Here is a 224715-nt window from a genome sequence, read left to right on the forward strand (position 1 = left end):
GCGCCCCGACACGGATTGCGCGCGCGGTGTCGGGTTTGACGTGGTCGGGCATGGCCTCGCCGAGCATGCTGTCGATCGCGGCGCCGCCGCCGCCATCGCCGTGACCGGCTGGGGCGAATTCGGGGCGGCCTTGCCGCGCGCCGATATATCCGATCAAGCCGGCGGCGATGATGATGATCGGGAAGGGGACCGCGAAGAAGAAGATCGCGACGAACGCCGCGGCTGCGAGTCCGATCATGATGCGGTTCTTCAGCGCGCGCTTGCCGACGCGCACCACGGCCTCGACGACGATGGCGAGCACTGCGGCCTTGAGGCCGAAGAACAGCGCCTCGACGAAGCTGACATTGCCGAACGCGGCGTAGATGTAGCTGAGGCCCATGATGGCGATGATGCCGGGCAGGATGAACAACCCGCCCGCCATCAGCCCGCCGGCGGTGCGATGCATCAGCCAGCCGACATAGGTCGCGAGCTGCTGCGCCTCCGGTCCCGGCAGCAGCATGCAATAGTTCAGGGCATGCAGGAAACGGCCTTCGGAGATCCACTTCTTCTCCTCGACCAGGATGCGGTGCATCACCGCGATCTGGCCGGCGGGCCCGCCGAAACTCAAGCACGCGACGCGAAGCCAGACGCGGAAGGCTTCGCCGAAGCTGACGCCGTGACCGGCGTCAGCTCCTGCTTGAACGTTACGGATATCCATTACCCCTTCACCTTGTTGGTCGGCCAATTGTGGGTCTCGGCCGTGGCGTCGCGGCACCAGCGGTAGAAGGCATCGTAGAGCAACATGCCGGCCTCGAGCTGTTCGAGGTCGTCGTCATACATCCGCGACAGTCCGAGCGAGGCCGCGAGCAGGCCGGGCGCCTCCGGCGCCAGATCCGGCCGCGCGGTGTCGGCGCCGCGCACCAGCGTCGCCAGCCGGAGCAGGGCGGGGGTGGCGATGCCGAACTCCTCGATCATGACGTCGAAGGTGCAGAGCTCGCCGCGATGGCTCCAGAACACGTTCTCGATGTCGAACGGGGCGGCGTTGAAGCGCTCGCCGACGGCGACCACCTCGGACGGCGCCACATAGAGGAACACCGCGCCCGGATCGACGAAACGGCGGATCAGCCAGGGGCAGGCGATGCGGTCGACCTTCGGCCGCGCCCGCGTCACCCAGACCGTGCGTCCCTTGGCATCGCGCGGCGGCAGCTTGCGGGCGTCGACCAGCGGCAGCTTGGCCGCCTTCCAGCCCTCGAAGCCGCCTTCCAGCGTTTCGGCCTGCACGCCGAGCTGACGCAGCCAGGCCGCGGTGCCCTGCGCGAGCTTCTCCCCGCGGAAGCATGAAACGATGGCCGAGCGGCCGGCAAATTCGCCGCCCCATTCGGCGACGGTCTCGTGGCTGAGCTTGATCGAGCCGGGAATCAGCCGCCGGTCGGCGGCAAAATCCTCCTCGGTGCGGACATCGATCAGGACAGGCGCGTTGGCCGTGCCGATCAGGCGCGCCAATTTATCGGATGATATGGTCGTGAACGTAGGCATGATGCGTCCTCGCATAAATCAGACGGGACGCGATACTTGGGCATGTCGCCTCGTGGGGAGATCGCTCAAATCCCCATGGGCAGATTACAGCGAAACTAAGAAGCACTGTCAATCGGCGGGGACGATCGGACCTTAGAAAAGTAGCGCCCGCGCTCTATGCTACGGGACGACAGACCTGAACTCTCGGAGAATTCGATGCATTCCCATTCCATCGAACAATGGACCCACGACCACGCTTTTCTCGGCGAGAAGCATGACGCGAACGAGCGGCGCACCTGGCTCGTGGTGGTCCTGACGCTGGTCATGATGGTCGGCGAGATCGTGGCCGGCTCGCTGTTCGGGTCGATGGCGCTGCTGGCCGACGGCTGGCACATGGGCACGCATGCAGCCGCGCTCGGGATCGCCGCCTTCGCCTACCGCTTCGCGCGCCGGCATCTGGGGAATGCGCATTTCACCTTCGGCACCGGCAAGTTCGGCGATCTCGCCGCCTTCGCCAGCGCGATCATCCTGGGCCTGATCGCGGTCGAGATCGCCTATGAGAGCGTGCTGCGGCTGATCAATCCGGTGCCGATCGTCTATGGCGAGGCGATGGCGGTGGCCGCCCTCGGGTTGTGCGTCAATCTCGCCAGTGCGTGGCTGCTGCGCGACAACCACGATCATCACCATCACGGCCATGAGCATGGCCACAGCCATGCGCATGACGACCACGGCGATCACGATCACGATCGCCATGGTCATCACCACCATCACCACGACAACAATCTTCGCGCGGCCTACGTCCATGTCATGACGGATGCGGCGACCTCGGTGCTGGCGATCGCAGCGCTGGCCGTCGCCATGGTTTCGGGCTGGGTGTGGGCGGATCCCGCCGTCGGCCTGATCGGCAGCGCGGTGATCGCGGCTTGGGCGTTCGGCCTCGTCAAGTCGTCGGGCGCGGTGCTGCTCGATGCGCGCGCCGACGAAAAGCTGGAGCGGGTGATCCGCGCGCGCATGGAGGTCGGCGACGACCGCGTCACCGACCTGCATCTGTGGCAGGTCGGCCCCGGCCATTGTGCCGTGCTGCTCTCGGTGGTGTCGGACCAGCCGAAGCAGCCGGCCGTCTACAAGCGGCGGCTCGCCGGACTGAAGGGGCTGAGCCACGTCACGGTCGAGGTCGAGACCTGCCCGCATTGACGCGCGGCTATCGCGGACGCTTCGCGGCAGCGCCCGAGTTCTATATGCGAGCGCGGATCAACTTTTCGGCGCCGTCGCCGCGGGCGGGCTCGGCTCCAGTGTCTTCTTCGGCTTCAGCGTGCCGGCATAGAACGACACCAGCCATACCAGCAGGAGGGCGAGCAGATAGACGCCCCAGGCCTGCGGCGGCGTGGTCGCCCAGCGCAGCAGGCTTTTGAATGTATGGGGCGGGCCGGGTTCTTCGCTCATGGCCCGCTTGTGCGCGAAAGCGGTTGGGCGGTCAATCCGGCCGCGGCTTGGTGCGGATCAGGAACAGCGCCGCCAGCGCCGAGAGGCTGAGGGCGGAGGAGACGATCAGCACCTTGGCGCCCATGAGGTCGATCAGCAGGCCGAAGGCCAGCGGCGCCACCGCCTGTGCCATCCGTGCCGGGGCGCCGATGATGCCGAGACGGTAGCCGAAATCCTTCGGGCCGAAGATCGACAGCGGCAGCGTGCCGCGCGCGATCGTCAGGATGCCGTTGCCCGAGCCGTGGAACAGCGCGAAGGCGCTCGCCGCGGCGCCGCCGAAGATCGCCACGATCACCGCGCCGATCGGGTGAGTGAGGCAGGCAAGGCGCGTCGACCACAGCGGATGGAAGCGGCTGAGGAAGCCGGCCTCCAGCATGCGCGCGCCGACTTGCGCCGGGCCGATCAATGCGCCGGCCGCGATCGCCTCGGCCGGCGTCGCGCCCGTCGTTTCCAGGATGCGCGGGAAATGCGCGGCCATGGCGCCGGTGACGGTCCAGACCGCCGCGAAGATGAAGGCGAGCAGGACCATGGTGCGGTCGAGCGGCAGATGCGGCTTCTCGGCCGTGGCCGCCGCCTGCCTGGCGCCCTTGATCGCCGGCAGCATGAAGAGATTGAGCGGCAGGCCGATCAGGAGGTTGGCGGCCGCCCAGGCAAAGCAGGTCTCGCGCCAGCCGATATGGGCGAGGCCCCAGGCGGTGAGCGGCCAGCCGACCGTGGAGGCAAAGCCCGCCATCAGCGTGATGCCGGTGATGGGCCTGCGTGCCTCGGTGCCGTAGATGCGCCCCAGCGCGGCAAAGGCGGCGTCGTAGAGTCCCATGGCCATGCCGATGCCGAGCACGAGCCAGGCGAATACCATCACCGGAACGGAGTGCGCGAAGCCAAGCAGCGCGAGGCCGGCGGCAATCGTCAGGTTCGACGCCGACAGCACCTGCCTGCCGCCGACGAGATCGATCTGCCGCCCGATGCGCGGGCCGAGCATCGCCGAGATCACCAGCGAGGCCGAGAACGCGCCAAAGATCCAGTTGGAGGAGACGCCGAGGTCGCGCGCCATGGGATCGGCGATCAGCGCCGGCAGATAATAGCTCGAAGCCCAGGCCAGCGTCTGCGTGGTGCCGAGCGCCAGGATGATCGGAAGCTGCCGCTGGTTCATAGTCCTGGCTTCGTGGTCGGCACTGTCATCGGTTCCATTTGCAGCCGGTATGACAGCGCGTCAACAGCGGCTGCGGCATGATCGACCTGCTGTGGGCGGGAGCCTCGGATGCACCAGGTTCGTGCGTGGCCTTCCGCTCGTCACGAATGCACGCCATAATGGCGCATGCAATTGACCTCCCGCCTTGCGCTGATGAACTGGCTCACCGGCCAGGGGCTCACGGGCCTGCCCGAAAACGAACTGCTTCGCGGCTTCTGCGAGCGCTGCCGCGCCGAAGGGCTCGACCTGTCGCGCGGGCTGGTCGTGATCGACACGCTGCATCCGATCTATGAGGGTCGCGGCTTCCGCTGGAGCGACCGTCCCAGCAACGAGAGCGACGCGTTCGAATACGGCTCGACTGCCGACGGCGACGCCGCCAAGAGCTGGCGCCGTTCGGTATTCTTCCACATGCTCGAGAATGGCGACGACGAGATGGTGATCGATCTCGCGGATGCGCCGTCGATGGATTTCTCGCAGATCGGCGAGCTCGCCGAGAAGGGCCACAAGCATTATCTCGCCTTCGTGCATCGCTTCGGTGAGAACGGCGCGCTCGGCCTGATGGACTGTCTCTATTCCTGCTGGACCACGCGCCGCGACAGCGGCTTCACCGACGGCGAGTTGGAAGCGCTGCGGGATCTGGTGCCGGTGCTGGGGCTCGCGATCAAATCGGCGCAGCAGGTCGACATCGCCCGCACGCTCGGCCGCGTCTATCTCGGCCGCGACGCGTCGGAGCAGGTCCTGCGCGGGCGGATTTCGCGCGGTGTCACCGAGCGCATCAACGCCGTGCTCTGGTATTCGGACCTGCGCGGCTCGACCGGGATCAGCGAGAGCATCGGCCCCGACGAGATCATTCCATTCCTCAACGATTACGCGCAGGCCGTGATCGATCCGATCCACGAAGCCGGCGGCGACGTGCTGAAGCTGATCGGCGACGGCGTGCTCGCGATGTTTTGGGGCGAGGACATGGCGGCGGCGCGGCGCGCGGCGCTTCGGGCCGAGCATCTGTTCCGCAAGAACGTCGCGGCGCTCAACAAGCGGCGGGAGGCCGATGGCCGTCCCACCACGTCAGCCTATATCGGCCTGCATGTCGGCGAGGTCTTCTACGGCAATATCGGCAGCGAGGACCGGCTCGATTTCACCGTGGTCGGCCCAACCGTCAACGAGGTCAGCCGCATCGCCTCGATGAGCCGTTCGGTCGACCGCGAACTGCTGGCCTCGTCGGAATTTTACAAGGGCCTGGATGCTGCCGGGCGCCGCTATCTGGTCTCCACCGGCCGCTACGCGCTACGCGGCATCGGCCGCGCGCAGGATCTCTACACGCTCGATCCGGACGTCGATGCCAGTGAGCCGGTGACGGGAAGCTACGAGCGGTACCTGGCGAGTTAGTGGGCGGCCCGGCATGCGCGACGCGGCTAGCACCTTACCGCTGCTTCATCACCCACCATGTCCGGCTGCCGGTCCAGTGCCACGGCCGGCGACAGCCAGATCACCAGCGCCTGCACGCCGAACACGGCGGCGGCGAGATAGAGGCATGCTTCCGCGCTCCACAGCCCGCCGACGACCGCGCCCAGCGCTGAACCGAGCGGACGGGCGCCGTAGCTCATGATGTTGATGGCGGAGACGCGGCCCAGAAGGCGCGGCGGCGTCACCGACTGACGCAGTGTCGTGGTCGAGATCACCCACAGGATCGGTCCGACGCCGAGCAGGAAGAAGCTCAGGGCCGCGAGCCAGGGCGAGGGGACCAGCACCGTCAGCGCCATCACCAAGGCGGCGACGAAGCCGGTGACGGGACCGAGGCCGACCACGGTGCCGAAGGCGACGCGTTGCATCACGCGCGTCGCGAGCAGCGCGCCGATCACCATGCCGACGCCGTACATCGTCAGCACGGTGCCGACGCCGGCGGCGGTCAGGCCGAGGTGGCGCACGGCGTAGGGCACGAACACGGCGATCTGCAGGAACCAGCCGGTGTTGAAGATGAACTGGGTGACGAACACCGGCCGCAGCAGCGGATGGTGAAACACGAAGGCCGCGCCTTCGCGGATGTCCTGGAACGGATGACGGCGCGGCGAGGGCGCGCGGGCAGGCTCGTAGATGCCTGATAGCAGCACCACCGCGATCGCCGAGAGCGCCGCGGCAAAGCCGAAGGCCGGGCTCGCGCCCCACCAGCCGACCAGCGCGCCACCGAGCGCAGGCCCGCTGGCGAAGGCGACGGTGCGCGCAAGCTCGATCCGCGCATTCGCTGCCGGCAACTGCTCCGAACTCACCAGGGAGGGCACCAGCGCCGGCGCGGCCACGCTGTAGACGACGGTGCCGCAAACCGCCGCGAAGCCGAGCAGCGCCAGCAGCGGCAGATTGAGCGCGCCGAGCGCGAGCAGCAGCACGATGGCAGCGAGCGCCGCCGCGCGCATCGCTTCCGCCCCCGCCATCAGCGAGCGGCGCGAGACGCGGTCGGCGAGCAGGCCGGCCGGGATCGCGAACAGAACGAAGGGCAGGGTCAGCGCGGTCTGCAACAGGCCGGTTTGCCCTTCCGCCACCCCGAGCGTCAGCACGGCGACGATGGGGGCCGCGGCTAATGCGATCTGCTCGGCCGACTGCGCCGCGAGGTTCGACCAGGCGAGACGGCCAAAAGTGTCGGGGAGACGGGGCGGGTTTGACATGGCTCACGTCCTGCAAGGTCGGGTTGGCGCCAGTATCCGGCTCCGAGGTCCGCCAAGCCCACCCGCTTTCCGATAGGGCGGCGAACAGCGGCGAGGACGGGAGCGCCGATGCCGCCAGATGCAGTTGCAAATGAGTTGCAATAAGAACGAAGTTGGGTATTCTGGCCCCATGGATGCCCGATCACCCCACCTGAGTCCCGAAGCCGCCGGCTGGCGCGCTGACGCACCCACCACCAAGAGCCTCGCCGAGGTCAATTCCACAGTCGCGATCCCGGCCGCCGGCCACTGGTCGCGACGGCTGCTGGCCTTCGTCGGTCCGGGCTATCTCGTCTCGGTCGGCTACATGGACCCCGGCAATTGGGCGACCGACCTCGCGGGCGGATCGAAGTTCGGCTACACGCTGCTTGCGGTCATCCTGCTCTCGAATTTGATGGCGATCCTGCTGCAGTCGCTGGCTGCACGGCTCGGCATCGTCACCGACCGCGACCTCGCGCAGGCCTGCCGCGCCACCTATTCACCGACAGTGAACTTCCTGCTCTGGCTCGCCTGCGAGGCGGCGATCATCGCCTGCGATCTCGCCGAGGTCATCGGCACCGCGATCGCACTGAAGCTGCTGTTCGGCATTCCCCTGATCGGTGGCGCGCTGCTCGCCGCGCTCGACGCGTTCCTGCTGCTGATCCTGATGAATCGCGGCTTCCGCTTCCTCGAAGCCTTCGTCATCGCATTGCTCGTGGTGATCGCGGTGTGCTTCGCGGTCCAGATCGTAGCCGCGGCGCCGCCGGTGGCCGAGGTTCTGCGCGGCTTCGTGCCGAAGAGCGAGATCTTCACCAACCCCGAAATGCTCTACATCGCGATCGGGATCATCGGCGCGACCGTGATGCCGCATAATCTCTATTTGCACTCCTCGATCGTGCAGACGCGCGCCTATGAACGCAACGACACCGGCCGCCGCGAGGCGATCAAATGGGCGACGACGGACTCGACCATCGCCCTGATGCTGGCGCTGTTCATCAACGCCGCGATCCTCGTCGTCGCTGCCGCGACCTTCCACAAGAGCGGCCATTCCGACGTTGCCGGGATTGAGCAGGCGTTCGAGTTGCTGTCGCCGCTGCTCGGCCTCGGCATTGCCTCGACCTTGTTCGCGGTGGCGCTGCTCGCCTCGGGCCTCAATTCCACGGTGACGGCGACGCTCGCCGGCCAGATCGTGATGGAAGGCTTTCTCGATTTGCGCCTGCCGAGCTGGGCGCGTCGCCTCCTGACGCGCGGCATCGCCATCGTCCCCGTGATCATCGTCACCGCGATCTATGGCGAGCGCGGCACGGCCGATCTGCTGGTGTTCAGCCTGGTCGTGCTGTCGATGCAGCTTCCTTTCGCGGTCATCCCCCTGGTGCGCTTCGTCTCCGACCGCCGCAAGATGGGGAAGTTCGCGATTCCCACCTACGTCGCCGCAATCGCATGGATCGTCGCCGGCGTGATCGTGATTTTGAATCTGAAGCTGCTGGTGGATACGTTCTTCGGGTGAGGAGGCGAATAGCGGGTAGGGAGTGTTTCTCCTCTTCGCTATCGGCCGCTCACCATTCGCATCCTAGTCCTGCGGCTCGGATGCCGAATCCCCCTGCGCGTCGATGCGCAGCCAGCCTGAGGGCGCGAGGCGTTGCTGCGGCAGGAAGCGGGCCTTGTAGTCCATCTTCTTCGAGCCCTCGATCCAGTAGCCGAGATAGACGTAAGGCAGGCCCTGACGTCGCGCGCGGGCGATGTGGTCGAGGATCATGAAGGTGCCCATCGAGCGGCTGACCTGGCCGGGCTCGAAAAACGAATAGACCATCGACAGGCCGTCGCTGAGCACGTCGGTCAGCGCCACCGCGATCAGTTCCTCGCCGCGGCCGGTGATGCCGCTGTCCGGGCCGCGCTTGCGGTACTCGATGATGCGGGTCTCGACATGGCTGTCCTCCACCATCATGGCGTAGTCGAGCACGGTCATGTCGGCCATGCCGCCATGGCGGTGGCGGGCGTCGAGATAGGCGCGGAACACCGAATATTGTTCGGAGGTGGGCACCGCGCTGCGCTGCTCGCCGATGATGTCGGCGTTGCGCGCCATCACCTTGCGGAAGTTGCGCGAGGGGCGGAACTCGTTGGCGACGACCCGGACCGAGACGCAGGCGCGGCACTGATCGCAGGCCGGCCGGTAGGCGATCGACTGGCTGCGGCGGAAGCCGCCATGGGTCAGGAGATCGTTGAGATCGCCCGCGCGCTCACCCACGAGGTGCGTGAACACCTTGCGCTCATGCCGGCCCGGCAGATACGGGCAGGGGGAGGGCGCCGTCAGGTAGAATTGTGGGGTGTCGCGCGAGTGCTGGGTCAAGGGACGTCGTGGGCCTCCGAAGTGTGGTTCAGCATCGCGCTCCAGAAGCCCACGGTCAATTGTCCTGCTCGGCAGATCAGATCAGTCAGCTTAGTAGGTCCGGGTTGACAGGCCCTTGCTCACCAGGTCCTTGCGGCCTGCGGCGCCGGGGCGCGGACCGAATTGTTGATCACGACCGTTCCCAGCACGAAATCGTGCAGCAGGCGCCGGCGGCCGTTGAACAGTCCGACCAGCACGACGAAGGGCGTCAGGAACGAGACCGTCACCCAGAACAACACGGCATGGGTGGCGCCGAGCACGAAATAGCCGGGCGCGCCGTACCAGGTGCGCAACTCCAGATCCATCAGGCGCATGCCGGCTGTCGCCGACGAGGGACCGCCGATTGAGGCGCCATAGTAGACGATGGCCCAGATCACGGAGGCCGGCCAGGCCAGCCAGAACAGCGCCCAGCCGATGCCGAGCGTGACCACGCCGAACAACGCGATGAAGATATAGCCGAGGATCACCGGCACCGAGATCACGACCATGTCGATCAGGAACGCGAACACCCGCCGCGTCGCAACGCCGCGGAAAAGCTCCGGATTCAGATCGGGGTCGAAGGCGTGTGGTTGTGCGCCGCCGTCATTGCGCCAGGCTCCTGAATTGCCCGAGTCATACGACATGGTCCGTCCTCCCAAGGGGAAACCCTCGAGGACAGGACATGGGAACAGGCCATCCCCGTGCCAAGGGCGCAGGACATTAACAAGCCGAAATAATCCGGCGATTCGGGGGCGGGGATACAGCGAGCAGGGTGGGCAAAGCGAAGCGTGCCCACCATCCGGCAGGGGCCAATCGTGGGCACGGCGCAAATGCGCCTTTGCCCAACCTACGGCACCTTATTCTTGGCTGCGCAGCTTCTCCGCGGCCTTCGGTGCAAAGTAGCTCAGCACGCCGTCGGCGCCGGCACGCTTGAAGGCGAGCAGGCTCTCCATCATGGCGCGCTCGCCGTCGAGCCAGCCGTTATTGGCGGCGGCCGCGATCATCGCGTATTCGCCGGAGACCTGGTAGGCGAAGGTCGGCATCGCGAAGGTGTCCTTCACGCGGCGGACCACATCGAGATAGGGCATGCCGGGCTTCACCATCACCATGTCTGCGCCTTCGGCGATGTCGAGCTCGACCTCGCGCAGGGCTTCATCGGTGTTGGCGCTGTCCATCTGATAGGTCCGCTTGTCACCGGTGAGCGTCTTGGCCGAGCCGATCGCATCGCGGAACGGGCCATAGAAGGCGGAGGCATATTTGGCGGCATAGGCCATGATCTGCACGTCGGGCTGGCCGGCGCGGTCCAGCCCTTCGCGGATCGCGGCGACGCGGCCGTCCATCATGTCGGACGGCGCGATGATGTCGCAGCCGGCCTCGGCCTGCACCAGCGCCTGACGGACCAGAACGGCCACCGTCTCGTCGTTCAAGATCTTGCCGTCGCAGATCAGACCGTCGTGGCCATGACTGGTGAAGGGATCGAGCGCGACGTCGCAGAGAATGCCAATTTCAGGAAACTCCTTCTTGATCGCGCGCACCGCCTGGCAGACCAGATTGTTCGGGTTGGTGGCTTCCGAACCTTCCTCGTCGCGCAAGGACGGGTCGGTGTAGGGAAACAGCGCGAGGCAGGGGATGGTGAGCTTCATGGCGCGCTCGGCCTCGCGCACCGCCTGATCGACACTGAGACGGTCGACGCCGGGCATCGAGGCGACCTGCTCGCGCTTGTTGGTGCCGTCGATCAGGAATAGCGGCCAGATCAGGTCATCGGTGGTGAGCACGTTCTCCCGCACCATGCGCCGGGCCCATTCGGCCTTGCGGTTGCGGCGCGGACGGACGGTCAGATCGAGGGCATGGGGCACCGCCGCTCCCTCCCGGCGCGAAACCTCGCGCAATTCGATCGGCCGTCCGTATTTGATCGCCATCTCTCTTCCTCCGACTGGAATTATTCTTATACCAGCTCGCATGGTTCCCGTCACCGCGGCTTGACCTGCCGCAAGGGATAGCAGCCGATTGATTTTGCGGGCCGAAGCAGCCAGAAGGGGTCCATGTCCGAGATCTCCACCCGCGATGCGGCCCGCGACGGCGCCAGGGACACCGCCAGAGAGAATGCCAGAGATACGGCGATGTCGGTCGCTGCGATCTCGTCGGAGCGGGTCGAGTCCGACGACAATGTCTGGACGCGCCGCCTGGTGCTGTTCCTGCGGGTGATGGCGCTGCTGTCGATCCTGAAGGGTCTGTATCACTGGGCCCAGGTGACGGGTTTTGTCGGCGGCGAGGACGAGGCGTTCGAGAACCAGTCGATGGCCTGGCAGGCCGCGACGGTCTACTTCGCCGTGATCGAGCTCGTCGCCGCGGTCGGCCTGTGGCTGGCAACCCCGTGGGGAGCGGTGGTGTGGCTCACGACCGTGGTGTCGATGGCGGTGATCGAGCTGATGTTCCCGGGCATCTACGGCGGCAGCCTGATCGTCGTCGGCGTCGAGGCCTTCATGCTCGCCGCCTATCTCGCGCTCGCCTGGATGGCCGCGCGCGAACGGCCGCCATAGGCGTATGCTCTCGCGCCCCGGACGCAATGCAGCGCGCCCCTCGCGAAGCGAAGCATCGTCCAGTGCGGCGTGATGCGCTGCAGAGGCGGGCCCGTCTTTCCGCAATCTCGCTTTGAAACATCTGGGTCCCGGCTCTCCGCGCCGCTTTGCGGCGCTTGTCCGGGACACGAGAGTGTTGCGCTTGGTTGACCGTTGGTTGCCTAAAATTTGCGGTAAGTTTTCGTTGACCAGCCGGTTCCGCCACAGCTCTTACGCGCCCGTTTCGAAACGAAGCGGGGCTGTTCTGGAATGCGACAAGGGGGGCGGACGGAGGGTGAACAGGACCTTGCGAAGGTCAACAGAGCGTTGCGAAAAGTGCTTGTGGCACAGGCTTAATCCGCAATTCACTGTCTTAAATTCATGATCTCTTTATTCTCTTATTTAAGCCGATCTTCAAACGAGCCCCTTAAGTTGCACCTATCAGACGGGACACAAGTTTCGTCGAATAAGTGTCGATAAAAACGACAACAGGGGAAGTGTCATGATGAAAGCCGTCGCAACTGCGGCAGATACCGCAGAGCGCGTCTCCGGCCAGCAGGGTTCGGTGCAGTCGCTCTATCTGGAAGCTTTGACTCTGGTGGAGCGGCTGCATCGCCGGCTCCTCGACGTGATCAAGGATGAATTCGATCGCCGCGGTCGCGCGGACATCAACTCGGTGCAGGCGCTCCTGCTCTACAACATCGGCGACAAGGAGCTGACCGCGGGCGAATTGCGCACGCGCGGTTACTATCTCGGCTCCAACGTCTCCTACAATCTGAAGAAGCTCGTCGAGCTCGGCTTCCTCGATCATCAGCGCTCGCGCGTCGATCGCCGCTCGGTGCGCATCCGCCTGACCCCGCAGGGCCAGGAAGTCCGCCGCATCGTCGATGCGCTCTACCAGAAGCACGTCAAGACGGTGGAGCAGGTCGGCGGCATCTCGGGCGAGGAGTTCTCGACCCTCAACAAGTCGCTGCATCGCCTCGAGCGGTTCTGGACCGACCAGATCCTGTATCGCCTCTGAGTTTTTACGGGATAGGGCCAAGCCGGCCCAAAACAAGACCGGCAAGCCCCCCGAACGTGCCTCAACTTCCCCAGCGCGCCGGCCCGGATTCGTCCGGACCGGTGCGTTTTGCTTTGTGCAACTGCGAAATAATTGCTTGCGGCGTGGAACCAGTTTCGAGCCCAGCGCTTGTCTCCTTCGGATCGGAGACAAGTCGATGCTGGTCGAGCGCGGGCTTCAGGCGATGAACGTGGAACTCGTGAGTGAGGCCTACGCAATCGCTGCGAACTACCTTCGCCGCTCCGGCGCGATCCCCGATACTCTCGTCACCGACGAGCGCCTGCTGGGGATTGTCGTGAAGCTGCTCCAGCAAGGCGAATTCAACAAGATCAGGCTCGCCAACAAGGCGATCAATCGGTTCGAGACGCAGACCGAGGCCCGCGCGGTTGCCTGATCGAAGCTCCGAACATGCAAGAAAACCAGAGGGTGCCATGGAAGCCGCCATCGACCGCATCATGCAGACCTATGACCTGCTCGCCAACCGCACCGCCGCGGCCAGCGAGGAGGCACGGGCCAAGGTCACGAACTATCTCAATACACTGATGGAGGCCGGCGAGAAGGACCCGCACAGGTTGACGGTTTGCGGCCTGACCTATCTGCGCCAGCTCGACGGCAGCGTGGATCCGGTGAAGGCGGGGTATACCGGGTTGTGACGCGATTTCCGCGGCACGTCGAGGCTTCGGGCATGAGACGTTAAAGGCCCGAAGCGGACCCATTTCGGAGGTGACGGACGGGCCGTCTCCCAGGCCGGTCCGGCTACCGAGAACCTCCGATCCCACCATATCTTGCACAAATCTTGGCCCCGACCCGCAAACCCTTGGCCAGTTGCGGGCGATGTGGTAGATCGCGCTCGCCGCTTCCGATCGCCACACCAGACCGCCCGTAGCCCGCCAAAAGGCTGCGGCGGTGGAGATATTCGCAAGATGACCGCAGCCAAGACCGCCTCCGCGCCCGATTCGTTTTTCAGCGCCTCGCTCGAGCAGGCCGACCCGGAAATCGCAGCCGCCATCAAGGGCGAGCTCGGCCGGCAGCGCCACGAGGTCGAGCTGATCGCCTCCGAGAACATCGTCAGCCGGGCCGTGCTGGAAGCGCAGGGTTCGGTGATGACGAACAAGTACGCGGAAGGCTATCCGGGCGCGCGCTACTATGGCGGTTGTGAGTGGGTCGACGTCGCCGAGAACCTCGCGATCGATCGCGCCAAGAAGCTGTTCGGCGCCAACTTCGCCAACGTGCAGCCGAACTCCGGCAGCCAGATGAACCAGGCGGTGTTTCTGGCGCTGCTCCAACCCGGCGATACCTTCATGGGTCTGGACCTTGCGGCCGGCGGCCATCTCACCCATGGCTCGCCCGTCAACATGAGCGGCAAATGGTTCAAGGCCTCGCACTACACGGTGCGCCGCGAGGACCAGATCATCGATATGGACGCGGTCGCCAAGCAGGCCGAAGAGGTCAAGCCGAAGCTGATCGTTGCCGGCGGCTCGGCCTATTCGCGTGCCTGGGACTTCAAGCGCTTCCGTGAGATCGCGGACTCGGTCGGCGCTTATCTCCTGGTCGACATGGCGCACTTCGCCGGCCTCGTTGCCGGTGGCGTGCATGCCTCGCCCGTGCCGCATGCCCACATCACCACGACGACGACGCACAAATCGCTGCGCGGTCCGCGCGGCGGCCTGATCCTCACCAACGACGAGGTGCTCGCCAAGAAGCTCAACTCGGCGATCTTCCCGGGTCTGCAGGGCGGCCCGTTGATGCATGTGATCGCGGCGAAGGCGGTCGCCTTCGGCGAAGCGTTGCGTCCGGACTTCAAGGTCTACGCCAAGAACGTCGTCGAGAACGCCAAGGCACTGGCCGAGGCGATGAAGAGCCACGGCTTCGACATCGTCTCCGGCGGCACCGACAACCATCTGATGCTGGTCGACCTCCGGCCGAAGGGCCTCAAGGGCAACGTCTCGGAGAAGGCGTTGGTTCGCGCCGCCATCACCTGCAACAAGAACGGCATTCCGTTTGACCCCGAAAAGCCCTTCGTCACCTCGGGCCTGCGTCTCGGCACTCCGGCGGCGACCACCCGCGGCTTCGGCGTTGCCGAATTCCAGCAGGTCGCCGGCATGATTGCCGAGGTCCTCAACGCGATCGCGCAGTCCGACGACGGCAAGGCGCCGCTGGTCGAAGCCGCGATCAAGGAACGCGTCAAGGCGCTCACCGACCGGTTCCCGATCTATCAGTAAGGCCAAGGTAAACTGGTGAAAGCAAGCGGATGCGCTGCCCGAACTGCAACAGTCTCGATACGCAGGTAAAGGACTCGCGTCCGACCGAGGACTCGTCCGTGATCCGCAGGCGTCGCGTGTGCGTCGCCTGCAATTTCCGCTTTACCACCTTCGAGCGCGTCCAGCTGCGCGAGCTCACGGTGATCAAGCGCAATGGCCGCCGCGTGCCGTTCGACCGCGACAAGCTGATGCGCTCGGTCTCGATCTCCCTGCGCAAGCGGCAGGTCGAGCCTGAAAGGGTGGAGAAGATGGTCTCCACCATCGTGCGCGAGCTCGAGACCGGGGGCGAGGCCGAGATCTCCTCGGAGGTGATCGGCGAGACCGTGATGGAGCATCTGCGCACGCTCGACGACGTCGCCTATGTGCGCTTTGCCTCGGTCTACCGCAATTTCCGCGAGGCCAAGGATTTCGCCGACGTGCTCGGCGAGCTCTCCGGTGAGGAGGAAGCGCGGCTCGCCGCGATCCGCAAATGATCTTCCGCATCCTGGAAGATCAGTTCGCGCAGAAGGCCCGTGAGGCCAAGGACGCCGATCATCGTTTCATGCAGCTTGCGCTGGCGCTGGGTAAGCGCGGGCAGGGGCGCACCTGGCCCAATCCGGCCGTTGGCGCCGTCATCGTCAAGGACGGGGTCATCGTCGGGCGAGGCTGGACGCAGCCCGGAGGACGGCCGCATGGCGAGCCCGAGGCCTTGCTGCGGGCAGGCGAGGCGGCCCGGGGCGCCACGCTCTATGTCACGCTGGAGCCGTGCTCGCATTTCGGCAAGTCGCCGCCTTGCGCCGATGCGGTGATCGCGGCCGGCATCAAGCGGGTGGTGGCGGCGATCGAGGATCCCAATCCTGAGGTCGCGGGACAGGGCCATGCGCGCCTGCGCGCCGCCGGCATTGCGGTGGATGTCGGATTGTGCGCGGCAGAGGCCGCGTTCGATCATGCCGGGCATTTCCGCCGGATCCGGGACAAGCGTCCGCATGTGATCCTGAAGCTCGCGGTGTCGCCCGACGGCAAGATCGGCGCCGCCGGCGGCAAGCCCGTCGCGATCACCGGCGAAGCTGTGCGCAATCGTGTGCATCTGCTCCGCGCCCAGAGCGATGCCATTCTGATCGGCATCGGTACGGTGCTGGCGGACGATCCGCTTCTCACCTGCCGCCTGCCGGGCATGGCCGCGCGCTCGCCAGTGCGCGTGGTGCTCGATCAGAGCCTGCGCATTCCTGCATCGAGCAAGCTTGTGGGCTCCGCGCGCGAGACGCCGCTCTGGGTGATGGGATCCGAGCTTGCGGAAGCCGCAGCCGCGACGCGCCTCGGTGCGACCGGCGCGCAAGTGATCCGCATCCCTCCGGCAAATGCCTCAGGACTCGATCTGCCCGCCGCGCTGCATGCGCTGGCCGGGAAGGGCATCACCCGCCTGATGGTCGAGGGCGGCAGCCGGGTTGCGGCGTCCTTCATCGCGGCCGATCTCGTCGACGAGATCTGGCTGTTCCGCGGGGCGGAAGCGGTGGGCGCCGAGGGCGTCGATGCGCTCGATGCATTGCCCCTGTCGAAAATCACGCAGTCGCAGGCTTACAAGGTTCATGCTAGCGAGACATTCGACAGGGATACTCTCACCATCTACGAGCGCGCGTAATGTTCACCGGCATTGTCACCGATATCGGCGAGATCGTCGGCTTCACGCCGAAGGCGCAGGGGCAGTTGCACCGCCTGCGCATCGCCTGCCGCTATGACCAGACCACCATTGCCGACGGCGCCTCGATCGCCTGCAACGGCGTCTGCCTGACGGTGGTCGCCTCAGGCATCGATGGCGGCAAGACCTGGTTCGACGTCGATGCTGGCGCGGAGACGCTGGCACTGACGACGGCAAAGCACTGGAAGGTCGGAACGAAGCTCAACCTCGAGCGTGCGCTGAAGATCGGCGACGAGCTCGGCGGGCACATCGTCGCCGGCCATGCCGACGGTATCGCGACGCTTCTCAGCCGCGAGGATCTGCCCGACATGGCGCGGTTCGAGCTTGCGACCACGCGGGAGCTGGCCCGGTTCATCGCCACCAAGGGCTCGATCACGCTCGACGGCGTGTCGTTGACGGTCAATACGGTGCAGGACGTGAGCTTTTCAGTGCTGATCATCCCGCACACGCTGACGGTGACGATCATTGGCGGCTGGAAGGCGGGCAATGAGGTCAATATCGAGGTCGATCTGATGGCCCGCTACGCGGCGCGGCTGACGGAAATGACGGCTTAGCCATCATTCCGGGGGCGTTTCGCGCCCCGGAATGACAGTCTTTGAACTTGGCTTACCCGCCTGCGGCGACTACATAACGCGCCAACCCCTGTAGAACGGATTTGACGATGGCAGACGCGCGGCGCGCACCCCTGAAGGACCAGACCGACATTTCCGGCGCGCGCGCGCTGATCGTCGAGGCGCGGTTCTATGACGATCTCCAGGACGCACTGCTGGACGGCGCCATTGCCGAGCTGAAGGCGGCCGGCCTGACGCATGATGTCATCACGGTTCCCGGCGCGCTGGAGATCCCGGCAGCGGTCGCCATCGCGGTGGACGCCGCAGCGGCGAACGGCAAGCCCTATGACGCCGTGATCGCGCTCGGGTGCGTCATCCGCGGCGACACCATCCATTTCGAGATCGTGTCGCAGGAATCCTCGCGCGCGCTGATGGACCTTGCGGTGACGCGAAAACTGCCGCTCGGCAACGGCATCCTCACCGTCAACAATGATGCGCAGGCCTGGGCACGGGCGCGCGCCAGCGAGCTCGACAAGGGCGGCGATGCCGCGCGCGCGGCGATTGCGATGTTGCGCATCAAACGCCGCCTGGCGCAGGCCTAAAGCCATGGCCGACAACACCAAAAAGCCGGCGGGGCTCGAGAAGAAGGCGAACCGGCGCGGCGCGGCGCGGCTCGCGGCCGTGCAGGCGCTGTACCAGATGGATATCGCCGGCGCCGGCATCAACGACATCTTCGCCGAGTTCGAGAGCCACTGGCTGGGCAACGAGGTCGAGGGCGACACATATCTGCCGGCGGAAGCTGCGTTCTTCCGCGACGTCGTCTCCGGCGTCGTGCGCGACCAGAAGAAGCTCGATCCCCTGATCGACGAGGCGCTGTCGAAGGGCTGGCCCTTGAAGCGGATCGAGGCGATCCTGCGCGCGGTGCTGCGTGCGGGAGCTTACGAATTGGAGCATCGCAAGGACGTGCCGGGACGCGTCGTCGTCTCCGAATATGTCGACGTCGCCAACGCCTTCGTCGACCGCGAGGAGACCGGCATGGTGAATGCGGTTCTCGACCAGATCGGTCGCCAGTTTCGCGGTGACGAGTTCGGGCGATAGTCGTGCTGAGGGGCGTCGCATTGAAGCAATACGCGAGCCCCATTCTCCGCTGTCATCACCCGCGAAGGCGGGTGATCCAGTACGCCGCGGCCTATCGATTTGAAGCGAGCGCCTCTGGAATACTGGATCGCCCGGTCGAGCCGGGCGACGACACCTGTTTGTGGGGATAAGCCAGTGGCAAATCCACAAAATCCCTCCGCCGAAGACTCCCTCATCGCCCGCTATTTCAAGCCGCTGGCGACTGATCCCGGTGCGTTCGGTCTGGTCGACGACGCCGCGGTGCTGGCCTCGTCCGGCGACGACATCGTCGTCACCACCGACGCCGTCGTCGAGGGCGTGCATTATCTTGCCAATGATCCCCCTGGCACCATCGCGCGCAAGGCGCTGCGGGTGAACCTGTCCGATCTGGCTGCCAAGGGCGCGGTGCCGGCCGGCTTCGTGCTGACGCTGGCGCTGCGCAGCAGGGAGGATGCCTGGCTGCGGCCCTTCGCGGACGCGCTGGGCGAGGACGCGAAGGAATTCACTTGTCCGCTGCTCGGCGGCGACACGGTCTCGACGCCGGGCCCGCAGATGGTCTCGATCACCGCCTTCGGCCGCGTGCCGCAGGGGCGGATGGTCGGCCGTAGTGGCGCCAGGCCAGGCGATCGCATCCTGGTGACGGGCACCATCGGCGATGCTGCGCTTGGCCTCGACGTGCTCACAGGCGGCGCCGCTGCGGCCGCGCTCGCGAGCCATCCCGCAGCACGGGACGCCTTGATCTCGCGCTATCGCGTGCCGCAGCCGCGCAATGTGCTGGCGCGCGCCGTGCGCGATCATGCGACCGCGGCCATGGACGTCTCCGACGGGCTCGCCGGCGATCTGGTGAAACTCTGCGCAGCGTCCGGGGTCTCGGCCACGGTCGAGGTGACACGCGTGCCGCTTTCAGCCGCGGCGGCGGGCCTGGTCGCCCGCAAAATCGTTTGCGTCGAGACGCTGCTTGCGGGGGGCGACGATTACGAGGTGCTGTGCACTGTGCCGCCGGCGCAATCCGATGCACTGATTGGCGCGGGGCGGGTGGCCGGCCTTGCCGTCACGGCGATCGGCACCATCGTCGCGGGGAAAGAGAGGCCGCGCTTCCTGGACGGGCAGGGCCAGGAATTGACCTTGAAGCGGCTGTCCTACAGCCACTTCTAGGAATTGCTCCAAACGGCACGTTAGTTCTCGGCACTTGGTGCTAAATACCTGCCGAGATCGGCGTTTTCGGCCTTATCCGGCGTTGCACCCTCAATTTGATTTTGGCAAGCTTGTGGCTGACTGAAGCCGCCCCTTTTGGGCAAGGGGCGGCTTTGTTCGAAATCAAGGCGCCGCACCGCACGACGGACAACAAAAGGCGCCGGGGGTACATCAAGGATCTGAGGCAAACATCACATGACAGCATTATGGTTGATTGTGCTCTGCGGAGTACTTTCCGTCGTCTACGCGATTTGGGCGACGTCTTCGGTGTTAAGCGCGGATGCGGGGTCGCCGCGCATGCAGGAGATCGCAGGAGCGGTGCGTGAAGGCGCACAGGCCTACCTGCGGCGCCAGTACACCACGATCGGTATCGTCGGCATCGTCATCTTCGTGCTGCTTGCCTATTTCCTCGGGCTCTATGTCGCGATCGGTTTTGCCATCGGCGCTATCCTGTCCGGCGCCGCGGGCTTCATCGGCATGAACGTCTCGGTCCGCGCCAATGTGCGCACCGCCCAGGCCGCGACGACGTCGCTCGCCGGCGGTCTCGAACTCGCCTTCAAGGCGGGCGCCATCACCGGCCTGCTGGTCGCCGGTCTCGCGCTGCTGGGCGTGACGATCTATTTCGCCTTCCTGGTCCATTCGCTGAAACTGGCGCCTGACAGCCGGGTCGTTGTCGACGCCCTGGTGGCGCTCGGCTTCGGCGCTTCGCTGATCTCGATCTTTGCCCGTCTCGGCGGCGGCATCTTCACCAAGGGGGCGGACGTCGGCGGCGACCTCGTCGGCAAGGTCGAAGCCGGCATTCCCGAGGATGATCCACGCAACCCCGCCACGATCGCAGACAACGTCGGCGACAATGTCGGCGACTGCGCCGGCATGGCCGCCGACCTGTTCGAGACCTATGCGGTGACCGCGGTCGCCACCATGGTGCTGGCGGCGATCTTCTTCGCCAAGACGCCGATCCTCGCCACCATGATGACGCTGCCGCTCGCCATTGGCGGCGTCTGCATCATCACCTCGATCATCGGCACCTTCTTCGTCAAGCTCGGGCCGAGCCAATCGATCATGGGCGCACTCTATAAGGGCCTGATCGCGACCGGCGTGCTGTCGCTGGTCGGCATCGCGCTGGTGATCTACTACCTGATCGGCTTCGGCAAGCTCGACGGCGTCAGCTATACCGGCATGGCGCTGTTCGAGTGCGGCGTGGTTGGTCTCGTCGTCACCGCGCTGATCATCTGGATCACCGAATACTACACCGGCACGGACTACCGTCCGGTGAAGTCGATCGCCCAGGCCTCGGTGACCGGCCACGGCACGAACGTGATCCAGGGGCTCGCCATCTCGATGGAGGCGACCGCCTTGCCTGCGATCGTCATCATCGCCGGCATCCTGGTCACCTACAGCCTCGCCGGGCTGTTCGGCATCGCGATCGCGACCGCCACTATGCTGGCGCTGGCCGGCATGATCGTCGCCCTCGATGCCTTCGGCCCCGTCACCGACAATGCCGGCGGCATTGCCGAGATGGCGGGACTGCCGAAGGAGGTGCGCAAGTCGACCGACGCCCTCGACGCGGTCGGCAACACCACCAAGGCGGTCACCAAGGGCTACGCGATCGGCTCTGCCGGTCTCGGTGCTCTCGTGCTGTTCGCGGCCTACAACGAGGATCTCAAGTTCTTCATTGCGGACTCCGCGCGCCATCCCTACTTCGCTGGCGTCAATCCGGACTTCTCGCTCAACAACCCCTACGTGGTGGTGGGCCTGCTGTTCGGCGGCCTGTTGCCGTATCTGTTCGGCGCGATGGGCATGACCGCCGTCGGCCGCGCTGCCAGTGCGATCGTCGAGGAGGTGCGGCGTCAGTTCCGCGAGAAGCCCGGCATCATGCAGGGCACCGACAAGCCTGATTACGGCAAGGCGGTGGACCTGCTCACCCGCGCGGCGATCAAGGAGATGATCATTCCCTCGCTGCTGCCGGTGCTGTCGCCGATCGTGGTGTACTTCCTGATCTACGTGATCGCGGGTGGTGGCGTGGCCGGCAAGTCGGCGGCCTTCTCCGCGGTGGGCGCGATGCTGCTCGGCGTGATCGTGACGGGCCTGTTCGTCGCGATCTCCATGACCTCGGGCGGCGGCGCCTGGGACAACGCCAAGAAGTACATCGAGGACGGCCATTTCGGCGGCAAGGGCAGTGATGCCCACAAGTCGGCCGTGACCGGCGACACCGTCGGCGATCCCTACAAGGATACGGCGGGTCCTGCGGTGAACCCGATGATCAAGATCACCAACATCGTGGCTCTGCTGCTGCTGGCGATCCTGGCGCACTGAGCGGCGGAGACGAACCAAGACAAAACCCCGCGGCGCGAGGCCGCGGGGTTTTTGATTGGGTCTGTCGCTCTGTCTTGCGTTCCCCGGACGCAGCGCAGCACGAAGTGCTGCGCTGCAGATCCGGGGTCCTCGTCGCGGCTGGGTCCCGGCTCAGCGGTGCTGCGTTACACGCTGCACCGCGTTCGGGACACGGGGCCTATTGCACGTCCATCTGCAGGCCTTCCTTCTGGATGATGCCGGCGAACTTCTTCGTCTCGGCATCCAGGAAGGCGGCGAACTGCTCCGGCGTGCCGTAGTCGGCGCGGGCGCCCATGGCGGCGATCTGCTTCTTGACGTCGTCGCGCTCCAGCATCGCCTTGACCTGGAGATTGAGCGCGCCCAGCACCTCGGGCGAGACCCCCTTCGGCAGGAACACCGAGAACCACGAGGAGACGTCGAAACTCGCCAGCTCCGGCGCGCTCTCGCGCATGGTCGGCAGGTCTTTCGCGAGTTCGCTGCGCTCTGTGGTGGTGACGCAGAGACCGGTGAGGGTGCCGCTCTGCACCTGCGGCAGGCTCGGATAGAGATTGTCGAACAGGATCTGGATGTCGCCGGCGAGTGCGGCCTGAAGCGCCGGGCCCGCTCCGCGGAACGGAATGTGAGTCATCTTCAGCCCGGTGAGCTGGAGAAACCAGGCGCCGGTGAGGTGAGGGCTCTGGCCGACGCCGGAGGAGGCGTAGCTGAGCTTGTCCGGATTGGCCTTGAGGTACGCGATCAACTCGGGAATCGACTTGATGCCGGTCTTCGGATGCGCCGAGACGATGTTCGGGATCCGGATCATGTTGGAGACGGGCTGAAGCTGGTCCGGCTTGTAGGAGAGGTTCTTGAAGATGCTGTAGGCGATTGCGTTTGGACCAGGATTGCCGACCAGAATGGTGTGGCCATCAGGCTTGGCGCGGACCGCCTCGGCGGTGCCGATGGTGCCGCCGCCGCCTGAGCGGTTTTCCACGACGGCCGACCCGCCCCAAGCACTTTGCAGGTGAGCGGCGAGCAGCCGGCCCATGACGTCGGTCGAACCGCCGGCGGCGGCCGGTACGATGAGACGAACGGTCTCGGTCGGCTTCCAGTCGGCGAGGCTCGAACGCGGCAGGATCGCCGCAGCCGAAAGGCCGGCAGCACCGGCGAGCACGCGACGACGGGACAACAAAGTTTTCTGAAGTTTCTTGGACACGAATCCACTCCCAGCTTCTTGCTTTGGCGGGAGCGTAGGGAACCTGACTTGTCACGGCAAGTCGCACGCCACGGCAAAGGCCGCGCGAAGGGCGGCACGACGCCGCAGGCGAGCGCCATTTACCTTGCGGTGGAATTGGAACGGGCTCTAGTGTCTCGTTTGACGCGCTTCTCGACGCGAACACGTATCCACGTCGTTCGAGAACGCTTTACTCAGTTGAAGCTGAGCAGCTTGAACAGCGGCGTGAGGTAGTTGATCTCCTGGCCCGACGTCGGCGTGGTGCGGCTGATGAAGTCGAAGATCTTTCCGTCCTGCAAGCCGTAATTCGCCAGCCGCCGCACGCGCCGGCTCTTGTCGAAATAGATCGCGATGACGCGCTGGTCGACCACCTTCTGGTTCATGAAGGCGACCGTGCGCTCCGAGCGCTGCGAGATGTAATAGAAGACCTCACCGTCGAGTGTGGCGACCGTCGAGGGGGTACCCATCACGATCAGCACCTGATCCTGGCTCGCGCCGATCGGAATCTGCTCCAGCGCGCCGGGCGGCAGGATGTAACCCTTCTGGAACTGCTCGCCGGTGCAGCCTGTGAGCGCGGCGCCGATCAGGGTGACGGCGGCAAGCATGCGCAGGCCGCGCCAGCGTGCACGAAGGCCGCGCCGCTTGTCTGCGCGCAGGCTGATCTGGTTCGATGTGGTCATAGCGGAACTGATTCCGTCCCCTTGCGTCGCGCGAGGCGCTGAAGTACCGGGCAGGGCGTCTGAATGCAACACGCGCGCGCCCGCTTGCGGAAACCACAATGCTTTGGCCGTTCAATCACTTCAGGAAACCCCGGCTAACCCCGTCCGGCACCATTGAAGCCATCTATGGCATGATCGTGACGCAGGCGCGAGAACCCATATTTTACCGTGACTTGGGCGTGCCCGATACGGTTAACGGGCGTTTCGACTTGTTGCTGCTGCATCTGTGGCTGCTGCTGCGCCGCCTCCGCACGGTCCAAGACACCACCGGAGGCGCCACCGAGCTGTCCCAGGCGTTGTTCGACCGCTTCTGCGAGGATATGGACGACAATCTGCGCGAGATGGGGATCGGCGACCAGACCGTGCCGAAGCGGATGCGCGCCTTCGGCGAGGCGTTTTATGGCCGGGTGCAGGCCTATGACCAGGCCATGGAGGCCGGCGGCGAGGCCCTGGCAGAGGCGATCTGCAAGAATATCTTGAATGGGACTGGCCTCGACCAGGCGCAGCGGCTCGCGGCCTATGCCCGGGCCAGCGAGGCCGATCTCGGCCAGGCCGATGAGGCTGCGCTGCTGCGCGCCTCCTTCAGGTTTCCTCCTGCTACTCCCGAGGATGTCACGCCATGAGCCGACCGAATGCCGATTCCAGGCCTGATCCCTGGCGGTCTCCCGTCATCGTCGCTCAGATCCCCGACAGCGGCCTGCATCGCAAGCTGGAGGCTTCGGCCGCCGAGCGGCAGGCCATCGCTGAAGTCGGCGGTTTGCGCGAGGTGCTGTCCGCCCAGGCCGACCTCGATGTGGTGCCCAAGAGCGGCGGCCGGGTCCAGGTGACCGGCACCATCCGCGCCCGGATCGGCCAGACCTGCGTGGTCACCCTCGATCCCATGGAGAGCGAGATCGCGGAGGCGGTGGACCTGGTGTTCGCTCCCGAGGCCGAGGTTCGGAAGATGGCCGACCTGATCGAGGAGGGGCGGGACGACGAGGAGCCGCCGGAGGTGATCGATCCACCGGAGCCGATCATCAACGGCATCATCGACCTCGGCCGGATCGCCACCGACGCCCTGTTCCTTGCCGTTGACCCCTATCCGCGCAAGGAGGGAGCCGTGTTCGAGGCCGAGATCACGGCGCCGGACCCGGAGGATCATCCTTTTGCGGCGCTGAAGGCGCTCCAGGACAACGACAAGAAGGGCAGGAAGAAAGGCAAATAGCTGGGCATTCCCGCTCAGGCCACTTGCCAGCGGGCGTGAGGGGATTGCGGGAGTGGTTTGATGGGCTGACTTATTCCTTTGATTTCATGCGTTTTTCCTGAAAATCCCTTGTTGGCCCCCGGATCGCCCTGAAAGCAAAAGGCTGGGGGCAAGAGGTTGTTTCGGGATCGCAAAACGCTATTGTCGCGCCCCGGTCCGGGCGCGGCGTGGCGCCTGACCGGTCGCCATGTCCATGGCGGACCCATTCTGCGGCCCCGCTCGTTCAAGACCGCACCAGACCAGGTTTTCCAGGACTTTTATGCCAAGCAAGGTTCGCATTGCGCTTGACGCCATGGGGGGCGACGCCGGCGCCGCCGTGGTCATTCCGGGCGCGGCCATCTCGCTCGGCAGGCATCGCGACACCGAATTCCTGCTGGTCGGCGATCGCGCCAAGATCGAGCCCGAGCTCGACCGGTACCCTCAGCTCAAGGCCGCCGCGAAGATCATCCATACCGACATTGCCGTCAGTGGTTCGGACAAGCCGAGCCAGGCGCTGCGGCGCGGCCGCAGGACGTCCTCGATGTGGCTGGCCATCGATGCGGTGAAGCAGGGCGAGGCCGATGTCGCGGTCTCCGCCGGCAATACCGGCGCGCTGATGGCGATGTCGCGTTTCCACCTGCGCACGCTGAACGGGATCGACCGGCCGGCCATTACGGGAATATGGCCGACCAGGCGCGGCGAATCCGTCGTGCTCGACCTCGGCGCCACCATCGGCGGTGATGCGCACCATCTGGTGTCGCTCGCGCTCATGGGGGCGGCCACGGCGAGCGTGCTGTTCGACAAGAAGCGGCCCACCGTCGGGCTGCTCAATATCGGGACCGAGGAGATCAAGGGGCACGAGGAGATTCGCGAGGCTGGAGAAATCCTGCGGGCGCGGAACCTGCCGGAGCTCGATTATATCGGTTTCGTCGAGGGCGACGGCATCGGCAAGGGCGTCGCCGACGTGATCGTGACCGAAGGCTATGCCGGCAACATCGCGCTCAAGGCAGCCGAGGGAACCGCGCGGCAGATGGCCGAATTACTCCGTCATGAGATGAAGCGGAGCTGGCTGTCCAAGCTCGGCTATCTCTTTGCCCGCAGCGCCTTCCAGGCCCTGCGCGACAAGATGGACCCGAACAAGTCCAATGGCGGCGTGTTCCTGGGTCTGAACGGACTGGTGGTCAAGAGCCACGGCGGAACCAGCGCCGAAGGCTTTGCCTATGCGATCGATGTTGGCTATGAGATGGCTCACTACGATCTCCTGAACAAGATCAATCAGATGCTCAACCGCGAGGGCGGTGCACTCAATTCCGTGCAGGCCGCGCAGGAGGCTGTTTCGTGACTCAAATTCGTTCGGTCGTGCTTGGCTGCGGCTCCTATCTGCCGGAGCAGGTGGTGACCAACGCCCAATTGGCGGCGCGCATCGATACCTCGGACGAGTGGATCGTTCAGCGCACCGGCATTCGCGAGCGGCATATCGCGGCCGAGGGCGAGTTCACCTCGCATCTGGCGATCAAGGCGGCGCAGGCCGCGCTCACCGATGCTGGCATGGACGCCCAGTCGATCGACCTCATCGTGCTGGCCACCTCGACGCCGGACAACACCTTTCCCGCCACCGCCGTCGCCGTGCAGAACGCGCTCGGCATCAACCACGGCGCGGCCTTCGACCTGCAGGCGGTGTGCTCGGGCTTCGTGTTCGCACTCGCCACCGCTGACAATTTCCTGCGCACCGGCGCCTTCAAGCGCGCGCTGGTGATCGGCGCCGAGACCTTCTCGCGCATCCTCGACTGGAACGACCGCGGCACCTGCGTGCTGTTCGGCGACGGTGCCGGCGCGGTGGTGCTCGAGGCGCAGGAGCAGCCGGGCAATGCCGCGACCGATCGCGGCGTCGTCACCACGCACTTACGCTCCGACGGCCGCCACAAGGCAAAGCTGTTCGTGGACGGCGGGCCGTCCTCGACCCAGACCGTCGGCCATCTGCGCATGGAGGGCCGCGAGGTCTTCAAGCATGCGGTCGGCATGATCACCGACGTCATCGTCGATGCCTTCCAGGCGACCGGGCTCAATGCCGAGACCATCGACTGGTTCGTGCCGCATCAGGCCAACAAGCGAATCATCGACGCCTCCGCCCACAAGCTCCACATCGCGCCGGAGAAGGTGGTGCTGACGGTCGACCGTCACGGCAACACCTCGGCCGCCTCGATCCCGCTGGCGCTGTCGGTGGCGCGCAAGGACGGCCGCATCAAGAAGGGCGATATGATCTTGCTGGAAGCGATGGGCGGCGGCTTCACCTGGGGCTCCGCGCTCGTGCGCTGGTAGAGCCACAGTCGATAAAATTTTGCCGAATCGGCGCCGAATATCGATGCGCCTGCATTGATGAGCGCTGTTGACCGTCGTATCGTAAGCTCATAATTTCAGACAACAATTGTTCGCCGTGATGTGGGGCAGGGCGATGACCGATCAAAGTAAAACCGTAACGCGTGTCGATCTGTGCGAAGCCGTCTACCAGAAGGTGGGCCTGTCGCGCACGGAATCGTCCGCCTTCGTGGAACTCGTGCTGAAGGAGATCACCGACTGCCTGGAAAAGGGCGAGACGGTGAAACTCTCTTCGTTCGGGTCCTTCATGGTCCGCAAGAAGGGCCAGCGCATCGGCCGCAACCCGAAGACCGGCACCGAGGTGCCGATCTCGCCGCGCCGGGTCATGGTGTTCAAGCCGTCGGCGATCCTGAAGCAGCGGATCAACGCCCAGCACCGCACCAATGGCGATGCCAGCAAGGCTCAACCCGAGGCGTAACGCCTTTCGCGAAGGATTTGGCATTTGGACAAGGCGCCGGATGCGTTCCGAACCATCAGCGAAGTAGCGCAGGAGCTCGACATCCCGCAGCACGTGCTGCGGTTCTGGGAGACCCGCTTCTCCCAGATCAAGCCGATGAAGCGCAGCGGCGGCCGCCGCTATTACCGCCCCGACGACGTCGACCTGCTCAAGGGCATCCGCCGGCTGCTCTACGGCGAGGGGTACACCATCCGCGGTGTGCAGCGGATCCTGAAGGAGCACGGCGTCAAATCGGTGCAGGGCCTCGCCGACAGCGCGGCCGCGGTCTCGTTCGGCGCGATTGAGGATGCCATCGGCGCCAGCCTGCGGGAGCCCGAGGACGACGAGGCGCCCATCAAGGGCATCGCCGACGCCGACGATGACGACTACCAGGGCGACGAGGAGGAAGGCATCGACTTCCGCTTCACCGAGGTCGACGATGAGGAGATCCTCACCACCTTCCGCAAGGGTGGCACCCCCGCCGCACCGGCCGGACCCAGCGCGCTGGACCGGGAGCGGCTCGGCCGGGCGCTCGCCGACCTGGTCGCCTGCCGCGAAATGCTGGACCAGGCGCTGAACGAGGGCTAGGGGCGCTTCCGCCTGTTTTGCGGCCAGTTCCGGGTTTGGACGGCGACACCAAAATGGTGTCGCTCGCCTTGCGCATCGCGCCGATCCTAGCTAATGGAACGACGTTCGGAGCGTGGCGCAGCCCGGTTAGCGCACTAGTCTGGGAGACTAGGGGTCGGAGGTTCAAATCCTCTCGCTCCGACCAAAATACCCTTTAAAATCAATGAGTTGCAAGAACGGGCTTGGAGCGGGTGTCGCTACAGGCCCTTTTTTATGCCGAAATTCCTGACCTATTCCTGACCTTAGCGCCTCATGGAAGCTCTCGATGAGCCGCGTTGCTACAGAATGACATCTCCTGAGCCGCGTTTTCGCCGTCCGACCACTAGTCTCTTGCACTAGTGGTCGCTTGATCGGCGTGAGGACGGACGACTGTTTTGCCACTCGGCGACCTCGTCGACGAACCAAGCGATCCTGCTGGGTCCAAGCGCAACGGGTTTTGGAAACTTCCCTTCCAAACACCAGCGTCTTAGCGACGAGCGTGAGGTGCAGAGAATTTCCAGCAACTGCCTCTCTGTGATCATTTTCCGCAACGGACGTTCTTCTTCAATCGACATTCGCCGCTCCCACGTAGATGTCACGATCTGCGATTGGAGCCGATCGCGAAAAACATGTCGACCATGGGCGATGGATTTATAAACATCAAAATGGTCGCTATCCGCCAATGGATGGCAAGCGACTCGTTGCCTGGAATCTTCGGAAGTATCGGGTCGAACGGGGACTCTCCCAAGAGCAGCTCGCTGTCGATGCGGACCTCGATCGGACATATATAAGCGGCCTGGAACGCGGTCTTGAGAATCCAACGGTTCTGGTTCTCGACAGCCTAGCTAAGGCACTCTCCATCCACATTTCAGATCTCTTCCGAGTGCCTGCGCGAGGGGAGAAGGCGCCAAAGCCATTGGCAAGTGGCCGTCACGCTTCTTCGAAACGATGATCGTGCTGCTGGTTTGCCTGACACAGGTGTCAGGAAAGAGCGGTTCTTGGTGGTATCCAGTGGAGCATTTTGAACTAGTTCTTTCGATGGTCGAGGCGAGCACGAATGCAACGTCGTGCAAATCCAAAGCGGTACCCTCCGCCGCGAGAATTTGCATTCAGGCAAATGTGGGCGTCCTGATGGAGCGCCAATATTGCAGACTCAGCGAGGGGACGTGCGGATGGTGTGACGTCGATTCACGCGATTGAGCCTCTGCTGCGAGAATGGCGATGCACGCCACGGATCTGTTCCGGGTGGGCCGAGGTGACGATGAGGGGCGCGAGCTGGTTGTAAGCCTTGGCCACGATCAGCCAGCTTCCCTCGTCGTGCTCGGAACGCCCACTGCTCCGTGCGATGACTATTGCAGCATTCTGCCGCTGCCACGTGCTAGAGCCCTGGTCGTGTGCCCCGCGTGAGGCGCTTCGAGATGCGGTGCTTCCAACTGATGAACTCTTTGAGCCTTTCCAAGCAATTTCCGCCCTTGCGTTTTTGAACCGGGTCTTCTTAATTCGGGAGACTCACCCGTTGTGCACTTTTTGAGTGCATCATGCAGGGGGGGGACCAAAATGTAGCGTTAGCTGGGGGGCTACCGTCCATGAAGATTGAAGACATCGAGGTCGAGCGCATCTTCCTTTACGAGGAGAATCCGCGCCACGAGCCACTCGAATCACAGCCGGATATCATCGCTCACCTCTGCAAGGACGAGCAGGTCTACAACCTAGCCAAGAGCATCGCGACTGAAGGTACCAACCCCCTTGAGGTCGTCGGGCTAGTCGAAATTCCGAGCACCGGCAGGGGCAAAAAGAACTACGTGGTCTGGGAGGGCAACCGGCGCATCTGCGCGATAAAGCTCCTCAATGATCCAGACTTGGCTCCGTCCCACCTGCGGAAGGACATCGCAGCCCTTGCCGACGGGTACGAAGCGATTGATACAGTCCCCGCCGTCGTTTTTGATGACCACGAGAAGCTGCGGTTCTGGATGGGCGTCATCCACGGTGGGCAGCAGGGTGGTATCGGCCGAAAAGATTGGAACGCTGACCAGAAGCAGCGCCACACTGGCTCAAACAGAAACAAAATCGCTCTTGCGATCTTAGATCTGTCCGAGAAGATGGGACTCCTCACGAAGGACGAGCGAGCGGGAAAGCTGACCACAGCACAGCGCCACCTCAATAGCCAGGTAGTCCGCGACGCGCTGGGCCTCGACGTCGGAGACCTGGACCACATCAAGTACACCATTCCAGTCGATGAATTCAAAAGTCAGCTGACTACGTTTATCGGCGACCTCAAAGAGAACGGAACGAAGGTCAACTCGCGGAACAACAAAGCAGCTATCGAAAAGTACGGGAAATCGCTGGCCAAGTCCCTTTCTGGAGACCGCAGCAAGCCTACCCCCATAACCAAGGCTGCTTCAACGAGCGGTAAGAAGAACGTCAAGAAGGCCCCCCGGAAGGCACCGAAGATCCCGCATATCCAGTACGACAAGGATTTGGCCGAGGCGTTGGTGAATCTGGCGAGTAGTAAGCTCGAAAGACTTCACTATTCCATCTGTGACATTTCCCTGGAAGCTCACGCGCCCCTGCTCACGGTCGGCGTGTGGGCGTTCGTGGAATCTCTCACCGCGCTGGCCGGCAGGAACCAGACCGTGGACTTCGTGTCGTTCTACAGCAACGCGAAGATTACTCAGCTTGGCATCACGGGGAAACCTAACGCACTACGCGAGGCGCTGACTCGCATCCAGCAAAACGGGAACACAACCAAGCATCACGAGATTGCCGCTTCGTTCGACGGCGAGCAACTGGCGAACGACTTCGACACAATCACGCCCCTACTGCTCAAGACGATTTCCTCGATCATTGCACTTCGGTAATCATGACAATATCCAGTTCGCCGTTGCGCTACCCGGGTGGTAAGACGTGCCTCCTTGAGCCCATCGCAAAAATCCTACGGTGCAACAAGCTCAGCCATGGCCACTATGCTGAGCCCTATGCCGGTGGTTGCGGGCTGGCACTTGCTCTCCTGTTTCAGGGGCACGTCAGCGATATCCACATTAACGACATCGATCGCTCCGTTTGGACGTTCTGGCACGTGGTGCTCAACAGAACCGAGGAATTTATCGATCTTATGGAGCGCACCCCAGTCACGATCGACGAGTGGCATAAGCAGCGAGACATCCAGCGCAGACCAGCGCGAAGATCCCATATGGAAATCGCTTTTGCATGCTTCTTCCTAAATCGCACCAATCGATCCGGCATCATCAAGAACGCGGGCGTCATCGGTGGCCTAGAACAGAAGGGCAAATACACTGTTGATTGCCGATTCAATAAAGATGAACTAGCCCGGCGAATGCGACGGATCGCGAAGTATCAAAATCGCATCCATCTCCACAGAATGGACGCTATCGACTTCATCGATTACGTAGCAGCCGAGCTTCCCCCTGAAACGTTCCTCTGCATCGATCCACCCTATTTCAACAAGGGGGCCAGTCTGTACACCAGCTTTTACGCTCCAGAGGACCATGAGATGGTGGCGAAGAGGGTGTTGAAGCTGAAGAACCCCTGGGTGCTCACATACGACCACTGTGAAGAAATCCAAGACCTGTACACCAGCCGAAGGCAATATGAGTTTGCCTTAAATTACTCTGTTCAGATCAAGCGCACGGGTGCCGAGTTGCTGATCCCTTCCAAGGGGCTTAAGTTGCCATCCGAGTTCGACGAGTGCCAGATCCACAACCCGCAACGATCCGCTGCCTAAGATATCTGGGCAATGTCGTTCTTATGAGAACTTGAATGATAGATCCCCAAAAGTATGCATCTGCGGTCCTGCTGGCAGAGGTGTGGTGGCAACAATTCTTTAACGGAAATCCGACTCCGATCGTAGAAGCACTGAAGCCAGTTTCAGACCTCACTCCGGAACTAGCCGAACTCTACAGGCTCGTTTCCAGCAAGGGGGATTATTCACAAGTCAAGCGGCAGCGTATTGCTGCCAACGAGTCCCTGAAATGAGCAGGTTCAGAGCTGTCAGAGTAAATCGGCCCCGTCGTGGTGATGAAGCACGGCCATTGGACGATTGGCAAAAACGTCGATTTTTCCTGACCTGGAGGTCAGAAAATCGTGGGGCTTGGTGACATCTGTTGGCATTCAGGCAAACTGTTTGATCAAAAAAATCAACGGCTTGTCTTGTTTCATGTTGTCCATGCGACCCATAATGCAAACGCAAGCAAGGCTGGGAGACTAGGGGTCGGAGGTTCAAATCCTCTCGCTCCGACCATTTTTTCAAAGCATCTGCCGCGTGGATGACCGTTGGCGTGGAGCCTGCTCCCGCCGGTGACGTGGGCGTGCGATCGGTCGCGGGTGGCAGCTTGGGTGGGCGGCCAAATTAAAAACGTCGAAAACAACCCCATGCACAGTATCGAAGTCATTGAGAGATGATGTGTTTCCGAAGCGCTTGGGTTAGGCAGAACAGGGGAATGATGTCATCGTGGCGGCTGCAGGACGGTATTGAGGAATCGAGTATTTGCTCTCCTGCATCCTCTGGTAGTACCTAGTTAATTTTGGAGAGCATCCTATGGCCAAAGCACCGCCGCCTCCTCCGCCGCCGCCCACGACTACGCAGAAGGGACATGTTCCCCGACCGCCGCCACCCCCGCCCAAACCAGATAAAATAAGCTAGCGGGACCAGTAGGCCATCCAAACAAGCGCGGCTCCTGCGAAAGGAGCCGCCACACCACAAGTGTAGGCCTTGGTGAGATAACCCGAGGCCCGCAAGCTGTGACGTTCGTTGTGGATTACCATTGCTGCGGATTGCTCGACATAAGCCATCGCAACTTCGCGCAGCTCGACGTCATGCTTGAGTGCCCATTGCCAAAATGGAGGCTTTCTCGAGGGCAAATAGATCGGTGCATTCCAAAGCGCGGCAAACGCGCATAGGAAACCAACCATGAAGCTGACTCCCGTTCCACCGATCATCAGGCCGAGGAAGAGGGTCAGTTTACCGGCCTGATAGAGGGCGATCGTTCCTGCCATAAGCACCCCGAGAAGGGGCCCATATACCGCGATGACCCTGAGGGCTCGATCATCATGGAAGAAGATCAGCTTGACGAGTTGCTCCTCGTGTCGTGCTACGTCTTGAATCGCCTGCTTCGCCACCTCGTCTGCTGTAGCGCTCATTCCTTCGAACTGCGGCCATTGATTGTCAGGCGTGCCAGGCATTAGCAATATCCCCGTGCAATCTAAGCGCGAGGGGCGATGTTAGGCAATAGCAAGTGAAGAGAGGCAGGCAGGTCTGGACGCGAAGAAGCTGACCTAAACCCGCAGGCAACGCGCACAAAACAATATGTCGGTTAGCAATGCCCATTTTTAGATATCCGCCGCTGGCACCGCTGATGGATGATGTAACTTCGGGCCTGAATAATGAAGCGATCGATCATTGGGCAGACGGCACATCGGATCTCACGCCTTCATCTTAGGCCAATAGTTTGGTCGCGCTTTTGGGCGGTTAGAGACGCAAATACCCCACCACCATCCTTGTCGTCTCGTCCACCAGCACCTTCACCATCTTCTCCGACAGCATCTCCGCCCCGTTCAGCACGGTGTTGTGCGCCACCGCTTCGATCGCGCTGACGCAGATGAAGGTCGCGACGTCGACGTCGATCTTGCGCATTTCCTTGCGGTGGCTTTCGAGATAGGCGCGCACGAGGGCGTGGACCTCGCGGTTTGACGCTTCGACGTCCTTCAGCTGGCCGATGCGCGGGATCTGCTCGGCGAGGATGCGGTGCAGGTAGGGGTCGATGTGATGGGCCTCGATCGCGACCGTGACGAGCCTGCGCACCGCTTTGTCGATCGGCATGTCCGCCACCTCGACGAAGGCGGTGCGGACGACCTTCATGGTTTCGTCGTTGTGGCGCTCGATCACGGCGGCGACGAGCGCCTCCTTGCTGGGAAAATACTGATAGAGCGAGCCGACGCTGACGCCGGCGATCTCGGCGATGCGGTTGGTGCTGGCCTTCTCGAAACCTTCACGGACCAGAATGCGAGCGGTCGCCTCGACCAGCGCGTCGACAGTGGCGCGCGACCGCGCCTGCGAGGCATTTTTCCGCGGATTTGTCGGCGGCTTGCGCGCCATGGGCCTGGGTCCTGAATGCGAGTAGAAAAAGCGAGCGAATGCTCGCATTATATCGGCCCGTGGTGGCCTGTCGGCAAGCCCCTTGTGTCGCCATATGGATGCGGGGCCAGGCGGAGAACGGACCATGAGCGTCGCAAGACTTGTGTCGGCCTTGCAGTTTTGTCCTGACATCTGCGGGCCGCGAAGCCGCGCCCCCGCGCCAAGCCTGCAAAGCCGCGCTTTCAACCTGCTGCTGCGCCGGCTTCCGCATAAGAAGCAACTCGCCTCCGCCGAGGCGGTGCAGGCGCACGTGCAGAAGCTTGCCTTGCAGCCCGCCTCGTTCGAGCCGACCGGGCTCGGTCGCGGTGTCGAGGCGATCCTGACCCGGATGGGCGGCTGGCCCGTCTATTACACCGCGCCGTCCTCGGGCCATGAGGGCTGCAACTATGTCATGTTCCTGCACGGCGGCGGCTACATCAACCAGATCGCGCCGGCGCATTGGCGCTTCATCGGCGAGATGACGCGCAAGGCGCGTGTCTCCTGCGTCGTGCCGATCCATCCGCTGGCGCCACGCGCGACCGCTGGAGATGTCGTGCCGAGGGCGGCCGAGCTGCTGCGGATGCTGCTGGAAGACGCAGGCACCGCAAAGGTCACGGTGGTGGGTAATTCCGCGGGCGCAGGACTTGCGCTTGCCGCCTGCCAATGGCTGCGCGATCGCGGCCATCGGCAGCCGGCGCGGCTGGTGCTGATCTCGCCGGCGGCCGATGCGTCGGTCAGCCGTCCGGAGCAAATCGAGATCGCAACGCGCGATCCGGTCCAGGACATTCCGGGGATCGTCGAGGCGGGGCGGCTCTATGCCGGCGAGCTCGATGTCGGCCATCCCTTCGTCAGCCCGCTCAACGGCACTTTCCGTTTCCTCGCGCCGATGACGATCTTCTCGGGCACGCGCGATCTGCTTTACCCCGACAGCGTCGATCTTGCAGAGCGGGCGAGGGCGGTCGGCGTGCCGGTCGAGCTGCATCTGCTGCGCGACCAGCCGCACAATTATGCGCTGATGCCGACGCCGGAGGGGCGGCAGGCGCGTGCGATCATTCTGCGGGCGGTGGCGTGATGGGAGAGGTGTGTGACCGTTGTCACAGGACGCGCCGTCATCGGACTGGCGCTACGCGGCCCGTCGGAGGCGACCCCCGGGGCGTTTCCTCGCTATCCGTAGTTCTTCGGGGCCTTAGGCGTGGCCCTTGATCTCGTAATGGCCGGGCACGCATTTGTAGCGCTCGAGGCGCCAATTGGCGTGATAGATCGGATGCTCGCCCATCCATTTCGCCAGCGGTGCCTGTGCGCCGACCGCGCACTGCATCATCGAAATCTCGGGCGTCATGTTGCTGTCAGTCACGATTTCCTCGACGCAACTGCCTGAGCTAGCTACGCTAAGCCGGCAGAGCACGGCAACGACGGTCACGAACATTCCAGTCACCTCATCGGTAGTTTCAGACCACGAAGAGGATGCAAGCGGAGTGCCAGAGCCTGTGACACGCAAACAACACGCTGGCCTGGCCGACTCGACCCAGCGTCCGAACTCCATTTGATGATTCGGGTTGTAAAAAAATTGCCCCTAAACCGAAGCCGGACAAATACGGGAACCCGTCAGCTCTACCGGCATGAGCCCGCGATGCCGGCACGCCCCGCAACGGTGCTTCCCGGCGACGATCGTCAGCGCCTCGTCCTTCGAGACGATGGCTTTCGGCGGTCCCCCAGGATGAGGCTGGCGAGCATCGCTGTCTGTTGGAAACTGGCGCAACGCACACCGCCCGCATCCTGAGGCCCGCCAGCGGCGGGCGGCGCGAAGGATGTGCCTCGGGCGAGACGCCCGGATGCAGGGCGCGTGATTGCGTGAGCTTCGTTTAATCCGCGCGCCGAAATAATCGATGTCGAACAATCACGGCGCGCCACTTTCAATTGCGCGTGCAGCGCTGCTACATTTTGCGCGCGCCCGGCAAGCGGCGCTCTAACGAAGAAATATGCCGACAGGGAGGGACCGAAGTCCCATGAAGGATTTTGCTGGAAAGATCGCGGTCATCACCGGCGGCGGCACGGGAATGGGGCGCGAGCTCGCACGGCAGCTCGTGGCCGAGGGCTGCAACGTCGCGATGTGCGACGTCTCGGAGGCCGCGATGGCCGAGACCAAGCGGCTCTGCGAGGCCGAGAAGCTGCCGCAGGGCCTGCGCGTCACGACGCACGTCGCCGACGTCGCGATCGAGGATCATCTGAAGCGTTTCCGCGACGAGCTCGCCGAGCAGCAGAAGACCGACAGGATCCATCTGCTGTTCAACAATGCCGGCATCGGCGGCGGCGGCAGCCTGTTCACCAACACGCGCGAGCAGTGGGAGCGCACCTTCAACATCTGCTGGGGCGGCGTCTATCTCGGCGTGCGCACCTTCCTGCCGATGCTGGTCGCCGCGGACGAGGCCCACATCGTCAACACCGCGAGCGTCAACGGCTTCTGGGCCTCGATCGGCATGGGCCAGGCCCACACCGCCTACAGCTCCGCCAAGTTCGCGGTGAAGGGATTTACCGAAGCGCTGATCAACGACCTCCGCCTGCACGCGCCGCACGTCAAATGTTCGGTGGTGATGCCCGGTCACATCGGCACCTCGATCGTCTCGAATTCGCGCAAGGTGCAGAGCGCCGACGGATCGGAGCGACTCAATGCCGACGAGGTCGCGCTGACCCGCAAGCGCATGGTCGCGGCCGGCGTGCCAGATGCTGACAAAATGTCGGACGATGACATCCAGGCGGTGTTCGCCGAGCGCGCCCGCAGCTTCCTAGAGGATGCACCGACGAGCGCGGCAGAGGCCGCGAAGATCATCCTCGACGGGGTCAAGGCGGAGCGCTGGCGCATTCTCGTCGGCGAGGACGCCGAGCGCCTCGACGCACGCGTGCGCGCGACGCCCGAGCAGGCGTATGACCGCGCCTTCTACGAAAGTTTTACGCAGGAGGTCGGCTGGCGGCTCGGTTGAAACCGCCAGGCCGAGCCTCGTGGAACGCGCGCGTATTTAGGTATGATAGTTATCATGTCAAGAGTCGCGCCGGTCATTTTGACCGGCCGCCTTCGTGCGCGTTCGCCATCTCATGACAAAACGGAATGTCACGCATGCGACGTGAGTGTCTGTTCAAGCGATGGTGATCTCGAACGGCTGTAATGCCACGCGCGGCCGCTTGGTTGGGGAACCGAAATGGTTTAGTCAGTCTGGTGTAAGCGATGACAGAGCGTAGCTCCCGATGATACCCGCATGCCTCTCGGACGATTTGCTTCTTTGCCCCGAGCGAGAGGACATCTCCGCTGAATTCACGCGGCTGCTCATCGCCGCCCAGGATGGCGGAGCCACGATCGCCGAATGCCTGATGATCGCGCGGCAATTGAAGGGGGGCGATGACCGCTCCTGGCATCGCGAGTGGAAGAGGCTGGCGCAGGCCAATCGGCAGCGCGCCGAGGCCGCGTTCGCCGAAGGTCACATGGCGAGTGCCCAGCGCAACTGGCTGCGCGCCATGAATTACTACGGTGCCGCGGCGATGCCGCTCGAGCCGGACGACGAGCGCCGCTGGGTTGCCGTGCTCGCGATGCAGGAATGCGCGCGCCGCTATCTTTCGGCGCGTAGCCCGGCGGGCGAGGTCGTAACGATCCCCTGGCTCGACGGCCACGCATTGCAGGGCTACTTCCTCCCTGCGCAGCCGGGAGGCGGCCAGGCGCCGACAGTGATCTGCATCGGCGAGCCCGGCCATCGCAAGGAAGAGTTCCTGTTCAAGCTCGTGCCGCATGCGCGCGAGCGAGGATTCTCGATGCTGGCCCTCGACCTGTTCGGCGACCAGCGTGACGATTACATCGATGCGCTGCTGCGGCGCCGGGATATCGAGGGCGCGATTCCTTGCGTCATGGACTATCTCGAGACGCGCAGCGACGTCGATTTCGCGCGCGTCGGGATCATCGCCGACGGCTGGGGCTCGTCCTTTGTCGCGCGCGCCGTGTTGCAGGAGCCGCGGCTTGCCGCCGCCGTCTGCGACGGGGGCCTGTGGGACCTGCACGAGCGGGCCTTCTTTGCCAGCCGATTCGCGAGGAGCGACCTCAGCATCGTGCCGGTGCCGCACGCGCCGCTGATGGCCTCCAGCGCCGACTGTCCGGTGCTGATCACGCTCGGCGAGGACGGCTGGCTCAAGGCCGACCGGGCGCGTCAGATCGTCCAGAGCTCCCGGCTCGGCAGCTCGAACGTCATGCTGAAGGTGTTCACTGCGGCCGAGACCGGCGCAGCGCAGGCCCATGCGGACAATCCGAGCCTTGCCAACGAGTACATCTTCGATTGGCTCGAATCGCGGCTCGGCCCCGCCGGGGCGGATCTGAGCGCCGTCGTAGGGCGCTAGAAGTCGAGGGAGATCCGGACGCAGGCCTTCTCGAGGCGATTCTTCAGCGTCGCGAGCTTGGTGGTGAATTCGGTCAACTCGTTCTCGTCGAACTCCTGGAAGACGAATTCGCGGATCGTCTTGTACTGCTCGTTGAGGCTCGTGATGTGCTTCTGCGCCTTCTCGGCCAGCGACAGCCGCACCACGCGGGCGTCGGTCGGCGAGGGGCGACGGCGCAACAGGCCCTTCTTCTCGAGCAGCTTGGACTGGGTGGTGACGAAAGACGGATCGACGTGGAGGAGCTTGGAGACGACGTTGACCGGGATGCCGTCGTCCTTGTCGAGGTCGGAGATCGCCATCAGGATCAGCCATTGCGGGCCGCTGATGCCGAGCGTCTTCGCCCAGAACTGACGCAACTCCTCCAGATACATGTTGATCGACGATATCTCCCAGGTGAAGCGCCTGATGATATCCAGGTTGCCGATCGAGCGCAGGCGCGCTCCTTCTTTCCTCGTCGCGGACACTGCGTCTCTCCCGTGAACCGATTGTTCGGGCCGGTGCTCGTGGATGGGCATTAGTCCACGCAAGCCTGCTCTGACGCAAGTGCAGAGCAGAGTAATTTCGTCATGAAAATTACAAATATGACCGACTCAGGGGATCGGCTGGGGGTGTTGCGCGCGGGGCACAGGCTTAGTGAAACCACAAAGCTTAGTAGATAAAGTATTTTGAGTAGCTGAATGGCGCAGATATGTTGCTCATGGCGGTGGGGGGTACTCGATCGTCCCGTTGCAGGTGGTTCGCTCACGTCACTCCCGAAGGCGGGTGTGTCCGGAAGCGCAAAGTGACCGAGCGGATTCGAAGAGACGGGGATCTGGGGGGCCTTTCGGTCCAGTCTCCGTAAAATAGCAACTTGGAGGTTTTAAATGAAGATGGTGAAGAGCCTTTTGCTCGGCACTGCGGCGGGACTGATCGCCGTCGGTGGAGCTCAGGCGGCTGATCTCCCCGTGAAGGCCAAGGCGGTCGAGTACGTGAAGATCTGCTCGCTGTACGGTGCCGGATTCTACTACATGCCGGGCACTGACACCTGCATCAAGCTGGGCGGCTATCTGCGTGCCGACGCGGTTGTCGGCGCGAGCCCCTACAGCTTCCAGCAAAGCGGCTCGAGCGGCAATCAGGGCTCGAACAACCGTCTGACCAATTACTGGTACAGCCGCGCCCGTTTCGACTTCACCGTCGATACCCGCACGGCGACCGAATACGGTGTGGTGCGCACCTACGCCGATGTGGTCGCCACCTATGACAGCCCATCCGTCACCGGCAGCGGCGGCGGCACGACGGCCCCGACCGGCGCGGCCTCGCTCGGCCTCTTCCACGCCTTCATCCAGTTCGCCGGCTTCACCTTCGGCCGCACGGTTTCGATCTTCGACGCTCCGTGGCAGAGCTATCCGGCAGGCGGCCCCGACACCATTCCCGGCGGCAGCAACCACACCAACGGCGTCAATCAGGTTGCCTACACGGCTGATTTCGGCCAGGGCATCACCGCTTCGTTCGCGTTGCAGGATGAATCGACGGCAACCAACGGCCAGTCGAACCTCTGGAACGTGTCGACCGGTACGGCCGCTCAGTTCGTGACGGGCGTCTACGGCACCAGCGCCTGGGGCGGCACGCGTACGCCCGACATCATCGGTCAGGTTCGCGTCGACCAGGCCTGGGGTCTGGCCCAGATCTCGGTCGCGGCGCATGACATCCATGCGGCCTACTACGGCGCGACGGAAACCAGTGGTCACCCGTCCGACAAGTGGGGCTGGGCCGTGCAGGGTGCCTTGTCGATCAAGAACATCCCGACCGGCGCGGGCGACGTCATCAACCTGCAGGCCGTCTACACCGACGGTGCAACCCGCTACAATTTCCAGAGCCTGTTTCCGCAGAGCTTCTTCATGTTCAGCGGTAGCGGCACCGGCGCGTATCAGAGCACCGGCTTCGCCGGTGTTGCCGACGGCGTCTTCGGGATCGGGACCGGCATCGATACGGTCAAGACCTGGGGCGTTCGCGGTGGCTTCACCCACAACTGGAGCCCGAACTGGACGAGCGGCGTCTATGGCGGCTATGCCCAGCTGAAGTACGGCGATGCGGGCAAGGCCCTGATCTGCACCAACTTCGCAGCGATTGCCGTGCCCGGTGCGACCTGTAATCCGGACTTCAACTTCGCGGTCGTCGGCGTCAATACCGTGTGGACTCCGGTCAAGGGCCTCGCATTCACTGCGGACGTGAGCTGGTCGCGTCTGGACCAGAAGTACTCCGGCGCCATCGCGAGCCCGGGCGTTGCCACCGCGGCAAAGCCGGCGGCAGTGTACGAGCTGAAGGATCAGAACTCGGTCAGCATGCTGCTCCGCGCTCAGCGTAACTTCTAAGATCAATCTCGCTGATTGGTCAGAGAACCCCGGCGGGAAACCGCCGGGGTTCTTGTGTGCTCTCGTCATTCTCGGGTTTCTTCCGGGGCCGAGCGAAGCACCGGCGCTCAAGCCGTCCGATGGCGTGCCACAAAAAAGCTGGAAGCTTCGGTGCGTTCACTTCTGATAATTATTTACTTACGTGAGTTACTAAGCTATATAGCACTTGGCTGACAATGAGAGTTGTCACTCCTGGCTTCATGCTAGGCCTCCGAAACCTCCGGCAATGCCCTGCCGGAGGTTTTTCGTTTGTGATGAGCTTGCAGACTAGGCGCGTGCGACACGCAAGCGCGCGTTCGGCCGGTAGGCGAGGCGGCTGTGGCCGGCGCAATAGGGCTGGCCGTCGGGCGCGGAGTTGCCGCAGAAGCAGAAATCCTCGGCGCCCGGCGTCGAGATCGGCCAGCGGCAGCGGTTCTCGGCAAGCTCCAGCAGCGAGCAGCGGTTGGCGTCGTCGATGGGACCTGTCACCACGGGGGCGTCGGTGTCGCCGTAGATCGTGGCGAGCATTTCATATTGCAGCCGTGGCACGGCCCTCGATGCCCGCGCCAGGCCCCGCTCCTGAACCTTGCGGTCGTCGTTCGTCCTGCCACGGGTCAGGTTGAGGCGAGACAGCTTGCCGATCACGGCGTTGCGGCTGACGCCGATGTCGGCTGCGATCTCGCGGCAGGAGAGGCCGGCCTCGAAGTGCCGCTTCAGAAGCTCGATGCGTTCGTCGGTCCAGGTCGGGGAGAGAACAGGCATGTGGTGCGGTCCCAGGTTGCAGATGCGGCCATCCGCCTCTCGAGATCCGTCCGCTTCACGCATCGAGTGCGCGCTCACGTCCTGCCATTGTCGCGGATCGACAAAAGCCCGTCCTTGATGGCGAGACGGATGCCTTCCTCGATCAGGGTACGCGCGACGCCGGGAACGCTGGTGCCGTGGGTGCCCTGTCTCACCAGCTTTTCCAGATAGGTGATGGTCGAGAGCGCCAAGGTTACGGGAATACGGTCAGTCTCGGCTTTTTCGGTGGCCATGGCCCGAACGCTAGCCTCTTACTCAGGTACATAAAAGTAACGATTAAGACTCTATTTAGGTTTGAGGGCGGAAGTCAAATGCAGTCTGCGCTTGACGCTCAGCGCTTTGGAATCGCAAAGGAAATTAGTCACGACCGAGCTCGCCGCGCGGAAGACCGGGCGGCGGCGGGCGTCAACAGGTCGGGAAGGGGCGGCCGGGCTCAGCCGTGCACGATCGCCTTTTCGATCATGCAATGGATGCCCTTGGCGCCGTTGACGGTCTGCGTCACCCGCAAATCTGCCGCCAGGCTGCACAGCGTGTAGGCGTCCTCGCGCGACAGGTTTCGCTTCTCGCCGAGCAGTGCGATCATGTCACGCAGGGCGCGCACCACGCATTGGTCGAGGTCGGGGTCCATCGCCATCGTCATGTAGTGGGTCGCCGTCTCGGCGCGGGGATAGTCGAACCTGAGATCCTTGCGCAGCGTCAGGCGGAAGCGGCCCTGCAGCGCAGTCTCGATCGCGGTGACGCAGACTTCGCCGTCGCCCTGCACGCCATGGCCGTCGCCGCAGGAAAACATCGCGCCCGGCACGAACACCGGCAAATAGAGCGTTGCGCCGGCGCCCAGCTCCTTGTTGTCGAGATTGCCGCCCATGGCGCGCGGGATCAGCGAGGAGATGCGGCCCCAGCTCGGTGGCGGTGAAACGCCCATCACGCCGAAGAACGGTTTGAGCGGCAGGTCGAGGCCCCACGGCATCCGGCCGACCATCCTGGTACGGTCGAGCGGGATGTTGAGGATGCGCGTCTCATGGAAATCGTCGGGCAGGGTGCCGGACAGCGGCTTGATCATGTTCCAGCCCCAATCCTGCCTGAGCTGAACGTCGAGGATCTCGACCGCGAGCACGTCGCCCGGCTCGGCGCCTTCGACGGCGATCGGGCCGGTGAGGATGTGGCCGGGCAACATGCGCTCGTTGTTGGCATGAACGTCGTGCATCTCAGGCGGAATATGAAACTTGCCGCCGTCGGGCAGCATGTCGGGTCCGCCGCTGATGGTGTCGACCGTCACTTCATCGCCGCTCGCGAGGGTGAGGACGGGCTTGAGCATGGCTTCGAAGAAGCCCCAATGGCAGGTTTTCGGGCTGGAATGCAGGTGGTGATGGGTCATTTGCCGCGTCCGATCACTTTCATCAGGCCGGACTTGACCCGGCGATTGATCCTCTTTCAAGAAGATTTCCGAGGATCGCCGGGCGGGTCAAGCCCTGCGCAGAGGCAAGATCATCCAGCGAGGCTCCCCTGTTTTTCGTTCTGTCCAAGACAATCGGCGCCGCGCTGCTGCCGATCAACCTGCTGGTCGAGCTCGGCATCCTGTCGCTGGTGCTGATGGCGACGCGCTTTGCCGCGCTCGGCCGCAAGCTCGCCGTGACCACGCTGGTGCTGCTGGCGCTGGCGGCGTTCTCGCCGCTCGGCAATCTCCTGATCTATCCGCTTGAATCGCGCTTCCCGGCTTGGGATTCCTCGCGCGGCGCGCCCGACGGCATCATCGTGCTCGGCGGCTCGGTCGACACCGATCTGTCGGCGGCGCATCGCACGCCTGTCGTCGCGCATGCAGCCGATCGTCTGTTTGCGCCGGCCGAACTCGCGCGCCGCTATCCGAATGCGCGCATCGTTTTCACCGGCGGGTCGGCGAATATCATCTCCACCGACGCGAAAGAAGCCGACTATTCGGCGCCCATCCTCGAGAATCTCGGCATTCCGAAACAGCGCATGATCCTCGAGCGCAATTCGCGCAACACCTGGGAGAATGCGATCTTCACGAAAGAGCTGGTGATGCCGAAACCGGGCGAGCGCTGGCTCCTGGTGACGTCGGCCTTCCACATGCCGCGCTCGATGGGGATCTTCCGCAAGGCCGGATTTGACGTCGAGGCCTATCCCGTGGACTGGCGGATGGGCGGACGTGACGAGCTTTTTTCCTTCACCAACATGGGTGCGGACGGGCTGGGCCGAACCGAAGTTGCCGTGCGCGAATGGATCGGCCTCGTGGCTTACCGTCTGATGGGCAGGACCGGCGAGTTGCTTCCGGGGCCCACCAAGGACTAGAACGAAGACCGCAAAACAAGAACACGCAAGGCGCGATCGCCTGTCCGGAGGAAGCCATGCAACAGCAGAATGCAGACAGCATCGATCTGGCCGGCCTCGTCGCCGATCTCAACAGCCTGCTGCGGCTGAAGACGAATGTGATCGGGATGAAGCTGTTCGCGCAAGCGGCCGAGATGGAAGCGATCCCGAAGATCCGGCGGCCGAATGCGATCCACACCACCGACCAGATCGTCTCGATGGCCGCACGGCTGGGCTGGACCGTCGGCATCACCGCCGACGATCTCGTCGGCGCGCAATGCCGCGCGGTGATCGGCCTTGCGCCGCAGGACGAAACATGGCTCGCCGGCGAGAATTATGTCGGGGTCTGGCATGGCACGGCGGAAGACGCGCGCAAGCGCCAGGAGGCGCTGGACGTGGTTCCGTTCGGACAATATCAGGCGCTCGCCGTCAGCCCGCTCGCGAGCGGGCGGCTCGATCCGCCCGACATCTGCCTCGTCTATGCGACGCCCGGGCAGATGATTATCCTGATCAACGGGCTGCAATATACCGGCTACAAGAAGTTCGAATGGGGCGTGGTCGGCGAGACCGCCTGCGCGGATTCGTGGGGCCGGGCGCTCAAGACAGGGGAGCCCAGCCTGTCCTTGCCATGCTATGCCGAACGGCGCTATGGCGGCGTGCCGGACGAGGAGATGCTGATGGCCTTGAAGCCGTCGCATCTCGCCAAGGCGGTTCTGGGCATGAAGGCGCTGGCCAAGAACGGCCTGCGTTATCCGATCCCGCCCTACGGCATTCAAAGCGACGTCCGTGCCGGCATGGGCGTGAGTTACGCGAAAAAGTAAGGGACGAGCATGAGCTCTGCGAAATTCGACATCGTCGTCTACGGTGCGACCGGTTTCACCGGCCAGCTCGTCGCCGAGTATCTGACCAGGCAATACAAGACCGACAATTCGCTGAAATGGGCGATGGCCGGCCGTAGCCTCGGCAAGCTGAAATCGGTACGCGATGCGATCGGGGCGCCCGGGAATACGCCGCTGATCGTGGCCGATGCGTCCGACGCTGCGTCGCTGAAGGCAATGGCCGAGCAGACGATGTCGGTGATCACGACGGTCGGTCCGTATCAGTTCTACGGCGAGGAGTTGCTGACTGCCTGCGTCGCCACCGGCACGGATTATTTCGATCTCTGCGGTGAGCCGATCTGGATGCGGCAGATGATCGACAAGTACGAGGCGGCAGCGAAAGAGAGCGGCGCGCGCATCGTGTTTTCGTGCGGTTATGATTCCGTGCCGTTCGAGCTTGGGACCTTCTTCGTGCAGGAAGAAGCCAAGCGGGTGTTCGGCGCGCCGGCGCCGCGCGTGAAGGGCCGCGTGCGCGATATGCGCGGCACGCTGTCAGGCGGCACCGCGGCGAGCGCGAAAGCGACCTTCGATGCGGTTGCCAAGGACCTCAGCCTCGTCGCCATTCTCAACGATCATTTTGCCCTGACGCCCGGCTTCACCGGGCCGAAGCAGCCGAAGGGCAACAGAGCGATCTTCGAAGAGGATCTGCAATCCTGGGCCGCGCCGTTCATGATGGCGCTGATCAACACGCGCAACGTCCATCGCTCCAACATGCTGATGGGCTTTCCCTACGGCCAGGACTTCGTCTACGACGAGATGGTCCTCACAGGTCCCGGCGAGAAAGGCGAGGCCAACGCCAAGCGCGTGATGGCCGCCAACGCCGAGAAGACCGGCCCGAATGCGCCGAAGCCGGGCGAGGGGCCGTCGAAAGAAGAGCAGGAGAACGGCCGCTTCGACCTGCTCTATGTCGCGATCGCGCCCGACGGCCGCATGGTCCGCGCCGGCGTCACCGGCGACCGCGATCCCGGCTACGGCTCGACCTCGAAGATGATCTCCGAATGCGCGATCTGCATGCTGCGCGATACCACGGACGTTCCGGCAGGCTTCTGGACGCCGGGCGCAGCGATGCAGCACAAGCTGATCAAGCGGCTGGTCGATCACGCCGGGCTGACGTTTGGGGTGGAAAGCTAGTTTCGGATCGTCGGGTGGATTAGCCTCTAGTCCGCCCGACGAGATCGTGCGCGACTCTACTTTCCCTTCTTCCGCTGCTGCTGTCCGAGGCCCATCTGCTTCGCCAGTTGCGAGCGCGCTACCGCATAGTTCGGCGCGACCATGGGATAGTCGGCCGGCAGGCCCCATTTCTCGCGGTATTGCTCCGGCGTCATGCTGTACTGCGTGCGCAGATGGCGCTTCAGCGATTTGAAGCGCTTGCCGTCTTCCAGGCAGACCAGATAATCGGGCGCAATCGATTTTTTCAGCGAGACCGCCGGCTTGGCCGGCTCGAGCGGCGCAGTCTCGGTGCGGCCCGACGACACCCGCACCAGGGCGCCGTGCACCTGGCTGATCAGGTTCGGAATCTCCGCAGCCGGCGTCGGATTGTTGCTGAGATAGGCTGACACGATGCTCGCCGTCAGCTCAATGAAATTCTTCGCCCCGGCATCAGACATGGGCCCGCCCTCTCTCCACCTTGCGCCTCACGGGATAGACGACGCCGAACTATTCGGTGTCAACAATACGTTCGGCCGAAATACGACAACTGACAGGATGAGCTGATGACTGGCGAGGGTGGTGCTTTACTCGGACCGCAGCCCGCCTCAGCCCCGCTGGTCGAGATGGGCGCGCAGCTCGTCGATCGAGGCAAAGCGCATCATGCCCTCCGGCATCTGCGCTTCGATCGAGCCGTCGGAATAGAGCGAATAGGCCATGCCGTCGACGATTCCGGATTTGAGCACGGTCACGGGCGGCTGCTCGACGGCTGGCGGCGTCGGCTCGGGTGCAGGCGGCGGGGCGGCCTCCGCAAAGGTGGACGGCGAGCGCGGCGGCTGGCGACGCAAGGCGGCCGGCGGCTCCGGCGGACGCATGCGCTCGGGCTTCGGCCAGGCATCGTCGAAACTGGCAGGCGGACTGTCCAGGGCCTCACTTGGCTCCAGAGGAAGCTGCGGCGGTGCCCCCTCGGTGGCCTTCGCCTCCGCGCGCTCGCGCTCCTTGCGTGAGGTCGAGGCAAACAGGAGGTTGCGCCGGCGCGGCGCTTCCGGAGCCGCGGGCGGCGTCGGAGCTTCCGGCTCCGGCGGCACCTCGACTCGCGGACGCTCGCGCGCGGCAGCTTCGCTCTGCCATGGCGGCGGGCCTGCGGCGGGTGGCGGCGGTGGCGGCTCCGTCCTCGCGGCCGAGCCGGATGTCGGCTCGGGCGCTGCTGCGCCCGATACGGCGAGGCCGGGCAGCACGGGCCTGACCCGAACCTCCGACGGCGCGACTGCACCGGCCAGCCGCCGAGCGATGCTCTTCAGTTCTCCGACCACGACATAGAGGCCGACCAGTAACATTCCGGAGCAGACTGCGATCGTGCCCGAGATTATCAGGGGGCTGCCGAGGCTGAACTCTCTGACGGAGAAGCCAAACAGGATCGAAAGGAGGCCCGCCACGACGGCGAAAATCCCCGCGATCAACAATGCCAAGGTCATCGAACTCACCCCCGGCCGCGCATCCACGCGCGACCCGTCACGCCACGATACCGTCATACGATGTTCCGCGCCAACGGCGAATTGCAAGCCACGTTCCTAAGAGGAAGGAAATCAGAGACTTATTCACATTCCCTTCAGCCAGGGCTCGCTACTGCTCGTCCACCGTCACGATCCGGAATTGCTGCATCGCATCAGGAATTTAGCCATAATGCCCAATTACTTGGTAATGGAACTGCGCTATAGGGAATCCGGGGTTGAGGCCCGCGCGCGCCAGCAGGGCCAAGAGGGGATTCCGGGGCACCGATAGCCATGACATCCATCACGACGTCGGCGATCGATACGCCTCAGCGGCGTTCGGTCGAACGGACTTGCGACGATCTGGCCATGCTGGTGCTGGCTGCGGTCGCCGTCATTGCCGGCTTGACCTTCCGCGACTACGGCCTCGGTTGGGACGATTACACTCACGCCGAATATGCCGACCTGTTGCTGCGCATGTTCGGTTCCGGCTTCAAGGACACCGCGGCGCTCTCTTTCGCCAATCTCTACATGTATGGCGGCGGCTTCGACATGGTCGCGGCTCTCCTGCACAAGATCATTCCGCTCGAATTGTTCGAGACGCGGCGTCTGGTCGGCGCCATCGTCGGCGTGATCGGTCTTGCGGTAACGTGGCGGCTCGGCCGCCGCATCGGCGGCCCGCTTGCCGGTCTCGCCTCACTCCTGTTGCTCGCGCTGTGCCCGATCTTCTACGGCCACATGTTCATGAACCCGAAGGACGCGCCCTTCGCAGTGGCCATGGTCGTCCTGATGCTCGGCCTCGTCCGACTCGCCGATGAATATCCGCAGCCGTCGCCGCGCACGATCCTGATCGTCGGCCTCGGCGCCGGCCTTTCGCTCGGCTGCCGCGTTCTCGGCGGTCTCGCGCTGGTCTATGCCTTGATCGCCTTCATCCCGCTCTTCCTGGAAGAATTGCGCAACGAAGGTCTGCGCGAGTCGATCCGCCGCTTCGCCCACGTCCTCTATGTGCTGCTGCCCGGCCTCGTGTTCGGCTACCTCGTGATGGGGCTGATCTGGCCGTGGTCGATCATGGAGCCCGGCAATCCCTTCGAGGCGCTGACCTACTTCTCGCATTTCTTCGAGAAGCCCTGGAAAGAGATGTTCGACGGCGCGATCGTATCGGTGCCGGACATGCCTTGGTCCTATCTGCCGACGCTGTTTGCGCTGCAGCTGCCCGAAGTGATGCTGGTGCTGATGGCCGGCGCCGTGGTCAGCACTTTCGCCGTGCTGCCGCGACGCGAGGTTCCGGCGCGGCGCAAGACCATCCTGCTGATGCTGACGCTGGCCGCAACCCTGCCGCTTGCGATTGCGATGGTGAAGCGGCCGGCGCTGTACAATGGCATCCGCCATTTCGTGTTCGTGATTCCGCCGATGGCCGTGCTCGGCGGCGTCGCTTTCGGCTGGGCCATGGAGCGCCTGCGCGCCAATCACCGCACCTGGCAGCCGGTCGTGCTCGCCACCTTCTGCTTCGGCCTCGCGCTGTCGCTCGCCGAGATGATCCGACTGCATCCCTATCAGTACACCCACTTCAACCATATTGCCGGCACCGTGCGCGGCGCCGACAACCGCTTCATGCTGGACTATTGGGGTCTTGCGCTGAAGCAGGCCTCCGACGAGTTGCGCGAGCAGCTCGTCGAGCGCCAGGAGGTGCCGCCGACCAATCGCAAATGGAAGGTCGCGGTCTGCGGCCCGCAGCGCCCGGCCCAGGTCGCGCTCGGCCCGGACTTCACCATCGGCTGGGATTCCAACGCTGCCGATTTCGCGATGACGCTCGGCGAGTTCTACTGCAAGGGCCTGACCGCGCCCGTGATGGTCGAGATCAAGCGCGACGACGTGGTGTTCGCCCGCGTCTACGACATCCGCGGCCGCAGTATTTCCAGCCTGCTGTCGATTCCGGCGCCGTAGAATTTTCTCCTGAGACGTGGCCCGGATGGAGTGCAGCGAAATCCGGGACCCCTGTCGGAGTGGCCCCGCATTCCGCGGAGCCTGTCATCGGGCGGCGCTTCGCGCCGACCCGTTGGCTCCATGCGGACTACGCTGGACTGCCGCGCTTTGCGCACCTTGCTGCCAACGAGTAGCGGTACTACGCTCCCTCCACGCAACAACGATGTTCGGAGAGACCAGCCATGTCGCCAGCGGAAGCGCGCCTGAAGGAAGTGCCGTCTGATATAACGGAGGCCGAGTGGCAGCAACGGGTCAATCTCGCCGCCTGCTATCGCCTGGTCGCGCTGTACGGCTGGGACGATCTGGTCGACACCCACATCTCCGCGCGCGTGCCCGGTCCCGATCATCACTTCCTCATCAACCCCTACGGGCTGATGTTCGACGAGATCACGGCGTCCAGCCTCGTCAAGGTCGATTTGCACGGCAATCAGCTCTCCGAGAGCGAGTACAGCATCAACCCGGCGGGCTTCACCATCCATTCGGCGATCCACGAGGTGCGCGAGGACGCGATCTGCGTGCTGCATCTCCACACCCTCGACGGCACCGCGGTGTCGAGCTGCGCGGAAGGGCTGCTCCCGCTGAACCAGACGGCCCAGCTCGTCACCCACGACCTCGCCTATCACGACTATGAAGGCATCGCACTCGACCACGACGAGCGGCCGCGGCTCCAGAAGGATCTCGGCGACCACAACCACATGCTGCTGCGTAACCACGGTACGCTCACGGTCGGCCGCTCTGTCGCCTCCGCCTTCGAGCGCATGTATCATCTCGAACGCGCCTGCTCGATGCAGGTGCGCACGCGCGCGCTGGGCACGCCGGTCTATCCGGTCGAGGAGATTGCGATCGAGAAGAACACCGAGTTGCTCGCCAACCGCGATCGCGCCGAGCTGCGCGCCACCAACCTCGTGTGGCCGCCGCTGCTGCGCAAGCTCGACCGCGAGCTTCCGGGCTATCGGTCTTGAGATTTTCGGGATTTGGTGTAGAGTAGCACCCAACTGACCTCTACGCCTCTTGGAATGAAACGCCGCCCAATTCCGGGCGGCGTTTTTATTTGGTGAGCTTCGTTAGCTGACCCAGCCTATGGCAGGTCGTCGCTACACCGCCCGCGCGTCATACGCGTACATGAAATCCATGCCCTTGGCGCCAAGCGGCAGCAGCCATTTCAGCATCTGATTGCGAACCCATGCGCCGGTGGCGCTGAACTCGCGCTTGCCGTTGCCGTTGCGGCGCGCCATGGCGACGATCTTCTCGGTGCGCGGGCGGCGCTCAGCCTCGAAGGCCTGGAAGGTGGCGCCGAGCTCCTGACCCTGCTGCATCAGGCGCGAGAGCCGCATCGCGTCCTCCAGCGCCAGCGAGGCGCCCTGGCCGGCATGGGGGCTGGTCGCGTGCGCGGCATCGCCGATCAGGAGCGAGCGCTTGCGCGACCAGGTCGGCAGGGTTGCGAGATCGAGCGTGTCGGTGACGACGATGTTCTCGGCCGCTTCGATGATGGCGGGGATTGGATCGTGCCAGCCGCGGTGGAAGTCGCGAAGATGCTGCTTCAGTGTCGTCGGATCGAGCGCGCGAAACATCGCCGCGTCCATGCCGTGCGCGGGCTGCGTGCTCCACCACATCACGCCGTCGTTCGGATCGGGGCTGCAATAGCCGTAGCCGAAGAAGCCGCTCCGTCCGAAGGTGGTCTCGACGCGCTGACCGATCGATCTGCCGTCGAGCACGGCGTGCGGCACGAAGCCGCCGAAGCCGATGAGTCCGGTGTCGAACGGTTGCGGTCCGTCCGGGATCACCTGGCGGCGCGTTACCGAGTGCAGGCCGTCGGCGCCGATCAGGAAGTCGCCCTCGGCGGTGCTGCCGTCGGAGAAGTAGGCGATGATCGGCTGGTCGCCGCGGTCCTCGATCTTGATCAGCCGCTTCTCGAAATAGAGCGAGACGCAGGCGCACCAGGACTTGTCGATCAGGATTTCGTTCAGCGTGGCGCGGGAGATGTTCACTGCGGGCTGGCCGAAGCGCCGCGCCATGTCGCGGTTGATCGAGCCGAGCCGTTCGCCCCCTTGCGAATAGAAGTCGAATGCCTCCGCGACCGAGCCGCGGCTGACCAGCTCCTGCGCAAGGCCGATTTCGTCCATGACATGCATGCCGTTCGGCGCGATCTGAAGGCCGCCGCCGATTCCCTTCGAATAGGGCCAGGCCTCGTAGATCTCGGACTCGATGCCGGCCCGGCGGAGCAGGATCGCGGCCACGGGTCCGGCAATGCCGGCGCCGATGATCAGCGCCTTGCGGGGACGATAGGACATGGGCTTGCTCCCGACATTTCCGCGGTGCTAGGGAGAAAAAGGTCGCTAAATATCTTAGCGACTAAGATATATATCGCCTAAGAGATGAGGTGGGCCTTGTCAAGGACGAAGGCGCGGACGGCGCTGTTGCAGCAGCTCGAGGAGGCGATGCGCCGGTCGTCCGCGCAAGGTGTGCTCTACGGGCAAACCGTTGCCAACGTTGCCGGAATTGCCAATTCCGACCTGGAATGCATGGACATCCTGTACCTCGAAGGCCGTGTTACCGCAGGCAGGCTCGCCGAGGTCACGGGCCTCACGACGGGGGCCATCACCGGCGTGGTCGACCGGCTCGAAAAGGCCGGCCTGGTCCGCCGTGAGCGCGACGAGAAGGACCGCCGTAAGGTTTTCATCGCGGTCGTGCCCGAGGCGATCGCAAAGCTCACCCAGTTCTACGTCCCGATGCAGCAGGCCATGGAGAAGGTGTGCGGCGGTTATTCCGACGAGGAATTGCGTCTGCTGCTGCGCTTCGCCAATGAGGGTTACAAGGGCGTGCTCGCGGCCACGGAGGCGCTCAAGCGTTTGCTCGATACGCCGCCGGAAAAGCGGCCCGATCTCAAGCCGAGGACGCGTCCTCGCCAGCCCTGATCTTGTAGATCTGTGCGGCCGCGATCATGCCCCACATCACGCCCAGCATCATCCAGAAGTGCCGCCAGTGGTCGGTGTCGATCACGAAGCTTTCGCCGACTGTGCCGACGAAGGCGGCGAACACGGCGAGATATGCACGCTGCCAGGGCACGCGGACGAAGACGTGCCGGAAGCCCATGATGACGGTGGTGAAGACCAGCGCCGGGTAGCACACGCCGGCAAGCCAGCCGCCGGACATGAAGGCGTTGAGGTAGGAGTTGTGGGTGTCCTCGGGAAAGAAGCGGTGGAATTGCAGTGGGCCGATGCCGAACGGCAGGTCGAGCGCCATCTCCGCACCCAGGATGTGGCGGCCGAACCGGCCGAAGCGGCCTTCGTCGTAGCTCTGGCCGAAGCTTGCGCGCTGCTTGAACATCTCGGCGGTGGAATCGAACGACAGCAGCACCGCGATCAGCGCCAGGCCCAGCACCGCGGCGACCATCGCCATGATGATGATGCGCGAGCGCTGCGCGTTGGTGCGGCTGGTCAGCACCATCAGCGCCAGCATGAAGGCGGAGGTCAGCACCAGCCCGCCCCAGGCGGCACGCGAGAAGGCGAGCAGGATCGCCAGCGACATGATGCCGAAGGCGATGACGTTGCGGACGGCCTTAGCCAGCTTGTCCAAAACCACGCTCTGCAGCGCGAACAGCGCGGGCAGGATCAGGAAGGCGCCGAGCACGTTGGGGTCCTTGAACGTGCCGCGCGCGCGCCCGTAGAGCGTGAGGAGGTCGTTTCCGCCGGGAACGAGGTGGAAATAGCCGGCGACAGCCAACACCGAGGCGACCATCGCACCGACCACGAGGCCGCGGCGGAGCATGTCGAGCCGGGCCAGCGTATCCTCGGACATGACCATGGCGAAGAACACCACGGTGACCGCCATATACCAGGAGGTGGCGATCCAGCTCACCACCTCGGACTTGTCGAACAGCGGGATCGCACTGATGGTGTAGCCGACATTGAGCAGGACCAGAATCAGCACGAGCGGCATCAGCACGAGCCTCAGCCGCAGGCCGGTGGCGAAGAATGTGACGGTGGCGAGCAGCGTCGCGATCTCGTAGGGGCTCGGCTCGATGAACACGATCGCGCCGGAGGCGCCGACCAGCCACACCAGCGCGCGCTGCAGCGCCAGCACGCCGGGCGCAGCCGGTGCGGCCAATTTCACTTCACCGGCTGTCGCCGCATACGCCATCAGACTCTCATACGCTCACGCTACTAGTAGTTACAACTTCCGCTGTCATGCTCCGCGAAAGCGGGGCATCCAGTACTCCGAGCCGTTCGTGGCCGTTCCCGCTGCCGGTGATGACTGGATTGCCCGGTCAAGCCGGGCGATGACAGCGTGACTCGGGGGTAGCAAACTCAATACGCGTTCTCGTTCTTGGTCAGCAGCGAGATCGGCGTCTTCAGGAGAATGTAGAGGTCGAACAGCACCGACCAGTTCTCGATGTAATAGAGGTCGAACTCGACGCGCTTCTGGATCTTCTCTTCGTTGTCGATCTCGCCGCGCCAGCCATTGATCTGGGCCCAGCCGGTGATGCCCGGCTTGACGCGATGGCGGGCGAAATAGCCGTCGACGGCCTCGTCGAACAGCCGGCTCTGCAGCTTGCCCTGCACCGCATGCGGGCGCGGGCCGACCAGGGAGAGATTGCCGGCGAAGACCACGTTGAAGAGCTGCGGCAGCTCGTCGAGGCTGGTCTTGCGGATGAAGCGGCCGACGCGGGTGACGCGCGGATCGTTCTTGGTGACGACCTTCGAGGCCGTGGGATCTGCCTGATGGTGGTACATCGAGCGGAATTTGTAGACGTCGATGCGCTCGTTGTTGAAGCCGAAACGCTTCTGGCGGAACAGCACCGGGCCGGGGCTGTCGAGCTTCACCGCGAGTGCGACGAGGCCCATCACCGGCAGGGCGGCGAGCAGGGCGAGGCTGCCGACGATGCGGTCGAACAGCCATTTCATCACCAGGTCCCAGTCGGTGATCGGCGCCTCGAACACGTCGAGCGTCGGCACCTCGCCGAGATAGGAATAGGAGCGGGGCCGGAAGCGCAGCTTGTTGGTGTGCGCGGAGAGGCGGATGTCGACCGGCAGCACCCAGAGCTTCTTCAGCATCTCCAGGATGCGCGTCTCCGCCGAGATCGGCAGCGCGAACAGCACGAGATCGATGCGGGTGCGGCGGGCGAATTCGACGATGTCGTCGACCTTGCCGAGCTTGCGCGCGCCGGCGCAGGTGTCGAGCGCGCGGCTGTCGTTGCGGTCGTCGAACACGCCGAGCACGTGGATGTCGGAATCCTCCTGCGCCTTCAGCGCTTCGACCAGCTGTTCGCCATTGCTGTCGGAGCCGACGATGATGGTACGGCGGTCGAGCCGGCCCTGGCGCGCCCAGCCGCGCACCAGTGCACGCAGCACAAGGCGCTGGACCATCAGTGCAGCGAGCCCGAGGAAATAGAAGGCGGCAAGCCAGAGCCGCGACACCTCGCTGCCGAACTTGGCGAAGAAGGAGATGCCGATGAACAGCAGAAAGACGAAGGACCAGGACGAGATCATCCGCGTCATCTGCCGCAATTGCCCGCGGAACAGCTGCACCTGGTAGATGTCGGCCGCCTGGAAGCACACCACGGCTGCCAATGCGACGGCGACGACCTGGGCGGGATAGAGCCAGCTGAAGGCGCCGGCGCGCGGCATGACATAGCCGAGATAGAGCGCAAGGCCGACGAGGCTGAGCAGCACGAAGTCGGCGAGGCGCACGAAGCCGGTGATCACGACCGGCGAATAGGCGCGCGCGACCTTCTGGTTGACGATTTCGAGCGCAGCAGGAGAGAGCCGGCGGCGGCGCTCCACAAAGGGCTGGTCGCCAGACTTTGCCGCGGCGCTGGTCGCGGCGTCGAGCATCGAGCGTGCGTTGAGCGGTTCCACGGGCGTCCACGTCCATTCCAGAGCCCGCGGCACGGCCTTGAGCGCCCCGGGCGAGCATCCCCTGGACCCTTGATTATCGGACAAATCGGAAGATTCTCTAAAGCGGACTTAAGAATGGTTAATGATTGGCAAATGCGTCGCGATAGCCGGCGATCACGCCGTCGACCATCGCGGCCTGCGAGAAATGCACCGAGATGCGTTCGCGCAACGAAACCGCACGCTGCGCCGTTGCCTGGGGATCGTCGAGTGCCGCCGCGATCGCCTCGGCCATGGCCTCGGAATTGCTCGGCGCGAACAGGGCCGGACTGTCGGATCCGAAGATCTCGGGAATGCCGCCGATGCGGGCGGCGATCATGGGAATGCCGGCCGCGCCGGCCTCGATCACGACGTAGGGCATGGAATCACCGCGCGAGGGAACGACCAGCAGCCGTCCTTTGGAGAAGCCGTAGCGCGCCTTGACGTGACCGATGAAGCGGATGGCACTGGTGAGGCCGAGCCTCTCGACTTGCGCCTTCAGCGCCGCTGTTTCCTCGCCGTCGCCGCCGAGCGTCAGCGTGACCTTCTTGCCGCCCTCGTGCAGGCGTGCCACGGCATCGACCAGGAGATCCGCGCCCTTGATGTGCCGGAACTCGCCGACATAGCAGAGATCGGTGGCATCGTCGGCGGTCACGACGGGCTCGAATTCCTCCGGGGTGACGCCGTTGAAGACGCAATGCACCACGCCCTTGGGCGTGCCGACGATGCGTTGATAGGTGTCGCGGGCGAACGCGCTCTCGAACAGGAACAGGTCGGTCGCATCCATCAGCGCGCGCTCGAGCCGCGCGTAGAATTCCCCCTTCAGCGTGTTGAGGGGATAGTGCAGCGAGCCGCCATGCGGTGTGTAGACGCGGATGGTATCGTCGGAGCGCCGCCGCATGCGGATGAAGGCGCCGGCCTTGGCGCCGTGGCCGTGCATGACGTCGGGCTTGAGGGTTGCGATCAGGCGCCGCATGCGAAGCCAGACCAGGACGTCGTCGGGCGAGGGCTCGCGGCGGATCGCGAGCCGGTGCACGCCGAGCTTCAGCCGCGGCGCGAGCTCGGCCAGTGCCTTGTCGGCGCGCTCGCCGCCGGTGAGGCTGTCGGCGAGAATGCCGACATGATGGCCGCGATCGACCTGGCCGTTGGCGACGTCGAGGATGTGGCGGAAGATGCCGCCGACGGGCGCGCGCACGGCGTGCAGGATACGAAGCGGCCGGTCGGGAGAGGGGGGCATGATCAAAACCAGCGCTCGACGGCGTATGCCGAACAATTCAACGAAATATCGAGACGGATTAAGGGCCCTCGTGGTTAACAAACGGTGACGAGCGCGTGCGCGGCGAGCGCCGGACGCTGCGATTAACCCAGCGGCAACCTTAATGGAGTGTAATCGCCGGGGTTGAGGTAGCTTGGTGGCGTTGCCCCTGCGGGAGTGTTCGATGCGTTTAGCGTTTTGGCGTGCCGGCAAGGACCAGGCTGTGGTTGCGCGGGCTGTTTCAAAATCCAAAGCCGACGCCGCGCCCAAAGTTGAAAGCAAGCTCGAGGCAAAGGTCGAAGCCGAGGTCGAGCCCGGGCCTGCGCCCATCGTCACCAGGCAGCCACAAGTCGAATCCGGCGACATCGACCTGCACGCGCTCGGCGCGGCATTGGCGCGCAGGCGCGGCTGGATCATCGCGCCGACGGTGCTGGCGCTCGTTGCATCCATTGCCGTCGTCAATCTCGTTACGCCCCGCTACAAGTCCGAATCGCGCATCCTCATCGATGGCCGCGAGAACGTGTTCCTGCGCCCGAGCAGCGACCGCAACGAGGAGCGCCAAGCGCTCGACGCCGAGGCCGTCACCAGCCAGGTGCAGCTCCTGCTGTCGCGCGATCTCGCGCGCGAGATTATCAAGAAGAACAAGCTGGCCGAGCGCCCCGAATTCGATCCGGTACTGCAGGGCATCTCGCCGCTGAAGTCGCTGGCCGCGATGATCGGTATCGGCCGCGATCCGTTCTCGATGACGCCGGAAGAACGCGTGCTCGATGCCTATTACGAGCGCCTCCAGGCCTATGCGGTCGACAAGTCGCGGGTGATCGTCGTCGAATTCCAGTCCGCCGATCCCGAGCTTGCCGCCCGCGTCGCCAATTCGATCGCCGACGGCTATCTCGTGCTGCAGCAGGGCGTGCGCCAGGAGCAGGCCAAGAACGCCAGCCAGTGGCTTGCGGGCGAGATCGAGAGTTTGCGCAAGAAGGTCTCCGACGCCGAGGCCAGGGTCGAGGACTTCCGTTCCAAGTCGTCACTCTTCATTGGTACCAACAACACGACGCTGTCGAACCAGCAGATGGGTGAAGTCAACACCCAGCTCAACAATGCGCGCTCGATGAAGGCCGACGCGGAGTCCAAGGCGCGGCTGATCAAGGAGATGCTCCAGAGCGGCAAGCCGATCGAAGCATCCGAAGTCGTGAACTCAGAACTGATGCGGCGGCTGTCGGAGCAGAGGGTGACGTTGCGCGCGCAGCTCGCCGAACAGTCGTCCACGCTGCTCGGCAATCACCCGCGGATCAAGGAGCTGAAGGCCCAGCTCGGCGATCTCGACAACCAGATCCGCGACGAAGCGGCCAAGATCTCGCGCTCGCTCGAGAGCGACGCCCGGATTGCCAGCGGCCGGGTCGATGGCCTGACCGTGAGTCTCGAGCAGCTCAAGAAGCAAGCGGCCTCGACCAACGGCCAGGACGTCCAGCTTCGCGCACTGGAGCGTGAGGCAAAGGCGCAGCGCGACCTGCTCGAGACCTACCTCGCCAAGTACCGCGAGGCCAACACCCGCGAGACTATCGACACGGCGCCGACCGACGGACGCATCATTTCGCGCGCCATCGTCTCGAACACGCCGGCCTATCCGAAGAAGCTGCCGATCGTGCTGATCGCGACGATCGCGACGCTGCTGCTCTCGTCCGGCGTCGTCGTCACCGGCGAGCTGCTCCGCCAGACCGCGCCGCGCGCCGTGGCGGCGGTGCGCCCGGCACAGGCGCCGGTGCGCCAAAGGGCGACGGTTCAGCCGGTCGTCGAGCCGATCGCCGATCCCGGCATCGCCACCCCTTTGGCAGAGCCCGCGCCGCTCCAGCCGGAGATGGCGACCGATATGGACGTCACCGAATTCACCGAGATCGAGCATCTCGCCGACAGCCTGCGCGCCGCCGGCGCCGCGGCGAAGAAGATCACCGTGCTCGGCACCGCCTCAGGCGAAGCCATCACGCTGTCGACGCTGACGCTCGCCCGGCATCTGGCGCGCGAGGCGCGCGTCGTCGTGGTCGATCTCGCCGCGTCCTCGCCGACGATCGCCGTGGTGTCGGTCGATGCCTCGGCTTCCGGCCTTGCCGAACTGATGCAGGGCGAGGCATCGTTCGCGCAGATCATCACCCGGGACAAGCTGTCGCGGCTGCATCTCGTCATGGCCGGTCGTCCCGGTTTCGACCGCAGCCTGCTGCAATCGCCGCGGGTGACGCTCGCCATCGACGCGCTGCTGCGCGCCTATGATCACGTGCTGATCGACGCCGGCAGCGCCTCAGACCTTCCAGCCGAGTTGCTGACGGCGCATGCCCGCGCCGTCGTCGTGCCCGATGCGTCGATGGCGAGCGATGCACGCACGCTGATGTGCGAGCAGCTGAGGGCCGTCGGCTTCAGCGAGGTGACGATGCTGAGCAAGCCCGTGCAGCCGTCGGATGCGGTGGAAGCGCCGCGCGTCGTGGCGGCGTAAGCTCTCTTCGCACACTCGGAATCGTAGGGGGGCAAAGGCGCGTTTGCGCCGTGCCCACCACCTGTCCAATGTAGGAACGGAAGACGTGGGCACGCTCCGCTTTGCCCACCCTACGATATCGGCGTTCGCGGAGAATTTCTACCCGAACGCCTGCCGCAGCCGCCGCGCCAGGTCGAACAACATCTGGTTCTGCTTCACCAGCCGCTTGCCGCAGCTCAGCGAGGACATCGCCATCGCCGCGAGTTTTCCGCGCGAAGTCAACGGAACGAAACTGTCGAAGATGTCTTCGTCGTCCTTGCAGAACATCCGCTTGTAGTCGTCCGAACCGATGCCGAGGTCGAGCGAGCGGTAGCCGCGCTCGCCGTAGCGATCGATGATATAGCGCATCAGGATCAGACCGGGGCTGTAGCGTGCGTGCTCGGACATCGTGTAGGTGTTGAACATCATCGAGAAACGCTCGCCGTCGGCGACCCCCGCGAAGATCGCAATCACCTCGTCGTCGCATTCGAGCGCGTGGATGTCGATGACGCGGCCTTCACCGCGCGGCGCAAGGCAGGCGCTGCGGACGAACTGTTCGACGCCGGGCTCGGCGAAGACGTTCGGGAGCTTCTGTTCCGCCATCCGCACCGGCTTGACGCGAAAGAACCAGTCGAGCAGGCGGGTGACGTCTGCATCGGTAGTGGCGAGGTAATAGCGGTAGCCCGGGAGTGCCTGGAGCTTCTTTTCCTTGCTCTTGAGGCGGCGCCGGAAGGAATTGCTGATCCGCGATGCCGGCGGCACGCCCGGCTCCATCACCAGCTTCGGGCAGCCGTTGATCGCGCTCTGTCGCGGCAGCAGTGCGAACGGGTTCTGCTGGTCGTGCCAGCGCAGTGGTTGCTGCGTCAGCGCGAGCACGTCGATGTGCTCACCGAGCGGCGCAAGCAACGCCTCGAGATCGGCGCTGGTGGTCTGCGCAGCGCACTCCACGTTCCACAGGCCCATGTTGAAGGTCGTGTGCTTGCCGCCCATGAAGCAGGCCGTGCGCACGCCGTGGCCGTGGCGTAGCGAGAGCGGCAGCAGCAAGAGCGGCCTGTGCTCGGCGTCGCGGGCGATGACGACGAACGGGCGCGCGCCCTCGCGCTCGCCGACCAGTCGCTGCCAGGGGCTCAGCAGATCGAACCGCTGATAGGGCGTGAAGAGATGGCCGGGCTCCTCGAATGCGCGCCAGAGCGCCTCGACGGCGCCGAGATCGGTGACGATATCGACATGCGCGATCCTGCCCGCTTTCGACCGCGCTGGCGCTTCTGCCGTCCGGCTTTGCATCGCCGCAGCCATGGTCATTCGCGAAACCTGTCGAGAAATCAAGAATTTGCGTAATCGGCCTAGGGCCGACCTTTGCAAAGAAATGTCAACAAAGGGTAAGGACAATGGGAGCGGGAACAGGCGCCCGCGGGCGCGAAGGGTGGGATATTGGCATCCGACGACAGATGGCTGGAACGGCTGCGCCTCGAACTGGCCTGGTTCACCGGCCGGGCCGCGCTGCGCAGTCGCGGTGCCGGTGCCATCCTGCGCTTTGAACGGGTGCGCCCGCGGCGTGGCGGGTTTCAGCCGCTGCGCGCGCACGAGATCACGCCGCAATTTCTCGACCGCGCCATTCGCGCGCTCAAGCGCTGGAAGTATGATTTTCTCGGCATGGACGAGGTCTGCCGGCGCGCGGTGACGCTGGCGGAGCAGCGGCGCTTCGTGGCGCTCACCTTCGACGGTGCCAACAAGGATCTGATCGACTTTGCCTACCCGACGTTGGCGCATCACGCCGTGCCCTTTACGGTCTACGTACCTACCGCCTTTCCCGACGGCGTCGGACAGGCCTGGTGGCTCGGGCTCGAACAGGTGATCGCGCGCGAGAGTCGCATCAGCCTGATGATGGCGGAGAAGGAGCAACGCTTCGTCGTCACCGATCGTGCCGAGAAGCAGGCGCTGTTTTCGCATCTCGAGAGCTGGCTGCGCTCGCTGCCGCCCGCCGATCTGTCGGCGGCGATCGCCGATCTCTGTACGCGCTATCGGATCGACCTCGCCGCGCTCTCGCGCGAGGCGTCGATGAATTGGGAGGATCTGGCGAAGCTGGCGGCCGATCCGCTGGTTACGATCGGCAGCGCCACCGTGAATTATCCCGTGCTCGCCAACATGAAGGACGCAGCCGCGCTCCGCGAGCTGACGATGGGCAAGGCGGTCGCCGAAGCGGCCTTCGGGCGCGAGATCCGCCATCTGGCCTTTCCGTTCGGTGATCGCGCCGCGTTCCGGCGCAGTCACGTCATGATGGCGGAGGAGGCCGGCTTTGCCAGCGCGGTGTCGACGATATCAGGCATCGTGGATGCGGAAGGGCGGACCAATCTGCGGGCGCTGCCGCGGATTTCATGGGACGGCCGTGTGCGCTCGCTGCGCATGTTGCGCGTGCTGGTGTCGGGCGTCGCCTTTGCGCCGGTGAAGCCGACAGGTGCTGCGAACTAGAGGCTACGAATTGGATCTGGCGCGATCGGGACGCTGCATCCAGCTCACGATCGGCATCGCAGGCAGCACCCAGCCCATGCCGACGACGACGTAATAGATGGCCTGCCGCCAGCCGGACTCGGCAATCCAGGGCATCTGCGCGGCCGCCATGCCGAGCAGGGCCCATACGGTGGCCAGCACCAGGAGCAGGATGGCGCCGAGGAACTTGCGGGTGCGGATCGTCATGGCGGGAGCTTGCGGCCTTCGCGTAACTTGCGCTGCGGGAGCGGGGGACTATAAGGGGCACGCAGTCCGGTTCAAGCCCTGGTTTTAACCCCTGAAATGACGACAAATTCCGTTCCAACCAACCCGCATCGCGCCGTGCGCTGGTGGCTGATTGTCGTCGCCGCGCTGATTGCACTGATGGTGCTGGTCGGCGGCGCGACGCGGCTGACGGAATCCGGACTCTCCATCGTCGAATGGAAGCCGGTTACGGGCAGCGTGCCGCCGCTGTCGGAGGCGCAGTGGTCCGAGGCGTTCGAGGCCTACAAGCAGATCCCGCAATATCGCGAGCTCAACGCGGGCATGAGCCTGTCCGAGTTCAAGCAGATCTTCTGGTGGGAGTGGAGCCACCGCTTGCTCGGCCGCTTCATCGGCGTCGCCTATCTCTTGCCGTTCCTGTTCTTCCTGTGGCGTGGTGGCCTGTCCGGCGAATTGAAGCGGCGGCTGTGGCTGTTGTTCGCGCTCGGCGGCCTGCAAGGTGCGGTCGGCTGGTGGATGGTCGCCTCGGGTCTTTCGGGACGCACCGAGGTGTCGCAATATCGGCTGGCGGCGCATCTGATGCTGGCGCTGCTGATCTTCGCCGGCATCGTCTGGACGGTGCGGCGGCTCCGGGAGCGGCCGCAGATCGCAGCGTCGGCGCGCCTGCGCTTCACGAGCGCGCTGCTCCTCTGCGTCACCGTCGTGCAAATCTATTTCGGCGCGCTGGTCGCGGGCCTGCGCGCCGGGCGTGCCTACAATACCTGGCCGCAGATCGACGGCGCGTTCATTCCGTCGGCGGAGCGGCTGTGGTTCGAGACGCCGTGGTGGCGCAACATGTTCGACAATGTGCTGACGGTGCAGTTCGAGCACCGCATGACGGCCTATTTTCTGTTCGCGCTGGCGGCGCTGCACGCGATCGACGCGGTGCGCTCACGGGCAGGGGCGGCTGCGAGCGGTGCGCTGTGGCTGTTCGCGGCGGTGAGCCTGCAGGCGGTGCTCGGCATTCTCACGCTGGTCAACCAGGTGCCGATTGATCTTGCGCTGTCGCACCAGGCAGTTGCGATCGTGGTGCTGACGCTTGCGGTGGTGCAGGTGGAACGGCTCGTTTCACGCCAGCAGGCGCACGCGCAGCCGCGCGCGGTTCCGGTCGGTCAGGCCGGCTGATCGGATCAGCAATAGCCGTAGACTCCGCAGGCATAGGGCAGCCGCCAGAAATAATCGACTTGCTTCCCGCCGTAATACGCGCCTTGATAATCGTAGCTCCACGGGCGGCCGTAGTAGCCCGGCAGCGTGTGCGAGCCCGGCAGCAGCGGTGTGCCCGGCAGGTTGCGGATGTAGCTGCCGATGCCATAGGCCGGCGAGATCAGGGCGTCCGGATCGGTCTCGACATAGACCTTCGGCGGCTCCTGCGGCAGAGCGGCGGCCCGCCGCTTCGGCGTGGCCGGCAGGTCGGCGGCAACGGCAGCCGATACCGTCAGCGTCACTGCCAGGGCAGGCATCATCCAGCGCAACATCTTCGGCTCCGAATCAAAAGGGCGATCCAGCGACGATGTATGCGGCAGATATGGTTAACGACTGTTAACCGACGGTCGTCTCGCGACCGTCATTCCGGGGCGGTCCTGCAGGATCGACCCCGGAATCTAGAGCTTGCAAGGAAATATCGAGAGTCCGGGTTCGCGCTGTCGCGCGCCCCGGAGTGACGAGAGTGATCTTACGCCCCCAGCGCCTGCTCCAGATCCGCGATCAGATCTTCCTTGTCCTCGATGCCGACCGAGAGCCGCACCACGTCGGGGCCGGCGCCGGACTTCACCTTGGCGGCATCGTCGAGCTGGCTGTGCGTGGTCGAGGCCGGATGGATGACCAGCGAGCGGGTGTCGCCGACATTGGCCAGATGCGAGAACAGCTGCAGTTTCGACACCAGGCTGACGCCGGCGTCATAGCCGCCCTTCAGGCTGAAGGTGAACACGGCGCCCGCGCCCTTCGGCGCGTATTTGCGTGCGAGCTGGTTGTACTTGTCGCTGGCAAGGCCGGCATAGTTGACGGAGGCGACCGCCGGATGTCCCGCGAGGAATTCAGCGACGGCCTTGGCGTTGTCGCAGTGCTTCTGCATGCGCAACGGCAGCGTCTCGATACCGGTCAGGATCATGAAGGCATTGAACGGCGACAGCGCGGGACCGAGGTCGCGCAGGCCGAGCACGCGGCAGGCGATCGCGAAGGCGAAATTGCCGAAGGTCTCCTGCAGGCGGATGCCGTGATATTCGGGCCGCGGCTCCGACAGCATCGGATACTTGCCGCCGGTGGACCAGTCGAAGGTACCGGCATCGACGATGATGCCGCCGAGCGAATTGCCGTGACCGCCGAGGAATTTCGTCAGCGAGTGCACGACGATGTCGGCGCCGTGGTCGATCGGGCGGATCAGATAGGGCGAAGCGAGCGTGTTGTCGACGATCAGCGGCACGCCGGCCTTGCGCGCCACGGTCGAGATCGCCTCGATGTCGGTGATGCTGCCGGCGGGATTGGCGATGGACTCGATGAAGATCGCCTTGGTGCGCGGCGTCACGGCGCGCTCGAAGCTTGCGATGTCATCGGGATCGGCCCACACCACGTTCCAGCCGAAGCTCTTGAACGCATGCGTGAACTGGTTGATCGAGCCGCCATAGAGCTTTCGCGCGGCGATGAACTCGTCGCCGGGCTGGAGCAGTTGCTGCAATATCACGACCTGCGCGGCGTGGCCCGAGGCCACCGCAAGCGCAGCCGTGCCGCCTTCGAGGGCCGCGACGCGCTCTTCCAGCACAGCGTTGGTGGGATTGCCGATGCGGGTATAGATGTTGCCGAATGCCTGCAGGCCGAACAGCGAGGCGGCGTGGTCGGCATCGTTGAAGACGAACGAGGTCGTTTGATAAATCGGAGTCGCGCGCGCACCGGTGGTGGGGTCGGGCTGTGCACCGGCATGCACGGCGAGGGTTGAAAATCCCGGAAGGCGATCGCTCATTGAGGGCGTCCTGTTTTCTTTGGTCTGAAATCGCGCGGCATGCTGATGGGCGCGGTGCCCGCCGTCAAGGTGCCGCTTCACATCAATGCCATTTGGGCATGATCGTGCTACGCATTGTCGCGTTCGCGAAAGGAATCTTTCGTGATTGCGTCAGCTTTGCTCGGTCTTGTTTTTGGCGGCGCGATCCGATGCTGCGGTCTCGCCACCGCCGACACTCATCCGATTGAGGGATAGCCGCATGCCCTGCGTCGGTGCCGGCGCGCGCTTGGAACTGAGCGTGCGCGAGTTCACCCCCATCCAGGAGATCTCGGACGACAAGCGGCCATATTCGATCTTGGGGCAGCGGTTCATCACCACCTTGATACCAACCGATTCCGCCTTCAGCGCGGCCGCTTCATCGCGCGCGCCGAGCTGCATCCAGATCACCTTCGGCAGCGGATCGAGCGTGAGCGCCTCTTCGACCACAGGCATGATGTGGCTCGAGTTGCGAAAGATGTCGATCATGTCGATGGGACGGCCGATGTCTGCGAGCGAGGCGACGAAGGGCTTTCCGAGCAACTCCTTGCCGACATGGCCGGGATTGACCGGGATCATGTCGTAGCCGCGCTGCGCCAGATATTTGAACGCGAAATAGCTCGGCCGCACATTGATCGGCGAGGCGCCGACCATCGCGATCGACTTCACGCTGTTGAGGATGCCGCGGATGTAATTGTCGGGATAGGCGTCGTGGTTCATGTGATCCTTCATTCGTCATTCCGGGCGGCTCGAAGAGCCGACCCGGAATCTCGAGATTCTCAGGTGCGCAATTGCGCACCATAGCTCGATGCTTCGTATCACCCCGGAATGACGGTGCAAGAAGTTGCAGTTACTCGTCCCGCCATGCCGGCGTGCGCTTCTCGATGAACGCGCCGATGCCTTCCTCGGCATCTCGCGCCATCATGTTCTCGGTCATCACTTCGGCCGCATAGCGATAGGCGTCCGCGAGGCTCATCTCGGCCTGGCGATAGAACGCCTCCTTGCCGAGCTTGACGGTGTAGGCAGATTTCAGCGCGACGCGTTGCGCGAGTTCGATCGCGGCACCGAGTTCGGTACCGGCGGGCACCACGTGGTTGACGAGTCCGATCTCGCGGGCGCGCACCGCCGGGATCGGCTCGCCCGTCAGCAGCATCTCCATCGCCTGCTTGCGCGGCACGTTGCGCGACAGCGCCACCATCGGCGTCGAGCAGAACAGGCCGATGTCGACGCCGGGGGTGGCGAAGTGCGCTGCGTCAGAGGCAATGGCGAGATCGCAGCTTGCCACGAGCTGGCAGCCCGCCGCCGTCGCGATGCCCTGGACGGCAGCGACCACCGGCTTTGGCAGATGCACGATCGCCTGCATCATCGCGCTGCAGGCATTCATCATCTCGGCGAAGAACGCACGGCCGCGATCGGGGTCGGTGCGGCGCGCGGTCAGCTCCTTCATGTCGTGGCCGGCGGAGAAGGCGGGGCCGTTGGCCGCGATCACGACGCCGCGGACGGCCTTGTCGTCACGGATCTCGTTAAGCTCGGCATGCAGGCTGGCAATCATCGCTTCCGACAGGCTGTTGCGTGCGGCCGGGCGGTTGAGGGTCAGGACCGCGATGGAGCCTGCGGTCTCGCGCAGCAGGATCGGCGGTTGCGGGGAGGGGGCGCGGGCGGCCTGGCCGGACATCGAGCGTTTCCGTTGGATTATTGCGTTTGGATGACGCAGATAACTTAATGTAACAGGGAACGTGAAGCGAGGGTGGGAACAGCATGGCGTTAGCGAAAATGAGCGTGGCGGAGCTCGAGCAGTTTCTCCGCCATGAGTTTCCCCAGGCCTTCAGCGGCGACGACATCATGATCGAAAGCGCCGACGGCCAGACCTGCCTTTTGCGCCAGCGCTACAGCGAAAGGATGCTGCGGCCGGGCGGAACCGTGTCCGGCCCGACGCTGATGGCGCTCGCCGATTTCGCCATGTACGTGGTGCTCCTGTCGGCGATCGGGCCGATCGGGCTCGCCGTGACCACCAATCTCAACATCAATTTCCTGCGCAAGGGCCAGCCCGGCCAGGACGTGCTGGCCGAGGCGCGGCTGCTCAAGCTCGGCAAGCGGCTGGCGGTCGGGGAAGTGAAGCTGTTGTCCGGCACCTCGCCCGATCCGATCGCCCATGTCACCTCGACCTATTCCATTCCAAATGTTTGAGCTTTTCGCAGGTAATATCGCACCATATTTTTAAGTAGCTGATATTGCAGATATAATTTCCATCTTCGGCCATTGACCGTTGCGCGTCTCTTCTCTAGAACCCGCGCAGTCCGGTGCGGTGTTCGCGCCGATGCTCCCCGTCCACGGAAACTCTGACATGAAAACCTTTTCGGCAAAGCCGGCTGAGGTGACGAAGAAGTGGGTGCTGATCGACGCCAAGGGTCTGGTCGTCGGCCGTCTCGCCACCATCGTCGCCATGCGCCTGCGCGGCAAGCACCTCCCGACCTACACCCCGCACGTTGATTGCGGCGACAACGTCATCATCATCAACGCGCAGCATGCGGTCCTCACCGGTCGCAAGCGCGAGCAGAAGACCTACTACAAGCACACCGGCTATGTCGGCCACGTCAAGGAGCGCACCGCGCGCCAGATCCTCGAGGGCAAGCATCCCGAGCGCGTGCTCGAGAAGGCCGTCGAGCGCATGATCCCGCGTGGCCCGCTCGGTCGCGTGCAGATGGGCAACCTGCGTGTCTACGGCGGCGCCGATCATCCGCACGAGGCTCAGACCCCCGAGAAGATCAACATCGCCAAGTTGAACCGCAAGAACACGAGGGCCGCATAACATGGCCGAATCCATCCAGTCGCTCGACCAGCTCTCGCAGCTCAAAACGGCGGCCGCGCCCGACGCGCCCAAGCACGAGAAGAAGGTCGACAAGTTCAACCGCGCCTATGCCACCGGCAAGCGCAAGGACGCGGTCGCCCGCGTCTGGATCAAGCCGGGCGCTGGCAAGGTCACCGTCAACTCGCGCGAGGTCGAGGTCTATTTCGCCCGTCCCGTGCTGCGCATGATGATCGAGCAGCCGTTCTCCGTGGCCGCGCGTTCCGGCCAATACGACGTGATCTGCACGGTTGCCGGCGGCGGTCTGTCCGGCCAGGCCGGCGCGGTCCGCCACGGCATCTCCAAGGCGCTGACCTATTTCGAGCCGGAGCTGCGAAGCGTGCTCAAGAAGGGCGGCTTCCTGACCCGCGACTCGCGCGTGGTCGAGCGCAAGAAGTACGGCAAGGCCAAGGCCCGCCGGTCCTTCCAGTTCTCGAAGCGTTAATCGCTTCGGTCATATTCGCCGCGAAAGCGGTTCCAATGAGATGCAAAAGGGCGCTGTTTTCGGCGCCCTTTTTGTTGTTCGTTTGTACGCAAATTGATGGAGTGTTTCCCGAAAACTTGGGGCGGCGCAAAAACCTGAATGGAACTCGCAGGACCTAGCGTTGCATTCGGAAGGGCGCGCAAACCGGCCGGGCCGGTCGCGCAACTGCTATGTTCTAAAGGGGGCCGACATGATGTCGCTCGATAGCATCACGCTCTATTTGGTCGCCACCATGGTTGCCGCACTGCTCGGCGCCATGATGGTGTTTTTCGGCACGCAGGAAAACAGTCCTGCGTTGAAATGGTGGGGCACCGCCTATCTACTCGGTGCCGCATCCGTTGCGCTGTGGACCGCGGCCGGCGACAGGCTGGGCCCGCATCTCTATCTCGCGTTAAATGCGGTCGGCTTCGTCGCCTGCGGCATGGTGTGGAATGCGGCGCGCGTCTTCCACGGCCGCAAGCCGAACTGGCCAGGCCTCGTGCTCGGCGCGCTCGCCTGGGTCGCCGCCGTCACGCTGCTCGATCCTGCGGCATCCATGCTGCGCATGATCGCCGGTGCCGGCATCCTCTCGGTCTATGCGGCGCTGACCGCAAGCGAGCTCTGGAACGAGCGGCGCAAGAGCCTGCAGCGACGCTGGCCGGCCTTCGTGGTGCCGGTGGTGCACGGCTGCGTGTTGATGCTGCCGATTTTGATCGGCAGCTTCATGCGCCCGTACGATGCCGGCTTCTCCTCGAGCATCTGGGTCACCGTGTTCGCGGTCGAGCTCGTGCTCTATGCCGTCGGCACCGTGTTCGTGATCTTCATGCTGGTGTCCGAGCGCACCGTCACCGCCCACCGGACCGCAGCATCCACCGATCCCATGACCGGCATGCTCAACCGGCGCGGCTTCTCGGAAGCTTGCAGTCGCGTGATCGAGCGCGAGGCCAAGGCCGGACGTCCCGTGACCGTGATGATCTTCGATATCGACCACTTCAAGTCGATCAACGATCGTTTCGGCCATCCGGCCGGCGACGAGATGCTGAAACTGTTTTCGACCGTCGTCGTCAGCAATTTGCGCATCACCGACCTGTCGGGCCGCATCGGCGGCGAGGAATTCGCAGCGCTGCTGCCGTGTTCGCTGGAGGAGGGCGTGCTGGTCGCCGAGCGCGTGCGCGAAGCGTTCGAGACCTCCGGCGTCGTGGTCGATGAGGGCCCGGTCGACACCACCGTCAGCATCGGCGTCGCCGGCGGTCCGGCCGGCACCGAGCTCGAGGTGCTGCTGGCTTCGGCCGACACCGCGCTCTACCAGGCCAAGCGCGGCGGCCGTAACCGCGTCGAGGCGGCGGAGGAGCTGCCGCTGTCGCTGGAGAATTGGCGCCGCCAGAGCGCGGCGCGGATTGGTGCGCCGCAGGCGCGGCCGGCTACCGCCTAAAGACGCAAGGCGGCATTGCGGTAAATCTTCTGTTTACCATTCGATCCCTACCATTGCGGTCATGGAATCGATCCGTCGACAGAACCCGCAAGCCGCCCTGATGTCGCTCGAAGCCGCTGCAGCGTCGGCGCGCAGCGGTTTCGCCTGTCTGTTCTCGACCGCGGATGAATATGAGAGCGCGCTGATCAGCGAGCGCCGCGCGCAGGGACGCTACGCGCAAAGCCGCCGCAGCCACTGGCCGCTCGTGCTGTTCGTCGGTTGCGCCCTCATCGTGACGGGCACGGTTCTGCTGCTGGTCTGAGTGACCTGCATCAGGAGACCTGCATTTTTTGGCCGACCAAGCCGCCGTTTCGGCGCCTTTTTCTTTTTGGCCGGCTGCGGTAGACACGCCCATCGAACAAAAACGGGTGGAAACCGATGATCACCGAGATCGCGCAAATCGACGTCAAGCCGGGCAGCGAGAAGGACTTCGAGGCCGCCGTCGCCAAGGCCAAGGCCGCTTTCGGCCGCTCGAAGGGGTTTCACGGCTTCGAGTTGCACAAATCGATCGAGAAGCCGCAGCGCTACCGGCTCATGGTGAAATGGGCCACGCTGGAGAACCACACCGTCGATTTCCGCGGCTCGGAGAATTTCACCGAATGGCGCGGTCTCGTCGGCCAGTATTTTGCCTCGCCCCCTGAGGTCGAGCACACCGAGACCGTGCTGACGACCTGATCTGCTTCATGACGTATTACGCCGCCTCGGCCAGGGGCGGCGCCTCCTCATACGTCTTGAAGTGGTCGATCATGACCTTGGCGATGGCGACCAGCGGCAACGCCAGTGCCAGGCCCCAGATTCCGAACACGACGCCGAGCACGATCTGGAACGCGAACAGCGTGGCCGGCGGGATGTCGAGCGCCTGCCGCTGCAGGATCGGCGTCAGCACGTAGCTTTCCATGGCGTGAACGCCCATGAAAAGCAGAAAGGCCGACAGCGCCGGGATCCAGCCCGAAGCGAGGCTTGCCAGCACCACGATCACGCCGGCGATGATGGCCCCGACGGTCGGGATGAAGGCGAGCAGGCCGGCCTGAATCCCCAGGATGAACGCGCCGGGGATGCCGATGAGGGCAAGCCCGATCCAGGTCACGGCGCCGACCGCGAGCATGACGACGATCTGCGCGATCAGCCAGCGCTCCAATGTCTCAGCGATGCGGTCGATGACGAGGGCGACGCGGGTGCGGTGCCTCGCCGGTGCCAGGAACAGCAGGCCGTCGTGATAGACGGCGGGCTGGGCGGCGAAGGCGAAGCCCAGGAACAGCACGATGAAGATGTTGCCGACGCCGTGGATGGTGCCGAGCAGCAGCTTGACGGTCTGGCTCACGATCGCGCCGCCGCTGGAGGCCAGCGCGCCCGCGCCGGGCAAGGGACCGCGCGTGGGCGCTGCCGGCGAGGGCGTCGCCTCCGATGACGCACTGACCGACGAATCCGACGCACCGTTGCCGAGATCGAAGAAGCTGGTGTCGATGCCGTGGCTATCGAGGAAGGACCTGACGTTGACGAGCTGCGACTTGAGGGTCTTGCTCAGCAGCGAAGCCTGCTCGGCGATGGTGGCGCCGCCGAGATAGGCGATGCCGGCGAGCATCAGGGCGAGCGCGGTGCACACGATCGTGAGTCGCACCGCATGCGGCAGCGGCACGCGGCGGCCGAGAGCGATGGTCAGCGCGTTGAGGCCGAGACCGAGCAGCATGCCGGTGAAGATCAGGAGCAAGGTGGCGGCGAAATACCAGGTGAAGAGCAGCATTGCCGTAAACAGCACGACGCCGATGCCCCCGACCGAGATCGCCCAAGCCAGGTCGCCGCGGGTCCGTGAGCGTTCATCTTTCGACATGGTCACATCGGGTCCTTTCAGCGCAGTGCGCGCTGCACTCTCTCGACAAACGCACTTCCGATCAAGACCGCGTCAACGCGCTGGTTTGACGCCGGCGCGCTGACGGTGCAGAGCCATGAGGAAGAACAATGGGGGCGGCTTGAGCTTCATCAGCAAATGGGTCGGTCTGCTCGGGCTCCTGGCCGTGCTCGTGATCGGCGACCAGATCCGCATCAACCGGCCCGGCCACAAATTCCGCCTCACGGTCGAGGTGACGACGCCTGACGGGATCAAGTCCGCGTCCGGCATTCTCGCCGTCGTGCCCGACCGCAACTATAACCGCGGCGGCCGCACCGCCATGCGCGGGGAGGCGGTGTTCGTCGCCCTCGGCCAAGACCTCGGCCAAGGGAGGAATCTGGTGGCCTTGCTGGCGCACCGGCAGGGCGCCAAGCTGGACTTCGACGACATCAACTATGTCGCGCTCCGCGCCTATGGCGCCTCGCGCGGCAACCGCGTCGCGTTCAACGATATCCACCGGCAAACCGGCGTCGTTCCGGTGCAGGGAGATCTCGTTCCCGTGCTCGTGAGCTTTGGCGATCTCAATGATCCCAAGACCGCGCGCCTTGTCGCCGGCGACCATGCGGAGGCGGTGCTGGGCGAGGGCTATGCGATCCGCGGCATCACGGCCGAGGTCGTGCCCAACGGGTTTTGGCCGATTGATTTCGGCGGGGTGCTCGGGGACCCCGTGACGCGCGGAATCAACGAGAAACTGCCCTGGCTGGCCGCGGAGGGCGATCCGGCGGCGACCGCCCTGAAGGCCGCCGGCCTGCCCGTCGAGGGCGAGGCCCGGGAGGCCTTTACGCGAAAATAGCATTGCCGTCCCGCGATCCCTTCTGTTGAATTTGTTCCATCGGAGGGGCATCTTTGGAGAATCTTCTGCGGCGGCGAGGCACGGAACGACAGATGAGAAAGCCGGTCGTCGGCGTGATCGGGAATTCCCATCGCGTCGAAAATCGATTTCAGGTCCAGATGGTCGGCGAGCGAAACCTGCGCGCCGTGGCCGAGGTCTCCGGTGGCTTGCCGCTGATCGTCGCGGCCGCGCCCGATATCACCGATATCGGCGCGCTGCTGGACGTGGTCGATGGGATCGTGCTCACCGGCGCCCGCGCCAACGTCCATCCCACCCGCTTCAACGTCGACCCGTGTGAGCGGCACGAGCCCTACGATATCCACCGCGACGAGGTGGCGCTGGCGCTTTCGGTCGCCTGCGTATCCCGCGGCATTCCGCTGTTCGGCATCTGCCGTGGCCTCCAGGAGATGAACGTCGCCTTCGGCGGCTCGCTTCATCCCGAGATCCGCGAGATTCCCGGCCGCATGAATCATCGCATGCCCCGGCTCGAGAACGGCGAGATCCATCCCGATCCGACCGTCGTGTTCGCCGACCGTCACGACGTCGACCTGACGCCGGGCGGAGCATTCGCGCAGTTGCTCGGCTGCGAGAAGATCCGGGTGAATTCGCTGCACGGGCAGGGCATATTGGAGCCCGGAAAGCGCGTGCTGATCGAGGGCATCGCCGAGGACGGCACCATCGAGGCGATCCGCATCGCGGAAGCCCCGACCTTTGCGCTCGGCGTGCAATGGCACGCCGAATACGATCCCCAGCACAATCCGATCAACCGCAAGCTGTTCGAGGCCTTCGGCGAAGCGCTGGTCGCGCGGCAGAAGGCGGCGGCGTAGGGCACGCTCGGCGCCAATAGCGGACCGCCCTCGAAGGCTCGCAGGAGCGACTGGACATCAACGCGTGAGCTTTGCGACATAGGCGTTGATGGGGGCGGGGTAACCCTTGAGAAGCAAGCTGCGCTGCTCGGCCGCGATGCCGGTCGATGCTTCGTCCCAGACCGCCGGGCTGATGATGATCTCGCCGCCCCTGGCCGCTGCGACCAGCCGTGCGCAGAAGTTCATGGGGTCTCCAAGCGCGGCAAACTGGTAGTTGCCGTCCTCCACGCCGATCGAGCCGACAAACGTCTTGCCCGCATGCACGCCGACGCCAATGGAAAGCCAGGGGCCCGCGGGATCGTCATGTCCGGTCGCGCGCAGAAGCGCGAGCCCGGCGTTGACCGCATGCTGACGATAATCGCGGCCCGAAAAGCCAGGTAGAAAAATTCCGATCACCTCGTCGCCAACCATCTTGTCGACCACGGCGTCGGTCTCGGCGAACACGTCGGTTGCCACGCGGAAAAAACGCTGCATGAGCGCCGCAAACTCGGTTGGGCCCATGCGCGCAGCAAGCTGGGTCGATCCGCGTACGTCGGCATAGAGCATCGCGATCTCGACCTCGGCGCCGCCCCGCTCTTTGGCAAGCACTGTCTCGCACTGCTCGCAGATGTGCGGATTGCGCCGCCACGGCCGAAAGCCCGCAAGCCGCAAGGCTGGCGCGGTGAAGCCATCGAAACCCACGCAACAGAGCCGGCAGCGGTTGTCCGCGGTTGGCGACAGCATGCGCATCACCGTGCGGCCGCGGCGGAGCGTGGGGTGCTCGCCGGACAGCATCTTTTGCCAAAACGCGTTGCGACCCTGCTCGTCCCTGGGGTCAGACATCAAACTTCTCGTTCGATCGCCCGAAGTCAGTCTCTTCCATCCTAGACCGCGGGCTGGAAACCGGCAACGAAACTCGCGCACCATTGGGAATGGGCTCCCGGCTCTGCGGCGCAACGTCGCCGCCTGAAGACTCACGGTTGCCCGCCCTGTCATCGGGCATGTCGCGCCGGCGCTACCGCGTCCACCGCAAGCCCAGCCCGCATCTCGTGACGATCGCGAAGCGCGCTGTTTTGCCCGACGCCTCGCGGGCGGCCGCCATGAGGAGCCATCGCTCTGCGGATGCCGGCGCGGACTTCCATTCGCTGCATTTCCGCCTATGCTCGGGAGCACCGCAGACCCGGGCTCGGGGAGATGACGATGGCTTCTCCAGACAGAGTTGGTGCGATTCTGATCGCCGCTACGGTCCTTCACCTCGCAACGGCCCAGGCGGTGGCACAGACCAAGCCTCCCAATGCTCCAACCAAGGAGCAACTCGCCAACGACAACAAACTCTTCGTCACGCTGGCGAAGAAGGCGCTGAAGTGGGAGGAGCCGACCGAGCCGGTCAGTATCGTCGGTCCAATCCATTTCGTCGGCACCAAGGGCCTCGGCATCTTTCTTCTCACGACCGCCGAGGGCCACATTCTGATGAATACCGGAATGCCTTCGTCGGGGCCCATGATCGTCGATTCCATCCGTAAGCTCGGCTTCAAACCGGAAGACATCAAGCTCATGATCAACGGCCATGCTCACGTGGACCATGCCGGTGCCTTTGCCTGGCTCAAGGAGCGGTTCGCGGCCGAACTTGCCGTCATGAAGGACGACGTCGCGGCGATGGAAAGCGGCGATGCCGACGACTTCAAGTATGGCAATGATCTCACCTATCCGCCCGTCAAGGTCGATCGCATCCTGCGCGATGGCGACACCATCAAGATGGGCGACGTGCTGCTGACCGCTTACCACACGCCGGGCCATACCAGGGGCGCGACGACCTGGATCGCCAACCTCGTCGTCGACGGCAAGCCTTTGATCGTTGCCTTCCCCGACGGCGCCGGCTTCAATCCCGGTTATCGATTGGCGAAAAGTCCATCCTATCCCGGCATTGCCGATGACTACCGCCGGACACACCATGCGCTCGAAATGCTCAGGCCCGACATCTGGCTGGCGCAGCACAATGAATATTACGACCTCGAAGGCAAGCGCGAGCGCGCCAGGACGGAGGGCGTGAAAGCCTGGATCGATCCGGAGGGATATCGCCGCTTCATCGCCGACAAGAAGCGCGCCTTCGAGGACGAGGTCGACGAGGAAATGGGCATTCCAAAGGGAGGCTCCAAATGAGCCGCGTGGCCTGTCTATCGCTGCTGCTAATGCTGGCGGTCCCCGCCGTCGCCGCCGAGATCGGGGACCAAGCGCCCAAGATGGTCAATGTGCACAATTTCGTTCGCGCCGAGACCGATCTCTATTTCCGCAAGGCTGCCGTGGACGACGGCGCCTTCGGCAAGCTCCGGCACCGCCGCGCGGTGGCATCGATCGACAAGCAGGACGTCGTGCGCATGAACCGCGACACGCTCTATTCGTCCGGTGTGTTCGATCTCGACGCCGCGCCGGTCACGATCACGCTGCCGGACGCCGGCAAGCGCTTCATGTCGATGCAGGTGATCTCCCAGGAACATTACACGACGGATGTCGTCTACGGTCCTGGCACGTTCACCTATTCAAAGGACAGGGTGGGAACACGCTACGTCTACGTCATCATTCGCACGCTCGTGGACTCGGCAAGCCCGCAGGACGTGAAGGCTGCGAATGTCATCCAGGATGGCATCAAGGTCGAACAGGCGTCTGCCGGCAAGTTCGAGGTGCCGCGCTGGGACAAGACATCGCAGGATAAGGCGCGCAGCTCCCTCGAAGCGCTCGGCTCGCTGGGCGGCGTTGTCGACCGGTTCGGCAGGAAAGGCGAGGTCGACCCATTCGATCATCTCGTCGGCACCGCGATCGGATGGGGCGGCAACCCACGCAGCGCGGCCGATTATCAGAGCTATCATCCGCCGCAAAACGACGGCAAGGGCGTCTATCGCCTCACCTTGAAGGCCGTGCCGGTCGACGGGTTCTGGTCGGTCAGCCTCTATAACGAGAAAGGATTTTTCCAGAAGAACGCGCTCGACGCGTATTCTCTGAACAACCTCACGGCGACGCCCGACCCGAGCGGCGCCGTCGTGATACAGTTCGGCGGCTGCGGCAAGGCGACGCCGAACTGCCTTCCGATCATGAAAGGCTGGAATTACACGATACGGCTCTATCGTCCGCGGCAGGAAATCCTCGACGGGAGTTGGAAGCCGCCGCCGCCGCAGCGCGCGTCGTAGTTTATCGCTGGCCTTGGCTGGATTTCTTTTCTGCTCCGAAGCGGAACGCGCCTTCCTCGCAGGAGCGAGCGCCTGAATTGCGTTAGGCACGATCCTCAAACGATGCTGCCTCGCAGAGGACATGCCGGATTCGATGGGGCAGTTGTTCGGTCCCATTCGTGGCGGTCTCGGCTATTGCGTGATCATCGTCGGCTTCATCCTCGGTACCATCACAGGCACCTACCTAGGCGCCTGGGGGCCCATCGCTCCTTCAGATCGCACTCTTCGCGGGCTCCGCGTTTGCTCTGTGCGTGAAATCGGCCGGTGGAGTAGACGGTCACCTCGTGCTGTGGCTAAATCCGAGCCCGGAGCAGCATTAGGAGAGCCCGATGCCGTATTTCCCATCTGGACAAGACAGAGACTTCCGCATCTGCAAGGTGCTTGCCGACGTATTTTGCGCAATCTTGCTCGGGACCTTTTCCATCGTGTTCTTCGGCTGGTTCGGCGGCATTGTCGCTTTCGTTTTGCTCGAAGTTTGCCTGATCGGGCTCGACTGGCTCATCCCAAGCGATGACGACGCGGCAGGCGTTGTCCGCTGAGGACATCTTCATCGGCGGAACTTCGCTTCGTTCAATCCTGGGCGCCGGATCATCCCTACGCGCGACCATCCAACGCGTTTCTCAAATTGGAATTGCATCCGATGACGCGCATCATCACCGCCATCGCTCTGCTCCTGCCTGCGTTCTCCGCATCGGCCCAAACCGCGCCGCCGCAGGAGGGGCCGATCACCTGCACGTCGCCGGTGGCGCCTGACGACACCGAGAAGAGCCTGAAACAGCGCTACGGCAAGGACGCCGTGGTGCAGGAGGTGCCTGGCGCCGAGGGCGAACGCTACAAGGGGGTCGTGCTGTTCCCGAAGGCGAGGGACCGTCGCATCGAGATTGCCTTCACCGACGACAAGGCCGGGCGCGCCTCCGGCCTGACCTTGCGCGATGCAGGCAGGCCCAGTCTGTGGAACGTCGCCGGTGTCACGATCGGATCCTCCCTTGCCGACGTGCAGAAGGCCAACGGCAAGCCGTTCCTCGTCAGCGGCTTCGAATGGGACTATGGCGGTTTCGTCACCGACTGGAAGGGCGGGGCGCTCGGACGTCCGATGCAAGGTGGCTGCCGGATGACGATCCGTTTCGGTGGGAAGACCGGCGCGCCGAAAGCGTTGTCCGGTGACGGCGTCAAGGCGGCCTCCGACAACGCGGCGCTGGTGAAATGGGCGCCCGTCGTGACCGAGATCGGCGTCAACTTTCCGGACAAGTGACGATGCCGCGCGTTCGCCATCCTTACGCTGCGCTTGTTGGACAAGAGTGACGACTGCGCCACCCATCCAATGCGCGTCCGAAATCTCGGGTGAAATAAACCAATCGGTAGGAATTGGTCCGTGGCTGTTTTGCGGATCTGATTTGTTCTTTGAGAACGAAGTGGAGTCAGATGCAGAACGAAAGCCGACGTGTCCGAGACGCAAGCGACACGGCCGCCATGCGGACGAAGCGAAGGCGCGCCAGCCAATCGTCCGGCTCGGCTTGATCCAGCTTTTCACCCGCCTTGACGGCAGGTCGGGAGCTTCGATTTCAATATCGCTGAAACGAAAAGGCGCTCCGTTCGGAGCGCCTTTTGCTTGTCGCATGAAGTCCGGGTCGCTTAGTTCGAATAGTACATCTCGAACTCGACCGGGTGCGGGGTCATTTCGAAGCGGGCGACTTCGGTCATCTTCAGCTCGATGTAAGCGTCGATGAAGTCGTCGTCGAACACGCCGCCGGCCTTGAGGAAGCCGCGGTCCTTGTCGAGGTTTTCAAGCGCCTCGCGCAGCGAACCGCAGACGGTCGGGATCTGCTTCAGCTCTTCCTTCGGCAGGTCGTAGAGGTCCTTGTCCATCGCCGGACCCGGATCGATCTTGTTCTTGATGCCGTCGAGGCCGGCCATCAGCATCGCGGCGAAGCCGAGATAGGGATTGGCCATCGGATCGGGGAAGCGCACCTCGACGCGCTTGGCCTTCGGCGAAGCGGTGTAGGGGATGCGGCAGGAGGCCGAGCGGTTGCGCGCGGAGTAGGCGAGCAGCACGGGGGCCTCATAGCCCGGGACCAGACGCTTGTACGAGTTGGTCGACGGGTTGGTGAAGGCGTTGATCGCCTTGGCGTGCTTGATGATGCCGCCGATGTAGTGCAGGCAGGTCTCCGACAGATCGGCGTATTTGTTGCCGGCGAACACCGGCTTGCCGTCCTTCCAGATCGACTGGTGCACGTGCATTCCCGAGCCGTTGTCGCCGTAGATCGGCTTCGGCATGAAGGTGGCGGTCTTGCCGTAGATATGCGCGACCTGGTGGATGCAGTATTTGTAGATCTGCATATGGTCGGCCATCAGCGTCAGCGTGTCGAACTTCATCCCGAGTTCGTGCTGGGCGGAGGCGACCTCGTGATGGTGCTTCTCGACCTTGACGCCCATCTTGGCCATGGCCCCGAGCATCTCGGAGCGCATGTCCTGCACCGAGTCCTGCGGCGGCACGGGGAAGTAGCCGCCCTTGGTGCGGATGCGGTGGCCGAGATTGCCGCCTTCATATTCGGTGTCGGAGTTGGTCGGCAGCTCCGAGGAATCGAGGCGGAAGCCGGTCTTGTAGGGATCGGCGGAATAGCGCACGTCGTCGAACACGAAGAACTCGGCTTCGGGGCCGACGAACACGCTGTCGCCCACGCCCATCGACTTCACCATGGCTTCGGCCTTCTTGGCGATGCCGCGGGGGTCGCGGTTGTAGGGCTCGCCGGTGGTCGGCTCGAGCACGTCGCAGGTGATGACCATGGTGGTCTCGGCGAAGAACGGGTCGATCGTCGCAGTGACCGGGTCGGGCATCAGGCACATGTCGGACTCGTTGATCGCCTTCCAGCCGGCGATCGAGGAGCCGTCGAACATCGTTCCCTCGGCGAAGATGTCGTCATCGATCATGCTGACGTCGAACGTCACATGCTGCCACTTGCCGCGCGGATCGGTGAAGCGCAGGTCGACGTATTTGACGTCGTTGTCCTTGATCGATTTCAGGACGTCTTTGGCGGTCTTCATGCATACCCCTTTTGGCTCTGCGGGTCGGTTTCCAGATGAGCAAAATTATTCTCGCTCGAGCGAGTTTTGCGCGACCGCACAAACGAAATCAGGCCGCCGAAGCAGCCTTATTTCTAGTCGGAGTGTCGCAAAATTCGGGATAGCACCCGGTTCAGATAGCGTCCAGCCCGGATTCGCCGGTTCGGATGCGGATCGCCTCTTCGATGTTGGAGACGAAGATCTTACCGTCGCCGATGCGCCCGGTCTGCGCGGCGCGGCGGATGGCGTCGATGGCGCGCTCGACCAGATCGTCGCCGATCACGATCTCGATCTTCACCTTGGGCAGGAAATCGACGATGTATTCTGCGCCGCGGTACAGCTCGGCGTGCCCCTTCTGCCGGCCAAACCCCTTGGCTTCGGTGACGGTGATGCCCTGAAGGCCGACTTCCTGAAGCGCTTCCTTCACCTCGTCGAGCTTGAATGGCTTGATGATGGCTTCGATTTTCTTCACTGCGCGCCTCCCGGCCTTTCGAACAAAATGCAACGTCTTCGTCAGGATGCGCTTCTCTCAACGCACGATCTTGTCTTCGCTAAGCCGGGATCCCTGACCTGTCCGGCCTACAACGGCCGGCGACACCCTGATAAATGCCAGTGAGCACGACGGACCGAAGCGGCTTCCTCGAAAGCAGGGTCTATGCCAAGTTGCAAATGCCCTGATTATTGAAGCGTTATCAGCCTTTTAACGAGCATCTCTGAGTGTGGCGCCGACCTGCACAAAATACCGAAGACTACGAAATAGGCAAACGGTTCAATATGTGTGCAGATCGTTGTTCCCCGCGTCGGATCGGCACGGAAGATGCCTGTTGAAAAGGCGATTGTACTAGGGAAGTGGCATGGAAGTTCTGACCAACGCCGAAATGCAGCGCGCGGACCAGCTCGCCATCGCGGCCGGCACGCCCGGTTTCAAGCTGATGCTCAGCGCGGGCCAGGCGGTCGCTGATGCTGCCCAGGCGCTGGTGGAGGAGGGGCCGATCCTGATCGTGGCCGGGCCCGGCAACAATGGCGGTGATGGTTTTGTCGCAGCCGCCGAGCTCGCCGCCCAGGGCCGCGAGGTCTCGGTGATCGCGGCGTGCGAACGCGACCAGCTCCAGGGCGATGCGGCCTCCGCCGCGCGCGGCTGGAAGCATCCGCTGCTTCCGTTCAACCCGCAGGCGATCGGACGGCCCGCGCTGATCATCGACGCGCTGTTCGGCGCCGGCCTCAGCCGTCCTGTCGACGGCGAGGCGCGCGCGATGATCGAGGCGATCAACGCCAACGGCGCCCCGGTGCTCGCGATCGACCTGCCGAGCGGCATCAACGGCACCAGCGCGGCGGTGATGGGCGCGGCGGTGAATGCCACCGAGACCGTCACCTTCTTCCGCAAGAAGCCGGCGCATCTGCTGCTGCCGGGCCGGATGCATTGCGGCCGTGTGCGCGTCGCCGACATCGGCATCGACGCGCAGGTGCTGGACGAGATCGCGCCGCAGACTTTCGAGAACGATCCGGATTTCTGGGGTGGCGCTTTTCCGGTGCCGCGCATGGACGGCCACAAATACGCGCGGGGTCATGTGCTGGCGGTCTCGGGCGATGCGACGGCGACCGGCGCGGCGAGGCTGGCAGCGCGCGGCGCGCTGCGGGCAGGGGCGGGCCTGGTGACGCTGGCGAGCCCGCGCGATGCAGTCGCGATCAACGCGGCCGCGCTCACGGCCGTCATGGTTCGTCCCGTCGACACGGCGATCGAGTTCGGCGAGCTGCTCGGCGACAAGCGCTACGGCACCTGCATCATCGGTCCCGGCGCAGGCATCGGTGAGCGCACCCGCGATCTCGTCCACACCGCGTTGAGCGCGCAGCGTCATCTGGTGCTCGATGCCGATGCGCTGACGAGCTTTGCCGCAACCCCCGAGCGCCTGTTCGAATCGATCAAGTCCTCAGGTGACAATGCGGTGGTGCTGACGCCGCACGAAGGCGAGTTTCCGCGCCTGTTCTCCGACCTCAGCAACAAGCATCCGGGCCGCTCCAAGCTGGAGCGCGTGCGCGCCGCCGGCGAGCGCTGCGGCGCCGTCGTGCTGCTGAAGGGGCCCGACACCACCATCGCCGCTCCCGACGGCCGCGCCACCATCGCCGCCAACGCGCCGCCCTGGCTCGCTACCGCCGGCGCAGGCGACGTCCTCTCCGGCATCATCGCAGGACTGCTGGCGCAGGGCGTGCCGGCGTTCGAAGCCGCCAGCATCGGCGTCTGGATGCATGGCGAGGCGGCAAGCGAGGCGGGACCGGGCCTGATCGCGGAAGACCTCACCGAGACGCTGCCGGCCGTGCACCGGCGGATCTATTCTGCGCTGGGGGTAGAGTATTAGTGCTTAGACAGCTCGCGCTCGTGAATATGGGCGCAGCTGCGCGGGTGCATCGGATCGCGTTCGACCGGGCGATGCCGTGGCTCGCCGGGCTGCACACGCCGGACGAGGATCGCTGGTTCTATCGCGAGCGTGTCTCTCCGACGTGCCGGGTGTGGGGATGCTTCGACGATGGCGAACTGAGCGGGATCATCGCGCTCCGCGAGGGCTGCGTCGAGCAGCTCTATGTGCTTCCGACCGCCCAAGGCCGGGGCGTCGGCACCGAGCTCCTCTACGTCGCCAAGGGCGTCTGCGAGCGGTTGGAGCTCTGGACCTTTCAGCGCAACGCAACGGCGCGACGCTTCTACGAGGCGCGCGGGTTCGAACTGGTCGAGCAGACGGACGGGGCGCGGAACGAGGAGCGGGAGCCGGACGTCCGCTACCTCTGGACGCGTGCGCCAGTTGATCTTTGATGGATTGTAGTCTAAAAACTACATGTGGTTGAGCTCAAGCAGACTGAAACGTTTCGGAAGTGGCGATCGCGGCTCCGAGACGAGCGCGCCAAGGCCCTGATCGCCTCGCGACTGGATCGGTTAGCTCAAGGACATGCCGGTGATGTTGAGTCGGTGGGCGACGGAGTAAGCGAGCTGCGTATTCATCACGGCCCCGGCTATCGCATCTATTTCGAGAAGCGGGGCAGCCTCATCATCGTTTTGCTGTGCGGTGGCGACAAGAGCACGCAGGCGAAAGACATCAAGGCGGCCAAGCGCCTGGCCGAGACGTGGAGCGAGTAAGATGGGCGAGAAGCTGACGACCTATGATCCAGCCGAGGACCTTCAGTCCGACGAGGCCATCGCCATCTTCATGGAGGAGGCATTCAAGACCGAGGATGCTGCCTATATCGCGCATGCGCTTGGTGTCGTCGCTCGCGCCAAAGGGATGACGCAGATCGCCAAAGACACGGGCCTGTCGCGTGAGCAACTCTATCGTTCGTTCAGCACCAACGGTAACCCGACGCTCAAGACGACGATCGCGGTGATGAAGGCTCTTGGAATTGAACTCACCGCCAAGCCGCACGCTTAACCGCGCGCCTCACTCCACCGCGTACCATCGCACCAGCCGTGGCGCGGCCCAGTCGGTTGCGACGGATTCGATCAGCCATCGTCCGGGAGAGGTCGGCGCGAACGCGATGCGCTGGGTCTGGCCGGGCTCGATCGCGAGCGTGTCCAGCCAGTAGGGCTTCCAGCCGTCGTCGAGCCTGTCGAGCAGGCGGAAGGGCGGGCCGTGCAGGTGGAAGACGGTGGTTGCGGGGGCAGGGTTCTTCAGGGCCAGCACGACGGTGCGGCCGGGCCGGCAGCGGAAGGCCGGCGTCGAGGCGGTGGAGAAGGCCGCAGGCCGGATCCAGCCGGCGTCGGTTGCGCCAAGCGCGACATCGAACCGCAGGGCGCCTTTCAGGTCGAGTTTTTCGGGCAGGTCGTTCGGCGGGAGCGACTGTGCAGGCGGGGGCGGCGCGCGCCGTTCCAGTGTGCCTGATATCATGAGACGGCCGACCTGGCGCGCCTCCTTGCCGTCATGCAGCAGCAATGCGGCCGATGTGGCCGCATCCACGAAGGCGTCGGCGCGTGCGCCCGGTGCCAGCACCAGGGCGCCGTTTCGGGCTGAGAACGGCTCGGCGGGCTGCCCGTCCAAGGCCATCACGCGGACGTCGTGGCTCTCCAATTTGATTGCGAGGACAGTACGTTGCGAGCCGTTGATAAAGCGCAGCCGCAGCCGCTGATGGCTTGGGGCTGAGAGTTCGAATGAAGTCTGTCCGTTGATCGTGTAGAGCGTCGCCGCGTCGTTCGGGGCCTGGCCCGGTGGGACCGCGGTGCCATCCGGCCGCAGGCGCCATTCCTCGATCAGCAGAACCTCGTCGCGGTCGACGGCAACCGGGCTGGCCTCGGCCGCGATGATCGGACGCGGGCGCGTCGGCTGCTTCAGGTCGTCCTCGAACAGGCGGAAGTCGGCCAGCAAGGTTCCGGCATTGGGAATTGAAATGATTGATGTTTCAACCGCATTTGGCGGCGCAGGGGCGCGGCCCCGGAGCGGGTCGGCCGGGGCTCCCCCGCTGAGGCCGTACCAGACTGGCGCAAGCGGCACAGGCAGGTCGTTCCGAAACACCACTTCGCAACGGTCGCCACGCCTCAGACGGACGTCCCTGAGATGGTTTGCGGCGGCGAGCTCCCAGATGGGGGTCGGCGGCTGCCCCGGCCTCAGAGCCAGCGTTGACGGCCTTGCCTGAAGCGCGAGCTGGGCGGTCACGAGCGGCCCTGCGCCACCCGCCAACAGCCCGGCGGCCGAGGCGCCAAGTCCTGCCGAAAGTCCGGCCAAAAGATCGCGTCGGGTCGGGTCGAAGATCCCAGGTTTCATCGGCCGATCCGGACCACGGCGCGCTGGATAAGTCCAGCCGTCGTGCCTACGTAAAGCCTGCCTCCATCGGGCCATTTTTTTGCTGCGAACAGTCAGGCACATGCTATAAGCCCGGCCGCCCGCGGCATCGCGGCCGGTCTTGATGCAACTTCACGCGGGCGTGGCGGAACTGGTAGACGCGCTGGATTTAGGTTCCAGTGACGAAAGTTGTGGGGGTTCGAGTCCCTCCGCCCGCACCAAGCGCTTATCGCGTTTGCACGGATTACGAGACCTGCTTTCGTGCGGATGTTCGTCCGCCGGGAGCCGGTCCAATGAAGCACCGGCGTTGAGGCGCTTGCCTCGCGCCGGATCGATTGATGACAGCGTCCCGACGCATGCGCGCCGGGGCCGAAGAGAAGAAGATTGGACGCCATGCAGGTCACAGAGACCCTCTCGGAAGGTTTGAAGCACGAGTTCAAAATCAGCGTTCCCGCGTCTGATCTCGACGCCAAGGCCGGTGCCAAGCTCGTTGACCTCAAGGACAAGGTCCGCATCAACGGCTTCCGTCCCGGCAAGGTCCCGGTCGCTCACCTGAAGAAGGTCTACGGCCGTTCGGTGATGGCCGAGACCATCGACCAGACCATCCGCGACACCAACACGCAGCTGTTCTCCGAGCGCGGCTTCCGCCTTGCGACCGAGCCGAAGATCACCATGCCGAGCGAGCAGGCCGAGGTCGAGGAGCTGCTGAGCGGCAAGACCGATCTGACCTACACGGTCGCGATCGAGGTGGTGCCTTCGATTGCGCTCGCCGACTTCAAGACCTTCGAGGTCGAGAAGCCCGTCGCCGACGTCACCGACGCCGACGTCGACGAGGCGATCAAGCGCATCGCCGATACCAACCGCAGCTTTGCCGACAAGGGCGAGGGCGCCAAGGCCGCCTCGGGTGATCGCGTCACCATCAACTTCAAGGGCAGCATCAACGGCGAAGCCTTCGAGGGCGGCACCGGCGAGGGCATCCAGGTCGCCATCGGCTCCAACACCTTCATTCCCGGCTTCGAGGAGCAGCTGATCGGCATCGGCGCCAATGAGACGCGCACGCTGAAAGTGTCGTTCCCGAAGAACTACATGAACGAGAAGCTCGCCGGCCAGCCGGCCGAGTTCGAGACCACCGCGACGCTGATCGAGGCGCCGCAGGACCTCGCGATCGACGACGAGTTCGCCAAGTCGCTCGGCCTCGAATCGCTGGACAAGCTGAAGGAAGCCGCGCGCGAGCGTCTGGTTGCCGAGTTCGCCGGCGCGACGCGCCAGCGCGTCAAGCGCGCGCTGCTCGACCGCCTCGACGAAGCGCACCGCTTCGAGGCGCCCCCCTCGCTGGTCGACGAGGAGTTCAATCTGATGTGGAACTCGGTCAAGGCCGAGATGGATTCCGCCGGTAAGACCTTTGCCGACGAGGACACCACCGAGGATGCTGCCAAGGAAGAGTATCGCAAGATCGCCGACCGCCGCGTGCGGCTCGGCCTCGTGCTCTCCGAGATCGGCGAGAAGAACAAGATCTCCGTGACCGACGACGAGGTCGGCCGCGCCGTGATCGAGCGCGCGCGCTCCATGCCCGGCCGCGAGAAGGAAGTCTGGGACTATTACCGCAGCAACGCCCAGGCGTTGGCCCAGCTTCGCGCACCGATCTATGAGGACAAGGTCGTCGACTTCATCCTCGAACTCGCCAACGTGACCGAGAAGAAGGTCACGCGCGAGGATCTCTACAAGGACGACGAGGCTGAAAAGACCGCCGCCTGAAGGGTTTGAGATAGTCTCCTATTAAGGATGATCGGCAAAGAGGCCCAGCTAGCCAGATGGCCGACTGGGCCTCTTTGTGCGAATCAGCTTCAACTGCCCGACGGATTAAGCCTTAATGCGCTCCGCACTTGTCAGGAGCGAATTGGGCTATATCTGTCGGTAGCCTTTCTGCTTCTTACCCAAGTTCCTGCATCACAGGACGTCCATCCGCCCCGGCAAATCCAGCCAGACTGGCAAGCCTGCCCGGCGGTGTCCGTCTCCGAAAACCCTAGGTGACTCATGCGCGATCCGGTTGAAACCTACATGAACCTCGTGCCCATGGTGGTCGAGCAGACCAACCGTGGCGAGCGCGCCTACGACATCTTCTCGCGCCTGCTGAAGGAGCGCATCATCTTTCTGACCGGGCCGGTCGAGGACGGCATGTCGACGCTGGTCGTCGCTCAGCTCCTGTTCCTCGAGGCGGAAAATCCGAAGAAGGAAATCTCGATGTACATCAACTCGCCGGGCGGCGTGGTGACGTCGGGTCTTGCCATCTACGACACCATGCAGTTCATCCGCCCGCCGGTCTCGACGCTGTGCACGGGGCAGGCCGCCTCGATGGGCTCGCTGCTGCTCTGCGCCGGCGAGAAGGACATGCGCTTCTCGCTGCCGAACGCGCGCATCATGGTGCATCAGCCTTCCGGTGGCTTCCAGGGCCAGGCCACCGACATCATGCTGCACGCCCAGGAAATCCTGAACCTGAAGAAGCGGCTCAACGAAATCTACGTGAAGCACACCGGCCAGACCTACAAGTCGATCGAGGACGCGTTGGAACGCGACAAGTTCCTGACCGCGAACGACGCCAAGGAGTTCGGCCTGGTCGACAGGGTCATCGACAAGCGCGCTGAGGAAGCGGCAGGAACGAAGACCCCGTAGCACCACTGGAACGCGACGCGATCCCTCGGCAGCCGCTTGGGATCGTCTCGCACCATCAGGGTGGCGTTCACGCTATGGACGCGTGTGCGCGTTGCAAAACGCGGTTTTGCGCCCTGCGGCAGGCAGAAAGTTCCGCTTTCGTGCTTGTTTTTCGTGGCAATCCAGCAACGTCGGGGTGATTTCGATCACTTCGCCCGTGCCAAGACCGGAAATCACGGTATTGTCACGGGTAGCCGACGACCCCCGATTAGCGAATTCTTGATAGTCGGGTGACAGCATGGTTGGCTACGATTGATCGGCTATGATCGCGGAGAATCGAGCTGCCGTGATTCGCACGGTGTGTAACGCGTAGGGTCTTTTTTGGTACGGAATTTGCTCTACTTAAGCTTCATGCCGGCCTTCGTGTCGGAATGGAGCGATCGAGCGGAACGGGATCGAACCGCGGACGGAGACATGAATGAGTAAGGTCGGCACGAGCGACTCCAAGAACACGCTATATTGCTCGTTCTGCGGCAAGAGCCAGCACGAAGTCCGCAAACTGATCGCGGGTCCCACGGTCTTCATCTGCGACGAGTGCGTCGAGCTCTGCATGGACATCATCCGCGAGGAGAACAAATCCTCGCTGGTCAAGTCGCGCGACGGCATTCCGACGCCGAAGGAAATCTGCAAGGTCCTGGACGATTACGTGATCGGCCAGAGCCATGCGAAGAAGGTCCTGTCGGTCGCGGTGCACAATCACTACAAGCGCCTCAACCACCAGACCAAGCACAACGACGTCGAGCTCGCGAAGTCGAACATCCTGCTGATCGGTCCGACCGGTTCGGGCAAGACGCTGCTCGCGCAGACGCTCGCCCGGATCCTGGACGTGCCGTTCACGATGGCGGATGCGACGACCCTGACCGAAGCCGGCTATGTCGGCGAGGACGTCGAGAACATCATCCTGAAGCTGCTTCAGGCCGCCGACTACAATGTCGAGCGTGCCCAGCGCGGCATCGTCTACATCGACGAAATCGACAAGATCAGCCGCAAGTCCGACAACCCCTCGATCACGCGCGACGTGTCGGGTGAGGGCGTGCAGCAGGCGCTGCTCAAGATCATGGAAGGCACGGTGGCTTCGGTCCCGCCGCAGGGCGGCCGCAAGCATCCGCAGCAGGAGTTCCTGCAGGTGGACACCACCAACATCCTGTTCATCTGCGGCGGCGCGTTCGCCGGCCTCGAGAAGATCATCTCGGCACGCGGACGGTCGACCTCGATCGGTTTCGCGGCCCAGGTGATGGCGCCGGAAGATCGCCGGACCGGCGAGATCTTCCGTCACGTCGAGCCCGAGGATCTCCTGAAGTACGGCCTCATCCCCGAATTCGTCGGCCGTCTGCCCGTCGTGGCGACGCTCGAGGATCTCGACGAGGCCTCGCTGAAGAAGATCCTCACCGAGCCGAAGAACGCGCTGGTGAAGCAGTACCAGCGGCTGTTCGAGATGGAGAACATCGAGCTGACCTTCGCCGACGAGGCGCTTGGCGCGGTTGCCCGCAAGGCGATCGAGCGCAAGACCGGCGCGCGCGGCCTGCGGTCGATCCTCGAGGCGATCCTGCTCGAGACCATGTTCGACCTGCCGGGCCTGGAAGGTGTGGAAGAAGTCGTGATCTCCCGCGAAGTCGTGGAAGGAACGGCGCGTCCGCTCTACATCTACGCCGATCGGTCCGATCGCGCCGTCGAGAACGCCAGCGCCTGATCTGGCGGCCGGAACGCTGCAATTGTATCCCCAAGTCGGGCTGCGGAAGTGTATCTCCGCAGCCGGTGTTGCGTCGCTTACCGCGTTGCGTAAGCGCCTGATGGCGCGTGTTTTTCGATGACTTGACACCCCCCGGGTCGATAGCCACCTAATGTCGGCGGCGAGCGAAAATTCTCTTCCAGATTCGCCTCAGTTCCGATCCGGCGAGCCGGTCCAACTCGTAGAGGACCGACCGGCCTTGCGGATCAATTCGGCACCTTGTGGCGGTTGCGCATGATCAGCGGGCTGCGTGCGAGGGGGTAAAGCAAAAGGAAAAGGCCATGACTAATCCAAAACCCCGGCCAACCATCGTTCATGGCGAAACGCACGCCTATCCCGTGCTGCCGCTGCGCGACATCGTCGTGTTCCCGCACATGATCGTTCCGCTCTTCGTCGGCCGCGAGAAGTCGATCCGCGCGCTCGAAGAGGTGATGAAGAACGATGCGCTGATCATGCTCGCGACGCAGAAGAACGCGTCCGACGATGATCCGGCGCCCGATGCCATTTACGAGACCGGTACGCTCGCCAGCGTGCTGCAGCTCTTGAAGCTTCCCGACGGCACCGTGAAGGTGCTGGTCGAAGGGCTCGAGCGTGCGCGCGTTCAGAAGTACACCGATCGCGCCGACTATTACGAAGCCACCGCCATTGCACTCGCCGACACCGATGCGAAGTCGGTCGAGGCCGAAGCGATGGCACGCTCGGTCGTGTCCGACTTCGAGAGCTATGTGAAGCTCAACAAGAAGATCTCGGCCGAGGTCGTCGGCGTCGTTCAGGCGATCACCGATTTCGCCAAGCTCGCCGACACCGTTGCCTCGCATCTCGCCGTCAAGATCGCCGACCGCCAGGGCATCCTGGAGACGCTGTCGGTCACCACGCGCCTGGAGAAGGTGCTGGGCCTGATGGAGAGCGAGATCTCGGTGCTGCAGGTCGAGAAGCGGATCCGCTCGCGCGTCAAGCGCCAGATGGAGAAGACCCAGCGCGAGTATTATCTCAACGAGCAGATGAAGGCGATCCAGAAGGAGCTCGGCGACGACGACGGTCGCGACGAGCTCGCCGATCTCGAAGAGAAAATCTCCAAGACCAAGCTTTCCAAGGAAGCGCGCGAGAAGGCGCAGCATGAATTGAAGAAGCTGCGCCAGATGTCGCCGATGTCCGCGGAAGCGACCGTCGTGCGCAACTATCTGGATTGGCTGCTGTCGATCCCGTGGAACAAGAAGTCCAAAGTGAAGAAGGACCTGGAGCAGGCGCAAGCCATCCTGGACTCCGATCACTACGGGCTGGAGAAGGTCAAGGAGCGCATCGTCGAGTATCTCGCCGTGCAGTCGCGTGCCAACAAGCTGACCGGACCGATCCTGTGCCTCGTCGGGCCGCCCGGCGTCGGCAAGACCTCGCTCGGCAAGTCGATCGCGAAGGCGACGGGGCGCGAATTCGTGCGCGTCTCGCTCGGCGGTGTGCGCGACGAGGCCGAGATCCGCGGTCACCGCCGCACCTATATCGGCTCGATGCCCGGCAAGATCATCCAGTCGATGCGCAAGGCCAAGTCGTCCAATCCGCTGTTCCTGCTGGACGAGATCGACAAGATGGGCGCCGATTTCCGCGGCGATCCGTCCTCCGCCTTGCTCGAGGTTCTCGACCCCGAGCAGAACGGGACGTTCAACGACCACTATCTCGAGGTCGACTACGATCTGTCCAACGTGATGTTCATCACCACCGCGAATACGCTCAATATTCCGGGCCCCCTGATGGACCGCATGGAGATCATCCGGATCGCGGGCTACACCGAGAACGAGAAGGTCGAGATCTCGCGCAAGCATCTGATCCCGAACGCGGTGTCCAAGCACGGTCTGGATTCCAAGGAGTTCGCGATCGACGACGACGCACTGCTGCTTCTGATCCGCCGCTACACCCGCGAAGCGGGCGTGCGTAACCTGGAGCGTGAGCTTTCGACACTCGCCCGCAAGGCGGTGAAGGAGCTGATGATCTCCAAGAAGAAGGCGGTCAAGGTCACCGAGAAGACTCTGGAAGAGCTGCTCGGCGTGCCGAAGTACCGCTTCGGCGAGATCGAGAGCGAGCCGCAGGTTGGCATCGTCACCGGCCTTGCCTGGACCGATGTCGGCGGCGAGCTGCTGACCATCGAAGGCGTCATGATGCCCGGCAAGGGCAAGATGACGGTCACGGGCAATCTGCGTGACGTGATGAAGGAGTCGATCTCGGCGGCGGCGTCCTATGTCCGCTCGCGCGCGATCAACTATGGCATCGAGCCGCCGATGTTCGATCGACGCGACATCCACGTGCACGTGCCGGAAGGCGCGACGCCGAAGGACGGTCCGTCCGCGGGTGTCGCCATGGCCACCGCGATCATCTCGGTCATGACCGGCATCCCGGTCCGCCACGATGTCGCGATGACCGGCGAGATCACGCTGCGCGGCCGCGTGCTGCCGATCGGCGGCCTGAAGGAGAAGCTGCTGGCTGCGGCCCGCGGCGGCATCAAGACGGTGCTGATCCCCGAGGACAACGCGAAGGATCTCACGGAGATTTCCGATGCGATCAAGGGCGGCATGGAGATCATCCCGGTCTCGCGCCTCGACGACGTCGTCGCCAAGGCGCTGGTGAAGAAGCCCGTGCCGATCGTCTGGGAAGAGGACACCAAGGTGACGGTGAAGCCGGACGGCGATGAAGCCGCCGGCGGCCTGACCGCTCACTGAGATCGCAGCTCGGAATGATGATAAAACGGCGCCTTCGGGCGCCGTTTTTTTATGGGGGCAGGGAGACGAGGGCGATGCAGGTCGACGGGCGATGCCATTGCGGGACAATCACCTTCGAGGCCGAGGTCGATCCGGAGGCGGTTTCGGTCTGCCACTGCACCGACTGCCAGGCGCTGACCGGCTCGCCGTTCCGGGTGACGGCCGTCTGCACCAGGGACGACGTCCGCCTGACCGGCGGCACGCCAAGAATCTACGGCAAACGCGGTGACAACGGCCGGATGCGCTTCCAGCACTTCTGCGCGGACTGCGGTTCCCCGCTGTTCACCAGCGGCGAGGGCGATCAGGCGGACGATTGGGGGATCCGCTGGGGCTCGATCCGCCAGCGCGACAAGCTGCGGCCGGTGAGGCAGATCTGGTGCCAGTCCGCAGCAGTGTGGATCGATGCCGTGCCGCTGCTGCCAGGAAGGCCGGGGGATTGAGGTGGGCTTGTCGAGCCAGGCTCGCGGCGGCAGCAGCCCGCCTACGCCCGTTGGGCTTCGGCGCGGCAGCCTTCGCTTGCTTCGCGCTCATGACCTTGCGGTGCTGGCTTGCCGAGCCGCAGTTCGCGAAGCGAGCGAAGGCTGGTGGGCGGTCACGGATTCGAACCGCGGACCCTCTCGGTGTAAACGAGATGCTCTAACCAGCTGAGCTAACCGCCCAAGTGCGCCTCTTTAGCGCCCCGGCGGGTGACGAAGCAAGAGCCGAGCGCGGGCGAACTGGCCCCAATCGGCGGCTTGGTCACAGTTCTCCCGCTGGCGGCGAACTGCCCTGCAGCAGGCCCGGTGCAGGGCAATTCCCTTGTCAGGCCGTCTTGGTGAACATCGTCAGAACCCCGTCGGCGATGTTGATCGCGACGACTTGTGACGAACTCAAGCCCTTGGCCTTGAGCACGGACGCTGCCTCCGGCGTGGCGTCGATGGACTGCCGGAGCGACTGGATGTCTTGATCGGTTGTGTGCGCCACGAGTTCATCGACTTTCGCCCGCACGGCCGGCTGCAATTCCTTGACGTCGACAACCTGTATGCTCCGGATCACCGTGCTGGACTGTGTCGACGACTGTTCCTCGCCGGGTTGCGACGATGCGCCCTGTGCCTGCACCAGAGCCGGTGTTCCGAGCGAGAGAGCTGCAATGATGACGGATGCCGTGAAGCTGCGCATGGTCATGCCTTTCCAGTTTGAGGAACGGCGAACCTATCGAGGAAATCTGGTTGGCATCTGATTCCGATGTGTCCGTTCGGTGAAACCAATGCGGCCGTAATGCGCAGGCACGAGATCGGCTGCTTCGGGTCTGGAGGCATTTATGGCAAGGGGGCTGGCTGGGCCCGCAGCGTCGCGTAGGAGACCGGCGCAGCCAGCTCCGGTTCCGGGAAGGGGTGCGCCGGACATCCCAACGTGATATCGCCGGTGTGCGGTTGTAGAACCGCGACGGACGGGCATCGCGAAAGGGAATGACCGGAGACATCATGCAACAGCCCAGCGGACATGAGCAAAACGCCGACCAGATCGCCTATTGGAACGGCCCGGGCGGGCAGCGCTGGGCCGATCGCCATGCGGTCCAGGAGAAGTTGCTCGGGCCTATCGCCGATGTGCTAATCGACCGCGCCAAGCCCGGGCCGGGCGAGCGCGTGATCGACGTCGGCTGCGGCTCCGGTGCGACGACGTTCGCGTTCGCGAAGGCAGTGGCGCCCGACGGGTTCGCGCTCGGCCTCGACGTCTCTGAGCCGATGCTGTCCCAGGCGCGTTCGCTGGCGCCGAAAGGCTTGCCGCTCGATTTCGCGCTGGCGGATGCGACGGTTCATCCGTTCGAGCCGGCGAGCTATGATCTGCTCGCCTCGCGTTTCGGCGTGATGTTCTTCGCCGATCCCGTTGCGTCCTTCACCAATCTCCGCCGCGCGCTGAAGCCGACCGGTAGGCTCGCCTTCGTCTGCTGGCGCGAGCCGAAGGAAAACCCCTGGATGATGGCGCCGCTGATGGCGGTCTACAAACACGTGCCCAAAATGCCGCCGGTCGGGCCGGAGGAGCCGGGCCCGTTCGCATTCGCCTCGGAAGAGCGTGTGATGCGAATTCTCAAAGGCGCAGGCTTCACAGGCGTGGCGATGGAGCCGCATGATCTCGCGATGGACGTTGCCATCGGCGGCGGCCTCGATGCAGCCGTGGACGGCGCTCTCCAGATCGGCCCCGCCAGCCGCGCACTCCAGGGCCATCCGCCGGAGACATATGAAGCTGCCAAGGCTTCGATCCGCGAGGCGCTCGCACCGTTCCTGAAGGGGCAGAGCGTGGCGCTCCAGGGCGCGATTTGGATCGTGACGGCAAAGGCTGGGTAGGGCACCGCGCTCTCTCCGCGTCATTGCGAGGAGCGCGTGCGACGAAAGCAGTCCAGAGTCCCTCCGCGGCGACAGTCTGGATTGCTTCGCTGCGCTCGCGATGACGACGTGGACGGGGCTGTGCCGCCTCAAACCACATCATCGGGCGCCAGCGCGCAGCCGTTGTCGGGATGCGTTTCCACCTGAAGCGTGGTGTGGCCGATGCGGTAGGCGGTCTTCAGCATCTGCGCCGTCTCCATCAGGAACGCATCGCCGGTGCCGGCGGGCATGACGAGGTGGCAGGTCAGCGCCGTCTCGGTGGTCGAGATCGGCCAGACGTGGAGATCGTGGATCGCCGAGACACCGGGCCGCGCGAGCAGGAACGCCCTGATCGCGGCGAGGTCGGTGCCCTTGGGCGCTGCTGCCATCGACATGTCGATGGAGCCGCGCAAGAGGCTGGTCGTGCTCCAGAGGATGGTGGCGCAGATGACGAGGCTGGTGACGGGGTCGAGCCAGAGCCAGCCGGTCCAGATGATCAGCGCGGCGGAGACCACGACGCCGAGCGAGACCGCGGCGTCGGCGGCCATGTGCAGGTACGCGCCTTCGATGTTGATGTCGTCCTTGCGCCCGCTCGCGAACAGCAGGGCCGTGAAACCATTGATCAGGATGCCGATGCCGGCGACCACCATCACGGTCACGCCTGCGACCGGCTCCGGCTCGCGCAGGCGCAAAATCGCCTCCCAGCCGATCGCGCCGGTTGCGACCAGCAGGAACACCGCATTGGCCAGCGCCGCCAGGATGGTGGAGGCGCGAAAGCCGTAGGTGAAGCGGCCGCTCGGCGCCCGCCGCGCCGCGATCGAGGCGCCCCAGGCCACGACTAGGCCGAGCACGTCGGACAGGTTGTGGCCGGCGTCCGCGAGGAGGGCGGTGGAGTTGCCGATATAGCCGTAGACCGCTTCGGCCACGACCAGCGCGATGTTGAGCGAAATGCCGATCGCGAAGGCCTTGCCGAAATTCGCGGGCGCGTGGACATGCGAGTGATCATGGCCATGACTGTGGTCGTGACCATGACCATGCGTATGGTCGCCATGATCATGGTGGTGATGACCGTGGTGGTCGTGGCCGGCCAATCCTAACGCTCCCGGGAAGTCGCCAAATCAGACGCCATTGTAGGCGTTTCACTTGCCCCGTCACGGCGGAACAGCATGTAGAGCGCCGGCAGCACCAGCAATGTCAGCACCGTCGAGGAGAGGATGCCGCCGATCACCACGGTCGCAAGCGGCCGCTGCACCTCGGCGCCGGCGCCGGTGGCGAGCGCCATCGGCACGAAGCCCAGTGAGGCGACGAGGGCCGTCATCAAGACCGGCCGCAGCCGCGTCAGCGCTCCCTCGCGTACGGCATCCACGACGGAATGCCCCTCGCTGCGCAGGCGCTCGATGAAGGCGATGATGACGAGGCCATTGAGCACGGCGACGCCCGACAGGGCGATGAAGCCGACACCGGCGCTGATGGACAGCGGGATGTCGCGCAGCAGCAGCGCAGCAACGCCGCCGGTCAGCGCCAGCGGCACGCCGGAGAACACCAGCGCCGCATCCGCCGCCGATCCCATCGCCATGAACAACAGCAGGAACACCAGCAGCAGCGCCACCGGCACCACGATCGTCAGCCGTTTGGTCGCCGAGACCAGCTGCTCGAACTGCCCGCCCCAGCCGATCCAATAGCCCGGCGGCAGCTTGACCTTCTCCGCCACCGCCGCTTCCGCCTCGGACACGAAGGAGCCGAGGTCGCGCGCGCGGACATTGGCCGTGACGACGATGCGCCGCTTGCCGTTCTCCCGGCTGATCTGGTTCGGACCGGGCGTCGCATCGACGGTCGCAACCGAGGACAGGGGCACGTAGCGCATCTGGGTGAGCGGGGAGGTGGCCAGTGCCGTTCGAACGGCAGCGCCGGAGCCGGCCTCCTCACCGGGCGGCAGCGGGATCGGGATGGCCCTGATGGCCTCGAGATTGCCGCGCAAATGCTCGGGCAGGCGCACGACGATGTCGAAGCGGCGATCGCCCTCGAACAGCTTGCCGGCCGACTTGCCGCCGACCGCGATCTCGACGATACCCTGCACCTCGCTGATGCTGAGCCCGTAGCGGGCGAGCGCCTGGCGGTCGAGCCGGACGGTGAGGATCGGCAGGCCCGCGACCTGCTCGATCTTGACGTCGCTGGCGCCGCGGATGCCGCGAATTGCGGCCTCGACCTGCTTTGCAGCCCCTTGCAGGATGTCGAGATCGTCGCCGAAGATCTTGACGCCGACATCGGTGCGCACGCCGGAGATCAGTTCGTTGACACGGAACTGGATCGGCTGGGAGATTTCATAAGCGCTGCCGGGAATCTCGTCAGCGGCATGCTCGATGGCCTCGATCACCTCGGATTTCGACTTGTCCGGGTCGGGCCATTCGGCGCGCGGCTTCAGCATGACGTAGCCGTCGGTCTGCGCCGGCGACATCGGATCGGTCGCAATCTCCGCGGTGCCGATGCGGGTGAAGAACTCCTTCACCTCAGGGATCCGCACGATGCGCTTTTCCAGCGCCTTCTGCAGGTCCAGCGATTGGGTGAGGCTGGTGCCGGGAATCCGGATCGAGGCCAATGCGACGTCGCCTTCGTCCAGGCTCGGAATGAACTCGCCGCCCATGCGCGAGGCGGCGATGCCGCTTGCGACCACGATGACGACGGCCATCATGGCGACGGCGGCCCGGTTGTCGATGGCAAACCGAAGCAGGGGGAGATAGGCGCGCTTCGCCGCCCGCATGAACAGGTTTTCGTGCTCGGACACCTTGCCGGTGACGAAGATGGCAACGGCCGCCGGCACGAAGGTGACGGAGAACAGCACGGCGGCGCCGAGCGCCATCAGCACGGTCAGCGCCATCGGCGTGAACATCTTGCCTTCGACGCCGGTCAGCGTCAGCACCGGCAGGTAGACCACCGCGATGATCAAGGTTCCGAACAGGCTCGGCTTGATGACGTCGCTCGACCCGCGCAGGATCGCGCGCAGTCGTTCGGGCGTCGTCAGCAGCCCGCCTTTCTCGCGCTGGGCGGCGGCCAGCATGCGCAGGCAGTTCTCGACGATGATCACGGCGCCATCGACGATGATGCCGAAGTCGATCGCGCCCAGGCTCATGAGGTTGGCGCTGACCTTGGTCTCGACCATGCCGGTGATGGTCAGAGCCATGGACAGGGGGATGACGCAGGCCGTGACCAGCGCGGCACGGATGTTGCCGAGGATCAGGAACAACACGGCCACGACCAGCGCCGCGCCTTCCAGCAAATTGTTCTGGACCGTGCGGATGGTGGCCTCGACCAGATCGGTGCGGTCGTAGACGGTCCGCGTCACGACGCCGTCGGGCAGCGATTTGCCGATGTCCTCCAGGCGGGCTGCGACGCGGCGCGCCACGCTGCGGCTGTTCTCGCCGATCAGCAGCATGGCGGTGCCGAGCACGGTCTCCTCGCCGTTCCACGTCGCCGCTCCCGTGCGAAGATCGCGGCCCTCTCTCACGCGCGCGACGTCCCTGATCCGGACGGGATTGCCGCCGCGCGAGCCGATGACGATGTCCTGGATCTCGCTGACATTGCCGACCTGACCCGGTGAGCGAACCAGATATTGCTCGCCGTTGCGCTCGATATAGCCGGCCCCGACATTGGCATTGTTGGCGGCGAGGGCCGTCATGACGTCGCGAAAGCCGAGCCGGTAGGCCATCAGCTTGCCCGGGTCGGGCAGGACATGGAACTGCCGCTCGAACCCGCCGATGGTGTTGACCTCGATCACCCCCGGCACGTTGCGAAGCTGCGGCCGGATGATCCAGTCCTGCACGGTGCGCAAATCGGTCAGCGAATAGTCGTGGCCGCCTTGAGTCTTGGCGCCCGCCTTCGCCTCGACGGTGTACATGAAGATTTCGCCGAGCCCGGTGGAGACCGGCCCCATCGCGACCTCGATGCCCACCGGAAGCTGGTCCTTCACCTGCTGGATGCGCTCGCCGACCAGCTGGCGGGCGAAAAAGATGTCGGTGCCGTCCTTGAAGACGACCGTCACCTGGCTGAGGCCGTAGCGCGACAGCGAACGGGTGTAGTCGAGCTTGGGCAGGCCGCCCATCGCGGTCTCGACCGGGAAGGTGATGCGCTGCTCGGTCTCCAGCGGCGAATAGCCGGGCGCGCGGGTGTTGATCTGGACCTGGACGTTGGTGATGTCGGGCACGGCGTCGATCGGAAGGCGCTGGAAATTCCAGGCGCCGAAGGCGAGGGCGCCGAGCGCGAATATGAGGACCAGCCAGCGCTGCTGCAGCGAGACGGCGATGAGGCGCTCAATCATGTTCGGCCTCGCCCTTGCCCATCTCCGCCTTCACGACGAAGCTGTTTTCGGCGACGTAGTGCTCGCCGGCCGCAAGACCGGCCTTGATCTCGACGAACCTTGGATCGGAATCGCCAAGCTCCACCGGGCGCGCCTCGATCTTGTCGCCGTCCTCGCGGACGAACACGATGGTCCGGTTCTCCAGCGTCTGGATCGCGCTGCGGCGCACGGCGACCGCGACCTCGCGGGCGGCGAGGATCAGCCGTGCCGTGACGAACAGTCCGGGGCGCAGGCGGCCGTCCGGATTTTGCAGCACCACACGGGCGAGTGCGGTCTGGGTCTCGCTCGAGCCGATCGGCGCCATGTAGGAGATCGTGCCCTTGATCTCGCCACGGCCGTCGTCGGGATCGATCAGCACCTCGTCATTGAGGCGAACGCGCCGGAGGTCCTGCCGGTAGATCGACAGATCGACCCAGATGGTGGAGAGATCGGCGACGACGAAGGCCGGCTTCTGCTCGGAAGCGTATTCGCCGAGCGAGATCTGTCGCTCGATGATCGTGCCGGCGATCGGCGCCTTCAGCTCGTAGACGGTGAGGCTCTGGTTGCTCTCGATCGCGGCGAGCAGATCGTCCTTGCCGACCTTGTCGCCGATGCGTTTCTGGATGGATTTGGCGAGGCCCGGGAAGCGCGGCGTCACCTGTACCACCGCTTCCTGGTTGGCGCGCAGGATGCCGTTGAAGGCGAGCGTGTCGGTGAGTGTCGCGCTCGCAGCCTCTGCCAGCGTGACGCCCGCGGCCGCGAGCTTGACGTCGGAGATGCGGATGCGATCGGCACCGTGCTCATCCTGCTCGACATGGTCGTTCGGCTTCTTGTGTTCCGAGTGCTCGGCATGCTCGCCGTGCGCAGGCTTGCCCGGCGCGAGCAGGGAATAGCCGTAAGCGCCGAGTACGGCGGCAAGGATGGCGACGAGAAGTGTAGAGGACGTCTTCATCGTGCGCTCTCCCGCGCCAGCGTGAAGGGGTTGCCGACGAGGCCTTCGATGGTTGCAACGCCCGCGTGGAAGTTCTGGAGTGCCTCCTGCTCCCGCAGCCGCGCCTGGGTGACGCTCGCCTGGGCGTCGAGCACCTCGAGCAAGGTGAAACGGCCCTGGCCGTAGCCTTGCGCGATCGCCTCGGACGCTTCAACGGCCTTGGGGATAGCGGTCTCGCGCAAGATCGCCAGTTCGCGCAGCGAGCCTTGCAGCGAATCGTAGGCCCGCCCGGCGATCACGATCAGCGTGTTGCGGTTGGCCTCGCGCTCGGCTTTGGTCTTGGCGAGGCTTTCCTGTGCCGAGAGGATGTTGCCCTGGTTCTGGTCGAACACGGGGATCGGCACCGAGAGGGTGAAGCGCACGGCATCGTCATTGGTCTCGTTGTAATGGCGCCAGCCGGCGGCGATCCGCACGTCGGGGTAAGGCCTGAGACGTGCCAGCAGCAGCTCAGCATTGCGCTGGGCGTACACGGCCGTCCAGCGCACCAGTTGCGGATTGGCGTCGATGGCGGCGACCACCGCCTGGAACGCGGGCGGTCGTCCCGTGGTGTCGAGCCGGCCCGAGACCTCGCCGAATTTCGCGGTGGGATCTCCCATCAGCACCGCAAGCTCGCGCCGGGCGCTGGCCAGCGTCGCCTTGAAGCGCTCGCGGTCGGCCTTCACCAGGGCAGAGGCAACCTCGGCGCGGCCGGTCTCGGCCGGCGAGGAGGCCCCAGCCTCGACGCGGCGACGCAGGAGCGGCGTCAATTGATCGATCGCGGCGATCTGCTCGTCCAGGATCTGGATGCGCCGCTGTGCGCCGAGCACGCTGAGGAAGGCGATCGCGGTCTCCGACAGCACCTCGAGCCTGACGGCCTTGCGCTGGATCGCGGCGACTTCGATGCCGGCTTGCCCGGCTGCGACCCGGGCCTCCCGCTTGCCGAACAGCTCGAAGGCCTGGCTGATCTGGAGCGTGGTCTCGGCCGATCGCGTCCCGCGATATCTGCCGGAGCCGAAGGAATCGTCCTGTTCATAGGTCAGTTCCGGATTGAGCTGCGCGCCGGCCTGGATGCGCTGTCCCGTGGCGATGCCGACGTCGCGCTCCGCCGCCGTCAGCCGCGGGCTTGCGGTCAGCGCGCGCGACAACGCGCTCCGCATCGTCAAAGTCTGGGCGTGAGACGGCGCAAGCGCCGCTCCAACAATCAGACACGCCGCCGCGCACGCCAGACGCGCGGCCATTCCCCTGCGAAACATGAAACCGACCTGTGAAGGATGAACCTATTGGGCGCCGAACGCCCGACCAATCCGTCAGGCAATATGTTTGGGAGGCGGGGAGTCGGTATCGGGGACAATTCCGGCGAGCCGGGGTGTGTGTTGCGACCTGGTGGCCGACACAAGCGCGACCGATGCGCCCGATGGCGCCGGCTGAGTCACCGTGAGCGAGAAGCAGCCGTGGCAATGATGCCCGCCGACGGCCTTGTGGTCGGTGTCAGCCGGGGAGCCGTCAAGAACCGCAGCGATCTCCGAGCTGCCGCCGGGCGTGGTGACGTCGATGTCGTGCGAGCCGTGCAGCGTGCTCGCGAGCAGATAGACAACCGCGATCAGCACAGACAGCAGCCCGCGCCAATGGCGCGGACGGGAAGTTCTGCAAGGCTGCCGGTTCGCGAGCACGACGTCACTCTGGTTACGGTCTGTGCCCGGCCTAGCATGGCGACGGGAACAGTGTCGACCCGCAACATTGTTACGTCCATGGAACAATTGCCGCAGCACTGCGTCGCGGCTGCCTCTTCACTGGCGCGCGATGACGCGTCGGCGCGGGGCAGTGGCTTCGATGTCGGCCGGGACGGTCGGGTCTTGGACGTGGCTGCCATCGTAGGCTTCCACGGTGATGGCGGCACGACGACCCGCTTCCATCGCCCGCTCCAGCCATTTGATGGCTTCATCGATCCACTGATCGTGGTGTTCGGGATCGGCGAGGGCCTTCTCCCGGAATGCATCCGCCTGATGCAGGCACGCCGTTCTGCGGTCCACGCGCCGCTCCCGATCCGGAAGGTTCCGCCCCGATCGCATCTTTGATGATCCCGGCGCCGGCGTCGTTAACATAGGACAAGCGAGGAAGAGATCAGGCGCTCCAAACGCGGAAAGGCCCCAGCCATGACCGGCTGAGGCCTTTGTGCTCACAATCTTCATCCTTGGGACTCGGACAGGTAACGCCCGCCTTGCCGGTTCGTTCCGCAACTGACACCGAATTAGGAACGTTATTCCTTCCTCCCGATTAGCGACCATAAAAAGGAGGATGGGACTATGGACGGATTGATTTATCTCATCGGCTTGATCGTCGTGATCATGGCGATCCTGTCGTTCTTCGGCCTGCGCTGAGAGGACGGCAAATGGAAACCCTCGCACGGGATAACAGGATGGAGGGCGGTGCGGCTGCCGACGACCGCCGGACCATCCAGTGGAGCTCGGTGCTCGCAGGCGCTCTCGCCGCGGGCGCAATGTCCTTCATCTTGGTCGGCTTTGGTGTTGCGGTCGGCCTCGGTGTCAGTTCGGCCTCGCCGACATGGCGCGATGCCTCGGCGGCGCTGGCGCTGCTCTCCGGGCTCTATCTGATCATCCAGGCGATCATCAGCTTCGGCGTCGGCGGCTACATCGCCGGACGGACGGCGCGACCGGCGCCTGCCCTGGCAACGGTCGAGGACGATGGCGAGCGGCGCGACGGGCTGCATGGACTGACGTCGTGGGCGCTGGCCGTGCTGGCCGGTGCGGCTCTGCTGGCGCTTCTTGGCGCTGCTGCGATCGACCGTTCGCCGGTGCGCAGCTCGGCGAGCAATACGTCCGCAGCCGAGCCTCTGTTGAGCTATGAGCTCGACAAGCTGTTCCGTGCGCCCCGCCGCGCGCCCAACACGGATCTGAGGGAAGCCCGCGCCGAAGCGGGGCGTGTCCTCATGACGTCGTCCAGCCACAGCGGCGTCAGCGCCGATGACCGGACCTACCTCGTGCAGCAGGTCGCCGCGGTGACGGGGCTGGCCGCTCCCGACGCCGAGCGGCGCGTCGATGCGCTGATCGCAGACTCCCGGACGGCCATCAACCGCGCGCGGCGCAACTCGATCATCGTTGCCTTCTCGGTCGCAGCCGCGACCCTGATCGGCGCCGCGGTCGCTTGGGCGGCGGCTGTCGCCGGCGGGCGCCACCGCGATGGAGAGCCGCTGCCGAACTGGATGGCGAGCTCCAACCGTTTCCATCGCAGCCCGCGCGCGATGCCGGTGCCGTAAGCTTGTCGGGGGCGAGGACCTATCGGTCCACCCCCGCATGCCGCTGAACGAACTCGGTAACGAGGGCAGTGATCTCCGCCGGGCGCTCCAGGCTGGGAAGATGGGCCACATCAGGCAATTCACGGCCCTCCGCGCCCGAGACTGCCGCGACGAGATGGCGACAGCGGTCCTGAACATAGGGGAAATCGAGGTCACCCCATATCACGAGGGTCGGCACCGCGATCTCGTGGAGCCGGTGGAAGAACGGTGTGACGTCGATGTCCGATCCGAACGGTGGAGAGCGGAGCGCGATGCCGTTCATCTCAAGCAGCAGATCGCGAGCCGGGCCGGCAACGCGGCCTTCGGGGGCCCGCGGTCCGTCCAGCCAAAGACGTGCCTTCATCGCGTTCATCCGATCGAGATCGCCGGATGCCTCGATCTCCTTCCATTGCATCATCAGTGTCGCGATGTCGGCTGGATAGGTTGGATCGGGTGCACCCGCGACATTGGGGGCAATCAGAACGAGCGCACGAACTCGCGAAGGATGGCGGATCGCGGCATCGAGCGCGATGCGCCCGCCGAGAGAACAGCCGACGAGGATTACGGGCCTGCCGCCTGCAGTCGCCTCCAGCACTGCGACGAGATCGGCGAGGGCGGAAAAGTCTTCAGGCTCGACGCGGGTTTGGCCGAACCCGCGCCGGTCATAGGCGATGGCCTTGTGCGTGGCGCTCATTCCGTCGAATTGAGCGCGCCACATGCGCCGGTCGCACACATTGGCATGGAGAAAGACGACCCCGGTGCCTTCGCCTGCGACTTCTGTCGCAAGGCCGGCACGGCCAGACGCGATGTATTGCATCGAGGCGCGATGATGATTCATTCCAGTCTCGTCGCGCGCTTCAGGCTTTCTCTTCCCAAATCATCGCCAGATGGACAATGGTCTGCACGGCTTTCTCCATGTCCTGCCGGCTGACCCATTCCAGCCGCGAGTGGAACGCATGCTCGCCGGCGAAGATGTTGGGGCAGGGCAGGCCCATGAAGGACAGGCGCGAGCCGTCGGTGCCGCCGCGGATCGCGGTGCGCATCGGACGCAGGCCGGCACGACGGATCGCCTCGATGGCGTATTCGAGCACGTGCGGGTGACGGTCGATCACCTGCTTCATGTTGCGGTACTGCTCGCGCACCTCGAACTTGTAGGTCGAGCGCGGATAGTCCTTCATGACGTCCTTGACGATGCCCTCGAGCAGGTCCTCTTTCTCCTTCAGCCCTTCCTCGGTGAAGTCGCGGACGATGAAGGACAGGCTTGCCTGCTCCAGTGCGCCCTCGATGCCGATCGGATGCAGGAAGCCCTGCTTGCCCGACGTCGTCTCCGGCGAGCAGCCTTCCTTCGGCAGCCGCTCGACGATGGCGGCGGCGATCTTGATCGCGTGCTCCATCTTGCCCTTGGCGTAGCCGGGATGGGCGCTGACGCCGTTGATGGTGATGGTGGCGCCGTCGGCCGAGAAAGTCTCGTCCTCGACGCAGCCCGCGCTCTCGCCGTCCATGGTGTAGCCGAAATCGGCGCCCAGCTTCGTCAGGTCGACATTGTCGACGCCACGGCCGATCTCTTCGTCCGGCGTGAACAGGATCTTGATGGTGCCGTGCTTCACATCGGGGTTGTTGATGAAGAAATGCGCGGCATCCATGATTTCGGCGACGCCGGCCTTGTTGTCGGCACCGAGCAGCGTGGTGCCGTCGGTGGTGATAATGTCGTTGCCGATCTGGTTCTTCAGCGCAGGGTGCTCATTGAAGCGGATGACCTGGCTGGTGTCGCCCGGCAGGGTGATGTCGCCGCCACGATAGTTCTTCACCAGTTGCGGCTTGACGTCCTTGCCCGTGACGTCGGGCGAGGTGTCCATGTGCGAGCAGAAGCAGATCACCGGCACCTTCTTGTCGGTGTTGGCCGGGATCGTGCCGTAGACATAGCCGTAATCGTCGAGATGGGCGTCCGTAACGCCCATGGCTTTCAGCTCGGCGGCGAGCACGCGGCCGAGATCCTTCTGCTTCTCGGTGGATGGCGAGCTGGGGGATTCCGGATCGGACTGGGTGTCGATGGTGACGTAGCGCAGGAAGCGCTCGGTCACGGTATGCGAGAAGGTGAGGGAGGACATTTCTGGTCAAACCGCCGAGGTCAGGGGAAGCGGGCGGTATATCAGAAAAAGCGGGCCGCGATGCGGCCGGAACGGCGCGGAGCAGGCCTGGTAAACGCTGAACCTCAGATCGCCTCTTTCAGTTCCTTGACTGGGCGGAAGGTGACCTTCTTGCTGGCCTTGATGTGGATCGGCTCGCCGGTGGCGGGATTGCGGCCGGTGCGGGCGGCCCGTTTGCGGACCTGGAGGATGCCGAGCCCGACGATACGGACGCGATCGCCCTTCTTCAGGTGCCTGGTGATCAGATCGACCATGTCGGTGAGGACAGATTCGGCGTGCTTTTTCGACAAGTCCTGGCTCTCCGCGATGTCGGCGGCGAGGTGCTTGAGGGTGATGGTGGCGGGGGCGGCTGCCTTCTTTGCCGAATCCTTCTTGGCCAGATCCTTCTTCGCCATGGCAGGCCTCCTCGATGGTCCAATGACGGGGCATCCCTGGAAAAGCCGAGCATGGGGTGGGGATCCCTCTAAGTGCTTTGAGGCGTAGACGATTCGGGCGCGGGTTGACCATGCCACGGGTTCCCGCCGGCCGAACGCCGTCCACGGCTCGCCGCAGCCGCGGCAGACCTCGAGGATTTCAGGCTAAGACTTTGAGGGGATTGCCAAAATGGCGCGAGAGACGGGGCTCGAACCCGCGACCTCCGGCGTGACAGGCCGGCGCTCTAACCAACTGAGCTACTCCCGCGTGGTTCGCTGATGCGCGCGGAACGAGGGGGGACTTAAAGGCGGGGCTGGGTGAAGTCAAGGACGTTGCGCTGGCGTGGTGGATCTCGGCTAAGCATTGCTCTGGAAAACGAAAATGGCCGCCCGGAGGCGGCCATGGGTCAGCCCGGAAGAGGACGTTTCAGCGAATCTCCGACGTCCCGGCGCTCGTCACCACCACCGGCTTGCCGGCCTTGATCACGGGCGTGGACTGGGCGGTCTGGGTGTGATCGGCATTGGTGCGGGCTGCGATCCCGAAGCCGGCCACCATGATGCCGGCCACCAGCGCCACCACCACGATCTTCAGGTGGGTCGCACGATCAGCGGAGTGAATTGAGTGGTTCATCTGAGCCTCCCGACGGGCTTTGCCGCCGTCTATGGCTCTTGTCTTAAGGAGCATCTGTTTCCGGATGGTTTCGCGGGTTCCGCGAAATGGTTTCATCTCCCGCCCAAGCGGTTTCGCCGGATGGGGCGGGCCGGACCCGGTCTCAGGCGCCGGCATGGCCGTAGTCATCCCGGATCGCGCGGGCGGCCCAATGAGCAAGAGCGTGCGAGCATGGCGATGACCGCCGAGGCTTGGTGACCCGGCTTGGCGGTCCTGGGGGCAGGTCGATCAGCTCACGGCGATCGCCGCCGACATGCTCGAGAGTGAGAAGAGTTCGCGCTGATCTCGCCGCGATCGTCGTTAGATCGACTCTAAGAGTCGTTCTAAGAACATTTCAATTAGGGAATTCGCGCACCCTCCCATAAGCCTCATCGCAGCGCATGCCGTCACGGGACTGACGGCATGACGCATGCAAAATACGTTTGGGGTGGCGCGTGAACAGACTTGGAATGCTGCGGTCGGCCGTGTTGGCGACCGCATCCGCTTTGATTTTGGTGCCGCAGGCATCGCTTGCACAAACGTCCGCGCAGAGCGGCGCGACGAACCTGCCGTCGGTGACCGTCACCGCGCCGGACGCACGCCGGCGAGCTGCCGCGACGCCGCAGCGTCGCGCGCCGCGGTCGGCGCAGACCGCGGCCAGGAGCACGCCGCAGCCGCAGCGCAATGTCGGCTTCGTCGAGACGCCGCGTGGCCCGGTGAACGGCTACGTCGCCGGTCGCAGCTCGTCCGGCACCAAGACCAACACGCCGATCATGGAGACGCCACAGTCGGTGTCGGTGATCGGTGCCGAGCAGATCCGCGACCAGAAGCCGAACAAGCTCGACGAGGTGCTGCGCTATACCGCCGGCGTGCGCGCCGGCACTTTTGGCGCGGACACGCGCAACGATTGGTGGTTGATCCGCGGCTTCAAGTCCGACGACATCGGACTGTTCCTCGACGGCATGCAGCTGTTCTACACCTCCTATGCGAGCTGGCGGCTGCCGCCCTCCAACATGGAGCGCGTCGAGGTGCTGCGCGGTCCGTCTGCCGTGCTCTATGGCGGATCGAGCCCGAGCGGCATCGTGAACGTCATCAGCAAGATGCCGCCGGCCGAGCCGATCCGCTACATCGAAACCGGCGTCAACAATTTCGGCAATGCCTATATCGGCTTCGATGTCGGCGGGCCGATCGCGACGCAGCCGCAGGACGGCAAGCTGTTCTACCGCGTCGTCGGCGAGGTCAGGAACGGTGGTACGCAGGTCGACTTCACACCCGACAACAACTACTTCATCGCGCCGTCGTTCGCGTGGAAGCCGGATGCCGACACGACCTTCACGGTTCTCGCATCGGCCTCGAAGACGGACACAAGAGGCATCAACTTCCTGCCATACCAGGGCACGGTGACGAACGCGCCGTTCGGCAAGATCCCGACCAGCTTCTTCGTCGGCGATCCCAATGTCGACAAGTTCACGCGCGAGCAGGAGATGCTCGGCTACCAGTTCGAACGTCATCTCAACGACGACCTGACGTTTCGCCAGAATGCGCGGTTCGCGCACATCGACCTGACCTATCGCGGGTTCATCGGCAACGGCTGGGACAACATCAACACGGCGACGATGGGCCGTTATAACTGGTACGCGAAGAACACGGCGAACCAGGCCAATCTCGATAACCAGCTGGAGTATCGCTTCAATACGGGGCCGGTGCGGCACACAATGCTATTCGGGGTGGATCTGAAGGGCTATCAGATCGACGACTACCAGAACTTCAATTTCGGCACCGTCCCGTCGATCAATGTCTTCAATCCCGTCTACGGTCTCAACATTCCGCTCACGGGCGCTCCGTTCCGCAATTTCCAGATCACGCAGAAGCAGGCAGGCGCCTACCTTCAGGATCAGTTGAAGCTCGGCAACTTCACGCTCGTGCTGAGCGGCCGCAACGACTGGGTCGAGACAAAGCAGGACGCGCGTGACACCGGGGCCGCGGTCGCCAGCCGTGACGACAGCAAGTTCAGCGGCCGGGCCGGGCTGATCTACAATTTCGACAACGGCATCGCGCCCTATATTTCCTATGCGACGAGCTACAATCCGGTCATCGGTCTCAACGCCAGCAACCAGCTCTTCCTGCCGGAGACCGGGCAGCAGACCGAGATCGGCGTGAAGGTCGCGCCGAAGGGGTTCGACGGCTATTTCACCGCCTCGGTGTTCGACCTGAAGCGGCAGAACGTGGCGACGACCGCCGGTACGCCGATCCTGCTGAACCAGACCGGCGAGGTGACCTCGCGCGGTATCGAGCTCGAAGCGGTGGCCAATGCCACCAAGGAACTCAAGCTGATCGGCGCCTTCACCGCCTATCATCTCTTCAACAGCCGGGATCTCGATCCGTCGTTGGTCGGCAAGGCGCCGACCAATACGCCTCAGCTCCTGGTCTCCGGCTGGGCCGACTACACCTTCAAGGATGGGCCGCTCGAAGGCTTCGGTTTCGGCGGCGGCGTGCGCTACGTCGGCTCGTCCTGGGCCGACCCGGCCAACACCCTCGAGGTTCCCGCAGTGGTGCTTGGCGATCTCGCGCTTCATTACGAATGGCAGAACTGGCGTACGGCGCTCAACGTGATCAACCTGACCGACAAGATCTATGTCGCGAGCTGTTCGTTCCCGACCTCCTGCTTCTACGGCGACCGCCGGCGCGTCACCGCCAGCGTCTCCTACAAGTGGTAAGCGCCGGCGAGAGGAGGGCCTCGTGAAGGCGCGCGCGGTCAGGCTCTGGTCCGTGGTCCACACCTGGACCAGCCTGATCTCGACCGTCTTCCTGCTGCTGCTCTGCCTCACCGGCCTGCCGCTGGTGTTCCACCACGAGATCGATGAGCTCCTGGGCTATGCCCCCCAGCCCGAAGCTCATGCGAGCGCGGCGCGCGCGAGGCCGCAAGCCATCGCCGACGCCGCGCTCGCCGCCGATCCGGGCCGGGTGATGCAATATATCTCCTGGGACAAGGACGAGCCCGGGATCGTGATGGCGTTCACCAACAATGCGCCTGACGGGCTTCCCGACAATGCGACGGTGCGGGCCTTCGACGCCGTCTCGGCAAAACTGCTCGGGCCGGTCGGCGTCGGGCCGATGCTGATCGTCCTCAAGCTGCACACCGACATGTTCGCAGGCCAGGCCGGAAAATTGTTTCTCGGTGCGATGGGGCTGCTATTCGCCGTCGCCATCGTCTCTGGCGTGGTGCTGTATTGGCCGTTCACCCGCCGCCTGCGCTTTGCCACCATCCGTGATCATGCGTCCCGACGCGTGCGCTGGCTCGATTGGCACAATCTGATCGGGGTGGCGACGGTGGCCTGGGCGCTGGTGGTCGGACTGACCGGCGTCGTCAACACCTGGGCCGAGCTGATGCTGAACCAGTGGAAGGCGACCGAACTCGCCAGCATGGTCGCACCCTATGCCGGCAAGCCGCCGCCCGTGCATCTGGCCTCGCTCGATGATGTCGTCTCCCGCGCGAAAGGGGCGGCCCCCGGCATGGAGGTCGCGTTCATTGCTTTTCCGGGCACGCTGTTCACGTCCTCGCATCATTTTGCCGCCTTCATGCGAGGCGACTCGGCGCTGACATCGCGGCTGCTCAAGCCAGTCCTGCTGGACGGCGAAAGTGGGGAGGTCGCCGACAGCAGGGCACTGCCGCTCTATCTCCAGGCCCTGCTGATCTCGCAGCCGCTGCATTTCGGCGATTACGGCGGCATGCCGCTCAAGGTGATCTGGGCCGCGCTCGACCTGCTCACCATCGTCGTGATCGGCAGCGGCCTCTATCTCTGGCTGGCCCGGCGGAGGAAGCGAAAGTCCGCCCGCGCCGACACATTCGCCGGACGAGCCCCGGTCCCGTCGTGATGCATGGCTGGTCCGATCGCTCGCGCCTGTGGATACGTGTCTTTGCGGCACCTATCATGCTCGCGGCTGCGACCATCACCGGTCTCCTGGCTGCGCTCCTCTGGGGGACGGCCGGCCAATATGTCGCCTGGCTGACGGTGGGGGCCCCCGTGCTGGTCATCGCCTGGGTTTGGGTGCGCTGCCGCACTCAAAAAACCGGGCAATTTTCACGGCCGGCACGCGATCAGTAGCTGACGCAGCCTGCGCGCAGCAAATCCGGACGTGCTGCCGGCCCTGCAGTTCTGCAAAACGCGGACGCCCTTGCTGGGCCCAGCGATCTGCTCCATACCACCCGCGGGGTGATTCCGGGATTTTCACCGTTCTGGGGGCGGCAAAGGGCCTAAAAAGAGCGTGTCTTGCGCCCATTGGTGCACTGCGCTAAGGCTCAGAATAATTCCAAATCGGACGAATCCGTGGCTGTCCCGAGGCTGCGGGAAAAAGGGCTCGCCAATGAGCGGCATTCTGCAGAACTATCTTCCACTCGTCGTCTTTATAGGGGTAGCGAGCCTGATCGGCCTCGTGCTGCTGATCGCGCCCTTCGTCGTGGCGTTCCAACAGCCGGACCCGGAAAAGCTGTCGGCGTATGAGTGCGGTTTCAACGCGTTCGACGACGCGCGCATGAAGTTCGACGTGCGCTTCTACCTGGTCGCCATCCTCTTCATCATCTTCGACCTCGAGGTGGCGTTCCTGTTTCCCTGGGCGGTGGCGTTCGGCAAGCTTGGCGCGACCGGCTTCTGGTCCATGGTGGTGTTTCTCGCCGTGCTGACGGTCGGGTTCGCCTATGAATGGAAGAAGGGAGCACTCGAATGGGATTGAACCCTGCATCGTCCACGGGTCCGGTTCTCGCGCCGGCCCCCAAGGGCATCCTGGATCCGTCGACCGGCAAGCCGGTCGGGGCCAATGATCCGTTCTTCCTCGAGGTCAATTCCGAGCTGTCCGACAAGGGCTTCTTCGTGGCCGCGACCGACGACCTCATCACCTGGGCGCGCACCGGCTCCCTGATGTGGATGACCTTCGGTCTCGCCTGCTGCGCGGTCGAGATGATGCAGGTGTCGATGCCGCGCTACGACGTCGAGCGCTTCGGCTTCGCGCCGCGTGCCTCGCCGCGCCAGTCCGACGTGATGATCGTCGCGGGCACGCTGACCAACAAGATGGCGCCCGCGCTGCGCAAGGTCTACGACCAGATGCCGGAGCCGCGCTACGTCATCTCGATGGGCTCCTGCGCCAATGGCGGCGGTTACTATCACTATTCCTACTCGGTCGTGCGCGGCTGCGACCGCATCGTGCCGATCGACATCTACGTGCCGGGCTGCCCGCCTACGGCGGAAGCGCTGCTCTACGGCGTGCTGCTGCTGCAGAAGAAGATCCGGCGTACCGGCACCATCGAACGCTAAGGTTTTACGTCATGGACGACGCCAAGCTCGACGCCCTGGGGCAGACGATCGTTAGCGCGCTTCCGGGCGCCGCCACCGGTCATTCGGTGGCCTTCAACCAGCTCACGGTCGATGTCGAGGCCAGCAAGATCGTCGAGGTGGTCAAGTACCTCCGCGACGACCCGAACTGCCGCTTCATCAACTTCACCGACATCACGGCCGCAGACTATCCGTCGCGCGAAAAGCGCTTCGACGTGATTTATCACTTCCTGTCGCCGACCCTGAACACCCGCATCCGGCTCAAGGCCCAGGCCGACGAGACCACGCAGGTGCCGTCGCTGATCGATGTGTTCCCCGGCGCCGACTGGTTCGAGCGCGAGGCCTACGACCTCTACGGCGTGTTCTTCGTCGGCCATCCCGACATGCGTCGCATCCTCACCGACTACGGCTTCGAGGGTCATCCGCTGCGCAAGGATTTCCCGACCACCGGTTTCGTCGAGGTCCGCTACGACGACCAGGAGAAGCGGGTGGTGTACGAGCCCGTCCGGCTCAACCAGGAATTCCGCAAGTTCGATTTCCTCTCGCCATGGGAAGGCGCGGACTATCCGGTCCTTCCGGGAGATGAAAAAGCGGGGCCGAAGGTCTGATCATGAACGAGCAACCCGAACAGCTTCGCAATTTCACCATCAACTTCGGGCCGCAGCATCCGGCGGCGCACGGTGTGCTGCGCCTCGTGCTGGAGCTTGACGGCGAAGTCGTGGCCCGCGTCGACCCGCATATCGGCCTGCTTCACCGCGGCACCGAGAAGCTGATCGAGCAGAAGACCTACCTCCAGGCGATCCCGTACTTCGATCGCCTCGACTACGTCGCGCCGATGAACCAGGAGCACGCCTTCTGCCTCGCGGCGGAGAAGCTGCTCGGCATCGAGGTGCCGCGCCGCGGCCAGTTGATCCGCGTGCTCTATTGCGAGATCGGCCGCATCCTGTCGCACCTGCTCAACGTCACCACGCAGGCGATGGACGTCGGCGCGCTGACCCCGCCGCTGTGGGGTTTCGAAGAGCGCGAGAAGCTGATGGTGTTCTACGAGCGCGCCTCGGGCAGCCGCATGCACGCGGCCTACTTCCGCGTCGGCGGCGTGCATCAGGACCTGCCGCAGAAGCTGGTCGACGACATCGAGGCCTGGTGCGATCCGTTCCTCAAAGTGGTGGACGACCTCGACCGGCTCCTCACCGCCAACCGCATCTTCAAGCAGCGCAACGTCGACATCGGCGTGGTGCCGCTGAAGGAAGCGTGGGAGTGGGGCTTCTCGGGCGTGATGGTGCGCGGCTCGGGCGCGGCCTGGGATCTGCGCAAGTCGCAGCCCTACGAGTGCTACGCCGAGATGGATTTCGACATTCCGATCGGCAAGAACGGCGACTGCTACGACCGCTATCTGATCCGCATGGAAGAGATGCGCCAGTCCGTGCGCATCATGCAGCAGTGCATCCAGAAGCTGAACGCGCCTGACGGCAAGGGCCCCGTCGTCGTCGAAGACAACAAGGTCGCGCCGCCGCGCCGTGGCGAGATGAAGCGCTCGATGGAAGCGCTGATCCACCACTTCAAGCTCTACACCGAAGGCGTTCACGTGCCGGCCGGCGAGGTCTACGCCGCGGTCGAGGCGCCCAAGGGCGAGTTCGGCGTCTACCTGATCTCCGACGGCACCAACAAGCCTTACAAGTGCAAGATCCGCGCGCCGGGCTTTGCGCATCTGCAGGCCATGGACCACATCTGCCGCGGCCATCTGCTCGCCGACGTCTCGGCGATCCTCGGCTCGCTCGACATCGTGTTCGGAGAGGTCGATCGCTGATGGGGCAGCAGGCGCCAATCCAGTTCGACCGCGCCTCGGGGGCCCTTGAAGGGGCCAACCTGTGGGAGCGGACGGCTGCCTTGGCGCTGGTGACGGGATCGAAGATCTCGTCGCACTTCTCGCATATGGGCTACATCGCCTGCGCCAATCTGCTGCGGAAGACGCTGCCCGAGCGCAACATCGCGATCAGGCTCAATCCCGACGCCGTGTTCGAATTCCCCTATGGCGACGGCTATTGGAGCAAGCTGCTCAACCGCTCCTATAATTACGAGGACGAACTCGAACTCTTGTTCGCCGACTCCATCGACGTCGACTACACCTTGCTCGATTGCGGCGCCAATTACGGCTACTGGTCCGTGCTGGTCTCGAGCGAGCCGTTCGGTTCGCACAAGGCCATCGCGATCGAGCCGTCGGGGCAGAACTACCCGAAGCTCGCCAACAACGCCCGTGTCAACGGCGGCCGCTTCGAGACCATGAAATGTGCGATCGGCGCCACCCGCGGCACGGCGCGGCTGTCGGGCACCAAGCACGAAGCCTTCAGCATCGCCGGCGATCCGTCGGCCGGCGGTGAGGAGGTGCCGGTCATCTCGCTCGACAATCTGATCGAGGACGGCAAGGTCGCGGCTACCGGCAAGTACCTGATCAAGCTCGACGTCGAGGGCGTCGAGATCGAGGCGATCAAGGGCGGCGCCCGGCTGCTCCAGGCCGACAGCGTCATCATGTGCGAGGAGCACGGCAGCGACCGCTCTCATGCGGTGTCGCGCTTCATCCTCGAGCAGACCCCGCTGAAGCTGATCGTGTTCGATCCGCGCAGCAACCGGATGGAGACCGTGACCGAGCTGTCGATCCTCGACCGGATCAAGGTCTCGACCCACGTCGGCTACAACGTTTTCGGCACCGCAAGCGCATTTTGGCAGGACAGGATCGAAGCCCTGAATGCGAAAACAGCGCGCCGCATGCAGTGAGAGATTGAAGAGATGTCCGTTCGCCGATTAGCACCGAAGGAAGTCCAGCCCGCGAGCTTCGCGTTCACGGAGGAGAACCTCGCGTTCGCCAAGCAGCAGATCGCGAAATATCCGGCCGGCCGCCAGGCCTCCGCCGTCATCGCCATCCTCTGGCGCGCGCAGGAGCAGCACGACGGCTGGGTCTCGGAAGCCGCGATCCGCGTCATCGCCGACATGCTCGACATGCCCTATATCCGCGTGCTGGAAGTGGCGACCTTCTACACCATGTTCCAGCTCGCGCCCGTGGGCAAGAAAGCCCACGTCCAGGTCTGCGGCACCACGCCGTGCCGGCTGCGCGGCGCCGAGGATCTGATCCACGTCTGCGAGCACCGCATCCATCACGAGCCCTTCCATCTTTCCAAGGACGGCAATTTTAGCTGGGAAGAGGTCGAGTGCCTGGGCGCCTGCGTGAACGCGCCGATGGTGCTGATCGGCAAGGACACTTATGAGGACCTGACCAAGGAGAGCTTCGGCAAGGTGCTCGACGGTTTCGCTTCGGGCAATCCGCCCAAACCCGGTCCGCAGAACGGCCGCCAGTTCTCGGCGCCGATCACCGGGCCGACAACGTTGAAGGAGATCACCTGATGCGTGATCTCATCGCAATGGGAGGGACCGCGGCCGTGAAAAGATGGGGCTTTGTCGCCATGCACGCCGCGATTGCGGCTGCCTTCATGTTCCTGCTGCAGCGTTTCTTCATGAACGCGTCGCAGGAGACCAGTCTGCTCTGGGCGCTGTTCTTCGCTGTCTGCGCCGCCGGACTTGCCTACAAGCAGTCCATTCGTTGATCGGAAAGCACTGATATGCTCGAGGACAAGGACCGCATCTTCAAGAACCTCTACGGCCTCCACGATTGGGGGCTCGAGGGTGCGCGGCGCCGCGGCGCCTGGGACGGCACCAAGAACATCATCGACAAGGGCCGCGACTGGATCATCAACGAGATGAAGGCCTCCGGCCTGCGCGGCCGCGGCGGCGCCGGCTTCCCGACCGGCCTGAAATGGTCGTTCATGCCGAAGGAATCGACCGACGGCCGGCCGAGCTATCTCGTCGTCAACGCCGACGAGTCCGAGCCCGGCACCTGCAAGGATCGCGAGATCATGCGGCACGATCCGCATCTCCTGATCGAAGGCTGCCTGATCGCGAGCTGCGCGATGAATGCGCATGCCTGTTACATCTATGTCCGAGGCGAATTCATCCGCGAGCGCGAGCATCTCCAGGCCGCGATCGACCAAGCCTACGAGGCCAAGCTGGTCGGCAAGGACAACGTCAACGGCTGGCCGTTCGACATCTACGTCGCCCACGGCGCCGGCGCCTATATCTGCGGTGAGGAGACCGCGCTGCTCGAAAGCCTCGAAGGCAAGAAGGGCCAGCCGCGGCTGAAGCCGCCGTTCCCGGCCAATGTCGGCCTGTTCGGCTGCCCGACCACCGTGAACAACGTCGAGTCCATCGCGGTTGCGCCGGACATCCTGCGCCGCGGCGCGGCCTGGTTCGCCGGCATCGGCCGTCCGAACAATGTCGGCACCAAGCTGTTCTGCATCTCCGGCCATGTCGAGCGGCCCTGCAACGTCGAAGAGGCCATGGGCATTCCGTTCCGTGAGCTGATCGACAAGCATTGCGGCGGCATCCGTGGCGGCTGGGACAACCTCAAGGCCGTGATCCCCGGAGGATCGTCGGTGCGCATGGTGCCGGCCGAGCAGATCATCGACACGCCGATGGATTTCGACTCCTTGAGCAAGCTGCGCTCCGGCCTCGGCACTGCGGCCGTCATCGTGATGGACAAGTCGACCGATTTGATCCGCGCCATCGCCCGCATCTCCTATTTCTACAAGCATGAGAGCTGCGGCCAGTGCACGCCGTGCCGCGAGGGCACGGGCTGGATGTGGCGCGTGTTGACCCGCATGGCCGAAGGCCGCGCCCACAAGCGCGAGATCGACATGCTGCTCGAGGTGACGAAGCAGGTCGAAGGCCACACTATCTGCGCGCTCGGCGACGCGGCGGCCTGGCCGATCCAGGGTCTGATCGCGCATTTCCGTCACGAGATCGAGGCGCGCATCGACGAGTATTCGCATAGAGCTGACATTGACGATATCGGCGTCCGCGATCCCGTGAACATGGTCGCGGCGGAGTAAGAAGAATGACCAAGCTCATCATCGACGGCAAAGAGATCGATGTCCCCGCCGAGTACACGCTGTTGCAGGCGTGCGAGGCGGCCGGCGCCGAGATTCCGCGCTTCTGCTATCACGAGCGGCTGTCGATCGCCGGCAATTGCCGGATGTGCCTCGTCGAGGTGAAGGGCGGCCCGAAGCCGGTCGCGAGCTGCGCCTGGGGCGTGCGCGATTGCCGTCCGGGTCCCAAGGGCGAACCGCCGGAAATCTCGACACGATCGCCGATGGTGAAGAAGGCACGCGAAGGCGTGATGGAATTCCTTCTGATCAACCATCCCCTGGACTGCCCGATCTGCGACCAGGGCGGCGAGTGCGACCTGCAGGACCAGGCGATGGGCTACGGTGTCGACACCAGCCGTTTCGCCGAGAACAAGCGCGCGGTGGAGGACAAATATCTCGGCGCGCTGGTCAAGACCTCGATGAACCGCTGCATCCAGTGCACGCGCTGTGTCCGCTTCTCGGCGGAAGTGGCGGGCGCCCCTGAGATGGGTGCGACCGGTCGCGGCGAGGACATGGAGATCACGACCTATCTCGAGCACGCGCTGACGTCTGAATTGCAGGGCAATCTCGTCGACATCTGCCCGGTCGGCGCGTTGACCTCGAAGCCTTATGCCTTTGCGGCGCGCCCGTGGGAGCTCGGCAAGACCCAGTCGATCGACGTCATGGACGGCGTTGGATCTGCGATCCGCGTCGACACCCGCGGCCGCGAGGTGATGCGCATTCTGCCGCGCATCAACGAGGCGGTGAACGAGGAGTGGATCTCCGACAAGACCCGCCACGTCGTCGACGGCCTGCGCACCCAGCGCCTCGACCGGCCCTATATCCGGGAGGCCGGCAAGCTGCGCGCGGCGAGCTGGAGCGAGGCCTTTGCTGCGATCGCGGCCAAGGCGGCGCGCACCGACGGCAAGCGCATCGGCGCGATCGCGGGCGATCTCGCCGGCGTCGAGGAGATGTTCGCGCTGAAGGACCTGCTCGCCAAATACGGCTCGGCCAATCTGGCGGTGCAGGGCGGCGACGCCTTCGATCCCGCGCTCGGCCGCGGCTCCTACATTTTCAACCCGACGCTGGCAGGCGTGGAGCAGGCGGATGCGCTGCTCATCATCGGTGCCAATCCGCGGAAGGAGGCGGCCGTGTTCAACGCCCGCATCCGCAAGCGCTGGCGCGCCGGCGGTTTCAAGGTCGGCGTGATCGGCGCCAAGCCAGATCTGACCTACGACTACGATCACCTCGGTGCGGGCACCGAGACGCTCGGTGAGCTGGCGGCCGGCAGGCACTCCTTCATGGACGTGCTGAAGAACGCCAAGAACCCCATCATCCTGGTCGGCGGGGGCGCGGCCTCGCGCCACGACGGCGCGGCCGTTCTCGCGGCCGCTGCCAAGCTCGCGCTCGACGTCGGGGCGGTCAAGGACGGCTGGAACGGCTTTGGCGTGCTGCACGAGACCGCCTCGCGCGTCGGCGCGCTCGATATCGGCTTCTCCGCAACCGGCGGCGGGCTGAACGCTGCGCAGATGACCACGTTCGGCACGCTGGACTTGCTGTTCCTGCTCGGCGCCGACGAGATCAACGCGCCTGACGGCACCTTCGTCGTCTATATCGGCACCCATGGCGACCGCGGCGCACACCGCGCCGACGTCATCCTGCCTGCGGCGGCCTATACCGAGAAGTCGGCGATCTACGTCAACACCGAAGGCCGCGTGCAGATGACCGGCCGCGCCGCGTTCCCGCCGGGAGAGGCCCGCGAGGACTGGGCGATCATTCGCGCGCTGTCGGAAGCGCTCGGCAAGAAGCTGGGCTACGACTCGCTTGCGGCCCTGCGTCAGGCGGTGTTCAAGGCGGTGCCGCACCTGATCCGTCTCGATCAGATCGAGGCCGGCTCGGCCGACCAGATCAAGAAGCTGGCAGGGAAGGGCGGCTCGCCGGAAAAGGCGCCGTTCAAGCCGCTGGTCGAGGACTTCTACCTGACCAACCCAATCGCGCGTGCCTCCGCCGTGATGGCGGAATGCTCGCGCCTCGCCTCCGGGCATATGCTGACCGCAGCGGAGTGAGCGTGATCTGATGGAATTTTTCGAAAGCGCATTCTGGACCGGGTTCCTCTGGCCGCTGATCATCATGGTCGCGCAAAGCGTCCTCGTGCTCGTCGTCCTCCTGGTCGCGATCGCCTACATCCTGCTCGCCGACCGCAAGATCTGGGCGGCGGTGCAGATCCGGCGCGGCCCGAACGTGGTCGGCCCCTGGGGCCTGCTGCAATCCTTCGCGGACCTGCTCAAGTTCGTGCTGAAGGAGCCGATCATCCCGGCCGGCGCCAACAAGGGCGTGTTCCTGCTGGCCCCGCTGGTGTCGTGCGTGCTGGCGCTCGCGGCCTGGGCGGTGATCCCGACCAATCTCGGCTGGGTGATCGCCGACATCAATGTCGGCGTTCTCTTCATCTTCGCGATCTCGTCGCTGTCGATCTACGGCATCATCATGGCCGGCTGGTCGTCGAACTCGAAATACCCGTTCCTCGCCGCGCTGCGCTCGGCGGCGCAGATGGTGTCCTATGAAGTCTCGATCGGCTTCGTCATCATCACCGTGCTGCTCTGTGCCGGCACGCTGAATCTTTCGGCCGTGGTCGAAGCCCAGCACGCGCGCGGCCTTGCCAGCCTGATCGGGCTGCCGCAGCTGACCATCCTGAACTGGTATGTCTGGCCGCTGTTCCCGATGTTCGTGGTGTTCTACGTCTCGGCCCTGGCGGAAACCAACCGCCCTCCGTTCGACCTCGTGGAAGCTGAATCCGAGCTCGTCGCCGGCTTCATGGTCGAGTACGGCTCGACGCCGTACCTCCTGTTCATGCTCGGCGAGTATGTCGCGATCGTCACGATGTGCGCGCTGGCGACGATCCTGTTCCTCGGAGGCTGGCTGCCGCCGGTCGACCTGCCGCCCTTCAACTGGGTGCCGGGGATCATCTGGTTCTCGCTGAAGCTGTTCTTCATGTTCTTCCTGTTCGCGATGGCAAAGGCGATCGTGCCCCGCTACCGCTACGATCAACTGATGCGCCTCGGCTGGAAGGTGTTTCTGCCGCTGTCGCTGGTGATGGTGATCGTGGTGGCCGGCGTGCTGCATTTCGCCGGCATCGCGCCGAAGTGAGGGCCGTCATGGGTATCAACATCAACGCCACTGCTCGCTCGCTTCTGCTGTCGGAATTCGTCTCGGCGTTCTTCCTCGCCATGCGCTATTTCTTCCAGCCGAAGCCGACGCTGAACTATCCGTTCGAGAAGGGCCCGATCTCGCCGCGCTTCCGCGGCGAGCATGCGCTGCGCCGCTATCCGAACGGCGAGGAACGCTGCATCGCCTGCAAGCTCTGCGAAGCGGTCTGCCCGGCGCAGGCCATCACCATCGAGGCCGGCCCGCGCCGCAACGACGGCACTCGCCGCACCGTGCGCTACGACATCGACATGGTGAAGTGCATCTATTGCGGCCTCTGCCAGGAGGCCTGTCCGGTCGACGCCATCGTCGAAGGTCCGAACTTCGAGTTCGCGACCGAGACCCGCGAGGAACTGTTCTATGACAAGGCCAAGCTGCTCGCCAACGGCGATCGCTGGGAACGCGAGATCGCGAAAGCGATCGAGCTCGACGCGCCGTACCGGTGAGGTGAGGGCATGATCCTTCCCGCGCTCTTCTTCTATCTCTTCTCCGGCGTCTGTGTCGCCTCGGCGGTGATGGTGATTGTCTCGCGCAATCCCGTGCACTCCGTGCTGTACCTGATCCTGGCCTTCGTCAACGCATCCGGCCTGTTCGTGCTGATGGGCGCCGAATTCCTCGGCATGATGCTGATCGTCGTCTATGTCGGCGCGGTCGCTGTGCTGTTCCTGTTCGTGATCATGATGCTCGACGTCGATTTCCTCGAGCTGCGCGAGGGCTTCATCGAGTATCTGCCGGTTGGCCTCGTGATCGGCGGCATCTTCCTGTTCGAGCTGCTGCTCACCGTCGGCTTCTGGGTCATCAACCCCGGCGTCGCCAAGACGATCACGGCGGCGATCCCGGCGAACGTCTCCAATACCGAGGCGCTCGGGCTCGTGCTCTATACGAAGTACATCCACTACTTCCAGCTCTCTGGCATGGTGCTGCTGGTCGCCATGATCGGCGCCATCGTGCTGACGCTGCGCCACAAGGCGAGCGTCAAGCGGCAGGACATCAACGTTCAGAACGCGCGCACGCCCGAGATGGCGATGGCGATGCGCAAGGTGGCGCCGGGGCAGGGGCTCTCGGACGCCGATGCGGCGGAGTGGGTGAAATGACGATCGGGCTCGGGCACTATCTGGCGGTCGGCGCGATCCTATTCACGCTGGGGATCCTCGGCATCTTCCTGAACCGCAAGAACATCATCGTCATCCTGATGTCGATCGAGCTTATCCTGCTCGCGGTCAACATCAACCTCGTGGCGTTCTCGACCTTCCTCGGCGACATCGTCGGCCAGGTCTTCGCGCTTTTGGTGCTGACCGTCGCAGCCGCTGAAGCCGCGATCGGTCTCGCCATCCTGGTGGTCTATTTCCGCAACCGCGGCTCGATCGCGGTTGAGGACGTCAATCTGATGAAGGGCTGATCGCATGATCCGGAAAAGTGGACACCGGTTTTCCGACCAGATCATGCGGAAAGAGTAAGTCATGGTTCAGGCAATTGTCTTTCTGCCTCTGCTGGGCGCCGTTTTGGCCGGCCTGATCGCGCTATTCGGCGCGCATGCCCGCAACCCCTCGGGCGACGAGCTCGATCATCACGGCGACCACGGCCATGGCGATGCCCACGCGTCGGCGGCCCATGACTCTCATGGGCATGACGACCATGGCCACGACGATCACGGCCATGGCCCGACCGAGCCGGCCGCGGCGGGCTCGCGCGGCGCCGAGCTGATCACGACGGCTTTGCTGTTCGTCTCGGCGGCGCTGTCCTGGATGACGCTGGTCGATGTCGGCTTCATGCACCACGACTACAGGATCCAGATGCTGCCCTGGATCTTCTCCGGCGACCTCCAGGTCTGGTGGACGCTGCGCGTCGACACGCTCACGGCCGTGATGCTGGTGGTGGTGACCACCGTGTCCTCGCTCGTGCACCTCTATTCCATCGGCTACATGGACGAGGATCCGAACCGGCCGCGCTTCTTCGGCTATCTCTCGCTGTTCACCTTCGCCATGCTGATGCTGGTGACGGCGGACAACCTCGTGCAGTTGTTCTTCGGCTGGGAAGGCGTGGGTCTGGCCAGCTATCTGCTGATCGGCTTCTGGTACCAGAAGCCGTCGGCGAACGCCGCCGCGATCAAGGCGTTCGTGGTCAACCGCGTCGGCGACTTCGGTTTCGCACTCGGCATCTTCGCGGTCTTCATGCTGGCCGGCTCGACCGATTTCGAGACCATCTTCCATGCCGCGCCTGGCCTTACCGGCAAGACCATCAACTTCCTTGGGTGGCATGCCGACGCGCTGACGCTGACCTGTCTCCTCCTGTTCATGGGCGCGATGGGCAAGTCGGCACAGTTCCTGCTGCACACCTGGTTGCCGGACGCGATGGAAGGCCCGACCCCGGTCTCCGCGCTGATCCACGCCGCGACCATGGTCACCGCCGGCGTGTTCATGGTGGCGCGCCTGTCGCCGCTGTTCGAGCTCGCCCCGAACGCGCAGGCCGTCGTGATGTTCTTCGGCGCCACCACGGCGTTCTTCGCCGCGACCATCGGCCTCGTCCAGAACGACATCAAGCGCATCGTCGCCTATTCGACCTGCTCGCAGCTCGGCTACATGTTCGTGGCGATGGGAGCAGGGGCCTACTCGGTCGGCATGTTCCATCTGTTCACGCACGCCTTCTTCAAGGCGCTGCTGTTCCTGGGCTCCGGTTCGGTGATCTACGCGATGCACCACGAGCAGGACATCCGCAACATGGGCGGCCTCTGGAAGAAGATCCCCTACACCTATGCGGTGATGGTGGTCGGCACGCTGGCGCTGACCGGCTTCCCGCTTACCGCGGGCTATTTCTCCAAGGACGCGATCATCGAAGCGGCCTACGCCTCGCATAATCCGTTCGGAGTGTACGGCTTCCTGATGACGGTCGTCGCGGCCGGCCTGACCTCGTTCTACTCCTGGCGCCTGATCTTCAAGACCTTCCACGGAGAGCCGCATGACGAGCATCACTATGAGGCCGCGCATGAGGCTCCGATCTGGATGCTGATCCCGATCGGCGTGCTCGCGGTCGGCTCGTTCGTCGCAGGCCTGCCGTTCAAGGAGCTGTTCGCCGGTCACGGCATCGAGGAGTTCTTCCGCGAGTCCGTGAAGATGAATCCGCACATCATCGAGGAGATGCACCACATCCCGCAGGCCATCGCGTTGCTGCCGACCGTGATGATGGTGCTGGGCTTCCTGGTGTCGTACTTGTTCTATATCCGCCGGCCCTACCTGCCGGTCGAGCTCGCGAACACGCAGCCGATGCTGTACCAGTTCCTGCTCAACAAATGGTACTTCGACGAGCTCTACGACATCATCTTCGTCCGTCCGGCGAAGTGGATCGGTTACCAGCTCTGGAAGAAGGGCGACGGCTTCATCATCGACGGCCTCGGTCCCGACGGCGTTTCGGCCCGGGTCCTGGACGTCACCCGCAACGTCGTGAAGATCCAGACCGGCTATCTCTATCACTACGCGTTCGCCATGCTGATCGGCGCCGCCGGCCTGATCACCTGGTTCATGTTCGGCTTTGGAGGCCAGTAAATGACAACCTGGCCCATTCTTTCGGTCACGACGTTCCTGCCGCTGGTCGGCGCGCTGATCGTCTATCTCAGCCGCGGCGATGACGAGGCGGCCAAGCGCAACTCGCGCTGGATCGCGCTCTGGACCACGCTGATCACCTTCGCGGTGTCGGTGATCCTGGTCATGCGCTTCGACGCGTCGAATCCCGACTTCCAGTTCGTCGAGAAGGCGAACTGGCTCGCCACAGGCATCACCTACCACATGGGCGTCGACGGCATCTCGCTGCCGCTGGTGATCCTCACCACCGCGGTGATGCCGTTCTGCATCATCGCGAGCTGGAAGGCGATCACCAACCGCGTCCGCGAATACATGATGGCGTTCCTGATCCTGGAAACGCTGATGATCGGCACCTTCTCCGCGCTCGATCTCGTGCTGTTCTATCTGTTCTTCGAGGGCGGCCTGATCCCGATGTTCCTGATCATCGGCGTCTGGGGCGGTCCGCGCCGGGTCTACGCGTCGTTCAAGTTCTTCCTCTACACGCTGCTCGGCTCGGTCCTGATGCTGCTCGCCATCATGGCGCTGTACTGGAACGGCGGCACCACCGACATCCCGACCCTGATGCACACCGCCGTGCCGCGGTCCCTGCAGACCTGGGCCTGGCTCGCCTTCTTCGCCTCGTTCGCGGTGAAGATGCCGATGTGGCCGGTGCACACCTGGCTTCCCGACGCGCATGTCGAGGCGCCGACGGCGGGCTCGGTGGTCCTCGCCGCGATTCTGCTGAAGATGGGCGGCTACGGCTTCCTGCGCTTCTCGCTGCCGATGTTCCCGCTGGCCTCGCACGACTTCGCGCCGCTGGTCTTCACGCTCTCGGCCATCGCCATCATCTACACCTCGCTGGTGGCCTTGATGCAGGAGGACATGAAGAAACTGATTGCCTACTCGTCGGTGGCGCATATGGGCTTCGTCACCATGGGCATCTTCGCGGGCACCATGCAGGGCGTCGCCGGCGGCGTGTTCCAGATGATCTCGCACGGCATCGTCTCCGGCGCGCTGTTCCTCTGCGTCGGCGTCGTCTACGACCGTCTGCACACCCGCGAGATCGCGGCCTATGGCGGCCTCGTCAACCGGATGCCGCTCTACGCGATGACCTTCATGGTCTTCACGATGGCCAATGTCGGTCTGCCCGGCACGAGCGGCTTCGTCGGCGAGTTCATGACGCTGCTCGGCACCTTCAAGGTTTCGATCCCGACCGCGTTCTTCGCCAGCTTCGGCGTGATCCTGTCGGCGTGCTACGCGCTGTGGCTCTACCGCAAGGTCGTGTTCGGAGCGCTGGTCAAGCCGCAGCTCGCGAGCATGAAGGATCTCACCTTCCGCGAGTGCCTGACGCTGTTCCCGATGATCGCGCTGACGATCCTGTTCGGCGTCTACCCGAAGCCGGTGCTCGACATGTCGGCCGCCTCGGTCCAGCAACTCGTCAACAACTACAACACCGCTGTGACGGCCGTGAAGGCCGCCGCACTGCTCCAGTGATCGGGCAGGTCAGGATATCGCCATGAGCTTTGAGACTGCAGGTTATCAACTGGCGCCGGTGCTGCCCGAGATCGTGCTCGCGGTCGGCGCCATGGCGCTCCTGATGCTGGGAGCCTATCGCGGGCAGGGGACGACCGGCGCAATTACCTCGCTGGCGGTCGTGCTCTTGGGGGTGGTCGGCATGCTCGAATACATGCTGCCCGCGGGCAAGCATGTGACCTTCGGCGGCAGCTTCATCGTCGACGACTTCGCCCGCTTCATGAAGATCCTGGCCCTGATCGGCTCGGCGGTGACGCTGGTGCTGTCGACCGAATTCCTGTCCGACCCCTCGCGCCGCATCTTCGAATACGCCATCCTGGTGCTGCTCTCGACCCTCGGCATGATGGTGCTGATCTCGGCCGGCGACCTGATCTCGCTGTATCTCGGCCTCGAACTGATGTCGCTTGCGCTCTACGTCGTGGCGGCCTCCAACCGCGACAACGCCAAGTCGACCGAAGCCGGTCTGAAGTACTTCGTGCTCGGCGCGCTGTCGTCGGGCATGCTGCTCTACGGCTCCTCGCTCATTTACGGCTTTACCGGAACCGTCAGCTTCACCGGCATCGCTGCGGCGGCGACGGTCTCGAATGTCGGCCTCGTGTTCGGCCTCGTCTTCCTGCTCGTCGGCCTCTGCTTCAAGGTCTCGGCCGTGCCGTTCCACATGTGGACGCCTGATGTCTATGAGGGCGCGCCGACCCCGGTCACCGCCTTCTTCGCCTCGGCGCCGAAGGTGGCCGCGCTCGCGGTTTTCACCCGCGTCACGCTGACCGCATTCCCGGGCATCGTCTCGCAGTGGCAGCAGATCCTGGTGTTCGTGGCGATCGCCTCGATGGCGCTGGGTTCGTTCGCCGCGATCGGCCAGAGCAACATCAAGCGCCTGATGGCGTACTCCTCGATCGGCCACATGGGTTTTGCCTTGGTCGGCCTCGCCTCGGGCACGGTCGAGGGCGCGCAGGGCGTCTTGATGTACATCGTGATCTATGTCGCGATGACGCTGGGCTCGTTCTCGATCATCCTCGCCATGCGCCGCAACGGCCAGGCCGTCGAGCAGATCAGCGATTTCGCTGGTCTGTCGCGCACCAATCCGCTGCTTGCCTTCATGTTCGCGATGCTGCTGTTCTCGCTCGCCGGCATCCCGCCGCTCGCCGGCTTCTTCGCCAAATGGTACGTCTTCGTCGCCGCCATCAAGGCGAATTTGTTCACGCTCGCCGTCGTCGGCGTGCTGACCAGCGTGGTCGGAGCCTACTACTACCTCGCCATCGTCAAGACGATGTATTTCGACGAGCCGGCCGGGCAGGTCGATCCGGTGCGTATCGAGGTCAAGACGGTGCTGGCGGTGTTCGGCCTGTTCAACATCCTGTTTGCGCTGTTCGCAGGTCCGGTGGTGAGCGTCGCCTCCGCCGCCGCAAAGTCGCTGTTCTAGGATGGCTTTCGCGCTCGGTCCTCGCGCATCGGCCGCGGGCTACAAGCTCGCGGCGTTCGAACGGATCGGCTCGACCAATACCGAGGCGATCGAGCGGGCGAGGGCCGGCGAGCGCGGCCCGATCTGGTTCGTCACGTCGGAACAGACCGCCGGCCGCGGCCGCCGTCAGCGCGCCTGGATCGCGCCGCGCGGCAATCTCGCCGCCAGCATCCTCGAAGTCATGGACGTCGCCCCTGCCGTCGCCGCCACGCTCGGCTTTGCCGCAGGGCTCGCCGAAGAGGCGGCGCTGGAGAAGGTCAGCCTCGAGGCCGCGCTGCGCCTCGGCGAGGGCCGCCCCCGCTACGCCCTGAAATGGCCGAATGACGTGCTCGCCGGTGGCAAGAAGCTGGTCGGCATAGCGCTCGAAGCCGAGGCCATCGGCGATCGCCTCGCTGTGGTGGCGGGCATGGGTACCAATGTCGTCGCCGCGCCTGAGGGTACGCCGACGCCTGCGGTATCCCTGGCTGCGCTCGGCGTCCAGATCAGCGCGGAGGAGCTGTTCTCGGCGCTCTCCGACGCCTGGGTCGAGTTCCGCGGCATCTGGGACAATGGCCGCGGCTTCGCCGAGATCCGCAGGCTGTGGCTGGAGCGCGCCGCCGGTCTCGGGGAGAAGGTCGCGATCCACACGGGAACGACGACGCTGGAAGGCATTTTTGACACCATCGACGACACCGGCTGCCTGATCGTCCGTACCGCGGAGGGCCGCCGCGTACCGGTCGCCGCGGGCGAGGTGTTCTTCGGCCCGGTCGCCTCCGTGGGAGCTGCGTGATGGCGAAGCCCGAGGAACTGGTATTTGCGCCGCTTGGCGGCGTCGGCGAGATCGGCATGAACCTGTCGATCTACGGCCTCGGCAGCCGCCAGCAGCGCGCCTGGCTCGCGGTCGATCTCGGCGTCTCCTTCGGCGACGAGGAGCATCTGCCGGGCATCGACCTGATCATGCCCGACATCAGCTTCCTGGAGAAGGAACGCAAGAACCTGATGGGGCTGGTGCTGACCCACGCCCATGAGGACCATTTCGGCGCCATCATCGACCTCTGGCCCAAGCTGAAATGCCCGATCTATGCGACGCAGTTCAGTGCCGCTTTGTTCGAGGCCAAATGCGCCGCCGAGCGCAACGCGCCGAAGATCCCGGTGACGGTGGTGCCGTCGGGCGGCCGCGTCGATGTCGGCCCGTTCAACGTCGAGTTCATCCCCGTCGCGCATTCCATTCCCGAGGCGCATGCGCTGGCGATCCACACCTCGGTCGGCACGGTGCTGCACACCGGCGACTGGAAGATCGACCCGACGCCGACCCTCGGACGTCCGACCGACGAGAAGCGGCTGCGCGAACTGGGCGATGAGGGGCTGATCGCCCTGATCGGCGATTCCACCAACGCGGTGCGCGACGGCCGCTCGCCTTCGGAAGCGGACGTCGCCCAGACCATCATCGACCTCGTGAAGGCGGCCAAGGGCCGCGTCGCCGTCACGACCTTCGCCTCCAACGTCGCCCGCATCAAGGCGGTGGCCGCCGCTGCGAAAGCTTCCGACCGCGAAGTCGTCGTGGTCGGCCGCGCCATGGAGCGCGTGGTTCAGGTCGCGCGCGAGACCGGCTATCTCGACGGCGTGCAGAATTTCCGCTCGCCCGACATCTACGGCCACCTTCCGCAGGACAAGGTGCTGGCGCTCTGCACCGGCAGCCAGGGCGAGCCGCGCGCCGCGCTGGCGCGCATCGCCAATGACGACCATCCCGAGATCACGCTCAACCGCGGCGACAGCGTCATCTTCTCCTCACGCACCATCCCGGGCAACGAGAAGGCGGTCGGCTCGATCGTCAACAATCTGGTCCTGCAGGGCGTCGAGATCATCACCGACCGCGACGCTCTGGTCCACGTCTCCGGTCATCCCCGTCGCGACGAATTGCGCGACCTGATCGCCTGGACCAGGCCGCCGCTCCTGATCCCCGTCCATGGAGAGGCCCTGCATCTGCACGAGCACGCCAAGCTGGCGCGCGCTGCCGGCGTGCCGCGCGTGCTGGTCTGCCGCAACGGCGACCTCGTCAAGCTCGGCCCCGGCGATCCCGGCATCATTGGCGAGGTGCCGTCGGGCCGTCTGTACAAGGACGGCACGATCCTGGAGGATTCCAAATCCCGCGCGGTGGTCGAGCGTCGGCGCATGGCCTTCTCCGGCTGCGCCTTCGTCGCGATTGCCATGACCGAGCAGGGCGAGCTTGCCGACGATCCCGAGGTGGATCTCGTCGGCATCCCCGAGAAGAACAGGGCGGGCGAGCCCTTCGACGACCTCGTCTTCGATGCCGTGATGTCGACCATCGAGGGACTGCCGAAGGCGCGCCGCCGCGATGCTGACGCTCTCGCCGAGTCGGTGCGACGCGCTGTCCGGGCCGTCATCAACGAACATTGGGGCAAAAAGCCCCCCTGTCTGGTACACGTACTGACAGTCTAAGGGGAGAGAACCATGCTGGGCCGGCTCAACCATGTCGCGATCGCGACCAAGGATGCCGTCAAGGCCGCCAGGATCTATGGCGCGGCGTTCGGTGCCGAGATCTCGGAGGCCGTTCCGCTGCCCGAGCACGGCGTCATCACCGTGTTCGCCACGCTCCCCAACACCAAGATCGAGTTCATTGAGCCGCTCGGCGAGGCCTCGCCGATCGCAAAATTCGTCGAGCGCAATCCCGACGGCGGCATCCACCATGTCTGCTACGAGGTCGTGGATATCATCGCCTCGCGCGACACGCTGGTGAAGGAGGGGGCTCGCGTGCTCGGCGACGGCGTGCCGAAGATCGGTGCCCACGGCAAGCCGGTGTTGTTCCTGCACCCGAAGGATTTTTCCGGGGCGCTGGTCGAAATCGAGCAGGCGTAAGGCCGTCCCATGGCCATCCAGATATCGACCGCGATCGCGATCTACTTCGTCATCTGGTGGGTCGCGCTGTTCCTGACGCTGCCGTTCGGCGTGCGCAGCCAGCACGAGGACGGCGTCGGCGCGCCCGGCACCGACCCCGGTGCCCCGATCCTGACCCGGATGGGCCGCAAGCTGATCTGGACCACGATCATCTCTGCGATCATCTATGGCCTCGGCATGATCGCCTTTAACGCCGGCTATCTCTCGATCGAGCGCCTGTCGAAACTGATGGGAATGCCGTTTTAGTCGCCTTTGCTGACGACATTTTTGGGGGACACATGACTTTTCAGAGGATCGTCATTGCGCTTCTGGTGCTGATCGTCGCAGGGCTCGGCGCCGTCGGCTATATCGAATGGAAGATGGCCGTGCAGGTGCGGACGCTGAAGGCATTCGTCGAGGGCTATGTCTTCAACGAAGCCGTGATGGCCTGCGAGCAGACCAAGAGCTCGACGCCGTTCAAATGGAACGGCGGCAAGAGCACCTCGGTGATCGGCCTGAACTCGGTCAAGACAGACAAATACACCGTCAGCGCCAGCTACACGCTGGTGGCGGACCTCGTTTACTGTGATTACGATCCCATCAAGAAAAAGGCCGAGATCGGCTCGAGCTTCCTGGAGCGCGAGTAATGGTTCAGCCTCGCCGGGCGTGAACTCGGCAAGGCCTGCACGCTTCTCGCGCGAGAGCGTCCCTGCAAGGGAGGCTTTACGCGCGGCGGTCAGATGGCTCGGCGTTGCCGGCCTGCAATCATGCCATAGACGAACAGCACGATGATCGCCCCGACGACTGCACCGATCAATCCCGCGCCTTCTCCGGGACGATACCAGCCGAGTGACTGGCCGAGGTAGGTCGCAACGAAAGCGCCAACGATTCCGAGGATGGTCGTCAGGATGAAGCCCGACGGCTCGTTGTCCCCAGGCATGATGAACTTGGCTATGACGCCGGCGATGAAGCCGATGATGATCGTCCAGAGAATGCTCATGTCCAAAACCTCTTCACGTTGAGCAGATTCAAGCCTGGGGCAGGCGGCCGTCCGGCGTGTACTTGTCGACCGCTGCGGGCAATTCCCGGGACAGCCTTGCGAGGATCTCGTCCTGCGAGAGCCCCGTCTGCTGTTCGAGTTGCTCGAGCAGGTCGGCGCCGACGGCAGTTTTCAGCTCAGGCGGAGAGATTTCTTTGTTGGGGCCGGGCTTTACCCAGGAATCGGCGATCTCGCCCTTGCCATTCTGGTTAAACCTTTCCAGGAGCTCGCCAATTCCGCCATTGAGCAGACCCCCGATCCCGCCTGCGCCGAGCATGCCGCCGAGGTTACCGAGCAGCCCCCCGAGCGGCTCCTGGACATTCGCGCCGGCGGGTCCTCCGCCAGCAGATCCCGCGCCTGAACCTTTGAGCATTTCGGCCAGCTTGTCGCGGTTTTGGTAGCCAGCTATTGCCAGCATCGCCAGCAGGGCAGTCATGGAAGGCATTCCGCGGGCCATTGACGTCTCCGTGAGATCCGAGACAAGCGAAACTGTCTCAGCCCGCTTGAGTTCCCGAAGTCGCCGACGCTCATGCGCGGCGAAGCGTCCCGGCTCGCGCGGCCGCAGAGACGCCCGCTGCAACGGCAGGCCGGGGACAGCGCGCCAGGACGTGTTAGATCACGTCTTGAACGGACCGGAGCCGGAGGAGCCCGGGACGAAGCACCGCGCGAGAACGAAAATGACATCATCCGACGCCGCCGACCGAATCGTCGATCTCTACCAGCGCCATGCATCGGACTGGATCGAGCAGCGTGCCCGGAGCAGCCTGTTCGAACGCGCCTGGGTCGACCGCTTCCGAGCGCTGCTGCCTCCGGGCGGCGCGGTGCTCGATTTGGGCTGCGGTTCGGCCATGCCGATTGCCGGATACCTGATCGGTTGCGGTCTCAGCGTCGCCGGCGTGGATTCTGCGCCGGCGATGATTGCAGCCTGCCGACGTCGTTTTCCGGAGCAGGAATGGATCGTCGGCGACATGCGGCGGCTTGCATTGCAGCGCCGCTTTTGCGGCATTTTGGCCTGGGACAGCTTCTTTCACCTGTCCTTTGACGACCAGCGCTGCATGTTTTCGCGCTTTCGCGAGCACGCCGCACCAGGCGCGGTGCTGATGTTCACGAGCGGTCCGGCGCATGGCGAGGCGACCGGACAATTGGGGGGTGAGACCCTGTATCATGCGAGCCTGGATGCAAGCGAATATCGCGCGCTGCTCGATCGGAACGGTTTTCGCGTCGTGGCGCATGTGGTCGAGGACCCCGCTTGCGGGGGCCACACCGTCTGGCTGGCACAGCTCATCGACGCGCCCGGTTGGGCCGAATGATCGTCGCGATAGGCGACGGCGTCCTTTGCGACTATGATGGCCTGAAAACAAGCCGGCCTGAATCCTGACATGGGAGTGCACGATTGCTCCCGCCGGCAGAGGGGGGAGACCGGCATGAGTTCATCGCCTCGAACGTTGGCCGATCCGCGGCGCCAGGATTATCGGATTCTCCAGGAAGCCGATCTGCGGGACTACATTGCGGATGTCTTCGATGTCGCAGCCCGACTGGGCGGCCCGCCGGCATCCTGGGCGATCACCGAGGTCGGCGACGGCAATCTCAATCTCGTCTTCATCGTGAAGGGCGCGCGTGGCGGCATCGCGGTGAAGCAGGCGCTGCCTTATGTCCGTCTCGTCGGCGAGAGCTGGCCGCTGCCGCTGTCGAGGGCCCATTACGAATATTTGGCGCTGTCCAAGCACGCCCGGTTCGCGCCCGGCCTCGTCCCGGTAGTGCTGCATCATAACGAGGCGCTGGCGTTGACGGTCATGGAGCTGCTGGAGCCCCACATCATCATGCGCAAGGGGCTGGTCGCGGGAACGCGCTATCCGCGCTTCGTGGACGACATCACCACGTTCATGGCGCGGACCCTGTTCTTCACCTCCGACCTCGCATTGTCGGCGGCAGAGAAGAAGGAGGGGATCGCCGCCTTCGCCGGCAACCACGCGCTCTGCAAGATCACCGAGGACCTGATCTTCACAGATCCCTACCGTATTGCCGAGCAGAACCGCTGGACCGCGCCCTATCTCGACGGCCTGGCTGCCGAGCTGCGCGACGACATGGAGCTGCACGTTGCGGTCTCCCGCCTCAAGCTCAAATTCATGGCGAGCCCGGAAGCTCTGCTGCACGGCGACCTCCACACCGGCTCGATCATGGTTACGGACAGCCAGACGCGGGTGATCGATCCGGAATTTGCTTTCTACGGCCCGATGGGGTTCGACGTCGGCGCCGTGCTGGCCAACCTCTTGATGGCCTTTTTCGCCTCCGCCGGCCACGAGCGCTCGCCAGGCGAGCGGGCCGCGTTCGAGACCTGGGTGCTGGAGACGGTCGAGCAGGTCTGGCACGGGTTCGCCCGCAAATTCCTCGATCTCTGGCGCGCGGGCGGAGCAGGCGACGCCTATCCGGCCTCGCTCTTCGCGGGGGAGCAGGGCGCAGCACGGCTGGAGGCCGAACGGCAGGCCTACATGCAGCGCCTGTTCACTGATGCCGTCGGCTTCGCCGCCGCAAAAATCATCCGCCGCATCTTCGGTCTCGCCCACAATATCGATTTCGAGCTGATCGAGGATCCGAAGAAGCGCGCCATCAGCGAAGCCCGCGCCGTGCGGCTCGCACGGGCGATGATGATGGAGACGGGGACACTTCGGACAATCGCCGACGTCACGGGCGCCGCGCGAAAACTGCGCGATTGGCAGCCGGAGCTATCCGGCTGAAGACGTCGCGAAAAGCGACCTCGCAGACTCCGTCATGGCGAGGAGCTCTTGCGACGTTGCCATCCAGCACAGACGGGCCCTCAATAGAGCCGCATCGGGAGCGGTGTGCCATCGGGGCCGACCAGCAGGCCCCAGGTCTCGTCGGCCGCGACCTCGAACTCCCGCTTCTGCGCCGCGCTGCCTTCGAGCTTGAGGGTGACCTTGTACCTGCCCGGCGGCAGATCGATCTTCTGGTTCTCGGGCAGCTTGTCCGCGGCGACGTCGATGTCCATCAGTTTCTCTCCGGCGCGAGCCGCCAGCCTGATGGTTCGCTCATTGACGGTGATGTCCGCCGCTTCATCCCTCTTGTTGCCGAGCAGCAACATCACTTGTCCCTGCGCCGGGCGAATACCGGCTGTGGCAGCCGACGGCTTGCGCAGCGAAAGGTCGGCGATCGTCGTGTTGTCCTGATGGACAAGCCGGAGCAGCCCCGGCCCATCCGACGTCGTGAAGGCGACAACGGCTCTGTCAGGCTCGACGACTGCGCCGCCGTTTTCAGTCCAGCCGCGCTTTTCAAGGGCGGCGCGATAGAAGCCGAGCACGGCCTCGAGACCGAGCGGTGTCTCGACGTGAGCCGACCTGATGTAGGGTGAATTCTTCGCGGTCATCAGGCCCCAACGGTCGGCGAGCGGCAGGCCGATGTCGTCGGACATCCTGGCTTCGAACGTCCGGCTCGTGGCCCGTGCCAGAAGCCCGACGGCATCGCAGAGCAGGCGCTCGCCAAGATAGTCCGGGGCGCAACGGTCCCTCAGCGCCCACCATGTATTGTCGACAAAACCGTTCGTCCGCGTGGTGCGGGACCAGTTGATCTGGATGGTGTTCATCGGGCTGTCGAGAACAGGGTCTGGCGTGACAGGAATCGCCATCGCCGCCGTCGCAGCGACCAGGCTGCCGGCGAGCAGGATAGCCAGCGTGCGGCGTCTCATTTTTCGGCGGTCCTTGGGGCCCAGATAACGATCCTGACCTTGGTCGCGTCGATCACGAAAAATGTTCATTGCTTCTGGCTGGGCGACGACGCACCGCAAGGCGCCTCAACGTCCGCTGATGCCGACCAGGCGAGGGCGGTGGTGGCTTGCGCGCGAATTCTCGGCCGGTAGAGCGCGTAGCCATTCACGGAAGGTCACGACTTCCGGGCAATCCGCCGTGGCTTCGGGCGCAATCAGCCAATCGCCTGGACCAGATCCCTCACTGATCCGATCGCAGCGATAGCCCGGATGGTGGCCAAGTCCGCGAGCTATCAGCAGGTCGACCTTGCCCTCGACCAGCTCGTGCAGGCCGGCAGGCTGCAGCACCCGCAGACCGATGTCCGGGTGTGCGCTGCGAAACTCCGCGAGATCGAGGCGGCGCAGGTCGATGGTGCCATGGACCCCCAATTGCAGCAGCACCGAACCTGCCGGCTTCAGATGCGAGGTCGCCTCGGCAATGTGACGAAAGCCCTCGGATATCCCGGGCAGATAGGCCTGGCCTGCTGGGGTGAGGATGAGCTGCTTGTGCAGCCGATCGAACAGGCGGACGCCGAGGCGCGCCTCCAGCGCCTTCACCTGCTGCCCCACGGCGGCGGGCGTGACGTGGAGCTCGTGCGCGGCCAGTTTGAAGCTGAGGTGTCGCGCGGCGGCCTCGAAGGCGCGCAGCGCGTTGAGCGGGGGAAGGGCGTAGGTCATCGCGCCGCACTTTGACACCGATGGAGCGTGGCCTTGCAATAGATTTTCTTGCGCTGAACCGCAGGAATGATGCTTTGCGCCGCGGCGCCGCCTCCGGATACGGTCATCCCGCAATCTGGAGAAACAACATGGCGCCAGCCCAATTCGTCACTCACAATCCCGCAACGGTCCATGCTCCGGCCGGCGGCTACAGCATGGGACTTGAACTCAGTCAGCATCGTCGCCTGCTGTTCATCAGCGGACAGGTGCCGGCGACATCGGACGGCAGCGTGCCGGACGGTTTCGAGGCACAATGCGAGCAAGCCTGGCGCAACGTCATCGAGGTGCTCGCCGCTGCCGGCCTCGATGTAACGAGTCTGGTGAAGGTCACCACGTTCCTGACCGACCTCAGTCAGGTCGTGCCCAATCGTGGCGTGCGCCGCAAGATGCTGGCGGGACACGAGCCCGCGCTGACCGTCATGATCGCGCAAACCGTCGACAGCAAATGGCTGCTGGAGATCGAGGCGATCGCCGCGGCATGAAGTCAGGTGTACCCATGGCTGAGACCATCCATCCCTTTTACGAGGTCCATCGTTCGGCAATGGAAGCCGCAATGCGCCACCGGCTCGACCTCGCCGAACCAATGCTGCGCGAGCGCGCGGACCTGCCCGATTTCGATGCGATCCGGCAGGAGGTGATGAACGAATTCGCGCTTGTGCTTGCCCAGACGCCCTACGTTGGAGGAGCAGCAAACCGCATGAGCGATTTTTTCATGCGTCTCCTGGGCTTCATGGCCATCAGCCGCGTGCTCCGGCGACATGGCGTGCCGATGCCGGTGATCGGCGACATCGAGCGGGAAACCTACAAGGCGCAGTTGCTCACGGTGCCCGAGGCGGAACGTCTCGCCGCGGGACGCCAATTCATGTCGTCGGAAAACAAGAATTTGCTGCGCGAGCAAGCCGCGAAAAGCGTCACGAAAAGCCACAGGGACGCGTTCCCGGGCGATTTCGCCTACGATTTCGTCGAGCCGGGCCCGAATGACGACTTCGAATTCGGCATCAACTACAAGGCCTGCGGCTTCTGCAAATTCGCCGCACGCCACGGCGACAAGGATATCCTGCCGAACATCTGCGGGCTCGATTTCGACGCATACGCGACGCGCGGTATCCGTCTGGAACGGAAGCAAACGCTGGCCGGCGGCGCCAGCCATTGCGATTTCAGATTTTCGCGGCTGCCGCCGCACGGGAGAAGCTAACGGCGTTCTCGAGGTTGTTCTGCTCTCCGCCGCCGTGCAATGCCAAGGGGTACCCGGGGCATTCCACCATTCACGTTCGAGGTCACCGCCATGGAGACATCATGGCGGTGTTTTGCCCGACGCGCCAAACGGATTGTGTCAAATCCGAACCGGCGGCGCCGGCAACCCATTGATATCGCTAGCCCCGGTTACTGTGCATGGGGTTGTTTTCGCACTTTTTGATGCGCGGGGGCGCCTTACTCCGCGGCTTTCTCCCTCAAGCGCTGCGCATAGACGTTGATGACCAGCGCCGCCAGCAGGATCAGGCCGCGGATCAGGATCTTCAGGAAGCTGTCGATGTTAACGTGGTCGAGGCCGTTGTTGAGGACGCCGAGCACGAACAGGCCGACGATGGTGTTGCCGATGCCGCCGCGGCCGCCGAACAGGCTGGTGCCGCCGACGACGACGGCGGCGATGGAGTCGAGCAGATAGGTGTCGAACTCGTTCTGCTGCGCGCTGCCGAAATGGGCGACGCCGAGCATGCCGCCGATGCCCGAGCAGACCGCCGAGATCACCATGACGGCGCCGAGGATGAGCTTGACGTTGAGGCCGGAATATTCGGCCGCCTCGCGATTGCCCCCGACCATGTAGACGTAGCGGCCGAAGCGCGTGTAGGTCAGCACCAGATGGCCGGCGAGCAGCATGATGGCGGCGACGATGACGAGCCAGGGGATGCCGCCGATCGAGCCCGAGCCGAGCGTCGTGATCAGGCTCGGCACCTTGTAGGCGATCTGGCCGCGCACCAGGAGCGCCGAGACGCCGGCGGCGATCTGCATCATCGCCAAGGTCATGATGAAGGAGGGGATGCCGATCACGGTCAGCCCCAGCGCATTGACGAGGCCGAGCAGGGCGCAGAGCAGGATCGAGAGGAGAATCGCGACCGCGCCGGGCAGCGGCACATTGGCGATGTTGACGTAGGATTCCTGGAGCGTGAAGTAGGCGACCGCGATGCCGGTAACGTTGGCGATGGCCGCGATTGAGAGGTCGATCTCGGCGCAGAGGATCACGAAGGTGAGGCCGACCGCGATGATGCCGGTGATCGACACCTGCGTGAGGATGTTGCCGAGATTGTCCAGCGTCGCGAAGGAGGGGCTGGCAAAAGCGAAGAAGGCGGTCAGGAAAATCAGCGTCAGGAACGGCGCAATGTTGCGCATCTGCGAGCGCAGGAAGGGCGCGAGCCCCCGCGCCCGCGCACCCGCCGCTGGAACCGTGTCACTGCTCGCCATGGTGCTTCTCCGTCACGCCGCTTCCAGCAGGCGGTCCTTGCTGACCGGCTCGTTCCTGAATTCCCGCACCAAAGCGCCGCGCTTGAGCACGAGGATGCGGTTTGCCAGCGACAGCACCGTTTCCGGCTCGGTCGACAGCACGATGATCGCAAGCCCCTTGGCGCGGAGATCGCGGACGATGTTGATGACGTCGTTCTTGGCGCCGACATCCATGCCGCGGGTCGGCTCGCACAGCACCAGAAGCTTGGGCGGGTAGGTCAGCCATTTCGCCAGCGCGACCTTCTGCTGGTTGCCGCCCGAGAGCATGCCGAGGTCGAGACCGACCACCGGGGGCCTGATCTGCAACTGCTCGACCTGACGCTGAGCAATGTCGCGCTCCTGGGCCGGCTTCAGCAGCAGGGACGAGATGCGATCCAGGATGCCGATCGAGATGTTCTTGTAGACCGGCTCCTGGTGAAACAGCATGTCGCGCCGGCTCTCGGGCACCAGCGCCACGCCGGCACGCCGTGCCGCCGCCGTGCTGGCGAAGGTCTTTGGCTTGCCATCGACGAGAAGCGTGCCGCTGTCCGGCTTCAGCTTGCCGAACAGGATGCGCGACAGCTCCTGCTGGCCGCAGCCCATGAAGCCGTAGATGCCGAGCACCTCGCCGGCGCGGGCCTCGAACGAGACGGCCCGCAAGCTGCGGGACAGGGACAGCTGGTCGACCTTCAGGACGACCGGGCTCTCACTTGGGCGCGGCAGCAGCAGATCGTCGGTGTAGCTGTGCTCGAGCGCTTCGCCGCCGCGGCCGATCATGGCCTCGATCAACGCGCCCTTGCTGGTGGCAGCGCTCGCCGTCTCCGCGACCTTCCGCCCGTTGCGGAACACGGTCACGGTGTCGGAGACGCGTAAAATGTCCTCGATGAAGTGCGAGATGAAGACGATGGCAGTGCCTTCCTCGCGCAGTCGCCGGAGCGTGGCGAACAGGCGCTCGACCTCCGGCGGGGAGAGGGCGGAGGTCGGCTCGTCCAGGATGACGATGCGGGCGCCGGAGAACAGCACGCGGGCGATCTCGATCAGCTGCTGCAGCCCGATGGGTAAGTCGCCGAGTCTCGACATCGGATTAACGTCGATGCCGAAGCGGGCGAGCTGTTCGCCCGCTTCGCGCGCCATCCGTCGCCACTGCACGAGGCCGAGGGCGTTGGTCGGCTGGTTACCCAGGAAGACGTTCTCGGCGACGGTCAGGTCCGGTGCGACAGAGAGCTCCTGATGCACCATGGCGATGCCGGCCGCGTGTGCATCACGCGCCGAACGGAAATGCGTCTCCGCGCCGTCGATCAGGAAGCGGCCGGAGAACTCGGTGTGCACGCCGGCGATGATCTTCATCAGCGTGCTTTTTCCGGCGCCGTTCTCGCCGACGAGACCGTGGATCTCGCCGGGAAGGAGCGCCAAATCGACACCACGAAGCGCTTCGACACCGCCGAAGCTCTTCGTGATGCCCTGCAGTTCAAGGATGGGCGAGCGACCCTCTGACATGAAAGTTGAGATCTTGGAGGCTCAGATCAGGTAGTGATCCTGCATCCACTGCATCCCCGCGGCGTTGGCCTTGGTCACGACGGGGCCGTCGGTGACGACGTTCTTGGGAATGCCCTGACCGCTCTTCTCGCCGCCGACCACAGCCGAGACGCCCGCGATGATGGCGCCGCCATGGATGCGGCAGGAAGGATTGCGCACGGTCGCGAACATGCGGCCTTCGCTCACCGCCTGGATCGCCGGCGGCATGGCGTCGACGCCGCCGATCAGGATGTTGGTGCGGCCCCGCGCCTTCATGATGTTGGCGGCGGCGAGCGCCATGTCGTCATTGTGGAAGAACGCCGCATCGATCTGCGGATATTTGGTCAGATACGTTTCCCACAAACGCGCCGTCTTGGAGACGTCCCAGTCGGCCGGCTGGGTGTCGAGCACCTCGATGCCCGGGAATTGCTTGACCACCGAGGTGAAGCCCTTGGCCCGTCCTTGCGCGCCGGTATGGCCGAGCGCGCCTTGGGTCATGATGATCTTGCCCTTGCCGCCCATGGCATTGCACAGCGCCTGGGTCACCGAGGCGCCCATGAACTCGTTGTCGGGAGCGAGGAAGGAGTGGACGTTGATCTGATCGAGCGGCGCGATCAGCGTGTCCATGTCGATCACAGGCGTGCCGGCGTCGATCATCTTCTGCACGGGCTGGGTGAGGGTACCGATGCCGAAGGCCTGGATCGCGACGAAGTCCCATTTCTGCGAGGCCATGTTGTCGATTGCCGCGCGCTGCTTCACCGCGTCGAGCTGACCGTCGAACCAGGTCACCTCGACGTTGAACAGCTTGCCCCAGAATTCCGCGGCCTTCTTGCCTTGGGCGCACCAGGTAGCCTGGAGGCCCGCATTGGAGAACGCCGCCTTCAGCGGCTTCTCGCTGCGTCCGACTTCGGCGGCCAGTGCTGGATTGATACCCATGCTGCCGAACAGGGCAGCTCCGGCGCCGGCGGTCGCTGCCGCCTGAAGAAGATCGCGCCTCGTCGTCGAGAAATCTTTCGTCCCGGACATCGCTCGCTCCCATGTATTTTGTCGTCGGTGCGTCATTGATAGCGCTACCGATGTCCGAAAGTGTCTCACAAGAGTTGATGCCACTCAATCCGCAATCACTCGCGCGCGGCGAGCTGCGTTGGTGCAGCGCAAAGCGTCAGCCTGCTGCGCCGCTGAGTGTGTCGATGCCCACGAGCAACGTGTCCCAAGCCTGTGCGATCCCGGTTGACCATTCATCGCCCAGCAGATCGCGTAACGTATCCCTGATCACGGTGAAGAACGCGACGAACAGCTCCCGCGACGTGCCGTAGGCGTCGTGGGAGGCGGCCTCGCAGGCGATCAGCCGGAAGCGCCCATGGCGCTCACCGGCGAAATCGAGGATGGCCTCGATCGTCAGCGCGAGCATCGACCCCTTCACGAGCTCAGCGCCGCCCGAGCGGAACATCGCCTGCGTTTCGGGATGCGCGTCGAAGAGGCGTTGGTAGACGAGGGGCGTGAGATCCGCACAGCGCGAGGCCGCGAGTTCGAAGCTGATTTCGATCGGATTGGACGACGCCTTCATCGGCGCTTCAGCCTCGCGGACAAAAAAAGAGCGGGGCCCTAGCCCCGCTCGAAAATTGTGTCGACCCTATTATCCCCGATTCTAAGATTTGCTCTTGATTGACGGGGCGACGCTGCGTTTTGCGCGCCAGGGGCTCCTCCCGAGACTTGGACCACCAGGCCTCGACCTTGCGGTCAGCGCCTGAGCAAGAGGGATGCTAGTTCAACTTTTCTCACTTGTCATCATTTTCAGCAACGAATGTTCAAAATTCGATCAGTAGACGAAACGATTGGGTTTCATCCCGTGCCAAGTATATGACAAACATAAGAAATCTGTGGAGGGGCCGGGGCGGTTGAGGTGCCTCAAATGCCCCATCGGGGTGCCGTGCAGGGTTACCCGGGCACGGTTTTCGGCAGATTTGCGCTGGGCCAAGCAGGCGGCTGAACTGACCTCGACTTGGGGCCGGGTACCGTGTTTAGTCAGCAGGCGAACGAATGGTTCGGCGGATGCGCGCACGGCTACAGAAATTCCTACCCCTGGTCCTGCTCGCCCTGGTGATGCAGGTGCTGGCGCCGATTGCCGCCTGCGCTGCGGCCGGCCTGGCCGTTGCCGATCCGCTGTCCGCCGGAATCATCTGCCACAGTGCGAGCGATCAAGGCGGGCTGAGCGACCAAACCGGCGCGCCGATCGCGCATGCCGGCGCGTGCGCGCTGTGTTGCCTGGCCCAGGCCAACGCGTCGCTCGATTCGCCCGCACACGCGGCGCTCCCGATTCCCTTCCGTCATGCCGAGCGCGTGGTGTGGCATCCGGCGGATGCGCTCGCCATCGCCGTGCACGAGGGCTCGAGCGCCCGGGCGCGCGCGCCCCCTCACATTTCCTGACGTAGCGACGAATCTGCCCCGGCGGCTGCTGCACGGGGATTCGCAATGCACCGGCGCTCGTGCCGGCATCAGGAATTGTTATATGTCTCGCTTTGGTTTGTTCCAGAACGCTTCCGCGCGCGGAATCGTGCTTGCTTCTCTCTCTGCTCTCTCCCTCCCACCGCTTGCCGATGCGCAGGAAAGTCGGGGCGAACTTCCTCCGGTGATCGTGGACTCGCCGCGGGAGAAGCGCGCTGCGCCCGCCCACCCGCGGCGGACTCCCGCGCGGTCGACGCGCGCGCGCAGCTCGGCTCCGCAACATGAGGCGCGTCCGCAGGGGGAGGGCGCCAGCGGTCCGGGTGCGTTGACCGTCCTGACGGCGCAGCAGGCGCTTGCGGAAATCAACCAGACGCCGGGCGGCGTGGCGCTGGTGACGGCCGAGGCTTACCGGAATTCCACGCCCGCGAGCACAATAAAGGACGTTCTGGATTACGTGCCCGGTGTGTTTGCCCAGCCCAAATGGGGCGACGACACCCGGCTCTCGATCCGCGGCTCCGGGCTGTCGCGCAATTTCCATCTGCGCGGTGTGCAGCTTTATATGGATGGCATCCCGATCAATACTGCGGACGGTTACGGCGATTTCCAGGAGATCGACCCGACCGCCTACAAATACGTTGAGGTCTACAAGGCCGGGAATGCGCTTCAGTTCGGAGCGAACTCGCTTGGCGGAGCGATCAATTTCGTCACGCCGACCGGCCGCGATCCGTTTCCGAACGGGGTATCCGTCGATATTGGCGGCTTTGGATACAAGCGCGCCCAGGCCAACGCTGGCGGAGCGAACGGTCCTTGGGACGGCTTCGTCACGGCCTCGGCGCAGGCCGCGGATGGTTTTCGAGACCACAGCTTTGGCTCGAGCAACCGTCTCAGCGCCAATGTCGGCTATCAGTTTTCGCCGGACTTCGAGACGCGCTTCTATCTCAATGCCAACGAGGTGCGCCAACGCATTCCCGGCACGGTCACCAAGACGTCTGCGCTGACCAATCCCGAGGCTGCAGCTCCGGCAAATGTTGCCATGGATCAGCAGCGCAATATCGACACGGTCCGGCTCGCAAACAAGACGACGATCCGTTTCGACGAGACCAAGGTTGAATTCGGCGCCTTTGGCGTCGATCGCCATCTGATGCATCCGATTTTCCAGTGGCTCGACTATCGCTACAGGGACTACGGCGGTTTCGCGAAAGTTACCGACGAGCGCTTCATCGGCGGCTTCCGCAACAGGCTGGTCGCGGGTGTCAATGTGCTGAATGGGAGCATTGACAATCAGCAATTCGCCAACATTGCCGGACAAAAGGGAGCTCTGCGCTCATCGTCGATCGATCGATCGAGGAACACGTCCGTCTACGTCGAAGACAGCTTCTATTTCCTTCCCAACGTTGCAGCGATCGCGGGGACGCAGTTTCTCTATGCAACCCGTAGCCGGCAGGACCGTTTTCTCAGCGACGGCGATCAATCGGGGACAACCCGCTTCAATCTGTGGTCGCCGAAAGCGGGCTTGCTGTGGCAAATCGATCCGACATGGCAGGCTTTCGCCAACGTCTCGCGGAGCGCCGAGGTGCCGAGCTTCGGCGAGAGCTCAAATGGTCCGGGCATTCCGACGATTCCGTTCACCAGCATCCACGCCCAGCTCGCGACGACCTACGAGATCGGGACGCGCATGCGGCGGCCGGACTACTCGTGGGAGCTGACGGCCTATCGCGCCAACATCCGCGATGAGCTGCTATGCCTCTATAGCGCCTTCGGCAATTGCAACGTGACCAATGCGGATCGGACCATCCACCAGGGCATCGAAGCCGGCGCAGGGGCCGCGATCTTCCGCGATATCTTCGTGGCGGGAAGCGCGCCGGACAAGGTGTGGCTCAACCTGGCCTACACCTACAACGACTTTCGCTTCGACAAAGATGCCATGTTCGGCAACAATCAATTGCCAGGAGCGCCTCGTCATTATTTGCGCGCCGAATTGCTCTACAAGCATCCGACCGGCCTCTATATCGGACCTAACGTCGAATGGGTGCCGAAGGCCTATTTCGTCGACAGCATGAATACGCTGACGACGGAGCCTTATGCATTGTTGGGACTGAAGGCCGGTTTTGACAATGGCGGTCCGTTCTCGGCCTACGTCGAGGGCCGCAACCTCACCAACCGAACCTATATTGCGAGCGCCAGCATCATCGATCGTGCGACTGCGGCGTCGACTTTGTTCGAACCCGGAACGGGGAGGGCAGTTTACACCGGAATGAGGTATCGATGGTGAGTGCTGCGGGTTCGCTGAGACAACCACGACCTTACGCGGTCGGTCAGATCAACCATGAGGGAAACAAAATGAGCAAGAGCCTGCAAACACTTTTCGCAATCGCCATTCTTCTGAACGGCAGCGCGGCCGCATTTGCCGACGACGTCAAGGCCGGCGATCTCGTCATCTCGCAGGCATGGAGCCGGGCGACGCCGGGCGGCGCGAAGGTCGCCGGCGGTTATCTGACCATCGAGAACAAGGGCACGGCGTCGGACAGGCTGGTCAGCGTGTCCGCCGATATCGCAGGCAAGGCCGAGATTCATGAGATGGCGATGGACAACGGCGTCATGAAGATGCGTGCGCTCGACAAGGGGCTCGCGATCGACCCCGGCAAGACGGTGAAGCTCGCGCCCGGGGGCAATCATTTAATGCTCCAGGAACTGAAAGGCGCGTTCAAGCAGGGCGACAAGGTGCCGGTGACGCTGCAATTCGAGAAGGCCGGCAAAGTCGCCGTCTCCCTCGATGTTCAGGGCGTCGGTGCGCAGGCGCCGGGTGGTGATGGACATTCAGGTCATATGAACATGAAGAAGATGCCGGATCATTCGGGAATGAAGATGAAATGAGACCGATCTGGGTTTTCGGGAGACTGAACATGAAGCGATCCTGCCTGTTCCTGATCACCGCCTTCGCCGCCTCGCCAGCGGCGGCGCATGTCTCGCTCGAGACCAAGCAAGCCGCGGTCGGCACGTCGTATAAGGCTGTGTTCACTGTGCCGCACGGTTGCTCGGGCTCGCCGACGGTGAAGATCCGCATTCAGATCCCGGAAGGGGTGATTGCGGTGAAGCCGATGCCGAAGGCAGGCTGGAATGTCGACGTCGTCGAGGGCAAATATGCCGGCGAATATGACTATCACGGCAACAAGCTGGGCTCCGGCGTCAAGGAGGTGGCGTGGTCCGGCGGCAAGCTGCCGGACAAGAACTATGACGAGTTCGTCATGCACACATTCCTGACCGACAAGCTCAAGCCGAACACGACGCTGTACTTCCCCGTCGTCCAGGAATGCGAAACCGGCATCAGCCGCTGGATCGAAATTCCGGCGGCGGGGGCAGGGCATTCGCATGAGGGCAAGTCGCCGGCGCCCGGCGTGAAATTGTTGCCAAAACCCTGATGCGCCTGCTCGCCGCGCTTGCGACGCTGCTCCTCGCTGCCGGCTTCGCCAGCGCGGCATGGGCGCACGCCGCGCTGGTCTCGGTCGAGCCGGCGAGCGGCAGCGTGCTCGATACTGCGCCCAAGACGGTGGAGCTGCGCTTCAATGAGGCGGTGACGCCCGGCGCGATCCGGCTGATCGACGGTGCGGGCAGGACGCGGAACGATCCACGGGTCAGCGCATCGGGCGAGACGATTTCTGTCGCGATGCCGGCCGATCTGCCCGAGGGGACCGCGGTCGTCAGCTATCGCGTGATCTCGCAGGACGGCCATCCCGTTACGGGATCGATGACCTTTTCGATCGGCATGCCGACGGCGACGAAACCGCCGGCCGCCGCGGATAACGGGTTGGGCGTGCTGATCTGGCTGACGCGGGTCGGCCTCTATGTCGGGCTATTCGTCGGGGTCGGCGGCGTGTTCTTCGCGCGCTGGGTTGCGTGGTCGATGATCGGGATGGCTGTCCCGCGCCTGGCGCTCGGCCTCGGCTTTCCGAGTGCTGTGGCGTCCGTTGGCACGTTGGGCCTAGATCTCCTCGGGCTGCCCCCAGATGCTCTCTGGACGGCTGGTCCCTGGAAGGTCGCATTCGCGACCAGTGCGGGCCCTGCCTTGATGGTTGCCCTCGCGGCCATGCTGTCCGCATGGATGGCGCTGCGCAGCGCATGGTACGCGCGCGCTCTTGCGATGATCGCCTTCATCGGCGTCGGTCTGTCGCTCGCCATGACCGGGCATGCCGCAACGGCGCCGCCGGAGACGCTGACGAGGCCGGCGATCTTTCTCCATGGCCTCGGTGTTGCCTTCTGGATCGGCGCGCTGGCTCCGCTCGTGGCGTTGGTGTCCAAGCCGACGACTGCGACGCTTCCGATCGTGAACCGCTTTTCCCGTATTGCGGCGCTCGCGGTCAGCGTGCTGGCCCTGACTGGCCTCGCACTCGCGATCGTGCAACTCGAAAAGCCGGGAGCGCTGGTCGCGACAAGTTATGGGCTGATCCTCTCGACCAAGCTCGTCCTGGTCACAGGACTGCTGGCGCTGGCCGCGCTCAATCGGTTCCGGCTGACGCCGGATCTGGCCCGGTACGAGACAGGGACGCCTGCCCTCAAGCGATCGATCCTGCTCGAAAGCGTTGTCGCTCTCGCCATTCTCGCCGTGGTGGCCGGCTGGCGCTTCACGCCGCCGCCGCGGACGATCGTTCCGGAGGCACCGCTGGCGATCCACATCCACAGCGACAAGGCGATGTTCCAGGTCCTGGTCTCTCCGGGCAAGCCGGGGCTCGACGATTTCGTGCTCCAGCTCATGACCGGCGAGGGGATGCCGCTCAAGGCCAAGGAGGTGACGTTGACGCTGAGCCTGCCCGAACGCGGCATCGAGCCGATGGAGCGGAAGGCCACGCTGGGGCCGGACGGCTATTGGCATGCGCGCAAGGTGGAGCTTCCCTTTGCCGGCCGCTGGCGCGTGCGGATCGACGCGCTGGTGACCGACTTCGAGCAAATCACGCTCGAAGACGAACTCGACGTCGCGTCGCCATAAGTCGCAGCTCAAGCTGAACCTGAAGCCCGACGGAGAAATGACAGGAATTCCGTTGCCTTAGCGGGTTTTCCTCATTCCCGGTCTTGTGTTTTCGCTCTCAATCCGGTTTCACTGCACCCGGTCACTGATTCCCAGAGTATTGCCATGCGGTTGTCGCGGTTCTTTCTGCCCATTTTGAAGGAAAATCCGAAAGAGGCGGAGATCGTCTCGCATCGGCTGATGCTGCGCGCGGGCATGATCCGGCAGGAGGCGGCCGGCATCTATGCCTGGCTGCCGCTCGGATTTCGCGTGCTAAAGAAGATCGAGCAGATCGTGCGCGAGGAGCAGGACCGCTCCGGCGCGCTGGAACTGTTGATGCCGACGCTCCAGCTTGCCGACCTCTGGCGCGAGAGCGGCCGCTACGACGCCTATGGCCCCGAGATGCTGCGCATCGCCGACCGCCATAAGCGCGAGCTGCTGTACGGGCCGACCAACGAGGAAATGATCACCGAGATCTTCCGCGCCTATGTGAAGTCCTACAAGAACCTGCCGCTCAATCTCTATCATATTCAATGGAAATTCCGCGACGAGCAGCGTCCGCGCTTCGGCGTGATGCGCGGCCGCGAGTTCCTGATGAAGGACGCCTATTCGTTCGACCTCAACGAGGCCGCCGCGCGCGTCGCCTACAACAAGATGTTCGTGGCTTACCTGCGCACGTTCGCGCGGATGGGGCTGAAGGCGATCCCGATGCGGGCCGAGACCGGCCCGATCGGCGGCGACCTCAGCCACGAGTTCATCGTGCTGGCCGAGACCGGCGAATCCGGCGTGTTCATCAATCGCGACGTGCTGGATCTGCCGGTGCCCGGCGAGGATGTCGATTATGAGAGCGACCTGACGCCGATCATCAAGCAATGGACGTCAGTCTATGCGGCGACGGAGGACGTGCACGACGCCGCGCGCTTCGAGCAGGAAGTGCCCGCAGACAAACGGGTGAACACCCGCGGCATCGAGGTCGGCCAGATTTTCTATTTCGGCACGAAGTATTCCGAACCGATGAAGGCGCTGGTCGCCGGCCCCGATGGCGTCGACGTGCCGATCCATGGCGGCTCATACGGCGTCGGAGTCTCGCGCCTGCTCGGCGCCATCATCGAGGCCTGCCATGACGATGCCGGCATCAAATGGCCGGAGGCCGTTGCCCCGTTCCGCGTGTCGATCCTCAACCTCAAGCAGGGGGATGCCGCGGTCGACGCAGCCTGCGAGAAGCTCTATGCCGAGCTCACCGCCAAGGGCGTTGACGTGCTCTATGACGACACCGACCAGCGCGCCGGCGCCAAATTCGCCGCCGCCGACCTGATCGGGATCCCCTGGCAGATCATGATCGGGCCGAAGGGGCTCGCCGACGGCAAGGTCGAGATCAAGCGGCGAAGCGACGGCTCCCGCGAGACCATGTCGCCTGCCGACGCAGTCGCCCGGTTGGTCGGCTGAATAGTGTTCATCGCGCGATAGCGGGTCGGTAATCCGGCCACATTTGACCCCGAATCATGGGATTATCGAGCGATGGATGAGACCATGACCGAAACCGTGCAGACCGCGCCTTTTGCGCCATTCGAGTGGATGCTGTCGGGGCGCTATTTGCGGGCGCGCCGCAAGGAGGGATTCATCTCGGTCATCGCCGGATTCTCCTTTCTCGGCATCATGCTGGGCGTGGCGACACTGATCATCGTGATGGCCGTCATGAACGGCTTCCGCAAAGAGCTGCTCGACAAGATCCTGGGGCTGAACGGCCATATCCTGGTCCAGCCGCTGGAATCGCCGCTGACGGACTGGAAGGACGTCGCCGACCGCCTCAGTCAGGTCCAGGGCATCCGGCTCGCCGCGCCCGTGGTCGATGGCCAGGCGCTGGCATCGTCGCCCTGGAACGCCTCGGGCGTGCTGGTGCGCGGCATTCGCTCCGACGACCTCAACAACCTCACCTCGATCGCCAAGAACGTGAAGCAGGGCTCGCTTGAGGGCTTTGACGACGGGCAGGGCGTCGCGATCGGCCGGCGCCTCGCCGATCAGCTGTCGCTGCATGCCGGCGACAGCATCACGCTGGTGGCGCCGAAGGGCGCGGTCACGCCGATGGGCACGACGCCGCGCATCAAGCCGTACAAGATCGTTGCCGTGTTCGAGATCGGCATGTCCGAGTACGATCTCGGCTTCGTGTTCATGCCGCTCGCCGAAGCGCAGGCCTATTTCAACCGGAGCAACGACGTCACCTCGATCGAGGTGTTCACCGCCAACCCCGACAAGATCGACGCCTTCCGCAAGGCGGTGACGGAGGCCGCGGGGCGGCCGGTGTTCCTGGTGGATTGGCGACAGCGCAACTCGACCTTTTTCAACGCGCTCCAGGTCGAGCGCAACGTGATGTTCCTGATCCTGACCATGATCGTGCTGGTCGCGGCGCTGAACATCGTCTCCGGCCTGATCATGCTGGTGAAGGACAAGGGCAGCGACATCGCGATCCTGCGCACGATGGGCGCCTCGCAGGGATCGATCATGCGGATCTTCCTGATCACGGGCGCCTCGATCGGCGTCGTCGGCACGCTCGTCGGCTTCTTCGTCGGTCTCGTGATCTGCCTCAACATCGAATCGATCAGGCAATTCCTGTCCTGGCTGACCAGCACCGAGCTGTTCTCGCCGGAACTCTATTTCCTTTCGAAACTGCCTGCCGAGATCGACGTCGGCGAGACCACGGCCGTCGTCATCATGGCGCTGACGCTGTCGTTCCTGGCGACGCTGTATCCGTCGTGGCGCGCCGCACGCCTCGATCCCGTCGAAGCGCTCCGGTACGAGTGAGGGGCTGATGGATCAGCAGCAGGGGGCTGAAGATGTACCGGTCATTTATCTCCACGAGATAAAGCGGCAGTACTTGCAGGGCGAGGTGCCGCTGACGATCCTCGACGGCGCCAAGCTGGCGCTGTGGGCCGGCCAATCGGTCGCACTGGTGGCGCCGTCCGGCTCGGGCAAATCGACCCTGTTGCACATCGCAGGGTTATTGGAAGCGCCCGATTCCGGCGAGGTTTATGTCTCGGGCGCGCCGACCTCGCAGCTGCCCGACATCGAGCGCACGCAGCTGCGCCGTACCGATATCGGCTTCGTCTACCAGTCGCACCGGCTGCTGCCGGAGTTCTCCGCGCTCGAGAACGTCATGATGCCGCAGATGATCCGCGGCCTCAAGAAGTCCGAGAGCGTCAAGCGCGCCAAGGAGATCCTTGGCTATCTCGGCCTCGGCGACCGCATCACCCATCGCCCCGCCGAGCTGTCAGGCGGCGAGCAGCAGCGCGTCGCGATCGCGCGTGCGGTTGCCAACGCGCCACGCGTGCTGTTCGCGGACGAGCCGACCGGCAATCTCGATCCGCACACCGCCGATCACGTCTTCCAGGCGCTGATGCAGCTCGTCAAGGCAACCAAGGTCTCGATGCTGATCGCGACTCACAACATGGAGCTCGCCGGCCGCATGGACCGGCGCGTCTCGCTGTCGAACGGCCAGGTGGTCGAGCTCGACTAGCAAAATGTGCGAAAACAACCCCATGCACAGTAGCCAAGTGCTTGGTTGGATTTAGGGAAAAATCGGCGACGGCGACTCCGCCGCCGCCCGGATGCTCAAGGCCTGATCACCGTCATTTTGAACGGTCCGCCATTGGCGGCGGCATGGGCGACGGCCTCGTTGGCATGGTCGAGGTCGAAGGCCGTGGTCTCATATTCATCGAGCCGTAGCAGACCCGACCGCACCAGCGCGATCAGGCGGCTCGCGGCGTCCGGCGGATACATCCAGACGCCGTGGATGCTGATGCAGTTGCGCATGATCCAGGGGTAGGGCAGCTCGAGCCCCGGGCCGCCTGCCATGCCGACACCGCCCATCAGCACGACGCGTCCATAGGGGCGCACCGTCATGACCGCCGCCCGCACCACGTTGGTGCCGACCGAAGGCGGCATGATGTCGAACACGCAATCGATCGGCCCTGATGCGGCGCGCTTCATGCTTTCGCGGTCGTCGTGCTCATTGCCGGTGAGCTTCACCGGCTTCACGCGGGCGCCGAAGCGGCGGACGAGGTCGGCCAGGATCGTCTCGTTGCGGCCGGGGGCGACCACGCACGCCGCGCCCATCGCCAGCGCGACCGAGACGGCCGCGCTGCCGAAATTGCCGGTGGCCCCGCTCACTAGCACCGTCTCGCCTGCTTGCAGGTTGGCGGCGAGGAAGCCGCCGTAGGGCACCAGTAGCGTCCCAAGGGCACACCATTGCGTCGCTTGCTCCGATGTGATCGCGCCGAGGCGTTTGACGTTCTCGGTCGGCACGCGCATCTGCTCGGCGAAGGAGCCGTGGCGAAAATGCTGTTGCAGGAGCATGCCGCCGGGACCGGCGGCAGTCAGTCCTTGCAGCGCGATGTCGGGCGCAACGGCATCATCGCGCGAGCGCACCGTCGGGTCGCAGAACACCCAGTCGCCGATTGCGAGCCTGATTGCGTCCGGGCCGATCGCGCGCACGCGGCCAATGCCGCCCGGACCCGGAATGATCGGCAAGTCGAGCGCGTAGTTGCGCTCTCCGCTGAAAACCTCGTTCATATAGGACAGCACGCGTGTGGCGACGACGTCGACGATGACCTCGCCGGTGCCGAGCACCGGTTCTGGGGCATTCTCGATCGCCAGCGGCGAACCGAAGGATTTGAGCACGGCAGCTTTCATGATGTTCACCTCAAAGTCGGGTGGAACCCATATGCGCTGGCTTGGAGGAGGCAAGAAGGCCTGGTATTATCCTAGTATTTCAGAGGCCCTCCATCGCGGGAGCGACAGCAATGGCAGATCCGCGCCGCGTCGAATTCGGCGATTTCCTCAGGTCCCGCCGGCAGAAGCTTTCGCCGAAGACGGTGGGGCTTCCGGCGGGCCGCCGGAGGCGCACCGCAGGGCTGCGGCGTGAGGAGGTCGCGCAACTCGCCGGCATCGGCGTCGACTGGTACATCCGCCTCGAGCAGGGCCGCACCGTCAGTCCGTCCGTCACCACCATCGACGCGCTGGCCCGCGCGCTCCGACTGAGCAAGACCGAGCACGCGCATCTGAAAGCGCTGGCTCGCGACGGGGCAAGAAGCCCGTTCACGCGCGAAATCGTGCCGCCGCCAATCCGGCGGATGATCGAGAGCCTGAAGCAGCCGGCCTATGTCACCGGCAGGCGCTGGGACGTATTGGCCTGGAACGACGCTGCCGATGATGTCTTCGCTTTCGGGCAATTGCCCGAGCAGGATCGCAATACGCTGTTGCTGGTCCTGACCAACAGGCAGACGCGAAAGTTCTACGGCGCGAGCTGGACCGACGTCGCCAAGAGCATGGTTGCGATGTTTCGCGCCACGCACGACGTTTGGGCCGGCGATCCCGCCTTCACCGAGCTGCTGACGCGGCTACGCCAGGGCAGTCCGGAATTCGTCAGATGGTGGGAAGCCCACGACATCCGCAGCACGATGTCCGGCCTCAAGACCATGAACCATCCGACCAGGGGCATGCTCCGGTTCGAGCACACCAGCTTCCAGGCCAACGACGACCCCGCGCTGAAGCTGGTGATCTACACGCCGGTGTCGGGCGTTGAGGCACCAAGCCGATAGTATTGGTCGGCCCGGCTGGGCGCCCGGGAACCCAAAAGCCATCATGCTGTTAACGACGGGCAGCTTGCGCTCGCCGCCTGCATCTGGATGTCGGGCAGCCTCGCGCTGCTCGATGCGTTATGTGGGTGAAGATCGTTTCATTGGCTCCTCGAGGAGACAGGAAGTGGCAGGGGAAGACCAATGACAACGGCGGCCGGGGAGACCTCGACCGATCGCAATGCCGTCCTGGCTGCACTTGGCGACTATATCCGAGAGATCAATAACCCTGACGATCTTGCCTACGCTGCGGCTGAGCTGCTTGGCCGGAGCCTGAGGGTCAGCAGGGCCGGCTACGGCACCGTCGATACGTCGGCCGAGACCATCACGATTGCGCGCGACTGGAATGCGCCGGGCATCAAGAGCCTGGCAGGGGTGCTTCGCTTCCGCGACTACGGCAGCTACATTGAAGACCTGAAGCGCGGCGAGACCGTCATCTGTGCCGATGCGGAGAAAGACCCTCGCGTCGGTGACCGTGCCCAGGCGCTCGAGGCCATCTCTGCGCGCGCGCTGGTCAACATGCCGATCTCCGAGCCCGACGGGGTCGTGGCGCTGCTGTACCTCAACAACGCTACGCCGCGAGAATGGAGCCCCGAGGAGCTCGAGCTCATCCACGACGTCGCCGAGCGCACACGGACCGCCGTCGAGCGGCGACGTGCCGAGGCGGCGGTGCGGGAGAACGAGGCGCGGCTGCTTTTTCTGGACGCCCTCAACAAGGAGACCGCGAGGACTCGTGATGCCGACGGGGTCATGGCGGTGACGACGAGGATGCTGGGTGAGCATCTCGGCGTCTCCAACTGCGCCTATGCCGACATGGATCCCGATCAGGACGGCTTCACCATTCGCGGTGATTGGGCTGCCCCAGGCGCGATGCATATTCTTGGGCACTACAGTCTGGCCGACTTCGGCGAGAAGGCGGTGCGAGAACTCGGCGCCGGCAGGCCCCTCATCATCAACGACAACTTGAAGGAGATCGCGCCCGAGGAGGCCGCAACCTTCCAGAATATCGGCATAGGCTCGACGATCTGCATGCCTCTGGTCAAGGAAGGGCAGCTCACTGCCCTGATGGCCATTCATCACCGGGGCCCGCATGGCTGGACGGCGCGCGAACTCGCCTTGCTCACCGAGGTCACCGAGCGATCATGGGCGCATATCGAGCGCGTCCGCTCGGAGCAGGCAGCCCGGGAAGCTGCCGAACGGCTGGTTCTGGCGAACAAGGCGGCCGGCATCGGCACCTGGGACTACGATCCGGTCAACGACGTCTTGCGATGGGACAGTCGCTGCAAGGAGGTGTTCGGTCTCTCGCCGGACGCCGAGGTCAGCTACGAAGGGGCGTTCCTCAAGGGCATCCATCCCGACGACAGGCAGCGCGCCCACGAAGCCGTATCCGCCGCGCTCAGTCCTCATGCTCCGACGAGTTACAACATCGAATACCGCACCGTCGGTATCGAGGATGGCGTCGAACGCTGGATTGCGGCAACGGGGCAGGCCATCTTCACCAACGGTCAGGCTGTTCGTTTCATCGGGACGGTCCTGGACATCTCCGCGCAAAAGAAAACCGAGCGTCATCTCAGGATACTGAACGACACAGGTGCATCGGTCGCCCGCGAGCGCAACCTCGAAAAGATCGTGCAGATCGTGACGGATGCCGGCGTCGAGCTGACGGGCGCCCAGTTCGGGGCCTTCTTTTACAATGTTCTGACCTCGGATGGCGGCAGCTACATGCTGTATTCGCTGTCCGGCGTGCCGCGATCGGCCTTCGAGAACTTCCCGATGCCTCGCAATACGGCCGTGTTCGAGCCGACCTTCAAAGGCACGAGCGTTGTGAGGTCTGACGACATCCTGCAAGACCCGCGCTATGGCAAGAACACACCGCGAAAGGGCATGCCCGAGGGGCATCTTCCGGTTCGATCCTATCTCGCGGTCCCCGTGATCTCGCGGACGGGCGAGGTGCTTGGAGGGCTTTTCTTCGGTCATGCCGAGACAGCCATGTTCCAGCCCGAGCATGAAGCGGCGTTGCTCGGGATCGCCGGCCACGCCGCCACGGCCATCGACAACGCCCGGCTTCTGACCCGGCTCGAGACGCTCAACGCCGGGCTGGAGCAACGTGTCGCCGACGAGATCGCAGAGCGCATGAAGGCCGAGGAGCAATTGCGGCAATCCCAGAAGATGGAAGCCGTTGGGCAGTTGACCGGCGGGATCGCGCACGACTTCAACAACATGCTGGCCGTGATTCTCGGCAGCTTGAATCTCGCCAAGCGGCGGCTCGGCAAGGGAGAGGTCAACATCGACCGCTTCATCGAGGGCGCGATCGATGGCGCAAATCGCGCGGCCACGTTGACGCAAAGGCTGCTCGCGTTCTCGCGTCAACAGCCTCTGGCGCCCGAGGTCGTGGACCTCAACAAGATGGTCGGTGGGATGAGCGAACTGCTGGAGCGCTCGCTCGGAGAGCTTGTTCGCCTCGAGGCCGTCTTGGCGGCCGGCCTTTGGCGCGTCAAGGCCGATCCGGCCCAGCTGGAAAGCGCTGTCATCAACCTTGCGGTCAATGCGCGCGACGCCATGCCGAAGGGCGGCCGGCTGACGATCGAGACGAGCAATGCTTCGATCGACCGGAAATACGCCCGCGAATATGCATTGTCGCCCGGGCAGTACGTTCTTATCGCCGTCACGGATAACGGCACTGGAATTCCGGCCGATGTGCTGGGGAAGGTGTTCGATCCGTTCTTCACGACCAAGGTCGTGGGCAAGGGCACCGGCCTCGGCCTCAGTCAGGTCTACGGCTTCGTGCGGCAGTCGGGTGGCCACGTCAAAATCTACTCGGAAGTCGACGTCGGCACGACGGTGAAGATCTATCTTCCGCGCTTCGCGGGCGAGGAGGCGGCTTCAACGTCGTCGCAAGGCGTGACCCATCCTGGTGCAAGCCTTCAGAGCGAGACCATTCTCGTCGTTGAGGACGATGAGCGGGTCCGCAGCATCTCATCTGAAAGCCTGCGCGAGCTTGGCTATACGGTGGTCGAGGCCGCGAGCGCCAAGGAAGCCGTCAGGACGATCGAAAATGGCTTCGTTCCGGATCTGCTGTTTACCGACGTCGTCATGCCCGACATGACCGGCGCGGAACTTGCGGCCGAACTGTCGAAGCGATACCCGGATCTGAAGGTGCTGTTCACCACCGGCTATACGCGCAACGCGATCGTTCACAACGGCATGCTCGATGCCGGCAAGCATCTGCTTTCCAAGCCCTTCGCGATCGAAGACCTGGCCGCCAAGGTTCGCAATCTGCTCGACGAGGGTTGAAGACGTTTCGGGCGAGGCCCACGAGGAGGAGAGCCCGGTTTCTCGGCCGCGCCGCTGCGGCATGCAATGCGCCGGATGTCGACAGCAAGGCCAAGAGGAGCAGGATAGGGACGATCGTGGGATGTCGGACGCGCAGACGGAAGGTCTGCGCCGACGTTACGCCCGGTGGCTGTGCGCGCGACGATTCTGATAGGCGTAGGGGTCGTCGCTCTGTCCTGCGAAATACGGATTCGTGATGCAGGTCAGCGCGTCCCGATGCGGCTGCCCGACACTGTGCGTAAGCGTCGAACCTGCAATTGCTCGGACCCGGCCATTCATTGCCGGTGAGGCGGAACGGATGGTACGTGCCGAACGCGCGCGCAGGTGCGCTTGCGCTCGACACGAATGCAAATGTGGCGAGCGAGCGGAAATGTGGCGACAATGGGGAGGGACACTCGTCCAGACATTTCAATTCTTCATCACGCGAACGTGCGCGCGACGTCGTTACGCGTACATGCACTTTATCTCGTCTCGCCTGCACGAGAACTACAGAAAACACTTGTTCCAAAGGGTTTCCAGCGCACGCTGAGAAATCTTCATTCATGAAGCGCGGGCCTTTGGAGCCAACTGTGTCGTCGAGGTTACAGCAATTCCGTCGATCGCTGTTATGACCACGGCACGGCCAGGGGGCCTAACGACGAAACTGGAACGGGACTCAAATGAAGAAGAATTTGTTGCTTGCCGCTGTGAGCCTTGTCGCGCTGAGCGCGACTGCGCCGGCGCTGGCTGCTGACCTCGCGGCGCGACCCTACACCAAGGCGCCTGCGATGGTCGCCGCGGTCTATGACTGGAGCGGCTTCTACATCGGTATCAACGGCGGCGGCGGTTCGTCGAGCGCGAAATGGGACCTGGTCGGTTTCGGCCGTGATGGTTCGCACGATGCGACCGGGGGCACCGTCGGTGGCCAGATCGGGTATCGCTGGCAGTCCGGCCAGTTCGTGTTCGGCTTGGAAGGCCAGGGCAACTGGGCCGACTTCTCCGGCAGCCATGTCGGCGCGATCTCCGGCTTCACCAACAACACCAAGATCGATTCGTTCGGTCTGATCACCGGTCAGGTCGGCTACGCCTGGAATAACGTGCTGCTCTACGTCAAGGGCGGTGCGGCTGTGGTCGGCACCAAGTACGACGCCTCTTTCGCGGGCGTGTCCCTGGCATCAGCCAACGACACCCGTTGGGGCGGCACGGTCGGCGCGGGCCTTGAGTTCGGTTTCGCCCCGAACTGGTCGGTTGGCGCCGAGTACAACCACATCTTCCTCGGTGGCAACGACCGCAACCTGACCGGCCCCATTGGTGTTCTGGCGGTCAACGTCAAGCAGGACGTCGACATGGGTCTCGTTCGCCTGAACTACAAGTTCGGCGGCCCGATGCTCGGCCGTTACTGATACCGATCGCTCTTTCAGCGTTCGTGGAAAGCCCCGGCCTTGCGCCGGGGCTTTTTTATTGTGTCAATTCCGCGAGTTAACCATTCCGTCGCGGGATGGTGGAGATCACTTGACTCCCGAGAACGAAATGAGAACAATGTTCTTCATACGTTCTAGTAAAGGAGCGAGATCATGTTCAAGATTTTCGTGGAAGAAGCGGCTGCCCTGGCCTCGATCACGCTGTTCGTGGGGATGATCGCGATCTGGGCCCAAGTCATACCGCAGCTTTGATTCCGCCCGTCTCGGGCAGGCGGTTCTGGAAACCTGTGCTCCTCCTTCGGTGGCCCTGGGGAAAAGCGGGAGGACGCGGTCAATCGGCCGCTGCGGCGTGGACTCTGACGCTGCGACACCTCACCATTGTGAGGCGAGTCGGCAGAACGGGCAGATGGCGAGAGCATGATGCCTTGAAGAGCCGGCAACCGCTCCATCCCATCTGCAAGAGGCCGTCACGCGACCATGCCGAGCGCCGGATTTGTTCACCTTCACGTTCACTCGGCCTATTCGCTGCTCAAGGGCTCGATCAAGATCGCCAAGCTCGCCGAGCTTGCCAAGAAGGATCACCAACCGGCCCTGGCGCTGACGGACACCGACAATCTGTTCGGTGCGCTGGAGTTCTCCGACAAGATGGCAGGCTCCGGTATCCAGCCGATCGTCGGCTGTGAGCTGGCGGTCGATTTCGGTGACCAGGATCCGAACGCGCGCAACGCGATGGGGCCCTCGCGCGTGGTGCTGCTGGCGGCGCAGGAGCGCGGCTATCGCAGCCTGATGCGGCTGAACTCGCGCGCGTTCCTCGAATCGCCGGACAGCCATGCGCCCTTCGTCAAACTCGACTGGTTCGACGGGGAGACAGAAGGCCTGATCGCGCTGACGGGCGGACCGGACGGGCCGGTCTCGCTGGCGCTGGCCGGCGGCCATGCCGAGCTCGCCGCGCAGCGCTGCGAGCGTCTCGCCGGCCTGTTCGGCGACCGCCTCTACATCGAATTGCAGCGCCACAACACCGACAAGGAGCGGCGTGTCGAAAGCGGCCTGATCGACATGGCCTACGCCAAGGGATTGCCGCTGGTTGCGACCAACGAGCCGTATTTCGCCTCGACCGACGATTACGAAGCGCATGACGCGCTGCTGTGCATCGCCGGCGGGCGGCTGATCGCGGAGACCGAGCGCGAGCAGCTCACGCCCGATCACCGCTTCAAGACCCGCGCCGAGATGGCGGTGCTGTTCGCCGACATTCCGGAGGCGCTGGCCTCGACGGTGGAGATCGCCGAGCGCTGCTCCTTCCGCCCCATGACGCGCAAGCCGATCCTGCCGTTCTTCACTGTCGGCGCCGCGCAGAGCTCGGACGCCGCGGCGGTCGAATCGGCGGAATTGAAGCGCCAGGCGGAGGCGGGGCTTGCCAACCGCCTCAGCGTCCACGGCCTGTCGCAGGGCACCACGGACGAGGACTACAACAAGCGCCTGGCGTTCGAGCTCGACGTCATCATGCGCATGAAATACGCGGGCTACTTCCTGATCGTGTCCGACTTCATCAAATGGGCGAAGAGCCAAGGCATTCCTGTCGGGCCGGGCCGCGGCTCCGGCGCAGGGTCGCTGGTCGCCTGGGCGCTGACCATCACCGACCTCGACCCGATCAAGTTCGGCCTGCTGTTCGAGCGCTTCCTCAATCCCGAGCGCGTCTCGATGCCGGACTTCGACATCGACTTCTGCCAGGATCGCCGCGGCGAAGTGATCAGTTACGTGCAGCAGCGCTACGGCCGCGACCAGGTCGCGCAGATCATCACCTTCGGGACGCTGCAGGCGCGCGGTGTGCTGCGCGACGTCGGCCGCGTCCTGCAAATGCCTTACGGGCAGGTCGACAAGCTCACAAAACTCGTGCCGCAGAATCCGGCCGCGCCGGTGACGCTGGCCGCCGCGATCGAGAGCGAGCCAAAACTCCAGGCGTTTCGCGATGAAGATCCGGTGGTGGCACGCGCCTTCGACATCGCCCAGCGCCTGGAAGGCCTGACGCGCCACGCCTCGACCCATGCGGCCGGCATCGTGATCGGCGATCGTCCCCTGAGCGAACTCGTGCCGCTCTACCGCGATCCCAAATCCGACATGCCGGTGACCCAGTTCAACATGAAATGGGTCGAGCCGGCCGGCCTCGTCAAGTTCGACTTCCTCGGCCTGAAGACGCTTACCGTGCTCGACGTCGCGTGCAAACTCTTGAAGCCGCGCAACATCCATGTCGATCTTGCGACGCTGCCGATCGACGATGCCGAGAGCTACCAAATGCTGGCCCGCGGCGAGGTGGTCGGCGTGTTCCAGGTTGAAAGCCAGGGCATGCGGCGCGCGCTGGTCGACATGCGCCCGGACCGTTTCGAGGACATCATCGCGCTGGTGGCGCTGTATCGGCCGGGCCCGATGGCGAACATCCCGACCTATTGCGCGCGCAAGCACGGCGACGAGGAGCCGGAATATCTGCATCCCGTGCTGGAGCCGATCCTGAAGGAAACCTTCGGCGTCATCATCTACCAGGAACAGGTGATGCAGATCGCGCAGGTGATGTCGGGCTATTCGCTCGGCGACGCCGACCTCCTGCGCCGCGCCATGGGCAAGAAGATCCGCGCCGAGATGGACAAGCAGCGCGACATCTTCGTCGCGGGCGCGGTCAAGAACGGCGTTCCTAAGGGACAGGCCGAGACCATCTTCGAACTGCTCGCCAAGTTCGCCGACTACGGCTTCAACAAGAGCCACGCGGCGGCCTATGCGCTGGTGTCCTACCACACCGCCTACATGAAGGCGCATTATCCGGTGGAGTTCATCGCGGCGTCGATGACGCTCGATCTCAACAACACCGACAAGCTCTCCGAATTCCGCGCCGAGGCGCAGCGCCTCGGCATCAAGGTCGAGCCGCCGAACATCAACCGCTCCGGCGCGACATTCGAGGTCGGCGAGAAGACGATCTACTACGCGCTCGCAGCGCTCAAGGGCGTCGGCATCCAGGCGATCGAGCAGATCATCGAGGAGCGCACCAAGCGGGGATTGTTCACCTCGCTCGCCGACTTTGCCGCACGGGTCAATCCGCGCGCGATCAACAAGCGCATCATCGAAAGTCTCGCCGCCGCCGGCGCCTTTGACACGCTGGAGTCGAACCGAGCGCGCGTCTTCGCCGGCGCGGACTCGATCCTGGCCGCCTGCCAGCGCGCGCATCAAGCCGAAACCATCGGCCAGAACGACATGTTCGGCATGTCGGCGGATGCGCCGACCATCATGCTGCCGCAGATCGAGCCGTGGCTGCCGGCCGAAAAGCTCCGCCGCGAATACGACGCCGTCGGCTTCTTCCTGTCGGGCCATCCGCTCGACGATTACGCCACCGTGCTGAAGCGGCTGCGGGTGCAGAGCTGGGCGGAATTCTCGCGCGCGGTGAAGACCGGCGCCACCGCCGGCAAGGTCGCGGCCACCGTGGTCTCGCGCATGGAGCGGCGCACCAAGACCGGCAACAAGATGGGCATCATGGGACTTTCGGATCCCACGGGCCATTTCGAGGCGGTGCTGTTCTCCGAAGGCCTCGCGCAATATCGCGACGTGCTGGAGCCGGGCGCCGCCGTGCTGCTGCAGCTCGGCGCCGAGCTCCAGGGCGAGGACGTCCGCGCCCGCGTGCTGCATGCCGAGCCGCTGGATGATGCCGCCGCCAAGACGCAGAAGGGCCTGCGCATCTTCCTGCGCGACACCAAGCCGCTGGACTCGATCGCCAAGCGTCTGGCCGGTCCCGACATGGCCGCATCGAACGTCGCCGCGCCAAAGATCGGCAGTCCGGCCATCGCGCCGCGCTCCAATGGCGACGGCGAGGTCTCGCTGGTGATGATGCTCGACCTCGAGACCGAGGTCGAGATGAAGCTGCCCGGCCGCTTCAAGGTCTCGCCGCAGATCGCCGGCGCGATCAAGGCGGTCGCGGGCGTAGTGGACGTGCAGCAGATCTGACGCTTGCGCGCATTGCCGCAAACCAAAGCTTAACTAACAAGGTCACGCATGGTTTCGAAGTCTGCCGGCTACAGCTATCAGTTGTTCCCGGCGAGAACCAAGGAAGACGAATCATGTGTGACAAATGCTCTGAAAATCTGGATCAATCGCTTGCGACGTCCCGGCGCTCGATGATGCTTCTTGCCGCCTCGGCGCTGGGCGCAGCGGCCTTTGGCGGGGGCGCATCGGCCAAGGAGGCGAAGGCGCCGCCGAAGCCCCAGAACGTGCTGTCGCCCGATGCGGCGCTCAAGCGGTTGATGGAGGGCAATTCGCGCTATGTGTCGGGTGTGTCGCGCCGGCACGATTTTAAGCACGAGCGCGAGGCACTGGTCGGCGGTCAGAATCCGTACGCGGCCGTGTTGAGCTGCGCCGATTCGCGTATCGCGCCGGAATATGCCTTCGACAGCGGACGTGGTGATCTGTTCGTGTGCCGCGTCGCCGGAAACTTTGCCGGCGATGAGACCGTTGCCAGCATGGAGTACACCGTCGCCGTGCTCGGCACGCCCCTGATCCTGGTGCTCGGCCATGACAATTGCGGCGCCGTCGACGCGACGATCAAGTCGCTGAAGGACGACAAGCCGCTGCCGGGGCACATCCCGACGCTGGTTTCCGCGATCGCGCCGTCGGTGAAGACGGCGGCCCAGCAGAGTGGGAACGCGCTCGACAACGCCATTCGTCAGAACGTCCTCGACAACGTCGCCAAACTGAAATCGGCCGCCCCGATCCTCAACGCAGCGGTCGAGCAGGGCAAGCTCAAGGTGCTCGGCGGCATCTATCGTTTGAGCACCGGGACCGTCGAGTTGCTTGCCCAGAGCTGAGCCCCACTCCGGGGCTACCGGAGCCAGGCGGCCGCGCCTCTGCCCGTTGAAGGGCGGCCGCCAGGGCGCGACTTGAAGGAGCCTCGCGCAGTTTCCAGGCTGCGCCGAGGTTGGCTTGAGGCTGGTACAAGGCTGACCTCGGGCCGACGTCGTTCGCGCGTGGCCACGCCACCGCCTCAATCCGCGCCTTTCGTTCAACCGCCGTTCAGGCGGCCGAGCGCCTCATGCGCGGTGGCACCTCAACTGGAATAATGGGCAAGTAAACCATGCGTGGGACGCTCAGGGTCTTTATCTGCCTTTTCCTGCCGATCGTGATCGTTGCCGCCGGCGCGTCGGGACCAGTACGCGCCCAGCAGCAGGAGAAGCGCATCGCGCTCGTGGTCGGCAACGGCGCCTACGCCAAGTCGCCGCTGGCGACGACCGCGAACGATGCCGGCCTGATCGCCCAGACGCTGCAGGCGGCGGGCTTCGACGTGGTCGGCGCGCGCGATCTCGACGGCGACACGCTGCGCAAGAGCTTTCGCGATTTCGTCCAAAAGGCGCAGGCGTCCGGACCTGGCACGGTCGCGATGGTCTATCTGGCCGGCTACGGCGTGCAGCTTGCCGGCGAGAACTATTTCATCCCGGTCGATTCCAACATCACCCGCGACACCGACATCCCGACCGAGGCCCTGCGCATCAGCGACTACGCGCGCCAGCTCGCCGCCATCCCGCTCAAGGCCAACATCGTCGTGCTCGACGCCGCCCGCGCGCAGCCCTTCATCGAGGGCGGCCAGCCGATCGCCAGCGGGCTGGCGCTGGTCGAACCCGACGCGAACATGCTGATCGCCTTCAACGCCGCGCCCGGCACGGCGGCGCCGGAGGAGGCGGGGCCCTACGGCATCTACGCCCAGTCGCTGGCGGAGATGATCCGCACCGGCGGCCTGCCGTTGGCCGAAGTATTCGATCGCGTCCGCCTGCGCGTCAACGAGGCCAGCAAGGGCGCGCAAGTGCCCTGGAACGAGCAGAAGATCACGGCCCCGTTTTCGTTCTTCGAACGTGGGCCGGACGCGCCGCCGGAGGCCGCGAACGACCAGGTCGCTGCGATCCGGAGCAAGCCGATCCGCGATCTCGGCGTGCAGGATGCCTATGCAGCCGCGCTCGAGCGCGACACGCTGCCGGCCTATGAGGAATTCCTCGCGGCCTATCCCGGTGATCCGCTCGCCAAGCGCGTCAGGGCGATCGCGGCGGCGCGCCGCGAGGCGATCACGTGGCGGCGGACCTACCGCACCGACACGCCGGAGGCCTATTGGTCGTATCTGCGCCGCTATCCGCGCGGGCCCCATGCGGCGGATGCGCGTCGGCGCCTGGCGATCCTCACCGCGCCGCCCGAACCCCCGCCAACCTTCGCGATGATCGATTACGACGTGCCGCCACCGCCGCCGGAGGAGGTGTTCTATGTCGATCGCCCCGTGCTGTATTTCGGCGATCCTGATTTCGGCTTCGCGCCGCCACCGCCGCCGCCGGTCTATTATCTGCCGCCGCCGCCGCCGGATTTCGTCGTGCTGTCGCCGCCGCTGCCCGTGATCGGCCTGTTCGTGCTGCCGCAGCCGGTGTTCGTGCCGATCCCTGTGTTCGTCAGGCCGCCGTTGTATGTCGCGCCGCCGCCGAACAACATCATCTACCAGAACATCCACAACACCACGGTTATCAACACCGTGATCAATCGCCCGCCGCCTCCGCCGACGGGCGCGGGGCCCGCGCTCGGCAATCTGGCGCCGGCCGTCGCCGGCCGCGCCAACCCGGCGGGTCCGGCGGTGCCGCAGGCCGTCGTCCAGCGCGCTACCCTGATCCAGCAGGGCAAGGCGCCGATGCCGCCGAGCTCGACCATTCAGCCGACGGCAAGGCCCGGTATCGCGGCACCGGGGCCGGCCAATGTCGCTCCCGCCGCAATTGCGCAGCCGCCGGTCGGAGCCAAGCCGCCGCAGGCCAATACCTTGCCGGCGCCGGGCACTCCTGGCGCGCCACCGGCCGGGGCAGGGGCGGCGCCCGGCGCTGTCACGCCCGGCGGTACACCGAGCCCGACCGCCACGGCCCCGGCCGGCAATGCTGCCGTGACCCCGCAAGCGCCGGCACCGGCCAAGCTGCCGCAGGCCGATAAGCTGCCGCAGGCCAATACGCTGCCGACGCCCGGCACCCCCGGGGGACCGCCGCCTCCGGCAAGGCCAGGGGGCGGGCCCGGCGCTGCACCGTCGCAGGGCAAGCCCGTTGCGACCACCACGCCGCCCGCCGGGACGATCCCCCCGGCGCAGCCAAACGCTGCAACAACTCCGGCGCCTAACCAGCCGGTCCCGGGAGGTGCGCCGGCGCCATCCGCTGGGCTGCCCAGGCCCGGCGCATCGCCGCCATCCGCGACTGATCCCCGCGGCCGGCCGGGCGGCGCCCAGCCGGGCGTTTTGCCGTCCCCGAGCACGGCCGGTAGACCGGCGATCCCGACGCCGGTCAGGCCGGCGACGCCTCCACCGCCGCCCGTGGCAGCGCGGGAGCCTTCCAGAATTCAGGATCACCGGCCCGCTCCGCCACCGCAGGCGGCCAGGCCCGTCTCGCCCTCAACCCCTCCGCAAGCTTTGGCGAGACCGACGCCGCCGCCACGCGTCGCACCACCTCCGCCGCCGCGTGCAGCGCCTCCGCCCGTAGCGGCGCGTCCTGCAGCCCCGCCGCCTATGGCCCGGCCCGCACCGCCGCCTCCAATGGTGCGGGCGGCGCCACCAGCGCCACCGCCGCCGATGGCGCGGCCTGCGCCGCCGCCACCTCCCGTGGCGCGGCCTGCGCCGCCTCCCATGGCCGCCGCGCCGCCGCGTATGGCAGCACCGCCGCCACCGCCAGCGCGACCGGCCGGACCGGCACCAAGGGCTTGCCCGCCCGGCCAGCCCAGGTGTTAGGCGATAGGTGTTAGGCGATGGGTGCTAGGCCACCAGTGCCAGCCCATCGGGCGCCGGGAAGCGACCGAAGCTTTCAGGCGCCCTGATCGGCCGTTATTTCCTTGCTTCTGGCCGAAATGGCGCTATATAGCGCGCCATCTCACACGGAAACATGGCTCGCAAGGCCGTCCGGTGGCAACCGGGGCGAGGACGCTCCGTCTTGCTCACACGTTTCCGGAGGAACCAACCGGAGAATTAGAACGATGGCACTACCCGATTTCACTATGCGTCAGCTGCTCGAAGCTGGCGTGCACTTTGGTCACCAGTCTCACCGCTGGAATCCGAAAATGGCCCCCTTCATTTTCGGTGCTCGCAACAACATCCACATCGTCGACCTCGCGCAGACCGTGCCGATGCTGCACACGGCATTGCAGGCGGTCAGCGACACCGTCGCCAAGGGCGGCCGTATCCTGTTCGTCGGCACCAAGCGCCAGGCGCAGGATGGCGTCGCGGACGCTGCCAAGCGCTGCGCGCAGTATTTCGTCAATTCGCGCTGGCTCGGCGGCACGCTGACCAACTGGAAGACCATCTCGGCCTCGATCAAGCGCCTGCGTCACCTCGACGACGTGCTGGCCGGCGGCGATGCCAGCTCCTACACCAAGAAGGAACGCCTGACGCTTCAGCGCGAGCGCGACAAGCTCGACCGCTCGCTCGGCGGCATCAAGGACATGGGCGGTCTGCCTGACCTGATCTTCGTGATCGACACCAACAAGGAAGACATCGCGATCCAGGAGGCCCAGCGCCTCAACATCCCGGTCGCCGCGATCGTCGACACCAATTCGGACCCCAAGGGCATCACCTACGTGGTGCCGGGCAATGACGACGCCGGCCGCGCGATCGCGCTCTATTGCGACCTGATCGCGCGCGCGGCGATCGACGGCATCTCGCGCGCCCAGGGCGATTCGGGCATCGACATCGGTGCTTCGGCCAAGCCGATCGCCGAGGAGCTGCCGGCCGCTTCGTCGAGCGGCTTCCAGGGCCTTGCGGGTCCCCGCGGCACCGCCGACGACCTCAAGAAGCTCCCGGGCGTGTCGGGTACGATCGAGAAGAAGTTCAACGACCTCGGCATCTTCCATTACTGGCAGCTCGCCGAGCTCGATCACGACACCGCGCACAAGATCGGCGAAGAAGTCGGTCTGCCCAGCCGTGCGGATGCCTGGGTGGCCAAGGCCAAGGCGCTGACCGCGGAAGCGGAATAGTCAAAAAGAGCGATGGATTGGCCGGATAGGATCCGGCCACCGTTTCAGTTGACGCGAATCCCTGAGATGGACCGCGGCGAGGCGATCAGGCCGCGCCGCGGCGAACCGGCAGGCACAAAGGATTTTCAACGATGGCAACGATCACAGCTGCGATGGTCAAGGACCTGCGCGAGTCGACCGGCGCAGGCATGATGGACTGCAAGGCCGCGCTGACCGAGAACGACGGCAACATGGAAGCGGCGCAGGATTGGCTGCGCAAGAAGGGTTTGTCCAAGGCCGCTAAGAAGTCGGGCCGCGTCGCGGCCGAGGGTCTGATCGGCGCGCTCACCAAGGGCACCAAGGGCGTCGTGGTCGAGGTCAACTCCGAGACCGATTTCGTCGCGCGCAATGGTCAGTTCCAGGGCCTGGTCAAGATGATCGCCCAGGTCGCATTCGACGTCGGCGCCGATGTCGAGAAGATCAAGGCCGCCAAGGTCGGTGAGGTCACGGTCGAAGCCGCGATCAATGATGCGATCGCCACCATCGGCGAGAACATGACGCTGCGCCGCGCAGCTTCGCTCGAGGTGAGCCAGGGCGTCGTGGCCCATTACGTCCACGGTGCCGTCATCGACGGCGCCGGCAAGATGGGCGTGATCGTGGCGCTGGAATCGGCCGGCAAGGCCGACGAGCTCGCGGCCCTCGGCCGCCAGATCGCGATGCACGTCGCCGCCGCCAACCCGCTGGCGCTCGATCCGTCCGGCCTCGACCCGGCGGTCGTCAAGCGCGAGAAGGACGTGCTCGCCGACAAGTATCGCCAGCAGGGCAAGCCGGAGAACGTGATCGAGAAGATCGTCGAGTCCGGCCTCAAGACCTACTACAAGGAAGTCTGTCTGCTCGAGCAGGCCTTCATCCACGACACCGGCAAGTCGGTGGCGCAGGCGGTGAAGGAGGCCGAGGGCAAGGTCGGCGGCGCTGTGAAGATCGCGGGCTTTGTGCGCTATGCTCTCGGTGAGGGAATCGAGAAGCAGGAAAGCGACTTCGCAGCAGAGGTCGCCGCGGCCAGCGGCAAGAAGTAAGCGCCGGAACGTTCCTTCCGGCGTGCCGCCGGAAGCGGCGCCCGGACAAGGAAAGTGCTCATGACTGATCCGGTCTATCGTCGCGTCGTGATCAAGCTGTCCGGCGAATATCTCGCGGGACAGCAAGGGTTTGGCATCGATCAGCCGACCGTCGACCGGGTTGCGGACGATCTGATCGCGGCTCGCAAGCTCGGCACCGAGGTTGCGGTCGTGATCGGCGGCGGCAATATCGTGCGCGGCGTCGAGGTCTCGGCCCGCGGCGTGTCGCGCCCGACCGGCGACACCATGGGCATGCTCGCCACCATGATGAACTGCCTCGCGCTGGAAGCGGCGATCGAGCGCAAGGGCACGCCGGCGCGCACGCTGTCGGCCTTCGTCATGCCGGAGATTTCCGAGCTGTTCACCCGTACTGCGGCGCACAAATATCTCGCCGAGGGCCGCATCGTCCTGCTTGGCGGCGGCACCGGCAATCCGTTCTTCACCACCGATACGACCGCCGTGCTGCGCGCCGCCGAGATCGGCGCTCAGGCGGTGCTGAAGGCGACCAATGTCGATGGCGTCTACTCGGCGGATCCGAAGAAGGATCCGTCCGCGACGCGGTTCGACCGGCTGAGCCATTCGCAGGCGATCGAGGGCGGCTACAAGGTGATGGATGCGACCGCCTTCGCGCTTGCCCGCGAGACGTCGCTGCCTATCATCGTATTCTCGATCGCGGAGCCGGGGTCGATCGGCGCGATTCTGCGTGGCGGCGGCCACGGAACCATCGTCGCCGGCTGACGGCTCACGGGCGCGCCCTTCGGGAAGGGTGCCGAGCGGTCGCCGGGATTTTGAAGGAGAAACGTGATGCCCACGGGTAATTTCGACCTCAACGAAGTGAAGCGCCGCATGCAGGGCGCCGTCCAGTCCCTCAAACACGAACTCGGCGGTCTGCGGACGGGGCGCGCCTCCGCCTCGATGCTCGATCCGGTGCAGGTCGACGCTTACGGCACTCACATGCCGCTGAATCAGCTCGCCACCGTCAGCGTGCCAGAGCCGCGCCTGATCTCTGTGCAGGTCTGGGACAAGTCGATGGTCAAGGCGGTGGAGAAGGCGATCGTCGATTCCAATCTCGGCCTGTCGCCCGCGACCGAGGGCCAGGTGCTGCGTCTGCGCATCCCCGAGCTCAACGAGGAGCGACGCAAGGAGCTGGTGAAGGTCGCGCACAAATATGCGGAAGCCGCAAAGGTCGCCGCGCGCCACGTCCGCCGCGACGGTCTCGACGTCCTCAAGAAGCTCGAGAAGAATCACGAGATGTCGGAGGACGACCAGAAGCGCCACGCCGACGAGGTGCAGAAGGCGACCGACGGCACTATCGCCGAAATCGACCAGCTGCTGGCCGCCAAGGAAAAAGAAATCCTCACCGTTTAAGGCCGCCTTCATGTCCAACGCCGCCGCGCCCGCAACGGAAGGACCCGATCGGTCCGAGGCGCCCGCACATGTCGCCATCATCATGGATGGCAACGGGCGTTGGGCGGCCGCGCGCGGTCTGCCGCGTGCGGAGGGGCATCGCCGCGGTGTCGAGGCTCTGCGCCGCGTCGTGCGTGCCTCGCACGAGCTCGGCATCCGCTATCTCACCATCTTCTCCTTCTCTTCGGAGAACTGGTCGCGCCCGGCGAGCGAGATCGGCGATCTCTTCGGTCTGCTCCGCCGCTTCATCCGCAACGACCTGGCGAGCCTGCATCGTGACGGCGTCAAGGTCCGCATCATCGGCGAGCGCGAAGGGCTGGAGAGCGACATCTGCGCGCTTTTGAACGAGGCCGAAGAGCTGACACGCGACAACACGCGCCTCACGCTCGTCGTCGCCTTCAACTACGGCTCGCGGCACGAGATCGCGAAGGCGGCGCAGAAGCTCGCCCGTGAGGTCGCGGAAGGGAAGCGCGACCCTGATACGATCGACGCCGAGACGCTCGGGGCGCATCTCGATGCGCCCGATATTCCGGATCCCGATCTCATCATCCGCACCAGCGGCGAGCAGCGCCTGTCGAATTTCCTGATGTGGCAGGCCGCCTATAGCGAGCTCGTGTTCGTGCCGATCCACTGGCCCGATTTCGACAAGGCGGCGCTGGAAAGCGCGATCGCCGAATACGCCAGGCGCGAGCGCCGTTTTGGCGGTCTGGTCGCAAAGACCGCCTCGTGAGCGAACAAGATTCCGCACCGGCGGGCGCCAAGCCCGCCCCAAGCAATCTCGTGATGCGGGTCCTCGCAGCGCTGGTGCTGGCGCCGCTGACCATTGCGATCGCTTATGCCGGCGGCTGGCTGTGGGCGCTGCTCGTCACCCTGGTCTCGATCGGACTGTTCGCAGAATGGCTGATGGTGGTGGGCGCGGGATCGGCCGCGCTGACCGGGGCAGGGACGGTGGTCATCGCGATGATGGGGGCCGCTGTCGCTTTTGGCGGGCTCAAGACCTCCCTCATCGTCGGCCTCGTCGGCGGGGCGGTCGTAACGCTGATCGCGCGCGGCAAGTTCATTTGGGCGGCGACCGGATTCGCTTATGCAGCGGCGGCGCTGCTCGCCTCGATTCTGCTGCGGAAGGATCTCGCCAACGGTTTCTCCGCATTGATGTTCGTGCTGCTCGTGGTGTGGGCGACCGATATCGGCGGCTATTTCGCCGGCCGCAGCATCGGCGGACCGAAGCTCTGGCCGCGCGTGAGCCCCAAGAAGACCTGGGCGGGCGCTCTCGGCGGCTTTGGCGCGAGCCTCCTGGTTGCGGTCGGCTTCGCCGCTTGCGGGCTCGGAAAGATGGCGCCATTGCTCCTCGTCAGCGCCATCCTCTCGGTGGTGTCGGCGCTGGGCGATCTGTTCGAATCCGCAGTGAAGCGGCGCTTCGGTGTCAAGGATTCCAGTCACTTAATTCCCGGCCATGGCGGGCTTATGGACCGCCTGGACGGCTTTGTCGCCGCCATCCTGGCGGCATGGATTATCGGCTTTCTCCGCCATGGTGTGCATAGCGCCGGAAGCGGTCTTATGGTTTGGTGAGGATATGAGCGCGGTCCCATTGCGTAATAACAGGCTTGCTGCGTCGTCCGTCCGCAGCGTCACGGTTCTCGGCGCCACCGGCTCGATCGGCGACAGCACGATGGATCTGCTGCGCGCCTCGCCAGAGCGCTACCGCGTCGAGGCGCTGACGGCGAACGGCAACGTCGAAGCGCTGGCAAAGCTTGCGAAGGAATTTTCCGCGCGTTACGTCGCAATCGCCGACACCTCCAAGCTCGCCGAGCTCAAGTCCGCACTGGCGGGAACGAGCACGGAATGCGGTGCCGGCGAAAGCGCGGTGATCGAGGCGGGCGCGCGTCCGGCCGATTGGGTCATGGCGGCCGTGAGCGGCGCCGCCGGATTGAAGCCGGCACTGGCTGCGGTCGATCGCGGCGCGCATGTGGCGCTCGCCAACAAGGAATGTCTGGTCTGCGCCGGTGATTTCTTCATGCAGCGCGCGGCCAAGGCGGGAGCCTGCATCCTGCCGGCCGATTCCGAGCACAACGCGCTGTTCCAGGCGCTCGCTTCAGGCAATCGCGACGAACTCGTCCGCGTCATCATCACGGCCTCGGGCGGTCCGTTCCGCACCTGGAAGCCGGCGGATATCGAGCAGGCGACCCTCGCACAGGCCCTGAAGCATCCGAACTGGAGCATGGGCCAGAAGATCACGATCGATTCCGCCTCGATGATGAACAAGGGGCTCGAGGTGATCGAGGCGTCCTATCTGTTCGCGCTCACGCCCGACGAGATCGATGTTCTCGTTCATCCGCAGTCGATCATCCACGGCATGGTCGAGTTTTCCGACTGCTCGGTGGTGGCCCAGCTCGGTGCGCCCGACATGCGCACCCCGATCGCGCACTGCCTCGGCTGGCCCGATCGCATCAAGGGGCCGGCGGCCAAGCTGGATCTCGCCAAGATCGGCCAGCTGACCTTCGAGGCCCCCGATTTCGAGCGCTTCCCCGGACTTCGGCTGGCTTACGATTCGCTCCGGACGGGGAAGGGGGCGACCACCGTCTATAACGCGGCCAACGAGGTTGCCGTCGCCGCGTTCATCGCCGGCAAGATCCGGTTCGGCGCGATTGCCCGGCTGGTGGAGGCGACACTTGACGACTGGATCCGCGGCGGGAACCTGGCGCCTCTGACCTCCGCCGACGATGCAATCTCTGTTGACCATGTTGCTCGAAATAGGGCTGCCGCCCTATTGCCTCAAATTGCCTTAAAGGCATCCTAGATGGTTCGCGGCCAGGGCCTTGCGGCGCTGGATGAGGGAATTCGATGATCGATTTTTTTGCTCATAGTTTCAATACGTTGAGCCATGGGGTCCTAGGCTACGCCATTCCCTTCCTGTTCGTCCTGACGATCGTCGTGTTCTTTCACGAGCTCGGCCACTTTCTGGTCGCGCGCTGGGCGGGCGTTCGCGTGTTAACTTTCTCGCTCGGTTTCGGACCCGAGCTGGTCGGTTTCAATGACCGCCACGGCACCCGCTGGAAGATCTCGGCCATTCCGCTCGGCGGCTACGTCAAGTTCTTCGGCGACGAGAGCGAGGCATCGACCCCGTCGGCCCAGACGCTCGAGGCCATGACGACCGAGGAGCGCGCCGGCAGCTTCCACCACAAGAAAGTCGGCCCGCGCGCCGCCATCGTCGCGGCCGGCCCGATCGCCAATTTCATTCTGGGTGCGCTGATCTTCGCGGGCATGGCGCTGTACTACGGCAAGCCGAGCACGATCGCGCGCGTTGACGGCGTCGTCGCCGACGGCGCTGCGGCCGCGGCCGGCTTCAAGGTCGGGGACGTCGTTGTTCAGATCGACGGCAAGCCGATCGAGAGCTTTGCGGATATGCAGCGAATCGTTGCGATGAATGCCGGTTCGGCGCTTGCCTTCCAGGTGAAGCGGGACGGTAGCATCGTCTCGCTGACGGCCACCCCGGCGCTGCTCGAGCGCAAGGATCCGTTCGGCAACAGCCACCGGCTCGGTGTGCTCGGCATCGAGCACAAGGCCCAGGCCGGCGAGGCCTCGACCGCGCCGGTCGGCGTCGGCGAGGCGCTCAAGATCGGCGTCGAGCAGGTCTGGTTCATCATCACCAGCACATTCAAGTTCCTGGGAGCGCTGTTTGTTGGTCAGGGCAATCCCAACGAGGTCAGCGGCGTCCTGGGAATCGCGAAGATGTCGGGGCAGGCGGCCAGCGCCGGGTTCCAGTTCGTGATCAATTTGTGCGCGGTGCTGTCGGTGTCGATCGGCCTGTTGAACCTATTCCCGATTCCGCTGCTCGATGGCGGTCACCTTATGTTCTATGCGGCCGAAGTGGCCCGCGGCCGGCCCCTGTCGGAGCGGACTCAGGAGATGGGGTTCCGAATCGGGCTCGGCCTGGTGCTGATGTTGATGGTGTTTGCGACCTACAACGACATCCTGCGAATGGCGGCATCCTGATGGAGGCTTTTTTGTGGCGTTGCTGTTGAGCAACGTCTTGCAATGAAATTGAAATCACGACGCTTTCGGCCGTTTGCGGCGTCGGCGAAATTGGCTACAAGCGGCCTCGACTTGGGGAATCTCCAGACCGGCGTTGGGGTTGGGTCTGGCTCGGAATGATAAGGGCGCGTTGCGCGATGAAGTTTGGACTGCGACTCCGGGGGGGCTTGCTCGCAACCCTGATCATGTTCGGCGCGCCGGTGGTTGCCCCGGTCGGGGCTGTTTTTGTGTCTTCGTCTGCGCTCGCTCAGACCGTTCAGTCGATTTCCGTCGAAGGAAATCGCCGCGTCGAGGTGGAGACGATCCGCTCCTACTTCAAGCCCGGTCCGGGCGGTCGCCTGGATCAAGGCGCCGTCGACGACGGCCTCAAGGCGTTGATCGAGACCGGCCTGTTCCAGGACGTCAGGATCAACCGCGGCGCCGGTGGCCAGATCATCGTCTCGGTGGTGGAAAACCCGGTGATCGGCCGGATCGCCTTCGAGGGCAACAAGAAGATCAAGGACGAACAGCTCACCGCTGAAGTCCAGTCCAAGGCGCGCGGCACCTTCTCCCGCGCCATGGTGCAGTCCGACACGCTGCGAATCGCCGAAATCTATCGCCGGTCGGGCCGCTACGACGTGCGCGTCACGCCCGAGATCATCGAGCAGCCGAACAACCGCGTCGATCTCATCTTCACGGTCGAGGAGGGCGTCAAGACCGGCGTCAAATCGATCGAGTTCGTCGGCAACGTTGCGTTCTCGTCCTATCGTCTCAGGGACATCATCAAGACGCGCGAAACGAACCTGCTGAGCTTCCTCGGCAGCGGCGACGTCTATGATCCCGATCGCGTCGAAGCCGACCGCGACCTGATCCGCCGCTTCTATCTCAAGCACGGTTTCGCCGACGTCCAGGTCGTGGCCGCGCTCACCGAATACGATCCCGAGAAGAAGGGCTTCAACGTCACCTTCAAGATCGAGGAAGGCTTTCAGTACCGCGTTGGCGCGGTCGAATTCCGCTCCAGCATTCCGAACTTCGATCCCAACTCGATGCGCGGCTATTCCCGCGTCAATGCCGGCTCTCTCTATAATGTCGAGTCGGTCGAGAAGTCGGTCGAGGAGATGCAGATCGAGGCCTCGCGGCGCGGCTATGCCTTCGCCGTGGTCCGGCCCGGTGGCGACCGCAACTTCGAGGCGCACACCGTCTCCGTCGTGTTCAACATCGACGAGGGCCCGCGCACCTATATCGAGCGCATCAATCTGCGCGGCAACACGCGCACGCGCGACTACGTGATCCGTCGCGAATTCGACCTCTCCGAGGGCGATGCCTACAACCGCGCGCTGGTCGACCGTGCCGAGCGGCGCCTGAAGAACCTCGACTATTTCAAGAGCGTGAAGATCACGACGGAGCCCGGCTCGTCGACCGACCGCGTGATCCTGATCGTCGACATGGAAGAGAAATCGACCGGCGACTTCTCGGTCTCGGGCGGTTACTCCACGACGGACGGTGCGCTGGCCGAAGTCTCGGTTGCCGAGCGCAATCTGCTCGGCCGCGGCCTGTTCGCCAAGGCGGCCGTGACCTATGGCCAGTACGCACGCGGCTACTCGCTGTCGTTCGTCGAGCCGTATCTGCTCGACTACCGCGTCGCGCTCGGCCTCGACCTCTATCAGCGCCAGCAGCTGTCCAACAGCTACATCTCCTACGGCACCAAGACGATCGGCTTCTCGCCGCGCCTCGGCTTCTCCCTGCGTGAAGATCTGGCGCTGCAGCTGCGCTACTCGATCTACCAGCAGGAAATCACGCTGCCGGGCTACCTGGCGAACTGTAACAACGACCCGCTCTCCTCGGCGTTCAACCCGAGCCCGGCTTACGCCGCTGCCAATGGCATTAGTCTCGCCTCCACCAACGGCCTCGGCTGCTACAACGACGGCGAAGCCTCGCTGCCGGTGCGCAAGGAGCTTGCCAACGGCAAGACCCTGACCTCCGCGCTCGGCTACACGCTGACCTACAACACGCTCGACAACAACAAGAACCCCACCGATGGTCTGCTCGTCGACTTCCGTCAGGATTTCGCCGGCGTCGGCGGCGACGTCTCCTATCTGAAGTCGGTGATCGACGCGAAGTACTATACGCCGCTGGTGTCCGACATCGTCGGCCTCGTCCGCGTGCAGAGCGGCATGCTGAACAAGATCGGCACCGATCTGCGCATGCTCGACCACTTCCAGATGGGTCCGAATCTGGTTCGCGGTTTTGCCCCGAACGGCATCGGCCCGCGCGATCTGAACCCCTTCGGTAGCCAGGACGCGCTCGGCGGCACCAAGTACTGGGGCGCTTCGCTCGAACTGCAGATGCCGTTCTGGTTCCTGCCGAAGGAAGTGGGTCTGAAGGGCGCGGTGTATGCCGATGCCGGCGGTCTCTACGATTATAAGGGGCCGACGAGCTGGACCACGACCAACGAGGTCAATGCACCCGGCTGTATCCCCTCGAGCATCAATCCGTCCAGCACCGGAACCTGTACCGGCCTTGTCTACGACGACAGCAAGGTGGTTCGGTCCTCGGTCGGTGTCGGCCTGATCTGGCAGTCGCCGTTCGGTCCGCTGCGCTTCGACTACGCCGTGCCGCTCAGCAAGGGCAAGTACGACCGCACGCAGGAGTTCCGGTTCGGCGGCGGCACCACGTTCTAGTTCGATCAGCACGGCACGATCCGGATCGCTGGAGCCGGTTTCCGAAAGGGATCGTGCCATTCCAAGAGATGGGGCATGATGCGGCCTGACCGCTTCATGCCGAAGCCGGACCGCGACGGGGTGGAATGGCGCAGCCGATCTTCTTCACAAAGCCGCCTGCCTCAGCCCTGGCTGACATCGCTACGCTGATTCAGGCGCAGCTGGTCGATCCGGGCAGAGGCGGTAACGTCATCACAGGCCTTGCTTCGCTCGACGAAGCGGGGCCGATGCATTTGGCGTTCTTCGACAATTTGAAATACGCCGACGAGCTCAAGGCGACCAAGGCCGGCGCGTGCCTGGTGAGCCCGCGCTTCGAGGCCCAGGTGCCCGCGCATGTGGCCGTGCTGCGGGTGACGCAACCGTTCCGGGCCTTCGTCAGGCTCGCGCGGGAATGGCACGGCGATGCGCTCAGGCCGCAATCCTGGGTCGGCAATGACGGTATCGCACCGTCCGCGATCATCGATCCCACGGCCCGGCTCGAGGACGGCGTGATCGTCGATCCCCTGGCGGTGATCGGCCCGGATGTCGAGATCGGCAGCGGCACGGTGGTCGGCGCCGGGGCGGTGATCGGTCCCGGGGTCAAGATCGGCCGGGACTGCAATGTCGGTGCCCGTACCGCCATCCAGTGCGCGCTGATCGGCAACGACGTGCTGATCCATCCCGGCTGCTCGATCGGCCAGGACGGTTACGGCTTCATCTTCTTCGGCCCCGAGGGCCATCTGAAGGTGCCGCAGACCCGCCGCGTGCTGATCCAGAACAATGTGGAGGTCGGCGCCGGCACCACCATCGATCGCGGATCCTTGCGCGACACCGTGATCGGGGAGGGCACCAAAATCGACAATCAGGTCCAGATCGGCCACAATGTGACCATCGGCCGGAATTGCCTGCTGGCGGCTCAGATCGGTCTCGCCGGCAGCCTGACCATCGGCGACAACGTTGCGCTGGGAGCCAAGGTTGGCATCAACAACCACCTCAAGATCGGAGATGGGGCCCAGGTCACCGCGATGAGCGGCGTCAAGGACGACATCCCGGCTGGCGGACGCTGGGGTGGCTTCTTTGCCAAACCGACCAAGCAGTGGTTCAAGGAGATCATCGCGGTGGAGCGCCTGGTGCGCGACAGCAAGGCCGATGCGAAGGACGAGGGACGGGAATGACGGCGGAATCACCTGTTAAGTTCGAGCTGGTGGATATCAACGCCATCCTCCAGACCCTGCCGCACCGCTTTCCGATGCTGCTGATCGACCGCGTGATCAACATCCGCGCCGACTACAGCGGCATCGGCATCAAGAACGTCACCTTCAACGAGCCGGCCTTCCAGGGGCATTTCCCGGAGCGCCCGGTCTATCCCGGCGTCATGATGATCGAGGCGATGGCGCAGACCGCGGGCGTGATCGGCATCAAGTCGGTCGAAGGCACGGAGAAACCGCGGGCGGTTTATTTCCTCACCATCGACAAGTGCAAGTTCCGCAAGCCCGTGCTGCCCGGCGACACCATCGAGTACCACATGCGCTCGGTCGGCCGCCGCAAGGCCATGTGGTGGTTTCACGGCGATGCCAAGGTCAACGGGCAGGTGGTTGCGGAAGCCGATGTCGGCGCCATGCTGACGGACTGAGCTGGCGCGGGCCGGGGCTCACGCGTTGCAATCGTAGCGGCCGCCGGCCGCCTCGCGCCTGATATGCCGGTTGAAGAACTGGCCCATGGACGGCGCGCCCAGGAGGCGGTCGACCGTCTCGGCCGCGACGCCGCAATAGCGCGCATAGAAGCCGCCGGTCGCGACGACGAGGTCGTGCTGCGCGCGGTCGTAGCAGACACGCTGAAGCACCGTGCTGCGACTGATGTCGCGGCACTCGAATGTCGCGAGGTCGATCGGGCGGCGATCGCCGGTCTCGACCGTCTCGGACACGATCGGTCCGGCTGCGAGCTGTACGAGCAGAAATGCCAGGGCCCTGACCACGCGTGCTGAAGCTCCACATGAAGTGTTGAGGCGCCGGGAAGGCGCCTCATCCGAACCTTGAAACAGGCAGAGATGATACGTCACTGGACAGATCGGGCATAGTCGCGCTAACCACCGGAAAACTAAGCGACTTCAACACATAGTCAGCGCTTCCTAACGAGTAAGATTGGCTTGATGAGCACAATTGATCCCACCGCACGGGTCGCGGACGGCGCCGTGATCGGCGAGGGCACCGAGATCGGACCCTATTGCATCATCGGCCCGCATGTCGTGATCGGCGCGAACTGCAAGCTGATCGGGCATGTGCACATCACCGCGCAGACCACCATCGGCGACGATTGCACCATCTACCCCTTCGCCTCGCTCGGCACGCCGCCGCAGTCGCTCAGCTACCGGGGCGAGCTGACACAGCTCAAGATCGGTTCAGGCTGCACCATCCGCGAATCCGTGACCATGAACGCGGGCACCGTCGCCGGCGGCGGGGTCACCACGGTTGGCGACCGCGGCTATTTCATGAATTGCAGCCATGTCGGCCACGATTGCCATGTCGGCAATGACGTCATCTTCGCGACGTCGGCAACGCTCGGCGGTCATTGCGAGATCGGCGACTTCGTCTTCATCGGCGGACTGTCCGCCGTGCATCAGTTTACCCGTATCGGGCCGCAGGTCATGGTCGGCGGCGTCTGCGGCGTGCGCGACGACATCATCCCGTTTGGCCTCGTCAACGGCCAATATGCGGTGCTGGAGGGCCTCAACCTGATCGGTATGAAGCGGCGCAAGTTCACCAAGCAGCGGCTGGCGACCGTGCGCGGATTCTACCAAAAGCTCTTCCACGGCCTCGGCACCTTCGCCGAGCGGCTGGAGGCATCAAGGCCGCTCGCGGGCGAGGATCCGGCGATCGCCGAGATCCTCGACTTCATCGGCAAGGGTAAGCGCCCGCTCTGTCTTCCTGCCATTGCGAAGTGATGTCGAGATGGCCGCGGGCATGACATCGGCGGCTTCTGAGACGTCTTCGACGGTCGGCATCGTCGCCGGCGGCGGCGCGATGCCGTTCGCGGTTGCGGACTCGCTTGCGACGCGCGGCATCACGCCGGTTCTGTTTCCGCTTCGGGGGGCCTGCGATCCGGCGCGGGTGGAGAAATTCCGCCACCGCTGGATCTCGGTCGGCCAGCTCGGCCGGGCGATGCGGGTGTTCCGCGAGGAGGGCTGCCGCGACCTGATCTTCATCGGCACCTTGGTGCGGCCCTCGTTGACCGAAATAAGATTCGACGTCACGACGCTGCGCCTGCTCGGCAACGTCATCCGCGCCTTCCGAGGCGGCGACGATCATCTCTTGTCCGGTGTCGGCCGCATCCTCGAGCAGGGCGGCTTTCGCATGGTCGGCATCAAGGACGTCGCGCCCGATCTGCTGATGCCCGAGGGCTGCATCAGCCGCGCCTGGCCGAACGACAACAGCAAGACAGACATCGAGCGCGGCCGTGCGGTGCTGACCGCGCTCGGGCCGTTCGATATCGGCCAAGCCGCCGTTGTGATCGACGGACATGTCGTGGCGGTCGAGGACATCGAGGGCACCGACGCGCTGCTTGCGCGCGTTAGGCGGCTGCGCGAAGAGGGGCGCATCCGCGCCGCCGCGGGGCGCGGCGTGCTGGTGAAGGCGCCCAAGAGCGGCCAGGACCTGCGCTTCGACCTGCCGACGATCGGCCCGCGCACGCTCGAAGGTGTTGCCGCCGCAGGTCTGGCCGGAATCGCCGTCATCGCCGGCAACACCATCGCCGCCGAGCCGCAGGCGATGATCGCGCTGGCCGACGCGAAATATCTCTTCGTCATCGGTCTGCCGGCGTGATGCAGTCGCGCGATCCCAAGCGCAAGATCTTCCTGATCGCCACCGAGGAATCCGGCGACCGGCTCGGCAGTGCCTTGATGAAGGTGCTGCGCCAGCGCCTCGGCGACGGCGTCGAATTCGCAGGCGTCGGCGGCCGCACCATGGCGCGCGAGGGGATGGAATCGCTGTTTCCGATCGAAGAGCTCTCGATCGTCGGCTTCGCCGCGGTCGTGCAGCAACTGCCGAAGATCCTGCGGCTGATCCGCGAGACGGCGGACGCCGTGCTGGAGGCCGCGCCGGACACGCTCGTCATCATCGACAGTCCCGATTTCACCCATCGCGTCGCCCGCCGCGTGCGCGCGAAGAATCCCGCGATCCCCGTCGTCGATTATGTCTCGCCGCAGCTGTGGGCATGGCGGCCGGGGCGGGCGCGGACCATGCTCGGCTATGTCGACCACGTCCTTGGTCTCCTGCCGTTCGAGCCGGAGGAATACCGCAAGCTCGGCGGACCGCCGTGCAGCTATGTCGGCCATCCCTTAGTCGAGCAATTGTCCTCGCTGCGGCCGAGCGCCGAGGAGCAGGCGCGCCGCAACAGCGAGCCGCCGGTGCTGCTGGTGCTGCCCGGCAGCCGTCGCAGCGAGGTCAGGCATCATCTCGAAGTGTTCGGTGCAACGCTCGGCCGCCTGAAGACGGAAGGGCGCGCGTTCGAGCTGATGCTGCCGACCATGCCGCACCTCGAAGCCACCATCCGTGAGGGCATCGCGAGCTGGCCGGTCAAGCCGAGCATCGTGACCGGCGAGAACGAGAAGCGCGCCGCCTTCCGCATCGCGCATGCGGCGCTGGCCAAATCCGGCACGGTGACGCTGGAGCTCGCGCTATCTGGCATTCCGATGGTGACGGCCTACCGCGTCGGCGCCATCGAGGCCTTCATTCTGCGCCGCGCGATCCGCGTCTCCTCGGTGATCCTCGCCAATCTCGTGATCGGAAGGGACGTCATTCCGGAGTACTTGCAGGAGGAGTGCACGCCGGAGAAGCTGGCGCTCGCGCTTCATGACGTGCTGACGGATTCTCCGCTGCGGCGGCGACAGGTCGACGCCTTCGCCCAGCTCGATCAGATCATGTCGACCGGCAACAAGTCACCGAGCGTGCTGGCGGCCGATGTTGTGCTCGCCACGATGCGGAAAGGCAGGGGCGTGAGCTAAGGCGTATCGTCAGTTCTATGCTTCTGAAACCGATGGAATTCGAATTGCGCCTGGTCACAAGCCAAGTGCGATCTCGGCCCATTGCAACATGCGGTCGCTATTGAGGAACGCCAGGACCGTCGGCTCCGCGAATGCGGGCGCGTCCGACCCGACCAAAGCCACCGCTGCCACCATGTCACAGCGCTGATTGAAAGCGAGTGAAAGTGCGGCTTTGCTATTCCCTTCGATGCGATAGGTCCGACTGCGGCCGCGCATCGGACCGACGATGATCTCGCGGCCCGCCCCGGTCGGCGTTGCCTTGCCGACCAGCGCAAGGTCGCCCATCTGGTCCAGGTCGGAATCGTCGGCGACGCCCGTGGCGCAATTGCAAAAGCCCAGCTTGGCGCGAACGTAGAGCTGGACCTCGGTGCCGCAATCAGCGGCCTTGCAGCGGAACGCCTTTCCTCTCCCCCAGGGATCTGCGCCGAAAGGCCAGTCGGTTTCCGTCCACACCGGGCGGACCTCACCGTACGCCGCTGTTGCGCGTGCCGGTTCGCCGGATCGCAAGATCCAGACCGCCGCAGCCGCGCAGAGCAGGGCGGTTGCTGCGCTGATCGCAACGAATTTGCTCGCCAGGCGCATGGAAGCCATCGCGGCACTTTTGCTAATTCTGAGCCATGAAGTTTCGTGCGGCCGCGAGGTCCGCTCGCGCAGGGTCGCCATCGCGGGCCATGTCCACGACTTTCCGGTAGTACTGGCGTGACTTCACGGCGTCCCCCGCCTTCGCGGCGGCGTGAGCGGCTCCGACCGTCGCGCCAAAGCGGTTCGGCTCCTTGCGCATGGTGCTTTCGAACGCAGCCAGTGCCTCATTGGCCTCGCCACGCTCGAGCAGCATGGTGCCGTAAAGCTCGCGTGCCGGGGCAAGCGGTCCTGGCGTCACGATGGATTTTTCGGTCTTATCTTCGGCATCGGCGGCCAGGCGCATCGCCTCCAACGCTTCCGCCTGCTTTCCTTGGGCATTGAGCTGCCAAGCTGTGGCCACCTGCCGCTGAATGTCGACGATCTCGGCCCAATAGGCGTCCTTGTCCTGCTGCAGCTTGTCCCGCAGCTCCGCCAGCTTGGCGATGTCCGCCGTTGCTGCGTCGGCATTGCCGGAACGCGCGGCGCCCATGGCGCGGGCGAAATAGGTGATCGCATCGACGTAGGCAAACCGGCTCGGCTCGACCTTCAGCGCGGCCGCGCCCTGCCAATCGCCGCGCTCGACCATGTAACGCGCCTGGCTGGCCGCTATCGCGTAGGGGCCGGCGCGGACGGCCGGCGCGTAGCCCGTGGTCGCAACCATGTCCGCAATGACGTCGCGGGCTCGGCTGTCCTGCGCCAGCTGGAGCAGGGCGTAGACCATATAGTCGTTGGCATGCAACTGCTCGCCGGCGTCCTTGCCCTCCTTGGCGGCCTTGGCGGAACGGCTATTGGCCTCGATGGATTCGTTCCAGTAGCCGACGCGCGTGAAGATGTGCGATGGCATATGCAAAGCGTGCGGCGCTGCGGGCGCGATCTCGGAATAGCGCTTCGCAGCATCGAGACCTTTCTCCGCGATCGCGGGATAGTCGTAGAGGTGGATCAAGTAGTGTGCCACGCCGGGGTGCCGCGGCTGCCGCTTGAAGATCGGCTCCAGAATGGCAGCGCCCTTGAGCTGGTTGGCATAGGTCTTGTCGTTTGGCGACGCCGTGACATTCAGTGTGATGGCGTAGGCGATCTGCGCCTCGTCATCATCGGGATAGCGCGCGGCGACGGCTTCGGCCGCCTTGAGATAGGCCTGCGCGCGTTGGCCAAACGTCGTCTTTTCGTCTCCCGAATAGAAGGCGAGCAACGCGTCGATATAGTCGCGTTCGCGTTCACTCTTGGCGCCGAGCGCCTTGGCTTTCTGCAGCGCGGCGGCGCCCTCAGTGAGGTTTTCCTTCGGCGCGGGAAAATGCGGGTTATACAGCAGGCTCAAGGCAATGCCCCAATAGGCGATCGCGCATTCCGGATCGGCCTGCAACGTCTCCTGGAAAATCTCTTTCGCCGGCCGGTACCAGAACGAGTGCTGATAGCGCATGCCGCGGTCAAAGCGGCGCTGCGCGACCTCGTTGCAAGTGGTCCGGAAGTGCACCCTGCCAAACTGCTCTTCGGTCCCGTCCTCTGCGCGGGCTGCAGGCGTGGTTGGGATCGAGGCCAGGGTAGCGAGGACGAGAAGAGAGGCGGTTCTCAAGACGAGCGCGCGCATCGTGCCCTCCGTTTTCTCCAGAAAATTTGGCTGGACGGCGCCGATAAGGATCGGGCCGCCGAAGTTTCGCAGTTCTGAAATTAGCGATGGCAATCTTGTGGTGGGGAGGATTTGCCCATTCGCGATGCGAGTCAACAGTAACTGGCAGCTTGTGTAGGGAAGCAAGCCAGACCCATCCGACCGTAAGGCTCTCGGTCACCGAGGAGGGCCAGCGCAGAAGCAGCTATTTGCGGGGAGGCAGGGCGGGTGGGTCGCTCCGCAAAAGGCGGATCAGGTGATTGAATGCTGTCTCTCGTTTGGCCGCGAAGTAGGCAGGGGCGACGTCTCTTATTGGCTCAAGGGCGGCCTGCATCGTCGTCAGCTTGACGTCTCCCTGGGAGAGCAACCCGGATGAGCAAGGAGTGCACGCCCCTACGCAACGCCGCCATCCACGCGAAAACACTGTCCAGTGATGCGCCGGCTTTCGTCAGAGGCGAGGAACAGCGCCATGCTGGCGATGTCCTCGGGCGTCACGGCGTCGGGAACGGCCTGACGCGAGCGCATCTCGGCGATGACCTTATCGTCCGGATACCACAGCCGGCGCTGGCGCTCGGTGATCACCATGCCCGGCGCAATCGCGTTGACCCGAATGCGGTCGGGACCGACCGACCGCGCCAGCGAGTTGGTGAAGCCGACGATCGCCGCTTTCGCCGCGGCGTAGACCGGCAGTGCCGGCGCGCCGCGCATCCAGGCGATCGAGGACATGTTGATGATCGAGCCGCCGCCGCGCGCCTGCATCTGCGGCACCACCGCTTGCGCGGCGAAGAAGACGTGCTTGAGATTGACGCCGATCATCCAGTCGAACTCGGCGGGCGTCACCTCCGCCAGCACCTGGCGCTGGTCGTTGGCGGCGTTGTTGACGAGCACCGCGGCGTCACCGAGCGTTCGCTGGATCTCCGCCAAGCCGGCGCGCAACGCGTCGACGTCCAGCAGATCGCAGGGCACGAACAGCGGCGTGGTCTCGGTAGCTTCAGCCACCTCGTCAACCAGCGCTCTGCCTGCCGTCTGGTCGATGTCGAGGAACGCGACCCGGGCGCGCTGGGCGGCGAAGGCGCGCACGAAGGCGGCACCGATGCCGCTGGCGCCGCCGGTGATCAGCACCACGCGATCGGCGAGGCCTGAATAGGTCGTCTTGGTCATGCGATCAGTCGCTCCGTCTCGGGGTCGAACAGGCAAACGCGGCGGGTGTCGAGCGCGAAAGAGGCGGACGCGCCGGGCACGGGCCGGATATCGGGCGAGATGCGCGCCATCGCCGGCTCACCTCCGAGCCGCAGCGAGACCATCGTCTCGGCACCGGTCGGCTCGACCATTTCGACGGGTGCCTCGACGAGGACAGGCGCGTCTGTCGAAAAGGCGCGGCTGCTCTCGGCAATGCATTCCGGCCTGATCCCGAACACCACCTCACGCCCGACAAAGGACGCTGCGCCGTCATAGTCCCTCAGGCGCAGACGGATCTCGTCCGGCCGGCCCGCGCCGATCACGACCACCAGCCCATCATTTTCGGTCTCGAGCCGTGCCGGCATGGTGTTCATCGGAGGCGAGCCCATGAAGCGCGCGACGAACAGGTTGGCGGGATAACGGTACACGGTATCGGGGTCGGCGAATTGCTGCACGCTGCCTTGATGCATCACTGCAATTCGCGTCGCCATCGTCATCGCCTCGATCTGGTCGTGGGTGACGTAGACGATGGTGGCGCCGATGCGCTGGTGCAGTCGCTTGATCTCCATCCGCATCTCGACGCGCAGCTTGGCGTCGAGATTGGACAGCGGTTCGTCGAACAGGAAGAGCAGGGGATCGCGCACCAGCGCGCGCCCCATCGCCACGCGCTGGCGCTGGCCGCCGGACAATTGCGAGGGTTTGCGGCCGAGCAGCGGCTCGATCTGGAGCAGTCTTGCGACATTCGCGACCGCAGTGTCCTGCGCGGCCTTGGGCACGTGGCGGCATTCCATGCCGAATGTGATGTTCTGGCGCACCGTCATCGAGGGATAGAGCGCGTAGGACTGGAACACCATGGCGATGTCGCGGTCCTTGGGCGGAACGTCGTTGACGACGCGCCCGCCGATCTCGATCGTTCCTGCGCTCGGTCGATCGAGGCCGGCGACGATGTTGAGCAGCGTGGACTTGCCGCAGCCTGATGGGCCGACCAGCACGGTGAACTCGCCGCTCTCGATATCGAGCGCGATGTCCTTCAGCACCTCGAGATTGGCGTAGCGCTTGGATAGGGCGCGAATGCTCAGTGCTGCCATGGCAATCCCATCATTTCACGGCCCCGGCCGTGAGGCCGCGGACGAAGTACTTACCGCCGAGGAGATAGATCAACAGAGTGGGCAGCGCCGCGATGATCACCGCTGCGCTCTGCACACCATGCTGCGGGATATCCGCGACAGCCGCGGACAGCGCGATCAAGGCGGCCGTGACGGGCTGCTGCTGGCCGGTCGTGAATGTCACGCCATAGAGGAACTCGTTCCAGATATGGGTGAACTGCCAGATCACCGTGACGATCAGGATCGGACCCGAGAGCGGCAGGATGATGCGCCAGAAGATGCGGAAGAAGCCGGCGCCGTCGATGCGTGCGGCCCTGATCAATTCAGGGGGAATGGCGACGTAGTAGTTCCGGCAGAACAGTGTGGTGAAGGAGAGGCCCTGGATGGTGTGGATCAGCACCAGACCCGCCAACGTGTTGATGAGGCCGATGTCCCGCAGGACGATGGTCCAGGGCAGCAGACGCATCTGCTGGGGGAGAAAGAGGCCCAGGGTCACGATGCCGTAGATCCAGTTGTCGCCGCGGAAGCGCCAGAGCGACACGGCGTAGCCGGCGATCGCACCGAGCAGGGTCGAGAAGATCGTTGCGGGAATGGTGACGAGCGCCGAGTTCAGCATGTACGGCCGGATGCCGGCGCAGGTCTCGGCGACGCAGAATCCGCTCCAGGCGGTTGCGTAATTGCTCCAAGCCCATTGCTGCGGCCAGCCGATCATCGAGGCCTGCGCGATCTCCTCGTTGCTGCGGAGCGAGTTCAGCACCACAACGACCAGCGGCGCGAGCCAGGCCGCCGCGATCAGCGACACGGCGAGATAGATCAAGATCCGGCTTGGCGCGAAGGAACGGTCACGCATGGGCGGCCCGCCGTCGCTGGATATATCGCCACGCCGCATAGGGCAGCAGCACCGCAAGCAGAATGAGCAACATCAGCACCGCCGCCGCCGCGCCGCGGCCAAGCAGGCTGCGCTGGAACATCAGGTCGTAGACGACGAGCGCCGGCAACTGGGTCGCGATTCCCGGACCGCCATTGGTGAGCGCGCGGACGAGGTCGAACGTCGAAATCGCGAACTGCAACTGGATCACCACCACGGTGATGGTGATCGGCCACAGCGACGGCAGGATGATGCGCCGGTAGATGCGGGCCGGTCCCGCGCCGTCGATCTGCGCGGCCTTGATGATGTCGACGTCGACGGAGCGAAGGCCGGCGAGGAAGAGTGCCATGGCAAAGCCGGAGGATTGCCAGATCGCGGCGATGACGATGGTCCAGATCGCCATGTCGCGGTCGATCAGCCAGTCGAACTTGAAGGAGGTCCAGCCGAGATCGTGGACCAGCTTCTGGATCCCGAGGCCGGGATTGAGCAGCCAGCTCCAGACCGTGCCGGTGACCACGAAGGACACCGCGAGGGGATAGAGGAAGACGGAGCGCAGCACGTTTTCGCCGCGAATGCGCTGGTCGAGCAGGATCGCAAGGATGAGGCCGGTCGTCGCACTCAGCACCACGAAAGCGATGCCGAACAGCAGCAGGTTATCGAACGCGATCTGCCAGTTCCGCGATGCCAAGACGGCCGAGTAATTGCGAAGGCCCACCCAGCCCGAGACCGGGACGAGGGTGGATGGTGTGAAGGAGATCCAGATCGTCCACAATGAGAACGAGACGAGGTGCGCGGCGGACAACAGCAGCGGCACCCAGATCATCAGATATTCAGGCAGCCGGCGCACCCATTCAGGAAGCGCCGGCCGGCCCGGTCTCATCGCGGCCGCATTGTTCAACGTGCGCCCTCGACGGCCTCGGCGAGACGAGTGGCCGCCTGCTCGGGCTTGATCGTCTTGTTCTTCACGTATTCCGTGATCACGTCGATCATCGCTGCGGTCATGCCGTTTTCCTGCGCCATGTTATGCGCGAGGCTGAGGACCGCCTGATTGCCGGCGATGGCGTCCTTCAGCGCCTTTGCGGTCGTTCGTTGCCCCTCGGACCAGCCTTCACCCGACAGATCGACATCGGTGCGTACCGGGATCGATCCCGTGATCTGCGAATACATGGTCTGGATTGCGGGATCCATGACGAGCTGGGCCATCAGCGTCTGACCGGCCTGCAGGTCCGCCTCCTTGCGCTGCCAGAAGATGAAGGCATCGGCATTCAACAGGAAGACCGGCTTGCTGTTGTCACTGGGGCCTGGCGCAATCATGAAGTCCTCGAACTTGAACCCGGCATTGCGCAATACGCCTTGCGCCCATCCGCCCATGATCATCATGCCCATGTCGCCGTCGATGAAGCGCTTCAAATTGGTCGAGAAGTGCTGGGCGCCGACATTGGGGTCCATCCAGTCGGCGATCTTGCGCAGCTGCGCGAACGCAGCCTTGATCTCAGGACCCTCCAGAGCCTTCTTGTCGAGGTTCATGATGGCGGCGCGGTAAGCGGCGGGGCTGATGCCGGCGAGAGCGGCCTCGAATTTTTGCCCGTCGTCCGGGCGGGTCCCACCGTTGGCGATGGGAGCGGCGACACCGCCTGCCTTCATCTTTTCCGCGAGGTCGTTGAACTCCGCCCATGTGACCGGAATCTTCTCGGCCTTGGCCTTGTCCATCGCGCGCTTGGACAGGAACAGCATATTGGTGCTGTAGATCTGCAACGGTAGGGCGATCCACTTGCCGGCCGGCTTGTGCAGTTTCGCAAGGTCAGGCGCGACGACCTTTTCGTAACCGGCGGCGGCGACGACGGCGTCGAGATCGACGGTCGGGGCGATCTTCGACCAGGCTGCGATCTCCGGACCTTTGAGTTGCGAACAGGCCGGGGGATCGCCGGCCATGATCTGCGCCCGCAACTTGTTCATCATCTCGGTGGTGAAGCCGGGGACCGGCGAATGCTGCCAAACTCCGCCTTTCTCCTCGAATTTCTTGCCGAGCGCGGTGATGGCAGCCCCGTCGCTGCCGGCGGACCATTGCGAGATCGCGGTCAGGCGCGGCTTGGCCGCGCCTTGCGCGCGGGCAAAGACGGGCAGTGCGAGCGCGGCGGCAGATCCAGCGAGCAGACGGCGCCTTGTTGTCGTGATCGGCATGGCAGTTCCTCCCGGTGTGAAGTTCTTTGCACAGGCATTGGCGCGTACGGCGCGCAGGCTCAGGGCATGTCAGGCCGCCTCCGTCGAGCTGGCCGGCATGCCGCCGCGGCTGGCGAGACAAAAGGCGGCGAAGGCGAGCGCAGCCTGCGGATCGTTGCCGGTCGAGGGCGGAACGAAGGCGAGGGACACTTGCGCCAGTTTACGGCCGCCCAGCAGGCAGGCGTCAATTCCTTCAACCACAGCGCTGCGATCGTCATCGGAGAGAAGCGACGGCCAGCCGCTGATCGCGACGCCGCCGCATGGCTTGACGTTCAACGTATTGCCGATCGCAAGGCCAAGCCGGAACAGCCGTCGCCGCAGCTCCTGGCGCACGCGCGACGAGAGCGGAATCGTGGTCACCCATTCGCTGCCGAGCTGGAGCAATTCGGCTTCGGCAATGCCGAGGAGCTCGGCCAGGGCAGGAAGCGACGTGTACGCCTCGACGCAGCCGTGGTGGCCGCAGCGGCAACGCGGCCCGTCGGGACCGAACACCATGTGGCCGAGCTCGACCGGCTGCAGGGCGTCGGCCTCGGTTGGATCGTCCATCCAGGTGCCGGCAACGCCCTGGCTGACGAAGACGAACAGATGGGTGTCGCTGAACGGATAGTTTTCCGTGCGGCAGCGGTGAAAGGTGGCGTGCGCAACGACCGAATTGGTGAATGCCAGCGGCACGCCGGCGAACGTCTCGCCGAACATGTCGCTGATACGCGCGACGTCGCAGGGAATGATCGGATTGGCCGATATGCTGAGACGGCCGAGGCCGGGAATGGAGACGCCGATCTGGGAGAGGGTGATCCGGCGGCGCCGCGTCCAGTCGCGCAGCAACGTCATCGCTTCGCGAAACGCCCGGCCGACGGTCTCGACGGTCGGCGTATTCGGCAGCGGCACACGCTCGGTGTAGTGCAGTTCGCCCGACAGGGCGCCCACGCCGACGCTGAGCCGCTGAGCGGTCAGCTCGAAGGCTGCAAGGGCGACCGAGCCATCGAGCGACACGAGGCCGGTCGGGCCGCCGACGTAAGGGGCAGGGCGCCGCACCTCTTCGATCAGGCCTTCGGCCTTCAGGTCGAACAGGATGCGCGACAGGCTCGCCTCGGACAGGCGCACCGCCTTGGCCAGCGGCGGGCGAAACGATCCGCCCGACTGTAGCAGATGAGTCAAAATGGCAGCGCGCGTCTGCCGCCGACTTCTCGGCTGCTCCGGCATTTCCGTCCCTGTCGTCATTCTTACTTACTGTAAGAATGCGCGCGGTGCGTTTCGACTGTCAAGCGTTCGGCGGCGCGATGCCTGGATTTGTTGTTGTGCGTGGCAGCAAAGCGTGGATGCACAAACAAAAACGGCGCCATCTTGCGATGGCGCCGTTCGTTGGACACTTTCGTCCGATCTTACTTGCGATCCTTGATCGCGACGTAGTCGCGGCGAGTGACGCCGGTGTAGAGCTGGCGCGGACGGCCGATCTTCTGCTGCGGATCCTCGATCATCTCGCTCCACTGGCTGATCCAGCCGACGGTGCGGGCGACCGCGAACAGCACGGTGAACATCGAGACCGGGAAGCCCATCGCCTTCAGCGTGATGCCCGAATAGAAGTCGACGTTCGGGTAGAGCTTGCGGTCGATGAAGTACTGGTCGCTGAGCGCGATCTTCTCCAGCTCCATCGCCACCTTCAGCATCGGATCGTCGCCATGGCCGGTCTCCTTGAGCACGGCGTGACACATCTTCTGCATGATCTTGGCGCGCGGATCGTAGTTCTTGTAGACGCGATGACCGAAGCCCATCAGGCGGACTTCGGAGTTCTTGTCCTTCACCTTGGCGATGAACTCGGGGATCTTGTCCACGGTACCGATCTCGGCGAGCATCGCGAGCGCGGCTTCGTTGGCGCCGCCATGCGCCGGGCCCCACAGGCAGGCGATGCCGGCGGCGATGCAGGCAAACGGGTTGGCGCCGGAAGAGCCGGCGATGCGCACCGTCGAGGTCGAGGCGTTCTGCTCGTGATCGGCGTGCAGGATGAAGATCTTGTCCAGCGCGTCAGCCAGCACCGGGTTGATCTTGTAGTCCTCGCACGGCACGGCGAAACACATGTTGAGGAAGTTCTCGGAGAACGTGAGCGAGTTCTTCGGATACACGAAGGGCTGGCCGACCGTGTACTTGTAGGCCATCGCCGCCAGCGTCGGGATCTTCGCGATCATGCGCATGGACGCGATCATGCGCTGCTTCGGATCGTTGATGTCGGTGCTGTCGTGATAGAACGCGGCGAGCGCGCCGACCGAGGCCACCATCACCGCCATCGGATGGGCGTCGCGGCGGAAGCCCTGGAAGAAGCGGGCCATCTGCTCGTGCACCATCGTGTGATGGATCACGCGGTCGTCGAAATCCTTCTTCTGCGCGGCAGTCGGCAGGTTCCCGTAAAGCAGGAGATAGCAGGTCTCGAGGAAGTCGCCGTTCTCGGCGAGCTGCTCGATCGGGTAGCCGCGGTATTCCAGCACGCCGGCGTCGCCGTCGATATAGGTGATCTTGGACTGGCAGCTCGCGGTGGAGGTGAAGCCGGGATCGTAGGTGAACAGGCCGGACTGGCCGTAGAGCTTGCCGATGTCGATGACATCAGGCCCGACGCTGCCGCTATGGATCGGGAGATCGTAGTTCTTGTTTCCGACCGTCAGCGTAGCGGTCTTATTGCTCGGTTTTGCGTCCATCGTAGGTCCCCGATGTATGGTGAAACGGGCCGGAGCCGGAGGCCCCTTGCGAGATGATGGGGCAGGCCGGAAGTTCCAGAAGGTACGGGGGAGATGGGTATATTATTGCTGTGTGCGCTGCAAGATCACCCCACGCATGGTCGACTTACGTCGTAGCCTGGTCCTTGAGCCGGGCGAGGCTTTCCTGGCGTCCCAGGACGTCCAAAACCTCAAATATACCAGGCGATGTCGTTCGTCCGGTCAGCGCAGCCCTGAGCGGCTGGGCGACCGCGCCAAGCTTGAGACTGTTTTCCTCGGCGAAAGCGCGCAGCGCAGCTTCGGTGGTGGCGCCGCTCCAGGTCTCGACTTTCTCCAGTGCGGAATGAAGCTGGCCGATCAGCTTGCGGTTCTCTTGTGTCAGCAGCGCCTGCGCCTTGGGATCGAGCTCCAGGGGGCGGTCGGCGAAGATGAAATAGGCGCCGTCGATCAGCTCGATCAGCGTCTTGGCGCGCTCCTTCAGGGCCGGCATGGCTTTGAGAAGCTGTGCGCGCGTGCTGTCGTTTAACTTGGCCTTAAGCTCGTCGCGGCTGGGCACGAGATGGTCGAGCACGTCCTCGAACATCTTCACGAGTGATTGATCGTCGGCGTGGCGGATGTAGTGGCCGTTGAGATTTTCCAGCTTGGCAAAATCGAAGCGGGCAGCGGCGCGGCCGACGCTGGCGAGGTCGAACGCCGCGATCATCTCCTCGGTCGAGAAGATCTCCTGGTCACCATGGCTCCAGCCCAGCCGGACGAGGTAATTGCGGACCGCAGCCGGCAGGTATCCCATGGCGCGGTAGGCATCGACGCCCAGCGCGCCGTGCCGCTTGGACAGCTTCGAGCCGTCAGGGCCGTGGATCAGGGGAATGTGGGACATGCTCGGCAGGGTCCAGCCCATCGCATCGTAAATCTGCTTCTGGCGGGCCGCGTTGATCAGATGGTCGTCGCCGCGGATCACATGGGTGACGCCCATGTCGTGGTCGTCGACCACCACGGCGAGCATGTAGGTCGGATTGCCATCGCCGCGCAGCAGGACGAGGTCGTCGAGGTTTTCGTTCTGCCAGACCACGCGGCCCTGGACCTGATCCTCGATCACGGTCTCGCCGGTCTGCGGCGCGCGCAGGCGGATGGTCGGTTTCACGTCGGACGGGGCGGTCGCGGCATCGCGGTCGCGCCACATGCCGTCATAGAGGCGGGTGCGTCCTTCAGCGCGCGCCTTCTCGCGCATGGCGGTGAGCTCCTCGGCGGTCGCGTAGCAGCGATAGGCCTTGCCGTCGGCGAGCAGCTGCTCGGCGACCTCGCGGTGACGGGCGGCGCGGCTGAACTGGTAGATGACCTCGCCGTCCCAGCCGAGCTCGAGCCACTTCAACCCGTCGAGGATGGCGCCGATCGCGGCTTCGGTGGAGCGCTCCCGGTCGGTGTCCTCGATCCGCAGTAGCATCTTGCCGCCATGTTTCTTCGCATAGAGCCAGTTGAACAGCGCCGTGCGGGCGCCCCCGATATGGAGGAAGCCGGTCGGCGAGGGAGCGAAGCGGGTGACGACGGAATCGGTCATTCTTGGCAGGGCCTGTGCATGGGAAGCGGTGGTGTATAGCAGGACCGGAGCATAACTAAAGCCCGTCGGCGGACCTCGTGGGCCTTGGCGCGGCCACGCGAATTTGGCAGAAGGACCGCTGATTTCCCGACAGGATTTTCGTAATGACAGAACCGGTGGCAGCTGAGGTTGGGCGCGATTTCATTCGTGACATCATCCAGGCCGACCTCGATCAGGGCAAATACAGCGAGATCGTGACCCGGTTCCCGCCGGAGCCGAACGGCTATTTGCATATCGGCCACGCCAAGTCGATCGCACTCAATTTTGGCATTGCCCAGGAGTTTCCGGGCCGCTGCCATTTGCGCTTCGACGACACCAATCCGGTCAAGGAAGAGCAGGAATACATCGATTCCATCCAGGCCGACGTGCGCTGGCTGGGGTTCGACTGGGGCAAGAACCTGTTCTTCGCCTCGGATTATTTCGACCGCCTGTACGAATGGGCGGAGAAGCTGATCCGCGACGGGCTCGCCTATGTCGACGACCAGACCCAGGAGGAGATCCGCACCTCCCGCGGCACGCTGACCGAGCCCGGAAAGAACTCGCCGTTCCGCGACCGCAGCGTGGAGGAAAACCTCGACCTGTTCCGGCGCATGAAGGCCGGTGAATTCCCGAACGGCGCGCGCGTGCTGCGGGCCAAGATCGACATGGCCTCAGGCAACATCAATCTGCGCGACCCCGTGCTGTACCGCATCCTGCACGCGCACCATCCGCGCACCGGCACCAAATGGAGCATCTATCCGAGCTACGATTATGCGCACGGCCAGTCGGACGCGATCGAGGGCATCACGCATTCGATCTGCACGCTGGAGTTCGAGGACCACCGGCCGCTCTACGACTGGTTCATCGAGAAGCTGCCGGTGCCGTCACAGCCGCACCAGTATGAGTTCGCGCGGCTGAACCTGACCTACACGCTGCTGTCCAAGCGCGTGCTGACCCAGCTCGTCCGCGACGGCCATGTCGCAGGCTGGGACGACCCGCGGATGCCGACCATGGCGGGCATGCGCCGCCGCGGCGTGCCGCCAGCAGCCTTGCGCGAGTTCGTCAAGCGCATTGGGGTTGCGAAAGCCAACAGCGTGGTCGACGTCGGCATGCTGGAGTTCTGCATCCGCGAGGAGCTGAACCGCACGTCGCAGCGGCGCATGGGCGTGCTGCGGCCGCTCAAGGTGGTGATCGAGAACTATCCGGAAGGGCAGACCGAGGAGCTCGAGGCGATCAACCACCCCGACGATCCCAGCGTGGGCACCCGGAAAATCACGTTCGGCCGCGAGCTCTATATCGAGCAGGACGACTTCATGGAGAACCCGCCGAAGAAGTTCTTCCGCCTGTCGCCGGGCAACGAGGTGCGGCTGCGCTACGCCTATTTCGTCAAGTGCACCGGCGTGATCAAGAACGACAAGGGCGAGGTGGTGGAGCTGCGCTGCACCTATGATCCCGCGACCAAGGGCGGTAACGCGCCCGACGGCCGCAAGGTCAAGGCGACCATGCACTGGCTGCCGGCGGCGACATCGGTGCCCGCGGAGATCCGCATCTACAACCAGCTGTTCTCCAACCCCAGCCCGGATGCGTCGAACTTTGCGGCCGATCTCAATCCGAATTCGCTGGAGATCCTGTCCGACGCACGGATCGAGGCGTCGGTCGCGGAGAGCAATTCGACCGAGCCGATGCAGTTCGAGCGCCAGGGCTATTTCGTGCGCGACAAGGACTCGACGCCCGGAAAGCCCGTGTTCTCGCGCACCATCGGCCTGCGCGACACGTTCGCGAAGGAAGTCGCGAAGGGGTGAGGCGCGCATGAGCAGAGAAGCCGACGCCATTGTTTCCACCATCATCGCGAAATGGTGCGCCGGTTTCGCGAGCCTTGACGCGGCCGCGCTGTCGTCGCTGTATGCGAAGAACGCGTTCTTCTTCGGCTCCAACCCAAAGCTCTATCGGGGCAGGGACGGCGTGGCCGAGTATTTCGACGGCTTGCCGCGGTGGCGCAAGCCGAGCGCCGTGTTCTCCGACGTGAACGCAGCGCAGGCCGGCCCTGATCTGATCAACATGGCCGCGACCATCTCGTTCGATCTCGCCGGCGAGCGGGACGATCTCATCGTCAAGATGAGCTGGGTGATCATCCGCGAGGACGGCGAGTGGAAGATCGTCAATCACCACGCCTCGTCGCAGGCGCCGCTAATCTGACGCGACTCCATCGGTTTCGTCATTCCGGGGCTCGCGACGTCGCGCCCCGGAATGACGACTCGTGCCGTAGGATGGGCAAAGGTGCAAAGCGCCGTGCCCACCATATCTCGGTGACGAGAAAATTCGTGGGCACGCGTTCCTTTGCCTACCCTACGGCACCTGCCAAGCAGCAGCACACGGCATCGTCATTCTCGTGAGAGAACAGACGTGCATCCTGCGCGTTGAGGTGGGTCCAACAAGGAACCCACCATGCAGAACATCGCAGAGCATATGGAAGTCATCGGCGCCGACGGCGTCCATGTCGGTACCGTCGACAAGGTCGAAGGCAACCGGATCAAGCTGACCAAGAAGGACAGCGGCCAGGGCAGCCACAAGGGCCATCATCATTTCATCGACAAGGGCCTGGTCGCCGACGTCGAGGGCAACAAGGTCCGTCTCTCGGCCAAGGCCTCGGTGGCCGTGACCATGGAAGAGGAAAAGTAGGGCGCCCTCTCGCGTTCCCGATATGTACCGCTATTCGCCCGACCGCACGTTCCGGTAGCCTTGGCGGCAATCGCGTCGCGTAGGGTGCAGGGAAGATGGCGGAGCCGGGCCGGCCAGTACGGTCCCAAGGTATTGCCGGGACGTGGCCGGTCGGCCGTGCTGCGCCCGCCGGCGGCTTTGTTCCGGCGGGCTTTGGCATCTGGCCCGCGATCGTCGAAACAATCCGCGCATGGGCCCGCGCCGAGGCCGGTCCCGGGCGTCTGTTGCCGTGGGTGCCGGTCGCCTTCGGCGGCGGCATCGCGCTCTATTTTGCCGCCGATCATGAGCCGGTGCTGTGGGTTGTCGCGACGACGGCGATCGTGCTGCTGCTCGGCGCGATCCTGTTGCGGCGGAGCCGGCTGTTCGCGCCCGCGATCATGATCGCTGCGGTCGCCGCGGGCTTTGCCGTGGCGTCCTGGAAGACGGCGCGCATCGCCCATCCGGTGCTGGCAAAACCGCTCTATTCGGTGTCGCTGTCGGGCTTCGTCGAGACGCGCGATATCCGCGAGCGCACCGATCGTTTCGTGCTGCGCGTCACCGCCATGGAGGCGCAGCGCAGCGACGTCAAGCTGGAACGCGTCCGCCTCTCCGTGCGCAAGGGCACGGCGCCCGAGGTCGGCAGCTTCGTGCAGCTCAAGGCGCGGCTGATGCCGCCGCTCGCGCCGGTCCGCCCCGGCAGCTACGATTTTTCACGCGACATGTTCTTCCAGGGTATCGGCGCCTCCGGCTTCGTGATGGGCGCGATCACGGCTTCTGTCCCGCCGGATGCCGGTGGCCTGCGGCTGCGCTATGCCGCTTTCATGCAGGGCCTGCGCGATGCCATCGACGCCCGCATCCGCTCAACGCTCGAGGGCGACAACCGCGCGATCGCGACGGCGCTGCTCACCGGACGGCGTGATGCGATTTCCGCGCCCGTGAACGATGCGATGTTCATCTCGGGACTCGGACACGTTCTTTCGATCTCGGGCTATCACATGGCGGTGGTCGCGGGCGTCGTCTTCTTCGCGGTGCGCGCGTTGCTGGCCCTGATCCCGGGCCTCGCAGTCGGCTTCGCCATCAAGAAATGGTCGGCCGCAGCCGCCCTGGTGGCGGCCGCGTTCTATCTTCTGCTGTCGGGTGCGGAGGTCGCGACGCAACGCTCGTTCTTCATGACCGCCGTGGTGCTGATCGCGGTGATGGTCGATCGCCGCGCCATTACCTTCCGCACCCTGGCCGTGGCGGCGCTGATCGTGCTTGCGGTTGCGCCCGAGGCGCTGGTGCATCCCAGTTTTCAGATGTCCTTCGCCGCGACGCTCGGGCTGGTGGCACTGGTGCAGATCGGCATGCCGAACCTGCTTGCCTCGCCTGATCATTCGGCGACGGCGCGCGTCGCGCTGTGGGGCGGCCGCGAGATCGCGATGCTGTTCCTGGCCTCGCTGATCGCAGGGCTTGCGACCACGCCCTATGCCGCCTTCCACTTCCATCGCGTCACGCCCTACGGCGTGCTCGCCAATCTCGGTGCGATGCCGGTCGTCTCCGCGCTGGTGATGCCGGCAGGCCTGTTGGGATTGCTCGCGGCGCCCTTCGGGCTCGACGGCATGTTCTGGTGGCTGATGGGGATTGGCATCGACTGGATGGTTGCGGTCTCGCGCTGGGTGGCGGCCTTGCCGGGCGCGGTCGGCCGCATTCCAGCCTTTGGCATCGCGCCACTGATTGCAGCAAGCCTCGGCATCATCGTGATGGGTCTGCTGCGCACGCCCCTGCGCTGGTGCGGTGCCGTGGTGCTGCTGGCCTCCATCGCCTGGGGCCTGTCGGTGCGGCAGCCCGATATCCTGATTGCAGGGGATGGCGCGAGCGTCGCGGTACGCGGCGGGGACGGGCGGTTGCACCTGATCAGGACGGGCAAGGACAATTTCCTGCTGAAGGAGTGGCTGGCGGCCGACGCTGATCCGCGCGATGCCGGCAGCAGCGCGCTGGCCGAAGGCGTGTCGTGCGACGAGTCCGGCTGCGTGACGCCGCTCGCCGACGGGCGGCTGGTCGCGCTGGCCTCGCGCATCGACGCGCTGGCGGACGATTGCAGCCGGGCTGCACTGGTGGTGGCGTCGCGGCCCGCGCCGCCCGATTGCGCGGCAATGGTGGTCGATCGGCAGCGGCTCGCTCGCCAGGGTGCGCTGGCCCTGACGCAGCGTGGCGAGGGTTTTTCCGTGCAGGCGGTGAGGGCGAGAGGCACGAACCGCCCGTGGTTGCCCGCCGGTGCCGGCGAAGGTGATTTCGATGGCAGCCTTGCGCCGAAGGTGGCGCTCCGCAACCGGGACGCTACGCCGTCGGAGGCTGACTTGCAGGCCGACGATTGATTGCGATTGATTTACAGATACCAGGCCAGCACGGCTTCCAGCCTTGCGTTGTCGATGACCGGCAGGGCCACCATCCGGCTCAGCCCGGCTACGCGGGCCTCGGAGCCGGCGATCGAGCTGTCATGGGTGAGATCGTCGTCGAGCGCCGGCATGCCGGTGGCCCATGCGCCGCCGATGCTGCCTTCGCCCCTGCCGATGGATCTACCCGCGTAGAGCGCGGCAAGGTCGGTCTGCGCGCTGCAATCGCCGGCGCGAAAGACCAGCACTGAGCGGGCCTCGTTCGGGACCCAGATCTCGAAGCGTCGCGCAATCGGGGTTGCCTGCGCGGAGAGCAATGTCAGAACCCACGTCTCGGTGCCGGTTCGGTAGGGCACGCCGACCCCCAAATTGATCCCGATCTTGGCCGCGTCCTCCCAGCGCAGGAAGCTCTTGGCGTCGTGCAGGTCCTTGATGATCAGCGGCAGACCCGCCTTCCAGGTGCGTCCGGGCAGGCCGAAGCCGCGCGGAAACCTGGTGTGGCGGGAGTTGAATTCGAACATGTCCGCCATGCCGTAATAGCCGTCGACGAGCGCCATCTCGTGGGAGCGATCGGGATCGTTGTGCCAGAGTTCGATCGCGCCGACATGCGCCTCGTCGTCCCCGCAGAACAGCACCATCACGGCTTGCAGGAATTCGCCCGCGAACACCGGCACCGCCACGCCGCAGGTGAGGCCGGCCGCGACGGCCTGCTCGGTCCGTTTGAAATAGGAGTTGGCGAAGGTCGTGAGGATGACGGGATGGCCAGAGGCCCAGGCCTTGCCGGGAAGTCCCTCGTCATATCCGAAGTGCAGGTCCTCGCTCACGGACTTGAACGCGGACAGCCCTTCGCCGTAGAGGCCGCCGCCGAATTCCAGACGCCTGCGCGTCCGGTCGGGCACCCAGAGTTCAACGACGCGAATGAAGGTCTTCATCGAGCGTGTCCGCCGCCTCAAACCACGACAGCATCGGTCATTTGGCTGCGGAGCGGACGTTCAAAATTCAGGCAGGACGGCTCAAACTTCGTGCGGCGCCGGGCGGGCCGATCGATGTTCGTGAAAACACGAACCATGCCATCTCGCCGGCGTCTGCCGGCGATGGCACTTCAATCCTGGCGGCATCCAGTTGTCAGTCGAGGTGGCGTCAGCCGATCGGCAGGCGCGTGACCGGCGACCGGCTGTCGTCGATGATCTGCGGCTTGTGCTCGCGCTCGCCGACGGGCTGGGTCACCGGCAATTGCAACACGGTGGCACGCTGGCCTTCGACGAGTTGTGTCACCAGCACGTATTTACCGTCAGGGAATTCGATCGCGTCGTGGTGGCGATCGGGAATGTGCGGATCGATCTTGCCGAACTTGCCGACGCGCGAATTGACGGTGCGCGTCCAGATCCAGCGATTGTCGTAGCGGACGTTGTCGGCGAAGGCGAGCTCCGTCCCGGGCAGCAGACAGACGGCCACGGTCGGATCGGCGGCAGAAGCAAAGCCACGCGTCGAGGTGCCGCGGAACGTTGTCGACACGATCGTCTCGCCGACTTCGGCGGGGCGCGATGCAACGGCATGCAGGCTGTAGTCACACATCGGGTGCTCCTCATTCGAAGATAGCAACCCGCGCCTCCCTCGGAGGCGCAAGCCTCTATCAGAGTGGAAGCACGCAACGCTCTGCTTGGTTGTAGGCAAATCTGCGGCTGGTCTGCGGGACGCGATCAAATTATCTTTTCGAATCCGACAGGAACAAAGCTCACATCAATGCATTCGGCGAGGACCAACGTCAGCGGCGCGCGGGCGCCGATGCGTCATGTCTGCTCGAGGACTCGAGACCGCGAAGCAATGGGGGCCTGTGGCGACACGCCGAGGCGTCGCCTCTGAAGAGGGGCCGGACAATCTGCGCAAGACCAGAAGATTGCCCAGCAGGAGCGGATCAGATCCGCTCCAGTCGGAATCATGGGTATCGAATGACCGCCGAGGGCTCTCAGTACTTCCGGTAAAGCCCGATCAGCTTGCCCTGAATCTTGACGCGGTTCGGCGGCAGGATGCGCACCTCATAGGCGGCATTGGCGGGCTCGAGTGCGATCGAGGCGCCGCGGCGGCGGAAGCGCTTGAGCGTGGCCTCCTCGTCGTCGATCAGCGCCACCACGATGTCGCCGGTATCGGCGCTCTCGTTGCGCTGGATCAGCGCCATGTCGCCGTCGAGGATACCTGCCTCGACCATGGAATCGCCGCGCACTTCGAGCGCGTAATGCTCGCCGGAGCCGAGCATGTCGGGCGGCACGCTGATGGTGTGGCTGCGGGTCTGCAACGCCTCGATCGGCGTGCCGGCCGCGATGCGGCCCATCACGGGCACTGCGACGGGCCGCTCGCCCTCGTCAACGGGCGGGCTGGAGCTCGCGCGCACCTTGCCGAGATTGCCCTCGATGACGCTCGGCGTGAAGCCGCGCCGGTTGCCGGCCGCAGCCTGAAGCTCCGGCAGCTTGATGACTTCGATGGCCCGAGCGCGGTTGGGCAGGCGGCGGATGAAGCCACGCTCCTCGAGCGCGGTGATCAGGCGGTGGATGCCCGACTTCGAGCGCAGGTCGAGCGCATCCTTCATCTCGTCGAAGGACGGCGGCACGCCGCTTTCCTTCAAACGTTCACTGATGAACCGCAGAAGCTCGTATTGTTTGCGCGTTAACATCTCGACCTAAGTCCCCCGGTTGATGTCGTTCGATTCCGAGACGATGAATTCAGCGATAAGCCGCTACATGCTCGAAACAAATCATGAACGGACACTATATGTTCGATACATGTTCCGCAACTGCTTAATTTACCGTGAACAGGGGCGAGTTCGCGGAATGCGTGTGGCCGCGCAGTTCAGACGGGGAGGCGCAGCACCTCGCAAGGGCTGCCCGCCTCGGCCTTCGGCGCGAACGGCGGGCGCACGAGAAGTACCTGTGCTGCAGCAAGATTCGCAAGCAGAGAGGAGTCCTGATGGCTGACGGGAACGGCAACGAGCGCGCCGTCGTCGCGCAGCTCCAGGCGCGCGCGCAGATACTCCTCACGCTGGTCGTTGGCGCCGAGATCGCGGCCCAGCACGGCCCGCTCGCGGCGATGATGAATCACCGAACGGCCCGACAGCGCGCGAATCAACGGCACCATGAACAGGAAGGCGCACACATAGGAGGACACCGGATTGCCGGGCAGGCCGATCACGCGCATCGCGCCGAGCCGTCCGTGCATCATCGGCTTGCCGGGCCGAATCGCGATCTTCCAGAACGCCATCGAGATGCCTTCGTCCCGGAGCGCTTGCTGGACCAGATCGTGGTCGCCGACAGATGCGCCGCCCGTCGTGACCAGGATGTCGGTACCGGCCTCGCGGGCGCGCCGGATGCCGGCGGAGGTGGCTGCAAGCGTGTCTGCGGCAACACCGAGGTCGATGGTCTCGGCGCCCTCGCTGCGGGCGAGCGCGTGCAGGGCGTAGCCATTGGAATAGACGATCTGGCCGTGCCCGGGCGTTGAGCCCGGCATCACCAGTTCGTCGCCGGTGGCGAGGATCGCGACCTTCGGACGGCGGCAGACGGCGAGGTGGGGGTAATTCATGGCGGCGGCGAGCGCGAGATCGCGCTCCGTCAGCCGGGTTCCCTTGCGCAAGAGGACGTCGCCTTCACGGAAGTCGACGCCTGCCGGGCGGATGTGCCGTCCGGCGATCGCGGCTTGCTTGATCGTGACGCAGCTGTCGTCCGCGACGGTGTCCTCCTGGATCACGACGGCGTCGGCGCCGTCGGGAATGACGCCGCCGGTGAAGATCCGTACGGCTTCGCCGGCGCCGACCGTTCTTGCGAAAGGACGGCCCGCCGCGACCTCGCCGATGACCGTCAGCCGGGAATCGATCGTTGCCGCATCGGCGGCGCGGACGGCATAGCCGTCCATCGCCGACATCGCCTGCGGCGGCTGCGTGCGCCGCGCCGCGACGTCGCGCGCGAGCACGCGATGGTAGGCATCGTCGAGCGGAGCCATCTGTTCAGCCAGCGGCTCCGCACCCGCCAGTACCGCGGCAAGCGCGTCAGAAACGGGCATCAAAGCCAAGGGCTAAACTCCTGCTGAGCACATCGATAAATGGCCGGCGAGAGTTCTATCCGAGTGCGGGCGCGAGGCAAAGCAGCACGCAGGTGATTTAGCCTGCGTGGCCCCAGCGGAGGACGCAGCTCACGTCCGTCGCGGCATGATCCGGAAGGCGAGACAGACCGGGATGAGGATGGCCATGGCGAGCACGAGAAGGACGAGCACCACGGCCAGCATCGGTCAACTCCCGCTCGGTCGGTCCGAGCCGTCGTCCAGTGCGACGTCGGGAGCTTTGGGACCTTGATCCTTGTCCGGTAGCGGATCGGCCAAGGATTTCAGGTCGGCGGCCTTGCTGATCAGCTTGGCGGAAAGGTCAGAATCCGAGGTGGTTCTTGCGAATTCAAGCAGGAGAGAGGCTTGCTTGGTGAGATAGGTTTTGCCCAGCACGTCGATAAGTCCGATGTAGAAGTCCCAACGGACTCAATGAGTCCTAAGGGCGGTATTCCGTTCCCGGAACTCTGTACAAAAATGCACAAAGGGAACTGGTTCCCCATTCTGTGCAAATTTTGCCTTCGGGAGGCCGGTTCCGCGGCGACGGCCGGCTGGCCTCAGATGCCCAGTGCCTTCAATGCGTTCCCGACATCGCGCGGCGAGGTGACATGCACGGCGGTCAGGCCGCGTGCCCGGGCTCCCTCGATGTTCTCGGCGAGATCGTCGAAAAACAGGATGCGCTCCGCCGGGACGCCGATCGCCGAGACGACATGGTCGAAAGCCGCCGCATCCGGTTTGCGCAGGCCGATGCTGGACGACAGATACAGCTCGCGGAAATGGCCGAGCAGGCCGGCATATTCCTTCGAGAAATAATCGACATGCGGCCGATTGGTGTTGGAGAATGCGTAGAGCGGCATCCGCTTTGCCGCACGCGGCAACAGCTCGGCGATATCAGGCATCTCGCCGGCGAAGATCGCGTTCCAACCCTCGAGGAACTGCGCGTCCGAAATGCCGATTCCGAGCGAGCTTCGCAGCGAGGCGAAATAATCCTCGTCGGTTATCCTGCCGACCTCGTGCAGCTGGTAGGCCTCGTCACGCACATAGCGCGCGACGATCGCCTCCGGCCGGCAGCCGGCATGTCCCGCCCAGCAGGCGATCGCCTTGGAGAAGTCGATGTCGAGCACAACGCGCCCGAGATCGAACAGAAGCGCATCCGCGCTGCCGGGAGAGAGCGATGTCATTGCGTCCTTTTCAGTTCAGCATCGGCAAGGGTCGGCAAGTCACCTTCGACGGGTCACTTTCGACAAGTCAGTATCGATAAGGCTCGTGGTCGAACAGCGGGAACGCGCTGAACACGCTCGGCGCGTTGGTGGCGGTGGCCGGACGCAGGCAGGATCTGTCGACCTCGGCAAACGAGGTGGCGCCCAGCAGGCCGAGGCAGCGCAGCACCTCGTCCTCCAAGAGCTCCAGCATCCGCGTGATGCCGGCTTCGCCGGCCGCCGCCAGCGCCCAGCATTGCAGCCGGCCGATGCCAACGAGGTCTGCGCCTGCCGCGATCGCCTTGACGATGTCGGTGCCGCGACAGACCCCGCCATCGACCATGATCTTGGCACGCCCTTTCACGGCCTCGACGATCTCGGGCAGCACATGCATGGCGCCGAGGCCATGGTCGAGCTGGCGGCCGCCATGATTGGAGACATAGATCCATTCGACGCCGTGATCGACCGCGATCAGGGCGTCCTCGGCGGTGGCGATGCCCTTCAGGATCAGCGGGATCTTGAACTTGTCCTTGACCATTTTCACCGTCCGCCACTCCAGGCCCTTCTGGAAATCGCCGCCGGTGGCACGCAGGCGGCTCTCGCGAACGTAGCGCTTGGCGATGTCACGTTCGCGACGGCTGTAATGGGCGGTGTCGACGGTCAGGCAGAAGGCGGCATAGGCGTTCTTCTCGGCGCGGCTGACGACATCGGCGACGAAAGCGTCGTCGCCGCGGACATAGAGCTGATAGAGCCGGAGCGCATCGGGGGCTGCCTCGGCGGTCTTCTCCAGTCCCGGCTCGGAGACCGAGCTCAGCATGTGCGATGCGCCGAAGGCGCCGGCACCGCGCGCGACGCTCGCCGCGCCGTCCGGGTCGAAGATCTCGAGCGCGCCGACGGGGGCGAGCACCACCGGCAGACGCATCTTGCGGCCGAACTGCTGAACCGAGCCGTCCACCTTGCGGACGTCGCGCAGCACGCGCGGGCGAAAGGCGATCTCGTCCAGCGCCATGCGGTTGCGGCGCATCGTGGTTTCGGTCTCGGCGGCACCGACGATGTAGTCCCAGGCGTTCTGGTTGAGATTGGCCCGCGCTTTCCGGACGAATTCGTGCAGGTTCTGGAACGGCTCGTTGCTGGCGCCGAGCTCGACGTTCCGTTCCGCCCGGATGCGGGGTGCTTCGTTCATTGTTATCCTCCCGAGAATTTGAAGCCTTATGTCATCGCCTAACCCGTCCAGCCCTCCAAAACTATCCTAAAATCGCATAGCTGCGAGGCGTGACCGGCCGACCGATTTCCCTTGCGGGCGGACCAGTCCTGCAACGTTGCCAAAAGTTTAGGTCCGGACGAAGCGATTTCTGCGGCGGTCCCGTTGGCGCGGCATCCCGGCCTTGAAGAAACCAGAATGGTATTGTGAGAAGCGGACTGGATCGCCAATTGCATGGCGCCCCAAAGCCCCAAGCGAGAAGGTCAGACTACATGCGGAAATCCCTGCTGTTCCCTCTGGGCGCGCTCACCGGAGCGTGTCTGACCCTTCTGGTAGCCAGCCCGCACGGCGGCGTATGGGCGGCACGGGCGGCAGTGGGCGCGAATGATGCCTATTCCCAGCTCAACCTGTTCGGCGAAGTGTTCGAGCGCGTGAAGGCGAGCTATGTCGAAAAACCGGACAATGCCAAGCTGGTCGAGGGCGCGATCACGGGCATGGTGACCTCGCTCGATCCGCATTCGCGCTACATGAATGCGAAGGCCTGGACGGAGATGCAGGAGACCACCTCCGGCGAGTTCGGCGGCCTTGGCATCGAAGTCACGATGGAAGACGGCCTCGTCAAGGTCGTCTCGCCGATCGACGATACGCCCGCCTCGAAGGCCGGCCTCATGTCCGGCGACCTCATCAGCAAGATCGACGGCGAGGCCGTGCAGGGCATGACGCTCGAGCAGGCCGTCAACAAGATGAAGGGCCCGGTCGATACCCAGACCAAGCTCACCATCCTGCGCAAGGGCGCGGACGCCCCGCTCGATGTCGCGATCAAGCGCGAGATCATTCATGTGCGTCCGGTCCGCTTCCATGTCGAGAACGGCGACATCGGCTATATCCGCATCACATCGTTCAACGAGCAGACCACCGACGGCCTGAAGAAGGCGATCGCCTCGATCTCCAGGGACGTCCCGCAGGACAAGCTCGTCGGCTATGTCGTGGATCTGCGCAACAATCCGGGCGGACTTCTCGACCAGGCCGTGTCGGTGTCGAGCGCGTTCCTGCAACGCGGCGAGGTCGTTTCGACCCGCGGCCGTACTGCCGAAGAGACCCAGCGCTTCACCGCGCATGGCGGCGACCTCACCAAGGGCAAGCCGCTGGTGGTCCTGGTCAATGGCGGCTCGGCCTCGGCCTCGGAGATCGTGGCCGGCGCACTGCATGACCACAAGCGTGCCACGATCATCGGCACGCGCTCTTTCGGCAAGGGCTCGGTGCAGACCATCATTCCGCTCGGCGCCGCCAACGGTGCGCTGGCGCTGACCACGGCGCGCTATTACACGCCGTCAGGACGCTCGATCCAGGCTCAGGGCATCGCCCCCGACATCGAGATCCTGCAGGACGTGCCGCCCGAGCTGAAGGGCCGGATGGACACCATGGCGGAGTCGCAGATGCGCGGGCATCTGTCGGCCGGTGAGGGCGGCGAGCAGACCGGATCGCAGTCCTACGTGCCGCCGAAGGCGGAGGACGACAAGGCCCTGCACGCGGCCTATGACTTCCTGCACGGCGTCACCGCGAATGCGGTTGCATCGAAGCGCGCGTCGAAGGCTGCGGTGCCGAACTAGACTCTTCGCGACGTCCAGACAATCGCCCGGCAGCGGATGACCGCTGCCGGGCGATTTCGTTTGGTCGTGTCTCAGTTCGGTGTGATGGCTCGCGGCGAGCCGCGGATCACTGCAATCGTCATTGCTGCTTTTTGGGACCCGTGTGGTGCGGGACTTCGGACTTCGGTCCGCCGCCGTAATGATGGCTGCCGCCCGAACCGCTGGTTGACCCGCCATCGTTTTCTTTCTTGCCCATGTGATGCGGGACCTCGGTTTTCGGTCCACCCGTGTAGTGGTGGCCGTTCTTCTCGTCGGAGGCGCGCGTCTGCGCCATGGCAGGCAGCGTGACAAAGGACATGATCGCGGCAACCACGATCAGCTTGCGGTGACTCATTTGGGATTCTCCTGTTCGATCTTTCAAGTTGGTGCCAATCAAGTCCCGGTGGCTTGATCGAGCCGCCAGCAAACCCGGAGCGTGATCATCCGGGTTGAGCAAGATCAACATGGTGATGTGCGTGCCTTCGCCGATCGATGCGAACATCGTCGAATTGCTGCAGGCGACGGGAAGCGGCGCGCTTCTTACAGAAAAAAATAGAACGAACCGCCGAAAATAATGAGGCGCGTGCAATGCCCTCGATCGTGCTGCTGGGCGGCCCAGCGCTGTCGTCGGCAAGTGCCCTCCGCTTGAGGACGAGATGCGTCTCGATTCATTACGCGAGTGAATCACAAAAAGATTTGGCTGGCGCGTCGACCGAGTTTGAGGTCGATCAAACTTGGGCCAGTGGCGCAACCTAGCGTGTCGGCGCGAATGAGCAGCGACGAGGTTGCGATCCCAAAGGCCGATCGTAAAGATGGAGAGCGCGCCGTTGACTGACGAAGCTATTCACGATCCTGGTGGGCCCCTGCAAATCGTACTTCAGTTGCGTCGTCGGCTCTGGGAGACGATCACGATCAGATCGATGCTGGTCGAGCCGCGGCGCGATGTCCGCCTGGATCTGTTTCGCGGGCTGGCGAACTGGCTGATTTTTCTCGGACACATTCCGGAGTCCGCGCTCGTCTGGTTTACGACGCGCAATTACGGCTTTAGCGACGGCGCCGATCTGTTCGTGCTGATCTCCGGCTATACCGCGACTCTCGTGTTCGGCACGATGATGATGGAGCGTGGCTTCGTCGTCGGGGCAACCCGGTTGCTGCGGCGGGTCTGGCAGCTCTATGTCGCTCACTTGCTGTTGTTCTTCGTCTATCTCACCGCCGTGCACTACCTCGCGCACAGGTTCGACGATCCTCATTTGATGGACCAGTTCAACGTCGCGCCGCTGATGAATTTTCCGGTCGAGACGCTCTCGCAGGGCCTGATCCTCAAGTTCAAACCGCTCAATCTCGACGTGCTGCCGCTCTACATCGTGCTGATGGCGGCGTTTCCCGTCGTGCTCTGGTTCATGCTGCGCTGGCGCAACGCGGTGATGATCGGCTCGATCGGGCTCTATCTGGCGGCCCGCCATTACGACTGGAATCTGCCGTCCTATCCGGCTGGAGTGTGGTACTTCAATCCGCTCGCCTGGCAATTGCTTTTCGTATTAGGAGCCTGGCTGGCCTTGGGAGGGGCGGCAGCGAGCCGCTGGCTGCTGTCGTCCCGTACGGCGCTCATCCTCAGCGGCGGCTTCCTGCTCTTTGCGCTCGCGATGACGCTGGCCGAACGAATCCCGGAGTTGCGAGACTCTGTTCCCCACGGGCTCGCCGCGATCTTCATTCCCAACGACAAAACCAATCTCGGTCCCTCTCGCATCATCCATCTGGCGAGCCTGTTGCTCATCGCCGTCTCGCTCATTCCGATCGACTGGCCCGGTCTCAAGTCGTCCTTGCTCCAACCCTTGATCAGATGCGGCCAGCAGTCGTTGTCGGTGTTCTGCGTCGGCCTCTTTCTGTCGTTCGTCGCGCATTTCGTGCTCGAGTCCGGACCTGAGGGGCTGTGGGCCCAGCTGCTGGTCGGCGCGTCGGGTCTCTGGATCATGACGATCGTGGCCTATTACCGAACGTGGTCGAAGGGCATCGACAGGAGCCGCTTGTCGGGCGAGGAGGCGGGCGGATGATCACGTCCGGGCTGACCTTCGCGGAAGAGACCGTCGAGCTGCGTGACGTTTCCGCGCGTAAGGACCGCAGACGCTTCGCATTTATAGCGCCTGACCTGCCCCGTACTGCATCACCTGATCGGCGACCTCGGCGATCAGATGACCCATCCGAATCTAACCAGGAGAGAAAACATGAACCGTTCGAGAAGTGCCATCGTGAGCGCAGCCGCCTTCGCCGTCCTCGTCCTGGGGCCGGTCGGGCTGCCGCCCGCATACGCCGCCGGTCCTGATCAAATCGCGATGATGGATGACGACAAGATGTCGAAGATGCCGGATTCGTCGGATTCGAGCGGCAAGATGAACATGGGCCAACCCGCCGGTCAGTCCCAGAACATGGGCAGCAACCGGATGAGCGATGACAAGATGAAGATGCCGCCGCAAGGTCAGATGCGGGGCTGCCAAGGTGCCGGCTGCCAGGAGAACTCCGGCATGATGCAGATGATGCCGATGATGCAAATGATGGAAAAGATGATGCACGGCCAGATGAGTTCGTCCGGCAACGGCAACGCGAGGAGTGGACCGGTCGACGTGACCGAACGGCTCGAAGGGCGGATCGCCTTTCTAAAGGCGGAGCTCCAGATCAACGACGGGCAGACCGCGGGCTGGAACAGTGTCGCAGACGCTTTGCGTTCCAGCCGGCAGCACCTGCTTGAGGCGCGCAAGATGCTCGCAATGGACGACAGGCTGGGTAGCGCCGACCGTCTGGAGCACTATGAGCGGCACTTGTCTGAGCGTCTGGAGGCGATCAAATCGGCCCGCCTGGCTTTCACGCGGCTCTACGCGTCGCTGGACGAAAACCAGAAGCAGACCGCGGATACCATCCTGCTGCCGCTGATCGCGTCATTCTAGCGGTTGAAGCGAGCGCAAGGTAATGTTCGGTCCGTCCCTTCGATGTCGCTCCGGCCTGTTTGCGCTTGGTCTCCTTGCGAGTCAGCTTGCTCCGATTGCCGCGCCTGCATCGGAGGTCGGCCGTGGGGTGACGCATGGGGCTGCACGGTTCGCTCCGCTCCGGGAGGTGGCGGAGGCAGAGGGAGACCACACGGCGCATCATCCCGCAGCTTCCGGCATCGCGGGCGATGCGGCGCCGAAGCCGGACGGATCAGCAGGTCTGAACGACCCTCACGCCGCGGGTGCGCCGCCGAGCGGCGTCACGCCGGGGATGCCGGGGATGATGGGTGGAATGGACGGCATGATGGGCCGGCCGCGCAAGGAGTTCTATCCGGCATTGATGGACATGCCGGCACTATCCGCCGAGCAGAGGAACGGTCTGCAAGTCCGGGCCCGCGTGCGGATCGGCGCTGAGGCCGATCGCCTGGCGGGTGCCGAAATGGATCTGCGGCACGCCATCGCCGCCGGCGACATCGTTGCCGCCGATCAGGCCGCGCGCCGGCTCCGCGACTCCCTGAACGCCGTCCAGAGCGGCGTGGTCGCGCTGCGTTCGCTGCAAGAGGGCAGGCCGCCGCAGCAAATCGCGCAGGCCTGGTTCAAATCGCAAATGAACCTGCTGCCTCAGCAAGGCACCACGGATAGCGATGACGGCGCGCCGGGAGTTTCCTGGTTTCACGTCACGACCATGGCGCTGCTGGTGCTGTTCTCGCTCGCGATGCTCGCCGTCTACGTCGCGCGGATGCGTCGGACGAACGTACTGGTCGACCGGCTGACCCGCGCGGCGGCCGCTCCAAGCGCCGCCACGCCACTCGTCCCCATGCCAGCCGCCGGTCTGCCGAACGACAAGGCGGAGGCCACACCTTCTCGAGAGACAAGTCACCAACTGCGGCGGGGCGCGAGCAGCCTCTGGAACGGCAAGCTGAGGATCTGCGCGATCTATCAGGAGACGCCTGACGTGAAGACCTTCCGTCTGCAAGCGGTGGACGGCGGCGCGATCCCGTTTGCGTTCCTGCCTGGGCAATTCCTGACCTATGCCATCGAGATTGACCGAAAGACCGTCAGGCGTTCCTACACGATCGCCTCGTCCGCCGCCCAGACTGCTTATGTCGAGACCACGATCAAGCGCGAAGAGGGCGGGCTCCTGTCCGACTACATGCATGGGCACCTGAAGGAGGGAGACCTCGTCGAGGTCGCAGGCCCCTCCGGGGCCTTTACGTTCACGGGCAAGGAGGCCGATAGCGTCGTCCTGATCGGTGGCGGGGTCGGCATCACGCCGCTGATGGCGGCGATCCGCTATCTCTCGGACATCGCATGGCCCGGCCAGATCTACCTCGTCTATGGCGCGCAGACGACCGAGCAATTCATCTTCCGGGACGAGCTCGAATATCTCCAGCGCAGGATGAACAATTTGCATGTCGCGGCCACGATGGTGCGGGCTGCAGGCACCTCGTGGATGGGAAGCGAGGGACAGATCACCGCCGAGTTCCTGGCGCGGGCGGTGCCCGATCTGGCCAGACGTCGCGTTCATTTGTGTGGTCCCCCCGGAATGATGGATGCGCTCCGGAAAACGCTGATCGGAATCGGCGTACCCGGCGAGCAGATCAAGACGGAAGCCTTTGGCCCGGCCCGCGGAGCCGTTCCACCACCGGGCAGAACCGCCACCGAAGCGCAACCGACGGAAGGTCAAGCGGGCAACCGAGGGACCGCGGCGATCGGTCCGGCAACGGCGACCATTCGCTTCGCGATATCCGGCAAGGTGGCGGCGCTACCACCGGACAAGAGCGTCCTGGAGGTCGCTGAGAGCGCGGGCGTCGCGATCGATTATTCCTGCAGGGCCGGGGTCTGCGGTGTCTGCAAGACGCACCTCTTGCAAGGAAACGTCACCATGGAAATTCAGGACGCCCTGACGGCAGACGACAAGGCGAACGGGCTCATCCTGGCCTGCCAGGCGAGATCGGTCGGGGATCTGGTCGTCGAGGCCTGACATGATGAATGTGAGAGAGCGCCTGGTTGCCGACGTCGTTCTGGCCGCCCTGTTGCTGCTGGTGCCGGCTTTCCTGCTTCACTCCGACAGCCGGTTTGCAGGAAGCCTGGCCGGCTTTGTCCTCGGGGTGGGCGCGGCGGCGCTGATGGTGCTCCTTCTGCTTTATCCGATGGCGGCCCATAGCGCGGGCCTGAAGGCCCTGGTCACGCGATGCGTGTCGATGCCGACGCTCCTTGCGTTTCACGCCTATGCTGGAATCGTCGCGGCGTTCTTCGCGCTGCTGCACACCGGGCACAAATTTCAGAGCCCGCTCGGGATTGCCCTGGTGACGAGCATGCTGATCGTCGTCATCACCGGGCTTGTCGGGCGCTACTATCTGCCGCAAACCGCGATGGAGCTCCGCCAGCAGCAGTCGCATCTGGCGACGTTGAGGTTGGCCTATGAGCACACGGTGGCGACCTTGTCGTCGCCCGATCAGGATGAACGTGACGGGGCCGGCAAGCATGCACTGGCCTTGCAGAAGGTGCCGTTGCTGCAACTCGTCGATGGCATTTCCGATCTCGAATCGGCCATCGCGTCGAGCGAGGCGGTCAAGGCGGTCTTCATGCAGTGGATCGGATTGCATGTCCTCGCGGCGATCGTCATGTATGCGCTGCTCGCGGTCCACGTGGCCGCCGAGGTCTATTATGGACTGAGGTGGCTCGCGTGACGATCCGGGGCGCGCTCTACGTCGTGGTCGCGACACTGGCGGTCGCAGGTGCAGCGGTCGCATCGATCGGCCTGTATCGGGGAAGCCCTGGCCCGGGTTGGACGAAGCTCGTCAGCCCCGGACCGCTTTCTGCGAAGCATGCGTTTCTGTCCGACCGATGTGAGAGCTGCCATGCCCCGATCAAAGGCGTCGAGGCGGCCGCCTGCATCGCCTGTCACGCGCCTTCGGCCGCGGATCTCGCCAAACAATCAACGGCGTTTCACGCTCTGGGAGGTGGTCAATGTTCCGGCTGCCATCGCGAGCACCAGGGCGGCTTGCGGCCGATCAGGATGAACCACGCGTCGTTGCTGCAAGTTGCGATGCCTGCCTCCGGCAAGAAGGTGTTCGACCGGAGCACGGCCAATCAACTCAGGGCCGACCTGACGGACTTTCTGGGCCTGCCAAAGTCCGAGCGGACGGAAAGGGCTGCACTCGATTGCGCCGGCTGCCACAGCAACCGGGAGCCGCACAGCGGATTGTTTGGACGGGAATGTGCAGCCTGCCACGCGCTCGCGTCCTGGAAAGTCGTGGGGTTCCTGCATCCCTCGCCAACCTCGAAGGACTGCGCCCAGTGTCATCAGGCGCCGCCGAGCCACTACATGGGCCACTTCATCATGATGGATCGCGTCATCGCGGGGCAGGAGCACGCATCGGTCGATCAGTGCTTTCTGTGCCACATGACGGATTCGTTCAACAACGTCAAAAGCGTCGGCTGGATGAAGCATCATTGACCGGTGCGACGCAGATGGGTCCCGTAAATTACAGAGTCAGCAAAGAATATTTTGCGAGGTGTTCGCGCCGAATCGCCAGAACTCGACGGCCTCGCGAGCTCCAGAATTTCGTCGGCCTAACGTGGCGTAAGGCGTGTCCTGAATTGTCGGGTCGGCATGCGCCGTTTTCTGTTGGCCGTCAGTACAACCAGGGTTATATGTTGCAGGACGGATCGCAGGTGTTGGAATGATTGGCTTGATGAAGCCAAGGCGAAGGTGGTGGGGATGGCTTGTCGCCACCGCCTATCTGCTTGCGTCGATGACGCCGTCTCTCGCGATCTCGATCTCTCCTGCCACGGCGAACCCGTGCGAGCATCAGTCCACGCATGGGCACGATCATGCCGATGCCGGATCGGCGCCGCATTCGCATGACGGTGCGATGGCCGGAGATTGTGACGGCGACCACGACCAGTCCGGCGATCGGCATGCAGCCTGCTGCGGCTCGGTGCTGTGCTTCACCGCAGTGTCGCCCCAAGCTCCCGCGATCGCGGGGTTCGTGGCGCCGCACGCGCGCTGCGAAGCGCGGCCGGACGTGATCTGCGACGAAGGCGCGTTCCGCCGCCACTACCGGCCCCCCATCGCCTGAAATAGCTCCCGAAGATCGAACTGCGCCGCTCCTGGTCCGAGCGCGGATCGACACGTCCGTGGCGGGTGCAATACCCGGCGGATGATGGCGGTGCGCCAGGCCTCGCGCGCGCGGCGCGTTGAGTGGAAGAACGTCGACGTGGCGATCATTGGCCTGCGGCAGGCGAGATCGGCCGCGCAGGCACCACCGTAGCGACGATCTCTCGCGAATATCGTTCGGGAGCTACTGCATCCGCGGATCGCAGCCGCGTGCGATCCGACCAATTTCGCTCCGATGAAGGCGATCGGCCGAATGGCATGCAAGGACGATGAGTCATGAAATCGCCGAACAAGAGTCTACCGGTGCAGACAGCAGCTTCCCTGGAAGCGCAGGAAGCGGTCGTGCGTTCCGCCCTTGTCGGCAGCTACGATCGCCTGCGCGGTTATCTGCAGCGACGCTTTGGCGGTACGGCAGAAGCGGAGGAGGTGCTCCAGGCGTTCATGTTACGCGCACTGGAGCGGTCCGGCGACGTTCGCGATGCGGACTCGGTTCGAGGCTGGCTGAGCAGGGTTCTGGCGACGACCATCGCGGACTTCCACCGCCAGGCATCAAGGAGCAGGACGCGGGAGATGCCGTTCCCGCATGAACTCAACGATCGTCTTGCCGTCGACCAGGATGCCGCGGCCAATGCCGTGGTCTGCGAGTGTCTTCATATCCATCTGTCTCTGCTCAAGCCGGAGCATGCCGAGGTCATTAGAAGGGTCGATCTCGCCGGCGAGCCGCGGGAACTGGTTGCCGCCGATCTGGGCGTGACCGTGAACAACCTGACCGTTCGGCTTCATCGCGCGCGACAAGCGTTGAAGGAGCGCCTCGAGCAGACCTGCGTTGTCTGTCTCGAGGAAAGCTTCTGGGAGTGCCGTTGCGCCGACAACCGAGGTCGGAGCTAACCGGCCTCGCGCCGGCGGCTCTTGCCGCCGTCGCGCTGTGCGAGCCGGCTGCGATGCAGCGCGAACAGCTCCAGCACCTTGTCGGCGGGCTTCGCGGCGCTGAAAAGATAGCCCTGCATCTCGGAACAGCCGAGCGCGCGGAGCAGGCGCTGCTGCTCCTCGGTCTCGACGCCCTCGGCCGTGGTGGTCATGCGGCGCGCGGCCGCCAGATTGACCACGGCCTGGACGATGCTGGCGGAGCCGTCGGGACCGGCGATGTCGTCAACGAAACAGCGATCAATCTTGATCTTGTCGAACGGGAAACGGTGCAAATAGCTCAGCGACGAGTAGCCGGTCCCGAAATCGTCGAGCGCGATGCGCACGCCGATGGCCCGGAGCTGGTGCAGGATCGCAAGCGCGGCATCGTCGTCGCGGATCAGCACCGCCTCGGTGATCTCGAGCTCCAGCCGGCTCGCCGGCAGATTAGAAGCGGCGAGCGCCGCCATGATCTTCAGCGCCAGCGTGCCGCTCTTGAATTGCACCGGCGAGACGTTGACGGCGAGGCGGATGTCGTCGGGCCAGCTTGCCGCGTCCCGGCAGGCGGTCGCCAGCACCCATTCGCCGATTTCGTTGATCAGGCCCGTATCTTCTGCGATCGGGATAAACTCCGCGGGCGAGACCATGCCGCGCTCGGGATGGCGCCAGCGCACCAGTGCCTCGCAGCCGGTGATGCGATCATCCTTCAGGCCGAGACAGGGCTGGTAGTGGACCTCGAGGCCGCCTTCGAGACCCCCTTGGGCGATGGCGTGGCGCAGATCGCTCTCGAGCTGCCGGCGTTCGCGGGCCTTGGCGTCCATCTCCGGCTCGAAGAAGCGATAGGTGCGGCGTCCGGCGGACTTGGCGGCGTACATCGCCATGTCCGCGTTCTTGAGGATCTGGTCGAGCGCGGTACCGTGTTCAGGCGCGAGCGCGATGCCGATGCTGGCGTCGGTGTTGAGATGATGGCCCAGGCAGTCGAACGGCGCGCGGATGGCCGCGAAGACCCGCGCGACGAGCTCGTTGACCTGGTCCCGCGACGTCACCGCGCTCTGGACGATGGCGAACTCGTCGCCGCCGAGCCGCGCCACGAAATTCTCTGGGCCCGCACAGTGGCGCAGGCTTGCGGCAACCGATTTCAACAGCTCGTCGCCGACAAGATGGCCGAGCGCGTCGTTGACGCCCTTGAACTCGTCGATGTCGATGTAGTGCACCGCGATCTCTTCGCCACGGCCGACAGCGGCGAGCTCTTCGCGCAGATGCTCGTGGAACATGGTGCGGTTGGGCAGATCGGTCAGCGCGTCGTAATGAGCGAGGTGAGTGATGCGCTCCTCGGTTCGCCGGCGCTCGGTGATGTCCTCGTGGGTTGCCACCCAGCCGCCGTCCGCGAGCGGTTCGTTGAGGATTTGGATCGAGCGGCCGTCGGAGGTCTCAACCACCATCGAGTTGCGCGCATGAACGTCGTTCAGCACGCGCGCGACATAATCGTCGACGTTGCCCGTGAACGAGCCGGTTACCTTGCGATGGGCGATGATGTCGCGGAAGCTGCATCCGGGCATCACGATCTCGGCCGACAATCCATACATTTCGATGTAGCGCTGGTTGCAGACCACCAGCCGCCGCTCGGCGTCGAACAGCAGGAGGCCCTGCGTCATGTTGTTGACGGCGCGATCGAGCCGCTGCTTTTCCAGCGTCAACCGTTCCCGCGAGAGGCGGTGCTGCTCCAGCAGCTTGCGCACGACCGCAATCAGCACGCCTGCGATGGCGAGCGCGGACGAGGCGGCGACCGAGATCAGAATGCCGATCTGCTCGCGCCAGTCCCTCAGTGCAGCCGCACGCGTCGTGGTGGCCATCATCAGGATCGGGAAGTGGGGCAGGGCGCGCGATGAGATCAGTCGGTCTTCACCGTCGACCGGGCTCACGAAACGGCCGGCGAAGTGATCGAGGCCGAAAACCCGCTGCTGCTCGAATGCACCGTTCTTGAAGTTCCGACCCATCAATTCGCTGGAATGCGGATACCGGGCGAGCAGCGTACCATCGCGGTGCAGCATCGAGATCGTCGCGTCTTCGCCGAGCGCGAGGGAGGCGAAGAACTTCTCGAAATTGGCGGGCTCGATGCCGCGTCCGACGACACCCAGGAACTCGCCGTTCGGCCCGACGATCTTTCGGGCCACGAGGATGGTCCATGCTCCGGTGATGCGACTGTGCAAGGGTTCGATCAGGACGTCAGGCGAATAGGGATCGTATTTGAAGGTGCGAAAATAGCCGCGATCGGCAACGTTTACTTTCGGAGCCGGCCATGCCGTCGATGAATTGATCAGATCCCCGTCGGCATCGATGATGTTGACGCCGCCGATGTAGGGCAGCGCCTCGATCTTCGAGCGCAACATCCGGTGGACGTCCTGGCCCGAAAGGCGCCTGCGATAGTCCTCGGCATTGTTGATTCCGGTCGTGCGGACCTGGTCGACGAAATCCTTTTGGATGACCGCGAAGTCCTGCAGTTGCTGATCGAAATGGTGGGCGACCAGCAGCACCGTGTTCTCCAGCTCGCGGCCGGAGTTGCGCAGCGCCCGCTCGCGGAAATTCTGCGCCATCAGGACCGAACCTATGGCAATTGCTGCGATCAGCAGCGTGCCGCCCACCACCAGCCAGCGGATTGGTCCGCCGCGCACGAAGGCCTGGTCAAATAGGCGATTGCCGAAGCTCGTCATCATGCTGGATCATTGCCGTACACACGCCAGGATCAATTCTTGGCCCCGCAAACATCCGTCGGTTTACGGAAACGGTATGGAGGTGAAGTTAGGAAGCGCGGTTAATGCCAGGTGAACGATCGCGCAAAAAACCGATCGATGTGCGGGCGCAACACCGTGCAGGAATTGCCGCGGGGCTCCCGCGATGCCGGTCAATTCCTGCCGCCCGTGGCGTGATCAACCAGGGCTTAACCATCTAACATGTTGGCGTTCCTCGAAGGCGCATTGGCACGCGATTTGCGAATTCATCTGCCAACCACACCGCGAGGACATGATCATGACGAGCATTCTGAAGAGCTTCATCGACGACGAGAGTGGCGCGACCGCGATCGAATACGGCCTGATCGCCGCCGGCATCGCACTTGCGATCATTACCGTCGTGAACGGCATGGGCACCAGGCTCAGCACGAAATTCGCGTCGATCAGCACGTCGCTGAAGTAACAATCACGCGCGATAGTGCCCTGACTTGCCGCCGAGCTTCTCGACCAGATGGATGCCTTCGATGCGCACGCCGCGCTCGACCGCCTTGATCATGTCGTAGATGGTGAGACAGGCGACCGACACCGCGGTGAGGGCCTCCATCTCGACACCGGTCGGGCCCGTCACCTTCACGCTGGCGCGAACCAGGCAGCCCGGCAGTTTCGCGTCGGGCTCGATGTCGAGCGTCACCTTCGACAGCGCCAGCGGATGGCAGAGCGGGATCAGCTCCGCGGTGCGCTTGGCGGCCATGATGCCGGCGATGCGGGCTGTTCCGAGCACGTCGCCCTTCTTGGCGTTGCCTGATACGATCAGGTCGAGCGTCGCCCTGGTCATGACGACGCGGCCCTCCGCGACGGCAAGCCGCTCGGTGGCCGGCTTGTCGGACACGTCGACCATTCGCGCCTCGCCGGAGGCGCCGATATGGGTGAGGGCGGGGCCGGCCTTGGGCGGTTTGGTCTTCGCGGGCTTGCGCGCCATGTCAGTTCGTGCCCGTCGCGCGCGCCGTTGTCTCGCGCGCGAGCAGAATGCGTGTCGCCGCGGTGACGTCGGCCTGCCGCATCAGGCTCTCGCCGACCAGGAAGGTCGACATGCCGACGCGCTCGAGCCGGGCGAGATCGGCCGGCGTGAAGATGCCGCTCTCGCCGACCATCAGCCGGTCCTGAGGAATCAGCGGCGCCAGCGTTTCGCTGGTCGCGAGCGTGGTTTCGAAGGTGCGAAGATTACGGTTGTTGACCCCGATCATCGGCGAACGGAGTTTCAGCGCCCGGTCGAGCTCGGCGCGGTCGTGGATCTCGATCAGCACGTCCATGCCGAAGGCAGTCGCGGCGTCCTCGAGATCCCGGGCGGCGGCATCGTCGAGCGCCGCCATGATGATCAGGATGCAATCTGCGCCGTGCGCACGGGCCTCGACCACCTGATAGGTGTCGAACATGAAATCCTTGCGCAGCACCGGCAGGGACGTCGCCGCCCGCGCCGTCACCATGAAGTCGAGATGGCCCTGGAACGAGGGCGTGTCGGTCAGCACCGACAGACAGGCCGCGCCCCCGGCTTCATAGGCCTTGGCAAGCTCCGGCGGGTCGAAATCGGCGCGGATCAGTCCCTTCGAAGGCGAGGCTTTCTTCACTTCCGCGATCAACGCGTAGTCGCCAGCGGCGCGCTTGGCCCTGATTGCGCGCAGGAAGCCGCGCGGCGCGGCTTGCGCGTTGGCCTTCGCCTCGACCGCCGAGAGCGGCTGCGCGCGCTTGGCCGCGGCGATCTCCTCGCGCTTGTAGGTTTCGATCTTGGCCAGGATATCCGACATGGGGGCGCTCAGCCGTTCGAGACCGTGATCAGGTGCTTCAGCTTCGCGTTCGCCGCGCCGCTGTCGATCGACTTGGTGCCGATTGCAACGCCCTCCTTGAGGTCCTTGGCGCGGCCGGCCACGACCAGCGCGGCGGCCGCGTTCATCAGTGCCACGTCGCGGTAGGGGCTCGGCTTGCCGCTGAGCACGCTCTGTAAGGCGATTGCGTTGGCGTCGGCGTCGCCGCCCTTGAGTGCGCCGGCCTCGCAGCGCGGCAGGCCGGCCTCCTCGGGCGTCACCTCGAAATTGCGGATCTCGCCATTGTGGAGCGCGGAGACGAAGGTGGGGCCGGTGAGGGTGATCTCGTCGAGGCCATCGGAGCCGTGCACCACCCAGGCGGACTGGGAGCCGAGGTTCTTCAGCACCTGCGCCAACGGCTGCACCCATTGCCGCGAGAAGACGCCGACCATCTGGTGTTTGACGCCGGCGGGGTTCGACAGGGGACCGAGCAGGTTGAAGATCGTGCGCGTCGCGAGCTCGACCCGGGTCGGACCGACGTTCTTCATGGCGGGATGATGGGCGGGGGCGAACATGAAGCCGATGCCGCATTCGCGCACGCAGCGGCCGACCTGCTCGGGCCTGAGGTCGATCTTCACCCCGAGCGCGGCCAGCACGTCGGCCGCGCCCGAACGCGACGACAGCGCGCGGTTGCCGTGCTTGGCCACCGGCACGCCGGCGCCCGCAACAATGAAGGAAGCGCAGGTCGAGACATTCACCGAGCCGGAGCCGTCGCCGCCGGTGCCGACGATATCGACGGCGTCAGCCGGTGCCGTCACGGTCAGCATCTTCGAGCGCATCGCCGCAACGGCGCCGGTGATTTCGTCCACGGTCTCGCCGCGCACCCTGAGCGCCATCAACAGGCCACCCATCTGCGAGGGCGTGGCCTCGCCGGACATCATGGCGTCGAAGGCGGCAGCGGCTTCGTCACGCGACAGGCTGGCGCCGGTCGCCACTTTTCCAATGATCGATTTCAGGTCGTCCATCGCGTGCTTTCAACTCACTGGTTCGCGCCGGTCACCTGCGCGAAGGCGGCCTGATTAATGGTGGTCCCGATGTCGGTTTCAAGCTTGTTGACGTAGGAAGCGACCTGCTCCTCGGTCTGGGCGCGGTCGAGGCTCTCCTTCAGCTTCTTGACCGCGTCGGAGGCGGCGTCGATCGCCGGTTCGACGATGTCCGTGACGCGGAAGACGATCACTTCGCTGCCGCCGCTGACGGCCGTCTGTCCGACGCCGTCCTTGGCGGTGCGGAAGGCGGCTGACACCACGGCTGCGGGCACGCCGGCCGGAGAATCGTCGCGCTTGAAGCCGGACGCGGTCTCGACCTTGGCGCCGATCGCCGCTGCTTCATCGGCGAGCTTGCCGCCCGCTTTGAGCTTCTGCACCATCTCGCTCGCCCTGGTCTTGAGCTTGGCCGCGATCTGGTCCTGGCGCCAGCGCGCCTCGACCTGGTCACGGACCTCGTCGAGATTGCGGTCGCGCGAGGGCGTGACGGCGAGCACGTCGTACCAGACATAGCCGCCCTTGAACGAGATCGAGTCGTTGTCGATGCCGACATCGGTGTTGAAGGCCTGTGACACCACGTCGAGCCCTTGCGGAATGTTGGCGACCGGCTGGCCGTTCGGGGCGCGGCCGGAGCGGTCGACGGCCTCGATGGTCACGGCGGTGAGGCCGAGCTTCTGCGCCGCGTCGATCACGCTGGAGCCGCCGCCACGCTCGTCTTCCATCTTGTCGCGGAGATCGGCGACCTTGACGCGCGCGCGCTCGGTGGCGATCTCGCGCTTGATGTCGCCGGCAAGACTGGCGTAGTCCGCCTCTTTGCCGGGCTCGATCTTGTCGACCCTGACGATCGCGACGCCAAGCCCACCCTGGATCGGCTGGCTGATCTCGCCGACGGGAAGCGCGAAGGCGGCATCGCCGACTGCGGCTGCGAGCGAAGACTTGGTCACGAGCCCGAGATCGACGTCGGAGGCGCTCAGTCCGCGCTCCTTGCCGAGGTCCTCGAACGATAGTCCGCCGACGAGGCGCTCGCGCGCGGCCTGCGCGTCGGCGACGTTCGGAAACACGATCTGCTGGATCTGGCGCTTCTCCGGCGTACCTAGCCGATCCTTGCGCTGGTCGAACATTTTCCTGGCGTCATCGTCCGACACCTCGGTCCACTTGCCGATTTCCTCGGGCGAGACCGCGACGAAGGCGATCTTGCGATATTCGGGTGCGCGGAACTGGACCTTGTGATCCTCGAAATAGGCGGCGAGCGTCTCGGGCGAGGGCGCGTCGATAGTACCCGCCTGGGCGGCGTCGAGCTTGACGAACTCGATGGAGCGCTGCTCGTTCTGGAAGCGCGTCAGCACGTCGAGCATGGTCTTTGGCGGCTCGACGCCTGCGCCGATCGTGCCGGTGATCTGCCGGCGCAGCGACACCTTCCGCTGTTCGGCGACGTAGCGCTGCTCGGTATAGCCGAAATTGCGGATCAGGGCCTGGAAACGGTTCGCATCGAAATTGCCGCCGATGCCCTTGAAGTTGGGATCGTTCATGATGACCTGGCGGATCTGCTCGTCGGACTGACCGAGGCCGAGACGGCGCGCCTCCTCGTCGAGGGCGGCTTCTGCGATTGCCTGCTGCAGCACCTGGCGGTCGAGGCCGAAGGCACGCGCCTGGTCGGGCGTCAGCGGACGGCCGAACTGGCGACTGATCTGTTGCAGGCGGTCGGTGTAGATCTGGCGGAACTCGTTGAGCGATATTTCGGTGCTGCCGATCTTGGCCACCGTGGACTGCCCGAAACCTTTGAAGATGTCGGCAATGCCCCAAACGCCGAAACTGATGATCAACACGCCCATCACCACGGCCATAATGATCTTGCCGAGCCAGTTTGATGAGGCCTTGCGCATTCCTCGAAGCATTTGGTCCAACTTGTTTGAGCAGGAGGGGAACGGGAGCGCGTCTTAATGCAAATTCAGCAAAAGCGCCTCACCAAATTGATCAATCATCATAAAGTGGTGGCTTTCCCCCCGCAACCTCAGGTCAATCGACGGCTAGAGGCTGCGGTTAAAAGCCTCTGGTGTCTGGAACTGCCGCGGGAGCTCTGCTAGCGCATGCACAAACCCTCAATCTGCTGGAAATTGACATGACCGACGCCATCCGCCCCCTGATCGCCGGCAATTGGAAAATGAACGGCCTGAAGGCCCAGGCTGCCGAGTTCGACGCCATGCTCAACGGCGCGGCAGACGTGGCTGGCAAGGCCGACCTGCTGGTCTGTCCGCCCGCGACCCTGATCGCCGCCTTCACCGAAAAGGCGCGCGGCAAGAAGGTCGCAGTAGGGGCCCAGGACTGCCACCCCAAGGCCTCCGGCGCGCATACCGGCGATATCGCCGCCGAAATGCTGGTGGACGCGGGGGCGACGGCCATCATCGTCGGCCATTCCGAGCGTCGCGCCGATCACGGCGAGGGCGATGCCCTGATCCGCCAGAAGGCTGAGGCCGCCTGGCGCGCCGGAGCGACGGCGATCGTCTGTGTCGGTGAGACGCAAGGTCAGCGCGACGCCGGCCAGACCCTGGACATCCTGCGCGGGCAGCTCGGCGGCTCCCTTCCTGACGGCTCGACCGCCGCGAATCTCGTCGTGGCCTATGAGCCGGTCTGGGCGATCGGCACCGGGCTGACCCCCACGGCCCAGGATGTCGAGCAGATTCATGGGGTTATCCGGGAACTCCTGACCGTCAGGTTCAAGGCCGATGGTGCCAGGATGCGCATCCTCTATGGCGGCTCCGTCAAGCCCTCGAACGCCGCCGAGCTGATGGCGGTGAAGAACGTCAATGGCGCACTGGTCGGCGGCGCCAGCCTGAAGGCGGCCGATTTCCTTGCGATTGCGAAGGGCTGCCCCTAACTCATTCAAACCGTTGGTCCGGACCCGATCGGGGGTGGCAATACCCCCTCCGATCGTGTAACACCGCGCAACTTCAGGAAACCCGCGAAGCGCGATCGGCCGCCGTCAGGCGCCGCCCGCTTGTGACGGAAGGGCATTATGCAGACCGTTGTCATCGTCATCCACCTCATGATCGTCGCCGTCATGATCGGCGCCGTCCTGCTCCAGAAGTCGGAAGGCGGCGGCCTCGGCATGGGCGGGGGCGCGGGCTTCATGTCGAGCCGCGGTACCGCGAACCTCCTGACGCGAACCACCGCCATTTTGGCTGCGGGCTTCTTCCTCACGAGCATGTTCCTGTCCTGGCACGCGGGCTACAACCGTGCGCCGTCGTCGATCATCGGCGCGCCGGCGTCACAGACCCAGCCGGCCGGCGGATCGCCGATCGCGCCGCCGACCTCGGGCGGCATCCTGGATTCGCTGAAGAAGGCCGACGAGCAGCAGCAGGCCCCGGCCCCGAGCGGCCCGCAGGTGCCGCGCTCGCAATAAAGCAGGGGGGCCATGCAGGGCGGATCCTAGCGCCCTGCATCAACAATCCCCATCAAGGCACTGTCACCACTCTTCGTTTTGGTTCACCCACAGGCCCACAGAATCTTCGGGGGCGGAATACGAATCGCTTTGGCGAATCGAATTTTGGGGATTAGAGGTTAAGTCCCATGGCGCGGTACATATTCATCACCGGCGGCGTGGTTTCTTCGCTCGGCAAGGGTCTGGCTTCAGCGGCACTCGGTGCGCTGTTGCAGGCCCGGGGCTACAAGGTCCGCCTCCGCAAGCTCGACCCCTATCTCAATCTCGATCCCGGAACGATGTCGCCGTACCAGCATGGCGAAGTGTTCGTGACCGATGACGGCGCGGAGACCGATCTCGATCTCGGTCACTACGAGCGCTTCACCGGCCGGCCTGCGACCAAGCAGGACAACATCACCACGGGGCGGATCTACCAGGACATCATCTCCAAGGAGCGCCGCGGCGATTATCTCGGCGCGACCATCCAGGTGGTTCCGCACGTCACCAATGCGATCAAGGAATTCGTCCTCTCCGGCAACGACGATTACGATTTCGTGCTGGTGGAGATCGGCGGCACCGTCGGCGACATCGAAGGCCTGCCGTTCTTCGAGGCGATCCGCCAGCTCAAGAACGAGCTGCCGCGCGATCATGCCGTCTACATCCATCTCACGCTGCTGCCCTTTATTCCGAGCGCCGGCGAATTGAAGACCAAGCCGACGCAGCACTCGGTGAAGGAGCTGCGGTCGATCGGCATTCAGCCGGACATCCTGCTCTGCCGGACGGATCGCGAGATTCCGAAGGAGGAACGGCGCAAGCTCGGCCTGTTCTGCAACGTGCGCGAAAGCGCTGTGATCGAGGCACGCGACGTCGACAACATTTATGCGGTGCCCGAGGCCTATCACAACGCGGGCCTCGACGACGAAGTGCTGGCCGCTTTCGGCATCGGTTCGCGGATTCCGCCGGAGCTGCGAAGCTGGCAACAGATCAACGAGCGCGTGCGCAATCCCGAAGGCAACGTCACCATCGCCATCGTCGGCAAGTACACCGGCATGAAGGATGCGTACAAGTCGCTGATCGAAGCGCTCTCGCATGGCGGCATCGCCAACAAGGTGAAGGTCAATCTCGACTGGATCGAGAGCGAGATTTTCGAGAAGGAAGATCCCGCGCCGTTCCTCGAGCACGTCAACGGCATCCTGGTGCCGGGCGGATTCGGCCAGCGCGGCGCCGAAGGCAAGATCCGTGCGGCGCAGTTCGCGCGTGAGCGCGACGTGCCGTATTTCGGCATCTGCTTCGGCATGCAAATGGCGGTGATCGAGGCGGCGCGAAATCTCGTCGGCATCGAGGACGCCAACTCCACCGAGTTCGGCCCCACCAAGGAGCCGCTGGTCGGCCTGATGACGGAGTGGCTGCGCGGCAACGAGCTCGAGAAGCGCTCGCAGGCCGGCGATCTCGGCGGCACGATGCGGCTTGGCGCTTATCCCGCTGCGCTCAATCGCGGCAGCCGCGTCTCGCAGGTCTATGGCGGCGCCACCGAGATCTCCGAACGCCACCGCCACCGCTACGAGGTCAACACCGCCTACAAGGACCGCCTCGAGCAGCACGGCTTGAAATTCTCAGGCCTGTCGCCGGACGGCGTGCTGCCTGAAATCGTCGAGTACGAGGATCATCCCTGGTTCATCGGCGTCCAGTTCCACCCCGAACTGAAGTCGCGGCCGTTCGAGCCGCACCCGCTGTTCGCCTCGTTCATTCAGGCGGCGATGGTGCAGAGCCGGCTGGTGTAGCGCATTCTCGGCCTTTGACGATCGCGCGGATTGTTGCGACAACGGCCTGCCGCAAGAACAACAATGCAGGGAGTGAACTCCGATGATCTATGAAATGCGCATCTATCGCTGCGTGCCCGGCCGGCTGCCGGCGCTCTTGAAGCGGTTTGAGACCGCCACGCTGAAGATCTGGGAGAAGCACGGCATCAAGCAGGCCGGATTCTTCACGACGATGATCGGCGAATCCAACCAGGAGCTGACCTATTTCCTGGCCTGGGACTCGCTTGCCGAGCGCGAGAAGAAGTGGGGCGCGTTCATGACGGATCCGGACTGGATGAAGGCGCGTGCCGAGAGCGAAGCCGACGGCCAGATCGTTGCCAACATCGTCAGCCAGATTCTGGCGCCGACCGCTTTCTCGGCGGTGAAGTGAGCGCCGGCCGGCGCTGCGCGGCCTCATTGGGGCCCCTGGCGCAACCCTGATATTCGAACGGCCCGGGCCGAATGGGGTTGATCCGACCCCCATGGCGGCTATGGTCGCGGCGAAACGAGGGATTTGCCTTGAGCTCTTCGCATTCAGCGGCACCGGTCGTTACCATTGGCACGGTCAAGTTCGGCAACGATCTGCCGATTGCGATCATTGCGGGACCCTGCCAGCTCGAAAGCCGCCAGCATGCGTTGGAGGTCGCCTCCGCGCTCAAGGAGATCGCCGCGCGGCTGAACATCGGCCTCGTCTACAAGACCTCCTTCGACAAGGCCAATCGCACCAGCGCATCCGCTGCGCGGGGGCTGGGCCTTTCGCAGTCGCTGCCGATCTTCGCGGAGATCCGATCCTCGCTCGGCCTGCCTGTCCTGACCGACGTGCACGATGCCACGCAATGCGCCGAGGTGGCGCAAGCCGTGGACATCCTGCAGATCCCGGCCTTCCTGTGCCGGCAGACTGATCTCCTGCTCGCTGCCGCTGCGACCGGCAGGGTTGTCAACGTCAAGAAGGGGCAGTTCCTGGCGCCATGGGACATGGCGAATGTCGTCACGAAGATCACCAGTGCCAACAATCCGAATGTACTCGTCACCGAGCGCGGGGCGTCCTTCGGCTACAACACGCTGGTCTCCGACATGCGCGCGCTGCCGATCCTGGCGCGCACCACCGGCGCGCCTGTCATCTTCGATGCCACCCATTCGGTGCAGCAGCCGGGCGGGAAGGGGACGTCCTCGGGCGGCGAGCGCGAATTCGTGCCGGTGCTGGCGCGCGCGGCCGTTGCGGTCGGCGTCGCCGGCGTCTTCATCGAGACCCATCCCGATCCTGATCGTGCGCCCTCCGATGGCCCCAACATGGTGCCGCTGCGTG

General features: G+C 64.5%; 213 protein-coding genes, 4 tRNA genes and 2 pseudogenes (2 of these 219 running past the window's edge). 137 read left to right on the forward strand and 82 right to left on the reverse strand.

The window, feature by feature from the left end:
• A protein-coding gene (gene chrA, locus ACFDR6_RS25130; RefSeq protein WP_375859884.1) for a chromate efflux transporter crosses the window boundary here: on the reverse strand, positions 1-697 show its 5' portion. It extends 689 nt beyond the left edge of the window; 697 of the gene's 1386 nt are visible here — the first part of the coding sequence; its start codon is at positions 695-697; the stop codon falls past the left edge of the window.
• Positions 697-1515: a chromate resistance protein ChrB domain-containing protein gene (locus ACFDR6_RS25135; protein WP_375859885.1), complete on the reverse strand. Its 819-nt coding sequence runs from the start codon at positions 1513-1515 to the stop codon at positions 697-699. Before ACFDR6_RS25135 ends, chrA begins: the two co-directional genes overlap by 1 nt.
• Positions 1516-1710: 195 nt before the next feature.
• On the opposite strand from ACFDR6_RS25135, the gene dmeF reads away from it, so the two are divergent.
• Entirely contained in the window at positions 1711-2688 is a 978-nt protein-coding gene (dmeF, locus tag ACFDR6_RS25140; RefSeq protein WP_375859886.1) for a CDF family Co(II)/Ni(II) efflux transporter DmeF, read from the forward strand.
• 57 nt (positions 2689-2745) lie between these two features.
• Here dmeF and ACFDR6_RS25145 read toward each other — a convergent pair whose 3' ends face one another.
• Together ACFDR6_RS25145 and ACFDR6_RS25150 are read right to left on the reverse strand one after the other, a co-directional pair.
• Positions 2746-2937 carry a hypothetical protein gene (locus tag ACFDR6_RS25145; RefSeq protein ID WP_375859887.1) on the reverse strand — a complete coding sequence of 64 codons (192 nt, stop codon included), beginning with the start codon at positions 2935-2937 and terminating at the stop codon, positions 2746-2748.
• Between the two features lie 31 nt (positions 2938-2968).
• Positions 2969-4126, reverse strand: coding sequence for an MFS transporter (locus ACFDR6_RS25150; RefSeq protein ID WP_212089693.1), 1158 nt, complete (start codon positions 4124-4126; stop codon positions 2969-2971).
• Positions 4127-4291: 165 nt separating this feature from the next.
• On the opposite strand from ACFDR6_RS25150, the gene ACFDR6_RS25155 reads away from it, so the two are divergent.
• Positions 4292-5551 (forward strand): adenylate/guanylate cyclase domain-containing protein, encoded by a 1260-nt coding sequence (locus tag ACFDR6_RS25155; protein ID WP_212089695.1) that lies wholly within the window; start codon positions 4292-4294, stop codon positions 5549-5551.
• Positions 5552-5577: 26 nt separating this feature from the next.
• Here ACFDR6_RS25155 and ACFDR6_RS25160 read toward each other — a convergent pair whose 3' ends face one another.
• The gene (locus ACFDR6_RS25160) at positions 5578-6822 is read right to left on the reverse strand and encodes an MFS transporter (RefSeq protein WP_375859888.1); all 1245 of its coding nucleotides are present in this window, start codon (positions 6820-6822) and stop codon (positions 5578-5580) included.
• A gap of 169 nt (positions 6823-6991) precedes the next feature.
• Here ACFDR6_RS25160 and ACFDR6_RS25165 point away from each other — a divergent pair, with 169 nt between their 5' ends.
• On the forward strand, positions 6992-8344 hold the full coding sequence (locus ACFDR6_RS25165) for an Nramp family divalent metal transporter (RefSeq protein ID WP_375859889.1): 1353 nt from the start codon (positions 6992-6994) through the stop codon (positions 8342-8344).
• A gap of 63 nt (positions 8345-8407) precedes the next feature.
• Here the strand turns inward: ACFDR6_RS25165 and ACFDR6_RS25170 are convergent, their stop codons facing one another.
• From ACFDR6_RS25170 to hemB, 3 genes are all read right to left on the reverse strand, one after another.
• Positions 8408-9184 carry an arginyltransferase gene (locus ACFDR6_RS25170; RefSeq protein WP_212089701.1) on the reverse strand — a complete coding sequence of 259 codons (777 nt, stop codon included), beginning with the start codon at positions 9182-9184 and terminating at the stop codon, positions 8408-8410.
• A 119-nt stretch (positions 9185-9303) separates the two neighbouring features.
• Positions 9304-9846 (reverse strand): RDD family protein, encoded by a 543-nt coding sequence (locus ACFDR6_RS25175; RefSeq protein ID WP_375859890.1) that lies wholly within the window; start codon positions 9844-9846, stop codon positions 9304-9306.
• A 213-nt stretch (positions 9847-10059) separates the two neighbouring features.
• Positions 10060-11121, reverse strand: a complete 1062-nt coding sequence (gene hemB / locus ACFDR6_RS25180; RefSeq protein WP_375859891.1) for a porphobilinogen synthase — start codon at positions 11119-11121, stop codon at positions 10060-10062.
• A gap of 123 nt (positions 11122-11244) precedes the next feature.
• Here hemB and ACFDR6_RS25185 point away from each other — a divergent pair, with 123 nt between their 5' ends.
• The 12 genes from ACFDR6_RS25185 to ACFDR6_RS25240 all read left to right on the forward strand — a co-directional run bounded on the left by ACFDR6_RS25185 (position 11245) and on the right by ACFDR6_RS25240 (position 21933).
• A complete protein-coding gene (locus ACFDR6_RS25185) occupies positions 11245-11742 on the forward strand; it encodes a DUF6163 family protein (RefSeq protein ID WP_212089707.1) in 498 nt (165 codons plus the stop codon).
• Between the two features lie 520 nt (positions 11743-12262).
• Positions 12263-12781 carry a transcriptional regulator LdtR gene (gene ldtR / locus ACFDR6_RS25190; protein WP_018320040.1) on the forward strand — a complete coding sequence of 173 codons (519 nt, stop codon included), beginning with the start codon at positions 12263-12265 and terminating at the stop codon, positions 12779-12781.
• Positions 12782-12977: 196 nt separating this feature from the next.
• Complete coding sequence (locus ACFDR6_RS25195; protein ID WP_212089709.1) at positions 12978-13214, forward strand: hypothetical protein; 237 nt, start codon at positions 12978-12980, stop codon at positions 13212-13214.
• Positions 13215-13251: 37 nt separating this feature from the next.
• Complete coding sequence (locus ACFDR6_RS25200) at positions 13252-13473, forward strand: hypothetical protein (RefSeq protein WP_014494771.1); 222 nt, start codon at positions 13252-13254, stop codon at positions 13471-13473.
• Positions 13474-13743: 270 nt separating this feature from the next.
• Positions 13744-15042, forward strand: coding sequence for a serine hydroxymethyltransferase (gene glyA / locus ACFDR6_RS25205; protein ID WP_317243794.1), 1299 nt, complete (start codon positions 13744-13746; stop codon positions 15040-15042).
• A 29-nt stretch (positions 15043-15071) separates the two neighbouring features.
• The gene (gene nrdR, locus ACFDR6_RS25210; RefSeq protein WP_007603426.1) at positions 15072-15554 is read left to right on the forward strand and encodes a transcriptional regulator NrdR; all 483 of its coding nucleotides are present in this window, start codon (positions 15072-15074) and stop codon (positions 15552-15554) included.
• Complete coding sequence (gene ribD, locus ACFDR6_RS25215) at positions 15551-16699, forward strand: bifunctional diaminohydroxyphosphoribosylaminopyrimidine deaminase/5-amino-6-(5-phosphoribosylamino)uracil reductase RibD (protein WP_317243795.1); 1149 nt, start codon at positions 15551-15553, stop codon at positions 16697-16699. The genes nrdR and ribD overlap by 4 nt, the downstream gene beginning before the upstream one ends.
• The gene (locus ACFDR6_RS25220; RefSeq protein ID WP_375859892.1) at positions 16699-17310 is read left to right on the forward strand and encodes a riboflavin synthase; all 612 of its coding nucleotides are present in this window, start codon (positions 16699-16701) and stop codon (positions 17308-17310) included. Before ribD ends, ACFDR6_RS25220 begins: the two co-directional genes overlap by 1 nt.
• Before the next feature lie 107 nt (positions 17311-17417).
• The gene (gene ribH / locus ACFDR6_RS25225) at positions 17418-17909 is read left to right on the forward strand and encodes a 6,7-dimethyl-8-ribityllumazine synthase (RefSeq protein ID WP_317243797.1); all 492 of its coding nucleotides are present in this window, start codon (positions 17418-17420) and stop codon (positions 17907-17909) included.
• A gap of 4 nt (positions 17910-17913) precedes the next feature.
• The gene (gene nusB, locus ACFDR6_RS25230; protein WP_212089719.1) at positions 17914-18405 is read left to right on the forward strand and encodes a transcription antitermination factor NusB; all 492 of its coding nucleotides are present in this window, start codon (positions 17914-17916) and stop codon (positions 18403-18405) included.
• Positions 18406-18579: 174 nt separating this feature from the next.
• Positions 18580-19578, forward strand: coding sequence for a thiamine-phosphate kinase (gene thiL / locus ACFDR6_RS25235; protein WP_375859893.1), 999 nt, complete (start codon positions 18580-18582; stop codon positions 19576-19578).
• Between the two features lie 234 nt (positions 19579-19812).
• A complete protein-coding gene (locus ACFDR6_RS25240) occupies positions 19813-21933 on the forward strand; it encodes a sodium-translocating pyrophosphatase (RefSeq protein WP_212089723.1) in 2121 nt (706 codons plus the stop codon).
• Positions 21934-22129: 196 nt separating this feature from the next.
• On the opposite strand, the gene ACFDR6_RS25245 is transcribed toward ACFDR6_RS25240, so the two are convergent.
• On the reverse strand, positions 22130-23143 hold the full coding sequence (locus ACFDR6_RS25245; RefSeq protein ID WP_317243799.1) for a Bug family tripartite tricarboxylate transporter substrate binding protein: 1014 nt from the start codon (positions 23141-23143) through the stop codon (positions 22130-22132).
• Between the two features lie 212 nt (positions 23144-23355).
• The gene (locus ACFDR6_RS25250) at positions 23356-23841 is read right to left on the reverse strand and encodes an outer membrane protein assembly factor BamE (RefSeq protein ID WP_212089725.1); all 486 of its coding nucleotides are present in this window, start codon (positions 23839-23841) and stop codon (positions 23356-23358) included.
• A gap of 98 nt (positions 23842-23939) precedes the next feature.
• On the opposite strand from ACFDR6_RS25250, the gene ACFDR6_RS25255 reads away from it, so the two are divergent.
• From ACFDR6_RS25255 to ACFDR6_RS25285, 7 genes are all read left to right on the forward strand, one after another.
• Positions 23940-24503, forward strand: coding sequence for a ubiquinol-cytochrome C chaperone family protein (locus ACFDR6_RS25255; protein ID WP_375859894.1), 564 nt, complete (start codon positions 23940-23942; stop codon positions 24501-24503).
• The gene (locus ACFDR6_RS25260; protein WP_375859895.1) at positions 24500-25084 is read left to right on the forward strand and encodes a YceD family protein; all 585 of its coding nucleotides are present in this window, start codon (positions 24500-24502) and stop codon (positions 25082-25084) included. Before ACFDR6_RS25255 ends, ACFDR6_RS25260 begins: the two co-directional genes overlap by 4 nt.
• A gap of 298 nt (positions 25085-25382) precedes the next feature.
• Entirely contained in the window at positions 25383-26444 is a 1062-nt protein-coding gene (gene plsX, locus ACFDR6_RS25265) for a phosphate acyltransferase PlsX (protein WP_375859896.1), read from the forward strand.
• Positions 26441-27421, forward strand: a complete 981-nt coding sequence (locus ACFDR6_RS25270; RefSeq protein ID WP_212089738.1) for a beta-ketoacyl-ACP synthase III — start codon at positions 26441-26443, stop codon at positions 27419-27421. Before plsX ends, ACFDR6_RS25270 begins: the two co-directional genes overlap by 4 nt.
• A 133-nt stretch (positions 27422-27554) precedes the next feature.
• Positions 27555-27896: an integration host factor subunit alpha gene (locus ACFDR6_RS25275; protein ID WP_018456841.1), complete on the forward strand. Its 342-nt coding sequence runs from the start codon at positions 27555-27557 to the stop codon at positions 27894-27896.
• A 24-nt stretch (positions 27897-27920) separates the two neighbouring features.
• A complete protein-coding gene (locus tag ACFDR6_RS25280) occupies positions 27921-28502 on the forward strand; it encodes a MerR family transcriptional regulator (RefSeq protein ID WP_317243803.1) in 582 nt (193 codons plus the stop codon).
• A 106-nt stretch (positions 28503-28608) separates the two neighbouring features.
• Positions 28609-28686: transfer RNA gene (locus tag ACFDR6_RS25285), tRNA-Pro, on the forward strand.
• A gap of 190 nt (positions 28687-28876) precedes the next feature.
• Here the strand turns inward: ACFDR6_RS25285 and ACFDR6_RS25290 are convergent.
• Positions 28877-29305, reverse strand: a complete 429-nt coding sequence (locus ACFDR6_RS25290; RefSeq protein ID WP_375859897.1) for a helix-turn-helix transcriptional regulator — start codon at positions 29303-29305, stop codon at positions 28877-28879.
• On the opposite strand from ACFDR6_RS25290, the gene ACFDR6_RS25295 reads away from it, so the two are divergent.
• The 4 genes from ACFDR6_RS25295 (at position 29203) to ACFDR6_RS25310 (ending at position 32513) form a co-directional block, all read left to right on the forward strand.
• A complete protein-coding gene (locus tag ACFDR6_RS25295) occupies positions 29203-29472 on the forward strand; it encodes a helix-turn-helix domain-containing protein (RefSeq protein WP_375859898.1) in 270 nt (89 codons plus the stop codon). The genes ACFDR6_RS25290 and ACFDR6_RS25295 overlap by 103 nt on opposite strands.
• A 634-nt stretch (positions 29473-30106) precedes the next feature.
• Positions 30107-31378, forward strand: coding sequence for a hypothetical protein (locus ACFDR6_RS25300; RefSeq protein ID WP_375859899.1), 1272 nt, complete (start codon positions 30107-30109; stop codon positions 31376-31378).
• 2 nt (positions 31379-31380) lie between these two features.
• Positions 31381-32262: a DNA adenine methylase gene (locus ACFDR6_RS25305; RefSeq protein ID WP_375859900.1), complete on the forward strand. Its 882-nt coding sequence runs from the start codon at positions 31381-31383 to the stop codon at positions 32260-32262.
• Positions 32263-32297: 35 nt separating this feature from the next.
• Positions 32298-32513, forward strand: coding sequence for a hypothetical protein (locus ACFDR6_RS25310; RefSeq protein ID WP_375859901.1), 216 nt, complete (start codon positions 32298-32300; stop codon positions 32511-32513).
• A 663-nt stretch (positions 32514-33176) separates the two neighbouring features.
• Here ACFDR6_RS25310 and ACFDR6_RS25315 read toward each other — a convergent pair.
• Positions 33177-33719 carry a hypothetical protein gene (locus ACFDR6_RS25315; protein ID WP_375859902.1) on the reverse strand — a complete coding sequence of 181 codons (543 nt, stop codon included), beginning with the start codon at positions 33717-33719 and terminating at the stop codon, positions 33177-33179.
• 286 nt (positions 33720-34005) lie between these two features.
• The gene (locus ACFDR6_RS25320; RefSeq protein ID WP_375859903.1) at positions 34006-34632 is read right to left on the reverse strand and encodes a TetR/AcrR family transcriptional regulator; all 627 of its coding nucleotides are present in this window, start codon (positions 34630-34632) and stop codon (positions 34006-34008) included.
• Positions 34633-34756: 124 nt separating this feature from the next.
• Between ACFDR6_RS25320 and ACFDR6_RS25325 the strand changes: the two genes are divergently transcribed.
• Positions 34757-35722 carry an alpha/beta hydrolase fold domain-containing protein gene (locus tag ACFDR6_RS25325; protein ID WP_375859904.1) on the forward strand — a complete coding sequence of 322 codons (966 nt, stop codon included), beginning with the start codon at positions 34757-34759 and terminating at the stop codon, positions 35720-35722.
• A gap of 114 nt (positions 35723-35836) precedes the next feature.
• Here the strand turns inward: ACFDR6_RS25325 and ACFDR6_RS25330 are convergent, their stop codons facing one another.
• Complete coding sequence (locus tag ACFDR6_RS25330; RefSeq protein WP_245333756.1) at positions 35837-36004, reverse strand: hypothetical protein; 168 nt, start codon at positions 36002-36004, stop codon at positions 35837-35839.
• 652 nt (positions 36005-36656) lie between these two features.
• On the opposite strand from ACFDR6_RS25330, the gene ACFDR6_RS25335 reads away from it, so the two are divergent.
• Entirely contained in the window at positions 36657-37628 is a 972-nt protein-coding gene (locus tag ACFDR6_RS25335) for an SDR family NAD(P)-dependent oxidoreductase (RefSeq protein WP_375859905.1), read from the forward strand.
• A 262-nt stretch (positions 37629-37890) separates the two neighbouring features.
• On the forward strand, positions 37891-39024 hold the full coding sequence (locus ACFDR6_RS25340) for an alpha/beta hydrolase family protein (protein WP_212089752.1): 1134 nt from the start codon (positions 37891-37893) through the stop codon (positions 39022-39024).
• Here the strand turns inward: ACFDR6_RS25340 and ACFDR6_RS25345 are convergent.
• Entirely contained in the window at positions 39021-39527 is a 507-nt protein-coding gene (locus ACFDR6_RS25345) for a MarR family winged helix-turn-helix transcriptional regulator (protein ID WP_212089754.1), read from the reverse strand. The genes ACFDR6_RS25340 and ACFDR6_RS25345 overlap by 4 nt on opposite strands.
• Before the next feature lie 399 nt (positions 39528-39926).
• Between ACFDR6_RS25345 and ACFDR6_RS25350 the strand changes: the two genes are divergently transcribed.
• A complete protein-coding gene (locus ACFDR6_RS25350; protein WP_212089762.1) occupies positions 39927-41414 on the forward strand; it encodes a porin in 1488 nt (495 codons plus the stop codon).
• 306 nt (positions 41415-41720) lie between these two features.
• Here ACFDR6_RS25350 and ACFDR6_RS25355 read toward each other — a convergent pair whose 3' ends face one another.
• The 3 genes from ACFDR6_RS25355 to ACFDR6_RS25365 all read right to left on the reverse strand — a co-directional run bounded on the left by ACFDR6_RS25355 (position 41721) and on the right by ACFDR6_RS25365 (position 43608).
• Positions 41721-42194 carry a GcrA family cell cycle regulator gene (locus ACFDR6_RS25355; RefSeq protein WP_212089770.1) on the reverse strand — a complete coding sequence of 158 codons (474 nt, stop codon included), beginning with the start codon at positions 42192-42194 and terminating at the stop codon, positions 41721-41723.
• 74 nt (positions 42195-42268) lie between these two features.
• Entirely contained in the window at positions 42269-42466 is a 198-nt protein-coding gene (locus ACFDR6_RS25360) for a hypothetical protein (protein ID WP_007603456.1), read from the reverse strand.
• A 200-nt stretch (positions 42467-42666) separates the two neighbouring features.
• Entirely contained in the window at positions 42667-43608 is a 942-nt protein-coding gene (locus ACFDR6_RS25365; protein ID WP_375859906.1) for an acetamidase/formamidase family protein, read from the reverse strand.
• Positions 43609-43772: 164 nt separating this feature from the next.
• Between ACFDR6_RS25365 and ACFDR6_RS25370 the strand changes: the two genes are divergently transcribed.
• From ACFDR6_RS25370 to ACFDR6_RS25380, 3 genes are read left to right on the forward strand one after another with little or no spacing between them, the layout of a single operon-like run.
• Positions 43773-44540, forward strand: coding sequence for a YdcF family protein (locus ACFDR6_RS25370; protein WP_375860021.1), 768 nt, complete (start codon positions 43773-43775; stop codon positions 44538-44540).
• Between the two features lie 56 nt (positions 44541-44596).
• Positions 44597-45379 carry a DUF169 domain-containing protein gene (locus ACFDR6_RS25375; protein ID WP_375859907.1) on the forward strand — a complete coding sequence of 261 codons (783 nt, stop codon included), beginning with the start codon at positions 44597-44599 and terminating at the stop codon, positions 45377-45379.
• A 9-nt stretch (positions 45380-45388) separates the two neighbouring features.
• The gene (locus ACFDR6_RS25380) at positions 45389-46567 is read left to right on the forward strand and encodes a saccharopine dehydrogenase family protein (RefSeq protein WP_375859908.1); all 1179 of its coding nucleotides are present in this window, start codon (positions 45389-45391) and stop codon (positions 46565-46567) included.
• A gap of 56 nt (positions 46568-46623) precedes the next feature.
• Here ACFDR6_RS25380 and ACFDR6_RS25385 read toward each other — a convergent pair whose 3' ends face one another.
• Both ACFDR6_RS25385 and ACFDR6_RS25390 read right to left on the reverse strand, forming a co-directional pair.
• Entirely contained in the window at positions 46624-47043 is a 420-nt protein-coding gene (locus ACFDR6_RS25385) for a Ros/MucR family transcriptional regulator (RefSeq protein ID WP_247313727.1), read from the reverse strand.
• 147 nt (positions 47044-47190) lie between these two features.
• Positions 47191-48057, reverse strand: coding sequence for a DUF308 domain-containing protein (locus tag ACFDR6_RS25390; RefSeq protein ID WP_375859909.1), 867 nt, complete (start codon positions 48055-48057; stop codon positions 47191-47193).
• A 309-nt stretch (positions 48058-48366) separates the two neighbouring features.
• Here ACFDR6_RS25390 and ACFDR6_RS25395 point away from each other — a divergent pair, with 309 nt between their 5' ends.
• Complete coding sequence (locus ACFDR6_RS25395) at positions 48367-50016, forward strand: ArnT family glycosyltransferase (protein WP_212089783.1); 1650 nt, start codon at positions 48367-48369, stop codon at positions 50014-50016.
• 221 nt (positions 50017-50237) lie between these two features.
• Positions 50238-51017, forward strand: a complete 780-nt coding sequence (locus ACFDR6_RS25400; protein ID WP_375859910.1) for a class II aldolase/adducin family protein — start codon at positions 50238-50240, stop codon at positions 51015-51017.
• Positions 51018-51149: 132 nt separating this feature from the next.
• Here ACFDR6_RS25400 and ACFDR6_RS25405 read toward each other — a convergent pair whose 3' ends face one another.
• Positions 51150-52346: an FAD-dependent monooxygenase gene (locus ACFDR6_RS25405; RefSeq protein WP_375859911.1), complete on the reverse strand. Its 1197-nt coding sequence runs from the start codon at positions 52344-52346 to the stop codon at positions 51150-51152.
• Between the two features lie 147 nt (positions 52347-52493).
• Between ACFDR6_RS25405 and ACFDR6_RS25410 the strand changes: the two genes are divergently transcribed.
• Positions 52494-52970, forward strand: a complete 477-nt coding sequence (locus ACFDR6_RS25410) for a MarR family transcriptional regulator (RefSeq protein WP_212090396.1) — start codon at positions 52494-52496, stop codon at positions 52968-52970.
• Here the strand turns inward: ACFDR6_RS25410 and ACFDR6_RS25415 are convergent.
• The 3 genes from ACFDR6_RS25415 to ACFDR6_RS25425 all read right to left on the reverse strand — a co-directional run bounded on the left by ACFDR6_RS25415 (position 52939) and on the right by ACFDR6_RS25425 (position 57165).
• The gene (locus ACFDR6_RS25415) at positions 52939-54195 is read right to left on the reverse strand and encodes an O-antigen ligase family protein (protein WP_212089795.1); all 1257 of its coding nucleotides are present in this window, start codon (positions 54193-54195) and stop codon (positions 52939-52941) included. The genes ACFDR6_RS25410 and ACFDR6_RS25415 overlap by 32 nt on opposite strands.
• 167 nt (positions 54196-54362) lie before the next feature.
• The gene (locus ACFDR6_RS25420) at positions 54363-55913 is read right to left on the reverse strand and encodes an undecaprenyl-phosphate glucose phosphotransferase (RefSeq protein ID WP_212089797.1); all 1551 of its coding nucleotides are present in this window, start codon (positions 55911-55913) and stop codon (positions 54363-54365) included.
• A 118-nt stretch (positions 55914-56031) separates the two neighbouring features.
• A complete protein-coding gene (locus ACFDR6_RS25425; RefSeq protein ID WP_375859912.1) occupies positions 56032-57165 on the reverse strand; it encodes a glycosyltransferase family 4 protein in 1134 nt (377 codons plus the stop codon).
• Between the two features lie 202 nt (positions 57166-57367).
• Here ACFDR6_RS25425 and ACFDR6_RS25430 point away from each other — a divergent pair, with 202 nt between their 5' ends.
• Positions 57368-59662: a GumC family protein gene (locus ACFDR6_RS25430; protein ID WP_375859913.1), complete on the forward strand. Its 2295-nt coding sequence runs from the start codon at positions 57368-57370 to the stop codon at positions 59660-59662.
• Between the two features lie 138 nt (positions 59663-59800).
• On the opposite strand, the gene ACFDR6_RS25435 is transcribed toward ACFDR6_RS25430, so the two are convergent.
• The gene (locus tag ACFDR6_RS25435) at positions 59801-60982 is read right to left on the reverse strand and encodes a GNAT family N-acetyltransferase (protein ID WP_375859914.1); all 1182 of its coding nucleotides are present in this window, start codon (positions 60980-60982) and stop codon (positions 59801-59803) included.
• A gap of 129 nt (positions 60983-61111) precedes the next feature.
• Here ACFDR6_RS25435 and ACFDR6_RS25440 point away from each other — a divergent pair, with 129 nt between their 5' ends.
• On the forward strand, positions 61112-62149 hold the full coding sequence (locus tag ACFDR6_RS25440) for a polysaccharide deacetylase family protein (protein WP_375859915.1): 1038 nt from the start codon (positions 61112-61114) through the stop codon (positions 62147-62149).
• Between the two features lie 3 nt (positions 62150-62152).
• On the opposite strand, the gene ACFDR6_RS25445 is transcribed toward ACFDR6_RS25440, so the two are convergent.
• Positions 62153-62374: a DUF2842 domain-containing protein gene (locus tag ACFDR6_RS25445; RefSeq protein WP_212089807.1), complete on the reverse strand. Its 222-nt coding sequence runs from the start codon at positions 62372-62374 to the stop codon at positions 62153-62155.
• 96 nt (positions 62375-62470) lie between these two features.
• Between ACFDR6_RS25445 and ACFDR6_RS25450 the strand changes: the two genes are divergently transcribed.
• A complete protein-coding gene (locus ACFDR6_RS25450; protein WP_317243820.1) occupies positions 62471-63553 on the forward strand; it encodes a COX15/CtaA family protein in 1083 nt (360 codons plus the stop codon).
• 5 nt (positions 63554-63558) lie between these two features.
• On the opposite strand, the gene ACFDR6_RS25455 is transcribed toward ACFDR6_RS25450, so the two are convergent.
• The 4 genes from ACFDR6_RS25455 to ACFDR6_RS25470 form a co-directional block, all read right to left on the reverse strand.
• On the reverse strand, positions 63559-63903 hold the full coding sequence (locus ACFDR6_RS25455; RefSeq protein WP_212089811.1) for a hypothetical protein: 345 nt from the start codon (positions 63901-63903) through the stop codon (positions 63559-63561).
• Between the two features lie 197 nt (positions 63904-64100).
• Entirely contained in the window at positions 64101-65381 is a 1281-nt protein-coding gene (locus tag ACFDR6_RS25460) for an O-acetylhomoserine aminocarboxypropyltransferase (protein WP_212089813.1), read from the reverse strand.
• Between the two features lie 150 nt (positions 65382-65531).
• Positions 65532-66116, reverse strand: a complete 585-nt coding sequence (locus ACFDR6_RS25465; RefSeq protein WP_375860022.1) for a CoA-binding protein — start codon at positions 66114-66116, stop codon at positions 65532-65534.
• A 130-nt stretch (positions 66117-66246) separates the two neighbouring features.
• On the reverse strand, positions 66247-67071 hold the full coding sequence (locus tag ACFDR6_RS25470) for an enoyl-CoA hydratase (RefSeq protein ID WP_317243821.1): 825 nt from the start codon (positions 67069-67071) through the stop codon (positions 66247-66249).
• Positions 67072-67154: 83 nt separating this feature from the next.
• On the opposite strand from ACFDR6_RS25470, the gene ACFDR6_RS25475 reads away from it, so the two are divergent.
• The 6 genes from ACFDR6_RS25475 (at position 67155) to ACFDR6_RS25500 (ending at position 70850) form a co-directional block, all read left to right on the forward strand.
• Entirely contained in the window at positions 67155-67583 is a 429-nt protein-coding gene (locus ACFDR6_RS25475) for a PaaI family thioesterase (RefSeq protein WP_212089817.1), read from the forward strand.
• 157 nt (positions 67584-67740) lie between these two features.
• A complete protein-coding gene (gene rplM / locus ACFDR6_RS25480; protein ID WP_375859916.1) occupies positions 67741-68205 on the forward strand; it encodes a 50S ribosomal protein L13 in 465 nt (154 codons plus the stop codon).
• Between the two features lies 1 nt (position 68206).
• On the forward strand, positions 68207-68686 hold the full coding sequence (gene rpsI, locus ACFDR6_RS25485) for a 30S ribosomal protein S9 (protein ID WP_008547917.1): 480 nt from the start codon (positions 68207-68209) through the stop codon (positions 68684-68686).
• A 229-nt stretch (positions 68687-68915) separates the two neighbouring features.
• Positions 68916-70136 carry a GGDEF domain-containing protein gene (locus ACFDR6_RS25490; protein ID WP_375859917.1) on the forward strand — a complete coding sequence of 407 codons (1221 nt, stop codon included), beginning with the start codon at positions 68916-68918 and terminating at the stop codon, positions 70134-70136.
• A 61-nt stretch (positions 70137-70197) separates the two neighbouring features.
• Entirely contained in the window at positions 70198-70437 is a 240-nt protein-coding gene (locus ACFDR6_RS25495) for a hypothetical protein (RefSeq protein WP_212089821.1), read from the forward strand.
• Between the two features lie 116 nt (positions 70438-70553).
• Positions 70554-70850, forward strand: a complete 297-nt coding sequence (locus tag ACFDR6_RS25500) for an antibiotic biosynthesis monooxygenase family protein (protein ID WP_035673823.1) — start codon at positions 70554-70556, stop codon at positions 70848-70850.
• A gap of 16 nt (positions 70851-70866) precedes the next feature.
• On the opposite strand, the gene ACFDR6_RS25505 is transcribed toward ACFDR6_RS25500, so the two are convergent.
• Positions 70867-72009, reverse strand: coding sequence for an AI-2E family transporter (locus ACFDR6_RS25505; RefSeq protein ID WP_375859918.1), 1143 nt, complete (start codon positions 72007-72009; stop codon positions 70867-70869).
• 109 nt (positions 72010-72118) lie between these two features.
• Here ACFDR6_RS25505 and ACFDR6_RS25510 point away from each other — a divergent pair, with 109 nt between their 5' ends.
• The gene (locus ACFDR6_RS25510; RefSeq protein WP_375859920.1) at positions 72119-72853 is read left to right on the forward strand and encodes a hypothetical protein; all 735 of its coding nucleotides are present in this window, start codon (positions 72119-72121) and stop codon (positions 72851-72853) included.
• Positions 72854-72945: 92 nt separating this feature from the next.
• Positions 72946-73719 carry a gamma-glutamyl-gamma-aminobutyrate hydrolase family protein gene (locus ACFDR6_RS25515; RefSeq protein ID WP_212089823.1) on the forward strand — a complete coding sequence of 258 codons (774 nt, stop codon included), beginning with the start codon at positions 72946-72948 and terminating at the stop codon, positions 73717-73719.
• 57 nt (positions 73720-73776) lie between these two features.
• Here the strand turns inward: ACFDR6_RS25515 and ACFDR6_RS25520 are convergent, their stop codons facing one another.
• Positions 73777-74580: an adenylate/guanylate cyclase domain-containing protein gene (locus ACFDR6_RS25520; protein ID WP_375859921.1), complete on the reverse strand. Its 804-nt coding sequence runs from the start codon at positions 74578-74580 to the stop codon at positions 73777-73779.
• Between the two features lie 357 nt (positions 74581-74937).
• Between ACFDR6_RS25520 and bla the strand changes: the two genes are divergently transcribed.
• The 5 genes and pseudogenes from bla (at position 74938) to ACFDR6_RS25545 (ending at position 78210) form a co-directional block, all read left to right on the forward strand.
• On the forward strand, positions 74938-75897 hold the full coding sequence (gene bla / locus ACFDR6_RS25525) for a subclass B3 metallo-beta-lactamase (RefSeq protein ID WP_375859922.1): 960 nt from the start codon (positions 74938-74940) through the stop codon (positions 75895-75897).
• Positions 75894-76919 (forward strand): DUF1254 domain-containing protein, encoded by a 1026-nt coding sequence (locus tag ACFDR6_RS25530; protein WP_375859924.1) that lies wholly within the window; start codon positions 75894-75896, stop codon positions 76917-76919. Before bla ends, ACFDR6_RS25530 begins: the two co-directional genes overlap by 4 nt.
• Positions 76920-77001: 82 nt before the next feature.
• A pseudogene (locus ACFDR6_RS25535) lies at positions 77002-77139 on the forward strand (TRAP transporter large permease subunit); the annotation flags it as partial.
• Positions 77140-77287: 148 nt separating this feature from the next.
• Entirely contained in the window at positions 77288-77497 is a 210-nt protein-coding gene (locus ACFDR6_RS25540; protein ID WP_212090459.1) for a hypothetical protein, read from the forward strand.
• A gap of 101 nt (positions 77498-77598) precedes the next feature.
• Entirely contained in the window at positions 77599-78210 is a 612-nt protein-coding gene (locus tag ACFDR6_RS25545) for a hypothetical protein (protein WP_375859926.1), read from the forward strand.
• Between the two features lie 380 nt (positions 78211-78590).
• Here the strand turns inward: ACFDR6_RS25545 and glnA are convergent, their stop codons facing one another.
• Positions 78591-80000, reverse strand: coding sequence for a type I glutamate--ammonia ligase (gene glnA, locus ACFDR6_RS25550; RefSeq protein WP_212089827.1), 1410 nt, complete (start codon positions 79998-80000; stop codon positions 78591-78593).
• A 151-nt stretch (positions 80001-80151) separates the two neighbouring features.
• Complete coding sequence (locus ACFDR6_RS25555) at positions 80152-80490, reverse strand: P-II family nitrogen regulator (RefSeq protein WP_007603495.1); 339 nt, start codon at positions 80488-80490, stop codon at positions 80152-80154.
• Between the two features lie 382 nt (positions 80491-80872).
• On the opposite strand from ACFDR6_RS25555, the gene ACFDR6_RS25560 reads away from it, so the two are divergent.
• Genes ACFDR6_RS25560 through ACFDR6_RS25575 form a run of 4 tightly spaced genes read left to right on the forward strand, consistent with a single transcriptional unit; the run spans position 80873 to position 83431 of the window.
• Entirely contained in the window at positions 80873-82372 is a 1500-nt protein-coding gene (locus tag ACFDR6_RS25560) for an NAD(P)H-hydrate dehydratase (protein ID WP_375859928.1), read from the forward strand.
• On the forward strand, positions 82372-82821 hold the full coding sequence (locus ACFDR6_RS25565; RefSeq protein WP_375859929.1) for a GNAT family N-acetyltransferase: 450 nt from the start codon (positions 82372-82374) through the stop codon (positions 82819-82821). The genes ACFDR6_RS25560 and ACFDR6_RS25565 overlap by 1 nt, the downstream gene beginning before the upstream one ends.
• Positions 82822-82845: 24 nt before the next feature.
• Positions 82846-83142, forward strand: coding sequence for a type II toxin-antitoxin system RelE/ParE family toxin (locus ACFDR6_RS25570; protein WP_317243831.1), 297 nt, complete (start codon positions 82846-82848; stop codon positions 83140-83142).
• A 1-nt stretch (position 83143) separates the two neighbouring features.
• Entirely contained in the window at positions 83144-83431 is a 288-nt protein-coding gene (locus ACFDR6_RS25575) for an addiction module antidote protein (RefSeq protein ID WP_212089833.1), read from the forward strand.
• A 9-nt stretch (positions 83432-83440) separates the two neighbouring features.
• Here the strand turns inward: ACFDR6_RS25575 and ACFDR6_RS25580 are convergent, their stop codons facing one another.
• The gene (locus tag ACFDR6_RS25580) at positions 83441-84757 is read right to left on the reverse strand and encodes a multicopper oxidase domain-containing protein (RefSeq protein WP_375859931.1); all 1317 of its coding nucleotides are present in this window, start codon (positions 84755-84757) and stop codon (positions 83441-83443) included.
• A 154-nt stretch (positions 84758-84911) separates the two neighbouring features.
• Between ACFDR6_RS25580 and ACFDR6_RS25585 the strand changes: the two genes are divergently transcribed.
• From ACFDR6_RS25585 to ACFDR6_RS25610, 6 genes are all read left to right on the forward strand, one after another.
• Positions 84912-84996 (forward strand) — tRNA-Leu (locus ACFDR6_RS25585).
• 172 nt (positions 84997-85168) lie between these two features.
• On the forward strand, positions 85169-86530 hold the full coding sequence (gene tig / locus ACFDR6_RS25590) for a trigger factor (RefSeq protein WP_375859933.1): 1362 nt from the start codon (positions 85169-85171) through the stop codon (positions 86528-86530).
• 279 nt (positions 86531-86809) lie between these two features.
• On the forward strand, positions 86810-87445 hold the full coding sequence (locus tag ACFDR6_RS25595; RefSeq protein WP_212089845.1) for an ATP-dependent Clp protease proteolytic subunit: 636 nt from the start codon (positions 86810-86812) through the stop codon (positions 87443-87445).
• A 457-nt stretch (positions 87446-87902) separates the two neighbouring features.
• On the forward strand, positions 87903-89174 hold the full coding sequence (gene clpX, locus ACFDR6_RS25600) for an ATP-dependent Clp protease ATP-binding subunit ClpX (RefSeq protein WP_091965274.1): 1272 nt from the start codon (positions 87903-87905) through the stop codon (positions 89172-89174).
• 320 nt (positions 89175-89494) lie between these two features.
• Complete coding sequence (gene lon / locus ACFDR6_RS25605) at positions 89495-91918, forward strand: endopeptidase La (RefSeq protein ID WP_375859934.1); 2424 nt, start codon at positions 89495-89497, stop codon at positions 91916-91918.
• A gap of 74 nt (positions 91919-91992) precedes the next feature.
• Positions 91993-92397, forward strand: a complete 405-nt coding sequence (locus ACFDR6_RS25610; RefSeq protein WP_317243834.1) for a GFA family protein — start codon at positions 91993-91995, stop codon at positions 92395-92397.
• Between the two features lie 142 nt (positions 92398-92539).
• Here the strand turns inward: ACFDR6_RS25610 and ACFDR6_RS25615 are convergent.
• Positions 92540-92616: transfer RNA gene (locus ACFDR6_RS25615), tRNA-Val, on the reverse strand.
• Between the two features lie 142 nt (positions 92617-92758).
• Positions 92759-93121 (reverse strand): hypothetical protein, encoded by a 363-nt coding sequence (locus tag ACFDR6_RS25620; RefSeq protein WP_317243835.1) that lies wholly within the window; start codon positions 93119-93121, stop codon positions 92759-92761.
• A 299-nt stretch (positions 93122-93420) separates the two neighbouring features.
• Here ACFDR6_RS25620 and ACFDR6_RS25625 point away from each other — a divergent pair, with 299 nt between their 5' ends.
• The gene (locus ACFDR6_RS25625) at positions 93421-94281 is read left to right on the forward strand and encodes a class I SAM-dependent methyltransferase (RefSeq protein WP_375859936.1); all 861 of its coding nucleotides are present in this window, start codon (positions 93421-93423) and stop codon (positions 94279-94281) included.
• 128 nt (positions 94282-94409) lie between these two features.
• Here the strand turns inward: ACFDR6_RS25625 and ACFDR6_RS25630 are convergent, their stop codons facing one another.
• The 6 genes from ACFDR6_RS25630 to ACFDR6_RS25655 all read right to left on the reverse strand — a co-directional run bounded on the left by ACFDR6_RS25630 (position 94410) and on the right by ACFDR6_RS25655 (position 101629).
• Entirely contained in the window at positions 94410-95390 is a 981-nt protein-coding gene (locus ACFDR6_RS25630; protein WP_212089874.1) for a cation diffusion facilitator family transporter, read from the reverse strand.
• Positions 95391-95392: 2 nt separating this feature from the next.
• Positions 95393-98611, reverse strand: coding sequence for an efflux RND transporter permease subunit (locus ACFDR6_RS25635; protein WP_375859938.1), 3219 nt, complete (start codon positions 98609-98611; stop codon positions 95393-95395).
• A complete protein-coding gene (ihpB, locus tag ACFDR6_RS25640; protein ID WP_317243838.1) occupies positions 98604-99581 on the reverse strand; it encodes a divalent metal ion exporter adaptor subunit IhpB in 978 nt (325 codons plus the stop codon). The genes ACFDR6_RS25635 and ihpB overlap by 8 nt, the downstream gene beginning before the upstream one ends.
• Complete coding sequence (gene ihpA, locus ACFDR6_RS25645; RefSeq protein ID WP_375859939.1) at positions 99578-100852, reverse strand: divalent metal ion exporter subunit IhpA; 1275 nt, start codon at positions 100850-100852, stop codon at positions 99578-99580. The genes ihpB and ihpA overlap by 4 nt, the downstream gene beginning before the upstream one ends.
• A gap of 54 nt (positions 100853-100906) precedes the next feature.
• Positions 100907-101269, reverse strand: coding sequence for a hypothetical protein (locus ACFDR6_RS25650; RefSeq protein ID WP_375859940.1), 363 nt, complete (start codon positions 101267-101269; stop codon positions 100907-100909).
• Positions 101270-101386: 117 nt separating this feature from the next.
• A complete protein-coding gene (locus ACFDR6_RS25655; RefSeq protein ID WP_375859942.1) occupies positions 101387-101629 on the reverse strand; it encodes a hypothetical protein in 243 nt (80 codons plus the stop codon).
• A 359-nt stretch (positions 101630-101988) separates the two neighbouring features.
• On the opposite strand from ACFDR6_RS25655, the gene ACFDR6_RS25660 reads away from it, so the two are divergent.
• Complete coding sequence (locus ACFDR6_RS25660; protein ID WP_375859944.1) at positions 101989-102873, forward strand: hypothetical protein; 885 nt, start codon at positions 101989-101991, stop codon at positions 102871-102873.
• 19 nt (positions 102874-102892) lie between these two features.
• Here ACFDR6_RS25660 and ACFDR6_RS25665 read toward each other — a convergent pair whose 3' ends face one another.
• From ACFDR6_RS25665 to ACFDR6_RS25685, 5 genes are all read right to left on the reverse strand, one after another.
• On the reverse strand, positions 102893-103729 hold the full coding sequence (locus ACFDR6_RS25665; RefSeq protein ID WP_317239312.1) for an alpha/beta fold hydrolase: 837 nt from the start codon (positions 103727-103729) through the stop codon (positions 102893-102895).
• Between the two features lie 19 nt (positions 103730-103748).
• Entirely contained in the window at positions 103749-104999 is a 1251-nt protein-coding gene (gene pepT / locus ACFDR6_RS25670; protein WP_212089887.1) for a peptidase T, read from the reverse strand.
• Between the two features lie 104 nt (positions 105000-105103).
• Entirely contained in the window at positions 105104-105433 is a 330-nt protein-coding gene (locus ACFDR6_RS25675; RefSeq protein WP_375859945.1) for an HU family DNA-binding protein, read from the reverse strand.
• A gap of 209 nt (positions 105434-105642) precedes the next feature.
• Positions 105643-105719, reverse strand: a tRNA-Asp gene (locus tag ACFDR6_RS25680).
• Positions 105720-105878: 159 nt separating this feature from the next.
• Positions 105879-106082, reverse strand: a complete 204-nt coding sequence (locus ACFDR6_RS25685) for a hypothetical protein (RefSeq protein ID WP_212089891.1) — start codon at positions 106080-106082, stop codon at positions 105879-105881.
• A gap of 488 nt (positions 106083-106570) precedes the next feature.
• Here ACFDR6_RS25685 and ACFDR6_RS25690 point away from each other — a divergent pair, with 488 nt between their 5' ends.
• From ACFDR6_RS25690 to ACFDR6_RS25800, 23 genes are all read left to right on the forward strand, one after another.
• Complete coding sequence (locus ACFDR6_RS25690; RefSeq protein ID WP_375860023.1) at positions 106571-108817, forward strand: TonB-dependent siderophore receptor; 2247 nt, start codon at positions 106571-106573, stop codon at positions 108815-108817.
• 22 nt (positions 108818-108839) lie between these two features.
• Positions 108840-109976, forward strand: coding sequence for a PepSY-associated TM helix domain-containing protein (locus tag ACFDR6_RS25695; RefSeq protein ID WP_375859948.1), 1137 nt, complete (start codon positions 108840-108842; stop codon positions 109974-109976).
• A 489-nt stretch (positions 109977-110465) separates the two neighbouring features.
• Positions 110466-110831 carry an NADH-quinone oxidoreductase subunit A gene (locus tag ACFDR6_RS25700; RefSeq protein WP_212089895.1) on the forward strand — a complete coding sequence of 122 codons (366 nt, stop codon included), beginning with the start codon at positions 110466-110468 and terminating at the stop codon, positions 110829-110831.
• The gene (locus ACFDR6_RS25705; protein ID WP_167533053.1) at positions 110822-111409 is read left to right on the forward strand and encodes a NuoB/complex I 20 kDa subunit family protein; all 588 of its coding nucleotides are present in this window, start codon (positions 110822-110824) and stop codon (positions 111407-111409) included. Before ACFDR6_RS25700 ends, ACFDR6_RS25705 begins: the two co-directional genes overlap by 10 nt.
• Positions 111410-111420: 11 nt before the next feature.
• Positions 111421-112035: an NADH-quinone oxidoreductase subunit C gene (locus tag ACFDR6_RS25710; protein ID WP_212089897.1), complete on the forward strand. Its 615-nt coding sequence runs from the start codon at positions 111421-111423 to the stop codon at positions 112033-112035.
• A 2-nt stretch (positions 112036-112037) separates the two neighbouring features.
• Positions 112038-113234: an NADH-quinone oxidoreductase subunit D gene (locus ACFDR6_RS25715; protein WP_375859949.1), complete on the forward strand. Its 1197-nt coding sequence runs from the start codon at positions 112038-112040 to the stop codon at positions 113232-113234.
• Complete coding sequence (locus ACFDR6_RS25720; RefSeq protein WP_212089901.1) at positions 113234-114199, forward strand: FkbM family methyltransferase; 966 nt, start codon at positions 113234-113236, stop codon at positions 114197-114199. The genes ACFDR6_RS25715 and ACFDR6_RS25720 overlap by 1 nt, the downstream gene beginning before the upstream one ends.
• A 12-nt stretch (positions 114200-114211) precedes the next feature.
• Complete coding sequence (gene nuoE, locus ACFDR6_RS25725; protein ID WP_011087680.1) at positions 114212-114823, forward strand: NADH-quinone oxidoreductase subunit NuoE; 612 nt, start codon at positions 114212-114214, stop codon at positions 114821-114823.
• Positions 114823-115023: a hypothetical protein gene (locus ACFDR6_RS25730; protein WP_212089909.1), complete on the forward strand. Its 201-nt coding sequence runs from the start codon at positions 114823-114825 to the stop codon at positions 115021-115023. The genes nuoE and ACFDR6_RS25730 overlap by 1 nt, the downstream gene beginning before the upstream one ends.
• Positions 115024-115038: 15 nt before the next feature.
• Positions 115039-116364, forward strand: coding sequence for an NADH-quinone oxidoreductase subunit NuoF (gene nuoF / locus ACFDR6_RS25735; RefSeq protein WP_212089911.1), 1326 nt, complete (start codon positions 115039-115041; stop codon positions 116362-116364).
• A gap of 5 nt (positions 116365-116369) precedes the next feature.
• Positions 116370-118445 carry an NADH-quinone oxidoreductase subunit NuoG gene (gene nuoG, locus ACFDR6_RS25740; RefSeq protein WP_212089919.1) on the forward strand — a complete coding sequence of 692 codons (2076 nt, stop codon included), beginning with the start codon at positions 116370-116372 and terminating at the stop codon, positions 118443-118445.
• A 10-nt stretch (positions 118446-118455) separates the two neighbouring features.
• Positions 118456-119523 (forward strand): NADH-quinone oxidoreductase subunit NuoH, encoded by a 1068-nt coding sequence (gene nuoH / locus ACFDR6_RS25745; RefSeq protein WP_131868155.1) that lies wholly within the window; start codon positions 118456-118458, stop codon positions 119521-119523.
• Positions 119524-119537: 14 nt separating this feature from the next.
• Complete coding sequence (nuoI, locus tag ACFDR6_RS25750) at positions 119538-120026, forward strand: NADH-quinone oxidoreductase subunit NuoI (protein WP_026232873.1); 489 nt, start codon at positions 119538-119540, stop codon at positions 120024-120026.
• Positions 120027-120035: 9 nt separating this feature from the next.
• Positions 120036-120674 (forward strand): NADH-quinone oxidoreductase subunit J, encoded by a 639-nt coding sequence (locus ACFDR6_RS25755; RefSeq protein WP_375859950.1) that lies wholly within the window; start codon positions 120036-120038, stop codon positions 120672-120674.
• Positions 120671-120979 carry an NADH-quinone oxidoreductase subunit NuoK gene (gene nuoK, locus ACFDR6_RS25760; protein ID WP_015685769.1) on the forward strand — a complete coding sequence of 103 codons (309 nt, stop codon included), beginning with the start codon at positions 120671-120673 and terminating at the stop codon, positions 120977-120979. The genes ACFDR6_RS25755 and nuoK overlap by 4 nt, the downstream gene beginning before the upstream one ends.
• Before the next feature lie 61 nt (positions 120980-121040).
• Positions 121041-123119, forward strand: coding sequence for an NADH-quinone oxidoreductase subunit L (gene nuoL, locus ACFDR6_RS25765; protein ID WP_212089921.1), 2079 nt, complete (start codon positions 121041-121043; stop codon positions 123117-123119).
• Complete coding sequence (locus ACFDR6_RS25770) at positions 123120-124628, forward strand: NADH-quinone oxidoreductase subunit M (protein WP_375859951.1); 1509 nt, start codon at positions 123120-123122, stop codon at positions 124626-124628. It begins immediately after the preceding gene.
• A 22-nt stretch (positions 124629-124650) separates the two neighbouring features.
• Positions 124651-126087 (forward strand): NADH-quinone oxidoreductase subunit NuoN, encoded by a 1437-nt coding sequence (nuoN, locus tag ACFDR6_RS25775; RefSeq protein ID WP_375859952.1) that lies wholly within the window; start codon positions 124651-124653, stop codon positions 126085-126087.
• 1 nt (position 126088) lies between these two features.
• Entirely contained in the window at positions 126089-126895 is an 807-nt protein-coding gene (locus ACFDR6_RS25780; protein WP_212089927.1) for a biotin--[acetyl-CoA-carboxylase] ligase, read from the forward strand.
• A complete protein-coding gene (locus ACFDR6_RS25785) occupies positions 126895-128565 on the forward strand; it encodes a ribonuclease J (RefSeq protein ID WP_212089929.1) in 1671 nt (556 codons plus the stop codon). The genes ACFDR6_RS25780 and ACFDR6_RS25785 overlap by 1 nt, the downstream gene beginning before the upstream one ends.
• Before the next feature lie 12 nt (positions 128566-128577).
• Positions 128578-128982 (forward strand): methylmalonyl-CoA epimerase, encoded by a 405-nt coding sequence (mce, locus tag ACFDR6_RS25790; protein ID WP_212089931.1) that lies wholly within the window; start codon positions 128578-128580, stop codon positions 128980-128982.
• A gap of 9 nt (positions 128983-128991) precedes the next feature.
• On the forward strand, positions 128992-129267 hold the full coding sequence (locus tag ACFDR6_RS25795) for a DUF1467 family protein (RefSeq protein WP_212089933.1): 276 nt from the start codon (positions 128992-128994) through the stop codon (positions 129265-129267).
• Positions 129268-129299: 32 nt separating this feature from the next.
• Positions 129300-129647, forward strand: coding sequence for a hypothetical protein (locus tag ACFDR6_RS25800; RefSeq protein WP_212089935.1), 348 nt, complete (start codon positions 129300-129302; stop codon positions 129645-129647).
• Positions 129648-129736: 89 nt separating this feature from the next.
• Here the strand turns inward: ACFDR6_RS25800 and ACFDR6_RS25805 are convergent, their stop codons facing one another.
• Both ACFDR6_RS25805 and ACFDR6_RS25810 read right to left on the reverse strand, forming a co-directional pair.
• On the reverse strand, positions 129737-130000 hold the full coding sequence (locus ACFDR6_RS25805; protein WP_212089937.1) for a GlsB/YeaQ/YmgE family stress response membrane protein: 264 nt from the start codon (positions 129998-130000) through the stop codon (positions 129737-129739).
• Between the two features lie 28 nt (positions 130001-130028).
• Entirely contained in the window at positions 130029-130496 is a 468-nt protein-coding gene (locus ACFDR6_RS25810) for a YidB family protein (RefSeq protein WP_212089938.1), read from the reverse strand.
• A 220-nt stretch (positions 130497-130716) separates the two neighbouring features.
• On the opposite strand from ACFDR6_RS25810, the gene ACFDR6_RS25815 reads away from it, so the two are divergent.
• The gene (locus ACFDR6_RS25815) at positions 130717-131349 is read left to right on the forward strand and encodes a class I SAM-dependent methyltransferase (protein ID WP_375859954.1); all 633 of its coding nucleotides are present in this window, start codon (positions 130717-130719) and stop codon (positions 131347-131349) included.
• A gap of 114 nt (positions 131350-131463) precedes the next feature.
• Positions 131464-132774: an S-methyl-5-thioribose kinase gene (gene mtnK / locus ACFDR6_RS25820; RefSeq protein ID WP_375859955.1), complete on the forward strand. Its 1311-nt coding sequence runs from the start codon at positions 131464-131466 to the stop codon at positions 132772-132774.
• 80 nt (positions 132775-132854) lie between these two features.
• Here the strand turns inward: mtnK and ACFDR6_RS25825 are convergent, their stop codons facing one another.
• On the reverse strand, positions 132855-133739 hold the full coding sequence (locus tag ACFDR6_RS25825) for a hypothetical protein (RefSeq protein ID WP_375859956.1): 885 nt from the start codon (positions 133737-133739) through the stop codon (positions 132855-132857).
• A gap of 105 nt (positions 133740-133844) precedes the next feature.
• Positions 133845-134474 (reverse strand): LysR family transcriptional regulator, encoded by a 630-nt coding sequence (locus tag ACFDR6_RS25830; RefSeq protein ID WP_375859958.1) that lies wholly within the window; start codon positions 134472-134474, stop codon positions 133845-133847.
• Between the two features lie 128 nt (positions 134475-134602).
• Between ACFDR6_RS25830 and ACFDR6_RS25835 the strand changes: the two genes are divergently transcribed.
• Together ACFDR6_RS25835 and ACFDR6_RS25840 are read left to right on the forward strand one after the other, a co-directional pair.
• A complete protein-coding gene (locus ACFDR6_RS25835) occupies positions 134603-134995 on the forward strand; it encodes a RidA family protein (protein WP_375859959.1) in 393 nt (130 codons plus the stop codon).
• 14 nt (positions 134996-135009) lie between these two features.
• Positions 135010-135708, forward strand: a complete 699-nt coding sequence (locus tag ACFDR6_RS25840) for an L-2-amino-thiazoline-4-carboxylic acid hydrolase (RefSeq protein ID WP_375859961.1) — start codon at positions 135010-135012, stop codon at positions 135706-135708.
• 236 nt (positions 135709-135944) lie between these two features.
• Here the strand turns inward: ACFDR6_RS25840 and ACFDR6_RS25845 are convergent, their stop codons facing one another.
• The 4 genes from ACFDR6_RS25845 to ACFDR6_RS25860 all read right to left on the reverse strand — a co-directional run bounded on the left by ACFDR6_RS25845 (position 135945) and on the right by ACFDR6_RS25860 (position 140073).
• Positions 135945-136973 (reverse strand): ABC transporter permease, encoded by a 1029-nt coding sequence (locus tag ACFDR6_RS25845; RefSeq protein WP_212089965.1) that lies wholly within the window; start codon positions 136971-136973, stop codon positions 135945-135947.
• A gap of 12 nt (positions 136974-136985) precedes the next feature.
• Positions 136986-138488 carry a sugar ABC transporter ATP-binding protein gene (locus ACFDR6_RS25850; RefSeq protein ID WP_375859962.1) on the reverse strand — a complete coding sequence of 501 codons (1503 nt, stop codon included), beginning with the start codon at positions 138486-138488 and terminating at the stop codon, positions 136986-136988.
• 21 nt (positions 138489-138509) lie between these two features.
• Positions 138510-139532 carry a sugar ABC transporter substrate-binding protein gene (locus tag ACFDR6_RS25855; RefSeq protein ID WP_212089969.1) on the reverse strand — a complete coding sequence of 341 codons (1023 nt, stop codon included), beginning with the start codon at positions 139530-139532 and terminating at the stop codon, positions 138510-138512.
• Positions 139533-139668: 136 nt separating this feature from the next.
• Positions 139669-140073 (reverse strand): globin, encoded by a 405-nt coding sequence (locus tag ACFDR6_RS25860; protein ID WP_375859963.1) that lies wholly within the window; start codon positions 140071-140073, stop codon positions 139669-139671.
• Between the two features lie 485 nt (positions 140074-140558).
• On the opposite strand from ACFDR6_RS25860, the gene ACFDR6_RS25865 reads away from it, so the two are divergent.
• The 8 genes from ACFDR6_RS25865 (at position 140559) to ACFDR6_RS25900 (ending at position 149461) form a co-directional block, all read left to right on the forward strand.
• Positions 140559-140933 carry a DUF2946 family protein gene (locus ACFDR6_RS25865; RefSeq protein ID WP_212090427.1) on the forward strand — a complete coding sequence of 125 codons (375 nt, stop codon included), beginning with the start codon at positions 140559-140561 and terminating at the stop codon, positions 140931-140933.
• A gap of 82 nt (positions 140934-141015) precedes the next feature.
• Positions 141016-143223 (forward strand): TonB-dependent receptor family protein, encoded by a 2208-nt coding sequence (locus ACFDR6_RS25870; RefSeq protein ID WP_375860024.1) that lies wholly within the window; start codon positions 141016-141018, stop codon positions 143221-143223.
• A 68-nt stretch (positions 143224-143291) separates the two neighbouring features.
• The gene (locus ACFDR6_RS25875; RefSeq protein ID WP_375859964.1) at positions 143292-143825 is read left to right on the forward strand and encodes a copper chaperone PCu(A)C; all 534 of its coding nucleotides are present in this window, start codon (positions 143292-143294) and stop codon (positions 143823-143825) included.
• Positions 143826-143854: 29 nt separating this feature from the next.
• A complete protein-coding gene (locus ACFDR6_RS25880; RefSeq protein ID WP_375859965.1) occupies positions 143855-144370 on the forward strand; it encodes a YcnI family protein in 516 nt (171 codons plus the stop codon).
• On the forward strand, positions 144370-145932 hold the full coding sequence (locus tag ACFDR6_RS25885; RefSeq protein WP_375859966.1) for a copper resistance CopC/CopD family protein: 1563 nt from the start codon (positions 144370-144372) through the stop codon (positions 145930-145932). Before ACFDR6_RS25880 ends, ACFDR6_RS25885 begins: the two co-directional genes overlap by 1 nt.
• Positions 145933-146076: 144 nt before the next feature.
• On the forward strand, positions 146077-147396 hold the full coding sequence (gene proS, locus ACFDR6_RS25890) for a proline--tRNA ligase (RefSeq protein ID WP_212089979.1): 1320 nt from the start codon (positions 146077-146079) through the stop codon (positions 147394-147396).
• 72 nt (positions 147397-147468) lie between these two features.
• Positions 147469-148749, forward strand: coding sequence for a lipoprotein-releasing ABC transporter permease subunit (locus ACFDR6_RS25895; RefSeq protein ID WP_212089981.1), 1281 nt, complete (start codon positions 147469-147471; stop codon positions 148747-148749).
• Between the two features lie 7 nt (positions 148750-148756).
• Positions 148757-149461 (forward strand): ABC transporter ATP-binding protein, encoded by a 705-nt coding sequence (locus ACFDR6_RS25900; RefSeq protein WP_212089983.1) that lies wholly within the window; start codon positions 148757-148759, stop codon positions 149459-149461.
• A 95-nt stretch (positions 149462-149556) separates the two neighbouring features.
• Here the strand turns inward: ACFDR6_RS25900 and ACFDR6_RS25905 are convergent, their stop codons facing one another.
• A complete protein-coding gene (locus tag ACFDR6_RS25905; protein WP_375859967.1) occupies positions 149557-150636 on the reverse strand; it encodes a zinc-binding dehydrogenase in 1080 nt (359 codons plus the stop codon).
• A 110-nt stretch (positions 150637-150746) separates the two neighbouring features.
• On the opposite strand from ACFDR6_RS25905, the gene ACFDR6_RS25910 reads away from it, so the two are divergent.
• Together ACFDR6_RS25910 and ACFDR6_RS25915 are read left to right on the forward strand one after the other, a co-directional pair.
• Entirely contained in the window at positions 150747-151544 is a 798-nt protein-coding gene (locus tag ACFDR6_RS25910) for a helix-turn-helix transcriptional regulator (RefSeq protein ID WP_375859968.1), read from the forward strand.
• A gap of 180 nt (positions 151545-151724) precedes the next feature.
• On the forward strand, positions 151725-154874 hold the full coding sequence (locus ACFDR6_RS25915) for a GAF domain-containing hybrid sensor histidine kinase/response regulator (RefSeq protein ID WP_375859969.1): 3150 nt from the start codon (positions 151725-151727) through the stop codon (positions 154872-154874).
• A 304-nt stretch (positions 154875-155178) separates the two neighbouring features.
• On the opposite strand, the pseudogene ACFDR6_RS25920 reads toward ACFDR6_RS25915, so the two are convergent.
• Positions 155179-155457, reverse strand: a pseudogene (locus tag ACFDR6_RS25920) (hypothetical protein); the annotation flags it as partial.
• Positions 155458-155572: 115 nt separating this feature from the next.
• Here ACFDR6_RS25920 and ACFDR6_RS25925 point away from each other — a divergent pair.
• The 15 genes from ACFDR6_RS25925 (at position 155573) to fabZ (ending at position 176154) form a co-directional block, all read left to right on the forward strand.
• Positions 155573-156295 carry an outer membrane protein gene (locus ACFDR6_RS25925; protein WP_212089990.1) on the forward strand — a complete coding sequence of 241 codons (723 nt, stop codon included), beginning with the start codon at positions 155573-155575 and terminating at the stop codon, positions 156293-156295.
• A 495-nt stretch (positions 156296-156790) separates the two neighbouring features.
• Complete coding sequence (gene dnaE, locus ACFDR6_RS25930; RefSeq protein ID WP_375859970.1) at positions 156791-160294, forward strand: DNA polymerase III subunit alpha; 3504 nt, start codon at positions 156791-156793, stop codon at positions 160292-160294.
• A gap of 113 nt (positions 160295-160407) precedes the next feature.
• Positions 160408-161151 carry a carbonic anhydrase gene (locus tag ACFDR6_RS25935; RefSeq protein ID WP_212089993.1) on the forward strand — a complete coding sequence of 248 codons (744 nt, stop codon included), beginning with the start codon at positions 160408-160410 and terminating at the stop codon, positions 161149-161151.
• Between the two features lie 266 nt (positions 161152-161417).
• Complete coding sequence (locus tag ACFDR6_RS25940) at positions 161418-164072, forward strand: caspase family protein (RefSeq protein ID WP_375859971.1); 2655 nt, start codon at positions 161418-161420, stop codon at positions 164070-164072.
• Between the two features lie 242 nt (positions 164073-164314).
• Entirely contained in the window at positions 164315-165310 is a 996-nt protein-coding gene (locus tag ACFDR6_RS25945) for a 30S ribosomal protein S2 (protein WP_212089996.1), read from the forward strand.
• A 131-nt stretch (positions 165311-165441) separates the two neighbouring features.
• Positions 165442-166365 carry a translation elongation factor Ts gene (tsf, locus tag ACFDR6_RS25950; RefSeq protein ID WP_317239340.1) on the forward strand — a complete coding sequence of 308 codons (924 nt, stop codon included), beginning with the start codon at positions 165442-165444 and terminating at the stop codon, positions 166363-166365.
• A gap of 60 nt (positions 166366-166425) precedes the next feature.
• The gene (gene pyrH, locus ACFDR6_RS25955; protein WP_212090048.1) at positions 166426-167142 is read left to right on the forward strand and encodes a UMP kinase; all 717 of its coding nucleotides are present in this window, start codon (positions 166426-166428) and stop codon (positions 167140-167142) included.
• 66 nt (positions 167143-167208) lie between these two features.
• Entirely contained in the window at positions 167209-167772 is a 564-nt protein-coding gene (gene frr, locus ACFDR6_RS25960; protein ID WP_212090051.1) for a ribosome recycling factor, read from the forward strand.
• A gap of 10 nt (positions 167773-167782) precedes the next feature.
• A complete protein-coding gene (locus ACFDR6_RS25965) occupies positions 167783-168541 on the forward strand; it encodes an isoprenyl transferase (protein WP_212090064.1) in 759 nt (252 codons plus the stop codon).
• Positions 168538-169380, forward strand: a complete 843-nt coding sequence (locus ACFDR6_RS25970) for a phosphatidate cytidylyltransferase (RefSeq protein WP_212090067.1) — start codon at positions 168538-168540, stop codon at positions 169378-169380. The genes ACFDR6_RS25965 and ACFDR6_RS25970 overlap by 4 nt, the downstream gene beginning before the upstream one ends.
• 4 nt (positions 169381-169384) lie before the next feature.
• Positions 169385-170608 (forward strand): 1-deoxy-D-xylulose-5-phosphate reductoisomerase, encoded by a 1224-nt coding sequence (gene dxr / locus ACFDR6_RS25975; protein ID WP_212090070.1) that lies wholly within the window; start codon positions 169385-169387, stop codon positions 170606-170608.
• Positions 170609-170652: 44 nt separating this feature from the next.
• Entirely contained in the window at positions 170653-171804 is a 1152-nt protein-coding gene (gene rseP, locus ACFDR6_RS25980; protein ID WP_212090074.1) for an RIP metalloprotease RseP, read from the forward strand.
• Between the two features lie 176 nt (positions 171805-171980).
• On the forward strand, positions 171981-174503 hold the full coding sequence (gene bamA, locus ACFDR6_RS25985) for an outer membrane protein assembly factor BamA (RefSeq protein WP_212090077.1): 2523 nt from the start codon (positions 171981-171983) through the stop codon (positions 174501-174503).
• A gap of 125 nt (positions 174504-174628) precedes the next feature.
• Positions 174629-175696, forward strand: coding sequence for a UDP-3-O-(3-hydroxymyristoyl)glucosamine N-acyltransferase (gene lpxD / locus ACFDR6_RS25990; RefSeq protein WP_375859973.1), 1068 nt, complete (start codon positions 174629-174631; stop codon positions 175694-175696).
• Entirely contained in the window at positions 175693-176154 is a 462-nt protein-coding gene (gene fabZ / locus ACFDR6_RS25995; protein ID WP_018320213.1) for a 3-hydroxyacyl-ACP dehydratase FabZ, read from the forward strand. The genes lpxD and fabZ overlap by 4 nt, the downstream gene beginning before the upstream one ends.
• A gap of 18 nt (positions 176155-176172) precedes the next feature.
• On the opposite strand, the gene ACFDR6_RS26000 is transcribed toward fabZ, so the two are convergent.
• A complete protein-coding gene (locus tag ACFDR6_RS26000) occupies positions 176173-176496 on the reverse strand; it encodes a KTSC domain-containing protein (protein ID WP_375859974.1) in 324 nt (107 codons plus the stop codon).
• Between the two features lie 174 nt (positions 176497-176670).
• Between ACFDR6_RS26000 and lpxA the strand changes: the two genes are divergently transcribed.
• From lpxA to lpxB, 3 genes are read left to right on the forward strand one after another with little or no spacing between them, the layout of a single operon-like run.
• On the forward strand, positions 176671-177462 hold the full coding sequence (gene lpxA, locus ACFDR6_RS26005) for an acyl-ACP--UDP-N-acetylglucosamine O-acyltransferase (protein WP_212090089.1): 792 nt from the start codon (positions 176671-176673) through the stop codon (positions 177460-177462).
• Between the two features lie 19 nt (positions 177463-177481).
• Entirely contained in the window at positions 177482-178339 is an 858-nt protein-coding gene (locus ACFDR6_RS26010) for an LpxI family protein (protein ID WP_212090446.1), read from the forward strand.
• On the forward strand, positions 178336-179520 hold the full coding sequence (lpxB, locus tag ACFDR6_RS26015; RefSeq protein ID WP_212090092.1) for a lipid-A-disaccharide synthase: 1185 nt from the start codon (positions 178336-178338) through the stop codon (positions 179518-179520). The genes ACFDR6_RS26010 and lpxB overlap by 4 nt, the downstream gene beginning before the upstream one ends.
• A 54-nt stretch (positions 179521-179574) precedes the next feature.
• On the opposite strand, the gene ACFDR6_RS26020 is transcribed toward lpxB, so the two are convergent.
• From ACFDR6_RS26020 to gltX, 10 genes are all read right to left on the reverse strand, one after another.
• Entirely contained in the window at positions 179575-180222 is a 648-nt protein-coding gene (locus ACFDR6_RS26020) for a hypothetical protein (RefSeq protein ID WP_317239346.1), read from the reverse strand.
• On the reverse strand, positions 180164-181765 hold the full coding sequence (locus ACFDR6_RS26025) for a tetratricopeptide repeat protein (RefSeq protein WP_212090098.1): 1602 nt from the start codon (positions 181763-181765) through the stop codon (positions 180164-180166). Before ACFDR6_RS26025 ends, ACFDR6_RS26020 begins: the two co-directional genes overlap by 59 nt.
• A 411-nt stretch (positions 181766-182176) precedes the next feature.
• Positions 182177-182944, reverse strand: coding sequence for an SDR family NAD(P)-dependent oxidoreductase (locus ACFDR6_RS26030; protein ID WP_375859975.1), 768 nt, complete (start codon positions 182942-182944; stop codon positions 182177-182179).
• The gene (locus tag ACFDR6_RS26035) at positions 182941-184050 is read right to left on the reverse strand and encodes an ABC transporter ATP-binding protein (protein ID WP_212090104.1); all 1110 of its coding nucleotides are present in this window, start codon (positions 184048-184050) and stop codon (positions 182941-182943) included. The genes ACFDR6_RS26030 and ACFDR6_RS26035 overlap by 4 nt, the downstream gene beginning before the upstream one ends.
• Positions 184051-184060: 10 nt before the next feature.
• A complete protein-coding gene (locus tag ACFDR6_RS26040) occupies positions 184061-184918 on the reverse strand; it encodes a carbohydrate ABC transporter permease (RefSeq protein ID WP_317239349.1) in 858 nt (285 codons plus the stop codon).
• Complete coding sequence (locus ACFDR6_RS26045) at positions 184911-185816, reverse strand: carbohydrate ABC transporter permease (RefSeq protein ID WP_317243925.1); 906 nt, start codon at positions 185814-185816, stop codon at positions 184911-184913. Before ACFDR6_RS26045 ends, ACFDR6_RS26040 begins: the two co-directional genes overlap by 8 nt.
• Before the next feature lie 14 nt (positions 185817-185830).
• A complete protein-coding gene (locus ACFDR6_RS26050; RefSeq protein ID WP_375859976.1) occupies positions 185831-187117 on the reverse strand; it encodes an ABC transporter substrate-binding protein in 1287 nt (428 codons plus the stop codon).
• A 69-nt stretch (positions 187118-187186) separates the two neighbouring features.
• A complete protein-coding gene (locus ACFDR6_RS26055; protein WP_375860026.1) occupies positions 187187-188359 on the reverse strand; it encodes an ROK family transcriptional regulator in 1173 nt (390 codons plus the stop codon).
• Between the two features lie 179 nt (positions 188360-188538).
• Positions 188539-189843 (reverse strand): citrate synthase, encoded by a 1305-nt coding sequence (gene gltA, locus ACFDR6_RS26060; RefSeq protein ID WP_212090119.1) that lies wholly within the window; start codon positions 189841-189843, stop codon positions 188539-188541.
• Between the two features lie 145 nt (positions 189844-189988).
• Complete coding sequence (gene gltX, locus ACFDR6_RS26065) at positions 189989-191416, reverse strand: glutamate--tRNA ligase (RefSeq protein ID WP_375859977.1); 1428 nt, start codon at positions 191414-191416, stop codon at positions 189989-189991.
• A 143-nt stretch (positions 191417-191559) separates the two neighbouring features.
• On the opposite strand from gltX, the gene ACFDR6_RS26070 reads away from it, so the two are divergent.
• From ACFDR6_RS26070 to ACFDR6_RS26085, 4 genes are all read left to right on the forward strand, one after another.
• A complete protein-coding gene (locus ACFDR6_RS26070; protein ID WP_375859978.1) occupies positions 191560-193236 on the forward strand; it encodes a glutamine--tRNA ligase/YqeY domain fusion protein in 1677 nt (558 codons plus the stop codon).
• A 7-nt stretch (positions 193237-193243) separates the two neighbouring features.
• A complete protein-coding gene (locus ACFDR6_RS26075) occupies positions 193244-193630 on the forward strand; it encodes a nuclear transport factor 2 family protein (RefSeq protein ID WP_212090129.1) in 387 nt (128 codons plus the stop codon).
• Between the two features lie 249 nt (positions 193631-193879).
• The gene (locus tag ACFDR6_RS26080) at positions 193880-194113 is read left to right on the forward strand and encodes a DUF2171 domain-containing protein (RefSeq protein WP_212090132.1); all 234 of its coding nucleotides are present in this window, start codon (positions 193880-193882) and stop codon (positions 194111-194113) included.
• Positions 194114-194208: 95 nt separating this feature from the next.
• A complete protein-coding gene (locus ACFDR6_RS26085; RefSeq protein WP_375859979.1) occupies positions 194209-196485 on the forward strand; it encodes a ComEC/Rec2 family competence protein in 2277 nt (758 codons plus the stop codon).
• Positions 196486-196496: 11 nt separating this feature from the next.
• Here the strand turns inward: ACFDR6_RS26085 and ACFDR6_RS26090 are convergent, their stop codons facing one another.
• The 7 genes from ACFDR6_RS26090 to ACFDR6_RS26120 all read right to left on the reverse strand — a co-directional run bounded on the left by ACFDR6_RS26090 (position 196497) and on the right by ACFDR6_RS26120 (position 202968).
• A complete protein-coding gene (locus ACFDR6_RS26090; protein ID WP_212090138.1) occupies positions 196497-197435 on the reverse strand; it encodes a GAF domain-containing protein in 939 nt (312 codons plus the stop codon).
• 208 nt (positions 197436-197643) lie between these two features.
• A complete protein-coding gene (locus ACFDR6_RS26095; RefSeq protein ID WP_212090141.1) occupies positions 197644-198078 on the reverse strand; it encodes a hypothetical protein in 435 nt (144 codons plus the stop codon).
• 391 nt (positions 198079-198469) lie between these two features.
• On the reverse strand, positions 198470-199171 hold the full coding sequence (lexA, locus tag ACFDR6_RS26100) for a transcriptional repressor LexA (RefSeq protein ID WP_100230812.1): 702 nt from the start codon (positions 199169-199171) through the stop codon (positions 198470-198472).
• Between the two features lie 176 nt (positions 199172-199347).
• On the reverse strand, positions 199348-200559 hold the full coding sequence (locus ACFDR6_RS26105) for a molybdopterin molybdotransferase MoeA (RefSeq protein ID WP_375859980.1): 1212 nt from the start codon (positions 200557-200559) through the stop codon (positions 199348-199350).
• Between the two features lie 216 nt (positions 200560-200775).
• Positions 200776-200982 carry a hypothetical protein gene (locus tag ACFDR6_RS26110; RefSeq protein ID WP_212090147.1) on the reverse strand — a complete coding sequence of 69 codons (207 nt, stop codon included), beginning with the start codon at positions 200980-200982 and terminating at the stop codon, positions 200776-200778.
• A gap of 161 nt (positions 200983-201143) precedes the next feature.
• Complete coding sequence (locus tag ACFDR6_RS26115; RefSeq protein ID WP_212090150.1) at positions 201144-201767, reverse strand: HAD family hydrolase; 624 nt, start codon at positions 201765-201767, stop codon at positions 201144-201146.
• 67 nt (positions 201768-201834) lie between these two features.
• Positions 201835-202968, reverse strand: a complete 1134-nt coding sequence (locus ACFDR6_RS26120; RefSeq protein ID WP_212090153.1) for an alpha-hydroxy acid oxidase — start codon at positions 202966-202968, stop codon at positions 201835-201837.
• Positions 202969-203258: 290 nt separating this feature from the next.
• On the opposite strand from ACFDR6_RS26120, the gene ACFDR6_RS26125 reads away from it, so the two are divergent.
• The gene (locus ACFDR6_RS26125) at positions 203259-204596 is read left to right on the forward strand and encodes a S41 family peptidase (RefSeq protein WP_212090156.1); all 1338 of its coding nucleotides are present in this window, start codon (positions 203259-203261) and stop codon (positions 204594-204596) included.
• Between the two features lie 118 nt (positions 204597-204714).
• Here ACFDR6_RS26125 and ACFDR6_RS26130 read toward each other — a convergent pair whose 3' ends face one another.
• The gene (locus ACFDR6_RS26130; protein WP_317239357.1) at positions 204715-205116 is read right to left on the reverse strand and encodes a hypothetical protein; all 402 of its coding nucleotides are present in this window, start codon (positions 205114-205116) and stop codon (positions 204715-204717) included.
• Positions 205117-205441: 325 nt separating this feature from the next.
• Here ACFDR6_RS26130 and ACFDR6_RS26135 point away from each other — a divergent pair, with 325 nt between their 5' ends.
• The 7 genes from ACFDR6_RS26135 to ACFDR6_RS26165 all read left to right on the forward strand — a co-directional run bounded on the left by ACFDR6_RS26135 (position 205442) and on the right by ACFDR6_RS26165 (position 212606).
• Positions 205442-206665, forward strand: coding sequence for an OpgC domain-containing protein (locus ACFDR6_RS26135; RefSeq protein ID WP_375859981.1), 1224 nt, complete (start codon positions 205442-205444; stop codon positions 206663-206665).
• Positions 206666-206860: 195 nt separating this feature from the next.
• A complete protein-coding gene (locus tag ACFDR6_RS26140; protein ID WP_375859982.1) occupies positions 206861-207553 on the forward strand; it encodes a Spy/CpxP family protein refolding chaperone in 693 nt (230 codons plus the stop codon).
• Between the two features lie 22 nt (positions 207554-207575).
• A complete protein-coding gene (locus ACFDR6_RS26145; protein WP_375859983.1) occupies positions 207576-209576 on the forward strand; it encodes a 2Fe-2S iron-sulfur cluster-binding protein in 2001 nt (666 codons plus the stop codon).
• Position 209577: 1 nt separating this feature from the next.
• Positions 209578-210285 (forward strand): iron reductase, encoded by a 708-nt coding sequence (locus ACFDR6_RS26150; protein ID WP_375859984.1) that lies wholly within the window; start codon positions 209578-209580, stop codon positions 210283-210285.
• Complete coding sequence (locus ACFDR6_RS26155; RefSeq protein ID WP_375859985.1) at positions 210273-211055, forward strand: cytochrome c3 family protein; 783 nt, start codon at positions 210273-210275, stop codon at positions 211053-211055. Before ACFDR6_RS26150 ends, ACFDR6_RS26155 begins: the two co-directional genes overlap by 13 nt.
• Before the next feature lie 226 nt (positions 211056-211281).
• Complete coding sequence (locus ACFDR6_RS26160) at positions 211282-211680, forward strand: hypothetical protein (protein ID WP_375859986.1); 399 nt, start codon at positions 211282-211284, stop codon at positions 211678-211680.
• 314 nt (positions 211681-211994) lie between these two features.
• On the forward strand, positions 211995-212606 hold the full coding sequence (locus tag ACFDR6_RS26165) for an RNA polymerase sigma factor (RefSeq protein ID WP_375859988.1): 612 nt from the start codon (positions 211995-211997) through the stop codon (positions 212604-212606).
• Here ACFDR6_RS26165 and ACFDR6_RS26170 read toward each other — a convergent pair.
• The gene (locus tag ACFDR6_RS26170; protein WP_212090178.1) at positions 212603-215335 is read right to left on the reverse strand and encodes a bifunctional diguanylate cyclase/phosphodiesterase; all 2733 of its coding nucleotides are present in this window, start codon (positions 215333-215335) and stop codon (positions 212603-212605) included. The two genes, ACFDR6_RS26165 and ACFDR6_RS26170, sit on opposite strands and share 4 nt — an antisense overlap.
• Positions 215336-215648: 313 nt before the next feature.
• On the opposite strand from ACFDR6_RS26170, the gene ACFDR6_RS26175 reads away from it, so the two are divergent.
• Positions 215649-215813 carry a Flp family type IVb pilin gene (locus ACFDR6_RS26175; RefSeq protein WP_212090181.1) on the forward strand — a complete coding sequence of 55 codons (165 nt, stop codon included), beginning with the start codon at positions 215649-215651 and terminating at the stop codon, positions 215811-215813.
• A gap of 3 nt (positions 215814-215816) precedes the next feature.
• Here the strand turns inward: ACFDR6_RS26175 and moaC are convergent, their stop codons facing one another.
• From moaC to ACFDR6_RS26195, 4 genes are read right to left on the reverse strand one after another with little or no spacing between them, the layout of a single operon-like run.
• The gene (gene moaC, locus ACFDR6_RS26180) at positions 215817-216329 is read right to left on the reverse strand and encodes a cyclic pyranopterin monophosphate synthase MoaC (RefSeq protein WP_212090185.1); all 513 of its coding nucleotides are present in this window, start codon (positions 216327-216329) and stop codon (positions 215817-215819) included.
• Between the two features lies 1 nt (position 216330).
• Positions 216331-217152, reverse strand: coding sequence for an indole-3-glycerol phosphate synthase TrpC (gene trpC / locus ACFDR6_RS26185; RefSeq protein ID WP_375859989.1), 822 nt, complete (start codon positions 217150-217152; stop codon positions 216331-216333).
• Between the two features lie 8 nt (positions 217153-217160).
• On the reverse strand, positions 217161-218174 hold the full coding sequence (trpD, locus tag ACFDR6_RS26190; RefSeq protein ID WP_212090191.1) for an anthranilate phosphoribosyltransferase: 1014 nt from the start codon (positions 218172-218174) through the stop codon (positions 217161-217163).
• A 14-nt stretch (positions 218175-218188) separates the two neighbouring features.
• Entirely contained in the window at positions 218189-220087 is a 1899-nt protein-coding gene (locus ACFDR6_RS26195) for a SurA N-terminal domain-containing protein (RefSeq protein WP_375859990.1), read from the reverse strand.
• Positions 220088-220311: 224 nt separating this feature from the next.
• On the opposite strand from ACFDR6_RS26195, the gene tpiA reads away from it, so the two are divergent.
• The 5 genes from tpiA to kdsA form a co-directional block, all read left to right on the forward strand.
• Complete coding sequence (tpiA, locus tag ACFDR6_RS26200) at positions 220312-221067, forward strand: triose-phosphate isomerase (protein ID WP_375859991.1); 756 nt, start codon at positions 220312-220314, stop codon at positions 221065-221067.
• A gap of 138 nt (positions 221068-221205) precedes the next feature.
• Complete coding sequence (gene secG / locus ACFDR6_RS26205; protein ID WP_212090212.1) at positions 221206-221592, forward strand: preprotein translocase subunit SecG; 387 nt, start codon at positions 221206-221208, stop codon at positions 221590-221592.
• Between the two features lie 167 nt (positions 221593-221759).
• On the forward strand, positions 221760-223391 hold the full coding sequence (gene pyrG, locus ACFDR6_RS26210; protein ID WP_212090215.1) for a CTP synthase: 1632 nt from the start codon (positions 221760-221762) through the stop codon (positions 223389-223391).
• Positions 223392-223473: 82 nt separating this feature from the next.
• Entirely contained in the window at positions 223474-223800 is a 327-nt protein-coding gene (locus ACFDR6_RS26215) for an NIPSNAP family protein (protein ID WP_375859993.1), read from the forward strand.
• Positions 223801-223928: 128 nt separating this feature from the next.
• Positions 223929-224715, forward strand: partial view of a 3-deoxy-8-phosphooctulonate synthase gene (kdsA, locus tag ACFDR6_RS26220; protein ID WP_317239362.1) — the 5' portion only. It continues 62 nt past the right edge of the window; 787 of the gene's 849 nt are visible here — the first part of the coding sequence; it begins with the start codon at positions 223929-223931; its stop codon lies off the right edge, out of view.

Source organism: Bradyrhizobium tunisiense (genome assembly GCF_042263385.1).
GTDB lineage: Bacteria > Pseudomonadota > Alphaproteobacteria > Rhizobiales > Xanthobacteraceae > Bradyrhizobium > Bradyrhizobium tunisiense.

What these genes read in the sequence shown, in the direction of transcription:
- gltX (WP_375859977.1), bottom strand. Translation starts at nt 191,416, where the DNA reads ATGACCGATTCCGTCGTCACCCGCTTCGCTCCCTCGCCGACCGGCTTC.
- ACFDR6_RS25470 (WP_317243821.1), bottom strand. Translation starts at nt 67,071, where the DNA reads ATGTCCGGCCAGGCCGCCCGCGCCCCCTCCCCGCAACCGCCGATCCTG.
- nuoL (WP_212089921.1), top strand. Translation starts at nt 121,041, where the DNA reads ATGGTTCAGGCAATTGTCTTTCTGCCTCTGCTGGGCGCCGTTTTGGCC.
- ACFDR6_RS25805 (WP_212089937.1), bottom strand. Translation starts at nt 130,000, where the DNA reads ATGAGCATTCTCTGGACGATCATCATCGGCTTCATCGCCGGCGTCATA.
- ACFDR6_RS25575 (WP_212089833.1), top strand. Translation starts at nt 83,144, where the DNA reads ATGGGCGAGAAGCTGACGACCTATGATCCAGCCGAGGACCTTCAGTCC.
- ACFDR6_RS25915 (WP_375859969.1), top strand. Translation starts at nt 151,725, where the DNA reads ATGACAACGGCGGCCGGGGAGACCTCGACCGATCGCAATGCCGTCCTG.
- ACFDR6_RS25875 (WP_375859964.1), top strand. Translation starts at nt 143,292, where the DNA reads ATGAGCAAGAGCCTGCAAACACTTTTCGCAATCGCCATTCTTCTGAAC.
- fabZ (WP_018320213.1), top strand. Translation starts at nt 175,693, where the DNA reads ATGACGGCGGAATCACCTGTTAAGTTCGAGCTGGTGGATATCAACGCC.
- ACFDR6_RS25965 (WP_212090064.1), top strand. Translation starts at nt 167,783, where the DNA reads ATGTCCAACGCCGCCGCGCCCGCAACGGAAGGACCCGATCGGTCCGAG.
- ACFDR6_RS25845 (WP_212089965.1), bottom strand. Translation starts at nt 136,973, where the DNA reads ATGGCGAGCAGTGACACGGTTCCAGCGGCGGGTGCGCGGGCGCGGGGG.
- ACFDR6_RS25810 (WP_212089938.1), bottom strand. Translation starts at nt 130,496, where the DNA reads ATGGCCCGCGGAATGCCTTCCATGACTGCCCTGCTGGCGATGCTGGCA.
- ACFDR6_RS25500 (WP_035673823.1), top strand. Translation starts at nt 70,554, where the DNA reads ATGATCACCGAGATCGCGCAAATCGACGTCAAGCCGGGCAGCGAGAAG.
- pyrH (WP_212090048.1), top strand. Translation starts at nt 166,426, where the DNA reads ATGACTGATCCGGTCTATCGTCGCGTCGTGATCAAGCTGTCCGGCGAA.
- nrdR (WP_007603426.1), top strand. Translation starts at nt 15,072, where the DNA reads ATGCGCTGCCCGAACTGCAACAGTCTCGATACGCAGGTAAAGGACTCG.
- ACFDR6_RS25545 (WP_375859926.1), top strand. Translation starts at nt 77,599, where the DNA reads ATGACGCGCATCATCACCGCCATCGCTCTGCTCCTGCCTGCGTTCTCC.
- ACFDR6_RS25250 (WP_212089725.1), bottom strand. Translation starts at nt 23,841, where the DNA reads ATGACCACATCGAACCAGATCAGCCTGCGCGCAGACAAGCGGCGCGGC.
- ACFDR6_RS25620 (WP_317243835.1), bottom strand. Translation starts at nt 93,121, where the DNA reads ATGACCATGCGCAGCTTCACGGCATCCGTCATCATTGCAGCTCTCTCG.
- ACFDR6_RS25410 (WP_212090396.1), top strand. Translation starts at nt 52,494, where the DNA reads ATGCGCCGGTCGTCCGCGCAAGGTGTGCTCTACGGGCAAACCGTTGCC.
- ACFDR6_RS25340 (WP_212089752.1), top strand. Translation starts at nt 37,891, where the DNA reads ATGATACCCGCATGCCTCTCGGACGATTTGCTTCTTTGCCCCGAGCGA.
- ACFDR6_RS25320 (WP_375859903.1), bottom strand. Translation starts at nt 34,632, where the DNA reads ATGGCGCGCAAGCCGCCGACAAATCCGCGGAAAAATGCCTCGCAGGCG.
- ACFDR6_RS25510 (WP_375859920.1), top strand. Translation starts at nt 72,119, where the DNA reads ATGAGGAAGAACAATGGGGGCGGCTTGAGCTTCATCAGCAAATGGGTC.
- ACFDR6_RS25935 (WP_212089993.1), top strand. Translation starts at nt 160,408, where the DNA reads ATGTGTGACAAATGCTCTGAAAATCTGGATCAATCGCTTGCGACGTCC.
- ACFDR6_RS25435 (WP_375859914.1), bottom strand. Translation starts at nt 60,982, where the DNA reads ATGACCATGGCTGCGGCGATGCAAAGCCGGACGGCAGAAGCGCCAGCG.
- ACFDR6_RS25945 (WP_212089996.1), top strand. Translation starts at nt 164,315, where the DNA reads ATGGCACTACCCGATTTCACTATGCGTCAGCTGCTCGAAGCTGGCGTG.
- ACFDR6_RS26165 (WP_375859988.1), top strand. Translation starts at nt 211,995, where the DNA reads ATGAAATCGCCGAACAAGAGTCTACCGGTGCAGACAGCAGCTTCCCTG.
- ACFDR6_RS25780 (WP_212089927.1), top strand. Translation starts at nt 126,089, where the DNA reads ATGGCTTTCGCGCTCGGTCCTCGCGCATCGGCCGCGGGCTACAAGCTC.
- ACFDR6_RS25815 (WP_375859954.1), top strand. Translation starts at nt 130,717, where the DNA reads ATGACATCATCCGACGCCGCCGACCGAATCGTCGATCTCTACCAGCGC.
- trpD (WP_212090191.1), bottom strand. Translation starts at nt 218,174, where the DNA reads ATGGACGACCTGAAATCGATCATTGGAAAAGTGGCGACCGGCGCCAGC.
- ACFDR6_RS26125 (WP_212090156.1), top strand. Translation starts at nt 203,259, where the DNA reads ATGCGGAAATCCCTGCTGTTCCCTCTGGGCGCGCTCACCGGAGCGTGT.
- bla (WP_375859922.1), top strand. Translation starts at nt 74,938, where the DNA reads ATGGCTTCTCCAGACAGAGTTGGTGCGATTCTGATCGCCGCTACGGTC.
- ACFDR6_RS25795 (WP_212089933.1), top strand. Translation starts at nt 128,992, where the DNA reads ATGGCCATCCAGATATCGACCGCGATCGCGATCTACTTCGTCATCTGG.
- ACFDR6_RS26025 (WP_212090098.1), bottom strand. Translation starts at nt 181,765, where the DNA reads ATGCGCGCGCTCGTCTTGAGAACCGCCTCTCTTCTCGTCCTCGCTACC.
- ACFDR6_RS26150 (WP_375859984.1), top strand. Translation starts at nt 209,578, where the DNA reads ATGATGAATGTGAGAGAGCGCCTGGTTGCCGACGTCGTTCTGGCCGCC.
- mtnK (WP_375859955.1), top strand. Translation starts at nt 131,464, where the DNA reads ATGAGTTCATCGCCTCGAACGTTGGCCGATCCGCGGCGCCAGGATTAT.
- ACFDR6_RS26085 (WP_375859979.1), top strand. Translation starts at nt 194,209, where the DNA reads ATGGCGGAGCCGGGCCGGCCAGTACGGTCCCAAGGTATTGCCGGGACG.
- ACFDR6_RS25940 (WP_375859971.1), top strand. Translation starts at nt 161,418, where the DNA reads ATGCGTGGGACGCTCAGGGTCTTTATCTGCCTTTTCCTGCCGATCGTG.
- pyrG (WP_212090215.1), top strand. Translation starts at nt 221,760, where the DNA reads ATGGCGCGGTACATATTCATCACCGGCGGCGTGGTTTCTTCGCTCGGC.
- ACFDR6_RS25400 (WP_375859910.1), top strand. Translation starts at nt 50,238, where the DNA reads ATGTCGCCAGCGGAAGCGCGCCTGAAGGAAGTGCCGTCTGATATAACG.
- ACFDR6_RS25660 (WP_375859944.1), top strand. Translation starts at nt 101,989, where the DNA reads ATGGAAACCCTCGCACGGGATAACAGGATGGAGGGCGGTGCGGCTGCC.
- lon (WP_375859934.1), top strand. Translation starts at nt 89,495, where the DNA reads ATGACTAATCCAAAACCCCGGCCAACCATCGTTCATGGCGAAACGCAC.
- nuoH (WP_131868155.1), top strand. Translation starts at nt 118,456, where the DNA reads ATGGAATTTTTCGAAAGCGCATTCTGGACCGGGTTCCTCTGGCCGCTG.
- ACFDR6_RS25785 (WP_212089929.1), top strand. Translation starts at nt 126,895, where the DNA reads ATGGCGAAGCCCGAGGAACTGGTATTTGCGCCGCTTGGCGGCGTCGGC.
- ACFDR6_RS25770 (WP_375859951.1), top strand. Translation starts at nt 123,120, where the DNA reads ATGACAACCTGGCCCATTCTTTCGGTCACGACGTTCCTGCCGCTGGTC.
- dmeF (WP_375859886.1), top strand. Translation starts at nt 1,711, where the DNA reads ATGCATTCCCATTCCATCGAACAATGGACCCACGACCACGCTTTTCTC.
- ACFDR6_RS26075 (WP_212090129.1), top strand. Translation starts at nt 193,244, where the DNA reads ATGAGCAGAGAAGCCGACGCCATTGTTTCCACCATCATCGCGAAATGG.
- ACFDR6_RS25710 (WP_212089897.1), top strand. Translation starts at nt 111,421, where the DNA reads ATGGACGACGCCAAGCTCGACGCCCTGGGGCAGACGATCGTTAGCGCG.
- ACFDR6_RS25290 (WP_375859897.1), bottom strand. Translation starts at nt 29,305, where the DNA reads ATGTCCGATCGAGGTCCGCATCGACAGCGAGCTGCTCTTGGGAGAGTC.
- rseP (WP_212090074.1), top strand. Translation starts at nt 170,653, where the DNA reads ATGATCGATTTTTTTGCTCATAGTTTCAATACGTTGAGCCATGGGGTC.
- ACFDR6_RS26050 (WP_375859976.1), bottom strand. Translation starts at nt 187,117, where the DNA reads ATGCCGATCACGACAACAAGGCGCCGTCTGCTCGCTGGATCTGCCGCC.
- ACFDR6_RS25305 (WP_375859900.1), top strand. Translation starts at nt 31,381, where the DNA reads ATGACAATATCCAGTTCGCCGTTGCGCTACCCGGGTGGTAAGACGTGC.
- ACFDR6_RS25880 (WP_375859965.1), top strand. Translation starts at nt 143,855, where the DNA reads ATGAAGCGATCCTGCCTGTTCCTGATCACCGCCTTCGCCGCCTCGCCA.
- ACFDR6_RS25415 (WP_212089795.1), bottom strand. Translation starts at nt 54,195, where the DNA reads ATGGCGTATGCGGCGACAGCCGGTGAAGTGAAATTGGCCGCACCGGCT.
- ACFDR6_RS25445 (WP_212089807.1), bottom strand. Translation starts at nt 62,374, where the DNA reads ATGACGATCCGCACCCGCAAGTTCCTCGGCGCCATCCTGCTCCTGGTG.
- ACFDR6_RS25335 (WP_375859905.1), top strand. Translation starts at nt 36,657, where the DNA reads ATGAAGGATTTTGCTGGAAAGATCGCGGTCATCACCGGCGGCGGCACG.
- nuoN (WP_375859952.1), top strand. Translation starts at nt 124,651, where the DNA reads ATGAGCTTTGAGACTGCAGGTTATCAACTGGCGCCGGTGCTGCCCGAG.
- ACFDR6_RS25515 (WP_212089823.1), top strand. Translation starts at nt 72,946, where the DNA reads ATGAGAAAGCCGGTCGTCGGCGTGATCGGGAATTCCCATCGCGTCGAA.
- ACFDR6_RS25405 (WP_375859911.1), bottom strand. Translation starts at nt 52,346, where the DNA reads ATGTCCTATCGTCCCCGCAAGGCGCTGATCATCGGCGCCGGCATTGCC.
- ACFDR6_RS25350 (WP_212089762.1), top strand. Translation starts at nt 39,927, where the DNA reads ATGAAGATGGTGAAGAGCCTTTTGCTCGGCACTGCGGCGGGACTGATC.
- ACFDR6_RS25430 (WP_375859913.1), top strand. Translation starts at nt 57,368, where the DNA reads ATGCGTTTAGCGTTTTGGCGTGCCGGCAAGGACCAGGCTGTGGTTGCG.
- ACFDR6_RS25255 (WP_375859894.1), top strand. Translation starts at nt 23,940, where the DNA reads ATGCTTTGGCCGTTCAATCACTTCAGGAAACCCCGGCTAACCCCGTCC.
- ACFDR6_RS25150 (WP_212089693.1), bottom strand. Translation starts at nt 4,126, where the DNA reads ATGAACCAGCGGCAGCTTCCGATCATCCTGGCGCTCGGCACCACGCAG.
- ACFDR6_RS25870 (WP_375860024.1), top strand. Translation starts at nt 141,016, where the DNA reads ATGTCTCGCTTTGGTTTGTTCCAGAACGCTTCCGCGCGCGGAATCGTG.
- trpC (WP_375859989.1), bottom strand. Translation starts at nt 217,152, where the DNA reads ATGTCGGATATCCTGGCCAAGATCGAAACCTACAAGCGCGAGGAGATC.
- ACFDR6_RS25840 (WP_375859961.1), top strand. Translation starts at nt 135,010, where the DNA reads ATGGCTGAGACCATCCATCCCTTTTACGAGGTCCATCGTTCGGCAATG.
- ACFDR6_RS25200 (WP_014494771.1), top strand. Translation starts at nt 13,252, where the DNA reads ATGGAAGCCGCCATCGACCGCATCATGCAGACCTATGACCTGCTCGCC.
- moaC (WP_212090185.1), bottom strand. Translation starts at nt 216,329, where the DNA reads ATGGCGCGCAAGCCCGCGAAGACCAAACCGCCCAAGGCCGGCCCCGCC.
- ACFDR6_RS25275 (WP_018456841.1), top strand. Translation starts at nt 27,555, where the DNA reads ATGACCGATCAAAGTAAAACCGTAACGCGTGTCGATCTGTGCGAAGCC.
- ACFDR6_RS25860 (WP_375859963.1), bottom strand. Translation starts at nt 140,073, where the DNA reads ATGAAGGCGTCGTCCAATCCGATCGAAATCAGCTTCGAACTCGCGGCC.
- ACFDR6_RS26035 (WP_212090104.1), bottom strand. Translation starts at nt 184,050, where the DNA reads ATGGCAGCACTGAGCATTCGCGCCCTATCCAAGCGCTACGCCAATCTC.
- ACFDR6_RS25705 (WP_167533053.1), top strand. Translation starts at nt 110,822, where the DNA reads ATGGGATTGAACCCTGCATCGTCCACGGGTCCGGTTCTCGCGCCGGCC.
- ACFDR6_RS26145 (WP_375859983.1), top strand. Translation starts at nt 207,576, where the DNA reads ATGTTCGGTCCGTCCCTTCGATGTCGCTCCGGCCTGTTTGCGCTTGGT.
- ACFDR6_RS25295 (WP_375859898.1), top strand. Translation starts at nt 29,203, where the DNA reads ATGGATGGCAAGCGACTCGTTGCCTGGAATCTTCGGAAGTATCGGGTC.
- ACFDR6_RS25310 (WP_375859901.1), top strand. Translation starts at nt 32,298, where the DNA reads ATGATAGATCCCCAAAAGTATGCATCTGCGGTCCTGCTGGCAGAGGTG.
- ACFDR6_RS25715 (WP_375859949.1), top strand. Translation starts at nt 112,038, where the DNA reads ATGAACGAGCAACCCGAACAGCTTCGCAATTTCACCATCAACTTCGGG.
- ACFDR6_RS25610 (WP_317243834.1), top strand. Translation starts at nt 91,993, where the DNA reads ATGCAGGTCGACGGGCGATGCCATTGCGGGACAATCACCTTCGAGGCC.
- nuoG (WP_212089919.1), top strand. Translation starts at nt 116,370, where the DNA reads ATGACCAAGCTCATCATCGACGGCAAAGAGATCGATGTCCCCGCCGAG.
- ACFDR6_RS25490 (WP_375859917.1), top strand. Translation starts at nt 68,916, where the DNA reads ATGATGTCGCTCGATAGCATCACGCTCTATTTGGTCGCCACCATGGTT.
- ACFDR6_RS25905 (WP_375859967.1), bottom strand. Translation starts at nt 150,636, where the DNA reads ATGAAAGCTGCCGTGCTCAAATCCTTCGGTTCGCCGCTGGCGATCGAG.
- ACFDR6_RS25360 (WP_007603456.1), bottom strand. Translation starts at nt 42,466, where the DNA reads ATGGCCACCGAAAAAGCCGAGACTGACCGTATTCCCGTAACCTTGGCG.
- ACFDR6_RS25425 (WP_375859912.1), bottom strand. Translation starts at nt 57,165, where the DNA reads ATGCCCCCCTCTCCCGACCGGCCGCTTCGTATCCTGCACGCCGTGCGC.
- nuoE (WP_011087680.1), top strand. Translation starts at nt 114,212, where the DNA reads ATGTCCGTTCGCCGATTAGCACCGAAGGAAGTCCAGCCCGCGAGCTTC.
- ACFDR6_RS25580 (WP_375859931.1), bottom strand. Translation starts at nt 84,757, where the DNA reads ATGAAACCTGGGATCTTCGACCCGACCCGACGCGATCTTTTGGCCGGA.
- ACFDR6_RS26170 (WP_212090178.1), bottom strand. Translation starts at nt 215,335, where the DNA reads ATGATGACGAGCTTCGGCAATCGCCTATTTGACCAGGCCTTCGTGCGC.
- ACFDR6_RS25855 (WP_212089969.1), bottom strand. Translation starts at nt 139,532, where the DNA reads ATGTCCGGGACGAAAGATTTCTCGACGACGAGGCGCGATCTTCTTCAG.
- secG (WP_212090212.1), top strand. Translation starts at nt 221,206, where the DNA reads ATGCAGACCGTTGTCATCGTCATCCACCTCATGATCGTCGCCGTCATG.
- pepT (WP_212089887.1), bottom strand. Translation starts at nt 104,999, where the DNA reads ATGTCCTCCCTCACCTTCTCGCATACCGTGACCGAGCGCTTCCTGCGC.
- gltA (WP_212090119.1), bottom strand. Translation starts at nt 189,843, where the DNA reads ATGGACGCAAAACCGAGCAATAAGACCGCTACGCTGACGGTCGGAAAC.
- ACFDR6_RS25665 (WP_317239312.1), bottom strand. Translation starts at nt 103,729, where the DNA reads ATGAATCATCATCGCGCCTCGATGCAATACATCGCGTCTGGCCGTGCC.
- ACFDR6_RS25135 (WP_375859885.1), bottom strand. Translation starts at nt 1,515, where the DNA reads ATGCCTACGTTCACGACCATATCATCCGATAAATTGGCGCGCCTGATC.
- ACFDR6_RS25455 (WP_212089811.1), bottom strand. Translation starts at nt 63,903, where the DNA reads ATGTTGCGCTGGATGATGCCTGCCCTGGCAGTGACGCTGACGGTATCG.
- ACFDR6_RS25850 (WP_375859962.1), bottom strand. Translation starts at nt 138,488, where the DNA reads ATGTCAGAGGGTCGCTCGCCCATCCTTGAACTGCAGGGCATCACGAAG.
- ACFDR6_RS25685 (WP_212089891.1), bottom strand. Translation starts at nt 106,082, where the DNA reads ATGAACCACTCAATTCACTCCGCTGATCGTGCGACCCACCTGAAGATC.
- bamA (WP_212090077.1), top strand. Translation starts at nt 171,981, where the DNA reads ATGAAGTTTGGACTGCGACTCCGGGGGGGCTTGCTCGCAACCCTGATC.
- ACFDR6_RS25540 (WP_212090459.1), top strand. Translation starts at nt 77,288, where the DNA reads ATGCCGTATTTCCCATCTGGACAAGACAGAGACTTCCGCATCTGCAAG.
- ACFDR6_RS25910 (WP_375859968.1), top strand. Translation starts at nt 150,747, where the DNA reads ATGGCAGATCCGCGCCGCGTCGAATTCGGCGATTTCCTCAGGTCCCGC.
- ACFDR6_RS26030 (WP_375859975.1), bottom strand. Translation starts at nt 182,944, where the DNA reads ATGACCAAGACGACCTATTCAGGCCTCGCCGATCGCGTGGTGCTGATC.
- ACFDR6_RS26045 (WP_317243925.1), bottom strand. Translation starts at nt 185,816, where the DNA reads ATGAGACCGGGCCGGCCGGCGCTTCCTGAATGGGTGCGCCGGCTGCCT.
- ACFDR6_RS25380 (WP_375859908.1), top strand. Translation starts at nt 45,389, where the DNA reads ATGAGCTCTGCGAAATTCGACATCGTCGTCTACGGTGCGACCGGTTTC.
- ACFDR6_RS25530 (WP_375859924.1), top strand. Translation starts at nt 75,894, where the DNA reads ATGAGCCGCGTGGCCTGTCTATCGCTGCTGCTAATGCTGGCGGTCCCC.
- ACFDR6_RS25865 (WP_212090427.1), top strand. Translation starts at nt 140,559, where the DNA reads ATGCGCGCACGGCTACAGAAATTCCTACCCCTGGTCCTGCTCGCCCTG.
- ACFDR6_RS25145 (WP_375859887.1), bottom strand. Translation starts at nt 2,937, where the DNA reads ATGAGCGAAGAACCCGGCCCGCCCCATACATTCAAAAGCCTGCTGCGC.
- ACFDR6_RS25925 (WP_212089990.1), top strand. Translation starts at nt 155,573, where the DNA reads ATGAAGAAGAATTTGTTGCTTGCCGCTGTGAGCCTTGTCGCGCTGAGC.
- tig (WP_375859933.1), top strand. Translation starts at nt 85,169, where the DNA reads ATGCAGGTCACAGAGACCCTCTCGGAAGGTTTGAAGCACGAGTTCAAA.
- glnA (WP_212089827.1), bottom strand. Translation starts at nt 80,000, where the DNA reads ATGAAGACCGCCAAAGACGTCCTGAAATCGATCAAGGACAACGACGTC.
- rpsI (WP_008547917.1), top strand. Translation starts at nt 68,207, where the DNA reads ATGGCCGAATCCATCCAGTCGCTCGACCAGCTCTCGCAGCTCAAAACG.
- ACFDR6_RS25460 (WP_212089813.1), bottom strand. Translation starts at nt 65,381, where the DNA reads ATGAGCGATCGCCTTCCGGGATTTTCAACCCTCGCCGTGCATGCCGGT.
- ACFDR6_RS25885 (WP_375859966.1), top strand. Translation starts at nt 144,370, where the DNA reads ATGCGCCTGCTCGCCGCGCTTGCGACGCTGCTCCTCGCTGCCGGCTTC.
- ACFDR6_RS25315 (WP_375859902.1), bottom strand. Translation starts at nt 33,719, where the DNA reads ATGCCTGGCACGCCTGACAATCAATGGCCGCAGTTCGAAGGAATGAGC.
- ldtR (WP_018320040.1), top strand. Translation starts at nt 12,263, where the DNA reads ATGATGAAAGCCGTCGCAACTGCGGCAGATACCGCAGAGCGCGTCTCC.
- ACFDR6_RS25465 (WP_375860022.1), bottom strand. Translation starts at nt 66,116, where the DNA reads ATGAACCACGACGCCTATCCCGACAATTACATCCGCGGCATCCTCAAC.
- glyA (WP_317243794.1), top strand. Translation starts at nt 13,744, where the DNA reads ATGACCGCAGCCAAGACCGCCTCCGCGCCCGATTCGTTTTTCAGCGCC.
- nuoK (WP_015685769.1), top strand. Translation starts at nt 120,671, where the DNA reads ATGACGATCGGGCTCGGGCACTATCTGGCGGTCGGCGCGATCCTATTC.
- ribH (WP_317243797.1), top strand. Translation starts at nt 17,418, where the DNA reads ATGGCAGACGCGCGGCGCGCACCCCTGAAGGACCAGACCGACATTTCC.
- ACFDR6_RS25195 (WP_212089709.1), top strand. Translation starts at nt 12,978, where the DNA reads ATGCTGGTCGAGCGCGGGCTTCAGGCGATGAACGTGGAACTCGTGAGT.
- ACFDR6_RS25260 (WP_375859895.1), top strand. Translation starts at nt 24,500, where the DNA reads ATGAGCCGACCGAATGCCGATTCCAGGCCTGATCCCTGGCGGTCTCCC.
- ACFDR6_RS25560 (WP_375859928.1), top strand. Translation starts at nt 80,873, where the DNA reads ATGGAAGTTCTGACCAACGCCGAAATGCAGCGCGCGGACCAGCTCGCC.
- ACFDR6_RS26175 (WP_212090181.1), top strand. Translation starts at nt 215,649, where the DNA reads ATGACGAGCATTCTGAAGAGCTTCATCGACGACGAGAGTGGCGCGACC.
- ACFDR6_RS25825 (WP_375859956.1), bottom strand. Translation starts at nt 133,739, where the DNA reads ATGAGACGCCGCACGCTGGCTATCCTGCTCGCCGGCAGCCTGGTCGCT.
- ACFDR6_RS26055 (WP_375860026.1), bottom strand. Translation starts at nt 188,359, where the DNA reads ATGCCGGAGCAGCCGAGAAGTCGGCGGCAGACGCGCGCTGCCATTTTG.
- ACFDR6_RS26115 (WP_212090150.1), bottom strand. Translation starts at nt 201,767, where the DNA reads ATGACATCGCTCTCTCCCGGCAGCGCGGATGCGCTTCTGTTCGATCTC.
- ACFDR6_RS25830 (WP_375859958.1), bottom strand. Translation starts at nt 134,474, where the DNA reads ATGACCTACGCCCTTCCCCCGCTCAACGCGCTGCGCGCCTTCGAGGCC.
- ACFDR6_RS25240 (WP_212089723.1), top strand. Translation starts at nt 19,813, where the DNA reads ATGACAGCATTATGGTTGATTGTGCTCTGCGGAGTACTTTCCGTCGTC.
- ACFDR6_RS26010 (WP_212090446.1), top strand. Translation starts at nt 177,482, where the DNA reads ATGACATCGGCGGCTTCTGAGACGTCTTCGACGGTCGGCATCGTCGCC.
- ACFDR6_RS25185 (WP_212089707.1), top strand. Translation starts at nt 11,245, where the DNA reads ATGTCCGAGATCTCCACCCGCGATGCGGCCCGCGACGGCGCCAGGGAC.
- lexA (WP_100230812.1), bottom strand. Translation starts at nt 199,171, where the DNA reads ATGTTAACGCGCAAACAATACGAGCTTCTGCGGTTCATCAGTGAACGT.
- dnaE (WP_375859970.1), top strand. Translation starts at nt 156,791, where the DNA reads ATGCCGAGCGCCGGATTTGTTCACCTTCACGTTCACTCGGCCTATTCG.
- ACFDR6_RS25160 (WP_375859888.1), bottom strand. Translation starts at nt 6,822, where the DNA reads ATGTCAAACCCGCCCCGTCTCCCCGACACTTTTGGCCGTCTCGCCTGG.
- ACFDR6_RS25355 (WP_212089770.1), bottom strand. Translation starts at nt 42,194, where the DNA reads ATGCCTGTTCTCTCCCCGACCTGGACCGACGAACGCATCGAGCTTCTG.
- ACFDR6_RS26095 (WP_212090141.1), bottom strand. Translation starts at nt 198,078, where the DNA reads ATGTGTGACTACAGCCTGCATGCCGTTGCATCGCGCCCCGCCGAAGTC.
- hemB (WP_375859891.1), bottom strand. Translation starts at nt 11,121, where the DNA reads ATGGCGATCAAATACGGACGGCCGATCGAATTGCGCGAGGTTTCGCGC.
- ACFDR6_RS25520 (WP_375859921.1), bottom strand. Translation starts at nt 74,580, where the DNA reads ATGTCTGACCCCAGGGACGAGCAGGGTCGCAACGCGTTTTGGCAAAAG.
- ihpB (WP_317243838.1), bottom strand. Translation starts at nt 99,581, where the DNA reads ATGAAGACGTCCTCTACACTTCTCGTCGCCATCCTTGCCGCCGTACTC.
- ACFDR6_RS26130 (WP_317239357.1), bottom strand. Translation starts at nt 205,116, where the DNA reads ATGTTCGCATCGATCGGCGAAGGCACGCACATCACCATGTTGATCTTG.
- ACFDR6_RS25895 (WP_212089981.1), top strand. Translation starts at nt 147,469, where the DNA reads ATGGATGAGACCATGACCGAAACCGTGCAGACCGCGCCTTTTGCGCCA.
- ACFDR6_RS25900 (WP_212089983.1), top strand. Translation starts at nt 148,757, where the DNA reads ATGGATCAGCAGCAGGGGGCTGAAGATGTACCGGTCATTTATCTCCAC.
- ACFDR6_RS25220 (WP_375859892.1), top strand. Translation starts at nt 16,699, where the DNA reads ATGTTCACCGGCATTGTCACCGATATCGGCGAGATCGTCGGCTTCACG.
- ACFDR6_RS25730 (WP_212089909.1), top strand. Translation starts at nt 114,823, where the DNA reads ATGCGTGATCTCATCGCAATGGGAGGGACCGCGGCCGTGAAAAGATGG.
- ACFDR6_RS25700 (WP_212089895.1), top strand. Translation starts at nt 110,466, where the DNA reads ATGAGCGGCATTCTGCAGAACTATCTTCCACTCGTCGTCTTTATAGGG.
- ACFDR6_RS25690 (WP_375860023.1), top strand. Translation starts at nt 106,571, where the DNA reads ATGCTGCGGTCGGCCGTGTTGGCGACCGCATCCGCTTTGATTTTGGTG.
- ACFDR6_RS25175 (WP_375859890.1), bottom strand. Translation starts at nt 9,846, where the DNA reads ATGTCGTATGACTCGGGCAATTCAGGAGCCTGGCGCAATGACGGCGGC.
- ACFDR6_RS26020 (WP_317239346.1), bottom strand. Translation starts at nt 180,222, where the DNA reads ATGGCGACCCTGCGCGAGCGGACCTCGCGGCCGCACGAAACTTCATGG.
- rplM (WP_375859916.1), top strand. Translation starts at nt 67,741, where the DNA reads ATGAAAACCTTTTCGGCAAAGCCGGCTGAGGTGACGAAGAAGTGGGTG.
- ACFDR6_RS26120 (WP_212090153.1), bottom strand. Translation starts at nt 202,968, where the DNA reads ATGAACGAAGCACCCCGCATCCGGGCGGAACGGAACGTCGAGCTCGGC.
- lpxD (WP_375859973.1), top strand. Translation starts at nt 174,629, where the DNA reads ATGGCGCAGCCGATCTTCTTCACAAAGCCGCCTGCCTCAGCCCTGGCT.
- ACFDR6_RS26040 (WP_317239349.1), bottom strand. Translation starts at nt 184,918, where the DNA reads ATGCGTGACCGTTCCTTCGCGCCAAGCCGGATCTTGATCTATCTCGCC.
- dxr (WP_212090070.1), top strand. Translation starts at nt 169,385, where the DNA reads ATGAGCGCGGTCCCATTGCGTAATAACAGGCTTGCTGCGTCGTCCGTC.
- tpiA (WP_375859991.1), top strand. Translation starts at nt 220,312, where the DNA reads ATGACCGACGCCATCCGCCCCCTGATCGCCGGCAATTGGAAAATGAAC.
- lpxA (WP_212090089.1), top strand. Translation starts at nt 176,671, where the DNA reads ATGAGCACAATTGATCCCACCGCACGGGTCGCGGACGGCGCCGTGATC.
- proS (WP_212089979.1), top strand. Translation starts at nt 146,077, where the DNA reads ATGCGGTTGTCGCGGTTCTTTCTGCCCATTTTGAAGGAAAATCCGAAA.
- plsX (WP_375859896.1), top strand. Translation starts at nt 25,383, where the DNA reads ATGCCAAGCAAGGTTCGCATTGCGCTTGACGCCATGGGGGGCGACGCC.
- nuoF (WP_212089911.1), top strand. Translation starts at nt 115,039, where the DNA reads ATGCTCGAGGACAAGGACCGCATCTTCAAGAACCTCTACGGCCTCCAC.
- ACFDR6_RS25375 (WP_375859907.1), top strand. Translation starts at nt 44,597, where the DNA reads ATGCAACAGCAGAATGCAGACAGCATCGATCTGGCCGGCCTCGTCGCC.
- ACFDR6_RS25385 (WP_247313727.1), bottom strand. Translation starts at nt 47,043, where the DNA reads ATGTCTGATGCCGGGGCGAAGAATTTCATTGAGCTGACGGCGAGCATC.
- ACFDR6_RS26070 (WP_375859978.1), top strand. Translation starts at nt 191,560, where the DNA reads ATGACAGAACCGGTGGCAGCTGAGGTTGGGCGCGATTTCATTCGTGAC.
- tsf (WP_317239340.1), top strand. Translation starts at nt 165,442, where the DNA reads ATGGCAACGATCACAGCTGCGATGGTCAAGGACCTGCGCGAGTCGACC.
- ACFDR6_RS25475 (WP_212089817.1), top strand. Translation starts at nt 67,155, where the DNA reads ATGGCGTTAGCGAAAATGAGCGTGGCGGAGCTCGAGCAGTTTCTCCGC.
- ACFDR6_RS25720 (WP_212089901.1), top strand. Translation starts at nt 113,234, where the DNA reads ATGGGGCAGCAGGCGCCAATCCAGTTCGACCGCGCCTCGGGGGCCCTT.
- ACFDR6_RS25365 (WP_375859906.1), bottom strand. Translation starts at nt 43,608, where the DNA reads ATGACCCATCACCACCTGCATTCCAGCCCGAAAACCTGCCATTGGGGC.
- ihpA (WP_375859939.1), bottom strand. Translation starts at nt 100,852, where the DNA reads ATGTTTCGCAGGGGAATGGCCGCGCGTCTGGCGTGCGCGGCGGCGTGT.
- ACFDR6_RS26090 (WP_212090138.1), bottom strand. Translation starts at nt 197,435, where the DNA reads ATGAAGACCTTCATTCGCGTCGTTGAACTCTGGGTGCCCGACCGGACG.
- ACFDR6_RS25595 (WP_212089845.1), top strand. Translation starts at nt 86,810, where the DNA reads ATGCGCGATCCGGTTGAAACCTACATGAACCTCGTGCCCATGGTGGTC.
- ACFDR6_RS25755 (WP_375859950.1), top strand. Translation starts at nt 120,036, where the DNA reads ATGATCCTTCCCGCGCTCTTCTTCTATCTCTTCTCCGGCGTCTGTGTC.
- frr (WP_212090051.1), top strand. Translation starts at nt 167,209, where the DNA reads ATGCCCACGGGTAATTTCGACCTCAACGAAGTGAAGCGCCGCATGCAG.
- ACFDR6_RS25325 (WP_375859904.1), top strand. Translation starts at nt 34,757, where the DNA reads ATGAGCGTCGCAAGACTTGTGTCGGCCTTGCAGTTTTGTCCTGACATC.
- clpX (WP_091965274.1), top strand. Translation starts at nt 87,903, where the DNA reads ATGAGTAAGGTCGGCACGAGCGACTCCAAGAACACGCTATATTGCTCG.
- ACFDR6_RS25635 (WP_375859938.1), bottom strand. Translation starts at nt 98,611, where the DNA reads ATGATTGAGCGCCTCATCGCCGTCTCGCTGCAGCAGCGCTGGCTGGTC.
- ACFDR6_RS26215 (WP_375859993.1), top strand. Translation starts at nt 223,474, where the DNA reads ATGATCTATGAAATGCGCATCTATCGCTGCGTGCCCGGCCGGCTGCCG.
- ACFDR6_RS25165 (WP_375859889.1), top strand. Translation starts at nt 6,992, where the DNA reads ATGGATGCCCGATCACCCCACCTGAGTCCCGAAGCCGCCGGCTGGCGC.
- ACFDR6_RS25835 (WP_375859959.1), top strand. Translation starts at nt 134,603, where the DNA reads ATGGCGCCAGCCCAATTCGTCACTCACAATCCCGCAACGGTCCATGCT.
- ACFDR6_RS26080 (WP_212090132.1), top strand. Translation starts at nt 193,880, where the DNA reads ATGCAGAACATCGCAGAGCATATGGAAGTCATCGGCGCCGACGGCGTC.
- ACFDR6_RS25625 (WP_375859936.1), top strand. Translation starts at nt 93,421, where the DNA reads ATGCAACAGCCCAGCGGACATGAGCAAAACGCCGACCAGATCGCCTAT.
- ACFDR6_RS25300 (WP_375859899.1), top strand. Translation starts at nt 30,107, where the DNA reads ATGAAGATTGAAGACATCGAGGTCGAGCGCATCTTCCTTTACGAGGAG.
- nusB (WP_212089719.1), top strand. Translation starts at nt 17,914, where the DNA reads ATGGCCGACAACACCAAAAAGCCGGCGGGGCTCGAGAAGAAGGCGAAC.
- ACFDR6_RS25390 (WP_375859909.1), bottom strand. Translation starts at nt 48,057, where the DNA reads ATGACCTTGGCATTGTTGATCGCGGGGATTTTCGCCGTCGTGGCGGGC.
- ACFDR6_RS26195 (WP_375859990.1), bottom strand. Translation starts at nt 220,087, where the DNA reads ATGCTTCGAGGAATGCGCAAGGCCTCATCAAACTGGCTCGGCAAGATC.
- ACFDR6_RS25800 (WP_212089935.1), top strand. Translation starts at nt 129,300, where the DNA reads ATGACTTTTCAGAGGATCGTCATTGCGCTTCTGGTGCTGATCGTCGCA.
- ACFDR6_RS25675 (WP_375859945.1), bottom strand. Translation starts at nt 105,433, where the DNA reads ATGGCGAAGAAGGATCTGGCCAAGAAGGATTCGGCAAAGAAGGCAGCC.
- mce (WP_212089931.1), top strand. Translation starts at nt 128,578, where the DNA reads ATGCTGGGCCGGCTCAACCATGTCGCGATCGCGACCAAGGATGCCGTC.
- ACFDR6_RS26160 (WP_375859986.1), top strand. Translation starts at nt 211,282, where the DNA reads ATGATTGGCTTGATGAAGCCAAGGCGAAGGTGGTGGGGATGGCTTGTC.
- ACFDR6_RS25155 (WP_212089695.1), top strand. Translation starts at nt 4,292, where the DNA reads ATGCAATTGACCTCCCGCCTTGCGCTGATGAACTGGCTCACCGGCCAG.
- ACFDR6_RS25495 (WP_212089821.1), top strand. Translation starts at nt 70,198, where the DNA reads ATGGAATCGATCCGTCGACAGAACCCGCAAGCCGCCCTGATGTCGCTC.
- ACFDR6_RS25450 (WP_317243820.1), top strand. Translation starts at nt 62,471, where the DNA reads ATGACGACAAATTCCGTTCCAACCAACCCGCATCGCGCCGTGCGCTGG.
- ribD (WP_317243795.1), top strand. Translation starts at nt 15,551, where the DNA reads ATGATCTTCCGCATCCTGGAAGATCAGTTCGCGCAGAAGGCCCGTGAG.
- ACFDR6_RS25395 (WP_212089783.1), top strand. Translation starts at nt 48,367, where the DNA reads ATGACATCCATCACGACGTCGGCGATCGATACGCCTCAGCGGCGTTCG.